The following is a 167,329-nucleotide window of genomic DNA, read 5'->3' on the forward strand; positions in this document are numbered from 1 at the left end:
TCGGAAAAACCAGTGTGGAAAAATACAAAATGATGGGAAAAGAATATGATGGGAAAACATATATATTGGTCGGATTTACACCAGAATGACAAGAGCTACCTTATGGCAGCAACAAAGCAAGGGCTTTGTTATTTTGGTTCACCTAATGGAGACTGGAATGATCTCATTGCTTGGTGTAATAAATATATAAAACAATACGAGCTTATTGAGAGTACTGTAATATTAGCTCCTTATGTTGCGCAATTACAAAAGTACTGGGAGGGTGAAATTAGACAAATTTCGCTAACACTCGATATGCGTGGAACAGATTTTCAACAGCAAGTATGGAATGAACTACAACGTATTCCATATGGTGAGACGGTTACCTATCAGCATATTGCCAATCAATTAGGTAAGCCAACAGCGGCAAGAGCAGTAGGTACTGCCATTGGAAAAAATCCAGTACTTATTGCAGTCCCTTGTCATCGAGTAATTGGTTCAAATGGTAAATTAACAGGTTTTCGTGGAGGGCTCAAGATGAAGCAGGAGCTATTAGAGTTGGAGCAAGCGTGCCGCTGTACTGACTAATCGTGATGCATGGTGTGAACGCTGCGAAGACCAATTGCTGTTTCAATCGTGATGCATGGTGTGAACGCTACGAAGCCTAATTGCTGTTTCAATCGCCGTTGTCCTCGGATTTATTGTAATGGTAATCGTAGTATAAATCCAAGGACAAAAACGACCGCTATCGCTTTTTACTAGCAATTAGTCTTCTACGCTTTGTATACGCTTGGGGAGAAGTAGTGCGAGCATTTGCATTGACGAGTTTAGAAAGTTCCATACGCCGCCACCCTGAACACCGGTAGTAAAGTCGATTGAACAGCGTACTGTTCGTGCATCGATGGTAGAACATCATCTATAATGATAAGCACATAAAAGAGAGGCTAATCCGTGTTGGACTAGCCCCCTTTTATGTGCTTAATTATTATTTCAACTTGAAGGCAACATCGATCTCATCGATACGAGCAGGTTCCATATTAATAATAGGACCTAATGCTTTGGCAGCAATAACAGCCATTGCACTGTATTCTGCTACTTCTAGTCGGTCAAAGGCACTTAATAGACTAGATCCCGTTACGACAGCACAGCAATTTTGGCCAATAACTATTGGTGTCTGCGTTGTAAATAACTTAGCGGTTTCTTCTTCACGCGTGTACAAATCATCATGAGGAACTTTCGGAATATCACGTAACAAGATGTAACTTTCAGGAATCATACGTGAATCGAATGTTTCATCTGTAATTGCGAAAGCCATAATATTCGGCGGATGTGCCAAAATAATGGATTTGATATGCGGTTGAGCATCATAGATTGCTTGTTGTAGTTTAATAGAACGACTTGGCTTCTTACCAGCTTCACGCTTACCATTTTTAATACGAACAAGATCAGAAGGTTCAAGGTATTTTCGATCCATATTGAATGGCGTCGTAATAATTGAACCATCAGATAGACGTTGCGAGAATGTTCCTTGTGTACTTGTGAATAGTTGTTGCTCGTAAGAACGATGAATTAATTTACACATTTCACGACGAGCTTCGCGTTCCTCACTTGTAATCGTTGCCGGTGTAAATTGCTCAAGCTCTGACTCATGAGCGACAATATCAACCGTAGAGACAAGCTCAGCAGGTGTACCAATACGACGTGCATTAATTTCTAATCTTGCGCAATATTCTAATGTTTCAAAACGTTGAAAAGCTTCGAATAGATCGTTTCCAGCAACGACAACACCATGGTTTTCAAGCATAACGGTATTAATACCACTTGCAAAAACATCTGCTATTTTGTTGCCTAGATCCATACTGCCTGGAAGTCCATACTCTGCCATACCAACTGTGCCACATACACGATAGTCATGAGGAAGTAACTCTACATTCGGTATTTGGCGCACGATACTAAAGGCAATTAGTGCAGGGGGATGGGCATGTACAACTGCTTTCAGATCAGGACGTTTCGCATAGATCAGTTTGTGGAAGGGATATTCACTAGACGGGCGATGTTTACCGACAATCGTGCCATCAGCCTTCACGCAAACGATATCCTGTCTAGTTAATTCTCCTTTATCAATACTTGCTGGTGTAATCCACATATCGCCGTTCTCATCGACTACAGATAGATTACCTCCTGAAGTTGTCGTCATTCCATAGCTATAAATACGTTCCATCATCATTACGATCTGATCGGATGGGTGAAGATAATTAATATTCATACAATAAGCTCCTTCTCAATTTAATTCGTTGTCATTGTTCTCAGATGTAGTATTAAATTAGTGGTTTACGTTGAGTTGAAATTAAATTAGTTAAGATGTAACGGAAGCCTACAAGCTTTTCATTACTTTATGAGCAGCTTCAATTGTATAATCGATATCTGCTTCAGTATGAGCTATAGTCATAAACCATGCTTCATATTTTGATGGAGCTAGATTGATACCCTCCTCAAGCATACCTTTGAAGAAACGTCCGAACACTTCTCCATCTGTATCTAGAGCCTGATCATAGTTGGTTACTTCATGATTACAGAAGTGGGTAGATAATGAACCAACGATTTGGTTAATCGTTAGAGGAATTCCGTTTGCTTGAGCGGCATTAAGTAATCCATCCTTTAATCTACGAGCTAATGCATCCATACGGTTATAAATTCCAGCTTCTTGTAAAACTTCAAGACAAGCAATACCAGCAGAGATTGAAGCAGGATTACCTGCCATAGTACCTGCTTGATAAGCAGGGCCTAGTGGAGCTACCTTCTCCATAATTTCACGACGACCACCATAAGCTCCGATTGGGAGACCACCACCAATAATTTTACCTAATGCAGTAAGGTCAGGTTCAATCGCTTGATGATCTGGAAAAGCAGAGTATGTTTGCGTTGAGCCATAATGGAAGCGGAATGCACTTATTACTTCATCATAGATTACAAGAGCTCCAGCCTCTCTAGAAAGCTTACATACAGCTTCAAGGTAGCCTTCTTTAGGCATAACCATGCCGAAGTTACCGACGATTGGTTCAATCATAACGGCTGCAGTTTCTGGACCCCAACGTTGCAGTGCGGCTTGCAGTGCTTCAACATCATTATAAGGAACAGTAATAACCTCTTGGGCAATACTTACTGGAATCCCAGCACTATCTGGAATACCTAGAGTAGAAGGACCAGAGCCAGCTGCTACTAATACGAGATCAGAGTGTCCGTGGTAGCAACCTGCGAATTTAATAATTTTATTGCGATTTGTGTAAGCACGAGCAACACGAATCGTAGACATAACAGCTTCTGTACCTGAGTTCACGAAACGAACTTTGTCCATAGATGGAATAGCTTCTTTAAGCATTTTTGCCAAAGTAATTTCTAATTCCGTTGGCGTACCATAAAGCGTACCGTTTTGAGCAGCCGTAACAATAGCGCTGGTAATATGAGGATGAGCATGTCCTGTAATAATTGGTCCATATGCAGCTAAGTAATCTAAGTATTTGTTATTATCAACATCCCAAAAGTATGCACCTTCAGCTTTTTTCATAAATACAGGCGCACCGCCACCTACTGCTTTATACGAGCGAGAAGGGGAATTTACTCCACCAACGATATGTTGTAAAGCTTGTTCATAAAGCGCCTCTGAAGTTTTTCTTTGTCGTGACATATAAGTAATCCTCCAATTTTTAATAAGTTCTAGATATACTTCTATGTACTGAAAAATACACCGGAAGTATAATCTTGAATTTTTTAATGCAACATGATGTCCATCCTAGTGATGAAAAATATATCGCAAGTCACAATCTATGGTCTATTAGTTAATTGTTATCTACATAACAATACATGGGAGCGCAAGATGCGTTCCCATGTATTGTACTTGCTATATGAGTGGTTTACTCTCAACCTTGAATGATTATCTCAGTAGAAAATTAATCTATTCTGTACTAGTAGATGAGTTGGTTGCCTCTGTATCGCCTGATGGATCGATTGTAGGGTCTGGCTTAGGAGTAACAACTTCTTGTACATAGTTATGAATATCATCTTTGCTCGTGTAACTTAATACTTCAGCTCCGCCCTTATTTATTTCTCGCAAATAATCGAAAGGAGGGATTTGAGCACTATCTCCCATTTTAATACCCAAACCTGTTTGACCAAGTTTTAACATATCTGTAACAGTCATGTTCGTATCAATATATGGGGATACACTATCTAAAATTTTCTTCATATTAATAATGTTCCAAGTGGATTGCATTTCTTTGGCAACAGTCATTATGAAAGCACGTTGTCGCTCTGTACGAGTATAGTCACTCATCGCATCATGACGGAATCGAACATATTGTAACGCCTTATCGCCATCTAATAATTGATAACCAGCTTTAAGGTCAATATCATAGCGATTTTTATCAGCATTATCTTTATATTTCATATCCTTCTCGACCGTATAGTTTACACCACCGATAGCATCAACTAAAGCTTTGAATCCTTCGAAATCTGTATAAACATAGTATTGAATCTCGAGACCGGTAAGATCGCCAATCGTTTTCATTGCAAGTGGTGCGCCGCCTAATGTAATTGCTGTGTTAATACGTCCTTGGCCGTAACCTTCGATATCTGTCCACGTATCACGAAGTATGCTGAATAGGTTAGCTTGTTTCGTTACAGGATCTATTGAAGCAACCATCATGGAATCCGAACGAGTTTCTTCCATACCTTGAGCTTCACGTGCATCTGCACCGAGCAATAGAATGTTGACACGTTCTTTGCCTTCCCAATTAGGAATATCGACGACAATATCAGGATCTTCTTTGTTAATAATTGAATCGCCTTTATCCTTATTGAAACTGTCCAATGAACTTGCTATCCCCGCTCCCCAATATACCGCTGCTCCAATAATGAGAACTAGAATAATGATGACCGATGATAATAACCATTTTGATTTTTTTTGTTTTGGCTTTGACCTTGTACGCATCGCGTGTTTGGTCTCCTTTCAGTTAGAACATAATGTAGTGTTCATGCATCAGATAGAACTTCGTGTTATGCTAGGTACATATTTTTTTATTCGCGTAAATACATAATGTTTTTGCAATAATACATTTACGAGCTGACAGAAGTTTTGTATGATTACATATCATCAAATTATAAAGCTTGTAGACAAGTTGTTGCAAGTTTTTCGTAAAATCGCCCCTATTTCCCAGGAAATGACGATAAGAGAGGAGTCATCAGTGTCATATGCTAGCGATAGATGTTAAAGATTTACGTAAACAATTTAAGGTGCAAAAAAACCGAGCAGGACTATCTGGAGCAATGAAAGATTTGTTCAAACGTCAATATCAAGAGGTTACTGCGGTCAAAGACATTACATTCCAAATACCACAAGGTGAAATCTGTGGTTATATCGGTGAGAACGGAGCAGGCAAATCAACGACCATTAAAATGCTAACAGGTATTCTTGTACCAACCTCTGGTGAATTAGTCGTAAACGGCTACGTACCGCATCGTGATCGTGAAAAATTTGTGAATGGAATCGGAGTAGTATTTGGTCAACGTTCTCAATTATGGTGGGATATCGGTGTTATTGAATCATTCCAATTACTGAGAAAAGTATACGGAGTTCCACAAGCTGATTTCAATAAACGTCTAAACAATCTTGTAGAAAGACTTCAGCTCGGTGATCTATTAAACCGACCTGTACGTAAGCTTAGTTTAGGTCAACGTATGCGATGTGAAATCGTAGCATCATTGCTTCATAATCCTTCGATCGTATTTTTAGATGAGCCTACGATTGGGCTAGATATCGTTGTGAAAACTGAAATTCGAGATTTCCTACTAGAGATGAATCGTGAAGAAGGTACAACAATATTATTAACAACACACGATCTTCAAGATATCGAGGCATTATGTTCCAGAGTTATTATGCTCGATGATGGAGCTATTATTTATGATGGTGGTCTTGAACAATTGAAAACGACATGGAGTAAAGGTAGGGAAATTCAATTCCAATTCGCTGAAGCTATGAGTATCTCTCAGTTACAAGCTTTAACGAAAAGTATTGCAGTATCGTGGACAAGGGAGAATGAATATTCTGCCAAATTATTTGTGCCCAATGAAGTAAGTTTCTCTGATGCGATGGGACTTGTTGTTGGCGGAGCAAATATTCGTGATATTAAAATTTTTGAAACAAATACAGACGATATTGTTAGAGGTATTTATCAGACGGGCTCAGCAGAAGTGTCTACGAAGGAGCATGCTTTGTCATGATGAGAGTTTATATCGACTTTATTCGAATGCGTTTCTTAATGATGCTTGCATATCGAGTAAATTATTATAGTGGCATCGTAATATATGCGATTAATATAGGTGCTTATTACTTTTTGTGGAAAGCGATCTATGGTTCGCAAGAAACATTAGCGGGCTTCTCGCTTGAGCAAATGACAACTTATCTTGCTATCTCTTGGATGGCTAGAGCGTTTTACTTTAACAATCTAGACCGAGATATTGCTAACGAAATACGTGATGGAAGTGTAGCAATACAGATGATACGTCCTTACAATTATCTAATTGTGAAGTTAATGCAAGGATTTGGTGAAGGGTTATTCCGGTTCATGTTGTTCATGATTCCTGGACTAGCCATAGTATGTCTTATTTTCCCTGTAAAGTTACCTACTGATCTGACAGTATGGGCAACTTATCTCGGAATGCTTGTATTCAGCTTCCTAATTAACTCACAATTAAACATAATGACTGGGCTATTCGCATTTTTTGTGGAAAATAATGAAGGGTTAATGCGGATGAAACGAGTGATGGTTGACTTGTTCTCAGGTGTAATTATTCCAATTGCCTTTTTCCCGGAGTGGCTAGGCAGCATCATGAGTTGGCTACCGTTTCAAGCGATTACTTACTTGCCAAGTGCTATATTTACTGGCCGAACACCATTATCAGAAGCTGGTCATGTCTTTCTAATTCAATTCGCATGGCTTGCTATACTTATGGTGCCAATTGTTATTATGTGGCGTGCTGCAAGGCAACGGCTATTCGTGCAAGGGGGTTAGAACATGTTACGCTACATGACGTTAATGCTAGAATATTTGAAAAACTATGTGAAAACGCGACTAACCTATCGAGCAGATTTCTGGGTTGAAGTATTTTCAGATTTGCTAGGGCAAGGGATGAATTTGGTATTTATACTTGTCGTCTTCCAACATACGCCTCTACTTGGTGGTTGGAGTCAGTCAGAGGTTATTTTCGTCTATGGTTTCTTTATGATTCCGTTTGGGATTTTTAGCTCATTCTTCAGTATTTGGAATTTCAGTGAGCGTTATATTGTAAAAGGTGAGATGGATCGTGTGTTGACAAGGCCAGCTCATAGTTTGTTCCAAGTACTACTTGAGAATATTGATCCGCCTTCCTTAGTAGGTTCATTCGTAGGCGCAATTATTATGGCTGTATGCTGGAATGATCTTGGGCTAGTGATGCACTGGACAGATTTATTTGTACTTATTGTTTTTGTAATTGGTGCAGTATTTATCTATGGCGGTATATATACAGGTTTAAGTGCGATATCATTCTTTTCAGATTCACCGACAGGTATTGTTCCGCTAATGTACAATATTCAAAATTACGGGCGTTACCCCGTTAATATTTATAATAAAATGATTCGCTTTGTATTAACTTGGATGTTACCATTCGCCTTCGTAGGAGTTATTCCAGCTTCATATTTCTTAGCACCAAAAGATGATAATATTGCACAACTAGCGATGTTAACTCCAGTTATGGGGGCTATCGTATTCGGGATAGGATTAACGGTCTGGAATATTGGTGTGAAAAAATATAGAGGTGCTGGATCGTAAATATTAAAGTGAACGAAAATGCCTCTGCATCATTGCCTATTAGGCTTTGGTGCAGGGGTATTTTTGTTTCCTATATTTTTAAATGAAAATAGATAATTGTGTTCAGTTCGGTGATTGACCAATGTAGAAGTATATAGAATATATGAATGTGAAAGTTAAAATGTAAAAAAATGTAATCATTTACATATATATAAACTTGATGTGTTATACTACGAGTGCATTGTGCTATCTTGCAAGGATGGCAATGATCTGAAGTTAATAAAGGGGAAATGCAGATTGTGTGGCTTCGTATCCATTTTCAACAAAAATAACATTCCTGTAGACCCTCATATGCTCGCACAGATGACGGATATTATTACACATCGAGGACCTGATGATGAAGGAATGCACATAGATGATCATATAGGTTTAGGCTTCAGACGGTTAAGCATGCTCGACATAGAGAATGGAGCACAACCGCTTAGAAATCAACATGACGATATTTGGTTAGTCTTTAATGGTGAAATTTATAACTATTTAGAGCTAAAGACATGGCTCATTGAACGAGGTCATTTGTTTCATACAAGGTCTGATACAGAGGTTTTACTACGTTTATACGAGGAAGTAGGAACAGAGTGCCCGAAGTATTTACGTGGTATGTTTGCTTTTACGATTTGGGATAAACGACATCAAATGATGTTCTCTGCGTGCGACCATTTTGGTATAAAGCCTTTATATTACACGGATACACCTACAGGTTATATGATTGGTTCGGAGATTAAATCTTTATTAGCTTCTGGTAAATTAGTTCGTGAAGTAGATGAACATGCATTTTATCATTATTTAACGTTTCAGTACGTTCCTGAACCAGCTACAATGTTTAAGTCTATTTATAAGCTTAAAGCTGGTCACTCTATGATTATGACGATTGACTCAATTACGATAGAACCTTTCTTTGAGGTGCAATTTAATCCAGATACAAAGAGATCGTTTCCAGATCTGGTTGAAGAAGCACGTTCTGTTATTACTGAATCCGTTCGGTTACATAGAAATTCAGATACTCAAAGAGGTGCTTTTCTATCCGGAGGAATTGATTCTAGTGGATTAGCTGCACTGTTACAGCGCCTAGAACCTACCAAAACATTCTCTGTCGGCTTTGACATTCCCGGTTATAGTGAATTGGATATGGCACGAACAACAGCCAAATATTTAGGGACAGAACATCATGAGATTTCTGTAAATGCAAAAGATTATATGGATATATTACCATCCTTAATCTGGCATATGGATGAACCTGTCGCAGATCCTTCCTTAGTTGGACTTTACTTTGTATCTAAATTGGCCAGTCAACACGTAAAGATGGTTTTCTCTGGCGAGGGCGCTGATGAGTTTTTTGGTGGTTATAACATCTATCATGAGCCACACTCACTTCGACATTTTAACTATATGCCGAGCTATATGAAACGAATGGTCGGTCAGTTGGCAGAATTGATGCCTGCAGGTATGAAAGGGAAAAGCTTCTTAGAAAGAGGAATTCAGCCACTTGAAAAACGTTACTTCGGAAATGCTAAAATTTTTGGAGATTCGGAGAAAGCTAAACTTTTATCTCAGTGGTGGATGGAAGCAGGCTTGTATAGTCCAACTAGTTCTATTACTTCGCCTCTTTATGATAAAGCAATACAATATGATCCAGTAACCCAAATGCAATATATTGATATTCATACTTGGTTAAGAGGAAATATCCTCATGAAGGCAGATAAAATGTCGATGGCTAACTCGCTGGAATTACGAGTACCGTATATCGACATTGAAGTATTTAAATTTGCTGCAAAGCTTCCTACGGACTATAAAGTTACACCGAATGATACAAAAATTTTATTTCGTGAAGCGATGAAGGGGATCGTTCCGTCAATAGTACAGACTAGAAAAAAACTGGGATTTCCTGTTCCGATTAGAGTGTGGTTGAAAAACGAATGGTACGATTGGGCAAAACAACTGATACATTCTGCTAATGTAGAGCAATGGCTAAATAAAACCTATGTATTACAATTACTTGAGGTGCACAAAGCAGGAAAAATGGACAATAGCCGAAAATTATGGACGATTCTGATGTTTATGCTATGGCATCAGATATATATTGAGCAGCCTATTGCAGTATCAAAAAGCTCAATAAAGACTTGAATAAAATTTTTAGACCATCTTTGAGCTTAATTTGATAAAATAAAAGTTCAATAAGATCGCTTATGTTTATAAGCGATCTTATTGAACATCCAAATATAAATGAACGTTCAAAAAGATCACTTATCAGCACCAAGAAAATGGTATGAAGTTAGTGAAGCGAAGCGCGGAATGTACGTAAGTGGTACATGAGCACTGGAACGCGCGATGAATACCATCTTCGCCGCCGAATTAACAACGAAGCAATGCCGCGTGATCATAAGTGGTCTTATTGAACATCCAAATATAAATGAACGTTCAAAAAGATCAATTATCAGCACCAAGAAAATGGTATGAAGTTAGTGAAGCGAAGCGCGGAATGTACGTAAGTGGTACATGAGCACTGGAACGAACGATGAATACCATCTTCGCCGCCGAATTAGCAACGAAGCAATACCGCGTGATCATAAGTGGTCTTTTTGAACATCCTCTAAAGGAAAGGTGATTATGAGTTTATTAGTAGGTTCTATAGCTCCCCCCTTCACACTACCAGCCTCTGATGGTACTCAGTGGTCATTAGACGCTTGTCGTGGTCAAAAGGTAGTCCTATTCTTCTACCCAAAGAATATGACCCCAGCATGTACGCAGGAGGCTTGTGATTTACGTGATCGCTATGCCGAGCTACGAGAGTTAAATACGGTTGTCGTTGGAATTAGTATGGATACGATCAAGTCACATCTGAATTTCACAAGTAAGAAAGAATTACCGTATCTTTTATTATCAGATGAAGATCATAAAGTTTGCGAATTATATGATGTATGGCAACTGAAAAAATTATATGGCAGAGAGTATATGGGAATCGTTCGCACAACAGTATTGATTGACGAACAAGGGATGATCTCCCATATTTGGCCCAAGGTAAAAGTGAAAGGTCATGCTGATGCCGTTCTTGAAGCAGTTCGTGGTAACTGATTGGAAATTGCTGTTAAGCATGAATCTCTGGTAACTAACATGAAACATTTATTGATGTAAGAGGATAAGGTTATGCTCCATTTGTAAACCGCAGATCATGCGGTTTTTTTTTGGTTTGAAATAAAAACGTTAATAATTTATACAAATATTAACAATTTATCGTATAATATTTGTATGGTGATGATTAAGACATTACAGATATTACCGTTGTTAGAAATTTGATCGTAAGTGTGAGATCTAAAATGCTTTTTCTATGATAAAGGAGTAACTGTGTATGAATGATCTAAAAAGTATTACATCAGAATACAGAAATAATAAAAAAAATTTACAACTTGCAATTGGGATCATTAGAGAAGGAGATATAGAATACTATTCCTTTTGTGAAAATAATAAAAGTGCTATTCCTCCAGAAAATATGTTATTTGAAATCGGATCAATAACTAAAGTGTTTACTTCAATTCTTTTATTAGAAATGGAAACTGAAAATCTCATTTCCATAGATGACACTGTTGGGATGCATATCTCTAATGCTGATAATGATTATTTACATAGCATTACGTTGAAACATCTTGCTACCCATACATCGGGCTTACCAAGATTGCCCACAAATTTAAAACCATCGGATAGATTGAATCCTTACGCAGATTATGCTGAGGATCAGTTATATTCCTTTTTATCTGATGCTAACTATCACGATCAAATTGGAGTATTTGAGTATTCGAATTTAGGAATGGGATTATTGGGACATATTCTGTGTAAAAGATTAGGAAGTACGTATGACGCTTTATTAGAAAAATATATTACCAACCCGTTGAAGATGAATGACACTGCTGTTTTATTGAATACAGAACAGAAAAGCAAGTTATTAAATGGGCATACATCAACGGGTAAAAGAGTTCCTCATTGGGATGCGTCTATCCATGAAGGAGCAGGTGGGATAAAATCTTCGCTTAGCGATATGTGTTTATTTGTGCAAGCCAATTTGGAAAATAAGAATCTATTATCTTCTAACTTGCTTAAGAGTCACGTGCCTGTAATGATCGGAAGTTCAAATCATCATTTAAGCTGGGTAGAAGATAACCTACTAGGGGAAAATTATCTTTGGCATAACGGAGGTACATATGGTTTCACCAGTTACCTGGCGTTAAATAAGGAGCTTGGCATAGGAATCGTGTTGTTATCAAATTATTGTTATGGATCGATATCCATTATGGATCATCTCATCAATCAACTTAAAACATGGATTACTAGAAAAGAACCTACTGAGGGGATATTGCTTGATACTATTGGAAAAGAGATACTGGAAAAATTATTAGAAGAAGAACTTCATAAAAAGTAAAAATTGTAAATACATGATACGCTATTTCCGTTGAAACACCACCATGACCAGATATAAGTAGCAGTATTTATAATGGAATAAATATTGTTCAGCGTGCTAGCTCGGCTTAATTATGGTCATGAAGAAGTTAGTCTGTTCATATAATGAATCGTATTGCTTTCATATTGCACTAGAAAAGAGGCGAAATATGAAACTGCGATTACTGCTATTGTTGGGGTTGCTCCTATTATCGCTTATTATATTTACAAACTCTAGCAATCAATTAGAAAGAAAGCTTGCCCCCTCTTTATTTACTACAAGTAACATATTTAAATTTTACATGCCAGACAATAATCAAGTTATACAAGGAACTACTCTAGCGCCTTCACCTCAACCGACTACCGATGTGGATGAGGGTCAGTATGCAGGTGTAGCATATCTTACATTTGATGACGGACCAGGTAAATTAACTGGAGAAGTATTAGATATTTTAGCTGAAAATGATATTACTGCTACTTTTTTTGTTCTTGGTGAACAAGTGGAGAAATACCCTGAACTGTTAGAGCGGATTGCTTCTGAAGGTCATAGTATCGGCAATCATTCGTATAATCATGTGTACGACGAGCTATATAATGATTTCACAAATTTTTCGGATCAAGTATTACTAACATCGCAAGCAATATATGATGTTACAGGTTTTAAGACACCATTACTTCGTGCACCAGGAGGAACATATAACAACGTTGATACAAGTTACTACGATGCCATGAGTGAAGCGGGATATATGATGTTCGATTGGAATGTCGATAGTGGTGATTCTGCTGGTCGTAATGTTACAAAAGAAAAGATAATTAATAACGTTAAGAAGTCGGATTTAAAGAAGCGGGTCATCGTGTTAATGCATGATAGTAATTCACATAAAGCGACGATAGAGGCATTACCAGAAATTATTGCCTACTATCGTGAACAAAATTATCGCTTCGACGTTATTACAGAGACAACAGAACCAATGCTTTCACGGATTACGGATCACATACGTTGGGATCGCAAGCCAGCTACAGCGAAAGAGAAAGCCTCATTTATCGAACAGGTTAATGAGTTGATGAGTCAGTAATTCTAGTAGAAAAGATAGTATCATTTGAAACTCAAAATATGATAATCAAAAAGGGTAATGCCAAACGGTATTACTCTTTTTGTTATGTGCAAGTAGAGATGATTAAAAGATTAAGAGAGTGGCGATAATAGTTACTAGTCTTGGAACTAGTTCTTTTTGTTTTCTATGAGAGCTGAATCAAGCGAGTAGAAAATTAATTGGAGGTTTTAATTATGGTATCTTCATCATTTCCTCAATCAAGAGTAGAGCAACATAGCTTAGATATGGGCGTAAGTCCTTCTAGTTTTCAATGGGCCATTAAACCCCAACAATTATTACAAAGGATGCAAGTAAAGTTAGAAGATATATTGTTAGGCAAGCAAGCAGAAGTTAAGCAAGTACTCGTGTGCATGCTAGCTGGGGGTCATTTGTTGCTAGAGGATGTACCTGGTGTAGGTAAGACCATGCTGGCAACTTCAATTGCTAGATTATTAGGTGGACAATTTCACCGGATACAATTTACTTCCGATCTATTGCCAGCGGATATCATTGGAGGTATGGTTCTTGATCGACAAGATCGTGGCCTAGTATTTCGTCCGGGTCCAATCATGGCTAATGTTGTATTAGGTGATGAACTTAATCGGTCTTCTCCTCGGACACAGTCTGCTTTACTAGAGGCATTGGAGGATCGTAGTGTAAGTATTGAAGGGCATAGTTATGCATTGCCAGAGCCTTTTGTCTTTATCGCCACACAGAATCCTCTCCAATATGAAGGTACGCATGGATTACCAGAAGCACAACGGGACCGTTTCATGATGCAGTTATCACTTGGATATCCGAGCAAGAAGGATGAGATGAGTTTGTTAACGCAATATGCTGAAGGGACAAGGTTTCAGGTAAGTAAACTTCGACCTGTGATGTCGGATGTTGAATGGATGCAAATGCAAAAGGAGATTCAATATATTTATGTTCATCCATCATTGATTGAATACATGGCAGATGTAGCTCATGCAACCCGAACAAATGTTGATTGTAAGCTTGGACTAAGCCCAAGAGCATTAAGAGATTGGTTACGAGCTGGACAAGCTTTTGCTTATTTTGAAGGGCGTAGTTTTATTCTGCCGGATGACTTACTAGCACAGGCAGTTGCAGTATTATCGCACCGAATTGAATTACAAGGTAGAGCTAATAACAGCTATAGCAAGGAACAATTTATTAGCAAACAATTATTAGATATTCCGTTAGCAAAAATGGACAATGTAGGAAAAGGGAGGGGGCAAAGATGAATGGAAATCATCAACCCTCGCAAGATCAAGATAAATTTTCAACTACTGTGGTTACTTCTACTGCTCCAATTGAGATTCAGCTGAAGTCTCAATTTAAGACGAGATATGGTGTATGGTGTGGTATTTTTATCTTGTTTGTTGCCGCACTGGCAGCAGTAATATGGCGTAATGGGGCAGTTGAATGGTTGCTATTGACTGTAACTAGTTTGATCATTGTATATAGCGGAATTGTTCCGATAATTGCTACAACCAAGCTATCTTACAATCGAATCATTTCCGAACAATATAGTCATGATGGTAATTTACAGTTTGAAACGAGACTTCGTAGAACGTTTCGAATTCCAGGGATGTGGTACGTCATTCATGAAAGCTATCGCAATCAAAGTCAATTAAATAGTGATTTACTCCAATATCGAGCCAGCTTCACTCCATTATTTCACGGTGAAATGATTTTGAACTATCAACTACAACAAGTAACAAGAGGTAATTATGAGGCTTTAGTAACGGAAATTATTGTTGGAGATTGGTTGGGGTTAACGTCCATTACAGTGAAGAAGACTTTACAACAGAAATTTACTGTATTGCCTCCAATCATTACACCTCAAGCAGACAGTTTTGTTGTGAACAACAGTAGCAATCGTTGGATTGGTGATTGGAATGTTGGAAGTGATGGGAGTTCTAATCAACAAAATATGTCTGATCAGTCTGACTTACAATCGATAACACTTCAAGACCAAGGAACTTACTATTCTTCGCAACAACAAAACGCTTCTAGTGGAACTGGTAATGGGACAAGACCTTATATTGAAGGAGATAGTTATCGTAGAATTGATATTCGTGCTGCAGCAAGAGGACGAGGATGGCATACGAAATTGCAAGATGCGGAGCTACATATGCCTAAGTACTGTATAATATTAGATCAATATGCACTGCCATATCAAGATAATTTACGCAATCAATTATTCGAATCTATGGTGCAATGGTCTGTAGCAGATGTCCATGATTACGGACAAGAGCAACCGGTATTTGTTATTACAGATGATTGGAGTTTTGAGTACGCAACATTACAACACAGTTATGAATTGCGTTGTTTACTTGCGCTAGCCAAAGCAGACGTACAACAACATATCCGAGAACGATTACCGCAACTTGCTGTCCTTATTCCACAGCAAAGTCATATCGTACTTTATTCAGGTGACTGGCGGGAAACAGAAAGCTGGTATGCGTTAGCAGATATAGCTAGAAGTAAAGGTTGTACATTAGAAATTCATTTTGCAACCAATAATAGAGTGATGACCTATGCCATGAGGGAACAACAGCGATCATTAGAGCAATCTGGTGTCAAATTAGTATGGCGTTACAGTCAACCATTACATATTCCAATTAGTCATGTCGTAGAAGGAAGTGAACGTTATGCATCAAGCTAGAGGAGAAGCGGAAGCATATTTCACATATCGCTTATTCACTACAATATTATTGTTCGGTTTATTAGCGGAATGGTTAATACCTTGGCTACATGCTGGTGAGTGGACAGAACTATTACAACCTCGTGCCTTACTAGTGGTAATAGGTACAATGCTCATCGTTGGTTTATTTCGCGCGCGAGTAGTAACTCATGTAACTATTGCTATATTATGCTCTGTCATCACATTAATGTTGTTATTTAAAGGCGATCAGCAAACGAGTTGGAATTGGCTTATTCATTTTGTGCCAGAGCTTGGCAAAGATATTTCTCAAATGTTTAGTTATGGCATTTTTTATATGTCTGATGAGATTCGAATTTTATTATTGTTTGCAGGTTGGATATTGTTAGCTCCTGCATTACAATCACTTATTTGGTATCATCAAATCGCTTTTTCATTGCTTGCGACGACGGTAATCTATTTATTAATACTGTACACGTCACTAGGTATCGATCTGTTCTATGCATTGTTAAGGGTATTGGTGGAAGGTATATTGTTAATGGCATTAACGACAATGCCTAAGTTAAGAAGAAAATTGGTTATTAGTCATGCGTGGCATGGAATGGCTATGCATCAGTGGATTGGTGTAGTGATGCTTACCGTGATCATGCTTGGTGGAGGTTTTCTATGGAGTCAATCAAAGGAACGAGACTTGGAACCCGTCGCATGGGCTAATGTCTTTTCTGAGTCGTTGGTACAAGATATGTCTGCATTAAGTAGTGAAATTTCAGGTGTACCTTTGAAAAAAAATGATAGTACTGCTTACAGTTCTAGAAGCGTGGGGGCATCTGGTTACAGTTTTAATGATGATATGTTAGGACAAACGATAAAGCCATCTAAAGATATCGTATTCCACGGATGGTCTTCCATAGAAAGCTATTGGAGAGCCGAATCCAAGACGGAGTATGATGGACATGGCTGGGCAGATCAATCACAAGTACTAACGCTTAAAAGTATTCCTTCGAAAAGTGATGAAGTACTTCAAAGTTGGCATAATAGACAAGGTTGGGTAGGATCAACAATTAAGCAGGAGATAGAGTATGTGAAGCCACTAGTTGGCATGCCGATTATGCAGTCAGGTATCAATGGTGTAGTTCTAAATTTGAGTGCGGTTAATCCTGAAAGAGATTTGCAAAATTATATTGTAGGGGTCGAGACTAGTTCGATCTACGCTCCAACAACTGAATCAAACATCAAAAGCTACAGCATTATAACAGAGTTACCGATTACTGACGAGGCTGTATTGCGAGATATCAAACCTATAGAGTCAGACACTGCGGAAAAGTTATGGCAAGCCGATACACTAGATCGATATTTGCAATTGCCAGATACTCTTCCTGCTCGTGTAGCAGCTCTAGCTGCAGAAGTTTCCGGTGGAGGGTTAACGAGTCGCTATGACCAAGTGAAAGCTATCGAGCAATATCTGAAAAACAATTATAAGTATACATTAAACAGTACTGTACCTGCAGCAACAGAGGACTTTGTTGATCAATTTCTATTTGAACAACAAGAAGGTTATTGTGTTCATTTCTCTACAGCTATGGTAATTATGCTTAGATCTCAAGATATTCCTGCAAGGTGGGTTAAAGGATATGGAATGGGGGAAGGTATCGATGAACGAACGACGGAAGCGGGAGTGGTTGAAACATTATATGAGGTTCGAGAAAGTGATGCTCATGCTTGGGTTGAAGTATACTTCCCAACGATTGGTTGGGTTCCGTTCGATCCAACACCTACAGTAGATTCGGATGAACATGTAAGTTCGTTATCTCGATTTAGTCAGTTATGGAATGAGACTCTTACTAATTCAATTGTTTTTCTTAATTCATTGAATAGTACTCAAATGTTAATTGGTTTAGTAACTAGTCTAATCGTTATCGTTACATTTGTGATGATGTGGATGAATCGCTATAGGTTTAAGCTGAATGCCAATCTTCGTGGATATGCCAAAGCGTATGTCTTATTGAAATCAAGTAGTCAATTGGTAATGCAAGCGCTTACGAATGATGGGGAATTACCATCACGAAATGGTGCAAAATCAAATGAGTTACAAAGAGCGAGAGAGAATCAACAGAAGAGCATAGATAATGTGCATCATAGCTTATTCCAAGCAGCTAACTATGTGTTGCAGAAGTATGAAATACGGCTGGGGATGCAAGATGGTCAGCAGTTGCAAGTGACAACTTGGCGTACTCGAATTAGTGCATTGCATGGTTTATCTGGTTCAAAATATGATCAATCGCTTACTTTGGTGTTGCAATGGCTTGAACAAGGGAATTACAATAATCCATCTCAACAAACGTTACCTGAACCGAAGGTATTACGACAGGTTTTAATATCTTTGTTGCCAAGGTATGGATTGAGATTAAGTAAGCATAGACGCAATCAATTGAATAGTGTTCATATTGATCGATCAGCTACTCCGTGATAATCTTTGTCCACCACATAAATAAAGTCAATATTTGTAAATAAAAGCAGTAACAATTGGTAAATAGAGAAAACCTTGCAATATTTCGTGAACTAATAGCGAAATAAGTAAGGTTTTTTACATAGAAGTGGGTAGTGACCTTGACTATGCGGAAGCGGTATAGCTATAATTATCACATTAATATTGGGAGGCTCGGTCATGACTAAACAGAACGAAATCATCGTTGTTCTCGACTTCGGTGGACAATACAATCAATTAATTGCAAGACGTATTCGTGATTTAGGCGTTTACAGTGAATTACTACCTTATAATACTTCTGCGGAACGTATTCGTGAAATTAATCCAAAAGGTATCGTATTCTCTGGTGGTCCAGCAAGTGTTTATGAGGAAAATTCACCACTTGTTGACCCAGCAGTCTACGATTTAAATATTCCTATTTTCGGTATTTGCTATGGTATGCAAATGATTTCTCACCAATTGAACGGTAAAGTTGAACGTGCTGGCAAACGTGAATATGGTAAAGCAGACGTACAATTTATCGAAGGTAGCACAATTGCAACTGGTCTTGAAAGCTCTCAAACGGTATGGATGAGTCATAGTGACCTTGTTATTGAACCTCCAACAGGTTTCAAAGTTGATGCGAGTACGGAACATGCACCAATCGCTGCAATGAGTAATGATGAGCGCAAAATATTTGCGGTTCAATTCCATCCAGAGGTTCGTCATTCAATTCAAGGTAACGAAATGATTCATAACTTCTTGTACAACGTGTGTAAAGTTGAAGGTAACTGGACGATGGAATCATTCATCGAAGATACTATTGCTGACATTCGTAAGCAGGTTGGTAAAGAGAAAGTGCTTTGTGCACTATCTGGTGGTGTAGATTCTTCTGTTGTTGCAATTCTATTGCATAAAGCAATTGGTGATCAATTGACTTGTATGTTTATCGATCATGGTCTACTACGTAAAGATGAAGCTGAAGGCGTAATGGAAACATTCGTTGGCAAATTCGATATGAAAGTTGTCAAAATCGATGCTCAAGAGCGCTTCTTAAGCAAGTTGAAAGGCGTAGATGATCCAGAGCAAAAACGAAAAATTATCGGAAATGAATTTATCTATGTATTCCAAGAGGAATCAGATAAATTCGATGATTTCAAATATCTTGCACAAGGTACGCTATACACGGATATCGTAGAAAGTGGTACTGCAACTGCACAAACAATTAAATCTCACCATAACGTTGGTGGACTTCCTGATGACATCAAATTCGAACTAGTAGAACCGCTTAAAGCGTTGTTCAAAGACGAAGTTCGTAAAGTTGGGGAAGAATGCGGTCTTCCAAGTGAAATCGTATGGCGTCAACCATTCCCAGGTCCAGGTCTTGCGATTCGTGTACTTGGCGAAGTAACAGAGGACAAGTTGAAGATCGTTCGTGACTCTGATGCTATTCTTCGTGAAGAAATCATCAAAGCAGGCCTTGATCGTGAAATCTGGCAATACTTCACTGCACTACCTAACATGAAATCTGTAGGAGTTATGGGTGACGCTCGTACGTACTCTTACACAGTAGGTATTCGTGCAGTAACATCTATCGATGGTATGACAGCTGACTGGGCTCGTATCCCTTGGGATATCTTAGAGAAGATCTCTGTTCGTATCGTTAATGAAGTAGACAACGTTAACCGCATTGTCTACGATGTAACTTCTAAGCCACCAGCTACAATCGAGTGGGAGTAAGTTGGGTGATAACTTATGTTGTCAATCGCTTGGAATCCTTGATTAATAAGGGTTCTTTGCATTGATTGCATCCGAAATCCACTTACATCTGCATCAATAGTGTACAAAATTACTCTCTTTTATTTGCGTTGTTTTGCATATAGAAGGGAGTATTTTTATGATTAAAATCAATGAGTAATATATAATGAAAATTAATCTGAATGAAAAGTGAGTATATGAACGAATTGAAAAATTGATTTGAGAAATGAGGGTAGCTAATGGTGTTTTTACGAGAATTCTTCGCCCAGCCTGTTGTGAAGAGAATTTTATTTTTACTGCTGGTTGCTTTACTGCTGTTCAGCCTTAGAAGTATGATAAATTTATTGCTACTATTGTTCCTGGTAACTTTCGTGATGGGTCGCCTGGAGGGAGTCATCACGAAAGGACTTTCTCGCTTCTTTCCCGTTTCACCGATAGTAGTGAATATTGTGCTATACGTGTTACTTTTGTCCGGGCTGGTGTTTAGTCTTATTAATTATGTGCCTAAGCTCGTGAATCAAGTAGCGGATATGTATAACAGTACCACCCATTTCTTAACCGCCCCTCAAAATAATGAGACTGCTCAGACGGTAGCCGCAATGCTTGAAAAATTGGACTTCCAAAAATATTGGGGTAGTGCGGTTAATTATATTATGAAACTGGGGAAATGGCTGGAAATCATTCTTTTCGTTATTATACTGAGCTTCTTCTATCTGCTTCAAAGAAACAAAGTTGTGAAGTTTACAATGAAATTTCGTGACAGCAAAATTGGCTGGTTGTATAAGGAATTTGAATATTTTGGTCGGAAGTTTACTTCTTCTTTCGGTAAAGTAATCGAAGTACAGCTCTTGATCGCGGTGTTCAATACGATTCTAACGATCGTTGGTCTATGGATTTTTGGGTTTCCGTACCTCTTCGCGCTTACAATTATGGTATTCCTGTTAAGCCTTATTCCAGTGGCAGGTGTTATGATCTCATTTATTCCGATAGGCATTATTGGATACCAGATTGGCGGATTGACATTGGTCCTGTGGACTGTTGGTATGATTATTGTTATTCATGGTATTGAGACTTATATACTTAATCCAAAGTTATATGCTCAAAAAACAAAATTGCCAATGTTTTATACATTTATAATCCTTATATTCTCACAGCATTTCATGGGAATATGGGGGTTGATTATCGGAATTCCAATTTTCATGTTTTTACTTGATGTGCTCGACGTTGACCAATCTAGTGAAAACTGATATATGGAAAAACCTCCCTTACATTTTTAAAAAATATCCTCTACTATGTAACTTCTAAACCGTCAGCTACAATTGAATGGCATAGTGCTCATAAAGTAAATTATTAAACTCAAGTTCATTTGCGTTATTAGGCAAATGAACTTGAGTTTTTTTGTGTCACATGATATGTGACTAAGAACCCTTTCTAAACAAGGGATTTCAGTCATATTATAAAAATAATCTCTCATTTATCTGTAACTGTTTTCTTCAAAATTCACTCTCTTGCCCTTCACTAGCACAACGTAATGCAAACGTAGCAGCGGAACTTGGCATGGTAGTAATTGATGCATCTGTCTAAGGTGCTTATAAGATAAATGAATTGTAAATAAAAACTCTCTTTATTTGCGAAATTACTCAAATAGAAGAGAGTTTTTATTTTAAAAATTTTTAATGCTATTGTGAAAGTGCAATTCTAATATTATCAGATTAGAATCTCAAGCCAACCGTTAAATCTAATTCTAATGTTCCAGTGCAAAACATATCTGGTGTTGGAGTTGCGCCATCTGTACAGGTAACCGCAATTTGGTTAAGTCCTGTAACGGATGTAACAGCAGAGCCACCATTAACAATTGTATATCCTTGAGTTGTAGTACCTCGTACTGATAACGTAACTGTACAGTCTGAGGTGTTTGTAAAAATAACAATTGCATCCGGATTAACGGTTGACAATGATTGGAAAACTGTTCTAGTAGTATTATCACATGCTTGACGAATCGGTACACATCTCACAAATTCTTTTACCACTTTTTTGTTTTCACAAAGATCTGCAACGGTTACTACATTAGTTGGTCCACAGCAATTTTTTTCGTTTGCCATTCTATCTCCTCCTTTGATACTTTATGGTATTAGCGACTTTGTAATTTTGAACGGGTAAAATATACTAACTTATTAGCCTCTTTTATGTAATCTTAAATTCTAGTAGGTAGTAAACTATTTCAATGAAAATAGATAGATATCATAGTTCAATAACACCAAAACTACGTACTATATCATGCTAGCAACTCATATAAGAGGAGTGATAATATTGGAGATTGTCAAAATAAAAAGAAGAATAAAAACAAAGAATGCAAACAATATTAAAATAGACAATAAGATTAACAATCATCAAGTCACTATTATAAAGGAAAAATGCAATGAAAAAGGATGTCAGAGAAAATGTAATTGTAAGAAAAGACCACTTATAAGAAAAAGATTAATAAAAATTCATAGATGTGTTCCTATTCAATCTCAATGTGATCATCACTGCGTTGTACCTATTTTTGCCGCAAATACTTCCCAATCCTTTATTAGTCATCCATCGGGAACATTTACCATTACAAACAATAGTGATTCCTGTACGATAAAGATCATCATTAAGCAAAAGTCACATCACAAACATTTCATTAATGTTGAACCTAAGTCTTCATTTACAGGTGTATTTTCTAATTTGAAACGTATAGACGTTGTATGTAGCAGTCATCTTCCTCACGCCGTATGTGTAGGTACATTTGAGCTTGATTTGTTATTTATCGCAAAAATTAACTAGTAGGAGCTGAATTATGGATAATATTTCTTGGATACAACTAGTAATTCTTATTCTAGCTTCGTTTAGGGTTACTCATTTAATTGTCTATGATAATATTACTTGGTTTTTACGAGCACCATTTATGATGATTGTACAGGTGACGGATGAGAGTGGCCAAACCATCCAGCAGGTTCATATAAAAGGTAATGGACTCAGACGTTGGATCGGCACATTGTTAGTTTGTCATTGGTGTGTTGGAATATGGTCTGCTTTATTATTAGTAATCCTTTATTACTTTGTTCCACTTTCTTCATTCATTATTTTAGGTTTCGCAGTTGCTGGAATGGGCTCTATAATAGAAAGTCAAATTATAAGAAAATGACAATTAATTAAAATTCCAGGCTTGGCTCGTTTTAAGTAGAATTTACATCACCTACAACAAGTGTTCTTAGAAAAACACTCTTTTATTTGCACTATTCAGCAAATGAAAGGGTTTTTTCGGGATTTAATGTTATTTATAGGGGATTTGTATATATAACTAATTATATGGTAAAATAAACCATTGAAAAAAAGAGGAGAGAGGTATTATTCTATGAAAAGAATAAAAATAGTAATATTAATGATGGTATTAATGTGTATATCATTACCAGTACATGCAGAAGAAGCAACGATAAAAGTTTACTTTGATAACGCTAAAGTGAATTTTACTATTGATCCTGTATTAAAAAACGGGACTACATTTGTCCAATTCAGACCTATTTTTGAATCTCTTGGATATAAGGTGAGTTGGGATCAGAAACAAAGAAGAGTTATTGCTCATAATAATGATATTGAAATAATTTTGACAGTAGACAGTAAGTTAGCATCTATAAACGGTGTCATTAAACAACTAGAGTATCCACCAACAATCTTACAGGGAAATACTCTTGTTCCTATCAGATTTGTAAGTGAAAACAGCGGAAAAGATGTGAAATGGGATACTAAGAATCGAGAGATACATATTACCTCAAAAGATCAATTATCAAATAATTTATGTAAAACTATAACCGATTGCATAAGTTTAGGTGACGACGAAACTCTAAAAGAGCTATTAATAACAAATCGAACGATAACAGATGTACAATTTGAAGAAGCTGTTAAAAGTGATAATTACAAGATTGTTAGCCTGCTATTGGAGCATGGTTATGAACTGGAAAAAATCCCTAACAGTACGAAATCTAAAATATTTAAAATAGCAATAGACAATCGTTCATTTGAAATTATAGAGATGCTTATAAATTTCGGTATAGATCCAGATATTGTACTTGATGGGTTTTATCAGCTTACTGCGCTCATACAAGCTGTAAAGAATAACGATTATGACTTAGTCAAATTATTGATTGTTAAGGGCGCAGATCCGAGTAAACAATATAAAGGGGAGGATTTTAGTGCTTCCTCAAATAATTGGTATTACACAGCAATAAATTTGGCATATGAGTTAAACTATCTAAACATTTACGAATTGTTAATGAATAGTGCCCGTTCAACAGAAGTTATTCCAGATGGAGTAATTATTAACGATATCAAAGATGTCAGAAGTTATATGAGAACGTATTATTCCACATTAAATACTGATCTTGGCATCATTTCATTATTATTTTCAGTACATGAAAACACCCAAAAAATGTATCCGTATGATTACAAAATTAATTATTCGGGTGAAGTATTGATTGATGATAGGCTAGGATTGGGAATCAATCATATAGACATTGAATATTTGCTCACTGATGTTAGGTTCACTCAAACTCAAAAAGAGGTGTTCGTAAAACAACTGAGAGAGTTTACTGAAAAATATGCTCAAGAACTGATTGCTTTATTACCTAGCAAAAAACTAACGGGTGGTTTCTATACATTCACTTCATTTGTACCAAGTTGGGTTCCTAGTGAGCTAAGGGGAGTAGCAGGTGATGTATTTGGTTCGTCTAGCAATCAATTTCTAACATGGACAAATTACACTAATGATAGTTCAACCAATTACTACGCAACTAATATAAGTGAGTTTCACTGGTATGGATATTTTGATAATGGTAATCTAACAACGGATATTCCATTGCGTTCAATATTTATTTCAAATGAGCTTTATAAACTAGAAATTGGAGAGTCTTTCGCTATACCTTACCGCCTTCTGCCAGAAGAAGCTACAGATGCTCAGCTAGTATGGGAAGTTTTTCATCCTGATATCGCTAGTATTGATTCAAACGGAGTTGTGTATGGATTAAGAGATGGAATGACTTCAGTCAAAGTTTACTCGAAACAGGATCCCAAGATATATGCTTTTGCAATCGTTCAAGTGGGAGATTTAATGAAGAGGTAACTTATTTATTGAGTGGGAATAACAGAATAGCAACGAAGATTCTTTCATGTAAATCTCCATGATTAAAGCTATTGCTTTAATCATGGAGATTTTTTTAAAAATAGCTTCATAGTGCAACAAACGCTGCTAATTTTCGTTTGTTATTACAAGTACTTACTTATGATTGATTATGTCTGAATGGTAGTATGATAGGTGGTTTCTAAGTCACATTATAACCATTTCAGTGGAGGGAAATATGGCAACAAGGGTTTGTTTATTTTTGGAAGAAAAAGAACATGTACTGGAGGCATGGGAGGATGCAAATCTTGAAATTAAGCGTTGCGTAGATAAGCACCGGATAACGGTCCTTCCAGGACGAAATTCCAACCATGCTGATGTTGAAGTGAATTGTGAAAGTATAGAACTGACGCTGAAGTTTAGCCTGCGCGATTTGTGGCAGGAAAAGTCGTTGATGCTTGCATCGATCAATCAAAGCGTTGTTTACGATACAGATGATGAAAATTTTGACTACGGGGATACTATTCCACCGTTTGGAGTTATAGAGCTATTTGGAATTGGATTCAAGCGAGGGGAAGCAACAACTGAAGCTGAAGTTGAGGCGTTTTTCTTATTGCTCAATCATTTTCTACTAAAGCATTTTATGATGTACGTCTTTCTTGAAAGTGAGATACAGTCGGTTCTTCCATATATGATAGAATGGACCAGCAGTTTAAAAGAGTTTTCTCATAATGGAGTAAAAGGCTACCGGGTAGCCAATTTCGGATAAGTTGAGATAGCTCTTGATTTACCTAAGAATGATAGTTCCAATTAGAGGAGTTATACCATTAGAAATATCATCTACTTCCAATGGGAATGGAGGCTTATGGGATGAGAATGTATACAGATCCTAGAGGCGAAGCTTACAATCAAGTGATAGATTTGGCAATACAGAACTCAGAATGCTTTGTGCTCAAGGGGAAAATTCCGGCAAATGCGGTTAGTAGAAATTACACAAGCGTATTGGAAGCTTTGAAACCTTACTTAGTGAAGACAATCGCAATCGAAGAGGATGATATGGATGAAGTCAAACTAATAAGTAACACCTATCGCAGTAATGCTTTTTACACCGCGGAATCCTACAATTTTTACAAATGCTGCGCAGACAGCGGGAACATACTGAAGCAAATGGCAAATCGACTGTCAGATTGGATTTATCCTAACCTGCCCGAAGACTTATGTTTCGTTAAGGAAGGTGGCGGAGACTACCTTTACTCGATTGTACATGAGCATATGTACGGTATGGAAGTAACTGAGGAAGAAGCAATCGAACTAATGGATCGAATAACAGGGCTTTTTCTGAAATTAGAGGCTCATCGTGACCTTGATCGTCTGCTAGATGATGCGATTAAGCATCGAACCGACTGGTTGTATATAAGTGGACATGGGCTGACAACGTTACCTGAGAAAATTCAGTACCTTACAGAATTGCGTGATCTAGAAATTTTCGAACAGGATCTTTATCGTCTACCTGAAGCGCTGTTCGAGTTAAGTAAGCTTGAACGCTTGAAAATTATGACGGCGGATTTGGAGAGCATTCCCGCATCCATATCCAAACTGAAGAACCTGAAGGAACTTTCTATCCAATGTGCGAGTTCAGATCGCCCGGCTCCCAGATTTCGGGTCAAGCCGAAGGAAGAGATCAGTCTAAACTGCATTCCATCAGAGATTGGAGAGCTGGAACAACTCGAACAGCTTACGATTCAATACACTTCGATCCATGAGTTACCACCTGAGCTAGAAAAGCTGAAGCATTTGCGAATCTTGAACTTAGAAATATGTATGATCAATAAGAAACCCAATTTTCTTAATAATATGAAGCAACTAGAATACATAAATGTTTCACAGAATTCTTCATTGAAAATAATTGAAATAGAATGGTAGTTTAAGGGATGGACAAACATACTATCATGAACAACAGATGACGGGAGTTAGTGTAATGAAAATTAGTAAACACAATGCGGAACATTATATTTGGGGAGACATTTGTGATGGTTGGCATTTAGTTAAAGAAAGGGTGTCGAGGTTCCCCCTCTGACACCACATCAAATGTTTAATAAATCACAAGAAGAAATTGAATTCCTAGTAATTTCTCAACCGAATAGTAAAGGTGATAGGGTCATAGTAGATTAAACTAACCGTGAGCCATTCCGATTTGAACCCGCATAAACTGCGGGTTTTCTTACGATTACTTTAACGTAAGCATTATATCTTCAATTGTATATCTCCGCAAAACCTTACTATATTCATTTTCTGATTCAACAATTATTTGGGAGATTAATTGATCTGTTTTATTCTCAATTAATTTTTGTTCCTTTATATAACTATCTTTTACTAATGCCAAATAAACATCATAGATAGTTGTATCTGATGGTTGGACTATAAGTTTATAACCTCCGTAACGACCTCCAATTGCAGTAATGAACTGCTCTTTCATCAATTTTGCTAATACTTTACGAATAAAACTGGACTCAATGTCAAATTTTTTAGCAAGTTCATTACTTGAAACAAGTTTGTCTGAGTCAGCCAAAACTGCTAAAGATTTTATAGCTGTATTAAACCAAGTGGGACCTAAATCACCATATTGTGCAACTTCCTGCAAAACAAACACGTCCTTTGTTCCTAATATAAAATAAGCGGATTCTACTTTTATATAGTAATAGCGATTACTCCAACAAAAATATTAAAATTTAATTTGACTATTTACAAGCATTATACTAAATTTTAATTGTGATATAAAATCACAATTAAAATCAGGAGGCATATTAATGGGACGATTAGATAATAAAGTAGCGATTATTACAGGTGCAGCTAGTGGTATGGGATTAGCTGCTGTTCAGTTATTTGCGAAAGAAGGAGCAAAAGTTGTTGCAACTGATATCGCAGTTGAGCAATTAGAAAAAGCGATCTCAACACTCGAAGGTGACATTATTACTTTCGCATTAGATGTATCTTCTGAACAACAATGGAAAGATGTTAGCGAACAAGCGAAAGTAGAATTTGGGAAGATAGATATTTTAATTAATAATGCGGGTGTATCTGTTCATAAAGGATTGTTAGATGAGGACTTAGAAGGCTGGAATCGAGCAATTAACTTAAACCTTACTTCCGTATTTTTAGGTATGAAAACAGTGATTCCTTATATGCAACAAAATAATAAAGGTTCCATCGTTAACTGTGTTTCATTAGCAGCTATTATTGGTAGTGCAGACAATGGTGCTGCGGCATATAGCGCTGCAAAAGGTGGCGTTCGTGCCCTTTCGAAACATGCTGCAATTAACTATGCAAAAGATAATATTCGAGTAAATTCAATATATCCAGGTGCTATCTTAACAGGAGCAGCACAAAAATATGGAGTAACATCTGCTGAACAACTAGGTAATGCATTTAAAAATACGATTCCTCTTCCTCCACATGCGGGTGAAGCGATAGATATTGCAAATGGCTATTTATATTTAGCGTCTGATGAATCCAAATTTGTAACAGGCGAAGAATTAATCATTGATGGCGGTTGGAGTACACATTAATAATTAGTGATAGCTTAATGGATTTGCTAAAAAGAATATAACCCGAAAGTCTTGAATATTCTAAGATTTTCGGGTTTTTTAGTTAGTGCAATAGTAGTTGATAAGATCAAGGTATGCCACTATGAGTTGAAACCTTTTAATAATGAAAGTCGTTATACGTTATATTGAGAGCGCTATTATGTAATTTGGAGGAGGCGTTAAAATGTCTGAGTTAGATTTTGAGAATTTTACGGTATTAAAAGAGCGTATGTATCAGTTGTCCAAAGTCGAGCGGAATCGGGAAGAGTTACTAAAACGTATCAGAGAGCATGAATCGCTCATTGTAAAGCTTGAAGTGGAGCTAGTAATGGAGCAAGAGGACGTTGATAAGTTGACGCGCATGTCTTTAACGAATTTATTTCATACTATTTTGCGGAGTAAAGAGGAGCAACTTGAACTTGAACGTCAACAGGAGTTGATAGCAACACTTAAGCTTCAGGAAGCGAAACAAAGTCTCAAGGAACTTAAGGAGGACCTACTAGAGATTGGTCATCAACTTGCTAGCCTTTCCACCGCACATTCTGATTACAATCAGCTGATGTTAAAGAAGGAAGCGGCGCTGCGTAATTCGCCACTTGCTGTTCATGAGCTGGAAGAGATGGAAAGTCAAATTTCACATAAAAGCTTGTTACTCAAAGAGATCGGAGAAGCTTTGTCAGCAGGGAGAGGCGTCATTTCTTCTTTATCCTATGCCTCGGAGCAATTGGGAAAAGCGGAGAATTGGGGAAATTGGGATATGTGGGCCAATGGTGGGTTGATAAGTACGCATATAAAGCACGGTCATATAGATAATGCGAGAATATCTATCCATAATGCCAATCGCCAGCTGCAAGTTTTTCATAAAGAGCTTGCAGATCTACAAAGGTCGACGGACATTCATATCGATATAAGTGGGACGCTTAAAATGGCAGATTATTGGTTCGATGGCTTGATCACAGACTGGCTCGTTCAGGGTCGAATTAAAGGTGCTCAAGATCAAGTATTAGAAGCGATTCATAAGATTAGAATGGTAGTGAATACACTTGAAGCAGATTATCGCAATGCAGACAGAGAGTTAACTGATTCAAAAGCAAAGCGTATTGCTTGGATAGAGGCAGCTCAATAATGAAATTTATTATGTTATAAATAATTGATTGAACGATTGCATGAAATTGTGAAAAATTACAAAACAGTCATTACTATACGATTCGACAAAAATACAATTTTTATTATTTTTGACCAATTATGCTACTCATATTGGTTAAGGTAACAAGTTCAACCTTAGATCAGTACATATAGTTGTAAATTTAACGATGTGCCACTTATTATTATAAAAATGATACATGTCATCACAAAAAAGCAGCGTACTTTCTACTTTATAACCTCTATATACTATGATTGTATTCAAGATTCTTGAGTACTATAAATTTGGGATAGCCAATATGGAGGTAAATGAATGACTAGAAGACAGAAAATATTGTCGATCGTTACAGCATTAGCAGTTACGACAAGTTTGTTCTCAATACAACCAGCTATTACTCAAGCGGCAGACGCTCCAAATTCTGAAAGCGGTGCCAATGGCAGCGTTTTTGGACCCAATGTTTTTGTGTTTGACCCAACTATGGATAATACTAAAATTCAAGCAGATGTTACGGCAGTATTTACTCAACAGGAAAGTAATGAATTTGGCAATGAAAGGTATGCGCTATTGTTTAAACCTGGAACCTATAACGATGTAAATGTAAAAGTAGGGTTCTATACACAGGCGGCAGGTTTGGGTCAAAATCCCGATGATGTACATGTCAATACGCTCAACACAGATGCGAAATGGGATAATGGTAATGCCACTAGAAATTTTTGGCGAGGCGTGGAGAACTTATCCTATGGAAAACCAACAGAGGACGCATTTTTTGCAGTTTCTCAAGCGGCACCAATGCGCCGTGTACATGTGAAATCAAAGGCTCTTCTGCTTTTCGATTTTGATCCATGGTGGAATGCTGGCTGGGCAAGTGGAGGATACATAGCAGATTCCAAGATTGATGGAAATATTGTTCCAGGATCTCAGCAGCAATTTTTCTCGCGTAATAATGATTACAGAAAATGGGATGGTTCATTATGGAATATGGTATTAGTTGGTGATAAAAATCCACAGCCTAACACGTTCCCATCTCCAGCTATTACTACGATCGAAAAAGCACCAGTTATAAAGGAAAAGCCTTATCTCTACATGGAAGGTTCAGATTATAAAGTATTTGTTCCATCTTTGCAGAAAGATCGCAAAGGGGTTAGTTGGGAGAATGGCACTACGCCAGGTACATCAAGAGATGTTGCTTCAGATTTCTACATTGCACAGCCAGGTGTAAGTGCATCAACAATTAATGCGCAGCTGAACAATGGAAAAAGCCTAATTTTCACTCCAGGCATTTATCATTTCGATGATACTATTAATGTCACGAAACCGAACACAGTTGTCTTAGGTCTAGGATTAGCGACGATCGAGGAAGATACAGGAAAAGTTGCAATGAAGGTAGCAGATGAAGAAGGAATAGTTATTTCAGGATTGATGTTCGAAGCTTCATTAATTAAATCCACCTCATTGCTAGAGGTTGGATCTGGGAAGAATACGGAAGATCATTCGGCTAATCCGATACTTCTTTCTGATTTGTTTTTCAGAGTTGGTGGAACTGATGCTGGAACGACAGATATTTGTCTTATTATTAACAGTAATAACGTAATTGGTGATCATTTCTGGATATGGCGAGCAGATCATGGAGATGGATCAGGATGGGATAGCAATATTAGCAAAAATGGGCTAGTTGTTAACGGTGATGATGTTACAATATATGGCTTGTTCAACGAACATCACGAGGAGTATCAAACTTTATGGAATGGTAATGGTGGACGTGTATATTTCTATCAGTCCGAGATCCCTTATGATCCTCCCACTCAAGATAGATATATGAGCCATAATGGAACAGTGAATGGATATGCTGCTTATAAGGTAGCAGATCACGTAACGACACATGAAGCATGGGGGCTAGGTGTTTATGCTAACTTCACTGCTGGTCCAGTGAAGCTGCAAAACGCAATTGAAGTGCCGAAAGTGGAAGGAGTAATTCTTCACTCCTTAACTACAGTATTTCTAAGCGGGATAGAAGGTAGCGGAATAACCCATATCGTGAATGATACAGGAGAAAGTCTTTATTCGCATTCGCCTATGACCAGGACGATGACAACTTATACTAGTGGGGATACACAAGCGCCTACCACGCCTGAAAATGTTATAGCTACTACCATTTCAGGCAGTCAAATTAACCTAACTTGGGATGCATCTACCGATAATTCAGGGGTTGACGCCTATGATATTTATCGTAACGGTAAGAAGATCGTTTCCACGGCTGTAACTCAATATAACGACTCAGGTCTTAATGCCGAAAAAGAATATACTTATACGATTATTGCAAGAGACTCATTTGGAAATCAATCTGCAAGCAGTACCCCTGTCAGTGCAACGACAACTAAATTGTGGACTGAGATTAGTAAATACGGTTGGTCAGTGTTGGCTTCACATAATAATGGTGAGAACAATGCTAATTCTGCAAAAATTATTGATGGTAACGCAAGCAATCTTTGGGAGAGCGGCACGGGGATGGTTGAAGGTATGAATTTCATAGTGGATATGAATGAGCCAAGAAGTTTTGGTAGAGTTGTCTTCCAATCAGCTGGAAATGACTATGCCCGAGGATTTTCCGTCTCTGTTTCAGATGATGGAAATGACTGGGGACTTCCAGTAGCTACTGGTACAGATGCCAATGCGGTGATCAAAGCAGGCAGCGACGCTACATTCACAGTAGATTTTAATACGGTAACAGCTAGATACGTGAAAGTTGAACTAACAGTACCATTTACATCGAATTGGTGGAAAATTAATGAATTCAGTGTCTATACAGACAAAGAAAAGCCATTGAATAGAGATGGTTGGGAGGCAATCACCGAACTGGGGAGTGCAGATGCTAATAAATTAATAGATGGAAATATGGCTACTCGCTGGTCTGCTGGTACACCGATGATTCCAGGTCAATCGATCATTATCGATATGAAAAATGAACAAAACTTCAATAAGATTATTATGGATTCCACAGGCAGTAATAACGACTATGCCCGAAGCTATGAAATCTACGTATCAAATGACGGAGAAGATTGGGGTACTCCAATTGTGAACAATACAGCAACTGGGCCTGTCATTCACTCCGACTTTACAGATCAAGATGCTCGTTATATTAAGATCGTACAAATGGGTACCAATTCAGGTTGGTGGTCGATTTATGAAATCAGTGTGTTCAGGGATGCTACGAATCCTGTCATAGTATCAAGTATCAGTGTAGTTGGAACTGGTGGAGCGGATGTGATTACAACCAAAGTTGGAACGCTCCAAATGTTATCTCATGTCCTGCCTGCTTATGCAGACGAAACTTCAGTAAATTGGTCGGTTGTGAATGAAGATGGAACTATGACCGATAAAGCAACGATTAATCAAGATGGTCTGCTAACTGCACTGAAAAATGGAATGGTGTATGTTGTTGCAACAGCATTAGATGGTTCTAATGTTGAAGGGGTTAAAGAGATTACGATTAGTGGTCAAAACCTAGTGATGAGTATTGAAGTAAGTGGATTGGGAGACGTATCGAAAATCACGACGAAATCAGGTACGCTGAATCTTTTTGCGGAAGTATTGCCAGCTGATGCTGATAATAAAGAAGTTACTTGGTCGGTTGTGAATGAAGATGGAAATGTGACCGATAAAGCTACGATTAGTGCTGATGGGGTGCTAACTGCAGTGAAGGATGGTAACGTGAAAGTCATTGCTACAGCTAATGATGGAACTGGCATTACAGGTGAGTTGATTATTTCGATTACAGGGCAAGTAAGCAGTGGGTGTCGAACAAATTGTGGCGGACAAATTACACCGCCTCCGACTCCAACCGAGACGAATAATCATGAAAAAATAATTTCAGCTGCAGATTTGAATAATGTACAGGGTGGTAATTCGGTAGTAACGCTAGGCGAAGGAAAGACAGAGGCAGTTATTCCAGTCAATTTAGCACAACAAGTAAGTCATCCTGTTGAAGTGAAAAACAATGGAATCTCAATTATTATTCCTTCAGCAGTAATTAAAGAACTGGCAGGAAAGTTGCAAGGGGATACAACTGATTCCAATATCATCTTGCGGGTTACGCCAGATCCGACTAGTGATTTTATTTACAATCTTGACCTGATCTTACGAGACAGGGATGGGAAAGAAACGAAGTTAAGCATATTTCCAGAACCGATAAGTTTAGTAATACATTACGACGATACTAAACTGGATAAAGATCTGATCGGTGTGTACTACTATAATGAAGCTCTCAAAGAATGGGAATATATTGGTGGTAAGGTCGATGATAGCAAACATATCATTTCAGCAGATGTTACACATTTTAGTAAGTATGGTGTGAGGGAGTATAACAAAGTTTTCACTGACGTACCAACGACACACTGGGCATATCATGCGTTGAAGGTTCTTTCGGCTAGACATATTGTCAGCGGTGTTTCAGCAACTGAGTTTAGTCCGAGCGGCATTACGACTCGTGCAGAGTTCGTCGCATTACTGACGAGATCGCTTGGATTACAAGCATCCAAGGAGAATAAACAGTTCTCTGATGTGAATACAACGGATTGGTTTGCGAAGGATGTTGCTACCGCTTATGAAGCTGGATTGATCCGAGGTGTAACGGAGACGAAATTCGCGCCTAATTCTACAATCACAAGAGAAGAAATGGCGATACTGATGGTTCGTGCATATGAATATGTCAATGGCAAGCAAACATCAGGAGAGAATCATTTGACAGTACTGCATGACCAAGGGCAAATATCTTCATGGGCAAATGCTGGAGTTAATTCAGCGATAGAATTGGGATTAATGAAAGGGAAATCTACTTCAATCTTTGCTCCACAAGAGCGTGCAACTAGAGCAGAAGCAGCTCAAGCGATGTTCAATCTGTTGAAGCTAATAGATGTAGACTAAAGAATAGGAAATGATACAAATGACCGAGCAACTTTAGTTGCTCGGTCATTTGTATGTTCTTGTGTATTGGGATAATTACTGATATATAAGTTTCTATTCACTCTTATCCTCGTACAAATCCACATAGACCTTCTTATTACCATCCACTTGAGCAATGAATACATCTTTCTCAGTCGATGCTCCTTGTTGTGTAATTTCATGTATTAACCACTTTTTAGAATAGCCTAGTCTTGCCAAATTTTCATGCAATATATGTCCGTCCATTATTAATAACGTTGGAGCATTCTCATGTTTTAACTTTATTCCTAGAAAATTAGGAGTAATGGGCTCGATATCGGCTTTCTTCATAACACTTAGTTGTCCGTTCGCTTCGAACACAGCCATTTGAACATCATCTAACTTAAATACATCCTTTTCTCGCAATAACATCATAAGTTCATCAATAGCCATTTGATTCTTCTTCATCGTATCTTCTAAAACTTCCCCATCTTTAATAATAATCGAAGGCTTACCATCTGTTAGCTGGAGAAAACTTCTTGATTTTAGTCCGATCAGACTTAATATAATCGGCAGTATACCCCATATCGCTAGTGAAACAAGCCCGTTTGAGATTTTAATATTTTGATCAACAGACATTGTTGAGGCAATTGAACCGATCGTAATTCCTACAACATAATCGAAGAATGTGAGCTGAGAAAGCTGTTTCTTTCCCATAATTCGTGCCAAAAAGAGCAAGACGAGAAAAGCGACAATGGACCGAATTAATATTAATACATATTCTGGCACGGATATTCCCCCAATGTGAAAGTCTGAATAAGTTTTCTTTATTATTGGGTAATCTAAATATTAATATGCAACGATTAGGGGGATAAGCTAAGATGATTCAGAAAGCTATGCTTTGTATAATGATTTTAATTATTGTGTCAGGATGTTCTGCTCAAAACGGAAAAAATGAATTCAAAGAGAATATAACTCAACTTGAACAATTATTAAATAATAAAGATACCGTATCCACAAAGGTAAAGGTAGAAGAGTTATTAAAAGTGTATAAAAAAAATGAGTGGAAATTACAATTGCTAGGTGATGAAGGAGAGTATGAACGACTTCATGAAAGCATACAACGCATCATTGTAGCAATCGATGAGGAAGATTATACTGAAGCGAAAATAGAGTTAAGTACGACTAAGACGATATTAGAAGATATATATTCATTGTGATTGATCACAACTAGTAGTTTATAGTTGTTTATTACTTTTGCTGGGTAATAGGTATAGTTGATAATTTAGAACACACTATTATTTGCGTGAATAAGCAAATAATAGTGTGTTTTGCTATTTGCTCAGTTGTATAATTTCATTCTCGTTAACTGGAATTACGTTAGATATAGGCGTAAAATATACGTTAAGCTATAGAACTAATTCGAAATATTATAAAGCAGAAAACGAAAGGAAGTATCGTTATGGAGAACATTCAAGCTAAACATATAAAAGTCGGTTTTATTGGAACAGGTGTAATGGGAATCAGTATGGCTGGTCATATATTGGAGGCAGGATACGAGGTTAGTGTTTATACACGCACCAAATCAAAGGCTGAACCATTACTATCAAAGGGCTGTATCTGGTTCGACACACCACAAGAGCTAGCAGCAAATTGTCATGTCATCATCACAATGGTCGGCTATCCTTCTGATGTTGAACATATTTATTTGGGGGAGCATGGATTAATAGCTTCTGCTCATCAAGGTACTTTATTTATTGATATGACGACATCAAGTCCATCTCTTGCCAAGCGTATTACACAAGAGGCTGAGGATCATGGCATGATGGCAATTGATGCACCTGTATCCGGTGGTGATATTGGTGCGAGAGATGCCAAGTTATCTGTTATGGTAGGTGGAGCGGTTGATCATTATGAGTTGGCTCTTCCGATATTATCACTAATGGGTAGTAATATTGTTAGACAGGGTGAAGCGGGTGCTGGACAGCATACGAAGATGTGTAATCAGATTGCAATAGCGACTAATATGATAGGTGTTTGTGAGGCAATTGTCTATGCAACAAAAGCGGGACTTGATCCGGAGACCGTTTTGCAAAGCATTTCAACAGGAGCGGCAGGAAGCTGGTCATTAAGTAATCTTGCTCCACGCATTATTGCGGAAAACTTTGAACCTGGTTTCTATGTGAAGCATTTCATTAAAGATATGAAAATTGCTCTTGAGTCAGCAGTAGAAATGGGAATTGAGCTACCAGGCTTATCACTTTCACTTTCTCTTTATGAGCAATTATCAGCTATGGGATTTGATGATAAAGGTACACACGCGTTATATAAAGTGCTTACAAGATAGGTTTGGTTGAAAATATGGTTTTCCATTCAGGATATAGCGGGATTAATATCTGGGAAAACAGACAATAAATATGATCCAAATAATACATCAACAAGAGCAGAAGCAATCACGCTTATTTTGAATATGTTGAATAAAAATTAGTTGTAATGACGAAGGACCTTTCAATGATAATCAAACATTGAAAGGTCCTTTTACATTTTATTAAATACACATAATATATAACGATATTGACTATGTGTTCTATCTGTTATACACTATGTATAACAGATAGAACAGTTCAGCAAAGTTATTCATATTTTATAGATCAAGCAATTTACATAGAAGTAATTGTAAGATGTTTTATGAATTTACTTATCACTTTGCAGGAAGTGGCTTGCGGAAGTTTACGTAAAGGTTTAGGAGGTGATTAACATGCTGTTAGCCATTGATATGCAATCAGAAACACCTATATATACACAGATTGCGCAGCAGATTATCGAAGGGATAGCGAAAGGTGAGCTTATTCCAGGGGAAGGCTTACCGTCAGTACGAGCTTTGGCTGTAGATTTGGGAGTGAACTTGCATACTGTCAACAAAGCGTATCATTTATTGAAACAGGATGGATATGTTCAGATTAATCGCAAACAAGGAGTCATGATTGAACCTGATGCATTGCCAATTGCAGATGAACAGTTTAAGAAAAACTTGATGGAGCGATTAAGACCTCTTGTTGCCGAGGCAGTAGCTAGAGGAATGGAAGTAGATCAGTTCGAGCAGCTGGTAGGTATAACGTTCAAAGATATGCTCCCGAATCGTACTTAATAAATGAAAAGTTGAAGCTTATGCTTTCGATGTATTTTTCATTTATATGAAGAATACCGAGTAGTTAATGAAAAGTTGAAGGAGATGAGATTTATGAATGGAATGGAACTTTGGATATTACTAGCGTTGTTTGTACCGATTATTGCAATCGTGGCAATTACCCCTTTAATAACAAGGAAGGTTGAGGCATTTGGTGTAACTGTACCAGAAGGCGTCAAGCAAGAACCGTTCGTCAAAAAACAGATCAAAACTTACATTACGCTATGTACGGCGCTTGGCTTAGTTCTAATTGTGGCATTACTATTGTTATTACAAAGCAATCAAGATGAATCTTTCTATGCAATCGCTTATTCTTGCTTGATATTCGGATATATCATTGCGAGCTTTGCATTCTATTATGCTAGCCATGTGCAGATCAAAAAATGGAAACAAACACAAAGCTGGTACGATGAGCAACTTGCCTCTCAAAAGATTGTTGTACAAACGGGTTTCTATAATAAGAGAATGACGATTTCAATAGCATGGTATATACCACATTTCCTACTTGTATTAGGTACAGTAATTATTAGCTTATTGAACTATGATAAGTTCCCTGACATCATTCCAATGCAATTTAATTTTGATGGGGAAGTAACAAGAAGTGTCGAGAAGAGTTTATCAGCAGTACTTGGATCATCTGGTATTGCCCTAACGATGATTATTGTATTTATTTTCTCTCATATTTCGATAGCCAAAGCAAAACAAGTTGTTGAAAGTAAAGATCCAGAAGGTTCAGTTGAACGCAATCGTCGTTTCCGTTATTCTTGGTCTATCTTTACAGCGATAACTGGATTTTTGATTGTATTGATTATGTGCTTTGGGCAACTATCTTTCTTACTTAATATTTCTAACAATACTAAAATGCTAATCGTATTTGCTGTAGTTGGAGTTATTGTTCTAGGAGCAATTGTGCTAAGTATAAAAACAGGGCAAGGTGGGTCACGAATCAAGCTTAATGACTCGACTGGGAAAAGTAATGTAATAGTTGCGGACCAAGATCAGTACTGGAAAGCTGGAATTTTCTATTGGAATAGTAATGATCCTGCGATCTTTGTTGAAAAGCGCTTTGGTGTAGGTTGGTCAATGAATTTTGCAAGACCTATAAGCTGGTTATTAATTATGGGAATTCTTGCGATTGTCTTAATTCCGAGCATTTTCTTATCGTAGTATTCAATGAGTAATGAATTAATGTTAAAGGAATTTGTAAGGAAATAAAATATTATTTCTATAGATTAGTAGGTAGTGCGAAATTAAACTTATTAATATCAAGGAGGATAAACGTATGAAGCCATTTAATTATTTAATGAAATCTGTCTTGTCCCTTGCTCTAGTTAGCTTTTTTTTCTTATCACCTGTCAGTCAATTGAACGTGTCAGCAGCGAATCCAGATTGGGTACCTGTACGAGTAGCAGCTGAGTCTATTGGAGCTAAAGTGGATTGGAATCAAACTGAACAATTAATTACGATTAAACGAGGTAATCTCACGGCAATTATCCCAGTCGGGAAAGAACAAGCACTAGTAAATGATAATGAAATTAAGATGGAATCTTCAGCTATTATGAAAGATCATAGAACTTTTATTTCATTAAGTGATTTCAATGCTATATTTGGTATAGAGGCGAATTGGAATAAAGAACAACAAACAGTCGGCTTTGATGCAACTGATTTAGAAGGACTTTCAAGCTTATTTATATATCAACTATTTTCAGGGAATGTAGCGAGTTTGCCTGTTATGATGAACGAAGCATTAAAATCGAATCTTCCTGAGCAAGCTCTTGCAATTATTGGACAACAATATTCCGCTGCTTATGGTAAGCCGATAATGCAGCAGTCTCTAGTTGTGGAGAACAATGGCGTGCATACAAATGTTGTCATGGTTTATGAAACCAATATATCGTCTTTGAAAATTACATTAAGATTCGATGCTAATCAATTCATCGATGATCTTTACTTTGAACAAATCGCGGTTGCAGATACTTATCAGAAACCAGCTTATGATATTGGAAACTATTCAGAAATAGATGTAGTAATCGGGGAGGGCACGTTTGCAGTACCAGGGACATTGACTATCCCTGAAGGAGAAGGCCCATTCCCTTCGGTTGTACTTGTTCATGGTTCTGGTCCACATGATCGTGATTCTACGATTGGCGCAGTTAAAATATTTAAGGATATTTCAGTCGGTTTAGCTGCTCAAAACATAGCTACATTGCGCTATGAAAAAGTAACGAAAGAGCATAATGTAAAGGTAGCTTCTTTACCACAGTTTACTTTGAAAAATGAATCTGTCGATGATTCTGTTTTGGCAGTCAAATTGTTAAAGAATAGAACCGACATTGATTCTGCTAATATTTATATTGTTGGTCATAGTCAAGGTGGTTACGTCGTTCCAAAGATTTTCGAGAATGATAAAAATAACGATATCGCAGGTGCTATATTGCTGTCAGCGCCAAGTGGTAATATGACAGATGTACTGAAGGAGCAGCAGGCTGAAGCTCTAGATCGGTTAAAAACATTGGGCTATTCTTCCGAAATTATTGCTAGTCAAGAACAAGCTGCTGCATTTATTAGTCAGACAGTAGATTTGATTAATGATCCGCAGTATTCTCTAGAAAAATTACCGGAGTCATTTCCAATCCCTCCTGCTTATTGGTGGTATGAGCAAAGAGATTATCTACCAAGTCAGGTGGCAAAGCTACAGAATGAACGAATGCTCATCATCCAAGGAGAGAATGATTGGCAAGTTAGTATGAATCAATTCAATGGTTGGAAGGAAGATTTGAAAGATCGCACCAATGTATCGTATATTTCTTATCCGAATATTAATCATGTTCTAACTGAATATGAAGAGTTATCTATTGGTACTGAATATTATCAGCCTTCCAATGTTAGTGGGAATTTAATTGCTGACATGGCGAAATGGATTAAACAATAATGATAAAGTAGTTAGATTAATATTTTATTTCTGAATTCGAGTCCCCGTTTGTAGCAGAAGCACGCCTAAAATATGCTAAAAACATGAACGGTAGCTCTTAAATTTAGCAAGAAACGAATATTTTTAACTTTTTATTGAAAAACATTCGTAAAATGATTGACAAAAATGTGTCTACCTCTATAAAATTGAAAATGGAATACAACAAAAGCATATACTTTCGTATAATCTCAAGAATTGGCTTGAGAGTCTCTACTAGATCACCGTAAATGATCAGGCTACGAGGGGTGAAAGAAAGCCACTAGGCCAGTGGTATATTTCTTTCCTTTTTGCAGAGCCTAGAGAAATGCGAGTTACGCATTTTCTTTTTGGGCTTTTTTGCTTGTTCCATCACAATTTTGGGAGGTTATATTCAAAATGGATCGTTTCTTTCGATTAAAGGAACTAGGAACAAATGTAAGAACTGAAATTATGGCAGGTCTAACGACTTTCATGACTATGGCGTATATTCTAGCGGTTAACCCTATGATTCTTGGTAACGCTGGTATGGACGTGACAGGAGTATTTCTAGCTACTGCATTGTCAGCAGGTATTTTCACAATTGCAATGGGTATTTTCGTTAACTTCCCAGTTGCACTTGCTCCAGGTATGGGTTTGAATGCTTATTTCGCATCAGTAATTCTTGCATCAGCTGCAACGGATACGCCGATTACACCAGCAATGGGCTTAACGGCAGTATTTATCTCAGGTATTATTTTCATCATCTTAACAATTACGCAAATTCGTCAAATGTTAATTGATGCAGTACCTGATAGCTTAAAGCATGCGATTACAGTAGGTATTGGTCTATTCATTACGGTTATCGGTATGAAGGGTAGCGGCTTGATGACCATCAATGTGGAAAGCTTTACAGATATTACGGCTGGTGCTTTTACACCAGTTACAGGTAATGAGACTGTTATCGGTCTTGGTAGCTTCACTGATGCAACGATGATCTTCACAATTGTAGCATTATTGATTACAGCAATTCTTATGGTACTTAAAGTTCCGGGTGCAATTCTGTGGGGAATGTTAGCGACAACACTTCTAGCTATCGTAACAGGAAATGTTGATGCTGGTGCTTCATTATCAGGTGCGCAGTGGATGCCAGACTTCGGCACAATGCACTTTGCAGACTTCGACTTTGCGGGTGTTATGGAAGTTGGTCTAGTTACAGTAATTCTTACATTTACATTCGTAGAAATGTTCGATACATTCGGCACATTAGTTGGTACAGCTACTCGTGCTGGTATTATGAAAGATAAAGTAGAAGGTAAAAAACGTGTAGGTAAAGCAATGTTCGTTGATGCAATCGGCGTAAGTGGTGGTGCTGTTCTTGGTACAAGTACAGTAACGGCTTTTGTTGAGAGTTCATCTGGTATTGCGCAAGGTGGCCGTACTGGTCTAACTGCTGTTACGACAGGTATCTGCTTCTTGCTTTCAATCTTTATCGCACCGCTAGTTATGTTAGTTCCAGGCTCTGCAACTTCTGCAGCACTAATTATTGTTGGCGTACTTATGATGCAATCTGTGAAAGAAATTGATTTCTCTGATATGGTGTATGCAATTCCTGCATTCTTCATTATCGCGTTCATGCCTTTCTCTTACAGCATCGCTAACGGTATCTCTTTCGGTATCGTCTTCTATGTTGTACTTGCTACAGTTGCTAACCTAGCGAAAAAAGGTCAGTATAAAGTCCACTGGTTGATGTGGGTACTTGCAGTATTAATTATCTATCGCTACGTGTTTATGGGTGGAGAATAAATATAGCAACAGAAAGAAGCAGTGCTTGGCCGGCACTGCTTCTTTTTATTTTAAAATAATTTATGTCTAAAAAGCTATTCCTCGAGACTTAATAGCCAATGAATACCGAATTTATCATTTAGCATGCCATAACATTTACTCCAAAATGTCTCTTGGAGTTCCATTGTAATAGTACCGCCTACTTGTAATTGTTCGTAAGCAGATTCAATTTCTTGACGATTAGTGCTTACAAGAGCGAGTGAAATGTTGTTTCCTTCGGTGAAGGGCATACCAGGGAAAACATCGGAGAACATTACATTACTCCCACTAATTTGCAATCTAGCATGCATAATTAGATCTTTTGTATCTTCGCGTTTTGCTTCACCTGGAGCTTGTGGAATATCCCCAAAAGTCATTAACTGTGCTATCTCTTGGTTGAATACTTTAGCATAAAACTCAACAGCTTGACGGCAATTTCCATTGAAATTAAGATATACATCTACTGACATTTTGATTGCTCCTTTAATTGTAATGTATGCTCGTACAATGAATCACTAACGATACGTGTTCTTAGTTTATCATGACAATTATAAGAAATTCTATACCTATTAAGATACATATAAGGCAGATGGACAGAACATTATGGTAACCTAATAGGTAGAAATCTGTTAAAATCAATTGAAAGCGTTATTATACGAATAACAATGTATCTATTTCAACTTGGAAAATTAAACATTAAGGTAAGGTGAAGAAATGTACAAGGTAGATTTAAACTGTGATATGGGCGAAAACTTTGGCATATATAATTTAGGACAAGACGAAGAATTAATGAAATATATTACGTCAACAAATATCGCATGTGGGTATCATGCTGGAGATCCAATGACAATGCGCAAAACGGTAAAGTTAGCGCTTCAATATGGGGTAGCGATCGGTGCCCATCCAGGTTTACCAGATATGGCTGGTTTTGGTCGACGTATCATGGATATAAGTGCGGAAGAAATATATGGACTAGTATTATACCAGATTGGAGCTTTGCAGGCATTTGCAAAAGCTGAAGGAACTTCAATTACTCATGTGAAGCCTCATGGGGCATTATATCAGATGGCTAATCAGAATACAGCTATTGCTGAGGCCATCGCTGAAGCAGTATACCGTATTGACGGAGATGTATACTTAGTTGGTCAATCTAGCAGTAAACTTGTTAAAGCAGGTGCAAGAGCCGGTCTTCGTACTTTAAATGAAGTTTTCGCTGATCGTAATTATGAGATGGACGGTTCTTTGACACCAAGATCGCATGAACAAGCTCTAATTTTACAGTCTAAATACTCTACAGAGCGTGTCATTCGTATGGTGCGTGAACATAAAGTAGAGAGTAGAACGGGTGAAGAGATGAATATGCGTGCAGATACAATCTGTGTACATGGTGACTCTCCGGATGCTTTAGAACATGTGATTCAACTATCGCAAGCGTTATTGGAAGCAGGAATTGAGGTCGTTCATCCTGTATCATGACATTGTTAGGATGAGAGGGGCTTATATATGGAATATTCACTTTTGCCTTTAGGTGAGAAGGCAGTCATTATTCGGTTAGGGCATGAAATTAATGAACAAACGCATTATAAAGTTATGAGTTTATTGCAATATTTAGAGGGTGAATCGTTACATGCTGTCATCGAATATGTACCTGCCTATTGCTCAATAACTATTCATTATAATCCAATAATTATGAAAATAACTAGCCTGAGCAATGTATCTATCTCTCGAGCAATGCAAAGACAATTAGAACACTATATCGAGCTATTTGACACTAGAGAGAGTGAAGCTAACTTGTCGGAACATAGAGTTATTGAAATTCCTGTTTGCTATGGTGGTACCTATGGTCCTGATCTATCCGAAGTCGCCAGATATAACGATATGACAATGGATGATGTTGTACAAATACATTCTGGGAAATCATATCTAGTACATATGCTAGGTTTTGCACCTGGCTTTCCGTATTTAGGTGGAATGGACAAACGTATTGCTACACCACGTAAGGCAATTCCAAGTACTCGTATTATTGAAGGTAGCGTCGGAATTGCTGGAGAACAGACTGGGATTTATCCAGTTGCTACACCAGGTGGATGGCGAATTATAGGTCGTACGCCATTAAGGATGTTCAACCCGTTAGATAAAGTACCAACTCTGGTTCAGGCCGGAGATTGGATCAAATTCATACCAATTACGGTAGAACAATTTCGGCAAATAAGTACATCACAATGGACTTGAACAATGATTATAATTAGAAAGGAGGCGCGGTAAGTGGGTATTGAAGTCATTAGAGCAGGTATGCTTACTACAATTCAAGATTTGGGTAGATATGGGTATCAAAAGTTTGGACTCAATATTAATGGGGCGATGGATGAAGGCGCAGCAAGAGTCGCTAACATTTTAGTTGGGAATGAAGAGCATAATGCCGTTCTAGAACTTACGTTGACAGGTACTACATTAAAGATGACCTCTGATCATCTTATCGCTATATGCGGTGGAGATATGTCAGCAACTATGAATGGTCAATCGATACCGATGTGGCAGCCTTTCATTGTAAACAAAGATGCTTTAATTAGTTTTGGTCACTATAAAAGTGGTTGTAGAGTTTACATAGCTATTGCAGGTGGAATTAAGATACCAGCCGTCCTTGGTAGTTATAGTACGAATATGCGAGCTAATATTGGTGGCTATGAAGGTAGAGCTTTATGTAATGGAGATATTGTTGAGGTTCGTGAACTGCTTAACAATTCTTGTTCTTTTGGTTTGTGGAAGAAGCTTCAGGCGATAGATTCGATAGTATTTAGCGCACAGCAATTTGCTATAGCACATGAAGACATTGTGCCGATAAGGTTTATTTCAGGGCCTGAATATGATCTGTTAGATGAAGGGAATAAGCGGACATTCACGGAGTCCAAATGGGTAATTGATTCTCAATCTGATAGAATGGGATATCGATTGCAAGGTCCATCCTTAAACATGATACAAAAACAAGAATTAATATCTGAAGGTGTCGTTCATGGAACTGTACAATTACCGGCTAATGGACAACCGATTGTACTACTTGCAGACCGTCAAACGACAGGTGGTTATCCACGTATTGCGGTTGTAGCAGCAGTTGATATTCCGATGTTTGGTCAGTTAAAACCAGGGAGTGCAATTACATTTGTAGCGGTAACCATTGAGGAGGCAGAACAACTTCTGTTTGAATCGGAGCAAGATATTAAGCGATTGAAGATCGCCATTCAATTAAAGAGTAAACATTAATTGAACAGCAATCACAATTATTTGAAAAATAAGAAATGTGTTGGTAGCCGTCTTAACGAGCCATCCGAAGGTTTATTAATGATGCTCCCATTAAAGATAAGGGAAGAAGAACCACCACCATCTAAATTATAGGCATCAACTGCTCCATATCCTTTAAGTATAGTTTGAAGTTCAGTAAGTGTCGCACCTTTGCTACCATTTGTGTTATATCCATCGGTCACCATAATTAATAGTTGATCATCTTTATAGTTGGCGATAATCGTTCGAGGTGCCCGTGCCGGATTAGTTTTCCACTTATTCGGAATAGTTTGTGATGAGCCATTTTTTAATAATACAGGTACGAAGGTCGCACCGAATGAAGGCTCTAATTTATCCAATTGCTCTTTTTTGCTAAATTTCCCACCGATAAGCTTATTTTTACTGTTCATACCAACAAAGAATAAATCGGCTTGACTCGCTTGAAACCCTTGAATATATTCTCCATTCATAACCGTTGTTCCAAGTGGATAACGATCGCCCCCAGCATCAGCAAAGCCTCCTGCATTAATTGCTACTGCAGCACCATGTGTTTTAGCTGCGGTAAGAGTTGTCATCGTGTCGCCTAACTCATCTCCACCTAATACCATCTTCATTGCATCTGAACTTTTCAATTTCACCTTAACTACATAGGATTTGAAATTTTCCTGATTAATATAGAAGAGTTGCGCGCGTAGTTTATTCGTATCGATGGTAGCCGAAGGTTTACCAAGATGAGCTGTTATTTTGTTGTCGTAAATCGTTAGAGGTATTTGTTTACTAGCAGTAATTAATTTACTTACTGCACTTATTTCCTTATTCGTCTTCTCGTAAAGTTCATAGTTATCTTCAACATATTGAATGGTTTCATTCGCAAGATCAACATTTGCACCTAATTGATCATTGGCCATTACATATAGTTCTTCACGTTGGAGAGAAGTTTCTGATGTAATATCTTTAGGATTAAGGTCATCTTGTAAATTGATTTGCGTCGTAGTGAAAATCATCCATATAAACAGACCTATTATTGGTGCGGCTAAAAATACAAAAGTGCGGTTCATCCATTGTACTGCATTCATTATTTCATTAGCTCCAAGCTTTTTTGTAGTTCATTAAGTTGAGTTTTCATCTCATTCAATTGGGTATACAACATATTACTATTATCTGTACTAGAATCCGCATTGTCTTTTGTAAAGGTTAATAACTCATTAAGTTGTTCGATTTTGATCTGAAGATCGGATAATTGTGTAATATAGCTCGTTTCAAGTTTTGTTATTTGCTCATCGTAGCTAGTTTGAAGAGTTTTAATTTGTGTTGATGTTTGCTCTTCAATTTGCTCAGTTACGGTCTTTTTGAAATGTTCCATATAGGAATGAGTGGCGTAAAAACCACCTAAAATTAATAGTAGCCATAACATGAAAAAATTAATAAATGCGAGTCGGAGTCTACGTTTTTTTTTGCTTTCCTTTCGTCTTACTACTGTCAAATCTTCTGTTTGTAATTCTGCCATTTCTATTTCACCTCGGTAATTAGACGTTAACAACATTAATAATTGTTGCAACGTTATTACATTGTAACATTTTGAATTGCTTGATGGTGGTGTATAATGAAAAAAGTAAGAGGCATATAATGGAGGTTAAAGTCATGAATCAATTAGCTACATTTGCAGGAGGCTGTTTCTGGTGTATGGTTACACCATTCGATCAAATTCCTGGTGTAATAAAAGTAACATCGGGCTATACAGGCGGTCATACGGAAAATCCTACGTATGAAGAAGTATGCTCTGATACAACAGGTCATGTTGAAGCAGTTCAAATAGAATACGATCCATCGTTACTAAGCTACGAGAAATTGTTAGGTATGTACTGGCAACAAATTGACCCAACAGATATTGAAGGACAATTTAACGATAAGGGCCATTCTTATCGTACATTTATTTTCTATCATTCTGATGAGCAAAAAAGACTAGCTGAAGCTTCCAAGGCGGAATTAGCAGCTAGTGGACGATTTGATAAACCGATAGTAACGGAAATTGTTGAGGCTGATGATTTCTATGCTGCAGAAGAGCATCATCAAGATTACTACAAGAAAAATCCATTCCGTTACAAAATGTATGCTAAAGGATCAGGCAGAGAGAGTTTTATTAAACATCATTGGACAATCAAAAAGAATGAGAATGAACTAAGAGCCCGTCTTACGCCAATACAGTATGAAGTAACGCAAAACAATGCGACTGAAGCTCCATTCCGTAATGAATTTTGGGATCATCAAGGTGAAGGCATTTATGTTGATATAGTATCTGGCGAGCCATTGTTTAGCTCTAAAGATAAGTTTGATGCACATTGTGGTTGGCCAAGTTTTACGAAGCCACTTGAAAACCAGAATGTACTAGAAGAAGTTGATGTAACGCACGGTATGATTCGCACGGAGGTTCGTTCGAAGGAAGGCGATTCTCACTTAGGTCATGTATTTGAAGATGGTCCAGATCCTACGGGGATGCGTTATTGTATTAATTCTGCTTCACTTCGGTTTATTCCGAAAGATCAATTAGAGGAAAATGGCTTCGGTCAATATATGAGTTTATTTCAGTAAGGTTTAAGTGGCTAATTGGTTATCTAAAATAGAGGTGCCAATTGGCTACTTTTTGCTCTTGCTAACGTATAGATAGATATCATTAAGAGCGTTAAATAAGATGATATCTTTGGAGAAAGGGTGAAATTGTATGTCAGACCAATTTGAAAATAGTCCAATTGACCATTATGAGAAAATAATTGAGGCTTTGCATGATCGTAGAACGATCGGTAGAGTGAAGAAGGACAATGTTCCAAAAGCCATTATTGAAAAATTAATTGAAGCCGCTACATGGGCACCAAGTCATCATAATACTCAGCCATGGAGATTCGTAGTTATGACTGGCGAGGGTCGAGCGACGCTTGGCCAAGGTTATGCAGAAGTATTTACTGCAGTAACAGGTGAGACGGATGAAGAGAAAAAGTCCAAGGAAGTTAAGAAAGCTTTTCGTTCTCCAGTAGTTATTACTGCTATTTGTTCTCCTTCAGAAGATCCTCGTGCGGTACTAGAAGAAGAGTTGGCTGCTACCCAAGCAGCAGTACAAAACTTATTGCTTGCTGCACATGCGTATGGCTTAGGTGCTATTTGGCGCTCAGGTGCACCGATGTATCATGAGGTTATGCACAAACATTTCGATTTGCGTGAAGATGAGTCGATTGTAGGTTTCATTTATATTGGCTATGCGGATATGGTACCACCGTTAGCTTCGCGGAGACCGGCTAGTGAAGTTACACAGTGGCTAGAATAAAGAGGTAGTTCAAAAAGCGGACTTTGATAACGATGCTTGGCTTTGTAGCATATTCGACATCGAATATGAAGCGAACTTGGGAAGTCCGGTACGCATGTACCAACTACGTACATTTACGTTTCCTCCTTCCACAAGTAGCGCCTCATCTTCTCGATTCTGAAAGCCCGATATTTGAACCTCTATTTGAAGAGGTAGTTCAAAAAGCGGACTTTGATAACGATGCTTGGCTTTGTTACATATTCAACATCGAATATGAAGCGAACTTGGGAAGTCCGGGCCGCGTGTACCAAACACGTACACTTGCGCTTCCTCCTTCCTCAAGTAGCGCACCATCTTCTCGGTTCTGAAAGCCCGCATTTTGAACTTCTATTGAAAGAGGTAGTTCAAAAAGCGGACTTTGATAACGATGCTTGGCTTTGTAGCATATTCGACATCGAATATGAAGCGAACTTGGGAAGTCCGGTACGCATGTACCAACTACGTACATTTACGTTTCCTCCTTCCACAAGTAGCGCCTCATCTTCTCGATTCTGAAAGCCCGCATTTTGATCCTCTATCTGAAGAGGAAGTTCAATAAGCCTTCATTTGAACCAACACTTGTAAAATAAATAAATACACAAAATAAGGCTGTTCGTGGAAGACGTCTGCAAGTGACGTCGTTCATGAACAGCCTTTTATTGTAACGTTGCAAATACATTTACTCCAGTTCAAGTTTAGTTACATTGAAATTTTCACTTAGAAGATACCAATTTGTATCGGCAGTAATTCCTAGCTTCCAATAACTAACGCCTCTTAAGCCTTGTTGTTTGACAAGATTGAATTTGGCTTGTAGACTACGAGCATCCTCGAACCAGACGACGTGTTCCTTTTTGTTTTCATCGTAAAATGAAAAATGAGGTGATTGTGCTGTGGAGTCATATTCGATGGCAGCTTTTTTCTCTCGTGCAAGTGTCGTAGCAGCTTCGGTACTTAATGCTTTAGCTCGTGAGACTCCTGATTCATAGGGTAATGTCCATTCATATCCATACAATGGAATTCCGAGCATAATTTTATTAGCTGGAATTTCGGTCAAAGCATAATTAATAACTTTAGAAACTTCGTTGAGCGGAGCGACTGCTCGCGGAGGTCCTCCCGTCCAACCCCATTCGTAAGTCATAATAATTACAAAATCGAGCACCTCACCATGAACTTTATAATCATGAGCTTCATATAACCTTCCTACTTGATCAGCACTTGTCTTAGGGGCTACTGCAGAAGATACCAAATAGTTAAATTGATGTAGATGTTTCGTTATATCACGGAGAAATTGATTATATAATTCTCGATCCTCAGGAGGGATATATTCAAAATCAATATTAAGTGCCTTAAAGTTACGATCCATCATCGTATTAGACACAGTTGTAATTAAATGAGTGTACGATTGTTGTGTATTGAGTACATGGGAAATAAGTTCGCCGCTAAATCCATGTTCTGAAATGTTTGAGATTACCATCATAGGAGTAACACCGTTTGCGATAGCTGTTTCTCGTAGTGCCTCATCATCAATATTAATTAGCGTCCCATCTTCTTGAATATGATAGCTAAATATGGCGAGATAGGTTAGTTCATTGGCATGCTCTTTAACTTCATTCTGTGCAACCTCATCGTAACGCTCGATATATCCATTCACTTCTATCGTCGTTAATTGTGGAGCAGGAATTTTAATGATTTGTCCTGGCTTTATAAGGGCAGGGTTACTGATGTTATTGGCAGCTGCAAGTTCTTGTAGACTTAATCCATATTGCCTGGCAATTGCCCATAAAGATTCACCACGCGCAACTTTATGTGTTTTGCTAGTTGATGGGGTAGGAATAATTAATGCTTGACCAACTACAAGAGCATCACTTTCTCCTATATTATTAACTTCAATAATATGCTCAAGTGGCACGCCGTAAGTCCGTGCCAAATTCCACAATGAATCATTCCGTGCAACAGTATGTATTTGCATGTCTTCCCTCCTAAAACTTTTTATTTACATCTGAATATACTTCTTGTTATAAAAAGTAACTTCGAAAGCAATAGTTTAACTTTTTATTTATTAACCCATATATGCGATAGCGGATAGAACTCGTGATCAATCCCACATATGCTACAGCGGAGAGAACTAATCGCTAGTGGAAAAGCGATAGCGGTCGTTTTTGTCCTCGGATTTATACCACTATTGTTTATCCCAATAAATCCGAGGCCAACGGCGATTGTAACAGCGATTAGTTCTCGAAGCGTTGCTATAACAACGGTGATTGTAACAGCGATTAGTTCGGGAGCGTTGCCATCGCGACGGCGATTGGTTCTCGGATCGTTGGCCATTATACTCATATATATTCATAGAAAATTGTCTATATTATAAGAAATCGAAATATTTGTAGTCTATGTATGTTCATTCGTTTTATAGATTACATTTCATGTTAGTTATTAGTGAACTTAAGTGAAAATAGTCGATATTTAGGTGTTAACATTTGAGTTTATGTTAGAAAAGCGAACTATAAGAAATGATTAATGATTAATGTTCGTATTTTGTTGACAGTACTCATAGAGTTAGATAAACTATAAGTGCGTGTTCAAAAATCCAGATTTTCAACACCGCGAAGGTGAACTGAAAGTAGGGTCTAAGTCATTAAATAACTTAATAGAACAATCTAAATAATTATTGGGAAATATGTATATATCTCGTATATGTTTGAGGGAATGGCTCAAACGTCTCTACCCAGAACCAACACTTTCTGGACTACGGGCTTAATGATGCGATTGAATGAGATGGTGAAGACATTAATTCTTACACTGAGGTAACTAGAAACAGAAGAGTTTCTCAATTACTTCTAGTAGGTATTCATACCTCAATGGAGTCTGCTCTTAACTTCGATCAATTCATAAGTAGAAACAGCCGTATTAGCATATGCTTTTTAGCTATTACATGCATGTTTCATCGAAGTCCGGTAGCGAGTCTGAGATGGTTTGCTAGTGGACTTTTTGTGCTTTTTTATCTTATTTGCATGTAGAGATCATCAATAACTTCATATAAAGAAAGTAGGTAATTCGTAATGTCTGCAAAGGTTGGCGTAATCATGGGAAGTAAATCAGATTGGGCAACAATGAAATTAGCTTGCGATATTCTGGAAGAACTTGAAATTCCCTATGAGAAAAAAGTAGTTTCTGCACATCGTACTCCAGATCTAATGTTCGAATATGCGGAAACTGCATTGCAAAGAGGAATTAAAGTAATTATTGCCGGTGCAGGTGGTGCTGCACATTTACCAGGTATGGTTGCAGCAAAAACAATCTTGCCGGTTATTGGTGTTCCAGTGAAATCCTCTAATTTAAGTGGACTAGATTCCTTGCTATCCATCGTACAAATGCCAGGTGGTATTCCAGTGGCAACGGTAGCGATTGGTAATGCAGGAGCAACGAATGCAGGACTGCTAGCAGCACAGATGCTAGCGACTTCCGATTCCGAATTACAAGTGCGCGTCGAAGCTCGTAGAGAACGCGTGAAGCAAGAAGTGCTAGCAAGTAGTGAAGAAATATGAGTGACCGTCAAGTAAACGTAAGTATAAAGACCATTCTGCCTGGCTCTACAATAGGAGTACTTGGTGGAGGTCAACTTGGACGTATGATTGCGAACGCTGGTAGCGAACTTGGATATCGCTTTGTAACGCTTGATCCAACAGATGGCGGACCAATGGGGCAAGTAAGTGAGCAAATTGTTGCGCAATACGACGATGCTAATGCAGCTCGAGAGCTTGCAAAGCGTACGGACGTCATAACGTACGAATTTGAAAATGTGGATGCAAATGTAGCTTCGATGTTAATGGAAGAAGCATATGTCCCACAAGGAAGTCACTTGCTATATACGACCCAACATCGTTTGCGTGAAAAACATGCAATCGAAGCTGCGGGTGTTCAAGTAGCTCCTTATCGCGAAATTACTTCACAAGCTGATCTAGAAGCTGCAGTTGCCGAGTTCGGTGTACCTTGCGTGTTGAAGACAGCGACAGGTGGTTATGATGGTAAGGGACAATGGGTAATTCGTAGCGAGCAAGAGATTGCGGAAGCTTTTGAGACGTTAGTTAAGGCTAAAACTGAGCTAGTGTTAGAGAAATTCATTAAATTCTCTAAAGAAATTTCCGTTATTGCAGCACGTAGTCCACAAGGTGAAGTGAAAGTTTTCCCTGCATCTGAAAACATTCATGTTAGTAATATCCTTCATCTATCTATCGTGCCAGCACGCATTAACCCAGCATTACAACAACAAGCTGAGCAACTTGCTCTGCAAATTGCACAAGGCCTTGATGCAGTAGGGTTAATTGCAGTAGAAATGTTTGTAACCGAGGAAGGCGAGCTTTTTGTTAATGAGCTTGCACCTCGTCCACATAATAGCGGTCATTATACAATGGAGGCATGTCGCACATCGCAATTTGAGCAACATGTTCGTGCTGTATGTAATTTACCGCTTGGCGATACTAGCCTCACAACCTCGGTTGTGATGGTCAATGTACTTGGTCAGCATGTCGCACCTTTGCTCGAAAGATTTGCAACTCATGATGAGCTTGCTGATCAGTTAGTTGTGACACCAAAGCTTCACTTGTACGGTAAAGCAGATGCTGTTCATAACCGTAAAATGGGCCATGTAAATGTATTAGCTCGTAGTAGCGATGACGCAATGCAATGGATCGAATCCACCGGGATTTGGACAGAAGAATGGAAAAGTTGGAATTAATAAATTAGATATTGGAAGGGTGTTACTTGAATGTTAGAGCGTTATAGCAGACCTGAAATGAGAGCCATTTGGACAGAACAGAATAAATTCCAAGCTTGGTTAGAAGTAGAACTTTGTGCTTGCGAGGCATGGGTAGAACTAGGAGTAATCCCAGCTGAAGATGTTGAGGCACTTCGTGCAAAAGCTACTTTTGATGTCGAGCGTATTTATGAGATTGAACAAGAAACTCGTCACGATGTTATTGCTTTCACACGTGCCGTATCTGAAACAGTCGGTCCAGAACGTAAATGGGTTCACTATGGTCTAACTTCAACTGACGTTGTTGACACTGCTACTGGATATTTGTTACTTCAAGCCAATGCAATACTTAAAAAGGATATCGAGAACTTTATTGCGATTGTTCGCGACAAAGCGCTTCAATATAAAGATACACCAATGATGGGTCGTACACATGGTGTACATGCTGAACCTACAACTTTCGGTTTGAAATTAGCACTATGGCATGAAGAAATGAAACGTAATCTTGAGCGCTTTGAGCATGCTGCTGATAACGTTCAATACGGAAAAATTTCAGGTGCAGTAGGAACTTATGCTAATATCGATCCTTTCGTTGAAGAATTCGTATGTAATAAATTAGGTACAAAAGCTGCTCCAATCTCAACACAAACATTGCAACGTGATCGTCATGCTGAATATTTGGCAACACTTGCGTTAGTTGCAACTTCTCTTGATAAGTTCGCAACTGAAATTCGTGCGTTGCAAAAGAGTGAATTCCGTGAAGTTGAGGAAGCTTTCGCTAAAGGTCAAAAAGGATCTTCTGCAATGCCTCACAAACGTAACCCAATTGGTTGTGAGAACATCTCTGGTCTATCTCGTGTTATTCGTGGACATATGCTAACTGCATACGAAAACGTAACATTGTGGCATGAAAGAGATATCTCTCATTCGTCAGCAGAGCGTGTTATTCTTCCAGATGCAACGATGCTTCTGAACTACATGCTTAACCGTCTAGGAAACATTATCAAAAACTTGACAGTGTTCCCTGAAAACATGAAACGTAACATGGGTGCAACTTATGGCGTTCCATTCTCTGGTCGTGTATTAACGAAGTTGATCGACAAAGGATTTAGTCGTGAGGAAGCTTACGATACAGTTCAACCACGTGCGATGCAAGCATGGGAAACTAAAGTGCAATTCCGCACTATTATAGAAGAAACACCAGAAATTACAGCAGTTCTTTCTCCAGAAGAGATTGAAGATGCGTTTAATCCGCAGTGGCATCTGAAGCATGTAGATACTATTTTTAAAAGATTAGCTTTGATATAGCTCGTACGTCAGCATAATCATCGTGATCACGTACAATAAAGCTTCTTCGAGTATTTGTGCGTCAGCACCAAGAATATGACATGAAGCTAGCGAAGTGCGAAGCGTAAGTGTACGTTAGTTAGTACACGCGCATCGTAAACAAGCGATGAATGGCATATTCGCCGTCGAATAAGCTACGTCAGCATAATCATCGTGATCACGTACAAATTAGGAGGAATTAGTTCATGACTACGCAAGTGCAAGCAATTTCTTCAGCAGTTGATTATGTTCGTGCTCCCCTTATTTATAAGGGTAAAGTTCGCGAATTGTATGATCTAGGTGAGCATTTCTTGATTGTTGTTACAGACCGAATCTCTGCATTTGACTATGTTCTTGATCCTGCAGTTCCTGACAAAGGGAATGTATTGAACTCATTATCCGCGTATTGGTTTGCTATCACTGAAGACGTCATTGCTAATCATGTCGTTCATACTGATGTGTATAAGCTTGGCGACATTGTTACTGAGCCCGAATTGCTTAAACATCGTATTATGGTGTCTCGTAAAGCTGAACGTATCGATATGGAATGTATCGTTCGTGGCTATATTACGGGAGGTGGTTGGAGACAGTATCAAGAATCAGGCGGAATTAACGGAGAACCGCTACCAGCGGGCTTACGTAAAAATGAGAAGCTTGCAGAGCCGATCTTCACACCATCAGCTAAAAATGATATCGGTCATGATGAAGATATTTCATTTGCTGAAATGAGTAAACGTATTGGCAAGGAACTTGCTGAGGCACTGCGTGAGCGTAGTATTGCACTATATAACTTCGCCCAAGCTTATTGTTTGGAAAAAGGAATTATCCTTGCAGATTGTAAATTTGAATTTGGTATCATTGATGGTGAAATTATTCTAATTGATGAAATCTTTACTCCAGATTCTTCACGTTTCTGGGCACAAGACAAATTCGCATATGATATAGAAATTGATAGTATGGACAAAGAACCCGTTCGTGCTTACCTATTAAGCTCTGATTGGGATAGAGATAGTAAGCCTGCTCCACTTCCAGATCATGTTGTTGAAGAAACGACAGCACGATATCGCAATATTTATACTTCTATTACTGGTAAACAATTAAGCTAATTTAATCTAAATAATAACATTATGGACTCTACTGCCACACATACTTATTGCTAGTATGCACTCTGGTCAGTAGTAAACTTAAAGTCCCCCAGGAGGATATTATGAAGGCAACTGTTTATGTAACGATTAAAGAGAATGTACTAGATCCACAAGGAACTGCTGTGCAAGGCGCGCTTCATTCAATGGGATTCAATGAAGTTGAGAAAGTTCGTATTGGTAAATATCTTGAAGTTAATCTTGATACAACTGATCGCGCAGAGGCTGAAGCTCGCCTTAAAGTTATGTGCGAAAAGCTGTTAGCTAACACTGTCGTTGAAGACTACCGATTTGAACTGGAGGACTAATGTTATGAAGTTTGCTGTACTTGTATTTCCAGGCTCTAACTGTGATATCGATTGCTACAAGGCTGTAGAGCAAGCCATTGGTCAAGAAGTAGATTATGTATGGCATACAGCTACGGACTTGTCCGCATATGACTGTATTCTAGTACCAGGTGGATTCTCTTATGGAGACTATCTTCGTTGCGGTGCAATTGCACGCTTCGCTAATGTTATGAATGAAGTTCAAAAAGCTGCTGATGCAGGTAAATATATTTTAGGGATTTGCAATGGTTTCCAAATTCTTACGGAAGCTAATTTATTACCAGGCGCATTGATTCGCAACAATGGATTGAAATTCCGTTGTCATCAAACGCCACTAGAAGTAGTGAATAACAACACACCATTTACATCAGATTACGCACAAGGTGAAATCATTAATATTCCTATTGCGCATGGTGAAGGTAACTACTTCTGTGATGAAGAGACATTGGCTCAATTGAACGAAAATAATCAAATTGTATTCCGTTATGCTGACGACACTAACCCTAACGGATCAGTTGAAAATATTGCAGGAATTAGTAATAAAGCAGGTAATGTCGTAGGAATGATGCCTCACCCTGAGCGCGCAGTAAGCGAGATTTTAGGTTCTGCGGACGGCAAACGTATGTTTACATCGATTTTGAATGCATGGAGGGAACAACATGGCACAGCAATTAACGGCTAAGGAACCAACCGTAGAACAAATCGCGGAGCAAAAAATTTATCAGCAATTCGGCGTATCAGATTCTGAATTTGATCTAATCTGTGGCTTCCTTGGACGCAAGCCTAACTATACAGAAATTGGTGTGTTCAGTGTAATGTGGTCTGAGCATTGTGCTTATAAAAGTTCTAAACCGATTTTGAAAAAATTCCCAATTACTGGACCGAAAGTTCTTATGGGGCCTGGTGAAGGTGCTGGTATCGTTGATATTGGTGACAATCAAGCGGTAGTATTCAAAATCGAATCACATAACCATCCATCTGCTGTCGAGCCTTACCAAGGTGCAGCTACAGGCGTTGGTGGTATCATTCGTGACATCTTCTCTATGGGTGCTCGTCCAATAGCGGTTCTTAATAGCCTTCGTTTTGGTAGCCTGGAAAATGAACGTGTGAAGTATTTGTTCGAGAATGTTGTTAGCGGTATTGCTGGATATGGTAACTGTATTGGTATTCCAACGGTTGGTGGCGAAGTTAACTTTGATGAAAGCTACGAAGGTAACCCACTTGTTAACGCAATGTGCGTCGGACTAATCGATCATGATAAAATTCAACGTGGTGTTGCTAAGGGAGTAGGTAACCCGGTATTTTATGTTGGTCCTGCAACTGGTCGTGACGGTATTCACGGTGCAACCTTCTCATCTGTTGAGTTGTCTGAAGAATCAGAGCAAAACCGTACTGCAGTTCAAGTCGGTGATCCATTCATGGAGAAACTTGTAATGGAAGCTACTCTTGAATTAATCAACTCAGGTATCGTTCTTGGTATTCAAGATATGGGTGCTGCTGGTCTTACATGTTCAAGTGCTGAGATGGCTTCTAAAGCAGGTAATGGTCTTGAATTATACCTTGATGAAGTTCCTCAACGTGAAACAGGCATGACACCTTACGAGATGATGTTATCTGAGTCTCAAGAGCGTATGCTATTCGTTGTTGAACCAAAGCATGAAGCACAGGCGAAAGAAATTTTCGATCGTTGGGGCATTATTTGTGCGAAGGTTGGTAAAGTAACGGATGATGGACGTCTTCGTCTTATTCATAAAGGTGAACAAGTGGCAGATATGCCTGTACAAGCGCTAGTTGATGAGTGTCCTGTATACAACAAACCATCTTCTGAGCCGGCTTACTACAGTCAATTTGCTGATCTAGATGCAGCAGACTTTGCTGAACTTACTGATCTTAATGGTGCACTTGAAGAGATTCTTGCTTCTCCAACAGTTGCAAGCAAAGAGTGGGTTTATAACCAATATGATTATATGGTTCGTACAGCGACAGCAGTCCAACCAGGTTCTGATGCGGCAGTTGTGCTAGTTGATGGCACTCGCAAAGCACTTGCAATGACAACAGACTGTAATAGCCGTTATGTATACCTTGATCCAGAAATGGGCGGACGAATTGCGGTATCTGAAGCAGCACGTAATATTGTATGTTCTGGTGCTGAGCCACTTGCAATTACAGATAACTTGAACTTCGGTTCTCCGGATAAACCAGAAGTATTCTGGCAAATCGAGAAATCTGCAGATGGTATTAGTGAAGCTTGTGTTGCACTTGAAACTCCAGTTATCGGTGGTAACGTAAGCTTGTACAACGAAAACAATAAAGGTGCAATCTACCCTACACCTGTAATCGGTATGGTAGGACTTGTACACGACATAGATCATATTACAACGCAAGGTTTCAAATCAGAAGGTGATGTTATCGTTCTACTTGGCGAAACTAAGCCAGAGTTTGGTGGTTCTGAGCTTCAATATGTGAAAAATGGTGCTCCATCAGGACGCCCTCCAGTGCTTGACCTAGCTGTTGAGAAAAATGTACAGCAAACAGTATTAACTGCAATTCAAGCTGGTCTAGTTGCTTCAGCACATGACTTGTCTGAAGGTGGTATCGCAACTGCTATTGCTGAAAGCTGTATTAGCGGTAAAATCGGTGCTAAAGTATCAGCAACTACTAGCCTGCGTACAGATCACTATCTATTCAGTGAGTCTCAATCTCGTATTCTACTTTCTGCTACGGCAGCTAAAGCGGATGAGTTACTTGCTCATTTAGCAGCAAAAGGTGTTGCTCATGCTGTAATTGGTACGGTTGGAGGCAACGATCTAGATATTACGGTTAATGATAAAGCAGCTATTAACGCTCCAGTATCTAAATTTGAGAGAGCGTGGAAGGAAGCGATCCCATGTCTAATGAAGTAAAAGACTTGCAACTATGGACGGGTGATCATTATAACGAAGGTATCGGTCGTGACGATATCTTCGACAAGTTAAGAGAAGAGTGCGGTGTGTTCGGAGTTTTCGGGCACCCTGACGCTGCTGGCGTATCGTACTATGGTTTGCATGCTCTTCAACATCGTGGAGAAGAAAGTGCAGGGATTTGTGCAGTAGATGGTAGCAACAATAATCAATTTAATTACCACCGTGAGATGGGTCTTGTGAAAGAAGTATTTACGCAAGACATTCTTACAAGATTAAAAGGAGAACGTGCGATTGGACATGTACGTTACTCTACAGCAGGAGAAAGCAAGCTTGCTAACGCACAGCCACTAATTTTCAAATATCGTGATGGTGATCTCGCGGTTGCTACAAACGGTAATATTGTAAATGCTCCTGAAATTCGTAAAGAGCTTGAGATGAGTGGCTCAATTTTTCAAACTTCAAGTGATACAGAAGTTATCGCCCACTTAATTGCTCGTTCATCGAAAGATTTCGTAGAAGCAGCTCGCGATGCACTTCGTCGTTTAGTAGGTGGTTATGCGTTCTTAATTATGACGAATAACAAGCTAATTGCTGCATCTGATCCACATGGTTTACGTCCATTATCTATGGCGACTCTTGGTGATGGTTATGCGTTCTCTTCTGAGACATGTGGCTTCGAGGCTGTTGGAGCCGAGTATGTACGTGATGTGCAACCAGGCGAAATGATCGTCATTGATGAGAATGGTATTAGCTATGATCGCTATGATGCTGGTGAATCTCGTCGTGCAACTTGTGCGATGGAGTATATTTACTTCGCAAGACCAGATAGTGATATTAACGAAATTAACATTCATGCTGCTCGTAAACGTATGGGTAAACGTCTTGCACTAGAATCTTTCGTGGATGCTGATATTGTAACAGGTGTTCCTGACTCAAGTATTTCAGCAGCGATTGGTTATGCAGAGCAAACAGGAATTCCATATGAGCTTGGCTTAATCAAAAATAAATATACAGGTCGTACCTTCATTCAACCTTCACAGGAACTTCGTGAAAAAGGGGTTAAGATGAAGCTTTCTGCTGTTCGTAAAGTAGTTGAAGGTAAGCGTGTCGTTATGATCGATGATTCTATCGTTCGTGGAACAACTTCGTTACGTATCGTTAATTTGTTACGTGAAGCTGGTGCTACTGAAGTACATGTTAGAATTACTTCACCTCCATTCAAAAATCCTTGCTATTATGGTATTGATACGCCAAGTCGTGATGAATTGATCGCATCATATCGTACGGTTGAGGAAATTCGTCAACAGATTAATGCAGATTCACTAACCTTCTTATCTGATGAAGGATTGATGGAAGCTGTTGGCGGTCATGAAGGGAAGTATAAGCACGGCATGTGCATGGGATGCTTCGATAATGACTATCCGACTGTTGTGGATGAATCATCTGATAAAAGCTGCAGTTGTTAGAGGGCTTAACTTTGATCTCGATGTATCGCGTTGTAGCTTAATCGACATCGAAGATTGAATGCTAGCAAAATTTCCGGTGCTCACGTAGTAAGTACCTACGCTGCGCTCCTCAATTTCTACTAGCGTCCAATCTTCTCGGAGCTGAAAGCTAAGCTAATTGAGGGTAGATCTCGATGTATCGCTATCGAAGTTAGTGATTTATGAAGTGAAAAATGGTTTATGCTTCCGAAGTGACTTTTCATTAGCGAGAAGTTACTTCGAGAAGATAATGAAAAGTTTGAGGAGTTGACATAAATGTCAGAGGCGTACAAAAAAGCTGGCGTCGATATTGCGGCGGGTAATGAAGCAGTAGAACGTATGAAGAAGCATGTAAAACGTACTTTCCGTCCAGAGGTTATGGCTGATCTTGGTGGATTCGGTGGCTTGTTCAGCTTGAACAAGGAGAAGTATGAAGAACCAGTATTGGTTTCTGGTACTGACGGCGTTGGTACAAAGCTGAAGCTTGCATTTGCAATGGATAAGCATGATACGATCGGTATTGATGCAGTAGCAATGTGCGTAAATGATATTATTGTACAAGGTGCTGAGCCTTTATTCTTCCTTGACTATCTTGCTTGCGGCAAAGTAGTACCTGAGAAAATCGAAGCAATTGTTGCTGGAATTTCTGAAGGTTGTGTACAATCTGGCTGTGCGTTAATCGGTGGTGAAACTGCTGAGATGCCTGGTATGTACTCAGAAGAAGAATATGATATTGCTGGATTTACTGTTGGTATCGTTGATCGTCCAAAGATGATTGATGGTTCAACAATTGCTCCTGGTGATGCAGTTCTAGGTTTTGCTTCAAGTGGTATTCATAGTAACGGTTTCTCTCTTGTACGTCGTCTTCTTCTTGAAGAAGTAGGTTATTCTCTTCATGATGAGGTTGCTGAACTAGGTGGAGCGAAGCTTGGAGACGTTCTATTAGAACCAACGAAAATTTATGTGAAATCTGCTTTGAAATTAATCGAGCAAGTGAATGTGAAAGGTATGGCTCACATTACTGGTGGCGGATTTATTGAAAATATACCTCGTGTACTACCTGAAGGTGTTAACGTAGATGTGAACTATGGTTCATGGCCAATTCTACCAATCTTCGAACTGATGCAACAAAAAGGAAATATTACGAATCGTGATATGTTCACAACATTTAATATGGGCATTGGGCTTGTTGTGGTTGTTCCAGCTGAGCAAGCCGAAGAAGCAATTCGTATAGCTAATGAGTTAGGTGAGCAAGCTTACGCTATCGGAACGGTAACGGAAGGTAACCGCATCGTAACGTTTACTGGAGCAGAAGTGTAATGACATTACGTATCGCTGTATTTGCATCGGGTCAAGGTTCGAATTTTCAAGCTATTGTTGATGCAGTACAGGAGAAGAAGCTCGATGTATCCATCGAGCTTCTTGTTTGTGATAAGCCACTAGCTCCTGTTGTTGCACGTGCAGAGCAAGCAGGAGTAGAAGCATTTGTATTCAAGCCCAAGAATTATGCTTCTCGTGAGGCTTATGAGAAAGAGATACTAGCAATTATGCAACAAAAACAGATCGATCTTGTTGTACTTGCAGGCTATATGCGAATTATAACTCCAATACTTGTAGAACCGTATTATGGACGTATGCTTAATGTACACCCGTCTATGTTACCTAGCTTCCCAGGTGTCAATGCATTAGGACAAGCGCTAGATTACGGAGTAAAAGTAACCGGAGTGACGGTTCATTTTGTAGATGGTGGCTTAGATAGTGGTCCAATTGTAGCTCAACAAGCAGTTATTATTGAAGATGGCGATACAGAAGAAAGCCTAGCGGTACGTATTCATGCGATAGAGCAGCAGTTGTATCCAGAAGTTATTCAGTGGATAGCAGAAGGTAGAGTACAAATAGAAGGCAGACATGTAAAGGTAGTTCAAAACGTCCAACCGTGATCACGATGATTATGCTAACGTAGCTTATTCGGCATCGAATTACCACCCCATCGAAAGCCTGCGTGTGCTCGTGTACCAATAACTACTACTTGCGCTACTCGTTTTAGCTGTGGGTCATCTTCTTGGTGCTGACGTGCGAACGTTTTGAACCTTCATTGTAATCTTATGTTCAAAACATCTCCTCGTGATCACGAGGAGTTTGGTAACGATGTAACTTTTTATTTTCTGGTAGTATATCAGGATGCTATAAAAATTTTAGGAGGAATAAATAGTGGCAATTCGTAGAGCGTTAATTAGTGTATCTGACAAAACAGGAATCGTTGAATTTTCAAGAGCTTTGACAGAGCAAGGTGTTGAAATCATTTCAACAGGTGGTACTTTCAACCTTCTTCAAAAAGAAGGGGTGCCTGTTATCGGTATTTCTGATGTTACTGGTTTCCCTGAAATTTTGGATGGACGAGTAAAAACTTTACACCCAGCTGTTCATAGTGGTTTACTAGCTGTTCGTGATAGTGAAGAGCATCAAAAAGCGATGGAAGAACTTGGACTTGATTATATCGATCTAGTTGTTGTAAATCTATATCCATTCAAAGAGACGATTGCAAAACCAGATGTTTCTTATGAAGATGCGATTGAAAACATCGATATCGGTGGACCAACTATGCTTCGTTCTGCTGCGAAAAACCATGCATTTGTTACAGTTGTTGTTGACGCTGGTGACTATGCTGGAATCGTTGAAGAGATTAAAGCAGACGGTGACACTACACTAGCAACTCGTAAACGTCTTGCAGCTAAAGTATTCCGTCACACTGCTGCTTACGATTCCCTAATCTCTGATTATTTGTCTAAAATCCAAGGTGATCCGCTTCCTGAAACATACACAGTAACATATGAGAAAGTTCAAGATTTGCGCTATGGTGAAAATCCTCATCAAAAAGCAGCTTTCTACAAAAAGCCTCTTGCAGCTAGTGGAAACATTACAACAGCTGAGCAACTACACGGTAAAGAGCTTTCTTACAATAACATTAATGATGCGAACGCAGCGCTTGCTATTTTGAAAGAATTCGAAGAGCCTGCTGTTGTTGCGGTAAAACATATGAATCCTTGCGGAGTAGGTATTGGCAGCGATATTCACCAAGCTTACCAAAAAGCTTATGCAGCCGATCCAACATCTATTTTTGGTGGTATTGTTGCAGCTAACCGTACAATTGGTGCGGATACTGCTGAACTTCTAGGAAGCATTTTCCTTGAAATCATTATTGCCCCAGACTTTACTGCTGAAGCACTTGAAATACTGACTAAGAAGAAAAACATTCGTCTTATGAAGCTAGGTGAATTCCAAGCAGCTGGTGAGCGTCAATCAGACTGGGTAGTAACATCAGTTGATGGCGGTATGCTAGTTCAGGAGAACGATGTTCATAATATTAAAATTGAAGATCTTCAAGTGGTAACAGATCGCCAGCCAACTGAAGAAGAAATGAAACAACTACTATTCGGATGGAAAGTTGTTAAACATGTGAAATCTAATGCTATTCTATTAGCAAAAGATGATATGACAATCGGTGTTGGCGCTGGTCAAATGAACCGTGTTGGTGCTGCTCGCATTGCTATTGAGCAAGCTGCTGAAAATGTTCAAGGAGCAATTCTTGCTTCCGATGCATTCTTCCCAATGGGTGACACAGTTGAACTTGCAGCAAAAGCTGGTATTACTGCGATTATTCAACCAGGTGGATCAATTAAAGACGAAGAGTCTATTGCAGTAGCAAATGCGAATAACATTGCGATGGTATTCACAAGCGTTCGTCATTTCAAACATTAATTTGAAAATGAAGGGAGACTCTTTGCAATGAACATTTTAGTTATCGGTAGTGGTGGTCGTGAGCATACAATCGTATGGTCATTGAACAAAAGTGATAAAGTTAGTAAGTTATATTGTGCTCCAGGTAATGCTGGTATCGCTCAAATTGCGGAATGTGTACCTATCGGTGTTTTCCAATTTGACGAACTTGTTGCATTTGCTAAGGAAGCAAGTATCGATCTTGTGTTTGTCGGTCCAGATGATCCGTTAGCACAAGGTATTGTAGATGCTTTTGAAGCTGCGGGTATTCCTGCTTTTGGTCCAAATAAAGCAGCAGCTGAAATTGAAGGAAGCAAAATCTTCATGAAGGATTTACTTAAGAAATATAATATTCCAACAGCTAAATATGAGACATTTACAGACTTTGAGTCTGCACTAACATATTTGAAAGCACAAGATCTTCCTATCGTTATTAAAGCGGATGGACTAGCGGCTGGTAAAGGCGTTACGGTAGCTGCATCATTTGAAGAAGCGGAAGAAGCACTTCGTTCCATTATGGTAGAGAAAGTATTCGGTGATGCTGGTAATCAAGTTGTTATCGAAGAATTTCTAGCTGGTCAAGAAATGTCTATTCTAGCATTTGTTGATGGCGAGACGGTTAAGTCAATGGTTCCTGCCCAAGATCATAAGCCGATCTTTGATGGTGATAAAGGTCCTAATACTGGTGGTATGGGTACGTATACGCCACTTCCACATATCCAGCAAAGTATCATCGATGAAGCAATTGAGAACATTATTATTCCAACTGCAAAAGCAATGGTAAGCGAAGGTCGTCCATTCCGCGGAGTATTATTTGCAGGTTTGATGATTACGAAAGATGGCCCGAAGACAATTGAGTTTAACGCTCGTATGGGTGATCCGGAAACTCAAGTGGTATTACCTCGTCTAAAAACTGATCTATTAGAGATCGTGCTAGCTGCAATGAACGGTACGTTAGCTAATCTTGAGATTGAGTGGAACAATGATGCTGCAGTATGTGTAGTTATTGCTTCGGAAGGGTACCCAGCGAACTATCCTAAAGGAAAAGTAATTACTGGTCTTGAAACAGCTGAAGCGAAGGGCGCTCTAGTATTCCATGCTGGAACAGCGATGCAAGATGGTCAATTCGTAACGAATGGCGGTCGTGTTCTTGGTGTTGTAGGTCTCGGTGAAAATATTCAAGCTGCTCGAGCACATGCATACGATGCAGTAGCTAGTATTCAGTTTGAGGGTATGCAGAGTCGGACTGATATTGCTATGAAAGCTTTAGTTTAAGAGGTAGTTCAAAAAGCGGACGTTGATAACGATGATCATGCTGAAGTAGCTTATTCGACATCGAATATGAAACAAACTTGGGAAGTCCGGTATGCATGTACCAATAACGTACATTTGCGTTTCCTCCTTCCGCAAGTAGCGTTTCATCTTCTCGATTCTGAAAGCCCGCTTTTTGAACCTTTATTGGAAGCTGTAGTTCAAAAAGCGAACTTTGATAACGAAGAATAGGCTAACGTAGCATACTCGACATCGACGATGAAGCGAACATTTACTTAAATTAATTACTCTAAAAATAAAAGCTGCTGTTGTTTTCACTTGTGAAAGTAACAGCAGCTTTATTTGTTTTTGTGCGGATAAAAGTCATCTCGAATCTCATAATGATATAAAAAAACATACAAAAATTTTCAGAAGTCAATGGATAATATTTAATAATGAGTTTTTGTAGAAAGATTAATATTTTCTCATAAATCTATGTTATACTATGGATAGTGTCTATTGAAAATTACTTAGTGTAATAGATTCTTGCTATGATTCGAATTTATTAATAGCGGGTAATGATAGGGACTAGTACAAAATGCATTTGAATGGAATACTAGTGAATAGAGGATGAGTACTATGAGACGATCTAACTTCTATTTCAAGTCATTTCAAATCGCGATCTTATTTGTATTGCTAATCGTTATATCAGCTTGTTCATATTTTCCAGCGATTGCTCCAATTGATCAGAGTGAAATTAATAGTGAAGGACCACCTCCTGCTCAAGTAGAAGGTTCTCCGGTATCAACATTATTTCCAGACCTTATTGTAGATTTTGAAGAAGAGAAAATTGTATCTGAGCATGCTACACCTCCTGAGGAAGAAAAGCCAAATAAAGGAGATCAAAAAACGATGCGAATAGCACTCACGTTTGATGACGGTCCAGACTTGAAATACACTCCGCAAATATTAGATATTTTGAAAGAGAAAAATGTGAAGGCTACTTTTTTTGTTGTTGGTATTCAAGTGAATAAGTATCCTGAAGTTGTTCAACGGATGGAAGATGAAGGACATATGATAGGGAATCATTCCTATACACATCCTAGTTTTACGAAATTAACAACTGATCAATTGAAGCAAGAGATTGATAGCACGGATAAAAAGATTGAAGGAATCATCGGTTATACACCTGAAATCGTCAGACCGCCTTATGGGGCTATTAATGATGAGATTAGAGCGAATCTTGAGTCTTACGGCAAGAAAGTTGTTATTTGGAATATTGATCCGCGTGATTGGGATGGTACTTCTGTTGACGATATGCTAGATAATATTTTGACTAATGCTCGAGATGGTGGTAATATATTGCTTCATTCATTTGGAAGTAAGCATGTAGCCAATACAGTAAATCTATTACCAACGGTTATTGATAGACTAGAAGAGTTAGGATACATATTTGTTACAATTGATGAGTTGGAATAATATAGATTATAATAAATTAATTATAAAGCTAGATACAGAATAAATATTCTTGTGTAAAGAATGTTCGTTCTGTATGCTAGCTTTTTGTTTTTCAATATAGCAGTTTACAATATGGGTTTCATAAATATTGACAGAGAGAGCACTTGATGATATTCTAATTATTATATAATTCATAGTATACAGGTCGGAATAATATAGATTAACTCACGAAAATTTAGATTAATGCTTTCGTAGCTAGTTTTTGTTGGATAGAGACTTACAAAAAGTTTTAGGAGGAGATAGCAGTGGAAAAACAATTAACGATTCATCATGGTGAACTTAGCCTTACTGCAACTTTGCATTATCCTATTCATCAATCACATGAAGTATCAGATCAAGGAAAGAAGCCAGTTATAGTTATATGCCATGGCTTCGTAGGTAGTAGAATCGGTGTAGATAGACTATTTGTAAAAACTGCTAGAGAGTTAGCAAAGCAAGGTAATTATGTAATGCGCTTTGATTACGCTGGCTGCGGTGAAAGTGATGGAAACTATGGTCAGTTAGGATTCGACTCTATGATTGATCAGACTAGATCGATTTTAGATTATGTAACTGATCTAGATTGTATTGACCCTGCTAGAGTTACTTTATTAGGACACAGCCTAGGTGGCGCAATAGCGATCATGACTTCAGTAAAAGACAAACGCGTGAAACGACTAATATTATGGTCCGCAGTAGGTTATCCATTCAATGATATTGTACGTATCGTTGGACGAAAGAGCTTTGACGAAGCACATACAACAGGTACTACCGACCACCTTGGTTACTCTTTATCACCTGTATTTTTCGATTCATTAATGGAACATCAGCCGCTTCAAGCTGCGACACGTTTTGGTGGAGATGTACTTGTCGTACATGGCACAAGTGACGACACTATTCCAGCAGATTATGGCTTCTTATATCAGAAAGTATTTTGGACACGTGGAGATGGAATTTGCGATAAGGAAATTATCTTCCAAGCGAACCATACTTACTCCAGTCACCAACATCAACAAGAAGTAATTGAGGTAACGGCAAATTGGCTTAAGAAATTAGAAGAACAGAAGCAACAATGGTTGAACTGGTCCATATAGAAATTATTGTTTTAAACAAAAAGACGATATCTTTCGTGATATCGTCCTTTTATTTGGTTAAATGGAACTTTAGATGTGGAAAATAGTGTTCATATGGTGCAGTTATTGAATTCTTCGCTTATATTTCCCATTACTTGGAATACGTATGTGCACATCCAAGCTTTCTATAGAGTTTTCATTCAGAATAAAGTTGTCCCCTCTATCAGTCATAGTTACCCACTGTTTTGGGTATTTCATTCTGAAAGGGTGCATGAGGCTGTAAAGATCTAATTTATTTTCTATACCGAGTGTATAGATAGACATTATTTCTTTCTTTACTTGATCTTCAGCAAGCTTTACCAGTTCCTCATAAGAAATTTCTTCAATATACTCCTGCATAATTGCTTGATATTTAGCAGTTATTTTGAATTTCACTTCCCCATTTTTAAGTAAAGGTTTTACTTTAATTTTAGGCTGAAAAATTGTGAGATTGGCGTAAGCAGTTTCTTCATTCTGAACAGTTAAAGTTACTCGATTGAATTTCTCGTCTAGCCATTGTATCCCTTTCAATTGTTCACGCTTAAATAGCCCCGTTTCTTTAGCAGAAGACTCAAAGTAAGCGCCTTTAACTGTAAGGACTCCTATTGGCTTATCTGACTGAAGCCATGCAGAATTATTAATTCCTATACAAGGAACATATATAATACGATCATTTTCGTTACTATTAACAATATATTTGAACATCAATGTAGGTGGAAATATAGAGTTTTGTTCATAATTACCGGTAGGATTATGAAGAATCGTGAATAGAGATGTCATATTGAAAAATGATGCAGTCGCAAATATTTGCTCGATGGGTTCTTCGGTTACATATAACCAAGTATTATACCGAGTGCTCGGCGAACGATATAATCGCTCGACAATGGTTGATCCTAATTGCTCCATTGCTTTGGCAGTTACAACGACAGCTCCCATATGTCCCCATTCGACATGTTCTTGAGACGTTTGATACATATTGAAGACCGCTTGATTCATTGTTTTGCCATATCCTTTTCCAATAAAAGTAGATTCTTCAGGAGAACTCCTTGCTCCTCCTTCACTACGGGAGATACTATTGAAATCAAACATTTGGGCATATATAGTGAATTGTTCATCCTTGTAGTCTATTCCCATTGCAGAAATATATAATTGATCCTGAATACTAATCGAACTCCAGCAAGCAGTTAGTGGTAGAAATAAGGTGCAGAGCAGTATCGTTTTTAATAGAAATGTACATTTCGTTACATACATCGTTATTCATCCTTTTTAGGTTTTTGCGTATGCAAGAAGCTAGGCCTTCTCTTCATCCATCGTAAGGGAACTTCAAACAAGGTGGGCATCAATCCACGCAAATCTAATGGTGATAAAGGAGCCAAGTAAGGAACACCGAAAGACCGAATCGTTGATAAATATAAGCAGAACAAAATAATTGATAAAATAAACCCGTAAATTCCGAGAAATGTTCCGAATAGAAATGCGAAGAATCGAATCATAACGACAGTGCTACTTATGGACTGATTGACAAGCGTTGCACTAGCAACTACGGTAATAGCAGTAACAACGATAATAATGGGTGATACAAGACCAGCTCGTATAGCAGCGTCCCCTATAATCAGTCCACCAACTACAGTTAATGTTTGACCAACTGTACTAGGGAGACGGATTCCTGCCTCACGCAGTAACTCCATCAAAGACATAATGATGACCATCTCTAGACCAGCATCCAAAGGTAATCCATGCCGTGAAGTAGAAATGGTAGCTAGCAATGCGAAAGGTATTTGGTCGGGATGGAATGTTGTAATTGCCACATAGAACGATGGAAGGAAAATAGTCAATAATAAAGCCATTAACCGCAATAGCCGACCGATATTTGAAGATAGTAGTGGGAAATAACTGTCCTCAGGAGACTTCATTAGCAACAGAAAATTAGCAGGAGCTAAAATAGCTGTTGGATTGTTGTCTAATATAAGGGCAAATCTTCCATTAAGCAAACTATCTGCAATAAAATCTGGTCTACCTGAGTAGTCCATTGTCGGAAAAAGAACATACGATTGATCAGAAATAAGCTCTTCCAAGTTACCAGTTGAGACAACTTGTTCGACATGAATCGCTTCTAATTTTGATCGTATATTGTTGATCGTCTCTACATTGGCGATATCATCCATATACATTAATGCAAGCTTTGTTGAAGTTCTAGTGCCTAAAGTAAAGGTTTCGCAGGCAAGGTGTTGACTACGAATTCTACGACGAATTAGCGCAACATTTGAACTAATATCTTCAATTAGTCCATCACGAGGTCCTCGTATTGATGGTTCTGAAACAGAATCTTCTGTTGAGCGTTTAGGAATATTAGATATATTAATGGTCCAAATAGCTTGTAGCTCAGGGACGATAAACATAAAATTCCCTTCAAATAATAAAGCTGAAAATTGATTTAGAGTAATAGGCTCATCAGGAAAACTGATGGTCGACCAATTCAATAACGTTACATTTTGAATATCAGATATACTTGTGAACTTTGATTTTTCATAGATGAGATTTAACTCCGGATAGATCGTTTCGCTAAGCATTTTACTATCTATGACAACGTCAGAAAAAACGATAAATACTTGCTTACCATCCTCCTTTTTTTGATAAGAGTTATTATATCCAGAATGAGGAGAGGAGGACATACTATTACGAAATGGTGAAGAAGTACGATCCATCGGCTGTTTGGTTCCTTTATTATAAGAGCCCATGCTACTTGTTGATTCAGTATTACCATATGTTTTGTTCACTATTATGACATCTTCACAAAGCTTAAAGTAATCTTTTAACGCTTCTTCTGTAAGTTCAACTAGTTGATCCTTCATTGTTACGTCGCTCCTTTACACGAATGATATATATAGATGCTCCAATAAGAAGGGTAAATAGCAATACGAATATTAGTAACCCTGGAAAGTAAATATGTTGGAGTAGACTCAACATATTATCTTCTGTCCAAGGTAAAAACATGAGGGCAATCATAGCTGCTCCAGCTAAACAAAGAAATAATAATCTATAGTTATTTTTTCTAATTTGAAACAAGTCAACCATTAGATACATGGAGATGGATATGCGCACAATGGAACCGGATAGCCATTGATAAATAGATAAAAAATCAACATGCTGTAGGAACTCTCCTAAAGATAATATTTTCCATTGATCAAAGGCTGTATGTCTTTGTTTTGAAGCTTCATCAGGACCAAATTCGGTAATAGCACCTGTTAACGGTCCCAAGACCATCATTAACAAAAAGAGTGCGAGTATTACCGTTTGCCACCATTTCATTTTCTGCTTAATATGGTGAGAGTAAAGCATAATAACCCATATTTCCATTAGTGCAGAGATGATGTACAAGCTTCCGCTAATCGCTGGGATATAACCCTTATCAAAGATCGGGAAAAGCAAATCCCAATCTTTATGTTTCGTATTAGATAAAGCAACGAAATATCCAAGGAAAATAACGATAGGTAGTAGTAATGATGCAACAATGGCAATCGATTGTAGACCACAGTAGGCAGCTAAAACACAAATAATTGTTGCTACCAAAGAAACGACGATGAAAGGAGTTTGTACCATATATGTAGTTACTGCCCACATCATAGTATCGAGAAGACTATAAAACCCTGAAAAAAACAATATAAAAGCTAATACGAATTTAACTATCCAGCTAGCCATATTGCCCCAATGTTGTTTGGTCCACTCAATATAGGATTGGCCGTTTAATTGTTTGATGAGATAGTTATAGATCAAAAACCAGACAATAAAAAATGGAGCTGCAATAATGACTGCGATCCAAGAATCGCGACCAGCTACATTGAGAACTACAGGTATAGACATAACATGCGCGACTATACCAGCACTTAAAATAATGATTGAAATAGAGAGCCATATTGTAATGTTTCCCCTCTGCTGATCCAAGTTACATGCCTCCAATAACCAATGATTCCATTATCTTGTCAATAAAGGTTCGTTTTTAGTCAGAAAAACAGTAAAATTGTGGAGACATCCCGAAAAAACTGTGATTAAATAGAAATTATGATGAACTATGGAATAATATTTTTTTCGCCAATAGGAGGCATATGTAATGAAGGAGTTTCGTCGATTAAAGTTAGGCATATTAGTTTTGCTAGCTATTAGTGTAGTCGGTTGTGGTAATGGGTCCGCAGGTACGGAAATAAATGTTCCCCCAACAGTAACGAGTCCAACTGTGGAAGTTACTCCAACACCCACATTATCTGCACCAGCCTTTAAAGCTGCATTTACTGGTATGGGGTTAGAAGAAGCAGCAAAAAGTGCTCCAATTGTAGTACTAATTAACAATCTTGCACCTGCTAGACCACAAAGCGGTCTAAGTCAGGCAGATGTTATATGGGAAGTGCTTGCTGAAGGTGGTATTACAAGATTAGTAGCATTATTCCAAAGTACTGTAGAGAATGAATTTAATATAGGCCCTGTGCGAAGTAACCGTCCATACTTTATTGATCTCGCGGGTAGTTATGGTGCGATTATCGCACACGCTGGTGCAAGCAATGATGCTTATGCCATTTTACAAAGACAAAAAAAGTCTTACTTAGACGAAATTTCGAATGCTGGTTCTTACTTTTGGAGAAGTAAGGATCGTAAAGCGCCTCATAATTTATATACGAATCTAAAGAAACTTAGAGAAGGAGCTAACAAAAAATCATATCAAACGGAACTTTACGTAACAGGATATAAATTTGATGAACAAGACACGGAGCCACAAGTTGGAGCAATTAAACAAATAGAAGTGAATTTCCAATTGAAAGGTTATCGAGTAGGTTATCAATATGATGATATTAAAGGTACATATTTACGTAGTATTAATGATGAACCTCATATTGATAAAAATAATGACGAGCAAATATCTACAACAAACCTAATTTTTATTCAGGCTGAGCATAAAGTGCTTGATAATGAAGGAAGACTTTCAGTTGATTTAGATAGTGGTGGCGATGCTCTTATTATTAATCATGGTAATACAATAGAAGGAAATTGGATTAGAGCAGAAGATGGCATGATCCGATTTCTTCAAAATGGTATGGAGATTAGTCTAGCTAAAGGGAAAAGCATTATCCATATACTACCAAAAGATAAACCAATTACTGAACACGTTATATGGGAATAGTAGCGGTATGTTGACATTATCGACAAATTTCGATAAAAAACATGAAAAAAAATATTAATTTTTCATGAATGTTTACATTCCGTTAACAATTCTAGGTTACACTATTTCATGGCAGGCAAATGAAATTGTTGTATGCTACTATCTTATAGCTGATAAGGGGATTGACATGTTTAAGAAACCGAAAAAAGATATTTTCTTCAGAACCTTTGAAGAAATGGCGGATACAATTGTTGAGGCAGCAGAATATTTCGCGAAGGGCGTTACTGATCTTTCAGACGTAGAAACATTCGTGAAGCGTATGAAAGATTATGAAGGCCAATGCGATCAATACACACATACGATTCTAAGTGAACTTAATAAAGTGTTTATGACACCAATTGAGCGCGAAGATATTATGGCTTTGACAACTTCCCTGGATGATGTAATGGATGGACTTGAAGCGACAAGTACTCGTTTCTTAATGTATCATATTAAAGAAAAAGATGATCACATAACAGCATTTGCAGATATCCTTGTTCGCTCTGCACATCAAATCAAAAGTGCTATTAATTTACTTACTGTTAAGAAGCTTCTTCCGATTCGTGAACATAATATTGCAATACATGGTCTTGAAAATGAAGGTGACGATTTGCTTCGTATAAGTGTAACTCAATTATTTGCAAATGTTACTGACCCTATCGAGCTAATTAAGCGTAAGGAAGTCTATGAGCGTCTTGAACAAACAACTGACTGCTGTGAAGATGTAGCAAATACACTTGAAACTATCGTGATGCGTAACAGCTAAGCGGGAGAGCAGAGGTCAGATAGATGGAAATAGAATTATATGTATTGTTTATTGTTGTTTTCCTGGCGTTAGCATTTGATTTTATTAATGGGTTCCATGATACGGCGAATGCGATAGCAACCTCTATATCTACTCGTGCCATTAAGCCGCGTGTTGCAATTCTAATGGCAGCATCTATGAACTTTATTGGTGCGATGGTTTTTACAGGAGTTGCAAAAACGATTGGTGGTAGTGTTGCCGATCCAACAAAACTAGAATTTGGTGTTGAAATCGTTATTTGTGCGCTAATTGGTGCAATTATTTGGAACTTAGTAACATGGTGGTTTGGAATTCCTTCCTCATCTTCTCATGCTCTTATCGGGGCGCTAGCAGGGGCAGTAATTGCTGGTGCTGGTTTCGATAGTCTGAATATGTCAGGCGTACTAGACATTTTTAAAGCATTAATATTTTCACCACTTATTGCATTTACAATTGGTTTCATCATAATGTTTATATTGAAAAGGATTTTTGCAAGATCTAATCCACATTCCATTAATAAAGGGTTTCGTTCGGCGCAAGTTGTTACAGCGATGTTCCAATCCTTTGCACATGGTACAAATGATGCACAAAAAGCAATGGGGATTATCGTATTTGCCCTTGTTGCTGCTGGTGTTCAAGATACTGCGGATTTCGTACCTTTATGGGTTAAAATTTCGGCGGCTACTGCGATGGCATTAGGAACTTCTGTAGGTGGCTGGAAAATTATTAAAACAATGGGCACGAAAATTTTCAAAATCGAACCTATTAATGGGTTCGCGGCGGATATGGGATCGGCATTGGTTATTATTACGGCAACCTTCTTACATCTTCCTGTAAGTACAACGCATGTTATTACATCGTCACTTCTTGGTGTTGGTAGTGCGAAGCGTGTTTCGGGAGTGAAATGGGGCGTAGCTGGTAAAATCGTTATTGCCTGGTTTATTACAATTCCGATTACAGCGGGATTGTCTATGGTTATTTTCTGGATATATAAATTCTTGTTCATGTAGAAATAATAGGTTGTACGATAAAAAGTATCACTTCAATCAGAAAAAATCTGATTAAAGTGATACTTTTTTCATTGCAGAAATTCTTTGAACCTTAACGATTACCACCCTGTCGCTTCATTAACGGAGTGGATTTTCTGTTTGATGGTGTAGAGGAAGTTCTTCTGTTGCTATTTGTCGTTCTATTTCGTTTTGTTCGATTAGATGTGGAACGACGACGTGCAGGAGTGGTAGTTGTTTCGGCAGCAGCGTTTTTAGCTCCTTTTCCCATCGTACCTGCAAAGACTTTAACCATTGGAGCAATTTGACCGACAGTACTAACAACCTTTTGTACAGTAGTAACAGTTGACAGAATACCATCAAGTCCACCAAAACGATCTACTAAACCTTTCAATTCGTCAACATTGGCATATTTCGTCAAGCTCGCTAAGCTGAATCCACTACTATTAGGTTTTGGAGGAGTTGTAGCTACATCTGTTGTAGTTGCTGCTGGTAGAGTAGCTTGCGAAGTTGACGTAGCATTTTGAATATTCGAAGTTGTTGAATATCCACTATGTTGACTCGGAATCACGGTGTAGCCATGTGAATGACCGAATTGTTGAGGTTGAAAGGTTGAAGCATGAATTGTCCGAGTTGGGTTTCTACGATATGCATAATTCTGACCATGAGGGGAAGCGTTCACTTTGAATCACAACCTTTTTTATTATGATTCATACAGTATATGGTCTAGGCATTTATATGGATTGGACATATGCCTAGATTGTTGGTGAATATTTGGGTATTTGACGGGGAAAGGCTTCTATTCTTTAACGCGTGAATACGGTACTGTTTGAACTATTAGAACAAACAAGCTACAATAGTAGAAATAGACTGTAATTCTATGCTTTCGATATATGTATATTCTCTGAGTTGTATATCGAACAGTATTGAAAAATAAGGAGAGATCCATTTGCAATTAAAAAAATTGAACGATAAATCAATAGATCAATTATTTGAAGCGATTCTAACATTGAAAGATGTAGAAGAATGCTATATTTTCTTCGAGGATCTTTGTACAGTGAATGAAATTCAATCGTTATCTCAACGACTAGAAGTAGCTCGTATGCTTGGTAATGGAAATACATATAACCAGATTGAGTCTGAGACTGGTGCCAGTACGGCAACCATTTCTCGAGTTAAGCGTTGCTTAAACTATGGTAACGATGGTTATAAATTAGCACTAGATCGTTTAGAGAAATAGGTGAATACCTATGAAACAGGGCATTTTAGTTATAAGTCATGGTTCGCGTGAAGCGTCTTGGGTAAAGCAAGTGGAAGAACTCGTTAGTGAGGCAACAGTGCTATTCAAGCAGTATCAGATAAGTGAAGACCATAGCATGACAAATATGCAACAACATGTAGAGGCAGGCAATGAAAGTGCGTCTATTCCAATATATGCATCTTATTTAGAATTGGTAGAAGGAAAGCTTATACAAGATGGGATAACTGCATTAGAACAAGAAGGTGTTACGCATATACATGTAATGCCTTTATTTGTTTCATATGGTAGTTCACATATAGATGAAATTAAGCAAGCTTTTGGCTTTGAACCAGTGTCAGATTTTATCGGAGATTTGGAGCCTTTTATAGTACAAGCATATGTACAGTTTCATGAACCAATCGTCGATGATCCAGAAGTCATCACTATATTGCAGCAACATTTGCAAAGTATGAGTCATGATTCAAGTCATGAGGGAGTATTACTATTAGGACATGGTAGTAGCTATGAATACTTCTATCGGCTTTGGGATACTGGTATGAAGAAACTAATGGATCAACTTAGCATGGAATTTGAGTTTGCAACAATAGACTATGCACCATTATTGCCAGAGCAGTCCAGAGCGCATTTAGAACAAATGCTGGCTATGCCTCAAGTGAAATCAGTCATTGTATTACCTATTTTTATTAGTCCTGGATATTTCACACGAACCATGATTCCTTCACGTCTATCTGGGCTAGACTATGTATATACAGGTGAAACACTATTGCCACATCCAGAGATGGCAAAATTATTATGTAGAAGGTTTATTAGCATGTGTAACGTGTGAGGAGTGAAGTTGCGATGAAGAGAGCGAGATTAATCTACAATCCTACATCTGGACGAGAAGAGATGCGTCGCAGATTACCAGATATCTTACAAAAACTCGATGAAGGTGGTATCGAGGTTACTTGTCATGCAACGACAGGTGAAGGCGATGCGACATTAGAAGTAGAGCGTTTATTAGAGCGTGGTGGTTATGATCTCATCATTGCAGCTGGTGGCGATGGTACGCTATATGAAGTCATAAATGGATTAGCGGGTAAGGTTAATCGATTGCCGCTTGGAATAGTGCCTGTTGGTACAACGAATGACTTTGCTCGCGCAATGGGTATACCGAAGCATTGGGAATATGCATGTGAGCTTATTATTAATCAATACTCTGTTCCTATTGATGTAGGTAAAGCGAATGAACGCTATTTTATTAATATAGCAGGTGGAGGTTTCTTAACCGAGCTTTCCTATGATGTACCGATTAAGCTGAAAACGATGATTGGACAGTTAGCGTATTATTTGAAGGGCATGGAGAAGATGGTACATCTGCGTCCGACAGAGCTAACTTTTGAAGCTGAAGATGTAGGTACATTCACTGGCGAATTCATGCTGTTCCTAATATGTAATAGTAATTCAGTTGGTGGATTTGAGCGATTAGCACCTGATTCTAAGCTAGATGATGGTTTATTCGATGTATTGCTCATTCGTAAATGTAATCTAGCAGAGTTTATTCGCTTAGTATCACTAGCATTGCGTGGTGAGCATTTTGGCGATCCACATGTTGAGCATTTTCGGACAAACCGCCTAACAGTTACATCACCAGATAAGGTACAATTGAACTTAGATGGGGAATACGGCGGAACATTGCCAGGAACATTTGAAATATTGCCGTCTCATATTGAGATTTTCAAGGATGAGACTGGGGTATCGACATATAGTTAAGAGGTAGTTCAAAAAGTGGACTTTGATGATGACTGGCTAACGTAGCAAAGTCGGCGTCGAATATGAAAGCCCGCATTTTGAAGCTACATTGAAAGAGGAAGTTCCAAAAGTAGACTTTGATAATGAAATGCTGCATTGTAAGAAAAAGTTCAAATAGCAGAATTTGAGAACGAAGTGCTACAGGTAGTGTAAAAGGTAGTCATAATTAGAGCGGAGCGTAATGATGAAATCAAAGAAGACTATGGGGAACAAGTTTAGCAATAGAAAACCACAATTTAATAAGGCAGGTAAATCTTCTGATCGATCTGGATCACGTACTAGTGAGAGTACGCGTGAAGGTAAGTCTGGAGAGCAACCTGCTGTAAGAGGTAGTAGGTATGCAGAGCGTGCTGGTGTGAACGGTAGTGCAGCGCGTAAGAGCAGAATGGCTGAACAAGGTAGTGAGTATACGAATCGTTCACAGACAGCAGGCATAAGTGCACGCGGAAGCAAATATGCTGAGCGTGGCGGAGTGAATGGCACAAGCGCACAAGGAAGTAAGTATGGTGAGCGTTCTAGCGAGCGCGATGGTGAGTATTCTAATCGTGCGAAGCCATCTGCGAAGGCAAAAGGTGGTAAGTCGGCGAACCGTACAGGCTCTCGTGGTAAAGCACAAGGCAGCAACTATACTGAGCGTAATAGCTTATCTACATCTACACAAAGTGGTAAGCCAAATCGTCCAGTAGCTGCTAAAGGTAACGTTAAAGTAGCTTCTGCATCGGTGACAAAAGTTGCAGAAAGTACGAAAAATAGTAATACTCGTCGCGGACCTAATAAAAAGAACTTGTCAACGTTGCATGAGAAGAATGAAACGGTACAAGCAGATATTATTGGATTAACGCATGATGGTGAAGGTGTAGGACGTACAAGTGCGGGCTATACATTGTTCATCCCTAACACATTGCCAGGTGAGCAAGTTGAAGCGAAAATCTTGAAGTCCAAAAAGCAGTACGGCTATGCGAAAGTTACGGAATTCAAAAATGTAAGTGAGCAACGTGTAGAGCCACCTTGTCCAATCTATAAAGAATGCGGTGGTTGTCAGTTACAGCATTTTGATTATGAAGGTCAGTTAGTATGGAAACGTCAGCATGTTATCGATAGTTTAACTCGTATTGGTAAGCTACAAGTAGCGGGTGAACAACAAGTAAGTGCTGAAGGTGATGCAACGTCTACAGAACATCAAGTGATTGTACATCCAACAGTAGGTATGGAAAATCCTTGGCGTTATCGTAATAAGGCGGCTGTGCCAATTGGTAGAGGCGAAAGTAGTGAAGAGCTAGTAGGCGGTTTCTATGCGAAAGGTAGTCATCGTATCGTAGATATGAAAGATTGCATGATCCAGAAGGAACGCAATGATGAAGTCATTCATCAAGTGAAGGAAATTGCTCGTGAATTGCGAGTGTTGCCGTATGATGAAGAGACGGGAACGGGGATATTGCGACATGTTGTAACTCGTATCGGCGTAGTTACTGGTGAAGTAATGGTTGTACTTATTACGAATACAACTCGCATTGCACGTCAACCTGAGTGGATTGAAATGATTCGCAAACGTATTCCGAATGTGAAGAGTATTGTGCACAATGTGAATGATAAAGTTACGAATGCGATCTTCGGTGAAACAACGAAAGTGATCTGGGGTAGCGAAGTGATTTATGATGAACTAGATGGCATTCGTTTTGCAATCTCGGCTAGATCATTCTATCAAGTGAATCCTGAGCAGACAATTTCTCTATATCGTAAAGCAGTCGAATATGCAGGGTTAACAGGTAAAGAGCAAGTGATCGATGCGTATTGTGGGATTGGTACAATCTCCTTGTTCTTAGCTCGTAACGCTGGTCATGTGTATGGTGTAGAAATCGTGCCTGAAGCGATCGAAGATGCGAAGCGTAATGCGAAGCTGAACGGATTAGAAAATACTACTTTTGAAGCGGGACCTGCTGAGATCGTTATTCCTAGATGGAAGAAAAAAGGGATGAAAGCAGATGTTATCGTAGTCGATCCACCTCGTAAGGGCTGTGATCCAGAGCTACTAGATACTATTCTAGCGATTCGACCTGAGAGAGTAGTTTATGTAAGCTGTAATCCATCCACGCTAGCGAGAGATCTTCGCTTGCTCGAAGATGGTGGCTATAGAACGGTAGAAGTAACACCAGTGGACATGTTCCCACATACGGGGCATGTTGAAGTGGTTACGTGGTTGGAGAGAGTGTAGTACAGAAAGTTGAAATCCCTTATGTATCAAAGTGTTACGGTTACTGATACAGCATGTTAAACATCTGTGATACAGAAGCGGAAATAGCACGTTGATGTGAATTTGATGTGAAAATACCTTATAACTGGTGCGGAATTAACATCATTCGACATATAAAAAGCAAAACAAGATGCAGGATATTAACTCCCGGCATCTTGTTTTTTTGTGTCTGTATTATTCAAGAATAGCACTTCAAACTTATCTGCAGCTGCTTGATCGGCTGATCTTAGAGCATGTCCATATATATTCATCGTTGTAGTTATATCACCATGATCAAGACGTTCAGATATGATCTTAGCGTGTACACCTTGATTGATCAGTAACGTAGCTGATGTATGTCGTAGATCATGAAATCTAATAGGACGCAACCCAACACTTTTCCGGAACTTTCTAAACCACTGATAAGGGCGCTCATGATGGAATGGAGAACCGTCTGCATGTGAGAATACGAACTTCCACTCGTGACCGCTATTATCTTTTCCGTTGTAAGCATCACCCATCTTGTCACGCTCTTTCATTCGATACAGATAGTAGTCACGCAGCTCTTCAAGCACAGACGGTGGTAACGAGATCAAGCGACTAGACTTTTTAGTTTTCGGCTCTTTAACAGTTACTTCACCTTTCAATGCATGTACAAGTGATTGACGCACATCTATAGTTCCATTCTTCCAATCAATATATTTCCACTCTAAGCCGAGTAGTTCCCCTCTACGCATTCCAGTAGTTAGAGCAATAGTAATCATCATTCTCCAGTGATAAGGTTCTTTTTGTAACGCTGCTAGTAGCTGTTGAACTTCATCCTGGTCATAAGGCATTACCTCTTTATAAACCACTCTAGGCTTTTGCACAGTCTCTACTGGATTGAATTTAATGATCTTCCATTCCTAGTACATGAACTCGATAATCAGTTGAGAGGCAAGCAACAGTATTTAGTAATTAGTACAGCAGATAATAGGATCACCTTATACATTTAAAAAAATATAACAATAAGATACTGAACAATTTAGAAAATATTAAAGGAGAAAGCTGATGCATATAGTTGTAGATAAGCAATATTATTTTTTGACTAATGAAAAAGAAAGATACTATAAAGATCTAGCTAGGAAAAGATAAGGTATATCCGATGAGCGAATGATGGATTTAATTATATACAGTAGCAAGAATGTTAGGATTGAAAATAGGATATAGAAACAAGTTGATAAAATAATATCGGACGAATACAAGAAAGATAAACAAAAATTCATACAGGATTTTATGTGCTTTGATTTTGATCACGTCGATGCAGCAGATCCAATGCTTACTAATAATCTGCTATGGTCTTATAGTTCTGCATTCGGACTTTGTTATGTCATGTCAAATAAATTAGTGAATGATGAGTATAAACATGACTATGCTAGTGATAATTGGCCATATAAATTCCCTGGAAATAATAAATTAGCAATTGTTCATAGTTCAATTCCCAACATGCTTCGTAAATTGTTTTATAAAATGAAAGATCGGGCTTATCTTACGATAATAGATATTAATGATATTGACCAAATAAAAGGGAGTCTTGATAATTTTATAATCAATTTCAAAGGGAATAGAAAAATCATCTTTACGAAAGATACAGTGTTCGATGCTACATGTTGATTTATGAGCATATTTATATCAGAACTAACCCTGATAAAAGGTAGAGACTACTAAGTTACAATCCATGAGCAGATAGAACCTCATCGCTTCTAGGAGTGTTTTGAGGTTCTTTTTATGACGTTCAGAGCAGGAATGAGATTACAACATAGGGAAGTAAGGTGTTTATACCGGAATGTAATAAGTAGCTCAATTCCTATGAATATAAGTATGAAAAAGGAACTAAGTTAGATTGAACCCGACGTGAGTGCTAATGAGTTTGGTGAATAAGAGATAGCAATAGTTTCGAGCTAATGATGGAACTTATCGTATGTCTTAAGTTCTTCATATAAGAGTATTCAAAATAAAGGAGTGGAGATTATGGTTGGTGAAGAAATTTATAAGTTAATACCTTATTCACTATTTGATATTCAGTATTCTTTGGCAACGAATGCATCGCCGCAATTGAAGAGACAAATTCATTTGGCTCTTTTAGCTTACAAGAAAAATGATTATAATTATGAAAATGTAACAGATTATCTAGATGAAATATTAGATATTGATTTTTCTAATGATGAACACACAAGAAGAGATTATTGTATTGATGGAGTAGTCGGTCTAATTATTCAGGTAATTAACACATTGAAAGAGAAAATAGAAAAACAAAATGAACCGTATATTCTTGTTTATTTTAATTCTATGGGAAGATTAAGAGCTTCATTTGAAAGTAGTGTAGTATTATTGAGATATGGATATTACATTGAAAGTTCTCCAGTTTTTCGATTAATATATGAACAGATTGCGTGGTCACATTCAATTATTGGAAAAGATATTGATGAAATTAATAAGACGAAGGTTACTGGTCAAATAAAAATTTTAAATGAACTAATACCAAATTCTAAAAAATTGTATGGAAAGTATTCTGCGGAGGCTCATCTTGATCCTAGTGAAATCTCAAGTTATTTTATAGAAAATTCAGAAAATAATGGAGTCGGACATCGATATAGGTCAGGAGAGAGAAGTAAGATAAAATATTATGATATTTTCTTTCTTTCAACACTATATTGTAAGTCAATATATAAATTTTTTGAACATATAGGAGTTCTAAACGATTCTACAATAATAAATACACCAACAGGACAAATTAGTATGACTGTCAAAGAACAGTTAGATATCACTATGAAGAGTATACAAATATTTGAAAATACCTTTTCAGAAACTATTGGTGAGGAGTACGATGAAGAACTTCCCGAAATAAAAATTCTCGAAGATATGATGGTTTGATAATTATGAAATTACTAATATCACCTACGCTTTCTATTTTACAGTCAAATATTTCACGTAATTAAAGATTAGAAAAACTAAAAATTATGTGATTTTTATTAAGTTAAAGAAACATCCCTTTAATCCCTAATGCATGGACGACGTGAATTTAATATCAAAGAAAGTTACCAGACCATATTTTGACCATATTTGCATCAGTACTGACCCTAACTCACATCACTCACATAAGCATTTTTACGACACAATAAACAAAGGAAATATAGTACAACAAATGCATTAATAGCGGACAAGCTACTATTTAACGGCAACAAAAAACCGCCCCAAAGCATGGGCGGGATGATGTAATGTTATTAACTACACCTATAAATTAGGGTTTATTGTACGTGAGTGATAGAGTGTAATGGTTATTTAATTGGAGCAGAGACTTCACTCCTTGACGTGTTTACGCAAATATTCTCTAATGCCCATTTTAAGGGTTACACCATGCTTTGCTAACGCTAAACTGATGTTCGTTTCTATCATGTCAATTATCTTCTCTACAATATCCCCTTCAGTGGGGATGAAAATTACTTGAAATTTACTCTTGATTTTTTGTGATTCAACGTAGTACACCTCATTTATTTTTATTATAATTACTTTGATTGGTAGTTATACAAATGTAAAATAAGAAGGAAAAGAGAAGAATTAACTTACTTAATATGAAAAAATGGGGTGCATCATGTGGAAGACAACTTGAATAAACGTAAAAGGGCAACAGAAATAATTTTTTCATATACAGTGTTAATCGGAATAATTGCTATAGCGATTATGGTATTAATAGTTCTGTCTAGATTGTTTTTTGAAGGAATGGGATTTACTTTTGAGAAGAAGGTAAGCATTTACGATTACATAACATTGCTTGGCGTTATTGTCACAGGTGTATTGAGCTATGGAATATTTAACTTAACTAAAAAAATGAATGATTTTGTGTTTTTTCAAAAAAAAGAAGCTAAGGAGAATATAAGAAAGAAATCAGGAGTTTATTTACATAGTATGGCAAAATCTCTAGTGGAAATTGAAACTTCATATGATTCTCTTTATGAACTTTCAAAAGTATTTGTGGAAAATCCCATTAGTTACACTCATAGAGATATCGAACTAGCATGGAGACAATTTAATTTTTTTACTAATAAAATTATGTCTGGAATTAATAATTGGAACTCATTATATAAAAACCTATGGGATAATCCAGACATGTTAGCAGAAATCTATGAACATAGAGATACGTTGTTAGATCAAGATCATTACATAAGGGTTATCGATGATAGATTCAAAATCAAGTTCCTTGAATCACAAACAATGGACAATCTTAAAAAATACAATGAGTATATATGTGAGTGTTAGTGATTTATGATGAAAAAATAAGAATAAGGATACGGTGATTATAATGAAAAATGAAACTTTAGCGGTTAAACTAGTAAATTCTCTAATTGAACCGATGCAGGAATGCAGAAGAGCAGAAGCTAGAAAACCTGGTAAAGGCCCTGAGAGTAAAGTATTTATTCTAGATACTTTAGAGAAAGCAGATCAATTACTAGAGGGAATGAAAAAAATAGGTCAAATGTATAATGAGTATGATTTAAGAATGAACGCAGTTGATTATTGGAGGAATATTATTAAAGCGAAGATAGATGTCATAGGCTCTATTGGAGGAAAGAGTTTAATGATGGAAGTGTACGATATTCTTGATAACCATGAGGATTCAAAGGTTTATAGCTATAATAATTTATTTCATAGACTTGCAGACGGATTACATGGTTGGAATGACTGACCAGTTTTAAATGAATTAAGTAATTAACCGTTCTTATTACCGACGATATTTAATATTAAAACGCACCCTAGGTGTTTTGATATTGAAATGATGTGAATTTGATGTGAAAACCGATGTGAATTAACATCAAGAGAGATTAACAGAAAACAATGAATGGACAAGCTCTCTTATTCTGTAAGGCTTCTTAGTACTATAACAGAAGCTATAATAATGGGGGGTTATCCCGCATACGGGGCATGTTGAAGTGGTTACGTGGTTGGAGAAAATGTAGGTAGTTACTGGGAGCCCTTGTGTAGCAAGGGCTCTGAAAATCTTACGATTTGGATTTCATGAACGTGCTACAAAACCAACAAAGGCTAATTCCATTCGAATTGAATGAGAATTAGCCTTTGTTAGTTTTGTACTTTTTTAGCTTATCTCTACTTTATTAACTTCATAATTCTCTTCTGATTAACTATAAATATGGTCACTGACCTTGCATTTGCATGCCTAATAGACCCGAGGTAGAGGCTAGATCATACCCGTGTCTGTATTTCAGTTCACTAGTCTTGGCTCCAGCTATATAACAACCTTCTTGGAAAGGACACTACTAATATTTTCTAATATCGAAGTAATATTTATTTACTAGATTTACAGCTATATTTTTTGTTCCTGTACGTGCTTTGCGTAAAGCTAATTTGGGAGGAAATCACAGTATTTGAGAAAGATAAAGCAAAATTCACGAAGAATGTTGCCATATGAACAACTATAATAGTAATGAAAGCGTGTTCACAGATATGTATTTTGTATGCAATCAATAATCTTCCGCAATAAATTGTTGAAATCTCAAGCTTGACTTCACTATCGCTCGGTCAACAACCAGAGTTTTCATAAATATTTAACCGGTGTCTTCTCTGCTGAAGAAGATGGCATTATCCTTTGGAATCAAAGGCGTCATCATCAATAAAGTGAATGTGAAGTTTGCAAAGCACAAGTGGTTTATTATTAATTATTATGTAAGCGGTTACTAACGGTACAAGAAAATACATTTTCAATACACAGGAGTCATTTGGTATATGAGTACACGTAATCGCAAGAAATGGGGTATCAACTTATTATGCGAGAATGTCACTTTTACCAAACACGGGACATGGTCCAGTAACCAATCGCATTAAGTAAAAGGATATAAAGGGAGGTGATCGTGACAGAAGAAATAGAACAAGCCTGAACACAAAAGTAACGGGTCTCGTTACCGCCACTACAATACTTACGGATGAGTAAGTGTATTTCAAAATGGTGGTAATGGGGTAAGATTTATTGAGGAAAAAAAGATAAAAATTGAAGGAGACTAAACAATGAGATCTTCTAATCGTTTTATTTCAATGTTCCTAGTTGCAATCATGTCACTTACCTTATTTGACACGAATTTTGTGTTCGCTGAAGAGAACATACCTGATAATAATGATATCGTAGGTATTAATTATACTGCAGTGGCGAACGGTGAGGCGAATAAGACTACATCAAATTTAATTACACTGGTCTTTGAAGAACCAGTAACGGGATTGGTGGAGAACGACATCACCATCACAGCCGATACCGCCAGTGCGACTAAAGGAACTTTGACTTTGGTGGAAGGGTCGAACGACACCCAATACAACCTTGCGATCAGCGGGGTTACCATAGAAGGCACCGTCAATCTCAAGATTACCAAGGAAGGGGTGGACGACTCGGAAAAGATCGTTGACATTCACAGGATCCCGATCACATTTAACGTGGCAAACGTTGGTGGAACAGCATTTTTGAGAGACAGCACAGCAATAAGGTTGACATTCAACACAGCTGTAGCAAATCTATCGGAGGATGACATCATTCTCAGCAACGGAACCCCTGTCGCGGTATCAAACTACGCAACCTCCTCGGCTGAGAAGGGTTCTTTGACGAAGGTAAGCGGCACTGTATACGAGCTTGCGCTAATCGATATAACCAGAACTGGTACGCTCGGTGTCCAGATCGATAGTATCGGGATAGAAACTAATAAGAAGAATGTGATTATCAACGCAAAGGTTGATAAGACAGCACTGCAACCCACACCGCCCCGCGATATTTTCCCGCAGAATATTACCGATTTGCCCAAGTCACCGGGCCTGAACGACCTGTTTCAGTTCCTAGATCCTGACGCAGGCACAAACGGCCGAGTAGAAACCAACGATGATTGGTTGGAGCGCAGGGAAGAACTCAAAGACCTAATTCAGTACTACTACTATGGCATAAAGTACCCGACGCCCAAGAGCGCCATCACAGTGAACATCCAGACTAACCAAGTCAATGTGACCATAAAAGACAACGACAGAACCGTGACCGGAAGCCTTGGCAGTATTACCGTTCCTTCGGGTACTGCGCCTGAAGGCGGTTGGCCGGTCATCATCGCCTTTGGTTTCGGCCAGACGGCAATGGCGATTCAAAACGGCTACGCCGTGATCAGTGTCTCTAACTGGGGCGGAAGTAGAACCGGAAATTACTATAACTTATACCCATTTAACCCCTACGAGCATGATTTCAACACTGGTTCGATAATGACGGCCGCGTGGACTGTCTCCCGTATCATTGACGCAATGGAGATTAGCGCCGAAGCTAACGGCGGTATAAATCAGTGGAATATGAACCCGTATAAGTCCATTACAACAGGCGTATCCATAAATGGTAAATATGCTCTGATGTCGGCGGCCATGGACGACCGTGTCGGTGCAGCTGCGCCCGTAGACAGCGGACAGTCCGGTGTATCCAGCTTCCGTTACACCGCCGAAGGCAAACTGTTCTACTACGACTCACCGATAGACAAAATCTATCGCAGGAATCAGAAAGGCCTCAACAGCATCCAGTACTCCGGCGAATCATTCTGGATGGGTCTTGGAACAGCGTCTGGATTCCACCTCCAGACGGATATGGATTATTTGCCGTTCGATGCGCATGCCGTTGAGGCTCTGATGGCACCGAGACCGCTCATCGCATTTGCTGCAGATAATAACTTCGACTGGACGACTCCGCCGGCATCCGTAATGGCGATGAGTGCGGCAAAAGAAGTCTATGAGTTTCTAGGCAGTGACAATATTGCCGTTCGTGTGCGCGACGGCGCCCACGCAATCCAGGACCGAGACGTACCGTTCATGATTGCTGTCATGGACAAGGAATTCAACGGTAAGCCGCTGGAAGTCAAGAATCTTTACCCGAACAGCAACCCGCCGAGCTATGGTACAGGCACCTATGACAAAATCTCTGACATGATGATTTCCCCTTACGACGTCGATAGTTCTTACATCCGTTGGTCTCGCCCGGGCAAGTACACATTGTGGACTGAAAACGAGATTGTCTCCGAAGGCAGTCCCGCGACAATCATGATTCACTCTGACGACACGAAGGTTAAACTAACGATTCTGGACACTAATAATAAGCCGACGGAGGACACCTGGACAGCCGATGTTGTCAACGGCACAGCGGTATTTAATCTGACGGATAAGCAAGTCAAAATTGGACGTTACGAAATTACGACCGTTGGTACTGCTAAGGACAGCAAGACTGTATACTTCCAAGGCATCGACTTAGCAACCGCACTTCGCCACGGTACCGCTAGAAATGATAACGGTGCGGCCGTAATGTATGGCTTTACTAGCAAGATCAATAAGGATCTGGTGGAAGTCTACGCGGACGGCAACAGGCTGACGCAATCCTTCCAGGAGGACACAGAACAAGCTTGGATTCTCAATTACGGCGTTACGACCAACCCTAATGAGAATAACCGAATACTGAATAATACTTTCAATGTAGTTACACTGAAAAAGCTGCAGATGGATGCTATGCCCGGAAGCACGTTTGAGATTTCCATTGATAAGTCTAAGTTGGCGAACAATCAGGAAACTGTCAGTTGGAACGCATCGGCAGTAGCACAGAAGATAGGTCCTCAGCCGGACTGGCCGCCTTATCCCAACAGCCAGAATGATGACGGAACTCGTCCATTGCTTCCAGTGACAACGACCAACTTCAGTTCGGAAATCACTTTCAGCTTGAATGACTTGGAGGTTCTGAATACTGGCGATACGCTGGAAATTACTTTCGACGAGCCTATGCACAAGGGCGATTTCGGCATCGGCTTTGATTTCTCCGACGACTTCACGCTCATGTGGGCAGAGGACAACAAATCAGTCGAAGTGACATTCAACAATGTCACCATAGATAACGGCGAAGTTGGTAACATATACATCATGCGTCTGAGAGACGCCAATGGCAATATGATCGCGGCTCCCATACACCATTCGTTCACCCTCAAGCAGACTACACTTGCTGCACCAACTAATGTCTCTGCGCTAGCGAAAAGCAACAGCGATATTGAGATTGGCTGGACAGCTTCGGAGGACGCAACGGGATATAACGTCTATCGTTCCGCTTCTGCTGAGGGCAGTTACAGTCAAGTCAATACGGAATTGATTACAGAAACCAAGTTCCAAGATAGTGATTTGTCGGCGTCGACTACTTATTACTATAAGGTCACTGCTGTCAATGATGCTGGTGAATCAGAGCTATCCGCAGTAGTGCAAGCGACAACGAATAGTGAAAGCACGAACCCGATTTCGCTGCCATCATCTCCAACTAATGTTTCTACACAAGCGAAGAGCACCAGCGCGATTGAGATCAACTGGACAGCTTCAGAAAATGCAACGGGATATAACGTCTATCGCTCAGCTTCTGCTGACGGTGATTACAGTAAAGTTAATAAGCAGTTGATTACCGAAACCAAGTTCCATAACAGTGGCTTGTCGGCGTCGACTACTTATTACTACAAGGTCGCAGCTGTCAATGGTAATGGTGAATCCGTACTATCCTTTGTAGCGCAAGCAACAACGAATAGTGTGAACACCGGTCCTGTTACTACGCCAACATCTCCAACAACACCGGCGGAAGAAACACTTGATGAATTAAAGGTAGAAGTAGATTCAAGCGGTAATGCAATAGCTTTGGTCAACACCGGGCATGTGAAGAAGGCGCTGTCTGAAGCGAAGGCTGGAACCATGAAGTTAGTAGTTCTTGGTGCCGAGAATGCCAAGCAGGTTACAGTTTCTATACCGACAGATCAAGTGAATGTAGTTAAAGAAGCAGGCATTAAACGCATTGAAATTTCTTTCGGACTCGCGTCTGTACAGTTGCCTGTATCGTTGTTCGAAGGCGCCGCAGACAAAGCAAATGTTGAATTGAGCATAGCTACAGTGGACAACAGCACGCTGTCCGAAGTAGCACGGGTATTAGTAGGTTCTAACACGGTTTATGACTTTAAACTAATTGTTGATGGTCAAAGGATTACTGATTTCGGCCAAGGTCAACAGGTGAAAGTTGAGGTGCCTTACACGCTAAAGCCTGGCGAGAGCCCAGATCAAATCGTAATCTACTACTTGTCGGATGATGGCACTCTTGAAATCATCAAGAATAGCCGTTATAACAAAGAAACTGGCGTGGTGGAATTCAACGCGAAGCACTTTAGCCAATACGCTGCCATGGCCAATTCGGTTAAATTCAGCGATACGAAAGCCATCGTATGGGCGAGTGACAGTATTGATGGACTTGCTGCACGCGGTATAGTAAGTGGTATGACAAAGGATTCGTTCGCACCAAGCAATTCGGTAACGAGAGCCGAGTTCATCCAAATGTTAATGCTTACAATTGACCTAAACCAAGATAACGCAACAAGCACCTTCTCGGATGTCAAGCAAGGTGAATGGTATTACAAGTCGGTTGCTTCAGCTCAGCAGCTTGGTATCGTATCCGGCCTGACTGATGGTTCGTTCGGTGTCAGTAATAAGATTACTCGTCAAGAGATGGCTGCAATGGCATACCGCGCTATTCAGAAAGTAGGAATTACACTGAAAGTAGAGCAAGAGGCGGTAACCTTCAATGATGCGCAAGACTTTGCAAGCTACGCTAAAGAAGCGGTAACAGCGATGCATAAAGCTGGTATCATCAATGGCGTCGGCAACGACAAATTCGATCCTGAGGGTACGGCTACTCGGGCTCAAGCGGCAGTCATCCTGTATCGATTGTTAATGAAGTCTCTGTAATATCCAATTAGTACTGAAACAAATAGAGCGCCCTGCAGACTATATAGTCTGCAGGGCGCTCTATTGAGTGGATAAGAAAGGATAAGTTTCACACATTAGCTAGTTTCGTATTGTTCAGATTGTATAGAATTTTTATAGTCTTATGCTATTTTAGATTGTCGTGGATGAGCGATATTGCTCGGGAGTAATGCCAACATTTTTAATGAACGAGCGATAAAATTGGCTTGGACTAGAGAACCCTAATTCTATACTAATCGACATCACAGATTTTTGTGTTTGTCTAAGTTGCTGTTGTGCCTTCTCGATCCGAAGTTTAAGCACATATTGATAGGGTGTCAAGCCAGTATTGCTCTTAAAGCATCTAATAAAGTGATAACGGCTTTGTAATGCAATGGCTGATAATTGCTCGATACGAATAGATTCAGAGTAATGAGCATGAATGTATTCAAGCACCCTACTAATATATCGGTTATCTTGGTAGTGTTGCGTGCGAAGCTGTTTGGTGTAGCTAGATTCCAATCCCCAAATTAAGCCATGTACATAATGGAGTGCTTGCAATTCTTTTTCTTCTAAGGCTAAACGTTCTGAATCTCCAAAAAGAAAGAACGAGGAACTCCATTGATGAAGGAATCCGGACACTTCAGTTGGATTAAACTCGTATTTATACTTTGGCTCAGGAAAAGAGGATGCATCAGCAGGATATAGGCTATCATCATTGATTTGAAAAATAATAATGCCATCCTCAGCTCCTTGATGGAAATTATGCTGATTTTGGGGAGGGAGTAACAGTCCTTCGCCAGCAATTAGTTTCCTTTCCTTGCTTTTATGAGTGAATTGGCAATGTCCACGTAGTGGAATTGTCATTTGATAATGTGCCGGATGAACATGAGGATCATTGGTGAAGTTGCTCTCTATGCTGTGCAGTTCCAGCTGTGGAAAAATTATTTTCATATGCATAAATCAATCACCTCTCTAATATATAGCAAAAATTGCGTTTTTATCGCAATATTGACGGCGACATCCTCTACCTTCTTTCGATACAATTATTTTTATTATAAGACAAGGGGAGGATCTCATTCTATGACAAAAACAACGAAAACGGCAATGAACGTCCTGTTTGGCGTAAGTTTTGCGCATTTGTTGAACGATGCTATGCAATCTGTCGTGCCTGCAGCATTTCCGATTTTTCAGCAAAATTTGAATCTTTCCTTCACACAGGTAGGATGGATTGCTTTCACGCTTAATGTTACAGCTTCTATTCTACAACCGCTAATTGGTTATTGTACAGACCGTAAACCTATGCCGATGTTATTACCATTAGGGATGGTCTTCACTCTGTTGGGTATGATTGGTTTAGCTTATGCGCCATCCCTTGGTGTCCTACTGCTAGCCTCAGCCCTTATTGGTATCGGTTCCTCGGTTCTTCATCCAGAATCCTCACGAGTTGCCCATTTGGCAGCGGGTAAAGGAAAAGGGCTAGCGCAGTCTATCTTTCAGGTAGGAGGAAACTTTGGGCAAGCATTGGCACCAGTAATTATTGTAGTAATGATTGTACCACTTGGCCAATCAAGTTTTCTATGGTTTACAATATTGGCGATCATCGGAATTATAGTGCAATCAATTATTGGACGATGGTATGGTAAGAAGGTGAAGGAGGTTGCTATTAGTAAGCATTCACTTCCAGCAGAAGCGCCTCGTCAAGCGTTCAGCAAATCTTTTATTGGTTATGTCATGCTTATTCTTATTTTGATGCTGTTCTCTAAATTCGTATATTTAGCAAGTATGACGGGGTATTACTCTTTCTACTTTATGGATAAGTATGAATTACCGTTATCTCGAGCGCAGATGTGTTTGTTCGCTCTGCAATTTGCAGGTATGGTAGGAACATTTATTGGAGGACCATTGGCTGATCGCTTTGGACGTCAGAAAATTATTTGGTTCTCAATTCTTGGAACTGCACCATTTTCTATATTACTTCCATATGTAGAACCTATTATTGCCATGATATTATGTGTCTTCATTGGATTAATTTTAATGTCTGGCTTCTCAGTTATTATCGTATACGCTCAAGAGCTATTGCCAGGTCACGTCGGTACAGTAGCTGGATTGTTTTTTGGATTATCTTTTGGTTTAGCGGGTTTAGGTTCTGTTTTCATGGGATGGCTAATGGATTCCTATGGCGTATCAATAATTATTCAACTAAGTGCATACTTACCTCTATTAGGGATCTTTGCCCTGTTATTGCCTAAGGATTCAGTCATTATGGGTAGTAAACTGAAAGAAGCTTAGGAATGTAAATCGAGTAAAAGTAATAAATGAGTCTTGTCTCTCAACTAATTGAAAAAAAATTCAAAAGCCCATTCTCATCACATTAGAAGAGAATGGGCTAGAAGATTAATAATGAGCCAATAAAAGCAGATTAAACGGATAATTGACGTGGTTCATTTACAGATTGACGTCCGCTTACTACAAGCATAATAACCGAAATAATGATAAGTATAAAACAGAGCACAAATGAATACCGGTAACCTACGATAGTGGCTAATCCTCCGCCAACAAGACTACCGATCAGTCTGCCGATCGTAGATGAATTAGAGTAGAGGGTGGATGCATATCCAGGCATGTTTGGAAGGAGATCCTGGATGTAACTAATGCCAATCGCTGAGATAACGGCAACAAAGACTGCGAGCAAAATTTGGGCTGCAAGCATCTGCCACATTGCTCCTGAAAAAATGACTACGAGATAGTAAGCTGCTCCTAGAAAAGCCCCACACATCATCAAGATACGGCTACTATACTTTGCACTGAGTAGACCAAGCATAATCATAAAAGGAATTTCTAAAGCAGCACAAATACTACTGACTAGACCGACATCGCTAGTCGTTCCCTCTAGATTGTTTGTAATAAATAGGGCAGTATTGAGGGTGCTCGTCCAGTGAGCTGTATACATGAATATCAGAATTAGAAAAGGAAGCAGAATACTACGGTTTTGACTGAGCCTGAAACTTTTTACTTTAGCATTACTGATTTTCAGTTCTGTATTTGTTTTGAGAAATAAGAAAACAAGTAAGGCAACAAGCAGGAAAACTCCGATCGTACCCGAGAAAATCCCCTTAAACCCAACAGCAGCGATTAGCAATGTACCGATTAATGGGCCTGTAATAAAGCCGAGAGAAAAAGCAGCTCGCAAGGTAGAATTAGCAAACGCATGATCAGTAGAATTGCTATTATTCACCGCTTCTCTTGAGATTGCGAACAATTGAGGCATACCTGGTGCACCGAGGGCGGTGAACACGATCATGTAGATGAATAAGATTGTAAAGTCGTTAAAGAGCAAATATCCGCTAAAAGCTAGAGCATTACAAAGCGTGGCAACGAGGTAAATGCTTTTTCGATTTAAGCCCAGATCAGAGCGTCTCCCGATTAGCGTACTGATCCATATTCCTGCAATTAACGTGACGGCTAGATAAATACCGAACATTCCGACAGATACTCCAAGCTGTTCTGTGAAATAAATTGATAGAAAGGGTGTGCTGAGTGAAATAGCCATTCCCTGCAATTACATACATAGAAAAAGTAGGGCATAAGAAGGAATAGAAAATAGTGCAGTGAGTCGTTTGAACATGATGTGAAGTTACTCCTCTATATTTGTTTAGATAGTTAATCATCTCGTTAAATTATACTTGAAATAGACAGTAATAATATAGTATTTGTCTAGGAACATCTACTGTTTGGCTATAGGTGTGATTTTTCTATCGATAAGTTATTACCACACATTACGAAGTATGAAAAAAAGGCGATACAGGGAAATATTCCTGTATCGCCTTTTGTTGAGGATTATTACTTCAATTATCGTAATTGATCAGCTGTTAGATCAAGCCAGTCCATTTCTGTCTTGGTCAATTTAACTACTGCTCCTTCGTTGCAAGACGACAGCTCTGCTTCACTGCGAGCTCCAATTAATGCACAAGTCGGAAATGGCTGATTCATTACATAGGCAAGAGCAATTTGTATAGCAGTGAGACCTTTTTGCTCTCCAAGCTGTTTTGCTCTGCTTAGACGCTCCCAATTAGCATCACTATAAAATACACGGACCAAATCAGCGTTTTCTCGATTTTCTGGTGTGAATAAACCTGTAAAGAATCCTCTAGCTTGCGAAGACCATGAAAGTAAAGGCAATTGAACTTCCTCATGCCATTTACATGTTTCTTCATCTGCGGAAACACAATCTTTCCAAAATGGCTCGTTTGTTTTAGCAAGACTCAAATTAGGGCTATTAAAGGTAAAGCCTGTCAATCCCGCATGTTTTGCATAGTCATTGGCTTCTTGTATGCGCTGCCAAGTCCAATTCGAAGTGCCAATAGCCTGCACTGTGCCGGCCTCTATATATTCATTTAATGTATCAATAATATGCTCTACAGGTGTATTTGGATCATCACGGTGGAGGGCATAGAGATCAATGTAGTTTGTTCGTAATCTCTCCAAGCTAGTCGAAAGATCATATGCAATATCTTTTTTAGCCAACCTGGGGCCATTTTGATCATGATGCGCACCTTTTGTTAAAATGACTAATTGCTCCCGATTTCCTTTTTCCTCGATATATCTGCCAATAACTTCTTCACTTTGACCACCGCAATACACATGTGCAGTATCTAAAGAATTTCCACCGATTGCAATAAAAGCATCCATATTTTTTTGAACAAGCTCATAGCTGTCATGGATAAAATAATCAGTACCCTTCATCAATCTTGAAACTGGTTTACGGCATCCTGCAATTTGTATATATTCCATTGTATACACCTCTATTCGTTAAGTTCAACTCTCGTTTTTTCTCTTGCCGATGCGATTGCAGCATCAATGATCTTCATATTTTGAACTGCATCTGTTGCTTCAAACGGTAGTGGCTTCCCTTGAAGAACTGCTTGAGCAAAGGCATCTGCTTGTAATGAATATGAATTTAGAAACGGTACAGATATTTTGTTTTTTTCGCCGGATTTAATGACATAGAAATGGCCACTTTCTTCGGTTGGCGTGACGAAGGCGGAGGGAACTTCGATGATTCCTTCAGAACCAAGCACCTCTAGTGGGTTACGGAAAGCGGACCACATTGCGCAGTCAAATTGAAGCGAGACATCACCCTCGAATTCAACTAAGCCTGCAGCCATCATATCTACATCGCCATGAAGACTAGAAAACTGTGCTTGGACTGTAACTGCCTGTGGTTCTTTGCCAAGCAATAATCTCGCAGCAGTGATCGGATAGCAGCCAACATCGTAAATAGCTCCTCCTCCCCATTCCTTCCGATAACGTACATTGTTCAAGTCATTGGCATTATTGAAAGTAAAGCTACTACGAATTCCTCTTACTTCACCGATTTCTCCACTATCAATAATTTCCTTAAGCTGTGTGTATCTCGGATGATAACGATACATGAATGCTTCTGCTAATATAACTCCAGCTTTTTTGGCCGCTTGTACCATTCGCTCTGCTTCTTCTGCATTTAATGCTAATGGCTTTTCGCATAAGACATGCTTTCCAGCTTGAATTGCCTTGATCGTCCATTCATAGTGCAAGTGATTTGGTAAAGGTATATAAACTGCTTCGATGTCAGGATCCTGTAGTAATTGTTCATATGAACCGTATGTTTTTGGAATTTGAAATTTAGCAGCAGTTTCTTGTGCTTTCTCTAAATCTCTGCTTGCAATCCCTACTATTTCATTCGAATTTGATTGTAGAATACCTGGAATAACTGAATTAACTGCAATTCGAGCACTCCCTAAAACTCCCCATTTGAGTTGTCGATCAGACAATTGATTCACTCCTTAATTAGTAGTATATTGTGATTATACTTCTATCAATATGAAATTAAAATGATAGTATTTTGTTAAGAAATAAAACAATATTGTCATCGAGGTGAATCTAATTGAAACGTCAATTCCATATGGTTACACGATCTGATTCTATTTATTTCATCTATCCTGAGTCCGTTGGTCAATACATCTCTGAACCTGATCACCACATGCATCGTAAGCCTAATCAAATGATTAGTTATAATATTCATTTTGTCGAATCTGGATATGGCTTTGTTAAGTTAAATGGGGTAGAGCATATTCTTGGTCCAGGAGATGCTGTTATTTACTATCCGCAGCAGGAGCAAATTTACTATTCCAGTAAAGATGAACCGTGGAATATCCGTTGGATTCACTTTTATGGAGATAAGCTGAAAGATTATTTACTAGGTAATAACATTAAACCAGGTCAACTATGGACACTAAAGCAAACCGAACTTTGGATCAAACTACATGATGAATTGATGCAAGAGGCAGAAACCAATTCAATGCTGAATCCGACCCAGTTATCTGCTTCAACGTACGCATTAGTTGTTAATTTTATTGAGCAAGCCATTCCTATTACGGAACGGAAGCAAGGGGAAACGAATAAAAAAATATTGGATTTGCTTCCTGAGATGCAATCTTCGGCTACTGAACCTTTTGAACTCGATTATTGGTCAACCAAAGCTGATGTCAGTCCTCACTATTTCTGCAAATTATTCAAACAAACCATGTCGATTACACCAATGGAGTTCATTACAAGATGTAGACTGCAAATTGCCAAGCAATGGCTACAGGAGCGTCTTGATTGCTCAATAGGTCAAATTGCAAATGAAGCTGGGTACCCAAGTGTCAGCTATTTCAATAAACGGTTTATGGAATATGAGAAAATAACCCCTACAACCTACCGAGAATTGTATGCGATGACGATAGAAAGCTAAGCTTCAGGCAAGCAAGCTATTCAAGTGTAAGCTCAGTCTCTTAATGTATATACTGAATTGGATTAATGTATCTGAAGATCTGTATGATATTAGTTTCAAAAAGGGTACATCGAAGAAAAAAATATAGATTGGGGGATAGTAAAGTAATGATATAAATACAGATTAACATTATTATTCGTAAATACCCGACTTATTATGTAAACTGATGTATAATAGTAGAAGTTATTGAATAAACTATATGAAATCGATTTCATATAGTGATTATATAGTGGAGTGATGATCATTGCCGAATATTAATGATGTTGTACGACTTTCGGGAGTTTCAAAGTCAACTGTATCCCGTGTGATTAATAATTACCCATACATCGCAGCTGATAAAAGAGAACGGGTTTTAAAGGTAATGGAGGAGATTGGATACACACCAAATAGATCTGCGCAAAAACTTCGGGGTCAATTAACTACAACAATAGGAGTTATTGTACCAAGAATTGTAAACCCGTTCTTTTCTTATTTAGTAGAAGCGATTGAAAAGGAAGGCTATAAAAGAGGTTACCAGACGATTATTTTTCAAAGTAATGAGGACAGTAAACGTGAATTAGATTTCTTGAATTTACTGAAGCGTAAACAGGTTGATGGTGTTATCATGACCGCTTATGAAAATAATTGGAATACAATTAGTGAATATTTAAATTATGGTCCAATTGTCATGTGTAATGAATATATCTCAGATTCAATTGTACCAATGGTAAGAGTTGACCAATTAATGGCTTCTTACGATGGATTAAAGCACTTAATCGAAAGAGGGCATCGAAAAATCGCCTACTGTACAGGTGGTTTATTTAGTGAGGTAGGAAAAGACAAAGATCGTAATCAAGGTTACCAGAAAGCGTTAATAGAAGCAGGAATTGAAATTAATCCGAATTGGATTATAATAAAATGCCATACGATAGAGGACGGTCGTAAGTATTGCATCAAATAATGGATATGAAGGATCGCCCAACGGCTGTATTTACGGGGAGTGACGAAGTAGCGGCAGGAATTATTATGGAGGCTAGAAATCAGGGTGTAAATATACCTGAGGAGCTCGCTGTTGTTGGCTTCGACGATCAGCCATTAGCTCAACTCCTCACACCAGAATTAACAACAATCAAGCAACCCGTTAGTGAAATGGGACATAAGGCAATGGATTTACTTATTCAAAGTCTTTCGGGAACTAACGTTGAAAATAAAATGTATACATTACAACATGAATTAGTCATTCGAAAGACAACATAACTACCAATATTATATGATCTTGTTAAAATGATATGGAAATGAATCAGATGTTCTTCACAAACATATAGTGTTGAAATTATAAGGAAACCAGGCCAACATGTCGAATGTATGACATGTTGGCCTGGTTTTTTTGTATCAGAAAATCTAATTAAAGCGAGGGATGGATTACTTATGAAATTGATTCAAATAATATATAAAATTAAGTTTAGAATAAAATCATAGTTGAAACCGATTTCATACAATGCTATAATAAAAAAAAGTTTGTGGGTAAGATATTGATTGAATTTAAAAATTTATCCGGATTTTTTTTGAATTAGATTGAAATCGATCCCAAAGCTAAAATTATCTAGAATACAAAAATCATGGGGGGAATTCAAATGAAAAAGTCAGTTGTATTGATTCTTACACTAGTTATGGTTATTTTACTTGCAGCTTGTGGTACTAATAACAATGCAGGAACGACTAACGAAGGTACGACAAGTTCCGAAAAAACAACGATCATTATCACAAATGGTAAAGGTGAGATCGCTGCTCAATGGGAGCAAGCGGCTAAAGATTTTATGGCAGTTAACCCTGACATAATTGTAGAAGCACACACTCAAGCAGTTGGTGATACTTTAAGTATCGTTGATAAACTTACTGCTTCTGGTAAAACTGTAACATTAGCAATGGTTGCTCCTGACACAGTAAATGGTAAGTATAAAGATTTTGGTATCGATTTATCTGGTGAAGCCTGGATAACTGAAACAGATAATGCTTTTTCAAATGAAGAGGGTATGGTTGTGGGTTTCCCATTCTCTATTGAAGGTCTAGGCTTGGTTTACAACAAAACAGTGGTTGAAAAAGCTGTAGGTGGCGAATTCGATCCCTTCTCAATCAACACACGTGATAAATTAGTTGCTTTGCTTGATCAAATCAAAGCTTCTGGCGTAGAGTACCCAGTTGCATACCAAACTGAAGGTTGGTCAGTAGCTAACCACTTCAGTACTCAATTCCTTAATCAAAATGATGAGCCAAGCCAAACGGTTAGCCAAATTAAATCTGGTGAGCTAAAACTTGCTGATAATGCAACTTGGAATGGTTACTATGACACACTTGATGTTTTAGTATCTAAAGACTACAACAAATATGGCGAGCGTCCAATCGGCGTTTATTATGATGATGCACATGTTTCTGTAGGTAACGGCACCTCTGCAATGTTGTTTAATGGTAACTGGGCTTATGATTCACTTCAAGCAGTAGCTGGTGAAGAATTTGGTTTCATTCCAGTTCCTGTAGATAATGATCCAGAAAACCCACTTAACAATAAAATTGTGGCTGGACCAACTAACCTATTAGTTATCAATAAAAAAGCAACAGCTGAGCAACAAGCAGCTGCTAAGAAATTTTTAGACTGGATTGTATTTGATGAAGCAGGTCAAAACTTCCTAGTAAATGAATCACAAGTTATTTCAGCTTTCAAAAACAATCCTAACAAGGTTGCAAACCCGCTTGGTGCTGCTATTGCATCTGCTGTAGAACAAGGGAAAACTGCTGATTTTGCTCTAAATTACACAGTTGCTGAAGACTGGAGTACTAAACTTGCTCCAGAAGTTCAAAAATATGTAGCACAAAAGTTAACTCGTGCTGAGCTTGCAACATTCATCGAGAACTACTTTAAGTCTTTTAACTAAGAGTTATCATTAAGTTTTGGTGATGAAGTGAGCGAATAACGATATCGCTCACTTCATCATTTTTTATAGAAAGGGGCATGATTATGAAAGGTAAAAATAGCGGATTGAAAAGTATTGGAAATCAATTTTTCTTCACTGGTCCGACATTAATTTTTTTTAGTATTACTTTACTAATTCCGTTTCTATATGGTTTGTTTTTGTCCTTTACAAATATGACATCACCAATTAGTCCAATGGAATTTGCAGGATTAGATAGCTATACAGCAGCATTTCAAGATAAGAAGTTTTGGAGTGCAATGTGGCTAACGATTAAATATGTTGCTGCAACAATTATTTTAGTAAACGCATTTGGTTTTACTCTTGCGTACTTAGTAACTTCAGGCATGAAAGGTCAAAACTTCTTCCGTGCTGCATTCTTTACACCAAACTTGATTGGCGGTCTTGTTCTAGGTTATATTTGGCAGTTTATTTTCGTTCAATCTATGCCGCAAATCGGTGAAAAACTTGGTTTTGAAATTTTGCGTCTAGGTTGGTTAGGTGATGAGCAACTTGCATTTTGGGCAGTTGTTATCGTTACAATTTGGCAATCTTCTGGTTATTTAATGATTATTTTTATTGCAGGTATAGTAAGTGTACCTCGGGATATTATTGAAGCATCAACCATTGATGGTGCAACTACTATGCGTCGTCTATTTCGTATCGTATTACCCATGATGGTACCATCTTTCGTAGTCACGGTGTTCTTGACATTGAAAAACTCATTTATGGTTTATGACTTGAACTTATCCTTAACAAACGGTGGTCCGTTTGAGAGTACAAAAATGGTATCTATGCACGTAGTACAAAAGGGGCTAATTGAAAGTAACTACAGCGTAGGCCAGGCACAAGCGATTGTTCTTTTCGTTATTGTTGCTGTTATTACAGGTTTACAAGTTTACTTCAGTAAGAAATTGGAGGTTGAAGCATAATGGTAGAAAAACGCAAAGCATTGACCTCTACATTAGTATTTGCATTTTTAATTATTGCTTTAATTGTTTTCGCATTCCCGTTCTTCCTTTTAATTATTAACTCATTCAAAAGCAACGGTGAAATTTTACAAAGTCCGTTTTCTTTGCCCAATTCCTATAGCTTTGATCAATTTGCAATGGCGATAGAAAAAATGAATTTCTTAGTTACACTAAAAAATTCATTATTTATTACATTATTAAGTACAGTTTTTATTTTATTACTTTCTGGTATGGCTGCTTATTATATCGTACGTGTTAAAACAAAATTTAATAATACATTGTTTGCTATTCTTGTTGCTTCAATGATTATTCCGTTTCAGTCCATCATGATTCCATTGATTAATATCTATGGTGCAAAATTACAGTGGATTGATAGTGCTCCAATGCCACTACTTGTAGCATTATATATTGGTTTTGGTAGTTCGTTATCAGTATTTATATTCCATGGTTTCATTAAATCTATCCCATTTGAACTGGAAGAAGCCGCTTCAATTGATGGTTGTTCTCCAAGGCAAATTTTCTTCAAAATAATTTTCCCAGTTCTAATGCCGACATCTGTAACCATTGGAATTTTGAATGTAATGTGGATTTGGAACGATTATCTATTACCTTCTCTAATTCTTAACAAAGACTCTCTTTACACTTTACCTATTCAAATGAAAGTGTTTAACGGAACATATATGAATAACTGGGAACTGTTAATTCCAGCAATTTTGATTACGATACTACCAATCTTAGTGTTCTACCTAATTGGTCAACGTATGATTATTGAAGGAATTACTCAAGGGTCAGTTAAGTAAATTAGAACACTCGAACAATATAGGCTTTTTCTTACTAAGTAAAAAATAAAAGGTAGGTAATATATCGCATGAAAACAACATGGTGGAAAGAAGCAGTAGCTTATCAAATTTATCCAAGAAGTTTTGTTGATACAAACGCTGATGGTATCGGTGATTTAAGAGGGATTATTACGAAACTCGATTATCTAAAAGAATTAGGAATCGATGTAATTTGGATTTGTCCGATGTATAAATCACCAAATGATGATAACGGTTATGATATTTCCGATTATAAAGATATTATGGATGATTTCGGTACAATGGCTGATTTTGATGAGCTATTAGAGCAAGTTCATGCTCGTGGTATGAAACTAATTCTTGACCTAGTTCTTAATCATACCTCTGATGAACACCCTTGGTTTATTGAATCAAGAAAGGGCAAAGACAATCCATACCGTGATTACTATATTTGGCGCGATGGTAAAGACGGTAAAGAGCCTAATAACTGGGAAAGTATTTTCCACGGTTCTGCATGGAAATATGATGATGCAACTGAGCAATACTTTATGCACATCTTTTCATCACGACAACCGGATCTAAACTGGGAAAATCCAGTTGTTCGTAAAGAACTGTATGACACAGTAAATTGGTGGTTAGATAAAGGGATTGACGGTTACCGTGTAGATGCTATTTCTCACATTAAAAAAGTGGCTGGCTTCCCTGATATGGAGAACCCAGAAAACTTAGATTATGTATCGTCATTCCCTGGACATTTAAATCAACCAGGCATTCAAACATTTTTAGAAGAATTTCATCGTGAAACATTTGCGAAATACGATATTATGACTGTCGGTGAAGCTAATGGTGTAACTATACATGATGCAGATGAGTGGGTTGGTGAGGAAAACGGGAAATTCAACATGATTTTCCAATTCGAAGCAAATGGTTTATGGGGACAAGGTGCTGATGGTTCGCTAGATTTAATCGCACTTAAAGACACATACACTCGTTGGCAAAAAGCATTAGATGGAACAGGTTGGAATGCACTATTCTTAGAAAATCATGATCTACCTCGCTCTGTATCGGTATGGGGAGATGATAGAAACTTCTGGCTTGAGTCATCTAAAGCACTTGCTACAATGTTTTTCTTTATGCAAGGAACACCGTTTATTTATCAAGGACAAGAAATTGGTATGACAAATGCTAAATTTGACTCCATTGATGATTATAATGACGTATCTGCTAAAAATGCGTATCGCATTGGAATTGAAAGTGGTAAAACACACGAAGAAATTATGACACCGATTTGGGTTAATGGTCGTGATAACTCAAGAACACCAATGCAATGGAATGCCCAAGAAGGTGCTGGTTTTACTACAGGAAAGTCATGGATGAAGTTAAACCCTAACTATAAATCGATTAACGTTGAGCAATCGATTCAAGATTCCAATTCGATTTATAACTACTATAAAAAAATGATTCAACTTCGCAAGCAAGATGAACTATTAGTTTACGGTCGTTATGAATTATTGTTACCTGAAAATGAGCAAGTTTACGTATATACGCGTGAATTCAATGGTGAAAAAGCTATTGTTATCGTAAATATGTTTGATAAAGAAGCTAATATTTCGTTGCCTGAAGAATTAGATGAAAATCAATATGATCTTATTTTGACAAATGCAGTTAATGAGGAAAAATTCGCAATGAGCATGTCACTTAAACCATTTGAAGCTCGTGTATACCGCTCCAAACGTGTATAGAAATAAGATACATTAACAGCAGGAGGAAGATCATCGTGTATATATTTGATCAACCAGTACAACTAACAAACCATTCGAACGATTTACTTACGATTGGTGAAATTTTAGTTGATATGATCGCCAATGATTATGATGATAGTCATACGAATAATAGATTAACTTATGAAGCTTTCTTTGGTGGTTCACCGTCAAATATTGCAATGAATACTACTCGTCTTGGGATTCGTTCGAAGGTGGCAGCAGCTGTTGGCGATGATCGTCTAGGTCAGTTTTTACAGGATCATCTAGTTCGTGCAAATATTGATACTACACTTATTCAAACGCACGAAGCAGCAACAAGTATGGTTGTTTTATCTAAAAGTAAAGGTTCTCCTATTCCGATTTTTTATCGCGGAGCTGATGCTCATCTTGCTTATACGGAGCAATTCGCAGAAGCAGTGAAGCATACTAAAATTATTCACTTCTCATGTTGGCCTCTGTCAGCATCACCTGTTCGTGAAACGATAGAAGCTGTTATTGCACAGGCAACGCAATCAAATAGCTTAATATGCTTTGATCCTAATTACCATCCGAGCATTTGGCAATACGATGAAAATGCTTTCGAATATATAAAAACGATTATCGCAAAAGTTGATATTGTAAAACCATCTGAAGATGATGCAGCTCGATTATTCGGAGATGACTTGCCTGAAGCACAAGTGAAAAAGTTTTTAGATTTAGGTGCTAAGCTTGTCATTATGACGCTCGGAAAAGATGGAGCAATTGTCTCTAACGGTACAGAAACGATGACATTTGCTTCTGTAGCAGAAGAAGTGGTTGATACAACAGGAGCCGGAGATGCTTTTTGGTCAGGTTTTTATACAGGTATTGTTGAAGGTTTACCGCTAAAGTTAGCTTTACAATTAGGCTTTTCAGTAAGTGCATATAAGCTTAAGTTTGTCGGTGCGGTTGTAGACCTACCACATTACACAACTTTACTTAATGGCAACGTTAAATAGAGGAGGTTTTACTTATGTCAGTTAAAAATCAGGTTCAACTTATTACGTACCCCGATTCATTAGGTGGTAACTTACAACAACTTCACCACATAATGAAGAATCAATTCAATGGTTTATTCGCAGGTGGTATTCATATTTTACCTCCATTTCCATCCTCAGGTGATCGTGGCTTTGCACCTTTAACCTATTTGGAAATTGAACCGAGTTTTGGTACATGGGAAGACATGCGAAATATTGGGAATGAATTTGATGTGCTGGTAGATCTAATGGTCAACCACATATCTCGGCAGTCGCCATATTTTCAAGATTTCTTAAAGAATGGCAAGGATTCAAATCATGCGAATTTATTTATGCCACTCGAAAAATTGTGGGCAGATGGCAAGCCAGTAGAAGAAGATATAGACAAAATGTTTTTACGTCGCCCGAGACCATATTCAACGTTTACCATTGAGTCTACGGGGCAACAAGAGACGGTTTGGACAACATTTGGTAAGACTGATCCGTCAGAGCAAATAGATTTAGATGTGAAAGCAGATGAAGTGAAAGCATTATTAAAAGAATTTTTCGTGAATTTCAAAAATAACAACGTGAAAATGGTTCGCTTAGATGCAGTGGGCTACATCATTAAAAAACTAGGTACAAGCTGTTTCTTTGTTGAACCAGATATTTATGAATTTTTAGATTGGATCAAGGAATTAGCAGATAGTTTAGATATCGAGCTTTTACCTGAGGTACATTCACATTATTCGATTCAATATAAGCTTTCTGAACATGGTTTCTGGATATATGATTTTATTTTACCTTATCGTATTTTAGAGGCTTTACTTACGAAGCAATCAACTACACTTAAAGATTATTTAACGACAAGACCACATAAGCAATTTACGATGCTTGATTGTCATGACGGTATTCCAGTAAAGCCTGATCTAGATGATTTAGTTAATACGAAAGATGCAAAAAAACTTGTAGATGAGTGTGTTAGCCGTGGCTCCAATCTAAGCTTAATCGTGTCAGAAGATCATAAGGGTGAAGATGGTTTTGATGTTCACCAAATTCGTTGTAGTTTCTATTCAGTATTAAATGAAGATGATGATGCATATATAGCAGCTCGTGCTATTCAATTTTTCACACCTGGTATCCCACAAGTTTATTATGTAGGGTTACTTGCAGGTGAAAACGATGTTGAAGCAGTCGAGCGTACCGGTGAAGGTCGTGAAATCAATCGTCACAACTTTACGATTGAAGAGATTGATGCTTCGCTTCAAAAGCCTGTTGTACAGCGACTATTCAAGCTTATACGTTTCCGTAATGAGTATAATGCTTTCAATGGAACATTTGAAGTTAAAGCTAGTTCGGAGCAAGAGCTTATACTTGCATGGACTAACGCTCCAACGTATTGTGAATTAACGGTTAATTTATTAACTAATGCATCGAAAATTGTCTACATTACAGAGCAAGGTATCGAAATAACTGAAAATATTTGATGTAGGCTACTAGTTTAGTTGGAGAAAGTTAAATAGTGGCTTATAATCTCGATATTATAACACCTCTTGGAGGTAGTGAGGCAACATCAAGTAATGTTCCGGGCTATCCAACAAGAGGTGCTTTTTGTGTGCTGTAAAGTGATGATATTCATGAATGGCTATCAACTCATATTAAAAGCGTTGCCTCGTGAATAGCTTGCTTGCCTAAATTCGTAATAACCATATCCTCCATTGGTGGATTATGTAGTCCGAATCGCACATCACGATATAAGCGCTGTAATGGATGACTGACGGCTAAGCTATGCGCACCAACGATTTTCATAGCTATATCAACAACCGACATCGCTGCTTTTTGAGCGAATACTTTAGCAGCTGTAAGCTCAGGGATAAGGTAAGAATCATCTTGAGTTGTATCCCTTGTATCCCAACGCTGCGCAACGCTATAGAGAAAATGGCGAGCTGCATGAAGCTCTAGCTCCATTTGCCCAAGTTGCTGGGTTACAGAAGGCGTATAAAGAATAGGTTGAGTTAACGTGCTTGGCTGATATTCCTTAGCAAATCGTAGTGCTTCTCTTCTAGCTGCAAGTGCAATTCCTAAGTAGCAAGCAGGGATATGCAATAGAGCAGGGCTAGCTGCAGAGATTCTTTCGCTTGGATAATTGTAGACTAGGGCTTTTGTAGGGACGATGACATTGTCTAATACAAGATCATGACTAGCAGTTCCCTTCATACCGACAACATCCCATGTAGGATCAATCGTTATTCCTTTTGTATCACGAGGAATAATAAATTCTACTGTTCGCTCCTCATATCCAGCCGTGACAATATAGTAATCTAGTACTGGTGATAATGATGTAAAAGTTTTACGACCATTGAGTAGGAATGTGCCATTGGATAACGCGATAGCTGTAGTTTGTGGTTTACCGCCACGTTGAGGACTTCCTGTTGATTTTTCTGTCGCAGCCCGATTAACAATCATTTTTTGCGTTACAACTGCTTTATTAATCTTTTCTATCTGCTCCGTAGACCATAGTTGTCTGTGATTCAGGTCATACATTACACTGAGATGCCATCCAATACCTAAAGCAATCGCGGCATCTCCTTGAGCTAATCGTTCTTGATAGAGCACTAGTTCATAGATGGATATCTCTTGACCCCCAAATGCTTTCGGTACGGTGAAAGCTGGGTAGCCAATCCCACGTAATGCCTCAATATGATTATACGAGAAACGATTTTCCAAATCAGCCAGATGCGCCTCCTCGATAAAGGAATCCGCTAGGTCACCTATCAACTTCACTTTTTGCTCCTGCTCATCAGTACGAACAAACATCCATTGTTGCGTAAACATTTCATATCATTCCTTTACTGGGCAAATTTTGATCTATATTATTAAAGGACTATTTAAGGGGTTTTATCTTTTAATATAAAAAAACATTAATTTAGGTTTAGTATAATTATCACTGTTATTTCTAATTGATTCAAGCAAGTAGTTAGGTGGGACTTCCTGTTGAATGATATATCAGCGAGATCGATGAGAACGGAGAGAATAAGCCAATTAAGAATGCTAGGAGAACCTAATATTCTTAATTGGCTTATTTGTTATGTTAGCTCAGATTAATTTAATTATCTTGAACATCATATAGTACTCTTGCAAGTAAATCTTGACTATAGTTACCAAAGTTCTTTCCAAAGATCGTTAAGCCTCTTTTATTCGTCGAATGTTCAGGCAAGCCAATTCTAAATGTTAAGTCACTCTTATAATCTAGTTGAATATGGCGAAGTGATACATTTGAAATACGACAGCCGTCAATAAAGCTGCCTTCATTATTAATTCTGATTAATTTTAACATCCCATATTGATTTAAATGTGGTGGCCACCATTCTGGGTTGAAATTACCACGAGTATCACCAAAATCACCTGGACTAGTCCAAGACCCAATTTCAATATTGTTTAATGAAAAATAAATGTCAGAGGGATAATTGTTGCAAAATCCAGGGGCTTCTGATCCTAATTCCATAGAAAACTGAATTTCCTTAAACATATGATTGGGTTTTAAGTAATTTGGAATACGGTATTCCAAAAAACCTTCAGATAACCAAATGATTTCTGCATTAATTCTTTGCGGATCCGCAAAATATCTTGGATCATCGAAATCTCCAATAATACTGTCCTTCGTTGCTAGACCGCAGGTAGGTAGTGCTGAATAATTACTATAATGACCAACTTGAACTTCAACCTCATAAAGATTTTCTTTATCTGTTGGTTTCAAATCAATTAATAATTTATCTTCGTTAAGATAGCAGATCTTCTGAATACCATGTTTACCAACGGTAGAGTTAATATGGATAAGTCCGCTTTCTTCCAACTTTTTGATGTGCATCGTAATTGCACCGTTCGTTAATTTAAGTTCACTTGCAAGTTCATTTAGATTCAAGGATTGTTTTTTCACTAACAAATCAAGTATTTGAATACGCACTTCGGAGCTTAATGCCTTAAAAATATGAAGCCCGCTCATTAGATCTTTAATATAGATCATTCACTATATCTCCTTAAACGTTATATGTCTTATCATATACGAAAGGAAAAGTGAAATAAAGGATATTGTTTAATTGAATGCAAATTTATTTTAATTATATATAAACTAAATGGTTGGTAATGTCTTGTTTTTGTCGAATTATCGCTTGTAAATTAGATCAGTTTAGATTTATCTAAACTAGTTTAGAATATTATGTTTACAAAAAAAAGGCTTTGTGCTATTTTATTGTTGTAAGCGCATTCACATCCTATTTTTTCACATGAGAGGGGGATGATACTTTGCTATCATCTGGACTTAAGACAAAAATGATCGTTGATAAAGATTTCAAAATTGCTGAAGTAGATTCCCGTATTTATGGATCATTTATTGAACATGTAGGTAGAGCTGTATATGGTGGGATTTATGAACCAACTCATTCAACTGCTGATGCTTTGGGTTTCCGAGGGGATGTAAAACAGTTAATTCAACAACTACAAGTTCCAATTATTCGTTATCCAGGGGGGAATTTTGTATCAGGGTATAACTGGGAGGATGGAGTAGGCCCAGTGGAAGATCGTCCAAAGAGATTAGAATTGGCATGGCGTGCATTAGAACCAAACTATGTCGGTACGAATGAATTTATTAAATGGGCAAAGGATATTGGCTCAGAAGTCATGATGGCTGTAAATCTAGGGACTAGAGGTATAGATGCAGCTCGAGATTTACTTGAGTATTGTAATCATCCTGGAGGAACCTATTGGAGCGATTTAAGAATAAAGCATGGCTATAAGGAGCCCCATAAAATTAAAACATGGTGCTTAGGGAATGAAATGGATGGTCCTTGGCAAATTGGTCAAAAAACTGCTGATGAGTATGGAAGAATTGCTTACGAAACAGCAAAGGTCATGAGATTGGTTGATCCGGATATTCAATTAGTATCTTGTGGAAGTTCCAGCACAGCAATGCCAACCTTCCCAGAATGGGAAGCGACTACACTTAGCCATACTTACGAGGTAACAGATTTTGTTTCGTTACATCAGTATTATGGAAATCGTGATGGGGATTCAGCTAATTACTTAGCTAGAACGATGGATATGGAGCATTTCATTCATACCGTTATCTCAACTTGTGATTATATTAAAGCGAAAAAACGTAGCAAGAAAACAATGAATCTAAGCTTTGATGAATGGAATGTATGGTATCACTCCAATGATCAAGATAAGAAAATCGATCCGTGGAGTGTTGGTCCACCTCAGCTAGAGGATAATTACAACTTTGAAGATGCACTTTTAGTAGGAAGTATGTTAATTACGCTATTACGACATGCCGATCGAGTTAAAATGGCATGCTTAGCACAGCTGGTTAACGTTATCGCTCCAATCATGACAGAAGAAGGCGGAAAGGCGTGGAAGCAAACGATTTTTTATCCTTATTTGCACACATCAATCTATGGAAGAGGTACATCATTGCTACCAATCGTAGATTCGCCGAAATACGATGCTCAGGACTATACCGATGTTCCTTATCTAGATAGTGCGGTAGTATACAACGAACAACAAGAAGAAGTAACCATATTTGCCCTAAATCGAAATTTGACGGAATCTTTAAATCTAACGTGTGATATCAGAAGCTTCGAAGATTATCAACTTGTTGAGCATCTTGTGCTAGAGCATGAAGACTTGAAAGCAGTCAATACTGCGCTGGAAGAGAAGGTTAAACCTCATTCCAAAGGTGCCTCTGAAATAAAGGATGGCTATGTATCAGCAAGTCTTGCAAAAGCTTCTTGGAATGTTATTCGTTTGAAAAAAATTCGTAAGTAAATTTAGGAGGGTCAATTATGATTAAAAGATGGTTAAGTTTAGCTGTTGTAGTATCAATGTTTGCTATGTTGATTGCGTGTTCAGGTGGTAATGGAGGAACGAGTGGAGGAAACAAAGGTGGCAGTGATGCTGTTATCGATGGTGGTGCAGATGATACAGCTACTGAGTTATCCTACTGGACGTTTGTTGAATTGCATGGACAGCTCTTTGAAACAATGCTTCCAAAATGGAATAAAGCAAATCCAGATCGTCAAATTAAACTCAATGTTTCCGTAATGCCATACGATGATATGCACAATAAGCTTAGTATTGCGATTCAAACAGGTGTAGGTGCACCGGATATCGCAGACATAGAATTAGGTAAATTCCCCGATTTCTTAGCAGGTACTCCACAACTTGAACCACTTAATGATGTAATTGATCCTTATCGTGACACAGTCGTAGAATCTCGTATTAATCTTTACACCAAAGATGGAAAAAATTACGGAATTGATTCCCATGTTGGAGCATCAGTAGCATACTACAATGTAGAACTATTGGAGCAAGCTGGTATTGACTATACAACAATTGAAACTTGGGAAGATTTTAAGCAAGCAGGTATAAAGCTTTATGAAGAAACAGGTAAATATATGGGCACTGCAGATACAAGTGCACTATGGCAATTATCTCAACTCCTAGCACAACAAGGATCTGATTTGACAGATGATAATGGCACGCCTCAAGTGAATACACCAGAGGCGATAAGAGCGTTAACGATGCTTAAAGACTTACAAGATAACAATGTGATAGCAACGATTGCTGGTGGTCAACCAGATACAGAGGAAGCATACGGTGAATTCAACGCTGGAAACTACGCTACAGCATTCTTACCATTCTGGTTCATGTCTCGTTATACAAACTATATGGGTGAGCTTAGCGGGAAAATCGCACTTGCTCCAATTCCAGTATTGGAAAAAGGTATGCCGCGTTCTGTAGGTGGTGGCGGTACAGGTACGGTCGTTACAAAAACTGCAGTAGATGTTCAATTAGCTAAAGATTTCTTAGCTTTTGCTAAGCTAACTGAGGATGCAAATATTGAAATTTGGAACACATTAGGATTCGACCCACTTAATATGAATGTTTGGGAAATGGAAGAAGTTACACATAATCCAGAAAATACTTTTGTTAAATATTTTGTGAACAATCCATTTGATGTTTTGAATGATATTAAAAGTGAAATTGAAATGATCAAATCTACTTCAGCATCACCAACAATTAATAATGTCCTTGGGACGATTACTCTTAATGAGATTTTTGAGGATGGAAGAGATGTAACGGAAGCATTAAATGATGCTCAGGCTCAAATTGAACAAGAACTGAAATAATATAGCTATTTCAAGTAATGTAGAACCGCTATAAATGACGTAGAATTAGCACGTTTAATTTATAGCGGTTCTTTTCTTAAAGGGAGGAAATGACCTTGATAAAAAGATTTATTTACTCACAAAAGATAGCACCGTATGTATTCATTCTTCCATTTGTATTAGTATTTGCAATCTTTTGGGCATATCCTTTATTGAATTCATTTGAGATGAGCTTTCAAAAGGTTTCTTTGGGTCAGGAATCTAGCTGGGCGGGAATTAATAATTATACGAAGCTGATGGGAGACACCGTATTTTTGAAGGCTGTTGGTAATAGCTTCATCTATATGGTCATTACGCTAGTTATATTAATTCCTCTACCGATGCTATTTGCTGTTCTATTAAATAGCAAATTCATGTGGGGAAGAGAGTTTTTCAAAGCTTCATTTTTCTTTCCTGCACTAACATCTGTCGTTGTAGCAGGTACGATCTTCAGATTAATGTTTGGTGAAATGGAAGGATCAATGATAAATAATATTTTAGGCTCATTTAATATTGAGCCTGTAAAGTTTTTAAAGGGTCAAGTGACAGGCTTTATCGCACTAGTAGCTTTAGCAACCTGGAGATGGATGGGCGTAAACATGCTCTACTTTCTATCAGGCTTAAAAAATATTCCGGATGATTATTATGAAGCTGCTGCAATTGACGGTGCTTCAAAATCACAGCAATTTTTCAAAATTACAATACCGTTATTAAAGCCAACATCTATCTATGTACTTACGATTAGTATTTATGCAGGTTTAGCGATGTTTACAGAAAGTATGATGTTATGGAATGGTAATAACTCTCCCAAAAATATTGGCTTGACGATAGTTGGTTATTTATATCGACAAGGGATAGAAAAGAATAATCTAGGCTATGCAGCTGCTGTTGGTATCGTTCTTCTAGCAATCACAATGATTATTAATATTACTCAACTAACAATATCAGGAATGTTTAAGAAGGAGGAACAATCATGAATAAGGCTAAAATGATGAAGATTGTTCTTTTTTTCTTTTTCACCCTAGTATGCATTCTCATACTTATTCCTTTCTATGCAATCATGTTAGCATCCTTTAAACCCGGTGGTGATTTAGTCCGTTATGGACTTAATCTGAATTTTGATTTATCGATTATGAGCTTGAACAATTTTGAATACTTGTTTTCGGGTAAGCATGCATATTTTGATTGGTTCTTCAATTCAGTCGTATTGACCATTGTACAAGTGGCATTAACTTTAATTATTAGCGCCACGGTTGCGTATGGTTTTGCGGCATATCAGTTTGTTGGGAAAAACTTCTTATTTATATGTGTGCTTATGATTATGATGGTTCCATTCGAAATTTTATTGCTTCCACTGTACACATTAACGAATCAATTGGGATTAATGAATACCTATTCTGCGATTATATTACCAGGTATCGCAAGTGCAGCGACGATTTTTTTCTTTAGACAATATATTAGCGGTATTCCACGTGAGATTATTAGTGCCGGTAGAGTAGACGGTGCTTCTGAATATGGTATTTATGTACGATTAATCTTGCCAATTATGAAGCCATCTTTTGCTGCAATGGCGATTTTGAATGGGATGAATAGTTGGAATAACTTCATATGGCCGTTTATGGTTCTTAGCGAAACCCAAAAATATACACTACCAATTGGTCTGAAAACTTTGCTGACGCCATATGGAAATAACTATGATTTATTAATTGTGGGTTCATTCTTCTCAATTATTCCGATATTGATTCTTTTCCTAGCCTTCCAAAAATACTTTATTGATGGCATGACGGCTGGTGCGGTAAAAGGTTGATATGAAGATTTAATTTTTCATGATAGGAAAACCCGAAAGAGAGACACTTTACATCTGGTGTCACTCTTTCGGGTTTTCTGTCTTCAGTATTATTAACAACTAATTCAAATATGAGCTAATATTTGAATTAGAACTCTATAAATATATAAAAATATAAAAATATGAATTATTGAGATGCTATACATAAAGTGCTATAATATGTAAGTTCGTTTTGTGTAAATTAATGATATGAGGAGAGATTATTATGAAAGTATCACGTAAGATATTAATCTTTATTACTGTTTTTTCTTTGCTACTTAGTATTAGCTCTATAACCTATGCATCGGGACTTTTACGAAAGATCACAGCATATCAAAATCTTGGAATTCAAATTGCGGTAGATAATAAGACTGTAAGTATGAAAAGTGATGGTGTCGAGCTATACCCAATCACATTCGAAGGTAGAACCTATGTACCAGCTAAGCCACTTGCAGAAGCTCTTGGTGCATCCGTAAAGTGGGATGGAGCAAATAATAAGGTTATCGTAAGTTCAGGTAAGGGCACAACAAGTACAGGATCAACAAATAGTGGATCAACATCCGAGAACAATTCATCTTCTAATAATTCGTCTTCGACTACAGGCACAGCTTCTACGAATAAAGGAACATTATCAGATCCAATTAAATTTGGTACAGCATTTACCTATAATGATACATACAATTACAAGCCAGGTGAATATGATAATGACTCTGCAACATATACGTTGTCAATTACAAAAGCTGTACCTATTAGTTCCAGTGAAATTGAGAAGCTTGGATTTAAACCAGAACCTCAGGAAGGTATATCATATATGTTAGTGGATGTAAATTTGTCCGTTAAAAATGCTAAGTTCACAAAAGGATCTAGCAGTGATTATGATTACAATTATCTTTCCTCGTATGTGCCTAATTTTACGGGTGTTCGTACAGCGTCAAATGACAGTATTATTGGTGTAACTGATTATGGATTTGATGGCTCTTTATCTCGTAATATTGATAAAGTATTACCTGATTTTCCTAAAGTAGGTCCTAAGGATTCCAAATCATATTCAGCAGCGGGTTCTATCATTGTGCCAATTTTTACGAATAAAGAAAATTATTTAATGGTAAGACGAGATGACACTAATCTTGAATATGATGAAAGTTATATTTATTTTAAGCTGAAAAAATAACAAGTAATAACAATACATTCAATACTAGTTTAGTTGATCGACTTAGGTCCTGTATGGTTACAGGACCTAAGTTGTTTTAAATAGCGAAAAGATTAAATGATTCTACCCTTTATTCAAAAAGCTGTTTATATCAACTTTTTGCCCAAGACGTGCACTTTCAACAGCTGCCATAACCATTGCCATACTATAAATATTATCACTGCTATCGGTTTCAGGTTTACGTCCCTCAGATAAAGCAGAGAACATGTCCTCAAGGCAGCCCTGATGGAAAGTTAGAGGTAGCTCTATTTCTTCACAAATTACGCGATTATACTCCTGCATAAACTTACCTTCTTGACCCTCTGACTTAATGACGTCAGCATAGGGAGCTCCAAGGCCATCCCAGATTGCTGTTCCTTTGTCACCGATAATTCTCCATGATGCTTCCCATGATGTAGGGGCGCCTTCTGAACACCATGAACCACGATAATCGAACACAGAACCATCAGACATTTCAAATATGCAAAGTGCCATTGCATTGCCTGTATACCAAGATCCATGCGGATTGAATTCATGACAGTACACAGATACCGGATCTGCTCCTAAAATCATACGTGCCTGGTCGAATGTATGAATCGCCATATCAAGTAGAAGCGGGCTTTCCATAGCATCGCGGAATCCTCCGAAATGTGCACCTATGAAAAAGTCAGCGCTTGCAAATCCAACGGTACCAATCGTATTATCAGTAATTAAGTTACGAAGAGCACGAATTCTCGGATCGAATCGTCTATTTTGCATAATCGCATGCGTTTTTCCAAATTCATTTGCCATTGATACTAGCTCAGTACATTGGTCAATTGTCTCAGCAAGAGGTTTCTCAGCGAGTACATTGCAGCCGAGCTTCATAGCGGTCGAAGCGATGGAATAATGACTAGCTGGTATCGTAATATCTAGAACAAGATTAGCTCCAGTAGCTTGAATCGCTTCGCTAATATCTGTAAATATTGGACATTGAAGCTCTTTACGCTCAGCAAAGTTTTTCGCTGCTTCAGGAAAGATGTCTACAAGACCGACAATCGTTGTATCTCCACGAGTTAGAGCATAATCAGCCCATACGTTAGCCATATTGCCACAACCTGCAATAATAACTTTATAGTTTGACAAGTTGATTCCTCCTCTTCTAGATTGGATTAGGTACATATTGCCCGCCACGACAAGATTTTAAATAATTAAGCGCATGAACTTGCCCTGTCATTTCTAGTTCATCTTTATATACAGGATCATGCCAGCCTTCGATATCAATTGAACCTTTATAGCCATGTTGACGTAAAATCGTAATAATATCTGACCAGTTGCTATCACCAAAGCCAGGAGTGCGGTGCCATACAAAAGGTTTTGGACCGTGAACCCCATGCTCTTTTACAATATCCCAAGCAATGCTAGCGTCTTTTCCGTGTACATGGAATACTTTATTAACCCATTTTCTTAATTGAGGAATTGGATCAATTAGGCTTACCATCTGATGACATGGTTCCCACTCTAGTCCGATATTGTCTTCTGGTACAGCATTGAACATTAGCTCCCAAGCTGTGGGATTATGAGCAATATTCCAATCGCCGCGCTCCCAAGTTCCACCCATATCACAATTTTCAAATGCGATACGTACGCCTTTATCGGCTGCACGCTTAGTAAGTTCACCAAATACTTCTTTGAATCTAACAATAGATTCATCTATCGGACGATCTGTAATACGACCTGTAAAGCCAGATACAATATTTGCTCCGAATAAGTGAGCATGATCAATCAATCTCTCCCAACTTGCTAAAGTATCAGAGTTGTCACCTTCTCCAGTAAGGGGATTACCAAATACACTTACTGCTGACACGGCAAATTCATGCTTGTCTGAAAGTTCACGAATGCGCTTAGCAAGTTCCTTAAGATCTGTTTCGCCTGTCGTTTGCCAAAATGTAAGATTAAAAGATTCAAAGCCATGGCCTACAATTTGAGGAATGACAAGATCTGCGTTACCACCATTAACTAGCGTTCCAATACGAATTGACTGTTCCATACTTGTTATCACTCCAATATTGTCATATATTATTGATAGCAACCCTATTATAGATCAGTTTTTACTAGGTTGCGTTATCCGATATTGGCGGAAATTAGTCTTATATTGTGGAGGTGTACGAGCACAGATGAGTTACCCGAAGGAACTGTGGGAAGATACACGACTTACACAAAAAGCATATCCCATTCAAATATTTCCGAATCGTGCTAGTCATATTAAAAAAGGAGATTGTATCCTTTATTTGCACTGGCATGTACATCTGGAATTAATTATTGTGCGTAAAGGAATGGCAGTTTTTCATATTGATAGTCGACCCATTGAAGTTAAAGCAGGAGATGTATTGCTTGTACCAGGGGGAAGCTTGCATGTAGGCTATTCACAATCGGATGAAGATTTTGAAATGGATTGTATTGTATTCAACCCAGCATTATTCAACGAATGGATGAATGACCCTGTACATGTTCAGGTTGTATCGATATATTTGGAGGGAAAAGCAAATTTTCCGCTGCTAGTCTCAAGCTTTGAAGACTGGGAAAGCCAGTATAAGATGGAGTTGGATGAAATAACGACTGAGTTTCTTAATAAAGAAATCGGCTATCAGCTCATTGTAAAAGCGAAGCTTTATGCTTGGTTTGTTAAGCTCGCTCGATATTATAGTAAGCTTCAACCCATTGTTATAGAGAGAGAGCCCTATTTCGCGAATCGAGATCATTTCAAACAATTAATTGACTGGGTAAAAGAGCATTATACAGAGAAGTTATCCGTTAAGCAGGCAGCAATGATGGTTGGTCTTGATCAATATTATTTCTGCAAACAATTCAAAAAACTAACAGGAAGAACGTTTATTGAATATGTAAATGTTTGCAGAGTAAGTGAAGCGGAACGTTTATTAATAAGTAGTCAAGCAACTATAGGTGAAATTGCTACTCATGTTGGCTGTGAGAACGCAAACTATTTTACAAAACTATATAAACAATACAAGGGGATCACACCTTCTGACGTACGAAGGCATCAACATGGACATAACTACATTAACCATTGATAGCAACATATCGTTGTCATCTAAGCTAGTACAAGATCAAAGCGAAACTATCATTATAAATAAAAATGTGGCGAAGGTAGTAGAAGACTACTTTCGCCACATTTTTATTGTTATCAATTATCTTAGACTTATTCATTTTTCATAGGGAAATATAAGGTAATCGTAGTTCCTTCATTTTCTTGACTTTCGATCGTAATACCATAAGGATCACCATAATAATAACGAATACGGTCATGAACATTTTTTACTCCAATATGTTCTTCAGCTACCATATCGACAGGGGTATCAAGTTTGGATTGAAGCTGTGCTATTTGCTTTGCAGTCATGCCAACCCCGTTATCTTTAATGAGAATAAGAAGCTGTTTGGATGTAATAGCCGTACTTACTTCTACTTTTCCTTTTCCGACTTTTCTTTCTAGACCATGAACAATAGCATTTTCAACAAGTGGTTGTAAGATGAAATGCAGAATGATTGCTTGATCACTGCCGGTTACTAAATTTTCTTCGTATTCAATTTTATCTCCAAATCGTAATTGTTGTACTTTAATGTACAATCTTATTTGTTGTAGTTCTTCTTGTAAGGTTAACGTTTCTTTACCTGTAGGAATAAAACTTCTAAATAAATGCCCCACGATTCCGATCATTTCTGCCGTTTCTCGATCTCCATTAATAATGACTTTCATCTGTATCGTTTCTAATGTATTAGCCAGGAAATGAGGATTAATTTGACTTTTTAATGCGCCGTATTGTGTCATTTTTTGCTGAACTTTTGCATCCGACAGACGTTCAATATATAAGTTTAAGTCAGCTACCATCTTACTAATACCGTTGTAAAGTACACCGAATTCATCGTTTCGTTTGCTATCAAGTTTGAGATTGAAATTACCAGAACCAACTAGTTTGACTTGTCTACTTAATCGAATAATAGGTTGCGTGACACGTTTGTACAGTATGAATAAGAAAAGTAATGCAGTAGCTAATGATAATAATGCTAATGCAAATATAATATTTTGAATGTTTTTTGCATACTTAATCATTTCATATTCAGAGATATATTGTACGACCTTCCATCCTGAATAAGATGAGTCTACATAATTGACATAGGACTTTACATTTTGAATACTTGCATAGAAATGACCAGCATCTAAATTTGTATAGTCTACCTGCTCTAACTTTTCTGTAATGGCTAGTAAATTTTCATCTACCATTGTCGGGTCTGAAGCATAGATTAATTGATTATCTTCATCGAGAATTAAAAATTTTCGATTTGTTATTTCTGATTTACTTAATATTTCACGCAAAGAATCTAAGCGAATATCTACTAGAATGACACTTAATGCTTTTTTAGTACCACTTTTGTTAATGACTCGCGCAATAGAAATGACTGAGTCTAAAGCATCGACACGATGAAAAGGTTTGTGAGTTCCAAATAATACAATTTGTCCCTTCGCTTCGAGCGTTCGCTTATACCACTCTTCGTCCGTAAAGTGGCCAATATTATAATCAGCACGATTGAAATTTGCTGAATAGAATACTCGGTTTCCCGTATAAATTTGTACACTATCTACATTTTTAATAGACATTTCGATTGAACCAACAAAGTTTTCTATTACGTTTTCATATTTTAGTTGCAAATCTTCTGCATTATCAAACTGTGTGTTTGGCCATTGCTCTAGTGCAAGTTGTAGATTAATATCCATTAACGATGTAATCGTTCCTTTTTCGATACTCTGCAAGTATTGATCAATATTTGATGACAAATTAGTAAGGATGAGATGTGAACTACTCTCATGCTCCGTTTTGACAACTTTAGCAGCAGTAATAAATAAAACGACAGAAATAATAAGTAAAGGTATCGTTATCGTCCCGATAATTATGAAAAATATTTGCTGATTGATACGTCCTACTTTTGATAGCTGAAAGTACTTCCATTTTTTGAACATATTATATTAGCCCCAATTGTTTGCGATATACGGTAGGTGTCATATTCGTAACTAACTTAAATGTCTTTACAAAATGTTTGTAGCTGCGATAACCGCACATCATACATATATCAGCTACGGAATGTTGAGGATCAGCAAGACATTTTTGTGCATATTTTATTCGTATTTCTGCTTGGAAAAGTGAGTAGTTTTTGTTTAATTTTTGTTTGAACAATCGGCTCAAATAAGATGGATTGTAAAAAAATCGAACAGCAACCATTTGTAGTGTAATATCTTGATCAATGTGATCAACTATAAATTGTGCGATTTTCGGGAAAAGTTGATCTTCATGTTCCAAATTTGATTCATGATGAGAGGTTATGTAATCTCGATTGAGCTGTACAATCCAATCTCCTATTCGATTGATAAGATGTTCTAGTGATATAAAATCGTCAAGAAAAGATAAATTGAAGAGGCGCTCATTATAAATACCTTCGATTTGTATATTGTTTTTATGTGCAAAACGAACGGTTATACTCATTAACTCCTGCATATAAGCAAGTAATGATTCAGGTGCCGCCAGTGATAATTGTTTTGTAAATTGTGATTTTAGCATTGCTATAGATTTGTTAGCATCTTGTTGTAGACATTGAAGGATGAGTTGCTTTTCATTTTCCTCTAGTTGAATAGGTTTTTTCTTAGATGTGGAAGGTGTTGTTATCAATGCATAATAATGTCCTACACTAAAATAGCGTTGATAGAGGTTAATCTCTAATAGTTTGTATAATTCTTGTAATTCGAATAAATGAGGCGTTATTTCGCTCTGTGATAAGAAGAGAAACATGCCAGTATCTTTATATATATCTTGCAACTTATCATTAATAAAGTTTCTTTGAGAGTCTATATTTATTTCAATGTTAGTAGGACAGAGGATAAGACCATACATTTTATTTTTCCAATAGTAAGTAACAATTTTTAACTCGTTAGTATGTTCAACGAAATGGTAGGTAGATTCATGAATTAATTGTTCAATCATAGCGTGCCAATATTTATTAGTAACACGATGCCCATTGGTAGATGGAATATAAGAAACGATGAAAGGTGAAAAACAATAATCTTCAATGTTCAAAGATTCGATATATTGGGATGTTGTCCAATCTAATTCATCCGTCAGTATCGAGCGGATAAAATCACTAGCCTTAAATTGTTCATGAAGTATGAGATCTTTCTCGATCGTTAATTTATGTAAGTGAAGTTGTTATTGTTCTAGCAATAGAGATGAACATTTTTCGATCGATGCTAAACTAATGTCATATTGTAACGGCTTCAATAAATATTCTGTAATTCCACCAAGTTTTATTGCTCGTTTTGCATATTCGAAATCACTATATCCTGTTAGAATGACAAACAAACTATGTGGTAGCTGCGATCTAAGCTGTTCGATCATATCAAGTCCATTCATGACAGGCATTCTAATATCGGTAATGATAAGATCAGGACGTTCCTTTAATGCTAATTCTATCCCTTCCTGACCATTCTCAGCTTCAATAATTTTCGTAAAGTGTAGGTTTTCCCAATCAAAATAATATTTAAGACCTTCTCGAATAATCGGTTCATCTTCAACTAGCATGAGTTTGAACATATTATCATTTCTCCCTTCAATATCTTGTTGTAAAGAGCAACGATCATGTACATACGATGATTCTACTACAGTATATACGAAAAATAATGTGAGTAACTCAATGTCATATAATAATGTTATCTTTTATAACATTGATGTAAAAATACCACCCTCTATGTAAAGATAGGGGTATTTATCATTCTTAAAAACATAATACGATGATATTTCAAATTGAACAAATGTAAATGATGAATCTACTCCATTTTCAAATTTAATATTTACACAATCTTAAGAAACATAACATATATCCTAAATTCCCCCCCTTATCATATGTAGCAATAGAAAATAGAATTGAATTAATTGTTACTATTCATTTTTATTTATTCGTAACAAGATAAGAAATTGCTTTATAGTTTTCATTGTTTTCTTCAAGCATTAGATTTACGCGTTAAATTTTCGTCAATTGAGGAGGAAATGAAGTGGGAATGAAGCGAAAGAAACGGTTAGTTAGTTATTTATTAGTGTGTATGTTAAGCATGTCTATGGGGTTAATTGCAAGTGCAGAGAAATCAACGGAAGCTACTCCAGCGTGGGTCTCAAATGAGGTTCAAACATGGAAAGAACTTGATTTATTGCGGGGTGACTCACAAGGTAATCTATTACTTAAAAATGAAGTTAGTCGAGTGGAGTTCATCACATTTATTAATCGAATCATGAATCATCAGGTTGAAAGTAATAAATTGATTAATGATGTACCTGACGATGCTTGGTATGCCTCCGAAATGAAAAAGGCAATAGCCGCAGGTATTATACAAGGCGATGAGAAAGGAAATATGAATCCTACTCAACCATTAACTAGAGAAGAAGCAGCCTTAATTCTTACTCGTATATTCCAATTGAGCAGCTCTAAGGTTGAGACTCAAACCTTCCAAGATCATGACTACATTTCAGCATGGGCTAAGGATGCAGTATATACGCTGAAACATGCAGGTTTTGTAATAGGTAATTCTACTGGTAATTTTGAACCTAAAAAATCAATTACTAGAGCAGAAGCAATCAAAATGATAAATAATGTGATGGGTCAATTAATTGCTGATGATAAAGTACATAGTGATATAACTGGTACTAATCTAGTAATTAATACCTCTGGTAGTACACTATCCAATGTTAATTTAACTGGTAATTTATACATTACAGTTGGTGCCGGAGAAGGCACAATTGTATTAGAAAACGTCAATGTAGCCGGTACTATTTACATCAATGGTAGTGCAAAGGTAGTTATACGTAATAGTCATGTCGAACAGCTTATTGTAAATCATGCGGATGTTTCTACTACGGTTGAGCTAGATGGTAGCACAACGGTTACTACTATTACTTTACAAACAGTTAGTCAGCTAGTTGTAGGTCCACAATCATCCATAGATACGTTAACAGTTAATGCAGCCTCGGTTGTAACAGGAACTGGAGTTATCGGCAAAGCAGTTATTAATGCAGCAAATGTTAGTCTAAGTCAGACTCCTAAAGTGTTAACTTTAAATGTGAAAGAAGTCATCATTGCTGGAAAAGTTGTAACTAAGGAAGAGCTAGAGAATGAGCAAACAGATAATAATACTTCCCCAGGAACAGACACATCTACTCCATCACCTAAAGTAACGAAGCTTTACACTTATGAACAATTATTAAGTATCGCTAAGCCAACTGAATCAGAAGCATTAGTGCAACAATATATTAGTTTCCTGCAAGATCCAACCTATACCCCTTCTATAGCGAGTTCTGCTAGTGAAGTACCAGACTTTACGAATGCGCTTACATTTGTGAACGCTGATTTTGATGTTAAGCCCTCAATCTTCGCCTCATTACGTGGTATCAACACTTCAATACTAAATGAGAAACGCACAATATTGTGGATTGGTACAGATGCAGGAGTAACACAAATTAAATTATCTGATAATTCCATGAAAACCTACAACTTAGAGAATAAGCAATTATCTGATAATCGCGTTTTATTAATTATTGCAGATGGAAGTAAAGGGATATTTGCCATTACCGAAACTGGGGTTTCACATATCTATCAATAAGGAAGGGGATATCAATACATGAATTTCAAAAAAATAATGATCGGTGTAATGTCAACGTCTCTACTTATGAGTGCATTTGCAATGCCAACATTTGCAGCAAAGCTTCCAGGTGCAAAATATTCAACGGTGCAGTTAGAAGCTGTGCCAACAAAGGAAATGACTTATTATAAGGACGGTTCCACATCTATTCCTACAGATTTGAAATGGATAACAGATTCTAGCGCATTGAAGTTTCTTCCGCTAAATGTAATAGGTGATGTTACGAGCGTCGTTCTAGATAATGGCGTCTATTGGATTGGTACTGAAAATGGATTGCAGCGTGTCAATTTTAGTGAAAGCAACGCAAGTGATATCGTGCAATATTTTGCAGGTCCCCGCTATTTATATGGTGGAGATGGTTTGGTTACAGGTTTAGCTAGTGATAATGAGGGCGGTATTTGGGTAAGAAACGCTAGCGGGGTAACACATATTGCAATGCCAAAAAAAACTATGGCTGAGAAAAATGAGGCATATGAGCGAGTTGTCCAAGATGTTCATGATCGTTATGGCTTAACTTCATATGCAAACTTTAATTTTACAGAAACTGATGGTGATTTTGATGGAATCAATTATAGTTCAGATACTGGAATATTAGATTCTACTCCAAGTACTTCAGATAATGATGGCTTATGGACAGCGATGTATGGAATAGGTGAGATTTTCCGTTATGCTGCACTAACTGAGCAATATGGAGCTAGTCCTACTATTGCACAGCAAGCTGAAATCGACGAGGCGAAGGTAGCAGCCATTCGCGCAACTAAAGCTGTTTTGCTACTGAGTTATGTTTCTGGCCGTGGCAACGGATTTCCAGCACGTTCTTTCATGCTAACAAGTGAACTTTCTGCTGAAACCACTGACGGTACGTATTATGGCCTGCAATCGCGTCAAAATGGCTTCTGGTTCCAACATGTAGTTGGTGAAGATGCGGTTAATCCAAATGGTATTATTCCAAGTATGGATATTGAAGGTGAAACACCAATTGGTTACTCTATAGCTCGTGTAACCAAAGATACAATGACTAAAAAGGGATCACGTCTGTTTCCTTCTGGTGGGACAGATGTAATGAACTATAACGGTATTGCGCTTAGCAATGAGGCAATTGATGCATTAAATGAAACACGTTCTGAGGGAGAGAAACTAGGTACCGATATTTATACAATTGTTGAAACCGTAGATGGAGAAGAAGTTCATCAGGTGCTTCCAGTTATTACTACGGTGACAAATAAAGCATCAGCTAAAGAAGATAAAACAACTAATGTAGACAATAAGCCATTATTCCAATTAACAGCTCCTGTCTATGAGCAAATTCCAACGTACTTTAATGATTTATTTCCTAGTAGTGTCATTAATAACGAAGGTAACATTGATATGAACCAAATCGTATACAAAGCGGATACTTCTTCAGATGAAGTAGATGGTCATTATGCATTATTGTACACAGCATATAAGTATCTAATCGGTGATACTGATGATGCTGAATTGTTAGAGTTGAAGTCCTATGTTGAGAAGAGTACTCATCACTTGACGGAGTTAATTCTGAACAATGATCATTATTACGTAGAAGATGCAACTGGAAAAGCTACACAGTGGTCTAGATGGATTTCTCAATATTTCAATGACGGTATTGGCTCTATGAAAGAAAATGAACTATGGAAATATCGTGTTGGTGTTGATGAGAATGGCGATGATGCACTGTCCTATGGTTATGAGGATGGTCCATTGAATGTTCTTCAGATTATGTCATTCCTCAAAGCGGCAATTGTGATCACTGAAAATAGTACACTGTATTCAGATGCTACGGAGAAATATAAAGTTGCCTATGAGCTTGCGTTCAATGGAAGTTATAGTACAGAAGCTCCGTATGTGAATGGTAAAGGTTATATTAATATTGCTCAGGAATATATTGAGCGTCGCTTAATTCGTCAAGCAACGAGTGCTTACTCTATCAATGGTAATCAAGTTGTGAGTCCTGATACTTGGGATATCAATAATTATACTGGCGAAATGGAAGATGACTCTAATATTAATGCAACTCTTCATAATGATTGGACGCAGTATATTAACTATTCCGATGAGGAATTAGGTTGGTTCCCAATATTTGTTCTAGCAACTGCAGAAACAGATCCAGCAAAGCATACAATGATCGCCGATGCGTTTGATCAATGGTATGAGAATGAGGTTCGTGAAGAGAATCCATTCTACACTTTCCTTTATCAAATTGTACATCCAGAAAAGACTGATGTAGAGCTTGAAGCAGCTGTACGTTATTTATATCGCTTACCACAATATCTTATTACATTCCCTGTAGAGTGGAATCGTCAGGATGTACTCTACATTGAACCGGGTTATCGCGATGACTATGTTCAAACTAACTATGTATTAGCTCCAGATGAAAGAAAAGCAATGAAAAATAACACTAATCCATTTGAAGCTGATGGACAAATGGAGAGCGTAGATCCCAACTATAATTACAGTTATGGTGGTTTGGAAGTAGGTTTTACCTTTACTATTCCATATTGGTTAGGTCGTTATTTTGAAATAATTAAAGAATAAAACTAGTTATCTCTAATGGTGGCTGATCATTCATATCAAGCATTGTGAATGATCAGCCATTTGTATTAAATAGATCTTAAGAAATCAAACATGATAGCTAAAGTTACAACATAGCTTGCAATTATTGTTTTTTTTATAATAAAAGGGTAGTAAGTAATAGGTTTGTGGAGATAGAGATTGATCATTAAAGGGAGGAAATTCAATTATGAAATTCAGTTCATTTAAGTCCATCGTTTCGTTCATTCTTCTGGTAACTGTACTTATTATGGTAGCCGCTTGTTCTAACGGAAATAGCAACCTTAATGCAGGAAATACTAATAAGGAAGAAACAAGCACACCAGTAACAAGTAAAGATAGTAGCGGAGAAAAAATTAAATTAACTTTCCAAAATGCTTATCCAGATGAGACTAATATTCAGCATCGTGTCATGAAGCAAATCGTTGAAAATTACATGGACGAAAACCCAAACATTACAATTGTGTTGGATTCATTAAATACAGACCAACAAAAAATCAAACTAAAAACACAAGCAGCTTCCGACAGCATGCCGGATATTACAGTAGTGAATGCAAGTGCTCAAATGGAGCCATTCGTATCAGCTAACAAGCTAGCTCCACTCAATGACATATTGGAAATCGATGGTCTGGGTGACAGTTTTCAACAAGGGATTTTAGATTATTTCACTTTTGACGATCAAGTTTATGCATTACCTGATGGAAATAATGTTGCAGTTGTGTATTATAACAAAACATTGTTTGAACAAGCAGGTGTATCAATTCCAACTACCTTTGATGAATTAATAGCAGCAGTTGAAACCTTTAAATCACAAAATATTATTCCAATGGCTGTTGGTGAAAAGGAAACATGGACGGGATCGTATCTATTTATGAATATTGTACTTAGACTAGCTGGTCCTGGTTATTTGGCAGACGTTATGAATGGAACGAAAACCTTTAATGATCCAGCATTCGTTGAATCAATTTCGAAAATGGAGCAATTAGTGCAAATAGGTGCCTTTCAAGAAGGAGCGACATCGTATGACTACGATATGGCTAGCAGCTTATTTACGACAGGTCAAGCAGCTATGTACTTTATGGGAACATGGGCCACAGCTGAAATTGAGGATGCAGGTATTGCAGATGAAGTAGGAGTATTTGCTTTTCCAACTGTAGATGGGCAGGGGGATATTAATGAGTATATGTTAGGGCCGGGTACAGCCTTTGCTCTTGCAGCTAATTCTCCTCACTTAGAAGAAGCTAAAGTGTTTTTACATTATTACATGAAGAACTATCCAATCGTTGCATTCGATATGAAAAATGCAGTTGGATTAGCACAAGATGTTGAAGGTGACTTCGCGTCGGCAGGATACTCTCAGCTTTCGATCGAGGTTCTAGATTTATTCAAAAGTGTATCAGGCGGTGATATTGCATTTGACAGTACATTGGATGCAAGTACAACACAAACACATTTGAATAGTATACAAAACGTATTTGTTTCAGAAGTTATTTCAGAGGATGTAGCTGCAGAACATCAAGCAGCATTTGAAGAAAATAATTAAACTGCTGAGCTAGTAATCTGCTCTCAAGATGGAGGAAAACAAATTGAGCTTAATGAAAATATCTTGGAGAGCGCTAGCAATCTTTGTCTTACCTTGTTTAATACTCTATCTTTGTATTGTATTTGTTCCAATTCTGATTTCAATTTATTATTCTTTCTATGATTGGAATGGAATTGGAGAAGCACATTTCGTCGGCATTTCGAACTATATTGAAATGCTGACGAAAGACAAAGTATTCTGGCCCTCCTTTATGCGAACGATTTGGTATGCTGTGTTTTCTATGATTCAAATTCCAGTTGCATTGTTACTTGCTGTGTGGTTGCGACGATATGTAAAAAAACCTAATTTCTTAGTCTCTAGCTACTTCTTACCGGTTATTTTATCAGTTGTTGTAATTGGTCAGTTATGGAAAAATATCTACAATCCTGCTTCAATGGGGGGATTATTGAATAACATTTTGATTAGTGTTGGACTTGAGGAATGGTCTAAAGCTTGGCTGTCCGATCCAGATGTTGCGATATTTGCAGTGATTTTCGTTTCGTTATGGCAGTATCTAGGATATCATTTGCTGATCCAATTTACAGGTATTCAAAATATCCCGACAGAAATCTATGAAGCAGCTAGAATTGATGGGGCTGAGGGATGGAAATCTGATAAATATATTACATTTCCGCTAGTTGTACCTGTATTCAAAATCTCCCTTGTATTAGCGATCATTGGATCATTAAAAACTTTAGATATGGTACTTGTTATGACCGGAGGCGGTCCGGGTAATGCTACCCAAGTTATTTCAAGTCATATGTATAAAATTACTTTTCTATCTATGGAGTATGGTTATGGTAGTACTATTTCTGTATTTTTAATTGTAGCTTGCTTATTATCTACTCTATTACTAAATGGACTATTTAAAAAATCGGAGGATGCGATTCAATAAATGAAATCTAAATCTACGATGAAAGTCTATTACGATTAGAATAGAGAGGAGTAAGAATATGTGGAGTAAATTTTCAGCTTTAGGTGTGAAAATTGTGTTTGGCATGTTGTTCATCACGCAAGTATATCCTCTCATTTGGTTAGTATTGTATTCATTCAAAACAAAAGATGAAATATTGACGGGGAAATTTCTGTCACTACCTAAAAAATTTATGTGGAGTAACTATAGTAACGCACTCGAGGCAGGTCATTATGTACGTTATTTGATGAATAGCTTAATGATTGCGTTAATAACTATCGTCATCACATTAATATTAAGTGCGATGGTTGCCTACGTAATAACTAGGTTCAAGTGGAAATTTAGTAAGCTAGTGATGCTAGTATTTATGATTGGTATTATGATTCCAATGCAATCTACACTATTGCCGTTAATGATTATGTTTAAGAAAATTCATATTTTGGATACACATTTATCTTTAATTTTACCGTATGTTGCCTTTGCTATACCTGTAGCTATTTTTATTTTAAGTGGGTTTTTCAAGACATTACCAAGAGAATTAGAAGAATCCTCATCTATTGATGGTGCTTCTATCTATCTAACTTTTTTTAGAATAATATTACCAGTCATCATTCCGCCGCTTACGACGGTTACTATTTTAACCTTTATTGACGTTTGGAATGAATATGTTCTTGCTTCTACTTTTATATCGTCTATCGATTTGAAAACATTACCTTTTGGTATTTATAGCTTCTTTAGTCAACATTCGACCAACTATGGAATCATAGGAGCTTATTTAATACTTGGTATGCTACCTGTTATGTGTGTATATTTTTTCTTGTCGCAAAAAATTACAGAAGGAATGGTTGCTGGTGCAATTAAAGGCTAATATAATTCATGGTATATTACGTATAAATAAACTATATTAGGTATAAATAAATTATAGAAGGTACCTACTATGATGAGGAAAATATCGTTTCGTACATTCGGTTCCCGTATATTTATAATATTTTTATTTAGTTTCATTGGTATTTCTATTATTTTATCTTTTATTTATTATCAGGTAACATCGAAGCAATTAGAAGATACCATAAGTGATGCTGCAATGAAAAATGTAAAGCAAGCAAGTGAACATATTGATTTATTGCTGCAGGGATATGAAAGCTTGAGTAAATCTATTATTACGAATACAGATATTCAAAATCTAGTAGGAAAACATAGTAATAATTCGGCAGTTAAGGCTATCAATGATCGCACGATAACGAATGCAATTGGTGCCATCTATTATGCTTGGGAAGATGTTATAAGCATACATGTCCTGAGTAATGACGGAGCAGCTTATAGCTATGGGGCGTTAACACAAGTTGTAAATCCGAATTACATGACTTTAGATTGGTATAAGCAGCTGCAACACTCTGAAGGTGAAACGGTTTGGTTTGGAATGGAAACGGATTCCTTGATTGATACGAGCCGCAAGGGAGAAGTGTTTGCATTTGGAAGAAAGCTATATAATTTAACTCGTACTGAATCTGTGGGAGTCGTAATTATTGAGATGAGGACAAATATTCTGCAAAATATATTGCAGAACGCAAATATAACAGAATACACTGAAACTTATCTAGTGGAGCAAGGTATTATCAAGGGCGGTAGAAACTCACAATTATTTCAGCAGGTTGCAGTAGGATTAGAGTCAGCAACAAGTGTAGGGAAAATGAAAAGAGTAGATGATCATTTTATTGTTAGATATCCTCAAAATATTAATGATTGGGAATTAGTAAGCTTAACCGAATCATCGATAATAAAGATAGAAATTGTACAGTTCAGACAATACTTCATGATTATTACGTTATCTTTAGTCATTTTATCTATGATATTCGCAATCTTAATTTCGGTACATGTTACGTCTCCTTTTAAGAAGCTACGTATATATATGCGTAAAGTGACATTAGGAAACTTTGAAGAAATACCAATTATGAATTCGTATGTAGAATTAGAATCATTAACAGGTGCCTACAATCAGATGGTACGTAAACTAGATGAATTATTCGTTCAAATGCGAGAAATGACTGAAAGTGAACGAATTGCTCAAATTCATGCCCTGCAATCTCAAATCAATCCTCATTTCTTATACAATACATTAGATATGATTTATTGGACACTAGACGAAGGAGAGAATGAAAAATTAGGAGAGATCGTTTTAGCTTTGTCTAGCATGTTTCGCTATAGTAGCAATTGGGAAAATCATGCAGATGTGACCTTGCGTGAGGAATTGGAACAAATTAAAGCTTATGCTTTAATTACTCAAATGAGATTTGGAGAGAAGTTAGTATTTGACTGGAAGATTGATCCCGATGTGCTTGATGTGTGTATTCCCAAAATGTCACTGCAGCCAATTGTTGAAAATGCTGTTATTCATGGTGTTGGTGAAGGTGGGGGGGAAATTAAAATTGCTGCATATTTGCTAGATTCTGTTGTACATATTTCAATTACAGATCATGGCAAAGGAATGGATCAAGCTACACTAGAAAGATTAAATGCTCTTTTTACTCAAGCTGAAGTGAAGATTGATTCATCAGAAAATTCCTTGAAAGTAGGAATAGGTTTGGTAAATGTCCATAAACGTATCGTTTACCGCTATGGAATGAAGTATGGTTTGTCTATTACATCTTCAGGTCTAAACAGTGGTTCTATTGTTATTTTCACGTTACCGTATCAAAGTACACAACATACAATGATGAGGTTAGAATAGGGGGAATTGCTATGAATATCCTGGTAGTTGATGATGAACATACAATACGAGATGGGGTGGCGCGGACTATACAGACCGTGTATCCAAACTGGACTATTCATACAGCTGAATCTGGCGAGGCCGCCTTGCAGTATTTGGATATTATAGATTTTCATATAGTCATTATGGATATTATGATGCCTGGTATGAGCGGTTTAGATTTGCTTCAACAAGGATCTACTCTCAACAAAAATATTCGCTGGATCGTCATTTCTGCTCATTCTGATTTTCAATTTGCCCAAAAGGCTATTCGGTACGGAGCAAGAGATTATATATTGAAGCCCATAGGCAAGCCCAAGCTAATTGAACTCTTACAAAAACTTGAAATTGAAATTAATGAAGAGAATTTTGTTAGACAATATAATCTGAAACTTCACAATTTACTGTTGCAAGCTAAGGAGATGGCTTTCAAGGAATGGATCTCCAGTAAGGATCCACATCATGAATACTTTAACTTGGATGCGTTTAGAGCACAGTTTGAACCCTGTATTGCAGTACTTGTCCATATATTATGTCCACCATTAACATCAGCCAATGTAATAACGCTTTCATCGCAAATTACTGAGCAATTGAATAAGTACGGTGAAGCATGGACGGTTCATTTGGAGAAGATGACCTTTATTACCTTATTTACTTCTGATTCCTTAAAGCAAACAAAGTTAATTGATGAGAGTATGTATCTTATGTTAGAGCAACAAATACAAGTACTTGGAAAGTGTGACATTCATATTACAAATGTGGTAGATTCCTTTAGTTATTTACCAGAGCGGATCAATCAAATGCTAGATATGAAGAGCATTCCTCACCCAAAAGAAAGCTATTTATCAAGTGAAGAAGTCATTACTACAGCAATTCGATATATTGAAGATCATTATCAAGATAATCTTTCATTAGAGAAGGTAGCAGCAATTGTATATCTACATCCAGTCTATTTCAGTCAACTATTCAAGAAAATAACAGGTAAGGGATATAAAGATTTTGTTATTCAATTACGCTTAGATCAAGCCAAAAAATTATTAATTACCTCTCAATTGAAAGTTGTAGAAGTAGCGGAGCAAGTCGGATATAGTGATCTTCGACATTTCACGCAAATTTTCAGAAAAGTTGTACAATTGACTCCAAGTGAATATCGTTCAAAAAATCGAATTATACATTGTTAACATGAGATTCTATGTTGATTCATCTAATGAACAGGGAGGATAGAAGAAGATGAGAATAGTGATGGGAGTTGATGGCGGTGGCAGTAAAACCTACACCGTCATCGTAAATGAAGAGGGAGATCTACTTGGGGAAGGCTTATCTCAAAGTGGTAATTATGAAATCGTAGGTCTTTCTCAAGCTATGGTTAATATTAAAGAGTCCATGGACTTAGCTTTACAGGAAGCAAATTTGAAAGAAGCTAATATAGATTTTGTTCAGTATGGACTGGCAGGTGCCGACCGTCCACAAGATTTTGTGATGCTCAGCCGCGAACTTTCTAAATTTTCTTATGTCGCATGGGATTTAGTTAACGACGCAATGGAGGGATTACGTATTGGTAGTACGGATTATACGGGCGTGGTCTTAATTTGTGGAAGTGGAACAAATGCAATAGGACGTAATGAAGTAGGTGAAATTGTTCAGATTGGTGGATTAGGGGAGATGTTTGGCGATAGAGCAGGGGGGAAATATCTCGCTGCAACAACATTTTCACTAGCGTTTCGTGCCTGGGAAGGTAGAGAAATTGCCACTTCCTTGACTAGCAAAATCCCTGAATTTTTCGGATTACAAACGATGCTTGAGGTAAGGGACCATATTTTAGATGCTGAGCTTGAATATATTCCTGAGCAGATAACAGTGGTCTTACACGAAGCAGCAAGCGAAGGTGATATGCTGTCTAGAGTATTGTTAGAACAAACTGGTAAAGAGCTTGGTTTAGCCGCTTTAGCGGTATTGGATAAATTAAGAAGTGCAATAGATGAGGCGATTCCAATTGTATTAATTGGAAGTGTGTTGCAAAAAGGACGTAGCCCTTATCTTTTAATGTACTTAAAGAAAACAATTCAGAAAAAATATAAGGAAGCACAGTTGTTCATACCTGAAATGGTTCCGGTATATGGAGCGGTAATGCTAGCAATGGATCAATTGTCAATCCCTTTGGCGCCAAGTTTGTCTGAAAAATTTATTCAATATGGAGGTTACAGTAAATGAAGAAGATACCATTAAAAGTAGCTGTTATTGGTGGTGGTTCATCCTACACTCCAGAACTGATAGAAGGCTTTATTAAGCATTATGATGAATTTCCTATTAAAGAATTGTATCTTGTCGATGTAGCAAAGGGTATAGATAAATTAAATATAATAGGTGCAATGGCTAAACGTATGTTTGCAAAGGCTCGTATTGATATTAATATTCAGACCACTTTAGATCGTCGAGAAGCTATTAAAGATGCGACGTTTGTTTCTACACAGATTAGAGTAGGTCAATTAGAAGCGAGAGCACTAGATGAGCGTATTCCTGTTGAACTTGGGTTAATAGGTCAAGAGACAACGGGTGCCGGTGGATTTGCTAAGGCGTTACGCACAATTCCAGTTATTTTAGATATATGTAAAGATATTCGTGAGCTAGCACCCGACGCTTTTATGTTGAATTTTACTAATCCTGCAGGTTTAGTGACAGAAGCAGTAATTAAATATGGCGGTGTAAAATCAATAGGTTTATGTAATCTACCTATTGGTCTACAAATGCAAATTGCCGAACTATGCAATGTTGATGTGGCTGAGGTTCAAATTGAAATGGTAGGGATAAATCATTTAAACTGGACTACGCGCATTATCGTTAGTGGGGAAGATATTACAGAACAATTTCTCTCAGAATCAGCCAGTGGACCAGGTCTTAATATGAAAAATATTCCTGATTTAGATTGGGATTCGCAATTTTTGCAGTCGTTAAAAGCTTTACCATGTCCGTATCATCGCTATTACTACATGAGAGATGAGGTACTAGAGAAGCAAATTGAAGATTATAAAAGTGGAAATACTCGAGCAGAAACCGTGATGCAGCTAGAAGCAGAACTATTTGAATTATATAAAGATGAGGCGCTAGATATTAAACCACTACAATTAGAGCAAAGAGGTGGAGCATATTATTCGGAAGTTGCCGTCAATTTAATGACTGCTATATATAATAACAAGAAAAATATTCAGATTGTTAACGTGCGTAATAACGGAATTATATCATGTCTGCCAGATGATGCTTCCATTGAAGTAAATGCTGTAATTGACGCCAATGGTGCACACCCTCTTGCATTAACAGGTCAGCCAGGCCCGCAAATACGTGGCCTATTACAAGCAGTAAAAGCTTATGAAGAATTAGCAGTAGAGGCAGCTGTACACCGCAGCTATGATGTAGCATTACAAGCATTATGTGTTCATCCTTTGATTGGATCAGCCGCAAAGGCAAAAGCGGTATTAGATCGCTTACTTGAAGCACATAAATCATATATACCTAAATTTTCATAAGAGATTTGGAAAATATAGCTCCCGATCGAATATGTTCGATCGGGAGCTATATTTATACCACGATGTTTCACCTTGATTATAGAAAACCTATGTTGCCTCAAACGTAGGTTTCTTTTTGTTTCTGTGTATACATACGATAATTCTATTATTGTCTATAAAAAGTTAATAGAATTAACTCAAAGTATTATAATAATGTTATATTTTATTACATTGATGTAACATTAACACCCCAAATGTAAAATCAGGGGGATTTTCACATTTACAAAAACATAATACGATTAAATTACGAATTGAGCAACAGTAAATATTGCATTAATTCAATAAGAAATCAGGGGGAACAGTAATGAAAATGTTGAAGCGAAAATCTTTATTGTTAATGGTAGTGGTTTTACTTGTGTCATTGGTTTCCGCGTGTTCTGGAAATAACAATGGTGGAAATGGCAATGCGGGTAATACTAACGCATCAGCTACACCTACACCAACAGTAGAAGTTACTGCAGATACTGCAGAACCAGTAGAAATTACTTGGTGGAACTTCCCTAACTTTACAGCTTTAGATGGTGAAGTAGGAAAATTCGAGAAACAAATTATTGCTGCTTTCAATGAAAAACATCCTGAAATTACTGTAAATCTTGAAATGTTAACGTTTGATGGTGGTCCTGAAAAATTAAACGTTGCTATAGCGACATCAACGGCTCCTGATGTTATCTATGACGCTCCAGGTCGAATTATAGATTGGGCGAAAAAAGGTTTGCTAGCTCCTATCGATGATATGTTCACAGATGAGGTAAAAGCAGATATTACTCCTGCAATTGTAGAGCAATCATCTGTAGATGGAACGATGTATATGTACCCGTTCAATACTGGTCCATTTACAATGGCAGTGAATAAAACTTTATTTGAAGATATCGGGGCATTAGATTTATTGCCACTTGATTCAGAAGATCGTACTTGGACTGTAGCAGAGTTTGAAGCTGCCCTAAAAGCAGTTAAAGAAAAAGCTCCAGATGTTATTCCGGTAGGATTCTATGCGAAATCTCAAGCAGGGGATCAAGGTACACGTGGATTCCTAACTAACTTAGCAGGTTCAACATTCCTTAACGATACAAATGATGGCATTGCGCTGAACAATGAAGGTGGCGTTGCTGCGCTTGAGTGGATTATGAATGCATCTAAAGAAGGATTGTTAGCTCAAGGGGCGGCATCTATGGCTGCTTCTGATCATAACGACTTATTTTTACAAGGCAAGATGGCATTTGCAATTAACTATTCAGCAGTGTTGAAAACTCAATTTGCACCAAACAAAGCTTCTGATTTCGAAGATATTTTATTACCATATCCTACGGTTGATGGTTCTGCTCCAAAACTTGAGCCTTTCCTAGGAGGTCTATCCATTTTTGATAATGATGATGCTGCAAAAGTAGAAGCTTCTAAGAAATTTGTTGATTTCATAGTTAATGACCCTGAGTGGAGTATTACAGCGCTTAAACAAACAGGTGGATTATCTGCACGTAACTCTATTACTGGTATTTATGAAGGATCCGAATACGCATATTCAGAATTAGCTCGTAAATTCATTACAACGCCGCCAACTATTGCTGATGGTTATGCTGAAATTCGTACGTATTGGTTCCCAGCACTGCAAAAAGTATTATTAAATACTGCTTCTGCAGCTGATGCTCTTGCCGAATTTGAAACACTTGGCAACGAAGCTATTGCAAAAGGTAAAGCCACTCGTATTAGTAATTAAGTAGAACATTAGGAAAGGAGTAGCAATATGCTACTCCTTCCGATTCAAAGAGCAGATTGGAGAGAATGATATGTCGACTGCAGCGCTCAAACCGAAATCCCCTCGAAAGTTTAAACGTGAATGGCTAACAAGTTATTTATTTTTATTACCAGCTCTATCATTTTTCCTTATGTTTGTTGCTTATCCGATGGTACATGGTATTTACATTAGTTTTTTTGATTACAACTTAACAAGTTTTGAATTTATTGGTTTTGATAACTATGTGACATTATTTAAGGATAAAAATTTTCATCAATCTGTAATTAATACAGTGGTTTTAGTTCTAGTAGCCGTACCTATTGTTATTGGATTTTCAGTCTTTGCGGCAATGACGATTTACAAAAAACATGAATTGCTTCGATCTTTATTTAGAGGAATTTTTTATTTGCCGGCAGTTACTTCAGTCGTATCTGTAACCGTTGTGTGGAACTGGATCTATCATCCTAACTTTGGTATTTTGAATTACTTAACTGGACTCGTTGGCATGAAGCCTATTTTTTGGTTAGGTGACCCTAACACCGCTCTAATGGCCATTACAGCAATATTGATTACGACTTCTGTGGGTCAACCTATCATTTTGTATGTGGCAGCACTAGGAAACATTCCTATTTCATACATTGAAGCAGCACAGCTAGATCGTGCTAGTTCGAGACAAATATTTACGAAGATTATTTGGCCAATGTTAATGCCGACTAATTTATATGTAATTGTTATTACGACGATTAACACTTTCCAATGTTTCAGTCTTATTCAACTATTAACTTCTGGCGGACCTATATATAAAACATCAACTGTTATGTATAGCGTATATGAACAAGCATTCTCATTTGGTAATTTTGGACTTGCTTCAGCAATGGGCGTTTTTCTAGCAATTATCATTGGTATCATATCAATCATTCAGTTTAAGTTCTTAGGTAGCGATGTGGAATACTAGGAGGCGATCACATTGAAAGCTCAGATTGAAGCAAATATAGGCACTAAGTTTAATAATTCTAAAAATAAAGAAGTGAAAAAAAAGTCCTTTTTGAAAAATTTAACTCCAGGTAACGTTATTTCTATGATCATCCTTAGTATGTTCTCGATCGTATTTATTTTTCCGTTTTACTGGATTGTTACTGGCGCTTTCAAAATTCAAGTTGTAGCAACGCAAATACCACCACAGTGGTTTCCACTAGACATTGTTATGGATAACTGGGTCACTTTATTCAAAAATCCAGTTACTCGTTGGACATTCAATAGCTTCTTTATAGCAATTTCAGAAATGGTACTCATTTGTTTAGTATCGACTACGGCAGGTTTTGTGCTAGCGAAGAAACAATTCCCTGGTAGAAAAATCATTTTTACGGTTTTAATAGCAGCCATGGCTTTACCTAAGCAAGTTATTCTAGTTCCTTTATTTACTCTATTAGCGAAATTAGGGTGGATTAATACATTCAGAGGACTAATATTACCTGCAATAGGTTGGCCGTTCGGTGTGTTTCTAATGAAGCAATTCTCACAAACGATTCCAACTGAAATATTGGAGGCCGCGAAAATCGACGGTTGTTCAGAATTTCGTTCCTTTGTAACGATTGCATTACCACTGCTTAAACCAGCTATTGGAGCATTAGCCATCTTTACATTTATGACTAGCTGGAATGACTACTTCAGTCAATTAATTATTACACGCTCTACTGACATGATGACTCTACCTTTAGGAATAGCAACAATGCAAGGGGAGTATCGCACAGATTATGGTGTAATGATGGCTGGTGCGGCACTAGCTTCATTACCGATGTTGACGATTTTTATATTATTCCAAAAATCATTTACTCAAGGTATTACTTTAGGAGCGGTGAAGTGAACTACCAAATTAACATGAAGGTTCAAAAAGCGGGCTTTCAGAACTACCTATATTAGGGGGTTGATTGTAATGTTATCATCCATCAAGGGCGGCTTAATTGTTTCGTGCCAAGCTTTAGAAAATGAGCCGTTGCATAATCCTTATATTATGAGCAGAATGGCATATGCGGCATATTTGGGCGGAGCAGTTGGCATACGTGCTAACTCCAAAATAGATATTGAAACGATTAAAGAAGAGCTACAATTACCTGTCATTGGGATCGTCAAACGAGATTATGATGATAGTGATGTTTTTATAACTGCTACTCAGCAAGAAATTAATGAATTACTCGCAAGTGGCTGCGAAATGATTGCTTTAGACAGTACAATACGTTCTCGTCCTCATGGGGAAACAATCGAACAGTTAATTGCTCATGTGAGAAGTGTTAGTCCAACGACCCAATTAATGGCTGATATTTCTACTGTAGAAGAAGCAATATTAGCACAAACACTTGGGTTTGATTGTGTTTCAACAACATTATATGGTTATACCGCGCAAACCTCAGGTTTGAAATTATATGAAAATGATTTTGAATTTCTTAAAGAGGTCATAAGTAGTGTAGATATTCCTATTATTGCTGAAGGGAATGTGATCACACCAGAGATGTTCAAACGATGTCTACAATTGGGTGCATACTCTGCTGTTGTCGGCGGTGCAATAACAAGACCTATGGAAATTACGAAACGTTTTGTTGCGATGATTGATTCATACTAATATATCGTAACTTAAATCATATTCTTACACTCTATGGATAGATAAGAAGGAGAACGTAACATGAGAACTGATCAATTATTTGGTGTTATTCCTGCTTTTTATGCATGCTATGACGACGAAGGAGAAATTTCACCTTCTCGTACAGAGGCACTAGCAATTTATTTATATGAAAAAAATGTTCAAGGGCTTTATGTAGGTGGAAGTTCAGGTGAATGCATTTATCAAAATTTAGAAGAGCGTAAAGCAGTTCTAACTCATGTTGCTACCTATATGCGTGGGAAATTAGCCTTAATTGCACATGTAGGTGCACCATCAACTCGCGATAGTATTGCTCTTGCGAAGCATGCGGAAAGTTTAGGGTACGATGCAATTTCCGCAATACCACCTATTTACTTTAAGTTACCTGATGACTCTGTACTGCAATATTGGAATGATATTATGGAGCATTGTTCATTGCCATTTATCGCATACAATATCCCGCAAACAACAGGCTATACATTAACCCCGAGTGTCTTCTCAAAGTTAATTGAAAACGATAAAGTTATTGGTGTTAAAAACTCATCCATGCCAACGATGGATATTGAACGTTTCAAACGTGTAGGTGGTGCGGACACATTAGTATTTAACGGACCAGATGAACAATTTGTATCAGGTTTAATGATGGGGGCAAATGGTGGTATTGGTGGAACTTATGCTGCAATGCCTGAGTTATTTCTTAAAGCAATAGAGTTAGTGAAACAAGGTGATATGGCAACAGCGATATCACTTCAAAGTGATATTAATGAGATTATAGTTAAGCTTTGTTCTTGCCAAGGACATATGTACGCAGCAATTAAGGACGTACTAGCAATAAGAGGTGTTATTGTTGGGGGAGTGAGAAAACCACTTGCATCGACAACGGTAGAAGATGTTGATATGATCATGGGCATCGTTAACCTAATTGACCAAACTATTGAGAAGTACGTAAATTAACCGCGAATAGCAATGATCTTTGAAGTGAGGTTATGCTCATGAACAGAATTTTAGCTGCTGACATTGGTGGAACTAAAACTAAAATAGGTATATGTTGTATACTTGCAGGTTCGATAGAATCATATAAAGAATATGACACAGATAGTCATCTTGGTGGTCCTGCTGTTATTAAGAAGCTCATATCACAATTATCGGAGTATGACGGGTATGAGGCTATTGCCATTAGCACAGCAGGACAGGTTAATGTGGATGAAGGTTACATTATATATGCTAATGAAAACATTCCGCAATATACTGGAATGCGACTAAAAGAAATACTAGAAGACACTTTTCACTTCCCTGTGCGTGTAGAAAATGATGTTAATGCTGCTGCGCTAGGTGAAGCAAACTATGGTGCAGGAAAAGATGTGGAGCACTTTTTATGCTTGACGTATGGAACGGGAATTGGCGGAGCTATCGTTATTGATGGGAAAATCTATCGTGGTGCAAGTGGTAGTGCAGCAGAGTTTGGGCATATATTTACTCATTCAATGGATGAAGTTCAAAAAGGAAATCGCTTACCTTATTATGAATGTTATGCAGCGACAAGTGTGCTAGTCTCTTCCGCTCAACAAGTAAACCCTAATTGGAGCAATGGTAAAATCATCTATGAGCTATGGGAACAAGGGGATGAAGCAATAGTTCATATTGTTGAAAGATGGACAGACGAGGTAGCGAGTGGTTTAGCGTCGTTAATTCATATATTCAACCCTCCCTTGATCGTCCTAGGTGGAGGGATTATGGAGAGAGAAGCAATCATTACGTTAATCGAACATAAGTCCAAACAATTAGTAATGAGCAGTTTTGCCAATGTACAAATTATCCCTGCAACATTAGGAAACCGAGCAGGCTTACTTGGCGCAGCATCGCTCTACTTACCAATGTAGTTACAATATTGCTTCGAGTTACATCCAATGTGGCATGCAACTGTATCATAGTTATGTAACAAAAAAGATAACAATAAATGGGACCGATAGACTGAACACTTAGAAAAGTGAATAGTCTATCGGTCTTGTTCGTAAGACGAGCATTGCTAACTTAATATAATTAAATAACATTATAAAATACTTGATAACTTACGGTATTGTTTAGGGGAGATTCCTTCGTGCTTTCGAAAAATTCGGCTGAAGTAATGAGGGTCATCATAACCGATGTTTCCACCTATTGCCTCTATAGAAAGGTGAGTTTCTCTTAATAGTCGTCTAGCATGATGATGCCTAATGGAACTCACATATTCTCCAGGAGTCATTCTCGCTACCTTTTTGAATAGCTTAGCCATATGATCTTCATTCAAGCACATAATTTCGGCTAAAGCTTTATTATTCCAACTAGCAGACGGATCAGCTTGAATAGCATCCATTAATTTTTTTATAGCGATAGTATGAATAGATTTATCTGCAAGCTGACGCGTTATTTGTGTTCTTAGTAAATGGGCTAATATTTGAAGCATTAACGCCTTACATACTAACTCATAACCAAGTGATCGATTCGTAAATTCATAGACGAGTTGCTCCATCAATTGCACACAGGCTAAAGGTGGTGTATAAACAGGATCCTCTGATAAGGGGGAGAATGATGAAGCGACTGCTTCGATACAGAATTTATTCGATTGTACCTTATCTTCATTAACGACCATATCTTCTTCTGTTTGAATATCAAGTTCATCAAAAAAATCAAAATGGATACCAATAAATTGCGAATTTGGACGTGAAGTAATCTCATTCTGATGATAGATTCCAGCGGATAAAAAGATCAATTGTCCCTCTTGTAATACATATCGTTGACCATTCATCTCTGTAGCGGCTTCTCCGTGACTAACATAAAGTAACTCATAATCATATAGTCTTCTTCGGGGGAGTTTACCGTAGGGCATAGTTTGCATCTGAGCATAATGAATACTAGGCGACCATTCCTTAAACGCTGTTTCCATATAGATTAGCTCTCCTCGCAAGAAAAAGTTTATAGTAATCTAAATTATACTATTCCTAATTAACTACTATTTCTTCATTATAAGGTTGCACTATATAAAGCGTAAAGAAAACATATGAATTTTAAAAATAGAACGGAATAATGCAAGATAATCTTATTTAACTTAAACTAAATTAACACTAGTAAACTTATTAATGGTTGAATAGACAACGATAATTACTATTAAGGTTAATAAAACAAATATCTCGGAATAGTCCACCAAATATCTCTATTCTCTAAATATTTCACTAACCTTTTTGTTTATACTCATAGGTAAGCAGATGTAAAAGGAGGAAGTAATATAATGAAAAAAGGTATTAATATTTGGTCCTTTCAAGAAGGCACGTCTATTGCAGATTGTATATCTCTAGCCAAAGATGCTGGTTTTGAGGGAATTGAATTATCACTTAATGAATCAGGTGAACTAGGACTACAAAGTACAGAAAAAGAGGTTCTTGAGATTCGCTCACTATTAGATGCAGCAGACCTTGAAATTTGCGGTTTAGCAACAGGCTTGTACTGGGATTATTCAATGACAAGTGAGTCAAATATCAAACGTGAAAAAGCGATAGACGTATGTAAGAAACAACTGGAGCTAGCTGCAGCATTTGGCGTTGATACTATTCTAGTTATTCCTGGTGCAGTCGGTGTTGATTTTATACCTGGTAGTGAAGTTGTCGAGTATGATCGCGCTTATGATCGAGCATTAGAGGCAATTAGTAAATTAGCAATTGATGCCCAAAGTAATGGCGTTAACATAGGGATTGAAAATGTATGGAATAAATTTCTACTGTCTCCGCTAGAGATGAGAACATTTATTGATGATATTGGTTCAGAATATGTAGGTTCGTACTTTGATGTCGGAAATACTGTGCATAATGGTTATCCAGAACATTGGATTAAAATACTAGGAAATCGCATTAAGAAAGTTCATTTTAAAGATTATCGACGTCAAGCTGGTGGATTACATGGCTTCGTTGATCTACTTGCAGGCGATGTGAACTATCCAGCTGTTATAGAGGCACTTCAAGACATTGGATATAACAACTATGTTACGGCGGAAATGATTCCACCTTATGCGCATCATGCCAATCAGATTATTTACAACACATCGGCTGCAATGGATGCCATTTTAGGCAGAAGGTAGCTACAAAAAGTTAGTTGACGCTTTCGAAGTAACTTTTTGTTATATAGAGGCGATTTAGTATGCTACAAAAAGTTTAGGAGGAATAGAAATGTTGAAAATTGGTTTAATCGGGTTTGGGTTTATGGGGAGAATGCATTTCGATAATTATGAGCGGTTAATGAATGAAGGTCATCCGATTCAATTGAGTGCAATTTGTGATATTCAAATCGAGCAACTAAAATCTTCAAAAGCAGAAGGTAATATGGCAACTGAGAAGGAAATCTATGATTTATCGCCATATCGACTCTATGAAAATATTGAAGATATGTTGGCAAATGAACAGCTAGATATGATAGATATTACGTTACCAACCTTTTTACACGCTGAACTTACTTGTAATCTCTTAGAACGTGGATATCATGTGTTTTGTGAAAAACCAGCCGCGAGAAATGCCGAGGACGCAAGATTAATGGCAGCGACAGCAAGCACACATGGTAAAAAGCTTATGATTGGTCAATGTTTACGTTTTTGGCCGGCTTATGAAATATTGAAAGAAAATGTAGATAGCGGTCGATTGGGGCAAGTCACGGGTGGATATTTCTTCAGAGGGTCTGAAGCACCAAAAGGTTGGTTTATGAATGGAGAGTTAAGCGGTGGATGCTTACTAGATATGCATATTCACGATACCGATATGATTCATTGGCTGTTTGGAAAACCTAATAAAGTATCTACATTGGGTCGTACAGTGGTTTCTACAAACGGATATGATATCGTATCTACGAATTATGTATATGCTGATGGGAAAGTCATTAATGCTCAAGCGGATTGGACACTTGAAGGAGATCATGGGTTCGAAATGACGTATCGAGTTAATTTTGAACAAGGCAATATGGTGTTTAAAAACGGAGCAGTACATATTAATCCTAATAGTGAGCCTGGTTATATTGCGGAACTTTCTCCTGATGCGGGCTATTATAGAGAACTACTTTATTTTACTAATGCTATTGTAAATGAAACTTCACTTGATACTTGCTCACCTGAAAGTGCAGCAGGAACAATGGAAATTATTGAAGCTGAATTGAAGTCTGCTGATCTAGGTGGTACATGGGTGGAAACCATTAAGTAGAACTGATTAAAGCATCTAAATATTAGAAAAACAAAGCGATTTATTTCTTACCTACGAATGCAAGTAGGAAGAGATAAATCGCTTATTTTATCGTGTATGAAACATTATCATATTGCTTATTCAAATTTCTAGGCTATAATTATCGTTAATTACTTTTTAACTTACTAGAGATTACACATATTATGATAGAGTAATTAATATTTAGGTATTATTTTACAGATGAGGAGGACAGCCATTTATGATTAATCTAGGGTCAAATCGACAAAAACAAATTAATTATATAGGTATTACTGAGAATGATTTGTGCTTATTACATAGCAAAGAGAAAGAATTTGAACTTATAGTAGACCAGCTTGTTGATGAGTTGTATAAACAAGTCGCAGCTGAACCCGAATTACGTGCGATTATTGAACAACATAGTACGTTGGATCGATTGAAAGAAACGCAACGATGGTATTTTCTTTCTTTAGCATCCGGTGTCATTGACGAAGCTTTCATTGATAAACGTTTGTTCATAGGGAAGGTTCATTCTCGAATTGGATTAACAACGAATTGGTATTTAGGAACATACGTTATTTATTTGGATATTGCAGTTGCTCTTTTTGAACAAATTCTCCCAAATGAATGGAAAAGCGTTATTCATGCATTAACGAAAATGTTTAATTTAGATTCGCAATTAGTTTTAGAAGCATACGAAGCAGATGAAAAAGCAAAAATAGAGTACCTACTGGAGAAACAAAATCATTTACTTACAGGGGTTAGTTCAGCAGTTCAAGAATTGGTAGCTTTAATGGTACAACTTAAAGATAGCAGCGAGTCAATTGAGGATGCTGTACATAAAAATGCTGATTATCAAGAGAAAACTCACCAAAACGTACTGTCCTTAGACAAAGAGGTGGAATCTATTCATCAGGTTGGTGAGATGATGAAGGAGGTAGCGGATCAAACGCATCTCTTAGGCTTAAACGCTGCCATAGAAGCAGCACGAGCAGGTGAATTCGGAAGAGGTTTTGAAGTTGTTGCGAACGAGGTTCGAAAATTAGCTCACCGTTCTAAGGATTCATTAGGTACTATTGAAGAGAGACTGGATAATATTCATTCAACGCTTACAAAGGTAAAGGGAGATTCCGAACATAACTCACTTTATTCCCAAAATCAAGTAGCAAGCTCGCAGGAGTTAGCTTCTTTTGTACAGTTGATTGAAAAAGTAACCGTTGAGTTAGATAATTTGAAGTGAGATCAACTAACTAATAACCTCTAATGATTAATTTCATTGGAGGTTATTTACTTTTTTATTCTATTGGAAGTAAAGTTCATAACCAAAATACGCAAAAAAATTTCGAAATAGAAAAAATAGTTTCATGTAATTGAAATCATCACTCCCTATAATGAAACCTATAGACGAACTACGAGAGGTGATCAAAAGTGAAAACTGTTCATGAAGTTGAAGTGAAACCAAAGATTGCTCGAAATAAACGTAGACTTTTGGTTGCAAGAGAAACTATGGCAGGATATTTATTCATTAGTCCGATGGTTCTATTAGCTACTGTTCTTACAATTATTCCTATTCTTTTATCGGGAGTTATTAGTTTCACTGATTGGAATTTCATTGCGGGATTAGATTCAATTAAATTCATTGGATTTGATAACTACGCAAAGATGTTCTCTGATGACGACTTTCTTAAATCATTAAATAATAATTTATTATTGATATTAGTTATTCCAGTTTCTCTGTTTATCTCATTAATTCTTGCAGTGCTAATAAATAATTCAACATACTTCAAAAGTTTTTTCAAAGTTATCTACTTTATGCCTTTTATATCTAGTTTCGTCGCAGTAGCAGTACTTTGGCGTGTATTGTTTCACCCGTCTAACGGTCCTATTAATAACTTCTTAATGTCAATCGGTATAAGTAATCCACCTGCATGGTTAGCTGATCCAAGCTTTTCATTAATCTCAGTGATGATTATTATGATTTGGGCGGGTGTAGGTTTTGAGATGATTATCTTTATGGCCGGACTTCAAAATATATCTAAAGATTTATATGAAGCGGCTGATATTGACGGTGCTTCAAAAGTAAGACAATTTTTCAAAATTACAATTCCTTTACTTTCTCCAACTACATTTTTCTTACTAATTACCGGTATAGTAGGTTCCTTCAAAGTATTTGATCTTATTATGATCTTAACAAATGGAGGGCCAGCGGGATCTACTTCAGTTATCGTATTCTACTTATATAAAGTAGCATTTATTCAATTGAAATCTGGATATGCATCTGCTATCGGCATTATGTTACTAATCATCATACTCGCTATTACGGTCATTCAATGGATTGGTCAGAAAAAATGGGTTAACTACTAGGGGGAAGGTCTATGCATACTTTGCGACTTAATCGAGTAATCGTTACGATATTAATGAGTTTTGCTGGAATTATATTCATTATGCCTTTTCTTTGGATGATCTCAGCTTCTATGAAACCAGAGTTAGATGTACTAGGTTATCCAATTCAATGGATTCCAAAACGCTGGAATGCAGGAGCGAATTATAATGAAGTATGGTTTGGAACACTACCGTTTACTACGTATTATTGGAATACAATTAAAATTACATTGCTCACTACACTGTTTTCAGTCATTATTTCATCCATGGCTGCTTATGGATTCACTAAAATACAATTCAAGGGAAGAGATATACTCTTTCTAATTATTTTATCAACATTTATGATTCCTAGTCAGGCAATCCTAGTTCCTCAATTTATTTTATATCGTTGGTTAGGATTATTTGATAGTCATACGGGATTAATATTGTTAGGAGCGTCTTCGGTACTATTAACGTTTTTGCTCAGACAATTTTACATGAGTGTTCATAATGAAATTATTGAATCCGCTAGAATGGATGGGGCAAATCACTGGACAATTTATACTCGAATTACATTGCCATTAGTGAAACCGGTGCTAGCAACTGTTATGATTCTTCGATTTATATGGACATGGAATGATTATCAGAACCCATTAATTTTCCTTCGTTCTGATCACTTATTCACGTTACAGCTTGGTATGACCAAATTCTCTGACGTGAATGGTGAGTTTTATTCCTTAATGATGGCAGGTGCAGTATCAGCCATTTTACCACTTTTAATTATCTTTATCATCGGCCAAAAGCAGGTTATTGAAGGTGTAGCTTCTGGCAGTGTTAAAGGATAGATGAACAGAAATAACAATTCAGGGGGAATGGTTATGATTAAGAAATGGTTATCTAGTTCATTACTTGTAGCAATGGTTGTTGTATTAATGGTAGGATGCTCTTCAAATGCAGGGAAAAATGCAGGAACAAATGCAGGAACAAATGCAGGGACGAATGCACCTAAGACAACTACAGAAAGTGGACAGACCACACTTAAAGTGTATACTTGGTACAATTTAGAAAATGAAAAGTTTGATGTAATAAAGACAGAATTTGAAAAAGCATACCCGGATATAAAAATTGAATATGTTTCGGCTGGAGATAACAACTCAAATGAACATGTCAAAAAAGTTGACTTGGCAGCTGCATCTAATGAAGATATGGACGTAATTATGTTCTCATCTCCAGCTCATTATGCTCAGCGTTTGGCACTAGGAATGTTGGAGCCGTTAGATGATTATTTGGCGAAAGATGGATTGAATTTTGAAGAAGAATATTCTGTAGATACTAAAGTCGATGGTAAATACTATGGATTGCCAGGAAAATCAGTTAATTTCTTCGTGGCAATTAATGAAAATCATCTTAAGGAGGCTAATCTTCCTGTACCAACCGATTGGACTTGGGATGAATTTTTAGATTATGCAGCAAAAATGACTAAGCTAGATGGTGAGAAGAAACGTTATGGAACATATTTTCACACATGGGTCAATCCTTATCTAATGTTAGCCAATTCCAATGAACCTAATAATAGCTACTTGGTAACGGATGACCATAAGTCTGCTAATATTGATACTGCTTCTATCCGCAAGTCATTAGAAATTCGTTTGCAAGCAGATCAAGACAAAATAGCTACACCATACGCTGAAGTCATTAGTCAAAAGTTGAATTATCGCCCACAATATTTTAACGAAGAAGCATCGATGATTCTTACAGGCACATTTATGATTCCAGAGGTAGGGGGCACAGATAAAGTACCTGCAACGTTCAAAACCGTATTTGCACCTTTACCAAAAAGTAATAAAGAAGATCACATTACATCAGATATTACTTCTGACTTAGTAACTGTATATAGCAAATCGAAAAATAAAGAAGCAGCATATACTTTTGTTCGTTGGTTTACAACAGAAGGACTTGTTGTTCAAGGTCGTAATATTCCATCTTGGAAAAAAGCGAATATGGAAGAAGTACTCGATACGATCATTGGCGCTACAAATAATCCTGAAATGATAGATAAAGAATCTGCTCTATATTTCTTTAATGAAAGTAACATGATCGCTAGACCTAATCCTCCTTCTTATACTGCGGAAGTAGAAGCTGTTTTACAAGATCAATTTGACTTAATGATGCTACAAGGTCAAAGTATAGATGATACGATTCAGAATGCTCAGCAAAAAATTCAAAAGATTGTTGATAGTTATCAATAGAAGCAATCCATAGTAGGCAAAGTACAAGAAGATAGAGCTCCATGATCTCTTGTACTTTGTCTTTTTGTGTAATTATCTATCAAATAATGAAAATATCTGAATAATAGATAAAATTATAATAAGAACAATTAAATTAATATAACTAAATGATATATAAATGATAAGATGATATTAAATTACTGAGGAATAGGGTTTGTTTGGAAATGATTTGAAGGAGGAATTATATATGATATGGGATGCATTCAAAAGAATGTCATTAAGAAATAAACTCATTTTAACTTCAATCTTGTGTATGATGGTCCCAACTATTATCATGCTTTATAATACGAGTTACTTCTCACAGAAAATCATTCAAGATCAAGCACTAGATAGAGCTAATCAATCACTTAGAATAGTTCAGAATCAACTTCATAATTTAATGGAAGAAATGATTCAAGTAACAAATCAAGTTCAATTTAATGAAGATATGCAGAGCTTACTTCATCAACCATCAAGTACAATTATTATGAGGGATGTAACGACTCAGCTTGAACGAGTTGCGAGCATTCGATCTGATATATATTTAACTTTATTAATGAAGGATGACAGATCTTTCTCAAATTACTCCTTCTATGAGGCAAATCCAGATCAGTTTCGAGAGGAAGAATGGTTTGATAATGCTACACAATTACGCCCGTATGAAACATTATATCTAGGTGTACGACCTAATTATATTAAATCAAAAATTGAGAGTGATCCCTATGTCATCATGACTGTGAGAGCGCTTACGGATTATAATGGGAAGCCTTTTGCGTATTTGATCGTGAGTCGGACGGAGAACACATTTAGTTCATTTATGGATCAGCTTTCTGAATCAACTTATCTGTTAGATGATAAACAGAAGATTATCGTTCAAGCTGATGATGAATTAATAGGGAAATCCTTTGATCGATTAATAACAGAGGAAACTTCAGAATCTTCAGGAGTTGCATATGTAGATGGTCAGAATCAAATCTATGTATCGATGCCATTAAAACTTGCTAATTGGAAATTAGTTAGTTTAGTACCTTATGAGCAATTTACTAATCGATTAGGATCTATATATAAGTCGGGAATTATGTTGCAAATGATTTTTATTGCTTTATTTTTGGCTATCCTTACGTACTTCCTCAATAGATTTACAAAGCCTATTAAAGCATTAAGTGTCGTGGCACTTAGAGTAGAAGCGGGAGATTTACATTATCGATCTAACGTGCGATCAGGCGATGAAGTGGGACGGTTAGGAAGAGCATTTGATAATATGCTAGATCGAATAACTGAGATGATTGAACAAGTGAAAGGTGAACAAAAACTTAAGAGACAAGCAGAACTTGCTATGCTACAAGTTCAAATCAATCCCCATTTCTTATTGAATGTATTAAATTCAATAAGAATGAAGTTGCTACTCAAAGAAAACAATGAGGAAGCAGAATTAGTTGGCTCATTATCGAAGCTACTACGGGCTACTTTAACAAGTCAGCAGGAGTATGTGTCCTTACGAACAGAGATTGATGTAACCGTCCAATATATGGAACTGATGGGATTCTCCACGCGCTATCCAATCGAGACTATCGTTGATATATCCAATGAGCTATATGGACTAATTGTTCCACGATTCATTTTGCAGCCTATTGTTGAAAATTGTTATAAGTATGGCTTTGTACGAAAAGGCGGTAACATAGTTATTACAGTTAAAATGGCAAATAATAATCTCACAATTACAATTGAAGATAATGGTAGGGGAATGAAACAAGATATTGTCGACAAGGTGAACAGTTCCTTAAAACAAAATCGTTATCAGATTACGAACAATCAACGAACAGATGATGGGAATACGACTGGAATTGGACTTATTAATGTATTTAATCGATTAAAATTAATATATGGAGAAAATTTACAAATGAAACTGAGTAGTATTGAACAGGAAGGGACGAAAGTCACTTTAGTTTTTCCTGCTGATGAATTGGAGGAGATACATCATGTTTAAAGCAATTATTGCTGACGATCAAATGCCAGTTCTAGATTATTTACAAGCGAAGTTACCATGGGAGCAATTAGAAATAGAGCTTTATTCAATATGTACTGACGGAGAAGAAGCTTACGAAGCGTGTAAGCAAGGAAAACCTGATATTTTGATTACTGATATTGGTATGCCTATTATGAATGGTTTAGAGCTTATTGAGAAAGCAAAGGAATTGAATCCTGCATTAAAAACAATTATTCTATCATGTCATGAAGAATTTCATTTTGCACAACAGGCAGTTAAGTTAAATGTAAATGATTATATATTGAAAGAAACGATGAGAAGTGAACAACTCTCTGAAATATTGCAGAGCATGGTATCACAACTGAAGAAAGAAAGAGATTTGAAAAGCCAACAACAGCAAATGCAAAATGTAATAACAGAAGGTAATTCAACGTTGAAAACAATCTATCTAAAATCACTTATTGATTTGCCGATATGGAATGAAGAAGAATGGGTGAATCGTGCTGAGAATTTTGGAATACAGTTACGAACAGGGCAGAGTTATTTACCAGTTCTTTGCGTGTTAGAACGTTTCGAAGAACTAGAATTACGATTTGGTGGTGCTAGACAATTGCAATTTGTTGTTGAGAATGCACTTCATGAGGCAATTAAGCTTGAGCATCATATCGTTATATCACTAAATGAAAAAACATATCTACTTCTATACGCTTATTCTAATTCGATTAAAATGAATACTAAGGAATTAATCTCACAAGATATTATTCATGTTCAACAATCACTTCGTAACCATATGAAGATGAAGACATCTTACTTTGTAGGAAATTCCTTTGATTCGATTATAGCTTTCAAAAAACATGCATCTGAAATTATTAATATCCATACTCAGCATTTTTATAGTGGGGAATTGAGTATTCAGAAATATAAGATACCAGATATCACTCATGCTGAACTATTTACGAAATATGCTGAAGCAGTGGATGATATAAGAAGTGCTATTCAATCTAATGAATTAGAGTTACTTGATCAAACATTACGTAAGTGGAACTCGCATCTCCATGAGCAAAAATATCCAATTGATATGATACGTGGTTGGGTATTGAAAATTGTAACAGATGTAGAGCTGAAATATTCCGTCATGCAGCATTTCTTAACGAATTTTAGTGTGGAACGAATCCAGAAGAAAATATATGCTATTGATACAATGGAATACTTATTTACTTGGCTACATCTTCACTTACTAGATAAGATGGAAGATTATCATCAAAGTAAACATTTGGTTATCCGAAAAGAGATTGCAGAGGCGCAACATTACATTATGAATCATCTAGGTGAAAAGATAAGCATGGATGAAATGGCAAAGCGTCTTCATCTTAATGCAACACATTTCAGTCGCATATTCAAAAAAGAAACAGGAGAAACGTTTGTAGAATATGTGAATAAGAGAAAGATGGAAAAAGCTAAAGAACTACTAGATCGTTCAAGTCAAAGTGTAGATCAAATTGCGCAAGAGCTAGCTTATGATAACACTAGCTATTTCAATAAAGTATTCCGATCTTACTCGGGAATGTCCGCTAATGAATACCGAAAAAGAATTTGAGTCAATGTAACAGTATTAGTCTCAATAAAGATATGCAATCATAAAATTCGTTCTGGAAACATATGCAGCAGATGAAAAAGCTAAAATGGACAGAGGGATTGTTGCATAACAAAAAGGAAGTTCCAAAATCAAAAGGAACTTCCTTTTCTATTTATATGTATCGCATTTATGCTTATAGTAGTCTATAATTTCAACAGATGATTGTTTTCTAATAGATGATATCGTTGATTAATAGCGTTTTGGTTCAAACGAAGGTCATCAATATATGCTGAGATTCGCAATTGTAACTTTTGAACAATTTCTATTTGCATATCATTAATGCGGTCTTCTATGCAAAAAGCTGAACAAGTAAGAAAACCATTAGTATAGGACTTCGATTCATCAATAATTGTATGTAATTTTTCTTTATAGATTCGCTTTACAGCGCCGTTTTCAGGTTTGATCTCGTAATAACGATTAGTCTCGATAAGCAATTTCCAAAGGCTAATTTTGATATCAAACTCGCCTTCTCTTATTTCCCCTGTTACTTTAACTAAGTTTTTGTGACTATTCATGATGCTTATTTGATCCTCCTGAAAACTCGTACTTTTGATGAATAATACGATGTTTAAAATATTACTTATATTCTTATATGTGGGAATTATAGCATATAAATAATTCGTTTCCCACTGGAATTTGTCATAAACTTATTCAATACACCGACAAAATGAAAGCACACTACAGATCATTAAGAGATTGGAATGATGAGAATGAAATTTCTACATTTGGGTAAATATTACGCCATGGATGAGCTAATAGATACTAAAGATTTGAAAGAGGAACAGCTTAACATTAATCTTAAAAAATTCTATTTTGCAAGCTGTAAGCAGATTGTTACAGAGCGAATAAAAATATATGAACAGCAGTTAAAAGTGAAAGCTAAAAGTGTTCAGATTGTAGAATCGAAAACCAAATGGGGCAGTTGCAGCTCAGATAAGAAATTAACATTCAATTATCGTTTGGCAATGGCACCAATTGAGGTGATCGATTATGTTATAATCCATGAACTGTGCCATCTTACTCATATGAATCATGACCGCTCATTTTGGAGACGGGTAGGAAGCATTATGCGTGATTACAAAGAGAAAGAGCAGTTTCTGGCGCAATATGGTCATCATATGACGTTTTAACGATCTAACTCACACTATATCTTTTACGTAACTTCTCAGCTACTGCTCGAATCGTCTCTGGATAAGGAAGCATAGTTGGAGAATATACTTGCTTATCTCTATTCAAGCTCATTGAAGCAGTCAAATTTACTTGAGTAAGTGTACGTTTAATTGCATCGATGAAAATGCGGTTAGCATCTTTACCTAAATGAGCAAGTTCTTCAAGGCTACCGGTACTCTCATCAGTTACGTGAGGATAATTATCTAATGAAGAGTCAAAAGCAGCCAAATCATAAAAATGCCTTACTAATTGTGTGCGCGCTGATCCACATCCACTAGTAATAACAAATGCTTGCACGCTGTATGCATGTAATTGTCGTCGTTGTGCTATGCCGCAAAATTTACGTCCGTTGATACTTAAATCATAATCACCGGGGCAAAATGCACCTTGAATTTCACCTTTATCTACAGATAGCCCGGTAAAGGATAACGCTTCACAAATAAGCTCGTACATTTTTTCAAAGTCTTGGTGAAAATGAGTATTAGTTGATGTAGCTTTCGGGAAGATGAGAGAAAGATTAATCGTTCCAAGATCGAGTGGCACTGCAGCCCCACCTGAATTACGAATGACAGGAATATAATCTTTCGACTCAAGCCACTCCATTGCACTTGTGACATCTGGTAAACGACTGTCACGTTGTCCTAATATAAAAGCATTAGGGTGCCTCCATAGATGGCAAAAGCTTGCTCCACTAACATGAGCTTGTTTGCATAAAAGTTCATCTAGTGCAAAAGAATATAGTGGATCGGCTTCTGTTAACTCTTCAGTACGATCGATAATTTGTATGGAATTGGCCCAGGTCAAAGTTTGTTCATTAAGCATGTCATAACCCCTTTGTTAGGTTTGCAAGTTACTTCATAATTATAAATCAATCCAACAATAAAATCTTATTTAATTGTTGGATTGATACCATTGGAAATGAGATTTAAGTATTGCTGTAGTAAAAATATGAATTTTATTCTAACAAAAAGGGTCTGACTCAATTTGAGTCAGACCCTTTCAATTTAATTTATACTAATGTTCTGAGGGCTTAACAAGTGCATGTTTTTCCCATTTTCTACTTTTCCATCTCATTGACATAATAACGGCCCTTGCCCATTCATCGGCAGCTATCGCTAGCCAAATACCTGCAAGACCTAGATCAAGATGGAACACAAACCAATAACCGAGAGGTAAGCTCATGCCGACCATCGTAAACATGCCGACCCAAAGTGGAAACTTGGCATCACCAGATGCTCTTAATGAATTTATTAATATAATATTAATCGTTCTTCCTGTTTCTAGCACGACACTAAGCAGTAATACATTAGCACCAAGTTTAATGATATCCTGATTTTCTGTGAACATAGACATTAACGGGAATCGGAATACCATGACGACTACAACCATAACTAATGTAGCGATACTTGCATAGACGACACTTTTCCATACCCTTCTGTAAGCATCATCTTGGCGTCCTGCTCCGATAAATCGACCGATAATAATGGAAGTACCGGTTCCAATGGCGAATGCAAATAAGTAGATAAACATAGAAATGTTACCTGCATATTGTTTTGCTGCCATTGATGCTTCGCCTAAGTGAGTAACATAATAAAGGAAAACAATTTGACAAGATTGATACATAACCTGCTCAAGAGCAGAAGGTATACCGATACTTAATATTTTGGAAATATAGGCTTTTGATAATGAGAAATAATGATTGAATTCAATTCGTACTTCCATAACACGGTACAGTAACCAGAAGAATACGATAATAGCTAATCCACGACTTAATACGGAAGATATAGCTGCGCCTTGTACTCCAAGTTCAGGCATGCCGAAATGTCCGAATATTAATGCGTAGTTGGCAATAATATGAACAATATTCATTCCAAGTGATACGTACATTGCTTGCTTCGTATAGCCATGTACACGAATAATAGCGGCAAGAGAGTTAATAATTGCTTGCAGGAAAATACCGCCACCGACAATATTAAGATATTTCTGGGCATTGTCGAGTATTTCACCCTGTAGGTTTAGGGTCGTTAGCAAATGTTGTCCCATCGTTATAAATCCGATACTAATGATTAGACCGACGATCAGATTAAGTGTAACGGCAAGAGCTGAAATTCTTGAAGCTTCCAAAAATCTACGTGATCCAATATATTGAGCAATGACGATTGAAGCTCCGTTACCGATAACTTCGAGAATGAGAATCGCAATATGAAGAAATTGGTTTGCTGCTCCTACTCCAGATACTGCGTTATCTGATATTTCACTGAGCATTAGAGTATCTACAATACCCATCAGCATAAATAGGAAAATTTCTAGAAAAATTGGCCATGTCAAGTAAAATAGATTGAACTCTTTATTGTTCTTATCTTTTTTTACATTTATTGGCTTGGTGTTGTCTGTTGTCATAGATAACCTCGTTTCCTTCTGCAATCAATAAGCCAAGAGGTATCGTAGCATATTTAAGTATCTATTTCATCAATAAATGATAGATTAATAGAAAAAAAATAATGTTTATATTATTAATAGCAATTGAGTAGATAAATGGAACAAATTACGATAAGAATGAACGGTTATCGTTAGTTTCATTACTTATAAATGATGAACTAATAAAAAGGAAATTTCGTATAAATATTGAAGTTATATTAAACGAGGAAAAGATATGAAATTATGTGATTTAATAGAGAAGTTGTACGTGGAGGCTGATGAATTGGAAAAGAAGATGTTCAATAAAATATTTACTCTAATGCTAGTGTTCATTATTGTTACTGGTGTTATGCCAAGCTTAGGGATGGGAGAGAGTGATGTATACGCAGCTAGTCCAGAACCAACGATCATGAGTCAAACAAGCAATATGATGGTAGGTGCGGGAAGTAATGCCACATTCTCATTAACGACCTCGAATACGAATGATAACGGACAATCGGTATTAACGATAGCTTTCGACCAAAAGAAAATAGAAGAGTATTATGCAACATTAGAAAATGACTCAGTTATCACTATTTCTGTAGCTAATGAGTCAGATGTTTATAATGTTGAACTGAATGGTCAGATTGTGAAAGATTTGAAAAATAAGCGAATCGTACTTGAGTTCATTACAGAAGATGGAATATACACACTACCCCTTGAAGAGATTGACATTGATGCTATCGCTCAACAGATTGGAAAATCAATCACTTTATCAAATATCAAGCTGCAAATCGAGATCGCAAATCTGACAGCAGATGAGTTGAATAATGTTGAACAAGCAGCGACAGAAGGTGGATTTACGCTTGTTACAGCACCAATCCATTTCACAGTTAGAGCTACTCATGGTAATAGAACGATTGATATCACAACATTTAATGATTATGTAGAACGTGCGATTGCACTTCCTTCTGGAGTGAATGCCAACTACGCTACGACAGCTGTTGTTATTGACCCAAGCAGGAAAGTTTATCACGTACCGACAAAGGTAGAATTAATTAACGGTAAGTATTACGCAGTTATTAATAGTGTAACGAATAGCATGTACGCTGTAATAAGCAATCAACTACTATTTGAAGATATGAGCAACCATTGGGCGAAAAATGCAGTTAATAATCTAGGATCTCGCTTGGTCATCGACGGAATAGGCAACAGCATGTTCAATCCAGACCAAGATATTACACGAGGTGAATTTGCAGCTATCATGGTTCGAGGTTTAGGATTGAAATTAGATGATAGCATTAGCGCCTTTTCGGATGTAACAGAGTCGGACTGGTATAACAGTGCTATTCAAACAGCACTTATTCATCAATTAATTACTGGATTTAATGATGCAAGTTTCAGGCCGAACACTAAAATTACGCGTGAAGAAGCAATGGTCATTACTGCAAGAGCAATGAAGATCACGAATTTGAAAGAAAAACTTAACGAACAACCAGCGGATACGTCACTTGGGCAGTTTTTAGATGCAGACGAAGTTTCTACTTGGGCAGTAAGTAGTATTGTTGATAGCATTCAGGCTGGTATTGTTTCAGGAAGAACCACTACGAAACTTGCTCCTAAAGGAAACATGACGCGAGCAGAAGTTGCAACGATTATAGAACGTCTATTGCAAAAGTCTGACCTAATCTAACACACATAGTAAGTTGCATAATAGCTCAAAATAAAAGGAATGAGCTCTAAGTTGATCAAAGCTCATTCCTTTTTGTGTTGTTAATCTATTGTACTGTCTCATTCATTACATGAGCGAGATTCGTAAAGATAACGCCAAGTCCATGAGCGCCTGCATCTGGATAACCAATGCTGCGTTCGCCAACAGTACCAGCACGACCCATTCGAGCAACAATAGCTTCCGTTTGCTTAGCACCTTGAACAGCAGCTTCAGCAGCTTTTAGTGATGCAGCCTTAATACTTTCTCCATCGTTGGCACATTGTTCCCATGTATCAGCATATGGAACTAATGCATCGATTAATGTTTTATCACCGACAACAGCACCTCTACCGAATGAACGCTCACCAGTATCTTGAATTCCTTTCACAGCTGCTTGCATTAAGCCTGCAACTTCATGAATGGATAGCGATTGTTTATCGCCAGCGTACTTGCTTGCCGCACGAAACGCAGAACCCCAGATCGGGCCTGATGCCCCGCCACAATGTTCCATAATGATCATGGAACATGCATCTAAGAACTCACCGATATTGGAGGAGTGATTGGTAGTAATCTCTTTCCATTCGGATTTCAATTGTTTGAATCCTTTAGCAACACTCATACCAAAGTCTCCATCGCCCGCATGCGCATCTAACTCACAAAATGGTACTTCATTCTCAATAATTACTTCACTCATCTGATCAACTAAATACATCATATTGTTCAGAGATAGCTCATTATTAGATATTACCGCGTAAGCAGCATTAGTTTCATTCTTGTAAGAAACAACATTCTCCGTTGTTTCACCGTGAACTACTTCTGTGAAAGGAACGGGTTCAAATTCATCTTGAATGACAAGTGCAGGTGTATTACATGGTTCAGCAAGCCATTTCTTAAGTGTATCATCAAGTTTCATGATCGTAACGGATGCACCAGTCATATCAATGCTTGTCATATAATTTCCAACAAACGCTTTATAAATGATTTTGTTTTTACCTGCTAGTTCACGACTAACAGAGTTGTTCAGTAAGTAAAGTTCTTGTAAAGGTGTACCACCAAACCCATTAATCATAACGACAACTTCTTCATTTGTATCATTGTCTATATTAAGGTTGTTTAATAGTGAAGTAACGGTACGCTCGGCTAATTGATCAGCTGAAATGACCGCTTCGCGCTTAATGCCAGGCTCACCATGAATACCAACACCATACTCCATCTCATTGTCGGCAATTTGGAAGGTTGGTGTACCTTTAGCAGGAACGGTACAAGAAGTAAAAGCGAATCCAATACTTCTAATATTAGCAATCGCTTGTTGCGCAATTTCTTTCACTTCAGCTAGTGGTAAGCCTGCCTCAGCAGCAGCTCCAGCAATTTTGTGAACAAGAACGGTACCAGCTACACCACGTTTTCCGACAGTATAGAGACTATCTTCAACAGCAATATCGTCATCAACAATGACGTAGTCCACTTGAATACCATCTTCACTTGCAAGGTGAGCGGCATTTTTGAAATTCATAATGTCGCCGCTATAGTTTTTAATAACAAGTAGCGTTCCCTTATTACTTGCGGAGTTACGAATCGCTTGATAAAGCTGAATTTGAGAAGGTGAAGCGAATACGTCACCACATACTGCAACATCTAGCATACCTTTTCCGACAAATCCAGCATGAGCTGGTTCATGACCACTGCCGCCGCCACTAATTAGCGTTACTTTATTCGTGTTAATTTGTTTTTTTGAAATGATTTTATATTTACTATTAAACGCTAGATGGGGATGTGCTAACACAATCCCGTTACACATCTCACGGACAAGCGTTTCAGGTTGATTCATAATTTTTTTCATTATATTATTCCTTTCCTGACTTGAATTGGCGACCAAGTTGATCAGCAACCATAATTGCAGCTGCTACAGCTTCTACTGTAATTGGGAAGGGCATAGAGTGAATAGACTCTTCTGGAATACAAGCTTTACGAGCAACATTCATTAATTCTTCGTGGGTTACGGAATCTACGCCGATATCAGCAAGGCATATAGGAAGACCGATGGATTTGCAGAATGTAAGTACTTCGTCAATTTCAATTTGATCTGCATTCTCAAGCACTAATTGTGCAATGGTGCTGAATGCTACTTTTTCACCGTGGAAGTAATGATGCGTACCTTCAAGTTCAGTTAATCCATTATGAATAGCATGAATAGCTGCTAAGCCACCACTTTCAAATCCAAGTCCTGAAAGTAAAATGTTTGTTTCGATAATATTTTCTAAAGCAGGAGTAACCACATTCATATCACAAGCAATTTTAGCTTGAAGTCCATCTTCTAGTAGTGTCTCATAGCATAATTTTGCTAAAGCTGATGCCGCTTTTGTACCTTTAGCTGGGCCACCAATTCCTTCACGAACACCGCAAGGTAATCCCGCATTGACGTTAGAATAAGAATTTGCTGTTGCTCTTGCTTCAAAATATGTGGAAAGTGCATCACCCATTCCTGATACTAGAAATCTTGTTGGTGCATTAGCAATAATTGTAGTATCAATCATAACTACGCTTGGGCTTTGCTTGAAGTATGCATAATCATCAAATGCACCATCTGGAGTATATAGAACCGCCGAGTGACTTGTCGGAGCATCTGTAGCAGCGATCGTAGGCACAATAATAAGAGCTTCGCCTTCAGCTACACATTTGGCTGTATCGATCGCTTTACCACCGCCTAATCCGACCGTACAAGCACAGTTATGTTCCTTCGCTAAAGCTTGTAATCTTGCTACTTCTTGTCTTGAGCATTCCCCTTGGAAACCGCTTTCAACGAGCTTGATTTTGAATTGATTACTTGTTGCCTCTAATTGCTCTTTCACACGGGCTACATCTGATGGATGTGCAATTAACAATGCTGAATCTCCGAATGTTTGCACAAAATAACCTAAGTTTAGTAATTCGTTCTCACCTTGTACATATTTTGTTGGACTAATAAATGCTCTTCTCATATTAATATCCTCCCATTGTAACAATCAATTTACACTAATTATAGATGTCTATATCGTATTAGTCATGACATGTTCATCTCTATTTAAAGTAGTATTATGTCGTAAATTCTTGTTTTTATGCGCTAATATCGTAATATCTTGTCCTCCTTGCGAAAGTTTTAGTATAATAAGAGAATGAGAAGATAAAATTATATAATGGAGTGTAGTTTATGATGTCACAATCACTATTTGATTCAGAACATACGATTGACTTGAATAAATGGCATAAGCTCCAAGATTCACTTTCTCTCGTGACTAAAATGGCGATTATATTAGTGGACTATAAAGGAGTACCTGTCACGAAACATAGTCATTGCCAATCATTTTGTCAAGGTGTGAGACAAGATGCTAATCTATCGAAATATTGCCAGAAATGTGATTCCCATGCTGGTTTAGAAGCAGCTCGAATGAATAAGCCTTATATATACTTATGTCATTTCAATATTGTAGATATTGCGATCCCGATTATATTTAACAATCAATATATCGGGGCGATAATGGCAGGACAAATTAAACTGCGTGATGAAGCAACATCACCACTTGAACAGATTATATCTCGTCCGGCACATTTAGATGATTTAGATAAGCTACCAATTAATAAAGAACATTATAATAACTTACCAATTTTATCTTATGAAGAAGTCGAATCGATTGCCGATATGTTATTTCATATGTCGACATATATCGTAGGTGAGATGATTCACAAAAATGTGGCGATAGATATGTACAAAAATGCACTTTCAGGCGAAATTGATCAATCGACATTGGAAACATTGAAAGATCGTAGTCTTCAAGCATTTCAAGAAGGGTTATCTAGTGCATTACGTGAGAAGGAAGGGAAACAGTCGCAAACAATTGCCTCTTCCCATTCCGTACTTCAACCAGCATTAGATTATATATATACCCATAAAAACGAAAATTACACATTACAAGAGATGGCTTTGATTTGTCATATTAGCTCTAGCTACTTTAGTAGACTATTTACGCGGGAAATGGGCGAAAACTTCACAATGTTTGTGGCAAAGCTTAAAATAGAATGGTCGAAAGAACTTATAACTACTACTAACTTATCTATTACGCAAATTGGTGAACAGCTTGGGTATTGTGATGCGGGATATTTTATAAAGACATTCAAGAAATTTGAAAGTGTAACGCCTGCGGTATATCGGGAAATTATTACGCAAAAAAAGATTGCCGCAAAAAAATAATAGTGCAGGTTCAAAAAGCCGCATTCGAAAGCCAGCTACCACTAATAGAAAACAATAGTTCCATAGAACATCTGAAAACCGTCCCAAGTGATCGAGAAATAACGATCACTTGGGACGGTTTTTTATTTTTCCTAGAAAAACTGCTCCAAATTAAAAAAAAAGATGATTTTTACGCAAAAACCTACCCATATGGGTAGGCGTAATTTTAGTAAAAGCACTATAAAATTAAAGGAGTAGTCTATTTAAGAAAATAATGAGTATTAGAGGAGAAAAAGATGAGGAAATTAGGAAGAAAAGTAACTGTAATTCTGCTAGCGATGACGATGTTGTTAAGTACTACACAGCAAATAGCAATATTGGGAAATCATAAGGTGTCAGCTGCTCAACTAGACTTTGCTGGTGGGACTGGAACTCAATCTGATCCATATCAAATTTCTAACGCCGATCAATTGAACGCTGTTCGTAATTATTTAGGCGCTGGTATTTATTTTGAATTGACTAATGATATAGACTTAAGTAGCTATGTAACGAGCAACGGAGGACAAGGTTGGTCTCCGATAGGTAATATCAGTGGTTATTTTAAGGGGAATTTTTACGGAGATGGATATACCATTAGTAATTTGTATATTAATAGACCTACTACAGATTTACAGGGATTATTCGGAATAATTGATTACTCAGCATTGATAAGTGACATTAATCTTATTGATGTAAATATTAAAGGAATGAATAGTACAGCTAGTCTAGTAGGACAGAATAATGGTACTGTGAATGCAGTTACCGCTACAGGCAAAGCTTCAGGTAGTAGTTTTGTCGGAGGTTTGGTTGGTAGAAACTACGGAGGTAAGGTTCTTAGTAGTAGTGCTAATGTCAATATAAGTAGTACAGGGTATTATATAGGCGGTTTGATCGGTTATGGTGATAGTGGAGTAATTAATAATAATTACGCTACTGGCAACGTGTCCGGAATAATGTATATAGGCGGTTTAATCGGTTTGGCTACTACTAATAACGCATTTGATAAAAACTATGCTACTGGCAACGTGGATGGTTCTAATGAGGTAGGCGGATTAATTGGAAATAGTAATAATATTGTTACAAACAGCTTTGCACTAGGAAATGTTACCGGTTCCAATAGTGTAGGTGGTTTAATAGGAAACAATCTACAAGTGTTGATTAATAGTTATGCGACAGGTAAGGTAACTGGCAATAGTGGCACAGGCGGATTGATTGGTATTTCAAGTAATGGTATTACTATAAGCAACGGTTTCTACAATGAGGAAACAACAGGTCAATCTGATAGTGGTAAAGGTGAATCAGTCTCCACGGCAGAAATGCAAGTAGCAGCAACCTACACGAATTGGACCTTCGATGCTAATGTTTGGACGATAGACCCTTTACATAATAATGGATATCCTTATTTGAGCCAATTGCCTGTCCCTGAGCATGTCATCTATTCAGGAAATGGCAATACGGGTGGTACAGTTCCAACAACTAAAATTTATACGCAAGATCAAGAAATAATAGTAGATGATAATAGTGGGGAATTATCCAAACTAGGCTACACGTTCTTTGGTTGGAATACAGAACCAGACGGTAGAGGAGATACTTATGAACCAGGAGATTTATATATTGTAGGAGCAGATGTAACCTTCTATGCAGCGTGGTTACAAGATCCTCCAGTTCTAACAGCTGATACGACGGATAACGATGTTATAAATGATATAGAAATTACATTCGCTGATGATCCAACATGGAGAGAAGAGATTACAGACATTGTTGCTGATGGGGATACATTGAGTGAAGAAGATTACTCGATAGAAGCAGGTAAGATTACACTATTTTCTAACGTTTTATCAGCTGCTACCTATAAGATCGTAGTAGTTGCGGAAGGATATACAGATGCAACGGTGCAACAGATCATTCTTTCAAATCTTAATCTAAGTAACTTATTATTAAGTAGTGGTGCATTAAACGAGACATTTACAAGTAGCAAGTCAAGTTATACGCAAGAAGTAGTGTATGGAAAGACCAGTCTAACGGTGACTCCTACAGTAGAGAACTCAGCAACCATAGTGAAAGTATCTGTGAATGACGAAGATAGTGAGATTGTAACTAGCGGTGAAGAAAGTGCTGATCTTCCGCTTAAAGTAGGAGCAAATACGATTACAGTTATCGTAACGGATGAGAATGAGTTTTCTAAGGAGTATACGGTTGTCGTGACTCGTGGCGAAGCAAATCTTAATCTAAGTAACTTAGCATTAAGCAGTGGTACATTGAATGAGGCATTTACAAGTAGCAAGACAAGTTATACGCAAGAAGTAGCGTATGGAAAGACCAGTCTAACGGTGACTCCTACAGCACTAGAACCAACGGCAATAGTGGAAGTCTCTGTGAATGACGAAGACAGTGAGATTGTTAAAACTGGAGAAGCAAGTAATGTACTTCCGCTTATAGTAGGAGAAAATACGATAACAGTAACGGTAACGGTTGGGAATAAGCCATCTAAGATGTATACGGTTGTCGTAACACGTGGCGAAGCAAGTCTTGATCTAAGTAATCTAGTATTAAGTAGTGGTGCATTGAATAAGACATTTACAGGATTAGAGACAAATTATACGCAAGATGTATCCAATGGAGTATCTAGTCTTACTGTTACTCCTACAGTAGTCGAACCAACAGCAGTAGTAAAAGTCTCTGTGAATGGTGAAGCAAGTACGATCGTAGCAAGTGGTGCTGCAAGTGCTACGCTTCCACTTAAAGTAGGAGCAAATACGATTACAATAACGGTAACAGTGGGGAATGAATTGTCTAAGGTGTACACGGTAGTCGTGACGCGTAAGGCAGCGTCTAGCGGCAATGGTGGATCAACACCGATCATTGATCCGAATGTAACCTCATCCAATGGTAAGATAACGATTCCAACAGGGAGTACAGGAACGGTTACGTTAGACAATGAAGTAACGGTTGCTATACCAGTGAATGCTACGAACAACGATGTAACGATTACGATAGAAAAATTACTTGAAACGAACAACCTTCTAGCTAATGATGAACTGCTAGCTAGTCATGTATTTGAGATACTGAAAAACTTCCCGGAAAATTTCAGTAAACCAGCTACACTCACATTCATGTTTGATCCAAATAAAGTAGGCAGTG

136 protein-coding genes, 3 pseudogenes and 2 riboswitches (1 of these 141 only partly in view) are annotated in these 167,329 nt (G+C 37.5%); of the genes and pseudogenes, 105 read left to right on the forward strand and 34 right to left on the reverse strand.

Annotated elements, in window-relative coordinates; genetic code table 11:
• On the forward strand, positions 1-49 hold the 3' portion of the coding sequence (locus NV377_RS22470; RefSeq protein WP_258203055.1) for a bifunctional transcriptional activator/DNA repair enzyme AdaA. The gene continues 536 nt to the left of window position 1, outside the view; 49 of the gene's 585 nt are visible here — the last part of the coding sequence; its start codon lies beyond the left edge, outside the window; its stop codon occupies positions 47-49.
• A gap of 53 nt (positions 50-102) precedes the next feature.
• Positions 103-567: a methylated-DNA--[protein]-cysteine S-methyltransferase gene (locus NV377_RS22475; RefSeq protein WP_373425847.1), complete on the forward strand. Its 465-nt coding sequence runs from the start codon at positions 103-105 to the stop codon at positions 565-567.
• A gap of 397 nt (positions 568-964) precedes the next feature.
• Here NV377_RS22475 and NV377_RS22480 read toward each other — a convergent pair whose 3' ends face one another.
• The 3 genes from NV377_RS22480 to NV377_RS22490 form a co-directional block, all read right to left on the reverse strand.
• The gene (locus NV377_RS22480; RefSeq protein WP_258203056.1) at positions 965-2,245 is read right to left on the reverse strand and encodes a class II aldolase/adducin family protein; all 1,281 of its coding nucleotides are present in this window, start codon (positions 2,243-2,245) and stop codon (positions 965-967) included.
• A 108-nt stretch (positions 2,246-2,353) separates the two neighbouring features.
• Positions 2,354-3,664, reverse strand: coding sequence for a glutamate-1-semialdehyde 2,1-aminomutase (locus NV377_RS22485; RefSeq protein ID WP_258203057.1), 1,311 nt, complete (start codon positions 3,662-3,664; stop codon positions 2,354-2,356).
• Between the two features lie 267 nt (positions 3,665-3,931).
• The gene (locus NV377_RS22490) at positions 3,932-4,966 is read right to left on the reverse strand and encodes an LCP family protein (protein WP_258203058.1); all 1,035 of its coding nucleotides are present in this window, start codon (positions 4,964-4,966) and stop codon (positions 3,932-3,934) included.
• Positions 4,967-5,226: 260 nt separating this feature from the next.
• Here NV377_RS22490 and NV377_RS22495 point away from each other — a divergent pair, with 260 nt between their 5' ends.
• The 12 genes from NV377_RS22495 to NV377_RS22550 all read left to right on the forward strand — a co-directional run bounded on the left by NV377_RS22495 (position 5,227) and on the right by NV377_RS22550 (position 21,542).
• The gene (locus tag NV377_RS22495) at positions 5,227-6,255 is read left to right on the forward strand and encodes an ABC transporter ATP-binding protein (protein ID WP_258203059.1); all 1,029 of its coding nucleotides are present in this window, start codon (positions 5,227-5,229) and stop codon (positions 6,253-6,255) included.
• A complete protein-coding gene (locus NV377_RS22500; protein ID WP_258203060.1) occupies positions 6,252-7,046 on the forward strand; it encodes an ABC transporter permease in 795 nt (264 codons plus the stop codon). Before NV377_RS22495 ends, NV377_RS22500 begins: the two co-directional genes overlap by 4 nt.
• Positions 7,047-7,049: 3 nt before the next feature.
• Positions 7,050-7,844 carry an ABC transporter permease gene (locus tag NV377_RS22505; protein ID WP_258203061.1) on the forward strand — a complete coding sequence of 265 codons (795 nt, stop codon included), beginning with the start codon at positions 7,050-7,052 and terminating at the stop codon, positions 7,842-7,844.
• A gap of 276 nt (positions 7,845-8,120) precedes the next feature.
• Positions 8,121-10,004, forward strand: coding sequence for an asparagine synthase (glutamine-hydrolyzing) (asnB, locus tag NV377_RS22510; protein WP_258203062.1), 1,884 nt, complete (start codon positions 8,121-8,123; stop codon positions 10,002-10,004).
• Positions 10,005-10,487: 483 nt separating this feature from the next.
• A complete protein-coding gene (bcp, locus tag NV377_RS22515; RefSeq protein ID WP_258203063.1) occupies positions 10,488-10,952 on the forward strand; it encodes a thioredoxin-dependent thiol peroxidase in 465 nt (154 codons plus the stop codon).
• Between the two features lie 274 nt (positions 10,953-11,226).
• Complete coding sequence (locus NV377_RS22520) at positions 11,227-12,291, forward strand: serine hydrolase domain-containing protein (RefSeq protein ID WP_258203064.1); 1,065 nt, start codon at positions 11,227-11,229, stop codon at positions 12,289-12,291.
• Positions 12,292-12,478: 187 nt separating this feature from the next.
• Positions 12,479-13,384 carry a polysaccharide deacetylase family protein gene (locus tag NV377_RS22525; protein WP_258203065.1) on the forward strand — a complete coding sequence of 302 codons (906 nt, stop codon included), beginning with the start codon at positions 12,479-12,481 and terminating at the stop codon, positions 13,382-13,384.
• 212 nt (positions 13,385-13,596) lie between these two features.
• Positions 13,597-14,649, forward strand: a complete 1,053-nt coding sequence (locus NV377_RS22530) for an AAA family ATPase (protein WP_258203066.1) — start codon at positions 13,597-13,599, stop codon at positions 14,647-14,649.
• Positions 14,646-16,076 carry a DUF58 domain-containing protein gene (locus NV377_RS22535; protein WP_258203067.1) on the forward strand — a complete coding sequence of 477 codons (1,431 nt, stop codon included), beginning with the start codon at positions 14,646-14,648 and terminating at the stop codon, positions 16,074-16,076. The genes NV377_RS22530 and NV377_RS22535 overlap by 4 nt, the downstream gene beginning before the upstream one ends.
• Positions 16,063-18,540 carry a transglutaminase-like domain-containing protein gene (locus tag NV377_RS22540; RefSeq protein ID WP_258203068.1) on the forward strand — a complete coding sequence of 826 codons (2,478 nt, stop codon included), beginning with the start codon at positions 16,063-16,065 and terminating at the stop codon, positions 18,538-18,540. The genes NV377_RS22535 and NV377_RS22540 overlap by 14 nt, the downstream gene beginning before the upstream one ends.
• 198 nt (positions 18,541-18,738) lie before the next feature.
• Positions 18,739-20,277: a glutamine-hydrolyzing GMP synthase gene (gene guaA / locus NV377_RS22545; protein ID WP_258203069.1), complete on the forward strand. Its 1,539-nt coding sequence runs from the start codon at positions 18,739-18,741 to the stop codon at positions 20,275-20,277.
• A 257-nt stretch (positions 20,278-20,534) separates the two neighbouring features.
• Positions 20,535-21,542: an AI-2E family transporter gene (locus tag NV377_RS22550; protein WP_258203070.1), complete on the forward strand. Its 1,008-nt coding sequence runs from the start codon at positions 20,535-20,537 to the stop codon at positions 21,540-21,542.
• Between the two features lie 465 nt (positions 21,543-22,007).
• Here the strand turns inward: NV377_RS22550 and NV377_RS22555 are convergent, their stop codons facing one another.
• Entirely contained in the window at positions 22,008-22,397 is a 390-nt protein-coding gene (locus tag NV377_RS22555; protein WP_258203071.1) for an S-Ena type endospore appendage, read from the reverse strand.
• Between the two features lie 208 nt (positions 22,398-22,605).
• On the opposite strand from NV377_RS22555, the gene NV377_RS22560 reads away from it, so the two are divergent.
• From NV377_RS22560 to NV377_RS22585, 6 genes and pseudogenes are all read left to right on the forward strand, one after another.
• On the forward strand, positions 22,606-23,106 hold the full coding sequence (locus tag NV377_RS22560; protein ID WP_258203072.1) for an S-Ena type endospore appendage: 501 nt from the start codon (positions 22,606-22,608) through the stop codon (positions 23,104-23,106).
• Between the two features lie 13 nt (positions 23,107-23,119).
• Entirely contained in the window at positions 23,120-23,467 is a 348-nt protein-coding gene (locus NV377_RS22565; protein ID WP_258203073.1) for a DUF1360 domain-containing protein, read from the forward strand.
• Between the two features lie 210 nt (positions 23,468-23,677).
• The gene (locus tag NV377_RS22570) at positions 23,678-25,438 is read left to right on the forward strand and encodes a stalk domain-containing protein (RefSeq protein ID WP_258203074.1); all 1,761 of its coding nucleotides are present in this window, start codon (positions 23,678-23,680) and stop codon (positions 25,436-25,438) included.
• Positions 25,439-25,673: 235 nt separating this feature from the next.
• A complete protein-coding gene (locus NV377_RS22575) occupies positions 25,674-26,204 on the forward strand; it encodes a hypothetical protein (RefSeq protein ID WP_258203075.1) in 531 nt (176 codons plus the stop codon).
• 101 nt (positions 26,205-26,305) lie between these two features.
• Entirely contained in the window at positions 26,306-27,358 is a 1,053-nt protein-coding gene (locus NV377_RS22580; protein ID WP_258203076.1) for a leucine-rich repeat domain-containing protein, read from the forward strand.
• A gap of 55 nt (positions 27,359-27,413) precedes the next feature.
• Positions 27,414-27,607, forward strand: a pseudogene (locus tag NV377_RS22585) (hypothetical protein).
• A 55-nt stretch (positions 27,608-27,662) separates the two neighbouring features.
• On the opposite strand, the gene NV377_RS22590 reads toward NV377_RS22585, so the two are convergent.
• Positions 27,663-28,076, reverse strand: coding sequence for an RrF2 family transcriptional regulator (locus tag NV377_RS22590; RefSeq protein WP_258203077.1), 414 nt, complete (start codon positions 28,074-28,076; stop codon positions 27,663-27,665).
• 166 nt (positions 28,077-28,242) lie between these two features.
• On the opposite strand from NV377_RS22590, the gene NV377_RS22595 reads away from it, so the two are divergent.
• The 3 genes from NV377_RS22595 (at position 28,243) to NV377_RS22605 (ending at position 35,083) form a co-directional block, all read left to right on the forward strand.
• The gene (locus NV377_RS22595) at positions 28,243-29,001 is read left to right on the forward strand and encodes an SDR family NAD(P)-dependent oxidoreductase (RefSeq protein ID WP_258203078.1); all 759 of its coding nucleotides are present in this window, start codon (positions 28,243-28,245) and stop codon (positions 28,999-29,001) included.
• Positions 29,002-29,203: 202 nt separating this feature from the next.
• Entirely contained in the window at positions 29,204-30,145 is a 942-nt protein-coding gene (locus tag NV377_RS22600; RefSeq protein ID WP_258203079.1) for a hypothetical protein, read from the forward strand.
• Positions 30,146-30,475: 330 nt separating this feature from the next.
• Positions 30,476-35,083, forward strand: coding sequence for a pectate lyase-like domain-containing protein (locus NV377_RS22605; RefSeq protein WP_258203080.1), 4,608 nt, complete (start codon positions 30,476-30,478; stop codon positions 35,081-35,083).
• A gap of 93 nt (positions 35,084-35,176) precedes the next feature.
• Here NV377_RS22605 and NV377_RS22610 read toward each other — a convergent pair whose 3' ends face one another.
• Entirely contained in the window at positions 35,177-35,869 is a 693-nt protein-coding gene (locus tag NV377_RS22610; protein ID WP_258203081.1) for a DUF421 domain-containing protein, read from the reverse strand.
• Between the two features lie 92 nt (positions 35,870-35,961).
• Between NV377_RS22610 and NV377_RS22615 the strand changes: the two genes are divergently transcribed.
• The 7 genes from NV377_RS22615 (at position 35,962) to NV377_RS22640 (ending at position 42,999) form a co-directional block, all read left to right on the forward strand.
• Positions 35,962-36,300 (forward strand): DUF4363 family protein, encoded by a 339-nt coding sequence (locus NV377_RS22615; protein WP_258203082.1) that lies wholly within the window; start codon positions 35,962-35,964, stop codon positions 36,298-36,300.
• Between the two features lie 242 nt (positions 36,301-36,542).
• On the forward strand, positions 36,543-37,427 hold the full coding sequence (locus tag NV377_RS22620) for an NAD(P)-dependent oxidoreductase (protein ID WP_258203083.1): 885 nt from the start codon (positions 36,543-36,545) through the stop codon (positions 37,425-37,427).
• A gap of 6 nt (positions 37,428-37,433) precedes the next feature.
• A complete protein-coding gene (locus NV377_RS25975) occupies positions 37,434-37,568 on the forward strand; it encodes an S-layer homology domain-containing protein (protein ID WP_373425848.1) in 135 nt (44 codons plus the stop codon).
• Between the two features lie 270 nt (positions 37,569-37,838).
• On the forward strand, positions 37,839-38,228 hold the full coding sequence (locus tag NV377_RS22625) for a GntR family transcriptional regulator (RefSeq protein ID WP_258203084.1): 390 nt from the start codon (positions 37,839-37,841) through the stop codon (positions 38,226-38,228).
• A 93-nt stretch (positions 38,229-38,321) separates the two neighbouring features.
• Positions 38,322-39,434: a DUF1648 domain-containing protein gene (locus tag NV377_RS22630; RefSeq protein ID WP_258203085.1), complete on the forward strand. Its 1,113-nt coding sequence runs from the start codon at positions 38,322-38,324 to the stop codon at positions 39,432-39,434.
• Between the two features lie 115 nt (positions 39,435-39,549).
• The gene (locus tag NV377_RS22635; protein WP_258203086.1) at positions 39,550-41,199 is read left to right on the forward strand and encodes an alpha/beta hydrolase family protein; all 1,650 of its coding nucleotides are present in this window, start codon (positions 39,550-39,552) and stop codon (positions 41,197-41,199) included.
• Positions 41,200-41,396: 197 nt separating this feature from the next.
• A riboswitch (purine riboswitch) is annotated at positions 41,397-41,497 on the forward strand.
• A 116-nt stretch (positions 41,498-41,613) separates the two neighbouring features.
• The gene (locus tag NV377_RS22640; RefSeq protein WP_258203087.1) at positions 41,614-42,999 is read left to right on the forward strand and encodes an NCS2 family permease; all 1,386 of its coding nucleotides are present in this window, start codon (positions 41,614-41,616) and stop codon (positions 42,997-42,999) included.
• Between the two features lie 74 nt (positions 43,000-43,073).
• Here NV377_RS22640 and NV377_RS22645 read toward each other — a convergent pair whose 3' ends face one another.
• Entirely contained in the window at positions 43,074-43,487 is a 414-nt protein-coding gene (locus NV377_RS22645) for a VOC family protein (RefSeq protein WP_258203088.1), read from the reverse strand.
• Between the two features lie 244 nt (positions 43,488-43,731).
• Between NV377_RS22645 and NV377_RS22650 the strand changes: the two genes are divergently transcribed.
• The 3 genes from NV377_RS22650 to NV377_RS22660 are packed head-to-tail and all read left to right on the forward strand — an operon-like array spanning position 43,732 to position 46,275.
• Entirely contained in the window at positions 43,732-44,493 is a 762-nt protein-coding gene (locus tag NV377_RS22650) for a LamB/YcsF family protein (RefSeq protein ID WP_258203089.1), read from the forward strand.
• Positions 44,494-44,520: 27 nt separating this feature from the next.
• Positions 44,521-45,249, forward strand: a complete 729-nt coding sequence (gene pxpB / locus NV377_RS22655) for a 5-oxoprolinase subunit PxpB (RefSeq protein ID WP_258203090.1) — start codon at positions 44,521-44,523, stop codon at positions 45,247-45,249.
• Positions 45,250-45,282: 33 nt separating this feature from the next.
• Positions 45,283-46,275 carry a 5-oxoprolinase subunit C family protein gene (locus NV377_RS22660; RefSeq protein ID WP_258203091.1) on the forward strand — a complete coding sequence of 331 codons (993 nt, stop codon included), beginning with the start codon at positions 45,283-45,285 and terminating at the stop codon, positions 46,273-46,275.
• A 17-nt stretch (positions 46,276-46,292) separates the two neighbouring features.
• Here NV377_RS22660 and NV377_RS22665 read toward each other — a convergent pair whose 3' ends face one another.
• Both NV377_RS22665 and NV377_RS22670 read right to left on the reverse strand, forming a co-directional pair.
• The gene (locus tag NV377_RS22665) at positions 46,293-47,369 is read right to left on the reverse strand and encodes a phosphodiester glycosidase family protein (RefSeq protein WP_258203092.1); all 1,077 of its coding nucleotides are present in this window, start codon (positions 47,367-47,369) and stop codon (positions 46,293-46,295) included.
• A complete protein-coding gene (locus NV377_RS22670) occupies positions 47,369-47,800 on the reverse strand; it encodes a hypothetical protein (protein WP_258203093.1) in 432 nt (143 codons plus the stop codon). The genes NV377_RS22665 and NV377_RS22670 overlap by 1 nt, the downstream gene beginning before the upstream one ends.
• A 134-nt stretch (positions 47,801-47,934) precedes the next feature.
• Here NV377_RS22670 and msrA point away from each other — a divergent pair, with 134 nt between their 5' ends.
• Together msrA and NV377_RS22680 are read left to right on the forward strand one after the other, a co-directional pair.
• A complete protein-coding gene (msrA, locus tag NV377_RS22675; RefSeq protein WP_258203094.1) occupies positions 47,935-48,882 on the forward strand; it encodes a peptide-methionine (S)-S-oxide reductase MsrA in 948 nt (315 codons plus the stop codon).
• Between the two features lie 130 nt (positions 48,883-49,012).
• A complete protein-coding gene (locus NV377_RS22680; RefSeq protein WP_258203095.1) occupies positions 49,013-49,609 on the forward strand; it encodes a nitroreductase family protein in 597 nt (198 codons plus the stop codon).
• Positions 49,610-49,841: 232 nt separating this feature from the next.
• Here NV377_RS22680 and NV377_RS22685 read toward each other — a convergent pair whose 3' ends face one another.
• From NV377_RS22685 to NV377_RS22695, 3 genes are all read right to left on the reverse strand, one after another.
• The gene (locus tag NV377_RS22685; RefSeq protein WP_258203096.1) at positions 49,842-50,096 is read right to left on the reverse strand and encodes a hypothetical protein; all 255 of its coding nucleotides are present in this window, start codon (positions 50,094-50,096) and stop codon (positions 49,842-49,844) included.
• A 210-nt stretch (positions 50,097-50,306) separates the two neighbouring features.
• The gene (locus tag NV377_RS22690) at positions 50,307-51,596 is read right to left on the reverse strand and encodes a glycoside hydrolase family 18 protein (RefSeq protein WP_258203097.1); all 1,290 of its coding nucleotides are present in this window, start codon (positions 51,594-51,596) and stop codon (positions 50,307-50,309) included.
• Positions 51,597-51,679: 83 nt separating this feature from the next.
• A complete protein-coding gene (locus tag NV377_RS22695) occupies positions 51,680-51,955 on the reverse strand; it encodes a hypothetical protein (protein ID WP_258203098.1) in 276 nt (91 codons plus the stop codon).
• Between the two features lie 340 nt (positions 51,956-52,295).
• A riboswitch (purine riboswitch) is annotated at positions 52,296-52,396 on the forward strand.
• Positions 52,397-52,686: 290 nt separating this feature from the next.
• Between NV377_RS22695 and purE the strand changes: the two genes are divergently transcribed.
• The 14 genes from purE to NV377_RS22765 all read left to right on the forward strand — a co-directional run bounded on the left by purE (position 52,687) and on the right by NV377_RS22765 (position 69,180).
• On the forward strand, positions 52,687-53,172 hold the full coding sequence (purE, locus tag NV377_RS22700; protein WP_258203099.1) for a 5-(carboxyamino)imidazole ribonucleotide mutase: 486 nt from the start codon (positions 52,687-52,689) through the stop codon (positions 53,170-53,172).
• Positions 53,169-54,362 carry a 5-(carboxyamino)imidazole ribonucleotide synthase gene (gene purK, locus NV377_RS22705; protein ID WP_258203100.1) on the forward strand — a complete coding sequence of 398 codons (1,194 nt, stop codon included), beginning with the start codon at positions 53,169-53,171 and terminating at the stop codon, positions 54,360-54,362. Before purE ends, purK begins: the two co-directional genes overlap by 4 nt.
• A 30-nt stretch (positions 54,363-54,392) precedes the next feature.
• Complete coding sequence (gene purB, locus NV377_RS22710; RefSeq protein ID WP_258203101.1) at positions 54,393-55,688, forward strand: adenylosuccinate lyase; 1,296 nt, start codon at positions 54,393-54,395, stop codon at positions 55,686-55,688.
• A 224-nt stretch (positions 55,689-55,912) separates the two neighbouring features.
• Positions 55,913-56,812, forward strand: a complete 900-nt coding sequence (locus NV377_RS22715) for a phosphoribosylaminoimidazolesuccinocarboxamide synthase (RefSeq protein ID WP_258203102.1) — start codon at positions 55,913-55,915, stop codon at positions 56,810-56,812.
• 101 nt (positions 56,813-56,913) lie between these two features.
• Positions 56,914-57,156 (forward strand): phosphoribosylformylglycinamidine synthase subunit PurS, encoded by a 243-nt coding sequence (purS, locus tag NV377_RS22720; protein WP_258203103.1) that lies wholly within the window; start codon positions 56,914-56,916, stop codon positions 57,154-57,156.
• A gap of 4 nt (positions 57,157-57,160) precedes the next feature.
• Positions 57,161-57,856 (forward strand): phosphoribosylformylglycinamidine synthase subunit PurQ, encoded by a 696-nt coding sequence (purQ, locus tag NV377_RS22725; protein WP_258203104.1) that lies wholly within the window; start codon positions 57,161-57,163, stop codon positions 57,854-57,856.
• Positions 57,834-60,077 (forward strand): phosphoribosylformylglycinamidine synthase subunit PurL, encoded by a 2,244-nt coding sequence (purL, locus tag NV377_RS22730; RefSeq protein ID WP_258203105.1) that lies wholly within the window; start codon positions 57,834-57,836, stop codon positions 60,075-60,077. Before purQ ends, purL begins: the two co-directional genes overlap by 23 nt.
• Positions 60,062-61,543 carry an amidophosphoribosyltransferase gene (gene purF / locus NV377_RS22735; RefSeq protein ID WP_258203106.1) on the forward strand — a complete coding sequence of 494 codons (1,482 nt, stop codon included), beginning with the start codon at positions 60,062-60,064 and terminating at the stop codon, positions 61,541-61,543. The genes purL and purF overlap by 16 nt, the downstream gene beginning before the upstream one ends.
• A gap of 294 nt (positions 61,544-61,837) precedes the next feature.
• Entirely contained in the window at positions 61,838-62,881 is a 1,044-nt protein-coding gene (gene purM, locus NV377_RS22740; RefSeq protein WP_258203107.1) for a phosphoribosylformylglycinamidine cyclo-ligase, read from the forward strand.
• The gene (gene purN / locus NV377_RS22745; protein ID WP_258203108.1) at positions 62,881-63,501 is read left to right on the forward strand and encodes a phosphoribosylglycinamide formyltransferase; all 621 of its coding nucleotides are present in this window, start codon (positions 62,881-62,883) and stop codon (positions 63,499-63,501) included. The genes purM and purN overlap by 1 nt, the downstream gene beginning before the upstream one ends.
• 271 nt (positions 63,502-63,772) lie before the next feature.
• The gene (gene purH, locus NV377_RS22750) at positions 63,773-65,320 is read left to right on the forward strand and encodes a bifunctional phosphoribosylaminoimidazolecarboxamide formyltransferase/IMP cyclohydrolase (protein ID WP_258203109.1); all 1,548 of its coding nucleotides are present in this window, start codon (positions 63,773-63,775) and stop codon (positions 65,318-65,320) included.
• 27 nt (positions 65,321-65,347) lie between these two features.
• The gene (gene purD / locus NV377_RS22755) at positions 65,348-66,613 is read left to right on the forward strand and encodes a phosphoribosylamine--glycine ligase (RefSeq protein WP_258203110.1); all 1,266 of its coding nucleotides are present in this window, start codon (positions 65,348-65,350) and stop codon (positions 66,611-66,613) included.
• Between the two features lie 615 nt (positions 66,614-67,228).
• Positions 67,229-68,068: a polysaccharide deacetylase family protein gene (locus tag NV377_RS22760; RefSeq protein ID WP_258203111.1), complete on the forward strand. Its 840-nt coding sequence runs from the start codon at positions 67,229-67,231 to the stop codon at positions 68,066-68,068.
• A 284-nt stretch (positions 68,069-68,352) separates the two neighbouring features.
• Positions 68,353-69,180, forward strand: a complete 828-nt coding sequence (locus NV377_RS22765; RefSeq protein WP_258203112.1) for an alpha/beta hydrolase — start codon at positions 68,353-68,355, stop codon at positions 69,178-69,180.
• 102 nt (positions 69,181-69,282) lie between these two features.
• Here the strand turns inward: NV377_RS22765 and NV377_RS22770 are convergent, their stop codons facing one another.
• From NV377_RS22770 to NV377_RS22780, 3 genes are read right to left on the reverse strand one after another with little or no spacing between them, the layout of a single operon-like run.
• A complete protein-coding gene (locus NV377_RS22770) occupies positions 69,283-70,449 on the reverse strand; it encodes a Ger(x)C family spore germination protein (protein ID WP_258203113.1) in 1,167 nt (388 codons plus the stop codon).
• A gap of 2 nt (positions 70,450-70,451) precedes the next feature.
• Positions 70,452-72,050, reverse strand: coding sequence for a spore germination protein (locus NV377_RS22775; RefSeq protein ID WP_258203114.1), 1,599 nt, complete (start codon positions 72,048-72,050; stop codon positions 70,452-70,454).
• Positions 72,031-73,140: a GerAB/ArcD/ProY family transporter gene (locus NV377_RS22780; RefSeq protein WP_258203115.1), complete on the reverse strand. Its 1,110-nt coding sequence runs from the start codon at positions 73,138-73,140 to the stop codon at positions 72,031-72,033. The genes NV377_RS22775 and NV377_RS22780 overlap by 20 nt, the downstream gene beginning before the upstream one ends.
• A 166-nt stretch (positions 73,141-73,306) precedes the next feature.
• On the opposite strand from NV377_RS22780, the gene NV377_RS22785 reads away from it, so the two are divergent.
• From NV377_RS22785 to NV377_RS22795, 3 genes are all read left to right on the forward strand, one after another.
• Positions 73,307-74,368, forward strand: coding sequence for a DUF3048 domain-containing protein (locus NV377_RS22785; RefSeq protein WP_258203116.1), 1,062 nt, complete (start codon positions 73,307-73,309; stop codon positions 74,366-74,368).
• 166 nt (positions 74,369-74,534) lie between these two features.
• The gene (locus NV377_RS22790) at positions 74,535-75,152 is read left to right on the forward strand and encodes a DUF47 domain-containing protein (protein ID WP_258203117.1); all 618 of its coding nucleotides are present in this window, start codon (positions 74,535-74,537) and stop codon (positions 75,150-75,152) included.
• A gap of 23 nt (positions 75,153-75,175) precedes the next feature.
• A complete protein-coding gene (locus NV377_RS22795; RefSeq protein WP_258203118.1) occupies positions 75,176-76,180 on the forward strand; it encodes an inorganic phosphate transporter in 1,005 nt (334 codons plus the stop codon).
• Positions 76,181-76,271: 91 nt separating this feature from the next.
• Here the strand turns inward: NV377_RS22795 and NV377_RS22800 are convergent, their stop codons facing one another.
• A complete protein-coding gene (locus NV377_RS22800; RefSeq protein WP_258203119.1) occupies positions 76,272-76,859 on the reverse strand; it encodes a hypothetical protein in 588 nt (195 codons plus the stop codon).
• Positions 76,860-77,126: 267 nt separating this feature from the next.
• Here NV377_RS22800 and NV377_RS22805 point away from each other — a divergent pair, with 267 nt between their 5' ends.
• The 4 genes from NV377_RS22805 (at position 77,127) to rlmD (ending at position 81,441) form a co-directional block, all read left to right on the forward strand.
• Positions 77,127-77,417: a YerC/YecD family TrpR-related protein gene (locus NV377_RS22805; protein WP_258203120.1), complete on the forward strand. Its 291-nt coding sequence runs from the start codon at positions 77,127-77,129 to the stop codon at positions 77,415-77,417.
• A gap of 10 nt (positions 77,418-77,427) precedes the next feature.
• Entirely contained in the window at positions 77,428-78,264 is an 837-nt protein-coding gene (locus NV377_RS22810) for a sirohydrochlorin chelatase (RefSeq protein WP_258203121.1), read from the forward strand.
• Positions 78,265-78,278: 14 nt separating this feature from the next.
• A complete protein-coding gene (locus NV377_RS22815; protein ID WP_258203122.1) occupies positions 78,279-79,190 on the forward strand; it encodes a diacylglycerol kinase in 912 nt (303 codons plus the stop codon).
• An 823-nt stretch (positions 79,191-80,013) separates the two neighbouring features.
• Positions 80,014-81,441 carry a 23S rRNA (uracil(1939)-C(5))-methyltransferase RlmD gene (rlmD, locus tag NV377_RS22820; RefSeq protein ID WP_258203190.1) on the forward strand — a complete coding sequence of 476 codons (1,428 nt, stop codon included), beginning with the start codon at positions 80,014-80,016 and terminating at the stop codon, positions 81,439-81,441.
• 179 nt (positions 81,442-81,620) lie between these two features.
• Here rlmD and NV377_RS22825 read toward each other — a convergent pair whose 3' ends face one another.
• Positions 81,621-82,295 (reverse strand): site-specific integrase, encoded by a 675-nt coding sequence (locus NV377_RS22825; RefSeq protein ID WP_258203123.1) that lies wholly within the window; start codon positions 82,293-82,295, stop codon positions 81,621-81,623.
• A gap of 439 nt (positions 82,296-82,734) precedes the next feature.
• Between NV377_RS22825 and NV377_RS22830 the strand changes: the two genes are divergently transcribed.
• From NV377_RS22830 to NV377_RS22850, 5 genes are all read left to right on the forward strand, one after another.
• Positions 82,735-83,112, forward strand: coding sequence for a hypothetical protein (locus NV377_RS22830; protein WP_258203124.1), 378 nt, complete (start codon positions 82,735-82,737; stop codon positions 83,110-83,112).
• A 357-nt stretch (positions 83,113-83,469) separates the two neighbouring features.
• Positions 83,470-84,372 (forward strand): hypothetical protein, encoded by a 903-nt coding sequence (locus tag NV377_RS22835; RefSeq protein ID WP_258203125.1) that lies wholly within the window; start codon positions 83,470-83,472, stop codon positions 84,370-84,372.
• A gap of 732 nt (positions 84,373-85,104) precedes the next feature.
• A complete protein-coding gene (locus NV377_RS22840; protein ID WP_258203126.1) occupies positions 85,105-85,755 on the forward strand; it encodes a hypothetical protein in 651 nt (216 codons plus the stop codon).
• A 43-nt stretch (positions 85,756-85,798) separates the two neighbouring features.
• Complete coding sequence (locus NV377_RS22845) at positions 85,799-86,182, forward strand: hypothetical protein (RefSeq protein ID WP_258203127.1); 384 nt, start codon at positions 85,799-85,801, stop codon at positions 86,180-86,182.
• 1,334 nt (positions 86,183-87,516) lie between these two features.
• Positions 87,517-92,262, forward strand: coding sequence for an S-layer homology domain-containing protein (locus NV377_RS22850; protein ID WP_258203128.1), 4,746 nt, complete (start codon positions 87,517-87,519; stop codon positions 92,260-92,262).
• Positions 92,263-92,412: 150 nt separating this feature from the next.
• On the opposite strand, the gene NV377_RS22855 is transcribed toward NV377_RS22850, so the two are convergent.
• Positions 92,413-93,219, reverse strand: a complete 807-nt coding sequence (locus NV377_RS22855) for a helix-turn-helix domain-containing protein (RefSeq protein ID WP_258203129.1) — start codon at positions 93,217-93,219, stop codon at positions 92,413-92,415.
• 123 nt (positions 93,220-93,342) lie between these two features.
• Between NV377_RS22855 and NV377_RS22860 the strand changes: the two genes are divergently transcribed.
• Entirely contained in the window at positions 93,343-94,551 is a 1,209-nt protein-coding gene (locus NV377_RS22860; RefSeq protein WP_258203130.1) for an MFS transporter, read from the forward strand.
• Positions 94,552-94,681: 130 nt separating this feature from the next.
• Here the strand turns inward: NV377_RS22860 and NV377_RS22865 are convergent, their stop codons facing one another.
• The 3 genes from NV377_RS22865 to NV377_RS22875 all read right to left on the reverse strand — a co-directional run bounded on the left by NV377_RS22865 (position 94,682) and on the right by NV377_RS22875 (position 98,072).
• Positions 94,682-95,812, reverse strand: a complete 1,131-nt coding sequence (locus tag NV377_RS22865) for a sugar efflux transporter (RefSeq protein ID WP_258203131.1) — start codon at positions 95,810-95,812, stop codon at positions 94,682-94,684.
• A gap of 299 nt (positions 95,813-96,111) precedes the next feature.
• Positions 96,112-97,053, reverse strand: a complete 942-nt coding sequence (locus NV377_RS22870; RefSeq protein WP_258203132.1) for an aldo/keto reductase — start codon at positions 97,051-97,053, stop codon at positions 96,112-96,114.
• Positions 97,054-97,064: 11 nt separating this feature from the next.
• Positions 97,065-98,072: a Gfo/Idh/MocA family protein gene (locus NV377_RS22875; RefSeq protein ID WP_258203133.1), complete on the reverse strand. Its 1,008-nt coding sequence runs from the start codon at positions 98,070-98,072 to the stop codon at positions 97,065-97,067.
• Between the two features lie 113 nt (positions 98,073-98,185).
• Here NV377_RS22875 and NV377_RS22880 point away from each other — a divergent pair, with 113 nt between their 5' ends.
• From NV377_RS22880 to gtfA, 9 genes are all read left to right on the forward strand, one after another.
• The gene (locus NV377_RS22880; protein ID WP_258203134.1) at positions 98,186-99,034 is read left to right on the forward strand and encodes an AraC family transcriptional regulator; all 849 of its coding nucleotides are present in this window, start codon (positions 98,186-98,188) and stop codon (positions 99,032-99,034) included.
• A 283-nt stretch (positions 99,035-99,317) separates the two neighbouring features.
• Entirely contained in the window at positions 99,318-100,013 is a 696-nt protein-coding gene (locus tag NV377_RS22885) for a LacI family DNA-binding transcriptional regulator (RefSeq protein ID WP_258203135.1), read from the forward strand.
• Complete coding sequence (locus NV377_RS22890; protein ID WP_258203136.1) at positions 100,001-100,309, forward strand: substrate-binding domain-containing protein; 309 nt, start codon at positions 100,001-100,003, stop codon at positions 100,307-100,309. Before NV377_RS22885 ends, NV377_RS22890 begins: the two co-directional genes overlap by 13 nt.
• Before the next feature lie 377 nt (positions 100,310-100,686).
• Positions 100,687-101,982: an ABC transporter substrate-binding protein gene (locus tag NV377_RS22895; RefSeq protein ID WP_258203137.1), complete on the forward strand. Its 1,296-nt coding sequence runs from the start codon at positions 100,687-100,689 to the stop codon at positions 101,980-101,982.
• Positions 101,983-102,065: 83 nt separating this feature from the next.
• Entirely contained in the window at positions 102,066-102,950 is an 885-nt protein-coding gene (locus tag NV377_RS22900) for a carbohydrate ABC transporter permease (protein ID WP_258203138.1), read from the forward strand.
• Positions 102,950-103,789: a carbohydrate ABC transporter permease gene (locus NV377_RS22905; protein ID WP_258203139.1), complete on the forward strand. Its 840-nt coding sequence runs from the start codon at positions 102,950-102,952 to the stop codon at positions 103,787-103,789. The genes NV377_RS22900 and NV377_RS22905 overlap by 1 nt, the downstream gene beginning before the upstream one ends.
• A gap of 68 nt (positions 103,790-103,857) precedes the next feature.
• Positions 103,858-105,528, forward strand: coding sequence for a glycoside hydrolase family 13 protein (locus NV377_RS22910; protein WP_258203140.1), 1,671 nt, complete (start codon positions 103,858-103,860; stop codon positions 105,526-105,528).
• 35 nt (positions 105,529-105,563) lie between these two features.
• Positions 105,564-106,526 (forward strand): carbohydrate kinase family protein, encoded by a 963-nt coding sequence (locus NV377_RS22915; protein ID WP_258203141.1) that lies wholly within the window; start codon positions 105,564-105,566, stop codon positions 106,524-106,526.
• A 14-nt stretch (positions 106,527-106,540) separates the two neighbouring features.
• Positions 106,541-108,010: a sucrose phosphorylase gene (gene gtfA, locus NV377_RS22920; RefSeq protein WP_258203142.1), complete on the forward strand. Its 1,470-nt coding sequence runs from the start codon at positions 106,541-106,543 to the stop codon at positions 108,008-108,010.
• 166 nt (positions 108,011-108,176) lie between these two features.
• Here gtfA and NV377_RS22925 read toward each other — a convergent pair whose 3' ends face one another.
• Positions 108,177-109,358, reverse strand: coding sequence for an acyl-CoA dehydrogenase family protein (locus NV377_RS22925; protein WP_258203143.1), 1,182 nt, complete (start codon positions 109,356-109,358; stop codon positions 108,177-108,179).
• Between the two features lie 271 nt (positions 109,359-109,629).
• The gene (locus NV377_RS22930; protein WP_258203144.1) at positions 109,630-110,547 is read right to left on the reverse strand and encodes an ArsR/SmtB family transcription factor; all 918 of its coding nucleotides are present in this window, start codon (positions 110,545-110,547) and stop codon (positions 109,630-109,632) included.
• Positions 110,548-110,852: 305 nt separating this feature from the next.
• On the opposite strand from NV377_RS22930, the gene arfA reads away from it, so the two are divergent.
• From arfA to NV377_RS22955, 5 genes are all read left to right on the forward strand, one after another.
• Positions 110,853-112,346, forward strand: coding sequence for an arabinosylfuranosidase ArfA (gene arfA, locus NV377_RS22935; RefSeq protein ID WP_258203191.1), 1,494 nt, complete (start codon positions 110,853-110,855; stop codon positions 112,344-112,346).
• A 17-nt stretch (positions 112,347-112,363) separates the two neighbouring features.
• Entirely contained in the window at positions 112,364-113,710 is a 1,347-nt protein-coding gene (locus NV377_RS22940) for an ABC transporter substrate-binding protein (RefSeq protein ID WP_258203145.1), read from the forward strand.
• Positions 113,711-113,805: 95 nt separating this feature from the next.
• Positions 113,806-114,705 (forward strand): carbohydrate ABC transporter permease, encoded by a 900-nt coding sequence (locus NV377_RS22945; protein WP_258203146.1) that lies wholly within the window; start codon positions 113,806-113,808, stop codon positions 114,703-114,705.
• Complete coding sequence (locus NV377_RS22950) at positions 114,702-115,535, forward strand: carbohydrate ABC transporter permease (protein ID WP_258203147.1); 834 nt, start codon at positions 114,702-114,704, stop codon at positions 115,533-115,535. Before NV377_RS22945 ends, NV377_RS22950 begins: the two co-directional genes overlap by 4 nt.
• Before the next feature lie 244 nt (positions 115,536-115,779).
• Positions 115,780-116,724 (forward strand): stalk domain-containing protein, encoded by a 945-nt coding sequence (locus tag NV377_RS22955; RefSeq protein WP_258203148.1) that lies wholly within the window; start codon positions 115,780-115,782, stop codon positions 116,722-116,724.
• A 102-nt stretch (positions 116,725-116,826) separates the two neighbouring features.
• On the opposite strand, the gene NV377_RS22960 is transcribed toward NV377_RS22955, so the two are convergent.
• Together NV377_RS22960 and NV377_RS22965 are read right to left on the reverse strand one after the other, a co-directional pair.
• Positions 116,827-117,867, reverse strand: a complete 1,041-nt coding sequence (locus NV377_RS22960) for a Gfo/Idh/MocA family protein (protein WP_258203149.1) — start codon at positions 117,865-117,867, stop codon at positions 116,827-116,829.
• Between the two features lie 16 nt (positions 117,868-117,883).
• A complete protein-coding gene (locus NV377_RS22965; protein WP_258203150.1) occupies positions 117,884-118,771 on the reverse strand; it encodes a sugar phosphate isomerase/epimerase family protein in 888 nt (295 codons plus the stop codon).
• Positions 118,772-118,898: 127 nt separating this feature from the next.
• On the opposite strand from NV377_RS22965, the gene NV377_RS22970 reads away from it, so the two are divergent.
• Positions 118,899-119,813, forward strand: coding sequence for an AraC family transcriptional regulator (locus NV377_RS22970; RefSeq protein ID WP_258203151.1), 915 nt, complete (start codon positions 118,899-118,901; stop codon positions 119,811-119,813).
• Positions 119,814-119,941: 128 nt separating this feature from the next.
• Here the strand turns inward: NV377_RS22970 and NV377_RS22975 are convergent, their stop codons facing one another.
• The 3 genes from NV377_RS22975 to NV377_RS22985 form a co-directional block, all read right to left on the reverse strand.
• The gene (locus tag NV377_RS22975) at positions 119,942-121,756 is read right to left on the reverse strand and encodes a sensor histidine kinase (RefSeq protein ID WP_258203152.1); all 1,815 of its coding nucleotides are present in this window, start codon (positions 121,754-121,756) and stop codon (positions 119,942-119,944) included.
• A gap of 1 nt (position 121,757) precedes the next feature.
• Positions 121,758-122,771, reverse strand: coding sequence for a helix-turn-helix transcriptional regulator (locus NV377_RS22980; protein ID WP_258203153.1), 1,014 nt, complete (start codon positions 122,769-122,771; stop codon positions 121,758-121,760).
• Positions 122,772-122,993: 222 nt separating this feature from the next.
• Entirely contained in the window at positions 122,994-123,377 is a 384-nt protein-coding gene (locus NV377_RS22985; RefSeq protein WP_258203154.1) for a response regulator, read from the reverse strand.
• Between the two features lie 464 nt (positions 123,378-123,841).
• Between NV377_RS22985 and NV377_RS22990 the strand changes: the two genes are divergently transcribed.
• The 15 genes from NV377_RS22990 (at position 123,842) to NV377_RS23060 (ending at position 143,086) form a co-directional block, all read left to right on the forward strand.
• Positions 123,842-125,434 (forward strand): S-layer homology domain-containing protein, encoded by a 1,593-nt coding sequence (locus NV377_RS22990; RefSeq protein WP_258203192.1) that lies wholly within the window; start codon positions 123,842-123,844, stop codon positions 125,432-125,434.
• 18 nt (positions 125,435-125,452) lie between these two features.
• Positions 125,453-128,026 (forward strand): hypothetical protein, encoded by a 2,574-nt coding sequence (locus NV377_RS22995; protein ID WP_258203155.1) that lies wholly within the window; start codon positions 125,453-125,455, stop codon positions 128,024-128,026.
• A 205-nt stretch (positions 128,027-128,231) separates the two neighbouring features.
• Positions 128,232-129,584: an extracellular solute-binding protein gene (locus NV377_RS23000; RefSeq protein ID WP_258203156.1), complete on the forward strand. Its 1,353-nt coding sequence runs from the start codon at positions 128,232-128,234 to the stop codon at positions 129,582-129,584.
• Between the two features lie 43 nt (positions 129,585-129,627).
• The gene (locus NV377_RS23005; protein ID WP_258203157.1) at positions 129,628-130,518 is read left to right on the forward strand and encodes a carbohydrate ABC transporter permease; all 891 of its coding nucleotides are present in this window, start codon (positions 129,628-129,630) and stop codon (positions 130,516-130,518) included.
• A 58-nt stretch (positions 130,519-130,576) separates the two neighbouring features.
• The gene (locus NV377_RS23010) at positions 130,577-131,404 is read left to right on the forward strand and encodes a carbohydrate ABC transporter permease (RefSeq protein WP_258203158.1); all 828 of its coding nucleotides are present in this window, start codon (positions 130,577-130,579) and stop codon (positions 131,402-131,404) included.
• A gap of 69 nt (positions 131,405-131,473) precedes the next feature.
• On the forward strand, positions 131,474-133,264 hold the full coding sequence (locus tag NV377_RS23015) for a cache domain-containing sensor histidine kinase (protein ID WP_258203159.1): 1,791 nt from the start codon (positions 131,474-131,476) through the stop codon (positions 133,262-133,264).
• Positions 133,265-133,275: 11 nt separating this feature from the next.
• Entirely contained in the window at positions 133,276-134,463 is a 1,188-nt protein-coding gene (locus tag NV377_RS23020; RefSeq protein ID WP_258203160.1) for a response regulator transcription factor, read from the forward strand.
• A gap of 49 nt (positions 134,464-134,512) precedes the next feature.
• A complete protein-coding gene (locus NV377_RS23025) occupies positions 134,513-135,493 on the forward strand; it encodes an N-acetylglucosamine kinase (RefSeq protein ID WP_258203161.1) in 981 nt (326 codons plus the stop codon).
• Positions 135,490-136,803, forward strand: a complete 1,314-nt coding sequence (locus NV377_RS23030) for a 6-phospho-beta-glucosidase (protein ID WP_258203162.1) — start codon at positions 135,490-135,492, stop codon at positions 136,801-136,803. Before NV377_RS23025 ends, NV377_RS23030 begins: the two co-directional genes overlap by 4 nt.
• 343 nt (positions 136,804-137,146) lie before the next feature.
• A complete protein-coding gene (locus NV377_RS23035) occupies positions 137,147-138,553 on the forward strand; it encodes an ABC transporter substrate-binding protein (protein WP_258203163.1) in 1,407 nt (468 codons plus the stop codon).
• Between the two features lie 70 nt (positions 138,554-138,623).
• On the forward strand, positions 138,624-139,526 hold the full coding sequence (locus NV377_RS23040) for a carbohydrate ABC transporter permease (protein WP_258203164.1): 903 nt from the start codon (positions 138,624-138,626) through the stop codon (positions 139,524-139,526).
• A 12-nt stretch (positions 139,527-139,538) separates the two neighbouring features.
• The gene (locus NV377_RS23045) at positions 139,539-140,435 is read left to right on the forward strand and encodes a carbohydrate ABC transporter permease (RefSeq protein WP_258203165.1); all 897 of its coding nucleotides are present in this window, start codon (positions 139,539-139,541) and stop codon (positions 140,433-140,435) included.
• Positions 140,436-140,504: 69 nt separating this feature from the next.
• Positions 140,505-141,188 carry an N-acetylmannosamine-6-phosphate 2-epimerase gene (locus tag NV377_RS23050; protein ID WP_258203166.1) on the forward strand — a complete coding sequence of 228 codons (684 nt, stop codon included), beginning with the start codon at positions 140,505-140,507 and terminating at the stop codon, positions 141,186-141,188.
• Positions 141,189-141,248: 60 nt separating this feature from the next.
• A complete protein-coding gene (locus NV377_RS23055) occupies positions 141,249-142,160 on the forward strand; it encodes a dihydrodipicolinate synthase family protein (protein WP_258203167.1) in 912 nt (303 codons plus the stop codon).
• Between the two features lie 38 nt (positions 142,161-142,198).
• Entirely contained in the window at positions 142,199-143,086 is an 888-nt protein-coding gene (locus NV377_RS23060; RefSeq protein WP_258203168.1) for an ROK family protein, read from the forward strand.
• A gap of 170 nt (positions 143,087-143,256) precedes the next feature.
• On the opposite strand, the gene NV377_RS23065 is transcribed toward NV377_RS23060, so the two are convergent.
• Complete coding sequence (locus NV377_RS23065; RefSeq protein ID WP_258203169.1) at positions 143,257-144,129, reverse strand: helix-turn-helix domain-containing protein; 873 nt, start codon at positions 144,127-144,129, stop codon at positions 143,257-143,259.
• A gap of 342 nt (positions 144,130-144,471) precedes the next feature.
• Between NV377_RS23065 and NV377_RS23070 the strand changes: the two genes are divergently transcribed.
• The 9 genes and pseudogenes from NV377_RS23070 to NV377_RS23110 all read left to right on the forward strand — a co-directional run bounded on the left by NV377_RS23070 (position 144,472) and on the right by NV377_RS23110 (position 154,628).
• On the forward strand, positions 144,472-145,314 hold the full coding sequence (locus NV377_RS23070) for a sugar phosphate isomerase/epimerase family protein (protein ID WP_258203170.1): 843 nt from the start codon (positions 144,472-144,474) through the stop codon (positions 145,312-145,314).
• A gap of 88 nt (positions 145,315-145,402) precedes the next feature.
• Positions 145,403-146,419, forward strand: a complete 1,017-nt coding sequence (locus tag NV377_RS23075) for a Gfo/Idh/MocA family protein (RefSeq protein WP_258203171.1) — start codon at positions 145,403-145,405, stop codon at positions 146,417-146,419.
• Between the two features lie 238 nt (positions 146,420-146,657).
• Positions 146,658-147,116, forward strand: a pseudogene (locus NV377_RS26000) (protoglobin domain-containing protein); the annotation flags it as partial.
• Positions 147,117-147,209: 93 nt separating this feature from the next.
• Complete coding sequence (locus tag NV377_RS26005) at positions 147,210-147,656, forward strand: methyl-accepting chemotaxis protein (protein WP_258203193.1); 447 nt, start codon at positions 147,210-147,212, stop codon at positions 147,654-147,656.
• A gap of 188 nt (positions 147,657-147,844) precedes the next feature.
• Complete coding sequence (locus NV377_RS23090; RefSeq protein ID WP_258203172.1) at positions 147,845-148,780, forward strand: carbohydrate ABC transporter permease; 936 nt, start codon at positions 147,845-147,847, stop codon at positions 148,778-148,780.
• A gap of 11 nt (positions 148,781-148,791) precedes the next feature.
• Positions 148,792-149,622, forward strand: coding sequence for a carbohydrate ABC transporter permease (locus tag NV377_RS23095; RefSeq protein ID WP_258203173.1), 831 nt, complete (start codon positions 148,792-148,794; stop codon positions 149,620-149,622).
• 33 nt (positions 149,623-149,655) lie between these two features.
• A complete protein-coding gene (locus tag NV377_RS23100) occupies positions 149,656-151,026 on the forward strand; it encodes an ABC transporter substrate-binding protein (RefSeq protein ID WP_258203174.1) in 1,371 nt (456 codons plus the stop codon).
• 226 nt (positions 151,027-151,252) lie between these two features.
• Positions 151,253-153,031: a sensor histidine kinase gene (locus tag NV377_RS23105; protein ID WP_258203175.1), complete on the forward strand. Its 1,779-nt coding sequence runs from the start codon at positions 151,253-151,255 to the stop codon at positions 153,029-153,031.
• Complete coding sequence (locus NV377_RS23110) at positions 153,024-154,628, forward strand: response regulator transcription factor (protein ID WP_258203176.1); 1,605 nt, start codon at positions 153,024-153,026, stop codon at positions 154,626-154,628. The genes NV377_RS23105 and NV377_RS23110 overlap by 8 nt, the downstream gene beginning before the upstream one ends.
• 182 nt (positions 154,629-154,810) lie before the next feature.
• Here the strand turns inward: NV377_RS23110 and NV377_RS23115 are convergent, their stop codons facing one another.
• Positions 154,811-155,182 carry a hypothetical protein gene (locus tag NV377_RS23115; RefSeq protein WP_258203177.1) on the reverse strand — a complete coding sequence of 124 codons (372 nt, stop codon included), beginning with the start codon at positions 155,180-155,182 and terminating at the stop codon, positions 154,811-154,813.
• 198 nt (positions 155,183-155,380) lie between these two features.
• On the opposite strand from NV377_RS23115, the pseudogene NV377_RS23120 reads away from it, so the two are divergent.
• Positions 155,381-155,797: pseudogene (locus NV377_RS23120) on the forward strand (M48 family metallopeptidase); the annotation flags it as partial.
• Positions 155,798-155,801: 4 nt separating this feature from the next.
• On the opposite strand, the gene NV377_RS23125 reads toward NV377_RS23120, so the two are convergent.
• Together NV377_RS23125 and NV377_RS23130 are read right to left on the reverse strand one after the other, a co-directional pair.
• Complete coding sequence (locus NV377_RS23125; protein ID WP_258203178.1) at positions 155,802-156,659, reverse strand: lipoate--protein ligase family protein; 858 nt, start codon at positions 156,657-156,659, stop codon at positions 155,802-155,804.
• 192 nt (positions 156,660-156,851) lie between these two features.
• Complete coding sequence (locus tag NV377_RS23130; RefSeq protein WP_258203179.1) at positions 156,852-158,237, reverse strand: MATE family efflux transporter; 1,386 nt, start codon at positions 158,235-158,237, stop codon at positions 156,852-156,854.
• 253 nt (positions 158,238-158,490) lie between these two features.
• On the opposite strand from NV377_RS23130, the gene NV377_RS23135 reads away from it, so the two are divergent.
• Entirely contained in the window at positions 158,491-159,927 is a 1,437-nt protein-coding gene (locus tag NV377_RS23135; protein ID WP_258203180.1) for an S-layer homology domain-containing protein, read from the forward strand.
• A gap of 85 nt (positions 159,928-160,012) precedes the next feature.
• On the opposite strand, the gene dhaK is transcribed toward NV377_RS23135, so the two are convergent.
• The gene (gene dhaK / locus NV377_RS23140; RefSeq protein WP_258203181.1) at positions 160,013-161,785 is read right to left on the reverse strand and encodes a dihydroxyacetone kinase subunit DhaK; all 1,773 of its coding nucleotides are present in this window, start codon (positions 161,783-161,785) and stop codon (positions 160,013-160,015) included.
• A 4-nt stretch (positions 161,786-161,789) separates the two neighbouring features.
• On the reverse strand, positions 161,790-162,923 hold the full coding sequence (locus NV377_RS23145; protein WP_258203182.1) for a glycerol dehydrogenase: 1,134 nt from the start codon (positions 162,921-162,923) through the stop codon (positions 161,790-161,792).
• A 209-nt stretch (positions 162,924-163,132) separates the two neighbouring features.
• Between NV377_RS23145 and NV377_RS23150 the strand changes: the two genes are divergently transcribed.
• Both NV377_RS23150 and NV377_RS23155 read left to right on the forward strand, forming a co-directional pair.
• A complete protein-coding gene (locus tag NV377_RS23150) occupies positions 163,133-164,170 on the forward strand; it encodes a PocR ligand-binding domain-containing protein (protein ID WP_308860212.1) in 1,038 nt (345 codons plus the stop codon).
• A 275-nt stretch (positions 164,171-164,445) separates the two neighbouring features.
• A partial coding sequence (locus NV377_RS23155; protein ID WP_258203183.1) for a cadherin-like beta sandwich domain-containing protein occupies positions 164,446-167,329 on the forward strand: 2,884 nt, incomplete at its 3' end.

It is taken from the genome of Paenibacillus endoradicis, assembly GCF_024721975.1.

Excerpts from the sequence above, each read along its gene's own strand:
- NV377_RS22475 (WP_373425847.1), top strand. The coding sequence starts at position 103 with ATGGCAGCAACAAAGCAAGGGCTTTGTTATTTTGGTTCACCTAATGGA.
- NV377_RS22480 (WP_258203056.1), bottom strand. The coding sequence starts at position 2,245 with ATGAATATTAATTATCTTCACCCATCCGATCAGATCGTAATGATGATG.
- NV377_RS22485 (WP_258203057.1), bottom strand. The coding sequence starts at position 3,664 with ATGTCACGACAAAGAAAAACTTCAGAGGCGCTTTATGAACAAGCTTTA.
- NV377_RS22490 (WP_258203058.1), bottom strand. The coding sequence starts at position 4,966 with ATGCGTACAAGGTCAAAGCCAAAACAAAAAAAATCAAAATGGTTATTA.
- NV377_RS22495 (WP_258203059.1), top strand. The coding sequence starts at position 5,227 with ATGCTAGCGATAGATGTTAAAGATTTACGTAAACAATTTAAGGTGCAA.
- NV377_RS22500 (WP_258203060.1), top strand. The coding sequence starts at position 6,252 with ATGATGAGAGTTTATATCGACTTTATTCGAATGCGTTTCTTAATGATG.
- NV377_RS22505 (WP_258203061.1), top strand. The coding sequence starts at position 7,050 with ATGTTACGCTACATGACGTTAATGCTAGAATATTTGAAAAACTATGTG.
- bcp (WP_258203063.1), top strand. The coding sequence starts at position 10,488 with ATGAGTTTATTAGTAGGTTCTATAGCTCCCCCCTTCACACTACCAGCC.
- NV377_RS22520 (WP_258203064.1), top strand. The coding sequence starts at position 11,227 with ATGAATGATCTAAAAAGTATTACATCAGAATACAGAAATAATAAAAAA.
- NV377_RS22525 (WP_258203065.1), top strand. The coding sequence starts at position 12,479 with ATGAAACTGCGATTACTGCTATTGTTGGGGTTGCTCCTATTATCGCTT.
- NV377_RS22530 (WP_258203066.1), top strand. The coding sequence starts at position 13,597 with ATGGTATCTTCATCATTTCCTCAATCAAGAGTAGAGCAACATAGCTTA.
- NV377_RS22535 (WP_258203067.1), top strand. The coding sequence starts at position 14,646 with ATGAATGGAAATCATCAACCCTCGCAAGATCAAGATAAATTTTCAACT.
- NV377_RS22540 (WP_258203068.1), top strand. The coding sequence starts at position 16,063 with ATGCATCAAGCTAGAGGAGAAGCGGAAGCATATTTCACATATCGCTTA.
- guaA (WP_258203069.1), top strand. The coding sequence starts at position 18,739 with ATGACTAAACAGAACGAAATCATCGTTGTTCTCGACTTCGGTGGACAA.
- NV377_RS22550 (WP_258203070.1), top strand. The coding sequence starts at position 20,535 with ATGGTGTTTTTACGAGAATTCTTCGCCCAGCCTGTTGTGAAGAGAATT.
- NV377_RS22555 (WP_258203071.1), bottom strand. The coding sequence starts at position 22,397 with ATGGCAAACGAAAAAAATTGCTGTGGACCAACTAATGTAGTAACCGTT.
- NV377_RS22565 (WP_258203073.1), top strand. The coding sequence starts at position 23,120 with ATGGATAATATTTCTTGGATACAACTAGTAATTCTTATTCTAGCTTCG.
- NV377_RS22570 (WP_258203074.1), top strand. The coding sequence starts at position 23,678 with ATGAAAAGAATAAAAATAGTAATATTAATGATGGTATTAATGTGTATA.
- NV377_RS22575 (WP_258203075.1), top strand. The coding sequence starts at position 25,674 with ATGGCAACAAGGGTTTGTTTATTTTTGGAAGAAAAAGAACATGTACTG.
- NV377_RS22580 (WP_258203076.1), top strand. The coding sequence starts at position 26,306 with ATGAGAATGTATACAGATCCTAGAGGCGAAGCTTACAATCAAGTGATA.
- NV377_RS22595 (WP_258203078.1), top strand. The coding sequence starts at position 28,243 with ATGGGACGATTAGATAATAAAGTAGCGATTATTACAGGTGCAGCTAGT.
- NV377_RS22600 (WP_258203079.1), top strand. The coding sequence starts at position 29,204 with ATGTCTGAGTTAGATTTTGAGAATTTTACGGTATTAAAAGAGCGTATG.
- NV377_RS22605 (WP_258203080.1), top strand. The coding sequence starts at position 30,476 with ATGACTAGAAGACAGAAAATATTGTCGATCGTTACAGCATTAGCAGTT.
- NV377_RS22615 (WP_258203082.1), top strand. The coding sequence starts at position 35,962 with ATGATTCAGAAAGCTATGCTTTGTATAATGATTTTAATTATTGTGTCA.
- NV377_RS22620 (WP_258203083.1), top strand. The coding sequence starts at position 36,543 with ATGGAGAACATTCAAGCTAAACATATAAAAGTCGGTTTTATTGGAACA.
- NV377_RS22625 (WP_258203084.1), top strand. The coding sequence starts at position 37,839 with ATGCTGTTAGCCATTGATATGCAATCAGAAACACCTATATATACACAG.
- NV377_RS22630 (WP_258203085.1), top strand. The coding sequence starts at position 38,322 with ATGAATGGAATGGAACTTTGGATATTACTAGCGTTGTTTGTACCGATT.
- NV377_RS22635 (WP_258203086.1), top strand. The coding sequence starts at position 39,550 with ATGAAGCCATTTAATTATTTAATGAAATCTGTCTTGTCCCTTGCTCTA.
- NV377_RS22640 (WP_258203087.1), top strand. The coding sequence starts at position 41,614 with ATGGATCGTTTCTTTCGATTAAAGGAACTAGGAACAAATGTAAGAACT.
- NV377_RS22645 (WP_258203088.1), bottom strand. The coding sequence starts at position 43,487 with ATGTCAGTAGATGTATATCTTAATTTCAATGGAAATTGCCGTCAAGCT.
- NV377_RS22650 (WP_258203089.1), top strand. The coding sequence starts at position 43,732 with ATGTACAAGGTAGATTTAAACTGTGATATGGGCGAAAACTTTGGCATA.
- pxpB (WP_258203090.1), top strand. The coding sequence starts at position 44,521 with ATGGAATATTCACTTTTGCCTTTAGGTGAGAAGGCAGTCATTATTCGG.
- NV377_RS22665 (WP_258203092.1), bottom strand. The coding sequence starts at position 47,369 with ATGAATGCAGTACAATGGATGAACCGCACTTTTGTATTTTTAGCCGCA.
- NV377_RS22670 (WP_258203093.1), bottom strand. The coding sequence starts at position 47,800 with ATGGCAGAATTACAAACAGAAGATTTGACAGTAGTAAGACGAAAGGAA.
- msrA (WP_258203094.1), top strand. The coding sequence starts at position 47,935 with ATGAATCAATTAGCTACATTTGCAGGAGGCTGTTTCTGGTGTATGGTT.
- NV377_RS22680 (WP_258203095.1), top strand. The coding sequence starts at position 49,013 with ATGTCAGACCAATTTGAAAATAGTCCAATTGACCATTATGAGAAAATA.
- NV377_RS22685 (WP_258203096.1), bottom strand. The coding sequence starts at position 50,096 with ATGTACGTAGTTGGTACATGCGTACCGGACTTCCCAAGTTCGCTTCAT.
- NV377_RS22690 (WP_258203097.1), bottom strand. The coding sequence starts at position 51,596 with ATGCAAATACATACTGTTGCACGGAATGATTCATTGTGGAATTTGGCA.
- NV377_RS22695 (WP_258203098.1), bottom strand. The coding sequence starts at position 51,955 with ATGGCCAACGATCCGAGAACCAATCGCCGTCGCGATGGCAACGCTCCC.
- purE (WP_258203099.1), top strand. The coding sequence starts at position 52,687 with ATGTCTGCAAAGGTTGGCGTAATCATGGGAAGTAAATCAGATTGGGCA.
- purK (WP_258203100.1), top strand. The coding sequence starts at position 53,169 with ATGAGTGACCGTCAAGTAAACGTAAGTATAAAGACCATTCTGCCTGGC.
- purB (WP_258203101.1), top strand. The coding sequence starts at position 54,393 with ATGTTAGAGCGTTATAGCAGACCTGAAATGAGAGCCATTTGGACAGAA.
- NV377_RS22715 (WP_258203102.1), top strand. The coding sequence starts at position 55,913 with ATGACTACGCAAGTGCAAGCAATTTCTTCAGCAGTTGATTATGTTCGT.
- purS (WP_258203103.1), top strand. The coding sequence starts at position 56,914 with ATGAAGGCAACTGTTTATGTAACGATTAAAGAGAATGTACTAGATCCA.
- purQ (WP_258203104.1), top strand. The coding sequence starts at position 57,161 with ATGAAGTTTGCTGTACTTGTATTTCCAGGCTCTAACTGTGATATCGAT.
- purL (WP_258203105.1), top strand. The coding sequence starts at position 57,834 with ATGGCACAGCAATTAACGGCTAAGGAACCAACCGTAGAACAAATCGCG.
- purF (WP_258203106.1), top strand. The coding sequence starts at position 60,062 with ATGTCTAATGAAGTAAAAGACTTGCAACTATGGACGGGTGATCATTAT.
- purM (WP_258203107.1), top strand. The coding sequence starts at position 61,838 with ATGTCAGAGGCGTACAAAAAAGCTGGCGTCGATATTGCGGCGGGTAAT.
- purN (WP_258203108.1), top strand. The coding sequence starts at position 62,881 with ATGACATTACGTATCGCTGTATTTGCATCGGGTCAAGGTTCGAATTTT.
- purD (WP_258203110.1), top strand. The coding sequence starts at position 65,348 with ATGAACATTTTAGTTATCGGTAGTGGTGGTCGTGAGCATACAATCGTA.
- NV377_RS22760 (WP_258203111.1), top strand. The coding sequence starts at position 67,229 with ATGAGACGATCTAACTTCTATTTCAAGTCATTTCAAATCGCGATCTTA.
- NV377_RS22770 (WP_258203113.1), bottom strand. The coding sequence starts at position 70,449 with ATGTATGTAACGAAATGTACATTTCTATTAAAAACGATACTGCTCTGC.
- NV377_RS22775 (WP_258203114.1), bottom strand. The coding sequence starts at position 72,050 with ATGAAGGATCAACTAGTTGAACTTACAGAAGAAGCGTTAAAAGATTAC.
- NV377_RS22785 (WP_258203116.1), top strand. The coding sequence starts at position 73,307 with ATGAAGGAGTTTCGTCGATTAAAGTTAGGCATATTAGTTTTGCTAGCT.
- NV377_RS22790 (WP_258203117.1), top strand. The coding sequence starts at position 74,535 with ATGTTTAAGAAACCGAAAAAAGATATTTTCTTCAGAACCTTTGAAGAA.
- NV377_RS22795 (WP_258203118.1), top strand. The coding sequence starts at position 75,176 with ATGGAAATAGAATTATATGTATTGTTTATTGTTGTTTTCCTGGCGTTA.
- NV377_RS22810 (WP_258203121.1), top strand. The coding sequence starts at position 77,428 with ATGAAACAGGGCATTTTAGTTATAAGTCATGGTTCGCGTGAAGCGTCT.
- NV377_RS22815 (WP_258203122.1), top strand. The coding sequence starts at position 78,279 with ATGAAGAGAGCGAGATTAATCTACAATCCTACATCTGGACGAGAAGAG.
- NV377_RS22825 (WP_258203123.1), bottom strand. The coding sequence starts at position 82,295 with ATGCCTTATGACCAGGATGAAGTTCAACAGCTACTAGCAGCGTTACAA.
- NV377_RS22830 (WP_258203124.1), top strand. The coding sequence starts at position 82,735 with ATGTGCTTTGATTTTGATCACGTCGATGCAGCAGATCCAATGCTTACT.
- NV377_RS22835 (WP_258203125.1), top strand. The coding sequence starts at position 83,470 with ATGGTTGGTGAAGAAATTTATAAGTTAATACCTTATTCACTATTTGAT.
- NV377_RS22845 (WP_258203127.1), top strand. The coding sequence starts at position 85,799 with ATGAAAAATGAAACTTTAGCGGTTAAACTAGTAAATTCTCTAATTGAA.
- NV377_RS22850 (WP_258203128.1), top strand. The coding sequence starts at position 87,517 with ATGAGATCTTCTAATCGTTTTATTTCAATGTTCCTAGTTGCAATCATG.
- NV377_RS22855 (WP_258203129.1), bottom strand. The coding sequence starts at position 93,219 with ATGCATATGAAAATAATTTTTCCACAGCTGGAACTGCACAGCATAGAG.
- NV377_RS22860 (WP_258203130.1), top strand. The coding sequence starts at position 93,343 with ATGACAAAAACAACGAAAACGGCAATGAACGTCCTGTTTGGCGTAAGT.
- NV377_RS22865 (WP_258203131.1), bottom strand. The coding sequence starts at position 95,812 with ATGGCTATTTCACTCAGCACACCCTTTCTATCAATTTATTTCACAGAA.
- NV377_RS22870 (WP_258203132.1), bottom strand. The coding sequence starts at position 97,053 with ATGGAATATATACAAATTGCAGGATGCCGTAAACCAGTTTCAAGATTG.
- NV377_RS22895 (WP_258203137.1), top strand. The coding sequence starts at position 100,687 with ATGAAAAAGTCAGTTGTATTGATTCTTACACTAGTTATGGTTATTTTA.
- NV377_RS22900 (WP_258203138.1), top strand. The coding sequence starts at position 102,066 with ATGAAAGGTAAAAATAGCGGATTGAAAAGTATTGGAAATCAATTTTTC.
- NV377_RS22905 (WP_258203139.1), top strand. The coding sequence starts at position 102,950 with ATGGTAGAAAAACGCAAAGCATTGACCTCTACATTAGTATTTGCATTT.
- NV377_RS22910 (WP_258203140.1), top strand. The coding sequence starts at position 103,858 with ATGAAAACAACATGGTGGAAAGAAGCAGTAGCTTATCAAATTTATCCA.
- gtfA (WP_258203142.1), top strand. The coding sequence starts at position 106,541 with ATGTCAGTTAAAAATCAGGTTCAACTTATTACGTACCCCGATTCATTA.
- NV377_RS22925 (WP_258203143.1), bottom strand. The coding sequence starts at position 109,358 with ATGTTTACGCAACAATGGATGTTTGTTCGTACTGATGAGCAGGAGCAA.
- NV377_RS22930 (WP_258203144.1), bottom strand. The coding sequence starts at position 110,547 with ATGATCTATATTAAAGATCTAATGAGCGGGCTTCATATTTTTAAGGCA.
- arfA (WP_258203191.1), top strand. The coding sequence starts at position 110,853 with ATGATCGTTGATAAAGATTTCAAAATTGCTGAAGTAGATTCCCGTATT.
- NV377_RS22940 (WP_258203145.1), top strand. The coding sequence starts at position 112,364 with ATGATTAAAAGATGGTTAAGTTTAGCTGTTGTAGTATCAATGTTTGCT.
- NV377_RS22950 (WP_258203147.1), top strand. The coding sequence starts at position 114,702 with ATGAATAAGGCTAAAATGATGAAGATTGTTCTTTTTTTCTTTTTCACC.
- NV377_RS22955 (WP_258203148.1), top strand. The coding sequence starts at position 115,780 with ATGAAAGTATCACGTAAGATATTAATCTTTATTACTGTTTTTTCTTTG.
- NV377_RS22965 (WP_258203150.1), bottom strand. The coding sequence starts at position 118,771 with ATGGAACAGTCAATTCGTATTGGAACGCTAGTTAATGGTGGTAACGCA.
- NV377_RS22970 (WP_258203151.1), top strand. The coding sequence starts at position 118,899 with ATGAGTTACCCGAAGGAACTGTGGGAAGATACACGACTTACACAAAAA.
- NV377_RS22975 (WP_258203152.1), bottom strand. The coding sequence starts at position 121,756 with ATGTTCAAAAAATGGAAGTACTTTCAGCTATCAAAAGTAGGACGTATC.
- NV377_RS22980 (WP_258203153.1), bottom strand. The coding sequence starts at position 122,771 with ATGATTGAACAATTAATTCATGAATCTACCTACCATTTCGTTGAACAT.
- NV377_RS22985 (WP_258203154.1), bottom strand. The coding sequence starts at position 123,377 with ATGTTCAAACTCATGCTAGTTGAAGATGAACCGATTATTCGAGAAGGT.
- NV377_RS22990 (WP_258203192.1), top strand. The coding sequence starts at position 123,842 with ATGAAGCGAAAGAAACGGTTAGTTAGTTATTTATTAGTGTGTATGTTA.
- NV377_RS22995 (WP_258203155.1), top strand. The coding sequence starts at position 125,453 with ATGAATTTCAAAAAAATAATGATCGGTGTAATGTCAACGTCTCTACTT.
- NV377_RS23000 (WP_258203156.1), top strand. The coding sequence starts at position 128,232 with ATGAAATTCAGTTCATTTAAGTCCATCGTTTCGTTCATTCTTCTGGTA.
- NV377_RS23010 (WP_258203158.1), top strand. The coding sequence starts at position 130,577 with ATGTGGAGTAAATTTTCAGCTTTAGGTGTGAAAATTGTGTTTGGCATG.
- NV377_RS23015 (WP_258203159.1), top strand. The coding sequence starts at position 131,474 with ATGATGAGGAAAATATCGTTTCGTACATTCGGTTCCCGTATATTTATA.
- NV377_RS23020 (WP_258203160.1), top strand. The coding sequence starts at position 133,276 with ATGAATATCCTGGTAGTTGATGATGAACATACAATACGAGATGGGGTG.
- NV377_RS23025 (WP_258203161.1), top strand. The coding sequence starts at position 134,513 with ATGAGAATAGTGATGGGAGTTGATGGCGGTGGCAGTAAAACCTACACC.
- NV377_RS23030 (WP_258203162.1), top strand. The coding sequence starts at position 135,490 with ATGAAGAAGATACCATTAAAAGTAGCTGTTATTGGTGGTGGTTCATCC.
- NV377_RS23035 (WP_258203163.1), top strand. The coding sequence starts at position 137,147 with ATGAAAATGTTGAAGCGAAAATCTTTATTGTTAATGGTAGTGGTTTTA.
- NV377_RS23040 (WP_258203164.1), top strand. The coding sequence starts at position 138,624 with ATGTCGACTGCAGCGCTCAAACCGAAATCCCCTCGAAAGTTTAAACGT.
- NV377_RS23050 (WP_258203166.1), top strand. The coding sequence starts at position 140,505 with ATGTTATCATCCATCAAGGGCGGCTTAATTGTTTCGTGCCAAGCTTTA.
- NV377_RS23055 (WP_258203167.1), top strand. The coding sequence starts at position 141,249 with ATGAGAACTGATCAATTATTTGGTGTTATTCCTGCTTTTTATGCATGC.
- NV377_RS23060 (WP_258203168.1), top strand. The coding sequence starts at position 142,199 with ATGAACAGAATTTTAGCTGCTGACATTGGTGGAACTAAAACTAAAATA.
- NV377_RS23065 (WP_258203169.1), bottom strand. The coding sequence starts at position 144,129 with ATGGAAACAGCGTTTAAGGAATGGTCGCCTAGTATTCATTATGCTCAG.
- NV377_RS23070 (WP_258203170.1), top strand. The coding sequence starts at position 144,472 with ATGAAAAAAGGTATTAATATTTGGTCCTTTCAAGAAGGCACGTCTATT.
- NV377_RS23075 (WP_258203171.1), top strand. The coding sequence starts at position 145,403 with ATGTTGAAAATTGGTTTAATCGGGTTTGGGTTTATGGGGAGAATGCAT.
- NV377_RS26005 (WP_258203193.1), top strand. The coding sequence starts at position 147,210 with ATGGTACAACTTAAAGATAGCAGCGAGTCAATTGAGGATGCTGTACAT.
- NV377_RS23095 (WP_258203173.1), top strand. The coding sequence starts at position 148,792 with ATGCATACTTTGCGACTTAATCGAGTAATCGTTACGATATTAATGAGT.
- NV377_RS23100 (WP_258203174.1), top strand. The coding sequence starts at position 149,656 with ATGATTAAGAAATGGTTATCTAGTTCATTACTTGTAGCAATGGTTGTT.
- NV377_RS23105 (WP_258203175.1), top strand. The coding sequence starts at position 151,253 with ATGATATGGGATGCATTCAAAAGAATGTCATTAAGAAATAAACTCATT.
- NV377_RS23110 (WP_258203176.1), top strand. The coding sequence starts at position 153,024 with ATGTTTAAAGCAATTATTGCTGACGATCAAATGCCAGTTCTAGATTAT.
- NV377_RS23115 (WP_258203177.1), bottom strand. The coding sequence starts at position 155,182 with ATGAATAGTCACAAAAACTTAGTTAAAGTAACAGGGGAAATAAGAGAA.
- NV377_RS23125 (WP_258203178.1), bottom strand. The coding sequence starts at position 156,659 with ATGCTTAATGAACAAACTTTGACCTGGGCCAATTCCATACAAATTATC.
- NV377_RS23130 (WP_258203179.1), bottom strand. The coding sequence starts at position 158,237 with ATGACAACAGACAACACCAAGCCAATAAATGTAAAAAAAGATAAGAAC.
- NV377_RS23135 (WP_258203180.1), top strand. The coding sequence starts at position 158,491 with ATGAAATTATGTGATTTAATAGAGAAGTTGTACGTGGAGGCTGATGAA.
- dhaK (WP_258203181.1), bottom strand. The coding sequence starts at position 161,785 with ATGAAAAAAATTATGAATCAACCTGAAACGCTTGTCCGTGAGATGTGT.
- NV377_RS23145 (WP_258203182.1), bottom strand. The coding sequence starts at position 162,923 with ATGAGAAGAGCATTTATTAGTCCAACAAAATATGTACAAGGTGAGAAC.
- NV377_RS23150 (WP_308860212.1), top strand. The coding sequence starts at position 163,133 with ATGATGTCACAATCACTATTTGATTCAGAACATACGATTGACTTGAAT.